A 230,686-nucleotide genomic window follows, 5' to 3' on the forward strand; every position below is an offset into this window, starting at 1 on the left:
ATCATGTTCTGATTCTGGCCGTAACCTTCTCATACATATTCGTTTTGGCATCCAGCGGTTTTGCATTTTCTGAACGATTTCACTTGCCACTTCTACCTTTCCTGCTCACGTTTGCTGCTCATGGTGTTTCACAGATGAATCCCAAAAACAGGAAATATTATATTCCCTATCTGATATTAGTAACCGCCGTTGTGGTGGGCTGGAACTGGTTCAAACTGGCAGGCCGCTCCTAATACTATGCGAATTTTAATCGTTTGTAGCGGAAATGCGCCAGCGTTTGATTTCAGAAAGCATCAGGCTTTCGTTTACGATCAGGTAGAAGCCCTGAAGCGGCTCGATCTGACGCTTACATTCGATTACTTTTTTATTACTGGCAAAGGCGTCACAGGATACCTTTCGTGCCTGAAGCAACTGACCTCACAACTCAAAAATCAGGTTTACGACTGCATCCATGCCCACGTAGCTATGTCGGGTATGTTGGCCAATCTGCAACGCCAGGTACCCGTTATTACAACTTTTCATGGATCAGATATTAACCTGCCTTTCTCCAGAATAATTGCCGCTTTGGTTGATGCGCTGAGCAGCAAAACGATCTATATCAGCCACCAGCTTTCGCAAAAGGCGATGTATACCACTCCATCAAAACGGTCGGTTGTTCCTTGTGGAGTCGATTTTGATGTATTTGTACCAAGAGATAAAGCCCAAAGTCGACAACAATTAGGACTTTCACTAGATAAAAATTACGTTCTTTTTTCGGCTGGCTTTGACGTAGCAGTCAAGAATTACCCACTGGCAAAAGCAGCTCTTGAGCTTCTCAAGAACGAATCCATGGAATTACTCGAACTAAAGAATTATACTCGAGAAGAAGTTGCGCTATTATTCGGTGCAGTCGATGTAGCGTTAATGACGTCGTATTCTGAAGGGTCGCCCCAATTTGTGAAAGAGGCACTTGCCTGCAATTGCCCCGTCGTTTCGACCGATGTAGGCGATGTTCGCAGCATTATTGGAGATATAACTGGCTGCTACGTTACGTCTTACGAGCCTGCCGACGTAGCATCGAAAATTCACTACGTAGTAACGAATAAACAACCTATTTCGGCACGGGAGCACATGCGCCGATTCGATAACCGACTGATTGCCCAACAAATCTGGTCTGTTTATAATCAACTTTAAAATGAGCGCACAAACCGACATCGTTATCATCGATTATGGCATGGGAAATCTGCGCTCGGTCCAGAAAAAATTCGACCGCCTGAACGCGCGTGTACGTATTACGTCCGACAGTCAAGAAGTGGCAAATGCCCAAAAACTGGTTTTGCCGGGTGTCGGTCATTTTGCCAATGGTGTTAGAAATTTGAAAGAGTCGGGTATCTGGGATGTATTGAATCGTAAAGTTTTAGTTGAGCAAACACCCATTCTTGGCATATGTCTTGGTATGCAATTAATGGCGAAATCGAGCGAAGAAGGGAACGTAGCAGGGCTGGGTTGGTTCGATGCTAACGTAGTACGCTTTCAGGTAAATGACAAACTGGTTTACAAAGTCCCGCATATGGGCTGGAATACCGGGCATCGCACTCGAACCTCGCGTCTGTTTACGCAAATTCCCGATGAGGCACAGTTTTATTTTGTCCATTCGTATCATATGGTTTGCCAGAAACCAGAAGATGTACTGACCATGACAACCTACAGCTATCCGTTTGTATCGGCCATTGAGAAAGGAAATATATACGGCACCCAGTTTCACCCGGAAAAAAGCCACGACTGGGGCAAGCAGATGATTGCCAATTTCATAGCCCTATAATTAATTGACGTCTACGTAGCAACCTGTTGTATGTTCCGACCACGCGTTATTCCTGTTCTGTTATTAAAAAACAAAGGCTTGGTCAAGTCCGTACGATTCGATACGTATACTTATATCGGCGATCCGATTAACGCAGTTAAAATTTTCAACGATTTAAAAGCAGATGAGCTGCTACTACTCGACATTCTGGCAACGAAGGAAAACCGCTGCATTGATCTCGATCTGGTACGTACCATCGGCGACGAAGCCAACATGCCATTTGCCGTAGGGGGTGGTATTCAGACACTTCGGCAGATAAAAGAACTCATCAATGCCGGTGCCGAAAAAGTAGTAGTCAACTCATTTGCGGTAAAAGATCCGGCTTTTATAAAGGTAGCATCGGAAGAATTTGGCAGTTCGACCATTGTTGTTTCGATCGATATCAAAAAGAAATTTCTGGGCAAACAGCAGGTATATACCATCGGCGGAAGTCAGGCAACAGGGCTCAATCCTGTCCGCTGGGCGCAGCAAATGGAAGCTAATGGGGCTGGCGAGTTAGTCGTTACGTCTATCGAGCACGATGGTATGATGCAGGGCTATAATCTGGCATTGATTCAGGCTATCTCCGCAGCGGTCAGCATTCCGGTGGTAGCGGCTGGTGGCGCGGGCAATCTGCTCGATCTTAAAGCTGCCGTCAATACCGCTCATGCGTCGGCGGTTGCGGCTGGTTCCCTGTTTGTCTATCACGGTCCTCGCAAAGCGGTTCTGGTTAATTACCCCCAACGTAACGAACTACTAAACTTATTTACGCAGGTATGAGAATATGCACAAAAGGTGTCTGGGACGAAACCATTCCCGGCATTTCTTTCGACGAGCATGGCGTTTCAAATTTCTGCCGACTTCAGGAGACAATGATGGCCGACTATCCAAGGGGAGAAAAAGGCCTGACTGATTGGCAAAAGCTTGTTTCAACCATGAAAGAAGCTGGCCGTCATAAGCAGTACGATTGCCTTATTGGCGTTAGTGGCGGTGTCGATAGTTCTTATCTGTTGCATCTGGCGGTTCAGTATGGTTTGCGCCCGCTGGCGGTCAATTTAGACAATGGTTTCAGCAGTGAAATTGCCGTTCAAAACATCTTCAAAGTCACCTCGAAGCTGAATATCGACCTCGAAACCTACGTAATCAATTACGAAGAAATACAGGATCTGCTACGTGCCTACATGAAAGCCGGAATGCCCTGGATCGACACGCCAACCGATTTAGCCATTAAGGCAACCATGTATAAAGTAGCTCAGGCCGAGGGCATTCACTACATTCTGCGCGGCAACGATTTTCGCTCTGAAGGTAAGCAGCCTAAAGAATGGACATACGCCGACGACCGGCAATTGTTATTCATTCACAGAAAGTTCGGCTCTGGGGTTCAATTAAAAACATACCCACTGCTTACGTTGCCCAAAATGATTTATGCCGGGCTGCTGAAAGGTATTAAAGACATTCGGCCATACTACTACGTCGATTATAAAAAGCAGGAAGCCAAGCAGTTAATGATGGCGCTTTATGATTGGAAAGATTACGGTGGCCACCATCATGAAAACCTGTTCACAAAATTTTCGATGGCCTACTGGCTCCCTCGTAAGTTTGGAATCGACAAACGTAAGATTAATTTATCTGCACAAGTTCTGAGCAATGCTATAACGCGAGAGGAAGCATTGGCGCAATTAAACAGGCCATTTGCTACGCATAGCGAACTGGAGCAAACACGCGCTTACGTACAGAAAAAGCTGGCACTTTCAGATGATACGTATCAACAAATCTGGTCAGCAGCGCCCCGAAATACGTTCGACTATCCTTCTAATTATGAACTGACAATGACATTGTCGAGTAAGTTCAAACCGCTTCTAAAACGGTTATACGGATTTACGCCCATGACAATCACGGCAAATCAGGTATTGGACTCAACGGTAAGAAAATGAAATTCCTGTTTTATTTCGCTCATCCGGCACAATATCTGGCCCTTCGAGAAACGATTGTTCGTCTCTCAAGTAGGGAGAAACATACAATAACGATTTTAATCAAGACGAAAGATGTACTGGAAGAACTAATAAAAACCGATGGCCTGAGCTATACGAATATATTACCAAAAGAAAGGGGCGCTACCCGACTGGCTATGCTATTAAGCCTCTTTAAACGAATGCGGATTATTCTGCCAATTATCTTAAAACAGAAACCTGACTTACTAATTGGCACCGATGCGGCACTGGCTCAGCTTGGTAAGCTCCTGAACATCCACCGAATCACGATACTGGAAGACGATTACGCCGTTATTAAAAACCTCGCCGACTTAACGTTTCCATTTACTCAGACAATCTTATGCCCAGACGTATGCAATGTAGGAAGCTGGCAGTCGAAGAAAGTGGGCTATAAAGGCTATATGAAACTCGGCTATCTGCACCCCAACGTTTTCACAGCCGATAATACTATTCCGATAAAATATGGAATACCAAAAGATTACGTATTGATCCGACTCTCGCGATTAGCTGCTCACCACGATATTGGCGTACGGGGTCTTGACGAAAATTTGCTAGATCAAATTATACAAACAGCCAAAAAAAGAAACTATAGTATTCGAATATCTGCCGAAGGTCAAGTTGCCCCAAAATACAATCCGTATTTATTACAAATTGGTCCCAGCGATATTCATCACGTATTGGCCAACGCCAAATTACTTATTTCCGATAGCCAGAGCATGAGCGTAGAGGCATCCATGCTAGGTATACCATCTATTCGTTACAGTAGCTTAGTAAATAGAATTTCTGTTTTAACTGAGCTAGAGACAAAATACAATCTCACAATTGGCATACAAATTGGGGAAACAGAAATGTTGTTATCAAAAATAAATGAATTATTGTCCAGCACCGACTTATACGAACGATTTCAGAATAAACGTAGAAAGATGTTAGCGGACAAAATTGATGTTACTAGTTTTTGGGTCGATTTTTTTGAGAATTACCCCAAAAGTAAACAGTTATTAAAAGGTAGCAATGTAGCTATATCGTAAAGAGTAAAAATATAGTTTATGTACGAATACAGCATTTTAACTACTTTAACTGCTGAAGACGAAAAAAGCATAGAATCTTTTTTACAAATGAACGAAGGTGTTTATTACTTTCAATCACCAGCGTTTTTCTATATATGTATTGAAAGTAAAGAATTAACTCCGTACTACGTAATAGCTAAATCTAACAGTAAAATTATAGGTACATTATTAATATTTAAACAAGAATTTATCAATATACCTTTAATTTCTCCTTTTTTAGCACGGTCAGTTAGTATAGGTGGGCCTATTTCCAGAAATAAAGATGTAGTAAATGGTCTTCTGGAACGTAGTAGAAAAATAAAAAGTCTTTACACACAGATACGAAATTCTGGCAATACAATTGACTATATAGAAGAGTTTTGTCGTAATAAATTCAAATATGAAGGGCATTTGAATTTTATAGTCGACTTACGTAATAGCGAGGCAGATCTCTGGAAGAATATTCACACAAAACGACGTAATGAAATTCGACGTGCAGAGAAAGAAGGTAGTACGGTTACGATTCAAAATACGCCCGAAGCACTACGTAGTTGCTATGCTATTTTAAAAGAAGTTTACCAGCGTGCCAGACTTCCCCTACCCGATTTCAGTCATTTTAAGGCTCTTCTGGCTCACGCAAATGCAGAATCGGGACTACGGTTGTTCACCGTTATGTGGAATGAAAAAATTATTGGCTGTATGTTTTGTCTAGCCTATGGCAACACGCTATATGACTATTATGCAGGTGCTTACAGCCAGTATTACAACAAATACCCAAATGATTTACTCCCTTGGGAGGTCATGAAATGGGGGCAGAAAAACGGGTTTACCTACTTTGATTTTGGCGGTGCGGGCAAACCTAACGTTCCGTATGGTGTACGAGACTATAAAAAGAAATTCGGGGGCGCGTTGGTGAATTATGGCCGTTACGAACGTATTGAATTTCCAGTGGTTTATTCAATTGCCCAATTGGCCTTTAATTTAATTCGGGGTAAAAAGAAAGCGCCTTCGCTAACGTAGTAGCTAGTTCAATGTAACTAGATAAGTATATGTCAGATGTAGCCTATAACTGGGATTATTTATTTTCGAGCGCTTATAACAATAGAACAGGTCGTTATAAGTCTCGTACACAATTAAATTTCATCATCAAACATCTCAATGAAGCACCGCTACGTATCTTAGATGTAGCCGGTGGTTCAGGCCGGTTTGCAATTCCACTTTTAGAGAAATCTGATGATATTACAGTTGTTGATATAAACCAGAACGCTATAGATATTTTAAAATCGAGAAACGAAAAAATTATTGCTTTTTGCGCTGATTTTTTACAGGCAAAGTTTGAAGGAGATTATTCGTCTATTATCTGCATTGAGGCTTTATGTTATTTTGCAGACGTGAAAGAAGTGTTAGCAAAGATGAATTCTCTACTTCGAAAAAATGGAAAAGTAATTTTCACGTATACAAATATAGAAAGCTGGCGTTATTTTCTTAGACGAATAAAAAGTCTGTCGGGAGACGAAAGCACTTACTATGACGTTAAATTTTCGGAGTTAAAACAGATGCTAAGCGATTGTAATTTTGAAATTGAAGCCGTAGAGGGTATGAACTGGATACCTTTACCGCTCAGCTCAAACAATATTTTAGTAGATTTTTTTGCTTTTACCGAAGATAAATTAAATCTAAAAAATTGGCAATCGCAAAGCCCTTGGTTATTGATTTCGGCAAAAAAAACAGGTGATCTCTGAGTCAACACAAGCACTAGTTATGTAGTGATTTTCGCATGAAAAAAATCTTAATCGATATTAACCATCCGGCCCATGTCCATTTATTCAGGCATTTCATTCGTGAAGCCCAGAATGATGGTCATAAGGTTTGGGTTACGGCAAAAAATATCGATTCTATTACTAATCTGCTACGTCTGTATAAAATTGATTTTATCAACATTGGAAATCGGAAAGATAATATCCTTTTAAAATACATTTATGAGTTTTTTCACTTCGTTAAAGTATTCATTTTAGTACGTAGTAAAAAGATAGATTATGGGGTCGGCGTTTCGCTGGTATTGCCGCTTGTTTCCAGAGTAACGCGGATGAAATCGTTTGCGCTTGATGATGATGATTTATTGGCCGCTCCTATTTCCGGAAGGTTTATTTCGTATGCCAGTGTGATTCTGAATCCTAATGCTTTATCTCATGAGAAACGGGGGCCGCAACAGATTTGTCATCCTAGTTATCATGAGCTGGCTTATTTGCATCCGAATCGATTTACTCCTGATCCGAAAGTAGTACATGAGATAGGTATTAAGCCGGGAGAGCCATTTTTTGTGTTACGTTTTAATGCATTTAAAGCGCATCATGATGCGGGAGTACGAGGCTTTTCACTCGCCCAAAAACTTGAGCTGGTTCAATTACTTAATGCATTTGGTCAGGTATTCGTTACAACAGAACGCGCTATCGAGCCTGAATTAAGGTCGTACCAATTACCTGTTTCGCCGGAAAAAATACACTCCTTACTATATTATGCTACGTTGTTTGTCGGCGACAGTCAGACGATGACTACTGAGGCTGCACTACTAGGAACGCCAGCCATAAAAATGAATTCGTTTGCAGGCAGACTCTCAATTCCTAACGAACTGGAGAAGAAATACCAGTTGTGTTTTTCATTTCAGCCACAGCAGTTTGAGGCTATGATGTCAAAAATTAAGGAATTATTAACCGAAACTGATGTAAAAAGGGAGTGGTCGACAAGAAAAATGACCCTATTAAATGATAAAGTGGACTTAACTTCGTTTTTAACGCAACTGGTTCTGAATTATCCACAAAGTATTCATATTCAGAAACAAATTGTCTCTACAAATGAATTTTAGTTATAATTCCACCCATAAATGAAAAAGGATTTTACCATAGCTACTTATGTAAATCTGTTAAGTGAAATTGAAAAAAAAGAGTACTCCTTTTCAACATTCGAAAAATTTCTGAAGAATAACCCTCCTAAAAGCGTCATTCTACGTCATGATGTTGACTCAAAACCGCTGAATTCATTACAATTTGCCCGAATTCAACAAGAGCGTGGTATTACAGGCGTCTATTATTTCAGAGCCAATCCACCAAGCTGGAATGAGCGAGTGATTCGTGAAATTGCCGAAATGGGGCATGAAATTGGGTATCATTATGAATGCCTGACAACCTGTAAAGGAAATTTTGAACTCGCTATCAAGGATTTTGATCATAACCTGACGGCGCTACGTCGGCTAGTACCCGTATCGACCATTTGCATGCACGGAAGTCCCTTATCGAAATATGATTCCAGAGATCTGTGGAAAACTTATTCGTATCGGGATTTTGGTATAATTGGCGAACCTTACTTTGATATCGACTTTTCTAAAGTTGTTTACCTGACCGACACCGGGCGGCAATGGAATGGCAATAAAGTTAGCGTGCGCGATAAAGTTGAGTCGTCGCTTTCGCCTTCGTTTAAAAATACCGATAGCCTTATTACTACGTTAGCCAAAGGTGGACTTGCCCAGCAAATTATGTTCACGTTTCACCCACAACGCTGGAGTTCTAACCCCGTTTATTGGACACAGGAACTGATTTTGCAAAGTCTCAAGAACGTAGTAAAGCGTTATTTCTACGTCGAATAATTTGTAAGTTATTGATGCTTAAACTACTAACGTTAATTGGGGCTCGTCCGCAGATTATTAAAGCTTCGGCACTAAGCAGAGCCATACGGTTGCATTTTTCGGATAAGATTGACGAAGTAATTGTGCACACCGGCCAACATTACGATGAGAACATGTCGGCCGTATTTTTCAATGAACTTAACATACCCGCACCGAGCTATAATCTTCAGGTAGGTTCAGGAAAGCACGGCGAGCAAACGGCTCGAATGATCGCTGAAGTGGAGTTGATAATTGAACAGGAAAAGCCCGATTACGTAATCTTGTTTGGCGACACAAACTCCACATTGGCAGGCGCGATTGCTGCGTCGAAAATGCACGTACCGATTGCGCATATCGAAGCTGGCCTGCGATCATATAATAAAAAAATGCCGGAAGAGATCAATAGAATCTTAACCGACCACGTATCGACGTATCTATTTCCGCCCACACAAGCCGGTGTAACTAATCTGATAAAAGAAGGTTTTGCAATCACAAATCTTCCGCCCTATACGGTCGATAATCCTGGCATCTTTAATGTAGGCGATATTACTTACGATAACAGCTTATACTTTTCAGATTTGGCTGTTTCGAAAACAAATATTCTGGAAAGACTCCAACTTCAGGCAGAAGCGTATGTTTTGGTTACTATTCACAGAAATGCCAATACGGATGATGCCAACCGCCTAAATGCGATTTTTGATACGTTATTAACCATCGCGACAGATTACGTAAGCAAAATAATTATTCCGCTACATCCACGCACCGCAAAACAAATGGCCTCATTATTGAAGCCTGATATGTACGAGGCTATCAATGCCAATACGAATATTGTTTTGTTACCTCCCGTTTCGTTTTTAGAGATGATAACTCTTGAGCAAAACGCAACTCTGATCATAACCGATTCTGGAGGTGTGCAAAAAGAAGCTTATTACTACAAAAAGCCGTGTATTTTGCTACGTTCTGAAACAGAATGGGTCGAGATTGTGGAAAGTGGAGCCGCCATTTTATGCGATGCAAATCCTGAAGAAATTATCAATGCATTTATAAATTACCGGCAATCATCTGTTATAGAAAGTAAGGCACTTTACGGTCACGGAGAAACAGCAAAAAGTATCCTAAAAATATTATTAGAAAATGTTGCATAAACAAGCAGCTTATAGATAATAATTTTAATTACAAGACAGACAATAAATACCCATAGATGTTTACCTTAATTAATTCGTTTTATATTAATTACATACAATAAGTGATAAGAAAATTTGATTATATAGATTCTTTACGAGGTATTGCTATCCTTTGTGTATTAATAAACCATTATAGGCCAAATGGAATAGATCATTATTCCGTTGCTATAAAAAACTTAATACTAAACACTAGCAATGGTGTTCAATTATTTTACGTAGTAAGTGCCTTTACGCTCTTTCTATCATATAGCCGAAGAGCAGAAAAAGAAATAAACATTAATACTAATTTTTTTATTAGGCGCTATTTTAGAATAGCACCTATGTACTATGTTGCATGCAGTTATTACATAGTACATAGGTGCTATTTTTCTGATTCCTTATCAGCTAATACACTTAGCTCAATTACCGATTGGGGAATCATTTCAAATTTTTTATTAATTCATGGCTTTAGTCCAAACTGGATACACGCAGTGGTGCCAGTAGGTTGGTCTGTGGCTGTGGAAGTTCAATTTTATTTACTAATACCATTCTTTGTAAAACAGATAACAAATCTGAACCGAGCCATTATCTTTCTTTTAGGTAGCGTACTAGTAAATACGTTATTGAAATTACTCATAACTAAAGCTGGCTTAGTAGCATATGGGCTCAATTGGGAGAGTTACGTCTTGTTCTGGCTGCCCAATCAGTTGCCAGCATTTGCCTGTGGCTTAGTTCTTTTCTTTTTGATTACAGAATCAAGAAGAAAATGGAAAATTAGTCCGTTTATTATTTATACACTATTTATCATTGTTTTATTAGATTTAGGTTCTGGCAAGAAATTTCTTTTTTCAGATAGTTTATTTTTTTCCTTATTATTCGTTGTATTTACTTACACCCTTTCTAAAAATCCGACATATATTTTTGTCAATAAATTCACAAAATATATAGGACAACGTAGTTACAGTATGTATCTTTTGCACTTTCCCGTGCTTGGATTATTAATTAAACTAGATATTATTATTATTATACAAAATTATTTCCAATCAATTCCGATATTATCTTATTGTATACCTCTGCTCTCTTTTATTTCTATTACTACGTTCATATCTTCCTACTTTTATAAAATTATTGAAATTCCATTTCAGGAATTTGGTAGCCGATTAATCAGGAAAAGCGAAAATGATCTGGCTATTCCTACGGTCGCATCTTAGTATAAATCATAAATCAACGTAGCAACTTTGATAAACTTCAATGGCTCGCTTACTACGCATATGTCGTTATTTGCTTCTGGTTACAGTTGCCATTTTTTGGAGTTGCGGTTTATCAACTAAGGTGTCGTATTGGCTTTCTGGATTAGGAATTATTACTGATCAATCGCGATTTGGCGACTTATATCAATTTTCGGCTTTACCTCAATTCAAACAGAAATGGCCTGTTTATCCAACCTCGCACCGTTCGAACGATACGGCTTCAACTCATTTATACATCATTGGCGACAGTTTCACTCACCCACTTTTCCTGAGTCAATCCGATTTTCGGGTCAGTCATTACGAGCGATGGGATCAAGGTGCTCCAGCTCAATGTAAGCTCGACTCAACCAAACGTAACGTTCTGCTCATTGAATCCGTTGAACGTAACGTCCGGCAAAATTTCGCAATAAAATCCACACAAACTTTACCTACAATCACCTATAAATCAGAAAATTGGATTACAAAATTATCAAAACGCTTCGATAGAAACTTTCATCGAAGCCGCATCGAAAGCCGTCTTGAATCAGCCCTTTTTAACCACGATTGGGCTTTTTGTTTTAAGGAAATAAAAGCTGCTTTAACGCTGAATTGGTTCAACCGAACCGACATCCAGGTAACTCTATCAACAGATCAGCAACATTTGTTTTACTTCATGGATACCGATAAGCGGTTGCCACTTAATTCGTCTTTTGCTCCTATTTCCGATTCTGAGATTGACTCTTTGATTTTCACTATCAATGCCACTAGCGAGCACTACCGTCGTTTAGGTTTCGACGAAATCTTCTTATCGATCATTCCTAATAAAGCAAGTATACTCGACACAAATCGAACTGATTATAACCATCTTATCGAGCGAATTCAAGAAAGTCCCAAGCTAAAAATACCAATAATAAATACGTACGCAGCATATCGGCAATCGACGATATCACCCTATTTAAAAGGCGACACTCACTGGAATTGCGAAGGGAGAGAAATCTGGCTAAAGTTGATTTGGGAAAAACTTCGTATATGATATTAATTTATTATCACATTATAGTATTCGACAATATTTTCTCTACATCACACAAATTTCGGCAACATAATTGATAGAAATCAACTACCACAAATACAAATTAGTATCACTACGTATAAACACTAGTCAGTGCTATAATTCGCTAAACATATGGTTCTCCTTCAACGTATTAACCGTTTTCGCCATGTTTATAATCTACTGTATCATCAAACAGGATTAGGCTTCCCACCAGGCCACTACTATAGCCCTGTAGTTAACAAAAGCGAGTTAATACATCGAAATGAGTTATTCGCCAACTTTCCACGTTTGTTACCCAATATTAACTTACGTGAGGCAGAGCAAATGGAGTTACTTGAAGAATTCAGCAAATTGTACACTAGTATTCCATTTACAAAAGAACACACGCCAGAACGTCGATATCACTATGATGCACCTGGTAATCAGTACTGTTATTCTGATGCCATTATGTTGCACTGCATCATGCGGACCTTCCAGCCTAAGCAGGTTATCGAAGTAGGTTCAGGATTTTCATCGGCAGTTATGCTTGATACAAACCAACTATTCTTTAATAATAGCATTCAATTTACATTCATTGAGCCATTTCCAGATCGTCTTTATGGGTTACTCCGATTCGAAGATCGTACACGTACAGTAACTCACGAAAAAGGATTACAAGAAATTGAGTTGATAGAGTTTGATAAATTAAGGGAGAACGATGTGCTCTTCATTGACTCTACCCACGTTTCCAAAACAGGAAGCGATGTTAACCAGATAATTTTCAACATTCTGCCTCGTCTTCAAGAAGGAGTACTCATTCACTTTCACGATATATTTTATCCATTTGAATATCCAAAAGATTGGGTGGTGAACAGTAGCGGTTTTGGCTGGAATGAAGCCTATATAGTGCGAGCATTTTTAATGAATAATCCAGATTATGAGATAGTAATGTTTAACACATTCATGGAGCATTTCCATACAGAATGGTTTCAAAAAAATATGCCGCTCTGTTTAGAAAATATGGGTGGAAGTTTATGGTTACGAAAAATAAAATAGATATCTAAATTATTAATAAAGCAATAGATAATTCAGAAATGTTATGGTAGAATTTTTATCTGACCCTTTAAGCCCTTTTCCGGCCTTATGTATAATGGCAATTTCGCTATTAACTATTACAGTTATATCTAGACTTACAGGCTATAAGCTACAAAAGGTCAAGTACGTATCCTTTGATGGATTAAAAGGGTATTTATCAGTTATTGTTTTTATTAGTCATAGCTCAACTTGGTATTATTTTCTAAGAACAGATAAGTGGCTTTCTCCACCGTCAAACTTATTTGCCCAAGTGGGCTTTGCCAGTATCGCTATTTTTTTCATGATTACCAGTTTTTTATTTTGCAATAAGCTTATGATTAGCAAAACAAGCTGGATAAGTTTTTATGTTGGACGTATCGTTCGACTTTTTCCACTTTACTTCATTTCAATGCTTGTTTTATTCTTGATAGTCGCTTATTTGACCGATTTTACAATGAAGCAACATTGGTTCTCAATAGTAAGTCAGGCAAGAAGATGGCTTATGTTTACAGTAAAAAATGATCCAGATATTAATGGTTTAGAAAATACCTGGATAATCATTTGTAAAGTTGCTTGGACGCTACGTTATGAGTGGCTTTTCTATATATTATTACCCATAATTAGTCTTGTTATTTCAAAAGATAAACCCAACTATTATATTCTATTAGTATCTACCTGTACAGTGGCTTATATGATTTATTATTGGGGGTTTGCTTTCCCCTTCTTCAGCCCCTTTATAGGAGGTTTCGTTGCTACGTTATTATCAAAATCAGAGTCATTCTCTAAATTCTCTACTAGTTTAACAGGGTCGATTGTATTAATTTCTTTATTGATTCTTTTGCTAGGCATATTTGCCTTAACACCCAGCTCTCTTTTCAATTTGGTACCTCTGTCAATCACAACAATTATTTTTTCAATTATTGTTTCTGGCAATACCGTGTTTGGCATCTTATCAAACAGTTCGGCCCGAAAATTAGGACAAGTATCGTATGGAATATACTTATTTCATGGAATATTCTTTTTTACGCTTTTCAAATTAATACTTGGTTATGAAAAATCCGCAAGTCTGCCTACTTGGCAGCATTGGTCATTACTATTTATTATTACCCCTTTAATAATCACGTTTTCATATTTTCTACATATTTATATAGAAATGCCAGCTCTCAAATTTGCGCCATTAATCTCTCAAAAACTGAATGAGCGAGTTTGGGGATTAAGGCAAAAAATGCGAGTGTATTGGCGACAGGCTCTTAATTCCTGATGCAGTTACATTATATAAACCTGATCTTATCCAGCATAGACACAACAAAGTAAACTCATAAGTAACATTTTGTTATTTTATATTAATATAATTTTTTATTTGAAAACAAATTTCTGAAAATCAGGCACATACAAAAATAATGGTACACACTAATTTGTCACAGTAGTGAACTTGGCCCAATTTTTGAATTTCTAGTTTGTGTATGCTTGTGATTAATAAATCCCCAAAAGCTTAATGAACTAACCTCTATTTGTGACCACATAGCAGGAGTTTTGAAGTAATTATCAGGTATTTATTTATACTGATTATCAAGCGTATAGACTATTGACCCAACATTAATCAACTGTTGATCATGCCTTGGTTTGTAATCTATACAAAATCCAGATCTGAGAAACTGGCGGCCGAAAAACTTCATCAAAAAGGGATTGAAGTCTATTGCCCGCTCAGAAAAGTTAAACGTAGATGGTCAGACCGCATAAAGATGATTGAAGAACCTTTGTTCAGATCTTATTGCTTTGTGCATCTTGAAGAACATGAACGTAGCGCTGTTTATGGTGTACCTGGTGTTGTCGGGTATCTGCATTGGTTAAACAAACCTGCTGTTGTAAAACAACGGGAGATTGATTTGATCAAAACGATGCTTAACGATTTTGAGCATGATTCACTTGAAATACTTGACTTTCAAAACTCAGATCGCCTTCGGATTACATCAGGAGCTTTTATGAATCAGGAAGGTGAAGTGATTGGCAAACAAGGTAAAAAGGTTGTTGTTCAACTCGAATCCCTGAACATTTCAGTGTCTATTGACATGAGTAAAAATAAGGTTGAAAAGCTAAAAAAACTCAATTCTCCATTCTAGTATTTATAATAGAATTACTATTACAATCATGTATACACATTTACGAATATATTACTGCTTAATATTGAATTTATTAGGCAGTCACTTTATACTAGCTCAATCTCCATCAAAAAAAATTCGTTACGAAGTAGAAGCTGGTACATTCTTATCTACTACAAGCACAAATCCTTTCTGGATACGTTCAAATCAATTCGGTGAAATTCCATTAGAATCACAGGGATTTACTTTAAGAGCACAGATAAAAAAGGAGTACGAACCTTTGCTAGCAAAAAAACATGGAAAAGGAAAGTTTTCGTATGGTTATGGCATAAGGGCGGTTGTAAATACAGGGAAAATAAATCAGGTTCTTCTTTCAGAATTATATGGAAAAGTGCGCTATGGAGCTGTAGAAATTTCAGCCGGGCGACGAAGAGAAATTATTGGTCTGGTCGACACTACGTTAAGTTCAGGTTCGTATATCTGGTCGGGAAATGCATTACCAGTGCCAAAAATAGAAATATCTATCCCTCATTACACGCCATTATTTAAAGGGGGATTAATTTCAGTAAAAGGTAACTATGCACACGGTTGGCTTGGCAGAAGTGATTCGATTGATAATTATTATCTGCACCAGAAAAGTTTTTACATCCGTTTAGGAAAACCTAGCTGGCGATTTAAAATTCATGGCGGCTTTAATCATCAGGTTCAATGGGGCGGTACGTTGCTTTATCCGCGAGTCGATAATGGAGTAAAAATTACGCGTTACGGTTCCGATTTCGAAACCTACCTCTACGTAGTGAACGGAAAATCGCTGTATACGCTCGATACGTTAGTGGTTCAGAATGGAGGTGCGACGGCTGAAGGTGGTAACCGGGTTGGTAATCACTTAGGTTCTATTGACGTTGGCGTTGAATATGACAGTGATACGTATAAATGGTTCTTATACCGCCAAAATATCTACGAAGCAGGTGCTTTGTTCTATTTAAATAATATTGCAGACGGTCTTAATGGTATTGCTATCACTCGAAAAAAAGCACAGAATGGAATCTTAAAAATAGTTTTCGAATATCTGCAAACTTCAAGCCAGGGTGGGCCTATTGCTTCAGGAAGAACTACTATTTCACAGGTGCGTGGTGCAGAAGATTATTTTAATAATGGCCGGTATATTGATGGGTGGGTTTACAAAGGGCAAACTATTGGTACACCTTTTATTATGCCGCTACGTTATACAAGTGGTTTACCGCAGAATTTAGACCCGAACCCAAATCGTCTTGTCAATAATCGAATCGAAGCGTATACCGTTGGGATAATGAGTCGCATTGGTCGGGTTGATTTATTAACTCGCTTTACGTCGAGTCAGAACTTCGGTAATTATTTCTATCCTCCTTTCAGCATTTCTCAACGTTCGGTTCAGCAGCAATTTATTTTTCCCATCAATAAATACGTATTCACGGCCAATATTGCGTATGACAATGCTGGTATTTTACAAGAAAATTATGGGCTTAATTTTTTAATTAAGCGTACCTTTTGATAGTTCATTTCATCGAAAGTTCGAATAAATAAAAGCTTATTTGTAAACATACATTATTACTATTTTCTGACGTACATTAACTATGTTACTCATGAAAAAAATAATACTTTATCTCTTCCTGTTTATGCCACTATCGCTATTGGCTCAGACACCTGAGTCTGTTGGTGTGATACATACAGAAAGTGATTCTCTGAAAACCTCGGACAACTCCGAAGAAGAAAAAATTGCTCCTACTTTATCTGATAAACCGGCGGTTACGTCACAGGCAAGAGCCAGAGATACGATTGCGATAAAGCGAAGGTTGTTAACTACTGGGCTTTATTTTAAAGGCAAACGTTTGTCGATGGCCGGGGCACTTTATACGTTTCAGAAGGCGCCTAAGTCGATGCCCAAATCGCTCAATCTATATCAATGGGGAAGCGGGTTAAAACCTTTTGGCCCACTTATGGTATTGACTGGCGTATATGTTGGTTATATAGCTGTAAAAGGGAAAACCGCTACGGCAAACGTTCGAGGGCTTGGCGGTACGTTATCTAATCCGGTGGTTCCAGACGTACCTGTCAATTATACCGTACGTAATTTACCTCATTTGCTGGCCGGTGTTGGCTTAGTTATTGGTGGGATTTCGTTGATTGAACTTTCGAATGAACTTATAGCAAAAGCCGCAAGAAACTATAATTCTAAGGTTTGGCGACCTCGCAAAGTTGCGTTAATTTACAATACCAAATTTGGTATAACCCCCGACGGTAACGTCGGTTTATTGGCTCGTTTTTAATAATACAACTTTCTTTACCCATGTCTTATCCATCTATTTGGGAACGATTTGTCTCTCCGTTTAAAGGAGCTTCACAGTCAGATGGAAACTGTTTTTGGTCGGTCGATATTCATTCCCACTTATTGCCAGGTCTTGACGATGGGGTTAAAGACACCGATCAGGCATTGACCTGTCTGACGCAACTGGCAGAATGGGGTATTCAGAAAATCATCACCACTCCTCACATTAGTGGCGACTGGTATCCGAATTCTACGAGTACGATTCGACAAATGCGTGCTACGTTAGAAATACTTATTGATAAGCACCAATTACCGCTTAGTGTTGAGGTAGCCGCCGAATATTTAATCGACGATTTCTTTTTCGACCTGCTTCAGGCAGGTGACTTGTTAACGTTTGGTGATAAACGGTATTTGCTTATCGAAGCGGGTTGGGCATGGGGACCAAACAATATCGATGATTTGATATTCCGGATTCAAACCCACGGTTATACCCCTATTCTGGCCCATCCCGAACGCTATAAATATTACCATAACGACAAACAAACTCTGCCTCATTTGCACGAAAATGCCTGTCTGTTTCAGTTAAACTGGATGTCGCTGGTGGGGCGTTACGGTGCCGACATTCAGAAGCAGGCGCGTTATCTGTTGCAGGAAGGACTCGTCGATTTTATTGGCAGCGATCTGCATCACCCCCGCGATTTGAAAGACATGGCCCGGTTGTTCAGTTCCGACGATTTAAAGCTACTTCAGCAACAGACGCTTCTAAACGATACGTTGCTTTAAAACATATTTACTACGTTACTTCACTACGCCAGCTTTGTCTGGCGTTTTTTGTTTCATCTGTTTCTGTACCAATAATTTTCAGCAATATTAACAACATCCAATAATCACATTGCCCGACGTGGTGATTATACGTAACAGGCTCGTTATTTCCTGTTCATAAACGGACGTAATTTGTACGATTTCGGACAAGCTTCACTACGTAAAACATGCATAAACTGCCTAAAAACAGGCTTATATGGTCGTGGCACAGTAGTTGACCATTTATAGGTCTCAATGGTTTGTAGCTGTCAAATTAGGCTATTAATTGCGAAAAGCAACGTTTTTATACGTAAGTCTGTCTTTGGCGGAACAAACCCTGGAGGTATCGAAAATTCCTCCTAAACCCTTAGCCCCATGTTCCGCAACTACCTTAAAATTGCCCTCAGAAATCTTTCTAAAAACAAGGTATACTCGGCTATCAACATTATCGGCCTCGCGGTAGGTATGTCGGTAGCGATGCTAATTGGTTTGTGGATTTACGACGAAGTGTCATTCAACAAATTCCACAAAAATTACGACCAACTGGCGCAACTTTACATTAACCAGACATTCAACGGAGTTACGGGAACCAGTCGGGCTGTATCATTACCGTCGGCCAACGAGGTTAAAACCAAATATGCAGGCGACTTCAAAGCGGTTGCCCTGGCATCGTGGAATTTTGGGCATCTGTTGGTAAACGGCGATAAGAAAATCAACAAAGAAGGCATGTATGCCGACCCCACGCTTCCGCAGATGCTTTCGCTCAACATGCTCAAAGGCGATTATGCAACCGCCCTGAAAGAGCCGGGGTCGATTCTACTATCTGAATCGCTGGCCAATACGTTGTTCGGCAATACCGACCCGCTCAACAAAATCATTAAAATCGACGCCAAGGAAAACGTAAAAGTAACCGGCGTTTTTAAAGATCTACCTTTCAATTCTGAGTTTCATCAGGTTAATTTCTACCTTCCTTGGAGTGCTTATCTGGCCAGTCAGCCCTGGGTTAAAGAGTCTTTACAGCAATGGGGAAACCACTCCTTTCAGTGCTTTGCCCAGATTACAGAAAAGGGCGATTTCAAAGCCGTTTCAGCCAAGATTCGTGACGTAGAGAAAAAACACTCGCTTGGGAGCGAAAAGCCAGAGTATTTCCTGCATCCGATGCGCATGTGGCATCTTCATTCTGACTACAAAGACGGTAGAAACATTGGTGGAGGCATTCAGTTTGTCTGGCTCTTTAGCCTGATCGGCTCTTTTGTGCTGCTTCTAGCCTGTATCAATTTCATGAACCTCAGCACAGCACGTTCCGAAAAACGGGCCAAAGAAGTCGGTATTAGGAAGGCGGTTGGTTCACTACGTCAGCAGCTCATTATGCAGTTCATGAGCGAATCGATGCTGGTGGTAGGTATGTCGTTAATGTTAGCTCTGCTGATTGTTTTGGTTGCTTTACCTGCTTTCAATGACCTGTCTGGCAAAAAGGTCGAGTTCCCGTATGCCAATCCGATTTTCTGGTTGTTAATTCTAGGTTTTTCGCTGATAACTGGGCTTTTGGCAGGTAGTTACCCAGCCCTTTATTTATCCTCGTTCAATCCGTTGAGTGTACTGAAAGGTACGTTTAAAGTTGGTCGATGGGCGGCTATTCCACGTAAAGTGCTGGTAGTGGTTCAGTTTACGGTTTCTATTACGCTGATTATCGGCACTATTATCGTATTTCAGCAGGTTCAGTATGCCAAAAATCGACCCGTTGGTTATGATCGGTCGAGTTTACTTCAGATTTCGATTAGTCCGGGCCTTCATGGAAAATATGATCCGCTACGTGACGATTTGCTGAAATCGGGAGCCGTTTATGAAATGAGTCAATCGTCGAGCCCAACAACGGGAGTCTGGTCGAATCAGGTTGGTTTCGATTGGGAAGGTAAAGACCCGAAAAGTCTGCCCTTGTTTGGTATCGTAGCCTGTACGCACCATTTCGGAAAAACGATTGGCTGGAAAATTCTCGAAGGTCGCGATTTCTCGAAAGATTTTTCTACTGATACGTCGGCGTTCGTACTAAACGAAGCGGCCGTTAAACTAACCGGTCTTCAGAATATTGTGGGCAAAACCATTCGGTATAATGACAAACCGATGCATGTAGTGGGCGTTGTGAAAAACATGGTGATGGAATCGCCCTACGAACCCATTAAGCCGACCATTTTTCTGGTACGTTACGATTGGGCAAACGTTCTCAACATAAAGCTCAAACCGAACGTATTACGAGAAGATGCATTGAAGAAAGTAGAAGCCGTCTTCAAAAAATACGATTCTGAAAGTCCGTTCGATTTCAAGTTTACCGACGATGAATACGACGCCAAGTTCCGTTCCGAAGAGCGGGTTGGTAAGCTGGCGCGCGTATTTGCCGTACTCGCCATTTTCATTTCCTGTCTGGGCTTGTTTGGACTGGCTTCGTTTATGGCAGAGCAACGTATCAAAGAAATTGGTGTTCGGAAAGTATTAGGCGCTTCAGTATTCAGCTTATGGGGTTTGCTCTCTAAAGATTTTGTGCGGTTGGTTCTTATTTCGTTCCTGATTTCCGCACCTATCGCCTGGTATTATCTGGATAGCTGGCTTCAACAGTATGAATACCGTACCACTATTTCCTGGGCAATTTTTGTACTGTCGGGGCTGGGAGCCACTGTCATTACGCTTCTTACAGTAAGTTATCAGGCTATCCGGGCGGCTTTACTTAATCCTGTTAAATCACTACGTTCAGAATAATGGCAAAGGGCAGGGAGCTAGGGGCAAAGGGTTCAAATAGCTTTTACCCCGCCCACCGCTCTATGCCCCAAGCCCTATACAACTATGCTACGCAACTACATTAAAATCGCCTGGAGAAATCTCTGGAAGAACAAAACGTTCTCGTTCATCAACATTCTGGGTCTGGCATTGGGGATGGCCTGTAGCCTGCTGATTATGATTTGGGTACGTGACGAACGTAGCATAGACCGATTTCATGCGAATGACAGCCAGCTTTATCGGGTGATGGAAAACCAGCATTACACGGGTGTTATCAATACGTATCCATCGACTCCCGGTATTCTGGCCGAAAACATAGTTAAAGACATTCCCGAAATCAAACTAGCCAGCCAGGCACTCTGGGAAGAATCATTGTTGTTTACCGTGGGCAATACGTTCGAAAAGGAAAAAGGACGTGCTGTTCAGGGCGATTTTCTGAGCATGTTTTCGTTTCCGCTGAAAGAAGGTGACCCCAAAACAGCACTCAAACGACCCGATGGGCTGGTAATCACTCAGAAGTTAGCCGATAAATACTTCAAAGGGAAGGACCCAATGGGAAAAACCGTCCGGATCGATAACCGCGACGACGTAATGATAACGGGTATACTGGCCGATGTTCCGGAGACATCGTCGCTGAAATTCGATTACCTGATTAGCTACGAACGCTGGTTGAAAACCAACAACTGGGCGAAAGAATGGGGTAACAATGGCCCTCGGTGCTACGTCATGCTAGCTCCCAACGTATCGATCGACAAGGTTAATGCCAAGATTAAAAATTACATCAAGACCAAAAATAAAGACAGTAACGTAGAGCTGTTTTTGCAGGGATACGGCGAGTCGTATCTGTACTCAAACTGGGACGGTGGTAAACAGAATGGTGGTCGGATTGAGTATGTACGTATTTTCTCTATTGTTGCCATCATAATTCTGGTGATTGCCTGCATCAACTTCATGAATCTGGCCACGGCTCGCTCAGTAAAACGGGCCAAGGAAGTGGGCGTTCGGAAAGTTGTGGGCGCTTACCGAAATAGCTTAATTGGGCAATTTCTTGGCGAATCGATGCTTATTACGTTGTTATCGCTTGCCTTCGCCATACTGATTGTACTACTTATTTTGCCTGTTTTTAACGAACTGACGGGTAAAAAACTATTCCTTGATTTCACGAATCCTACCTTTCTGCTTCTGTTATTAGGACTGTCGATTCTTACCGGAATGCTGTCGGGAAGCTATCCGGCTCTGTTTATGTCGTCGCTTAAGCCAGTCGTTATCCTGAAAGGAACATTAAAGTTAAAATCGAGTGCTACGTATTTCCGAAAAGGGCTGGTGGTTCTTCAGTTTGGCTTATCAATCATTCTGATTCTGTGCACATTGGTTGTTTATCGGCAACTCAATTATATCCAGAATAAAAACCTTGGCTACAATCGTGAAAATCTGCTTTATATGCCGTTAGAGGGTAATCTGGAGAAGAATTTTCAGACGTTTAAACAAGAGCTGGAACGGCAACCGGGTATTAAATCGGTAACCTGCGCACAATCTGACCCACTCGAAGTAGGCAGTTCAACGCAGGGAGTATCATGGCCGGGTAAAGACACTACGCAACTGATGCTCTTCAGCCAGAATGCGGTGTCTTTTGATTATATCCAAACAATGGGAATCAAACTGGTTGATGGACGGGATTTCTCAAAAGAGTTTTCAACCGATACGAGCAGTTACCTGATCAACGAAGCTTCGGCCCGGAAGATGGGGTATAAAAATCCTGTTGGTAAGGAAATGACTATGTGGAATAAAAAAGGTAAAATCGTTGGCCTGATGAAAGACTTCCACTACAACTCACTGCACACAGCCATTGAACCGTTGATTCTGCGGCTACAACGGGGAATTGCTGATACCACCAACAACTGGGGTAGTGTGCTGGTACGTACCAATGCAGGTGAAACAAAACAGGCCATAGCCAGCATGGAGACTGCTTTCAAGAAATTCAATCCGACTTTCCCGTTTAAATACTCTTTTACCGATCAGGAGTTTGGCAACCTCTATAAGGCCGAAAACACGGTGAGCAAGCTAGCAACTTACTTTGCTTTTCTGGCAATTTTCATTTCCTGTCTGGGCCTGTTTGGACTGGCTGCTTTTACCGCCGAACAACGTACCAAAGAAATTGGCATCCGGAAAGTACTGGGCGCCAGTGTTACCAATTTGGTAGGTATGCTCTCGAAGGAGTTTATACAGCTTGTGTTAGTAGCAGCGTTAATTGCCTTCCCAATCGGAGGTTACTTCCTCAGCGGATGGCTCGAAAAGTACCCGTATCGAATCGATCTGGAATGGTGGTATTTTGTGGCAGCCCTTTTCATGGCAATGTTTATTGCGTTAATCACGGTTAGTTTTCAAAGCATCAAAGCCGCACTGATTAATCCAGTAAAATCACTGAAAACCGAATAACAAAAAATGGCGGGGCAACTAAAAAGTTGCCCCGCCATTTTTTGTTACCTACGTACTCAATCGTTTAAGGTTCCTCGTAATAATAACCGAAGATAATACCCATCTCGTCGTCGCTGGTTAAGCCAAAATTGACAGTTTTAGAAGTCGTATTCTTATAGGTAATTTCTGACGTAAGCCCCTGCCCTTTTTCGAGCGAAATTGGTGTTCGGAACGTAACAATATCGGGATGCTCCCAGTCTGTCGATGTGTAAACGACTTCACCATCGCGGGCGCCACCTTTAATTTTGATAGCAAACAACGTACCGAGCTTGTGCATGTGCGAGGTCAGGGCCAGCACTTTACGTGGCTTATCGAACGTAAATGTCTTGGTGAACGTAGTGGTTTTCCCAGGCTCAATTTTTAGACTGTTATTCCCCAGATCCAGTGTCCGCACCACACGTTGTACTTTCGATTTGTCGATTGTGTAAAGGTTGATTTGCGCTTCGCCCTTCATTACCGACGTTGTTTTATTCACAAAATGCGAATTCAGATCAAGCGACGCACTAGCAGGAATTAATAAAGCTGCCCCTTCTGGAAACGTATAGTCCACATATTGTGCCTGCGAACCTGCCAGAAAAATATGGTTCGACATCGACAGGGCGGTGAGGAGATTAAGTGAATTATCAGGATTACGCAAATCGCGAATATCGTTCAGATTAGGCAGCAGGCTTTTATTCTGAAAATCGTAAGCAATAAAATGGTGACTTCCCGAACGTAATTTGACTTCGTAACGGCTCACATAAATATCTTCCGAATTACCCACCATTCGCCGGGTAAACAGTTCACGTTCGAAATTCGGTTGAATATCGAATGTTGGAATGGCCAACTGGTAACCTGTTCCTGCTGTAGGAATAGCCAATGGCGTATAGTTCACAACGGGCGTCTGCGTATCGGCTAGCAACGTAGCATCCGCTACGTTCCCGGTTTTGGGAGCACCCGCTTCAATCCATCGACGGATAAATTCAATCTGTCCATTGGGCAGTTCGCTGCTTCCCAACGGCATCAGATTACCGTACTGTTTACCACTGTGATGGCTCGCCGATAAATTCAGCTTGTGATAGAGTAAGCTTTCCAGCGACGCAAAGGGTTTTACCCGTTTCAATCCGTCGGCTTTGGCGTTGGTATTTTTCGGATCGACATTTACCAGATTTTCGTAAGCAACACCTGCTGCCAATACCAGACCGTGCTGCACAAACGAAGCGTCGCTTTGCGAGGCATGGCAACCCGACGTAGCACAGGATGGCGTCAATATTTTTTGCTGAATCAGGTTAAACGTCGACTCCTCACTTGGGTCTGGCGAATCTACATTGGTTTTGCTACAGGCCACCATATTCAGCAATATGGCCGTGGCCCCAACCGAAAGGCCTAAACGAGTATAAGTCAGGAAGTTCATAGGAGATTTAACGCCTAAAAGCGTCTTGAAAGATAACGTTATTCCGTGACTTTTCTGTTAAAATCGTAACACAAAGTGCTGCTTTGGTTGTTCTTTTCGAAAAAAGACTAACCCAACCCAGAACAGATCGACCGTAACAATTACTCTCGGATGCGCTTTAATCACTTCCCAAGCCTGCTCCATTTCGGCCGACCAGTGAATGTCATCAAATACAAAAACGGTGTCGTTATGAATGTTCGTCAGGCAGGTTTCGAAATAATAGACAGTAGGTTCATAGCGATGATTGGCGTCAAAAAAAACGAAATCTATAGGCGCTGAAGCGTTGATATGCGTTCCCAACGTTTCGTCGATATTTCCGACAATGATATTGACATTATCAACGCCTAGTTTCTCAAAATTCTGCTGTGCAATGGTAGCCGTTTCCGGGCATCCTTCGAACGTAGTAACCTTTCCTGAAAATGACTTGGCGGCATCGGCAAGATAAGCGGTGGTAAGTCCGAATGACGTTCCTAGATCAACGATGTTTTTAGCCTCAAACCGCTGAATCAATCGAAACAAGAGCCGGCCAAATCGGTCGGGTTTCTGTGAATGTCGGGCAATATCGCCCACGGTGCGTTGCCGGGCTGAATTTATCCGGGAGCCAGCCCCCAAATCAGTTACCGTAATCTGTTGTCTGCTGCTACGTAGTGTTTTACGCAAACGCCGAATATCCGAAAAAATAGGCTGTGGCGTCTTTTTGGCCCGAATTATTTGCGTGTAAAGCGAAAAAAGAAACGGAGAATGAAGCGAATGTTCGTCGCGGGCGCGACTCAAATACCGAAAATAAGCGGCAATCAAAATGAAAGGTGGTTAATGGAATATCTATAATGAATGGAAATCATTACTCATTGTACCGCACGAGCGGCTCCGACTTTCCATTATGAATTAATTTAATTTATACGGAACAACCATCGTAAACTCGGGAATATTGACCCGGAGTTGTTTACCATCAATGATACGTTCGACAAGGTAGGTACCTACCATTTTCCCAATGCTCGACCGCAGATTACAACCCGAAACATATTCGTGAACTTCGCCCGGTTCAAGCACGGGCTGCAAGCCCACTACGCCCTCGCCTTCTACTTCGCGAACAGTACCGTTTGAGTCATAAATTAACCAGTGACGACGTAGTAATTGAATGGTAGAGTCGCTGGTGTTTTCGATGGTGATGCGATAGGTGAATACGTAGTGCGCCTGAAGCGGACTCGAGTAATCAGACTGATACTCGGTCTTCACGCTAACCCTTACGCCTTCTGTGATGCACGAAACCATAAAATTCCTGACGTTTGCAACCTTAGAACGAAAATTAAGTTGATTAGTTTTGTTACGCAAGAACCGCTCTCAAAAAATTTCAGGAGAACCGTCTTTTGTTTATGTAGAGCCATAATGCGGATTAACCCTTATCAGTTCCCAACTTATGAATGTATCCATCGCCGAATCGTGGAAAAGTCATTTGCAACTCGAATTCGACAAGCCTTATTTTGTTACGTTGGCAGAGTTTCTTCGCCACGAATACAGCACTCAACGCATTTTTCCGCCGGGCCGTCTGATTTTCAACGCTTTCGATAAATGTAGTTTCGACGATACCCGCGTCGTGATTTTAGGCCAAGACCCTTATCATGGCGAAGGTCAGGCCAATGGGCTGGCTTTTTCGGTAGCAGATGGTATCACAAAACCACCATCGCTGGTCAATATTTTTAAGGAAATTCAGGATGATCTCGGCAAACCAGTCCCTAAATCGGGTAACCTCGAGCGCTGGGCAAGTCAGGGGGTTATGTTGCTAAACTCTACGTTAACCGTTCGGGCGGGTCAGGCGGGTTCGCATCAGGGCAAAGGCTGGGAAACGTTTACCGACGCCGTTATTAAACTGATTTCCGACGAAAAGCGCGACGTAGTATTTATGCTTTGGGGTGCATATGCACAGAAAAAAGGGGCCATTATTGACGGGAAGAAACATTTAATTCTGAAGTCGAAACACCCCTCTCCCATGGCCGCACAATGGGGTGGATGGTTCGGCAACAAACACTTTAGCCAGGCCAATACCTATCTGGAAAGCAAAGGTTTAGCGCCTATCGAATGGTAAAATTCTATTCGCCAGATCGGTTCAAGTCTTTCTGTAGACCAGCGCAAATCCAGTTGGCCAACGCCTGCCGATTATCGGCGATCAAAAAACGACGTTGATCTTTGGTGTTCCGGATATTACCCAGTTCAATGAAAACGGTGGGCGGATGGCTGTTTTTTACTACGTATAAACTACTTCTGTCCGACACCGTTCCCAAATAATTACGATTCGGCTGGCTACGTCTATAACCCGATTTGAAACTCTTATGAATGTGTTTCGCCAGTTTTTGGCCTGCCTTGCTATTTTCGTGATGATAAAAGAATACGTCGATATTTTCACCTTCGCTACGGCTGTCGACATGAATAGTTACTAACCGCTGATAAGCTCCTTTGTGTTTTCGATGGAGTTTGTTTACCGCATCGGTACACTGCCGCAAACGTAGCGTCTGATTAAGTGGGATTTTCTGGTTTGGATAAGCCACTTCGTCATGGTCTATTTTCAAGATGCTATCATCACGTATGCCATCGTTTGGGTCACGTACCATCATGTAAACGGTTGCTCCGTGTTCCATTAATGCGCGCGCTAAGCGAACTGTTACGTCGTAAGCATATTCATCTTCAGCCAATAACTGTTTTCCGTAATGGCCAATAGCGCCTGGGTCAGGCCCTCCATGACCAGATGCCAGATAATATACAGCCCCTCTAAGTTTGTGATCTTTAATTAGTACCCGAGCGTGTTTTTTTCCCAGAAACGACGCCGTTATGGCAGCAGATTCCTTCTTATCAGCAACCGCTTTAGAAGTAGTTAAACGTTTGCTTTTGTCAGTTAACGAACGAGAATTGCCCGCAGCTTTCTTACTATTAGCGGAAGTACGGCCTTTTCCCTGATCTAAGGCGATTACCCTATTTAGACTACTCTGAATTAATACTAAAGCCAGGCAAATGAACCACCCAACACAACACTTTCCTTTCGTTTTTTGCACTAGCTTCATAATTCAAACAGGTAACTCGCTTCAAATATCGACTTAAAACGGCAAAATCGGCCACAAATCACCTTGAGCTGTCCCGATAAAACTCGAAAAGCCTCTTTACTTAAGGAGGCTTTTCGAGTTTTATCGGGACAGCTCAAGGTGTATCAATCTAAGTTTTTATCGACATCCAAAGCTATATTTGGCCGTTCATAGCACGGTGGCCGAGCGCCTAAGCTCACACTTACTTTCGGAGCTATTGCACTCTCTTCAGGTCGTTGTTACATTTAGCCGAAATTTCCAATCCTAGTCAGGCAGATTCAGTTTAGGTTGTAATGGCTGGAATTTACCCAGAAAGAGGGCTGTAATTTGGCCTCCCGATCGTGTATGATAGCCACCAGTTGTTCGACATACTGATACATAAACCAATGCATAGCCTGCCTATTTTGGGATAGTTTCTCAAATTCGATCCACAGTTGTTCGTTTATAATAGTATTGGTCGGAGTCGACAAAAGGAGCGTTTGTAAACCCAGATAAATCGCTTCATACTCCTCCAAACTAAACTCATATCCCCATGGACGGGCAATGGTTTGCGGTAATACAGCTAGTCGTCCACACAAGGTTTTCAGATACACTTTTACTAAATCAATGGTATAATCGGAATTAGACATGTTTATTTTTTTCAGTTGGGCTGGAGAAGTCCGCAAACTTAAGTAAACAAATTTATATTTATAGAATATTTAAAACAACACCTAATATGATATTTATTATAAAAAGTATGCGTAGATTTTCACGCCACTTACTTTAATGGATTCGTTTTTCAAAAATCATCTATTCATGTAAGGCAACGCATTCCGAACATACCAACAAAAGCCCTCAAATTTGCTAGTCAATTGTGCAAATTTGAGGGCTTTTGTTAATTCTGCCTGCGGGCTTTAGTCGATAGTTCTGAACAGGCGATTCCAACGAATTTTGTTCCAGATATTAGCCGGATTCGGGTCAATAGACATCCAGACAAACACAGCTTTACCAACAATGTGATCTTCAGGAACGAAACCCCAGAAACGAGAATCCAGCGAGTTGTCCCGATTGTCGCCCATCATAAAGTAATAGTCCTGCTTAAAGGTATATGACGTAATGGCTTTACCATCAATTTTAACAGCATTGGGCGTCAGCTCTACTTTTTCATTACCTTCATATAGTTCAATTACTGGCCCATAAACAGCAAGAGTTTGCGGGGTAATTTGGATCGTAGCTCCTTTTTTCGGGATGGTCAACGGGCCGAAATTGTCATGATTCCATTTAAACGTTGGCGTACCATATACTGAAGGCATCATTTCGCCGGGTTTATCGGCCATAGGTTCAATACCCTTCACCCAATCGAACCCACGGAACGTAGCAATAACGGCCTCCGTAGTATTTATACTATAACCAACCAGCGCCGATGTTTTGGTAGAATCATTATATTCTTCAAGCGGCTTCCAGTTTTCGGTAGGTTGGCCCGGATCGCGGTAATCATTCACGATATCGTGTTTACGGAAGAAATTCGCGTCAAGGACTTCGGTAGTCTTCACAAAATATTTTTGTTCCGAACGGGGCGGTTTCGCAAATGGTTTTCCGTTTACGAATACCTCACGCTGGCGAATTTCCAGTACGTCGCCCGGAATACCGATGCAACGTTTGATATAGTTGGTTTTCAGATCGACGGGGTAATCGATATTGTCGTTCAGGTATTTTGGCGGTACGTTAAACACCACTACGTCGCCATTCTTAACATGCGTAAAACCGGGTAGCCGATACGATGGCAACTGAATAGCTGTGCTATAAGATGGAATGTCGGTCCCCCATATTTTCTGGTGCGTAAGTGGCACCTGTAAAGGCGTGCGTGGTGTACGTGTACCATAGTGCAGCTTACTAACAAACAGAAAATCGCCAACCATCAAACTGTTTTCCATCGAAGGCGTTGGAATGGTAAACGCTTCCATAAACAGCCAACGAATAAGCGTAGCTGCCACAACGGCAAACAAGATAGAGTCGAACCACTCGCGGAGGGGCGATTTCTTAGCGTTGGCCGGCTTAGCTTCGGCTCTGGTTTTTACTTCAGACACAGATTTTTCGGGTTTCAAGTTTCAAGTTTTCCTGTTTCAGTTGCCACGAACTGGCTAAAACAGAAGAATTTGCAACAAAATTAAACATTTCCTAGCAAGTCGTCCATACCAAATATGCCCTGACGGCCAACAAGCCACTCGGCAGCAACCACCGCTCCCAGTGCAAATCCTAATCGATTGTGTGCTACGTGTTGTATCTCGATTCGGTCAACCTCCGATTCGTAGCGCACGGTATGCGTACCCGGTACAGTACCTTCACGAAGCGACTCTATTTCAATTGCGTCTTTATCAACCGCAACAAGCTCAGAACCAGGCTCATTATTTACCCAACGTTGTTTATGTGGCAAATGCTCCAGAGCACCTTCAGCCAACGTAATAGCAGTACCGCTTGGCGCATCTTTCTTTTCGGTATGATGAATTTCGGTCATTGATACGTGATACGACGGATAATCACGCATAAACTTCGCCAGCACTTTATTCAGACGAAAAAACAGATTGACGCCAATGCTGTAGTTCGAGGCATAAAAGAAAGCACCTTTATTTTCCTGACAAAGCTTTTCTATTTCTGTCCGATGGCTTAACCAACCCGTCGTTCCACAAACTACGGGCCAGCTACGTTCAAGGCAATACGTTATATTTTTAACCGCTGATTCAGGGGAGCTGAACTCAATGACAACATCAACATCGTCAGGTTCGAGGTTAGCTAAATCTGTCTGATTGTTGACATCAATCCGACCGGCAATCTGATGTCCCCGTTCGAGTGCAATCTGCTCAATGGTTTTACCCATTTTGCCGTAGCCAAGGAGAAGAATTTTCATAAGAAACTAGTTGGTATGTAATATATAAAGTATGGTACATGATGTAGATTCATTCCAAGTACACTATACATCATACTTCATACATTTTATTTAAAACTAAGCGCAATTCTTACCCCCGGCACCGGCCCTGTTCCGGGTATTGGTAATACGTTGGGTTCGATGCGCATCGAAATATCATCCGATAAATCAAATGTTTTCAGGTGTGCCGCTACGTTCGCTTCTACCGCATTTAGCGCATATAACACCACCGAAAGAATTACGTTCAAATCGCGATAGCGCCGATACGTATCATAGGCATTTTTTGCCGTAGCAACCGAATAGACTTTGTATCCGCTTATTTCAACATATTCGGGTTTCTGCCCAAGTACGGCTGGAATAGTAAACGTAGTTGAAGAAATCAACGTCTCGATTCCTGTGGGGTATTTTTCCAATGATGCGGGTTGAGCTGGCTGGATAACCGGTGCAAACAATAGCTGCTTATAGCCCCGGGCGGCTTCATTAGCCAGTCCGCTATATTGAACAAATAAATATCCCATTACTGCATACCCTGCGTAGATAAATGGAATTTTATAGTACTGGCGATTGTAAGCCTGCCCCAGACCCGGCAACATAAGCGAACGGATCGTAGCCTGCTTAGGTATGATTCGATGCTTCGATACTTTTTTCGCCACACGAACCGTATCTGGTTTATCAAGTGAAGACGAATCGCCGGGGATAACAGCCGTTCGAATACCAGCCGGTTCGGTCGGAACTAGTATACCATTCCGACGTATCATGGCCGGAAGCGTATCAGAGATCGAACGAATCAGCCTAGTCGAATCGATGGACGCTGGCGTAGGAGCAGGAACAAGAATTGGATTTTGCGCCATCAGTGAACCCACCGATGAAACAAGTAGCACTACTAGAGTTCCGAAGAAGCGACCAAGTGAATTCATGCATAAGTAACGCCCGATTCGCCAGGCTCTGCCCCGATTCGTTACCCTTTTAAGGTAATTTAACACGGATAATCTACGAGCTTAGCTCTGCGAGTTCAGCACCTCCAGAATTTTGGTTAGCTCTTCCTGCGAGGTAAATGGAATTTTGATTTCTCCCTTATGTTTTTCGTCGGCCTTTATTGATACGCGCGTACCGAACATGGAAGACAATTTAAACTGAAGGCTACGCATTTCCTGTTTAGGCAACGTAACACGTCGCGTAACTTCCAGATCAGGTGTTTCGTCGGAGAGATTCCGAACAGCTTCTTCTACCTTACGTACCGACCATTCTTCATCAACTACTTTGTTGAAAAGCCGGATCTGGGTATCGGGGTTCTCTATATTGATAATAGCGCGGGCATGGCCCATCGAAATTTTATTATCACGTAACGATGCCTGAATAACAGGCGGCAATTTCAGCAGTCGAATGTAGTTATTTACCGTAGTCCGATTTTTACCAACGCGTTCACCCAGTTCTTCCTGCTTCAGGCTACATTCGGTTATGAGCCGCTGGTAGCTTAGGGCAATTTCTATCGCGTTCAGGTTTTCACGCTGAATATTCTCAATCAGGGCCATTTCCAGCATTTGCTGGTCGTTGGCAGTACGTATGTAAGCCGGAATATGCGTTAGACCAGCAATTTTCGATGCCTGTAAACGACGTTCACCCGCAATTAACTGGTATCGATCTTTACCTAACTGACGTACGGTTATCGGCTGAATAATACCCTGTGTCCGGATGGAATCGGCCAAATCCTGAAGGGCTTCTTCGTCGAAACGGGTACGTGGCTGAAACGGGTTTGTTTCTATTTGCGACAAACCAATTTCGGTCATCGTACTAATTGACTCATAAGGCGAAGGCTTCGTCTGCCGATTAACCGATTCGGTATCTTGCAGCAATGCGCCCAGGCCACGGCCCAATCCAATCATCTTCTTATTTGGTGCTTTGGCGTTTGTGTTCTCCATGATTAAGATGTAGGATGTAGGATGTACGCTATAGAATGCACGACTGTCTGGCAACAATCATACAATATACCTCATACATCATACACGTTTTAAGCTTCCTGCGGCATCATGCCGTTTTTAATCAGAATCTCACGGGCCAGGTTAAGGTAGCTGACAGCGCCTTTGCTATCGGCGTCCTGCGCCAATGCGGGTACGCCAAAGCTGGGCGATTCACTCAGCCGGATATTACGTGGAATAATGGTATTAAATACCATCTGCTGAAAATGGGTTGTTACTTCACTAACGACCTGATTCGATAACCGAACACGTAAGTCATACATGGTTAGCAGAATACCCTCTATTGCCAGATGCGTATTGAGCCGCGACTGAATAATTTTAATGGTATTCAACAGCTTGCCCAACCCTTCAAGCGCAAAATATTCGCACTGAACCGGGATAATAACCGAATCGGCAGCGGTCAGGCTGTTAATGGTTATCAACCCCAGCGATGGCGAACAATCGATGATAACGAAATCGTATTCATCACGTAGCCCATCGAGCGTCTGTTTCATTTTGTCCTCCCGATTCTGGAGGTTAATCATCTCAATTTCAGCCCCTACAAGGTCGATATGAGAGGGTAACAAATCCAGATTCGGGAAATCAGTCTGAATAATTGCATCGTGTGGGCGTACGCCTTCCACCATACACTCATAAATACTATTTTCGATTTCTTTAGGATTGTAACCCAGACCCGAGGTGGAGTTCGCCTGAGGGTCTGCATCAACAATGAGCGTCTGAAATTCGAGTGCGGCCAAACTGGCAGCTAAATTGATCGTTGTCGTAGTTTTACCGACGCCACCTTTTTGGTTGGCGATAGCAATCACTTTACCCATGGGTCTGTACGTTGCAGATTCAAATATGCCAGATAGTTTCCACGAATCCAAGAATGTTCCACGGAATGTTTCACAAAAGTATCAAACAGATTGGTTGCGCAAAGCCAGTAGCCTGAGTCATAAAGATTTGTTTAAATTCGTTTCTTTACTTCCGACTACATAGATATAGCAACTAACGTACCAAAACTGAACTACGTAACGGCAAATAATTTTGCCAGCAAACGGGACAAAGGCAGAAGACAAAATACCAGCATGGCTAACGGGAACGACGCAAAAGCAGCCACCCATGCGGCATTCATAACAATAAGCGATAATACGCCTGCTTTTACAGCAATTCCTATATTACGGCCAACAGGTTCTTTAACAGCCCGCCAGAGAGGAGGAAAAATATAATAGCCAAACAGAGCCAGAAAAGGAAAAGCTGTGCCCAATTGCTGTTGTTGTTGCGCCAGCGCTGCTACACAGCCAATCACAAGGGCGTATAATAAACCCGCCATCCGTAACGTAGTGGAACTTCCACCATGCACTTCACCCCGGCTAATCATGGTAATAGCAGCAATATAGATTACCGGAACAAGACCTACCCATGCCCAGGGCATCACCTGATCAGGAAGAATGCTTACGCCCAGTAACAAATTCAGACCACGACACAGGCCCATATTTAAAGGCCCAAGCCAATTGTGGTGCTTCCCGAATCGGTCGTATACGACAGACGCTACGGCAATCGCAATCGCCAGAAAGCCAGCCGTCTGGTTCACAAAAAATGAGCAAAGAATACCCACCGCTAACAAAGCCAACCCCAAACCTATTGCTGTTGATTTCGAAACTACACCGCTGGGAATTGGGCGCTCTGGGCGTTCTACAGCGTCTAACTCGGCATCAAATACGTCGTTAAAAACAACACCACCGCCGTATAAACCCACCGTTGCCAGAGAAAGCCAGCCTACAGGGGCCGGAGCCGCATGCATATCCAAAAAATAACCTGCAATCGCCATTCCCGCCAGTACGTCGGCAATTGCTGTAACCAGATTTGCCGGACGTGTGAGGGAAAGAAGTGCTTTTATCATAGAGTGTGAAAGAGTGAAAGAACGAAAGAGTGAAAGAGCGATTTCACACAGATTTTTTCGCTCTTTCACTCTTTCTCGCTTTCGCTCTTTTATTTAATAATCGTTGATTCTTTATCTACCCGAGGAGCCTGTCCACCACGTAGTACCGAACTGCCGTTATACCGCTGGCTCTGATCGATTGTTAATGGCTGGGTAAGTTCTTCGATGCTGAGCTGGCCACTTTGCGCGAAGGCCGTAACAGCGTTTGTAAACGTAACGAGCCGGATAGCTTCATCTGAAATACCGTTCTGTTTCATTAATGCAGCCGTTTTTGGTACAGCCAGCGGATCGCTGATGCCCCAGTCGGCGGCCGAATTAATCATGATACGTTCCGGCCCGTATTGCTTCACAATTTCTACCATACGTTCGTTACCCATTTTGGTAAATGGATAGATGGTGAAGCCTGCCCAGAAACCCCGGTCGAGCACTTCACGTACGGTTTCTTCATTGTTGTGATCAACGATAACCATGCCCGGAGCAATACCGTGTTCAATCGCAATATCCATACTTCGGCTGGTACCCTGTTTTTTATCGCGGTGGGGCGTATGAATCTGCACAGGCAGGTTTGCTTCCTTTGCCAGTTCAAGTTGCGCCCGATAGTATTTGTCTTCGGCAGCCGTCTGATCGTCGAAACCAATTTCGCCAACACCTACCACACCTTCTTTATAGATGAAAAGCGGAAGAATTTCCATAACCTGCTCAGCAAGTTCTTCCTGATTGGCTTCTTTAGAATTTAATCCGATGGTGCAATAATGCCGAATGCCAAACTGCGACGCCCGGAATCGCTCCCAGCCGACCAGACTAGCAAAATAATCCCGAAACGAATCGACACCAGTACGTGGTTGGCCCAACCAGAAAGCGGGTTCAATCATAGCCACTACGCCGGCATCGGCCATAGCCTGGTAATCATCGGTAGTACGGGATGTCATGTGGACATGCATATCGAAAAACGACATGCCCCGAATTGAATCCATAAAATCCATACGCTCTGCGAAAAAAATAAACGGAATGCGCTTCCGTCGATAAAGGAACAAAGTTCTTAAAATTTTTGGCCGTTGCAGGTCATTTTTCACATGATTTTAAGCAACTCTGTACAAACTTCGGCGCCTTCTGTTCGTTCTATAAATAGTACTCGACAAATGCACTTATGAAAACGCTTCAACAATGCTGGTCAGGAAAAGCCCCCGTTTGGGCAATACTACTCCTAACTATTGGCAGTGTGCTAACAGCCTGCCGCGACAACGCTATCAACGACTTGAGCCCGGCGGATAGCCCCGTTTATATTACCAACTACGATCGTTCTGTTAATTTCGGTCAGTATAAAACGTTTAGCCTGCCCGATTCGGTCCTTATTGAGTCGAACGAAGGCTACGCTACGGCCCAAAATGCGGTTTCGGATCGGTTGGTGAATAACGTAGCAACTGCGCTAACCTCGCGAGGTTTTCAGCGTGTCAACAAAGGTGAAAAAGCTGATTTGGGCGTTGCCGTTATTCTGGTTAATAATCAGTATACAGGCGTTGCTTCGAACCCGTATGGTTACTATTCGAACTATTGGGGCTACGGTGGATTAGGCGGCTGGGGAATGCCTTATTACCCCAGTTATTATACGTATCAGGTTACAGACCGATACTGGGAAGTTCAGATGGTCGATTTAAAAAATAGCTCGGCCACTACGTCCGGTCAGCAACAGTTGACGGTCATTTATAGTGCTACCATTCGCGGTAGCGAAATCACAGATACACAGTCGGCTGATGCGGCTACTACGTCTATTTTTAGTCAATCGCCTTATTTACAAGCAACTCGTTAATACGTTATGAAACGCCTAATTGCTTTAGTTGCGCTGGTGAGCCTGACAACAGTGGCCAGTGCACAATATAAAAATGAATACGAATCGTCGCTCTATGATCGCTACGTAACGTTCAACATTTCGGCCCGCTACGCTTTAAGTATGCCGATGGGTGGTCAGAAGGGATACATCAACAAGATCTCTCCTACCAACTTCGCCCTCGACGGTGAATGGTTGTTTCCGCAACGGTTTTCGCTTGGCCTAAAAACCGGCTATCAATATACGAAACAACGACTCGACAGGCAGGTATATCAGTATGATGACCAAACTATTTCGGCTGTACAAACGCGCACGTTGACGATGATTCCCGCAATGGCGTCGCTGTCTTATTATTTCGCTGATAATGCAGCCGCTATTCGTCCGTACATACAGATGGCGGGTGGCGGTGCTTTTGTCGATTACACGAACTATTTCGGCCCACTGGCCGATCAGGTTACGGGATTTAAAGGAGCCATTGCCCCAGCCGTTGGACTCAAGTTCTACAGTGGGCGCGAACAAGGACTTGGCGCCGAAATTCAAGCCCAATACCAGAACGTATTTTTCAACTACGATTTTTTGAAGAACAGCGCGCCTTCACTTATGATCTCAGCCGGTATTTCATATCGCTGGTATTAGGGTAATGAATAATGTAAAATGGATAATGTATAAGTTAGGCGACAGTCCCGATTATGCATTATCCATTTTACATTATTCATTATCAATCACATAAGCGACTCAATATTCGGAGGTAAACTACGGCCAGCCGCTCTACGTTCATCCGCATAATCAGCGAGAACACGGGCGAGTTGGTCGTTTTTACGGTCGAGTAACCCCGTAATTTGCGTTACGTCCTTATCGGTAAAAAACGCCTTCATAATCAGTTGATTCCAGGCCGGTTCATCCAGATAATCAGCCGGGTATGGGTTGTGTAGCATGATGGCCGACTGTACATCGGCAATGTTATTCCGAACTCCTTCCGTAGCCTGAAAACGCCACGCTTCCGGAAAAGCCAGCACCGGCAGGGCCGAATAAAGTGCAACTAATTCATTCAATTCAGCCGCTTTAAAAAGCTGACTGATCGTTTTTACATACGTAGTCTCCTCATCGACCGGCAGTTGCAGGAGCCACCATACCCGCGCCAGTCGGTCGAGCGTCCAGCCTTCTATCGTAAACTTCGGTCGGATACGTTCAAGCGCAAACGCCATGTCAGCCGGTACGTTCACCACCTGTTTTCCGACAAATCGGGGCAATGCCGTAAACACACGGTAAAACACTGGCACCTGCGGATTCGACTGAAACGCATCGGCCTGCTGCCGCAGATAATCAACCGCTTTTTGTGAATCAGGTTGCTGTTCGATCAGATAGAACAGCGTTTGGCTCATCTGGGAAATATTCATGATGCAAAAGTACCTAAGAAGCCGTTTACGTTTGTTTACACCAAACCGCTCCTTACAAGAATCATACTCTTTTTTGTAAAAACACATTAGCCTGCCGCCTTACTCACCTTTATAGATAATACGTCCGGCCCCGACAGCCCTACGTCTGTCCTTTGTTTCCTACCATGAAAAAACTGCTATCTGCTACGTTCGTTTCTTTCTTTTTCCTTTATAATGCCGCCATCGGCCAATCGTCAACCGATTATACGTGGTGGAATCCTGTCCAGAATAGTTTCCCGGTTATTGAAGGACAGGGATGGTCGGGTGAAGCCTTACAAAATCCATACGACCGATTACCGGCTAAAGCCGAAAAAAATGTTCGGCAACCTGTCTGGAATTTATCGCACAACGCAGCCGGTTTGCTCATTCGGTTCCGGGCCAGCACCAACCAGATTGTGGTTCGCTATGGCATGACAGCTAAAAAAGAAATGCCACACATGCCGTCAACAGGTGTCAATGGCGTTGATTTATACGGAATTAACAGCGATGGCGATGCGCTCTGGTGTGGCGGAAAATATACATTTGGTGATACAATTCAGTACCGATTTACTGACCTTGAACCGAATGATACGTATCATCAGAAAGGACGCGAATACCGGCTATATCTGCCACTCTACAACTCCGTAAAATGGCTCGAAATTGGGGTGCCTTCTGGTGCTACGTTCACTCCCCTACCCGTGCGTATTGATAAACCAATTGTGATTTATGGCACGTCAATAGCGCAGGGAGCCTGTGCTTCTCGACCCGGCATGGCATGGACATCTATTTTAGGCCGTAAGCTCGACCGACCAATCATCAATCTGGCTTTCTCTGGGAATGGACGTTTGGAGAAAGAAATCATCGATTTGTTGCCCGAAATCAATACCAACCTATACGTACTTGATTGTCTGCCGAACCTGATTGCATCGGCCGGCACAAAACCCGACGAACTAAAAACCAAGATTATTGAATCGGTAAAAGCACTACGTCAACGGAAGTCCGATACGCCGATTTTACTGGTCGAACATGCGGGCTATACGGATGGCGGTTTTAATACAACCCGCCGTCAACTCTACACAGATGCCAACGCTGTGATGGAACAGGCCTTTTCTGAATTAAAAAGCCAGGGAATAAAGCAGTTGTATTTGTTGCCAAAATCGGCTATCAACCTCGACAACGATGCGATGGTCGACGGTACGCACCCGAATGATTTAGGTATGCAACAATATGCAGACGCCTATGAACGTAGCATCCGAAAAATCCTGAACGAACCTGTTGGTGATATTTCGACTACAAAACCCCGCACGCAATACCGCGATGCGCGCGTCTACGACTGGGAAACCCGCCACCGCGACGTCATGGCGCGTGTACAAAATAAACCACCCCGCATTCTATTCATCGGTAATTCGATTACGCATTTCTGGGGTGGCGAATCGACGGGGGCTAAATTGAACGGAAGCGATAGCTGGAATGCCATTATGGAACCGCTCGGTGTGCTTAATCTGGGCTACGGATGGGATCGTATCGAAAACGTATTATGGCGGGTTTATCACGGTGAACTCGATGGTTATCAGGCCAGTCAGATTGCCATAATGATTGGCACTAATAATCTTCAGCTTAATTCAGATAACGAAATCAGTAATGGGCTTTCCTTTCTGGTACGTGCCATACAAACGCGCCAACCTAACGCCGACATTCTGCTGATCGGTATTCTCCCACGACGTAATGAAGAAGTACGTATTGCCGGTCTAAATCAACGTATTGCGCAGGCAGCGGGCGAGTTGAACGTAACGTTTATTCAACCCGGCACGGTTTTTCTAAAACCAGATGGCAAAATTGATGAAGCCATGTTTAGCGACGGACTTCACCCAAACGCCGAAGGCTACCGTCAACTGTTAACGAAGCTTCAGCCTCATCTGAAACCAGTTGAACCTGCTCCGAAACGGAAGAAATAATGGATAATGGATAACAAACTATTCTTCACTATTCGTTTTTCATTATTCACTAATCCTTTTTAGCCTTTGGATGGGCTTGATCGTAGGTCTTTTTGAGTTGTTCCAGACTTGTATGTGTGTAAATCTGCGTAGCGGCCAGACTGCTATGACCCAGTAAATCTTTAATAGCGTTCAGATCGGCACCCCGATTGAGCAGATGCGTAGCGAACGAATGACGTAATACGTGCGGACTCTTCTTCTCTAACGTAGTAATAAGTTCCAGATGTCGCTTTACAATACGCTGAATAAGAACCGGATAAGCGGGCACTCCCTTATCGCTTACAATTAACATTCCTTCATCTACAGAAGTCGGAAATTCTATTTTTTTCTGTTTCTCATACTGCTGAATCAGTTCAAAAAGCGGTTGTGTCAAAGGCACAATCCGGTGTTTGTTTCGTTTACCCAGTACGGTGATGGTTTTATTGTACAGATTAACATCAGCGGTTTTCAGCCCGATTAATTCGCTCAGACGAATACCCGTTCCGTAGAGCAACTCAAGTACCAGTTTATCGCGAACGCCTTCAAACGTATCAGGAAAATCAATGTCGGTCAGCAGGGTTTCCATTGGTTTTTCCTCTACGTAAACCGGCAGTTTCCGACTGGCTTTCAACGCCTGAATTTTCGTCATCGGGTCAATATCAATCACTTTCCGACGTAGCAAAAAACCGTAGTAACTCCGCAACGTAGCAATCTTTCGATTCACCGATGATTTATCCATTTCGCCTTCCACTAGACTCACAATCCACGACCGAATATGCCGAAAATCGGCTCGTTCTGGTGATTCGACAGCGCACTCGGAAGTCAGGAACGTAGTGAACTGCTCCAGATCATTACCATAAGCCGTAAGCGTATGATGGCTCAGCCGTTTCTCAAACCGAATGTATTGCAGGAAATCGGAACCGCCGGGCGGCCCCGCGGGATTTAGCGGATTCATGGATTAAACAGATTTTAGTCTAACAAACTTACCGACTTTCTGATTTTAGGACAACATAGAAAAGTGCGCGAGAGTATTTCTCAACTATGACATATCATTGTACAGTAAACAAAATCCCGGTTAAACAAAAAGCAGCAAACATTGCTGCTTGCTGCTTTGTATTCTGATGAAGAATCTGGTCGTCATTGACTGCGCATTCAAGGCGGCCAAACTCTACTCACAACCGACTATTGCTCGGTGTGATTGCCGTACATTCTTTCTTTGTAAGCGGCTTTGATGACTTCGGTACGACGTTTTACCGACGGTTTTTGGAAAGCCGTCCGCGACCGCAACTGCCGTAACACGCCCGTTTTCTCAAACTTCTTTTTGAAGCGTTTGAGGGCCTTGTCAATCGACTCGTTGTCTTTTACGTTAATAATAAGCATGTTTTAAAATATTGTGTTTTAGCTAAAATCGGACGGCAAAGGTAATAGTTTTGCATCTATGAAACAAGCAATTATCGATTTAGGCACCAATACGTTCCACTTATTTATAGCCGAGAAAAACGGGACCTCTTATTCAACGCTCTTTCGCGAGAGTCGACCTGCCAAAATCGGGCTGGCTGGTATTAATCAGGGAGTTATTACAGAAGAAGCCATTGGCCGCGCCCTGAACATACTGACCTATTTTCGGAGCGTACTCGACCAGCATAACGTAGCACCCGAACACGTAGTGGCCATTGGTACCAGCGCTATCCGGGTGGCTCAGAATCAGGCTGAGTTCATAGAACGCGTTCGGGAGGCAACGGGTATCCAGATTCAGGTTATTTCGGGCAATCAGGAAGCTGATTATATTTATCAGGGCGTCCGAGCCGCTGGTGCTCTCGATGAGAATACCGCATTGATCATCGACATTGGTGGCGGTAGCGTTGAGTTTATTCTGGGCAATCAGAACCGGGTTTTCTGGAAACAGAGTTTCGAAATAGGCGGGCAACGGCTTATGGAAAAATTTATGTCGACCGACCCCATCAGTTCAGGGAGTATTCAACGGCTGCGTAGTTATTTTCAGGAACAACTGCTGCCATTAGCAAATGCTATTCATCAATATGAGCCAACCGTATTGGTCGGTTCATCCGGTTCGTTCGATACGTTGGTTGATTTGTGGTTTATGCACGAACGGGGTCACTTACCAGCCCCGGAGCAAGCCGCATTTACGCTGCCCATTTCCGAGTTTTATCGGGCTCACGAGCAGCTTATTAGTCGTAATCGCGACGAGCGTATGGCGCTTCCCGGCATGATTTCGCTACGTGTCGATATGATCGTAGTGGGTGTTTGCTTAATTGATTATGTGCTGAAAACCTATGGCCTATCAGTGATCAAAACCTCAACATATTCGCTAAAAGAAGGGGTTCTGGCATCGATGTAGGAATAATGTAGAATAAACAATGGATAATGAGAATAGGCAATGTAACAGGTAATTTTTGGGGGCAATAGGCTTTTACAACAAACCTGAAAACTGGTTTTCTTCCTATAGATTCCATCCTTCATTATACATTATTCATTCTCCATTTTTTTCTCTGGTAATGAAAGCCGAAACTAACGCCCGTTCTTCCTACAACAACCTGATTTACACGGCCTGTATTATCCTTGCTGTAACGTTAGCACTGATTTTTCCGGGGCCATTTACCCAATTTGGCGATTTTCCGCTGAAGAAATTGATTGTACCGTTGTTGCAAATCATTATGCTGGGAATGGGAACCACCATGTCGATCAAGGATTTTGAGGGCGTTATTCAGCAACCACGGGCCGTGCTTGTAGGCGTAGTATGCCACTTTCTTATTATGCCATTATTAGGCTATACGCTGGCGAATACGTTCAAATTTCCGCCCGAAATTGCCGCTGGCGTAGTTCTTATCGGTTGCTCACCAAGCGGGCTGGCTTCGAACGTAATGTGTTTCATTGCCAAGGCCAATGTACCACTTTCCATAACCGTCACTACGTTATCGACGCTGCTGGCTCCGTTTCTAATGCCTGCGCTGATGAAACTTCTGGCGGGCCAGTTTATCGAAATTTCGCTGTGGGATATGATGATACATATCACCGAAATTGTGATTTTACCCGTTATTGTTGGGCTTATATTGAATCGTATTTTTCATAAATCGACCGTTGTTATCAACCGGATTATGCCACTTGTTTCGATGGTTGGTATTGTGCTGATTGTAGCTATTATCACCGCTGCCGGTCGCGACAGTATGCTGGCTGTAGGCTGGACCTTAGCACTTTGTGTACTGATTCACAACCTAACAGGGTTCACACTAGGCTATTGGGTAGCCCGATTGTTTGGTATGGATGAACAAAGCTGCCGTACTGTGGCCATTGAAGTGGGTTTACAAAACGGTGGACTGGCATCGGGCATTGCCGTACAGATGGGAAAAGTTGCCACGGTTGGGCTTGCTCCCGCCCTATTCGGCCCAATTATGAACACCACAGGTTCGCTTCTTGCTACGTACTGGAGCCAACGCCCACCAAAAGAAAGCGTTACGTCTGATACGTCGTCACAACCATTGCCTTCCTAAAGGAGTCTTTGTACAGGGCTGATTTACTCAACGATAATTGACTATGAAAAATCTATTCGTCTTTGTACTCATTGCGCTTATCTTATCCTGCAAACCCGAATCGGATACGGTATCTCCCAGAAATGATACTGTATTAGCTGACTACAAAGATTGGTACGTTCTGAAATCTCCCATCGACAAATCCATTGAAGGAGTCTGGGGCGATTGGGATAAAACGCTATTAATTTCTACAAGTTTTGCCATTTTTCGGTCGACCGATCAGGGGAAGCACTGGCAACAGGTTCACCAACAGTCGATTGGTATGTTTGGTGTTGTTCAATACCGGGATACGCTATTCACGATGAATGGTTTGCTCGGCTATAGAGCGCTTATCCACGCTGATAATTACAGCGTCGACGATGGTAAAACATGGCAGCCTTATCAACGAAAAGGCAATCTGGCATTCGATTATATTCCTTCGTTGGGCTATAATGGATTCCCGATTAACCCTGTCAATACATCGACGGGAAAAACGTATAAAATATATCAGGCATTTCTCGATGGACCAACAGCTACAACTGGTATTTTCGAAACGCCGGGCATCATCACGTCGGAAGGTCGCCGAATTGATCTGCCGCAACTCCACCAGTTACAAAGCCTGTATCTCGATAGCCAGCAGCGACTCTACATCGCCGGTACTGATGCCGTGTGTGGGCGGGGCCATTCTGGTGAGAAATTCTCATTCTGCAACAGTAAGCAAGGCCGGGGTATTGTCTATATATCCAAAAAGCCTTTGCCCTAAACCACGCCCTGTATCCACCTGATTCGTTTGCTATTGCCCTAATTGTAGTGAACTTCCGATCGCATAAACAATTTTCCCGCCTTGTGTAAACGTTACGTTCTGCGTATTCCCGACAAAACCGGCTGGAATATTTACTACGTGCCGAATTTCTATTGTATCGCCAGCCATTGGTATCCGGCCACACGACCATAAAGTTGGATCATTCCAGTTACCAGCCCGTAACGAAAACAGGAGTGGGCAGGTATTCATAGGCGTTAGTATGCCCGTTGCAAAAGCCGATTGCTGACCCACTCCGCAAACGGTCTGAACCTGCCAATCGTGTATCTGCCCAGTTGTCAGGCCAGTTAATGAAACAGACGTAGCTCCGGCGGGTACATTAACCGTTGTCCAAGAACCGCCCTGAACGCGCCAGCGGGCTACGTAACTGAGACTCGTTGGCCCACTCCATTGCACAACTGCCGATGTTGGCGTAATAGCCGCTACCCGTAGCTCTGCCGGCGCACCACAAATCGCCGTAAATGACCGAAGTTCGCTATCAGCCGATGCAGATCCATCGGCACACTGGCTTTTCACTACGTAATTATAAGCCGTACCTGAGGTTAACCCGTTAATATCATAACTCGAAGCCCCTGCCACGGTGGTTGCACTCTGCGACAACGGAGAACCACTAACTCCCCAACGAACAACGTACTGAACACCCGGAATTCCTGTCCAGCCAATGCGTGTTGCCGTACTGGCAATCATCACCTCCCGCACATCGATTGGCGATTGGCAGGACGTAGTAAATAATCGAATTGAGGTAAACGGTCCCGGACTTCCGCTACAATTACGTTGTACTTGCCATTGATACGTTGTCTGATTAGCCAGATTCGTAAGTCGATATAACGAGTCTGTTACGTTAGAAATCGTAATCCAGTTCGTGCTACCCAAAGCCCGGTAACGTAGCGTATATTGTTCGCCCGCTTCTCTGGCCGACCAGCGAAGACGCGCACTTGTACCACTCATCTGTTCAGAATACGGCCGGTCAGGAGCAATGCAGTACGTATAAAACAGGCTCACTCCCGTTGTGCCAGCGTTGGCCGGATCGCCTGCACAGGGATTAGTCAATCGCCATTCATAGGGTATACCGGCGGTCAATCCGCTTAGTGCATAGGTCGTGCTGGTAATGCCCGTTACGGTATTCCAGTTAGAAGCTCCCACAGCCCGCCATTGCAGCGTGTATTCAGGAGCATAGCCCATGTTATAATCGGCATTGCCGTCGACATTACCACCCATATTAATGATTCCATTCCAACGTAGCAACGCCCCTGTCGATGACACAGTTGTGGTACGCAACGCAAAAGGCAGTGTGCACTGAGTTATAAATGTTGTTGTGTATGGGCTACCGACAAAAGCAGTTGTTACTCCGCCCCCGCATACCGTCCGAACCTGCCATTCATACCTACTTCCCGGTACTAATCCTGAGAGTGAACATTCGGACGTAGTAACCCCATTTACAGCCGTCCACGATGTTGGCGTGTTGCCAACGTAGCGCCGATACTGCACATCGTATGACATCAGGTTTGTATACCATACCAGCCGAGCCGATGTAGCAGTCAGATCACGAGCAACCAGACCATTCGGTACCAGACAGGACGTACTAAACGTTTGAACATCCGAATAAGGCGAATCGCCATTGGGCAATTGTCCTTTAATCTGCCATTGATACGTCTGGTTTGGCTGTAAATTACGGAGCGGGTAATAAGTTGGTTCGAAATTGGTAATCTCTTCCCAATTGGCAGCGTTCGAGAGTTTCCACCGAACGGCTACCGGCGGCTCTTTCTGCTCGGTATTGGGCGGGTTATAAAACCAGGCAATATTGGTAGCTGTTGGGTTGGTAAAATCGGCCCGATAAGCATACGGCACCGGAAGTCGGGCTTTGAATGTTACCATGTTCGAATATTGCTCCTGCCCATTAGGGCACGTAGCAAACACCTGAATCTGATAATTCTGATCGGTAGTCAGATTTTTCAATGTATACGAACTTCCGGTTAGCCCGGTAATCGTATTCCAGGTACCAGTTTGCGCAACTCGCCACATTAATGTTATTGGCGCACTGCTCAACGAGCGCCATCTGACCCGAATCGTCGTATTTGTCAGTTCGTCCGAATCCGTATATAAATATGGCGTACTATACGAACAATCGCCCAAAAATATCGAGTTCGAATTTGAATATTCTGACGTATCACCAGCCGGACAAACAGAGCGTAATTGATAAGCGTAGGAAGCTCCAGAAGCTAATTCGTTCAATCCCTGAATTACATACTGGCGGTCACGAACGGGAATATTCTGTTCTACAGTAAAGGCTGGTGTTTGACCAAATGGGCCTACTTTCCACCAGCGAACATTCACTTTCATATCTTCCGAAAAACTGGTAGCATCCCAGGTAACTACCCCCGACGTAGCCGACTGAACGCCACTGCCTAATGGAAATGGCGCTATACAAACCGTAGTAAACGAACTAACCGGCGAAAACACAGATACGTCGCTCGGTTGGCAAACTCCCCGCACCTGCCATTCGTAAGCGGTATTACCCGCCAAACCAGTAAGCGGATAATCGGTACGTACCAAATTAGGAATCAGATTCCAGTTGGCCGAACCAGCCACACGCCATTGCAGGTCGTATGTTGCACTTGAGCCTCCCCAACGTAAAATAGCTGAATTGGCGCTCGCATAAGAATTTAGCCCGCCAGGTGTTGAGCAGGCAAAGCTCGAAGGTTCTTCATTAATCGGAGCCGACGTAACATGGAGAGCAACCGCTATAACGAAAAGAAAAGATAGTACGAATCGGTAGAAAGTTGTCATTGATTAAACGAGGAGATGTTAAAAAAAAAACGGGATGCACCCGAAGCAGATAGAATTCTAAATTTCGTTAGGGTTCCCGATGATGCCAAACTAAACAACAAGTATTTTAGAGATAAACAGCGTCTCTGCACGACTATAAGCCGCTTTGCCGCTAAAGTTGCATATACAACTTTTTCGTTTAAACTTTGCTAAATGAACACAGAAACGTATTGCATTGCGGGTCGATTACGGATGCTGGCACGTGTGATCTATACACGCTATAACGATGCCTTTGCTGGTGAGGACGTGACGTTTGCACAGGCCGGATTGCTGATGCACATTTTTGCCCAGCCGGGTATCCGTCAGGCTGCATTATCAAAACGATTACAGATCGAAAAATCAGCGATGAGTCGCGATGTGCAGCTTCTGCAAAAAAAAGGTTGGCTTACCGACAATATACGTAGTGGTCTTTTCCTGACTGAAGAAGGTCGACTACTGGCCAAACGATGTCACAAAATCTGGAAAGTTCTGAATCAGCAGGTATGGACTGAACTTGGTCCAGATGCTACCGATGGATTAACCGCATTCTCCAATAATGTACTAACCCGACTTGCCTCCTGACAAGCCATTTCCCAACCAGATTATGACTACTGAAAGTATTTTGCAGATGTGGCAGATGAGCCAGGGCCCATCGTTAGGGCCAACCCGTAAACTATCTGACGCTACGTATCACAACCGACTCACGCCCGAAACCGCGTCGGCAGGTTTCATTGCCTTACATACAGCCGAAGTGATGCACCGTTTTGCTTCGATGTTATTCGGTCGGCCAGTTACGATTCCACTACAAACAGTTGGTGGTGCTATAGACGAAGGCATTTCTCTTGATCTGGAATCAGTAAAACAGTCGGTTGAAGATGCGTTTGCTATGATTGCCGGCCATATTCCCCAACTGACCGATTCGCAATGGGCCGAGCCGATACCGTCGCCGTTTGGCGAGTGGCCGCGTGTGCAGGTGCTCCTTTTTCTGATGCATCACAACTCTTACCATGCCGGACAGATTGCTCAGGCCGCAAAAAAAGGGAAAGAATTTGTATTGCAAACAAGCCTTTAAAGGCTCAACAACAGTTCATTATGAAACCTTCTTTTCTGCAAACCTCCCGAACCGAATCCGTAAAAATGTGGTGGTTTCGCCAGTTTATGAACTGGTATCCGATGTATTTCGGAACGGGCGGAAAAATCCTTTTCTGGTCGGGCGATTCACGCGAAGTACACATCCGGCTACGGTTAAATCTCTGGACTTACAATTACGTCGGCACAATCTTTGGCGGCAGCTTATTTTCAGCTACCGATCCATTTTACATGGTAATGCTTCTTCGAATTCTGGGCAATCAGTACGTTGTCTGGGACAAATCAGCTTCGATTCGATTTCGCAAACCGGGACGCCAAACGCTTTACGCCCGCTTCGAAATCACCGACGAACAACTCGAAACAATACGTCAGGAAGTGGCCTTGAATGGACAAACCGAAAAAACATTCGTAGTACAATGGCTCGATAAGGATGGCACTGTTTATGCCGAACTCGAACGGTTGTGCTACGTTGCCGACAAAAGTCATTACGAGCAACGGAAGAGAGATAAACAACAATCACGGTTTCATCGCTAAGCATCTATGGTTCAGGAACATCATCTGGCGGTTCAGCGTACGGCCAGATATTTCACGTTAGGAAACTTGACTCCTCAGACAAAAAATATTTGGTTCTGTTTGCACGGTTACGGACAATTGGCCCAATATTTCAGTCGCAAATTTACCAACATTGTCGACGATCAGACGCTAGTGATTGTACCGGAAGGCTTGTCGCGGCTTTATCTCAACGGCGAATTCAAACGTGTAGGTGCATCATGGCTTACTCGTGAAGATAAAGAACAGGAAGTCAGCGATTTATTGGCTTATCTAAATTCGCTTTACAACCATATTTTGCAGGGTAACGATCCCCATTCGTTTCATGTTACCCTGCTAGGCTTTTCGCAGGGAGCGGCTACAGCCTGCCGCTGGCTGAATTATGGACATATCCGCGCCGACCGGCTTATTCTCTGGGCCGGCTTCTTCCCCGACGGCCTGACCGACCTGATACAGCCGTCAAAACTCGATAACGTAGAAACGCACTACGTATATGGCGAGCAGGATGAATATTTCCAGCTTCTGGGCGACATTGATACGTATTTGCTACGTATGCAAACCGACGTTCCGAACCTTCAGTTAACCAAATTCGACGGTGGGCATCGGGTTGAACCGGCCATTTTAGAACAGGTCTTGACGCTAACCAGATGAAGCAGTAGTCGAAGCAGTAGTCACTACGTTATCATTTCCAGTTTGTGTTACCGCATTCAGCACCCTTTCGCCCAAACAGGTTTACGTTGTTGATGCTATATAGACAAATACCTCCATATAGATTATTAATCATTAAAAATCAGTTAATTAAGTATTCATAACTAAACGATTTCAGCCATTTTCTGTCGATATTATAGTGCTTTATCTAAACACCTACAATCGATTATGGTATGGCTCTACTCGATGCGTATACAAAGCCATTAACATCGGAGCAAGTTTTGTATTTGCTTAGACGTTCTACGTTTGGCCCAACGCCAGATCAGGCGAAAACGCTAGCTGGGCAAACGGCAACCCAAATAGTAGCCAAACTGCTCACCGATCAGCCCACCCCTGCCCCTCCGCTTGATCTAACTACTGCAAAAGCGTTTCACGATCAGGCATTTGACCAGACAAATGCGGGTAAGTATAATGTATATCTGAAGCATTGGTGGAGCAACCTGATGCTGAATCAGCCGCTGTCGCTGCTCGAAAAAATGACCTTGTTCTGGTCGAACCACTTCGTTACAAACGATTCGACGGTGAACGATTATCGGTTCATGTATCGCTACAATGCGTTGCTACGTCAGCACGCGCTGGGAAATTTCAAATCATTTACCATTGCCATTACGCAGGACCCGGCCATGCTTCGGTTTTTGAACGGAAACCAGAACGTAGCAGGAACTCCCAACGAAAACTACGCTCGGGAACTTCAGGAACTGTTTACAACCGGACGTAATGGCGGATATTCGGAAGCGGATATTCGGGAAGCCGCCAGAGTACTGACCGGCTGGGCCGATACAAATTACCGGGATGTGGCCACGGCAACCATTGGCAGTACGTTCCGGGCGAATCGGCATGATACAACCGACAAGAAATTTTCGGCAGCGTATCAAAATACGGTTATCAAAGGCCGTTCCGGTGCCGACGCTGGTCTGGCTGAGTTGAACGATCTGGTTAACATGTTGCTGGCAAATGCCGAAACGCCACGCTATATATGCCGGAAACTATATCGCTGGTTTGTCAATTACGACATTCCCGATACCATAGAAACCAATGTTATTCAGCCGTTGGCGGAGTTGTTTCGCAAAAGCAATTTTGAGATCAAGCCTGTACTGTCAACGCTTTTACAAAGTCAGCTTTTTTTCGATGAAACGGTACGAGGGGCAATTATTAAATCACCGACCGATTTGGTGGTTGGCACGTTTCGGTTCTGGGGTCTTCAGGCACCCGACCCTACGCAGAATCTGACGGGTTATTATCAGATTGGTAATTACATCTACAGTCGGGTGAAAGAGCAACAACAGGATTTGCTCAATCCGCCAACGGTATTCGGCTGGACGGCCTATTATCAGAACGATTATTACCAGCAGTGGATCAATTCTACTACGCTCGGTCTGCGCGGTTTTTTTGGCGATGCGCTGACCACCAACGCGTTAAAGCTGAATGGTAAACAAACCGTAGACGTACTGGCCTACGCAAAAACCCTCTCCGACCCGACCGATCCGGCAAAGTTGGTAAACGACGTGACAGCTCAGTTGCTGGGCATCCCCCTCGATCAGGCACAGAGAGATTTCCTGACCGATACGGTTCTGCTCAGTTCAATTCCGCGTTACGAGTGGATTATTGAGTGGAACGATTACATAAAATCGCCAAACGATGCAGCAAAGCGTCAGGCTGTTCAGATGAAACTCACTACGTTCCTGCAATACATATTCCGAATGGCTGAATATCAGGTAAGCTAATCTTATAAAGAGCGAAAGAATGAATGAGTGAAAGAGCGAAAACATGCTCGTCCGCTCACTTCGCTCATTCATTCTTTCGCTCTTTCACTCTTTACCCCTTATGAAACGTCGAAATTTTCTTCAACTGGCCGCTTCATCGCTGGCGTTACCCGTTCTGGTCGACGGATTTGGCGCAAAAGCGATGGCTGGCCCGTCGTTTATCCAGTCGCTGGTCAATCTGGCCGATCAAACAGATCGCGTGTTGGTTATCATTCAGTTACAGGGAGGAAATGATGGGCTAAATACCGTGATTCCACTCGATCAGATGAGTACGTACACCAGCGCGACGTTTCGGAAAAATATTGCCATTCCCGAAGCAAAAGCACTGGCACTGAAAAATTATGCAGGAACGGGTCTACACCCATCTATGACGGGAATGCAGCAGCTCTTCAACGAGGGAAAACTGAGCATTGTACAGGGCGTATCATATCCGACACCCAACTTCTCCCACTTTCGGGCTAGCGATATATGGATGACGGCTGTCGATTCAAATCAAACCTCACTTTCGGGCTGGGCAGGTCGGTATCTTGACAAACGATTTCCCGACTTTCCGGATAAATATCCAACAACGCAAATGCCTGACCCACCGGCTATTCAGATCGGCTACGTAACGGCCACTACGTTGCTTAGCCCGACCGATTCGATGGCTATTGTGTTGCAGGACCCCGATACGTTTGCCCGGCTGGTAGGCGACAAACCCAATGCGCCTTCTACTACGTTGACTGGTTATGTGGGCAAACAAATTGAGTTTATCCGGCAGCAACAGGCCAGTTCGGTAAGCTATGCGGGACAAATAAAAACGGCGGCTGGAAAAGGCAAAAATCTTGCTACGTATCCGGCATCGAATGCGCTGGCGGCACAGCTCAAAATTATTGCCCGACTCATTCACGGAGGTATGCAAACCAAAGTGTATTACCTGACGCTGGGCGGATTCGACACACACGCGACGCAGGTAAGCACAACAGATACAACCGTTGGCGCACACGCGAATCTGCTAAAAACGCTCTCCGACGCCATCCTCGCTTTCCAGACCGATCTGGCTCAGTTGAAACTGGAAGATCGGGTTGTAGGCATGACGTTCTCCGAATTTGGAAGACGGGCTATCTCCAACAGCAGTTATGGTACTGACCACGGTACGTCTGCCCCGATGTTTTTATTTGGATCGGCAATTAAAACGCCAATAGTCGGTAAAAACCCTAATCTGAGCGATCTGGACAATAACAACCTGAAAATGCAAACCGATTTCCGACAGGTGTATGCCGCCATTCTGACCGATTGGTTCGGCACGGATAATACCACAGAAGCAGCCGCGCTGTTTAAGGATTTCTCGGTAGCACCCGTATTCCGCCAAACTGTTACTGCTACTGAGCCTGTTGTGTCGGACGCAGTACTTTACCCGAATCCAGCTTCTACAGAAGTAATTCTCGAATCGTCGATGCTCAGGCAGGGGATTACGTCGATACAGGTAGCCGATATACAGGGGCGCTACGTAGCAGTAAACGCAACCCGGCCAACCGCTACGTCTGTCCGGCTTGACGTAAATCATTTGCCTACAGGAAGTTACGTGCTACGTCTCGAAACCGGGCAAGGTTTATTAACAAAACGGATGGTTGTAGCAAGATAACGCATTACGTTGCTGTAACCAAGAGAAAGTCAGACAATTGCTTTTTTACCGACGAATGGCAACGGCTGTTGTGCGCGGCCGCATGATACGTCGTTCTATTAAATCGAGCCGTTGGCGTTGATCTGCGGTTTCTCGTTCGCTACGTTCGATACGTGCTTTTAACTCCTGATTTTGACTTTTTAGCGTTTCATTCTCCCGAATCAATGCCTGCACGGCTGTTAACGTAATACCGGCCATATCGTGACTGTAAATAAGCGTATCGCACCCAATCTGACCCAGTCCATCGTTACCGAAAGCGGCATAAAAATCCTGCGCCATCGGCCCGTAATGCCGAATACTCGTTTGGCCTTTGTAATTCCAGGAAGTAAGTTTCAGAGCCCCAATTTTACGAAGCAAATCTGCGTGATTGATGGCCTGAAAACGCTCTTTTTTGGTGGAGTCGGAAATGGTAGCCCAGGAACTTTGCCCTCGCCCAATTTGAACACCTGTTATTACCGACCCGTAACCCGGTCCAGGACTAATATTGCCACAGGTCAGCAGAAAATATCCATTCAAAAAACGGGCGATAAACTGGTTACTGGTACCTGCCATCGTATGTCCCTGCTGGAGAGGGTCTGAATCGCCAAGTACTGTTGAGCCACTAACACTAGAAAGAGAGCCAACGTAAGAACCTATAGCAATAGATTTAGCCCCTTCAATGGTATTATTAAATCCTATAGCTATTCCTAGCCTATTTTTGAGGACGTTTGTATTGCCAAAAGCAAAATTGTCTTTCTTATAATTTATTATTGCAGGTTCTGACAAGACGTTATTGCTCCCCAGAGCGAAAGAGTTGTTTTGATGTACAACATTGCCTTCGCCTAAACTGAATGAATAGTCGCCATCAGTGACGTTGTTATAACCCAAAGCAAAAGCACTAGAACTGAAACCATCAACTTGATTGTTGTTCCCTGCGGCAAAACTAGTTGATCCAGCAGCATTATTTTCAAGCCCGAAACTAGCGGCTGCATAACCACTTGCATAGTTTTTGTGTCCAAAGTTAGCCGACGCATGACCACCTATATAGTTTGGGCTAATTACCCCTGCTACAGTGTTACCTCTGACTGCATCAAAATAAAAAGCGTAGCGGGCAGATGAGTTGACAGCTAGTGGTGTTTCATTAAATTTAATGGCACGCCATTGTAAGCGAAAACCCGCCCCAACCGTAGAGTTCCCGTTGGATACTAATTGAATGTCTACACGATTTCCTGGTATATAAATAACCTCAGGAATCGTGTTGCCCGACAGCGTATGGGTAAACGAGTATGGACTAATAACATTGATATAATCGCCGTAGGCTTCTGTATCTAGCTCTAGAAATTTGATTTCAACACCTCCATCACTTCCAATTCCACCTACTATAATGGACTGTGTACAATTTTGGTTTGCCTGATAGTTGCTATCACCGCCAGGGTCTTTGAGTATTCCGTTGGCTGCATAAAAATACGGTGGATTCGTTGCACAATCCATTGTTTGTACATAGCTAGATGCGTTGTTAGTTGGGTTGACGTATTCAAATTTATTTTGCACCAGAAAACCATTCCGGGTATATACCTCAAAATCCCGCGTCGGTTTTACACCTGCGGGCGAGTTGAAGCCAATCTGCGCCTGAACTCCATTTATCAACAGCAGCAGGAACGTAGCGGTTAGGAGTACTAAATGACGTAGCATAGTATTTCTTTATTAGGTGGGTGTATCGATACGTTTATCGATTGGCTATTTTGTTTCGACGTAGTGATTTTTCTACTCAGGTATCAACGTGTATTCGTTTATGGTCTGGCCCGTTTTGGGGTTGGCGGTTTTACTACGTAGCACTACCAGCCCCGACTCTACCCGTTCGACAGCATAAATCAGATCACCAGCGGCTGGCTTTGGTGAGAGATTCGTTAGCGAGAGTGTTTGACTTTTTTCGTCATACGTCCATTTCCCGTCGAAGGTTTCGCCCGAATATTCGATTAATTGTGCTTTAAAAACGCCCATATCGGGGGTTGAAAGCCGAAGTCGAAACTTTGCGTAACCCGGAATCACGTTTGCTGTTTCGGTTTCTTTATAAACCGTCTGGCTACCTTCTTTCACTTCTCTGGCTTTAAATGAGCCTTTCAATATACTCGATGAACTGGGTGCCGGGTCCTGCGGCTTACTACACGAAACAATAACCAGCAGTATAAAAAACAGAGAATATAGACTGATTTTCATGATCTTATCGCTTTAAAAGTCTGAATGTTTTTGAATAATTAGCGGTCTTGATCTGCATCAGATAAAGACCGGCTGGCCAATCGGCTATACGTAACGTAGTGTTGTTGCGTATCGTGGTTCGGCAAACCTCCTGCCCCAGCGCATTCACCACCGCCAGCGTATGCATGGCTGTCGAATTCAAATCAATCTGAACCGTTTCAACAACAGGATTCGGATATACCTGCCAGTTCGCTATTTCTTCGGGCAACGTAGCACTAACCACCGGAGCAACCGTTTCCAATACGTTCGAGTAATCCGAGAAATCGGAGGTACGTAGTGCCCGTATTCGATAGAAATATTTGCTTCCTGACCGAACCGGCGTATCTGTAAACTCTTTTGTATTGGCAGGCAAATCAGCTTTGAGTACCTGCCAGTTGGTAGGCGAGTCGGTAGCGCGGGAGAGTTCATAAGCCGTCTCGTCGGTAGCGTTATCGTCCCACTCAATGGAAATCTGATTAGCTACAGTAGCCGTTTTAAGACGAAGATTGCTAGGTGCAACAGGTTTCAGAATGGGCAGAGCGGACGTAGTAGCTTCGGCCACATTCGACCAGTCGGACGTAGCAGTACCCAATTTTGCCCGTGCCCGGAAATAGTATTTTGTGCTGGCTGTCAGCCCAGATACCAGATAGGCAATTGTATTGGCAGCTACAGTAGCCGGATTTCCCCACGTAGTATTATCTGTACTACGTTCAATTTCGAAACCTTCTTCGTTCGAGGATGCATCGGTCCAGATTAAACTCACCTGCGTAGTGCTGACGGGCGTTGCCACCAGATTCAACGGCGTAGCGGGCTTAACAACCGGAGCCGCTGGTGTAGTGGCCTCTGCTACGTTCGACCAATCGGACGGCGTTGCGCCGAGTCTGGCTCTTACACGGAAATAGTATTTCGTACTGGCTGTCAGCCCCATAGCAGAATACGTAACGGTATTGGCAGGTAAAGTCACCGGATTCCCCCACGTAGCGTTATCCGTGCTACGTTCTATATCAAAGCCCTCTTCGTTCGAGGACGCATCGGTCCAACTTAAATCGATCTGCGCGCTGTTGCTGGCTGTGGCTTTCAGATTAGTTGGTGTAGCAGGCTTGGTAATGGGCGCTGCCTGTGTAGTTGCTTCGGCTACGTTCGACCAATCGGATTGACCTGCACCGTTTTTTGCCCGTACCCGGAAATAGTATTTCGTATTGGCAGTCAACCCCGTTACTGAATACGTTGTGACATTCGCAGCTACAGTAGCGGGGTTTACCCACGTAGCGTTGTCGGTGCTACGTTCAATGTCAAAACCTTCTTCATTTCCCGAAGCGTCGGTCCAACTCAGGTTTATCTGGGTACTACTGGTAGCCACAGCCGCCAGATTGGTTGGTTTATCGGGCTTGGCTGGAGTTGGCGCTTGCGTGGTAGCTTCTGCTACGTTCGAATAATCGGAATTACCTCCATTATTTCGGGCAAATACTCTGAAATAATATTTGGTATTCGGCGACAGATTATTGACGGTAAACGCCTTCGTATCAGACCCTATATCTCCTGCTGTTGTCCAATTACTCTGGTCGGTGCTACGTTCAATGTTAAAGCCTACTTCGTCGGTTGCATTGTCGGTCCAGCTCAGGTTTACCTGCGTACTATTTATGGCCGTAGCTACTAAATTGGTGGGTGCTTTTGGCTTCGAAACCGTAGGGGCGGCTGGCGTTTTGGCAGCTACCAGATTGCTCCACTCCGAATTACCAGCACAGTTTTTGGCTATCATCGACACAAAAAACTGGGTGTTGGCTGCCACGTCGATAATTTTAGAATCCGTGTTTGCGTCGGCCTTGTACGTAGGGTCTCCTCCGCCCAGGTAATTGTTATTACACCGAATCAGAAACTCGCTTTCCCGACTATAGGATTCATTGGCTCCTTCCCAGCTTACCTTGATCTGATTATGCGACAATACTTCCGCTTTTACATTCAATGGCCGTTCGGGTATAGCAATAGAGGTGGTTAGGGTTGTTGCACTCCAGCCCGATTCCGTACCGTTGCCCTTCGCCCGTACCCGTATGTATACCTTATGCCCACATCCCGGCCAGGAACCATCGACGTCATAATTCGTGATATTGGCACCTACACTAGCCGAACCGCCTGTATATTGCTCATCATTGCCCCACTGAATCTCAAAACCGGTTTCGTTATTCGATTTATCGGTCCATTCGGCTTTAATAACCGTAACACGGTCGGAGTTTTTAGTCCAATTCTGCGACAGGTTTTTAGTGATTTCGGGAGCTGTAGGCACAGGCCCGGCTGCCGTAGTGGCATTAGCGGTATTGCTCCAGTCGGAGTTCGTATTACAGTTATTGGCCCGTACCCGCACATAATAAGCCTGCGATCCGGTCAGCCCCGAAATAGCGTAAACGCCCTCATTGGCTGGTCGTGTAACTGATGCAGCTCCGTTAAAATCGGCAGTTTTAGCATACTCAATCGTGAATCCACTTTCAACACTTTCTGCCTGATTAAAGCCATCCCAATTTACCGTAATTGTTGTGCCAGCTACGCTTGTCCGTACATTCTGAGGTGCATCGGGCTTACGGACGGTGGCTGCTATTGTTTTGACCGCATCGGGCGATTGAAGGCTAACAGCAAAACCTCCACCGAGCACAGCTCTTACCTTTACTTCGTAGTTGGCCTTACAGCCCGGCCAGGTCTGTGCATTTCCCTTTCTGATAGTGAACTCAGTCAGGTTTTTATTAAAACCCTGATCCGAAGAGCCTTGCGAAACGCCATTCAACGCCCAGCTAATAACATAACCTGCATGATCGGCAGTTTTTGGCTCCCATTTTACTTTTAGCGCCGACACCTGTTCGCTATTGCCATCCCATATTGGTTCGATGGATGTAATAAGCGGGGCATCTAATTTCTGGGGGGGCGTGGTAATCGTTACCTCTGGTGTCGTGTAGTCGGTAGTTGACCCACTTCCTTTACAAATCAACTGGAAACTATACGTTGTTTTTTCGGTTAGCCCCGTTACGGTATAAGTACGTATTGAAGAGCCAATTGCGTTAGACAGAAAGGCTACTGCTGCTCCTTTTGCCTTCCGGCTTACCGTAAATGAAGAATATGTCTTTCCTGCGGGTACCGACCACGTCAATAAAACTTCTGAATATGAAGTTGGGAGAACAGATAGCTGAACGTTTTGGCCAGAAGCAACTAAACAGCTAAGCCAGAGTAAACAGGCCGTAAATAACGATTTCATAAGGAGATGGGTAAAGTGTGAATAGCGAATTTGATGGCTCAAATTTCCAATACAAACCAACGCCTGTAAATCGCATAAATTCATGATTTTCATACCCGATCAGCTAAAGCAAAACCCCATTGAATACCACATCTGCTGTGGTATTCAATGGGGTTTTGCTACGTAGCGTAGAATAATCCAGCAGTTTAGTTAGACAAGCCGCTGTCGGATGGCTTTCGAAATGGCTTCCTGAGAGGAGTTGACGTGCAGTTTTTCGTAAACTTTTCGGATGTGCGAATTGACCGTATTGACGCTAATGCAACACGTATCGGCAATCATTTTGTAGCTCTGCCCCTCTACCAGACAGCGCAAAATATCTTTTTCCCGTTTCGAAAGGTCATAAAACTCAGGTTCGGGCTGGTGAACGGTCTGAAAAAACGACAGCACTTTTCGGGCAATGGGCGGGCTCATGGGCGAGCCACCCGTATAGACTTCGGCAATGGCTTCCAGAACATCGTCGGGCGATGTACCTTTCAGAATATAGCCCGATGCACCCGCGCAAATAGCGGCAAATACCTTATCATCGTCCTCAAAAACGGTCTGCATCAAGATCTGAATAGCCGGATAGTCGGCTTTTATACTTTTGACGGCCTCAATACCCGATACGTCGGGCATTTTAATATCCATTATCACTACGTCGGGCCGGGCTTTGGCTACCTTTTGTAGTACGTTTATGGCATTCGGGAAAACGCCCGTCAGCAGATAATCTTCGCTTCCTTCGAACAAAAGCGACAGGTTATCCGTGAAGGTTTTGTTATCATCGAAAATGGTTACCCGAATCATACGTATCAATGCTTAAATGGGTGGATAGAACAGCTACAAAGCTCGGCTTCTATCAAACGCCTGTCAATCATGAATTTATGTGATCGGAATCACCATTTTCACGTCTGTTCCCTGCCCTACTATGGACGTTATGTCCAGATTCCCTCCAATTTGAATAGCTCGTTTTTTCAGATTCCGCAAGCCGTTCCCATCATTAGTTGATTGATAATCAAAACCTTTCCCGTTATCCTGAATTTGCACCCATAGATACGTTTTTTCGATTTTGATGTGAATCAACACCTCGGTGGCCTCAGCGTGTTTGGCAATATTCACAATCGACTCCTTAAAAATCAGGAATAGATTTCGCTGAACCTCCAGCCCCATCGGCAGGTCGGTGGCTCCCATAACCCGGAACGTAACGCTTATCCTACGACTACTCAAAACAGCTTCGGCAAACGCTTTCACCTTGTCGAAAAAATCGATAGAGCTGTCGTTCTGAGGATTAATGACCCACACGACGCCCCGCATGGTTTGCATCATCTCGCGCGACTCGTTCATCATACGGTCAAGGATTGGGCGCACGTCGTCGGGCTTTTTATCGAAGCGGGATTTGGCCATTTCGCCCAGAAACGTAATGCTACTCAGGGCAGTTCCTACATCGTCGTGTAAGTCGGCCGCGATTTCGTTACGTATCTGTTGCAGGCGAATCTGGCCCCGATATCGATACATTCGAATGAAATACAGACCCATACCGACCGCCAATAGCCCGAAAGCAGTCAGTATGGGTACAAACCAGGGACGTTGCCAGAAGGCTTCGTCCAGATAAAATTTCAAGCTTGCTACGTTGTTGGGATAATTGAGGTTTTTTACCTGTAATTCGTAATTTCCCCCAAACAGATTGATGTAATTAACGTAGTTCAATCGCCCGTTTTCGTGCCAGCGATTATCAAAACCAACTAGCCGATATACGTAGCGTGCCTGAGCAGAATCGGGCCGATCAATAAATCCCACAACGATGTGTGTTTTTTTATAATCCAGCACAATTGGCCGATGGAGGTGATACGTAGAATCGGTCTGTTCGTTGGTTGCTTTGAAGGATATAAACTGAATCTGTTGTGCGTGGCAATTATGGCTGAACGTGAGCCCGCCTAATAATAAGATAAACGAAAGAGCCAGTTTGTTACTTTTCGAAAACCGGAATCTTATCAAGGCTGGGCAGTTTGGGTTTAACCGAAAGAATGATCCAGTTGATAGCCAGACAACGGAAAACATTATAAACAGGCAGTATACCCTTCCAAAGCAACGTCATAAAACTATCTGACAAATAAGACTTCAGAAAATTACTGATTACATCCAGAAACAGGTTAACAAAGAACTCTATCAACAAGTACAGAATCAGCAGAAAAACAGCCGAATTCATAGGGTCTGGTTTTTGCAGGCAGTGCAGTATATAGATGCTGCAAAAGGTAATCATGAACAAATCATATGGGATGATCACAAAGAGCTGAAATCCCTGAACGCCATTGCGAATCATGTACCAGCCAACAATTACCCAGATTATTGCTGCAGCTCCCCAGATAATTCGGGTATCGATTACCCGTTTCAAAATGATATGAAAAATTCCTCCGTATACCGTAACGCCCAGCAACGCACTAATGTAAAACCCAGCATGACCCATTGCCACTTTCGATCTTACCAAAGCCAGCAGAATCATTACGCAAGCTGTCAGTATATAGATCCGAAAAGGCATTTCCAAGTCTCTCCATTTGTAGAAACTAGCCAGCAAAAACGGAATAACCAGGTAGTTACCTAGCTCTTGTATGATCTGGAGCACGGCTTCGCTCTTACGTGGTTTGTCCTATTTTGGCGGTTGTTTCATCCTGACACGACGAGCCTGAGGTCAGTATCACTGGATTCTCGGTCCATGTATCTAGTGTAGGACTTTCTGTTGGTGCCAAAAATTGAGTAAAGCCCTCTATTTTAGCCGGTGTCGTTTGATCCTGCGTGCTCCAAACATCTTCCAGAGGATAGCCTTCTATTCTGGCTCTGACTGAATCGGCCGCAATGGCTACTATATGAAAACACCGGGCAGATTCTGGATTCAGCGTTTTTGTTCCATAGCCCAGAAATAATTTTACTCCCTTTTTCCTATCGTCAACCTCTTTTCTAATTTGTTGGAGGGTTCCCCAGCCTATGTAATATCCGGTAATCAGGTACCGAAGTGAATAAGTAACAGGCCGTTCTGTATCAAGCTCAAGCGCCTGTAGCACCGATTTGGCCGAAATTTTATAGGTTCTCAGCGCATTATCGTTTTCAAAACGTTCCTCAAAGTTTAAGCGAAGCTGGCGGTAGTTATCTCCATCCCGATCGACACGAACGAACTCAGTCCTCTCAACCGTATTTGACGTTAATGACGCATATTCAATTAATTCATACTCTCCACTTGTATTGATAATCGACATAGTTTGCGCCACATCCGTAAATTTTCTGACGCCCTTCTTAAAGTCTTCATCCTCAACCTTTGCCCGATCCATTAGTAGCACCATTTTCCCGTCAGTATCCACGCCAAACATCATGCGAATAGCATCGAAAAGACCATTCATTGATCGTTCCCCCCTAAGGAGGTCATCCAACGTGTCGGAATCGATATAAAACGAGCCTTGTGATAGATCAAGTTGGCGATCAGGACTAAGGGTTTGAAAGCCATCAATGAGTGAAATGGCGGCCGCTTTAGACAACGGATCAAAACCATGCATGTTAGTCTCTATCTGCTCATCGGATTCTATAATAGGGTGTGCCATGAAGATGTGGTAAAAAGTAAATGGTGAATTTGTGAGTAAAATGAATCAACATATAGGCGCAAAACTATAGACTAGGTCTAACCCATAAAATCGCATAAACTCATGGTTTTCCGGTACGGGAGCTTATAAAGCCATCCCGTACCGGTTATCTGGATAGAAGGTAAAAACGTCAAATTAACAACAAACCTGCTACGGCAGAGACTACCGCAATAAAGGATATAATAAGCCAGACAAGGGCGGTTTTATCTTTTTCTGGCCGCATACCGCACACAGAGGAAAGGTTCATAAACTCACTCAAAAGTGAGTAAAAAGATGCTCGTTGTAAATACCAAGATTTTGGTATTTCACTACGTAGCAGGTGACAAATCGATCCAAGAAAACAGTGGTTCAGGAAACCAGCGGGACGTTAATCGCTACGATTGTACCCCGATGCGGCTCCGATGTAAATGTGCAGGAGCCACCCAGTAACTTGATACGTTCGTTTATATTGACCAGCCCATTGCCTGCCAACCGTTTGGCTAATTCAGGGCTGAAGCCTTCGCCGTTATCACGATATGATACGCGTAGGAAATTATTTTCTACACGCATCTGTAACCATACCGAATCTGCTTTCGAGTGCTTCAGGGCATTCTGAAGAAGTTCCTGCACAACCCGAAACAGATTGATTTCGATAGCCGACGGTAGTTTTTGGGGAACATCAACCGCATCGAACGTAACATGTATACGTTGACCATCGGTAAAAAGCTGCACCATTTCCCGAATCGTGTAAACCAGCCCAAATTCATTCAGACTACGCGGGTGCATATCGTGAATAATACTCCGGATATCCTCAATGGACGATTTCAATACGTCTAACGAGCGGCTTCTGATTTCATCGATCGGCACACTGAGCGAGCCTAGCGACGATAGATACATTTTCAGAACGGCCAGATTGGCACCTACCCCATCGTGGAGTTCTTTGGCAAACCGCTGCCGTTCCAGTTCCTGCGTCCGAATCGACCCGCTCAGAATATCGGCCTGCCGCGTTTTGATTTCGTGAATTCGATATCGATAAATGCCATACATGCCACCAATAAGCAACCCGATTAGCAATACCCGAAACCACCACGTAATCCAGAATGGTGGCCTGATCGATACGTTCACAGTGGTCACCTCGTTGCTCCAAACCCCATCGTCGTTGCTGCCTTTCACCTGAAATACGTAGTCGCCGGGAGGCAGTTTGGTATAGTCGGCATAACGCCGATATTGTGCCTGTACCCAATCCGGATCAATTCCGTCGAGCTTGTATTGGTATTGATTTTTTTCAGTATTCGTAAAATTGAGAGCCGCAAATTCAAAACGCACAAAATTCTGATCGTAACGTAGCGTTAGCTGCTTCTGCTCTGGGGCATACGTACTATCGAGCACGGCAATGCGGGTAATACGAACGGGAGGTATAAACGTATTCCTGTTCAGCCGGTCGGGACGAAAAAAGTTAATGCCGTTGATACCACCAAAAAATAGCGTACCGTCTGGGTGTCGATAACAAACATTGGTATTGAACTCGTCGCTCTGCAAGCCGTCGTTACGGTCAAAATTTTTAACAATTCCCAGCTTTGGTGAAAACCGCGAAAGCCCTTTGTTACTGCTTACCCAGAGATACCCCTGATCATCGTTTAGGATGCCATAAATAACATCATTGGGAAAACGAAACGATGCCGCTGAAGATTGGCTGGAGTAATGGTGCGTAATTTTATAAGTTTCCAGGTCAAGGCTGAACAGGCCGCAATCGGTGCCAATCCAAAGTGTTTTATCAACGGCCAGCATCGACCGAATGTTGGCACACGGAAGTCCATTTGCTTTATCGAACGTAGTAACCGAATGCGTAACCCGATTATACCGAATCAGACCATGCCCCAATGTGCCAAGCCAAAGATTCTGGCAATCGTCGGCATACATAAGCCGGATTGTTCGTTGGGCAATTGTCTTCAGTGTTGGCAAATCATCCCAGTTTTTCCAACGCTTTGTCAGTACGTCGAATCGCGCCAGCCCCGACCCTCCGCCGGTCCAGATTTCGGTTGTCCGGCCGGCAGAATCGCGTACCGGATAAGCTGCATAAGCATAAAGCTGCCGGTATTGATCTGGGGCTTTATACGAAGCATGCGTTCGCCCAACAGGGTTGTACAGAATAAGCCCACGACCATTGGCTAGCCAGAGTTTCTTATCATCGGGCACAATAACCCGGACTTCATTGCTGATAATCTGATTCGTATCCTGAGCCGCCAGCATCGTTCGGCTTAGCAAAGGCACAACCTGTTGGCTCGCCAGCGAAAACTGCGCCAGTCCGCCTGTTCCTGTACCGATATAAACCATATTACCTTCACCCGTTAATCGAAAAATCATATTATCGGGCACTGAAACCGCCGGAGCATCAACGTCGCGCTGAATCAACTGGAACGGAAATCTATTGGGGTCATACTTATCGACTCCATGACTATTCAAACCAATCCAGATGATTCCGCGCTGGTCTTCGAACAAACTCCAGATACCATTTTCGGCCAGACTTCTGGCATTATTTCGGGAATGTTTTAGATAGGTGAATGTTCCCGAAGCCGGATTGAAAAGCGAGATTCCTCCCGTACGCGACCCGATCCATACCCGCCCCAGCCGATCACATAACAAGGCGGTGCTTTCGTTGCTGCTCAGATCTCTGTTGGTATTTCCCTGCCTGAAATGAATGAATTTCGAACGTAGCGATGCCTTAGGCACCATAAATATGCCATCGTCGCGAGTGCCAATCCAGAGGTTATTCTGTTTATCAACCAGCAACGTACTAAGTAGCGAAGGTGTGCCTAGTTGCTTTTTCGTCAGAAACACCCGAAACGTATCACTCACGCTATCATATCGATACGTAGCCTGATAATCAGATACCCATAGATCGCCAGCCGATGATAGGCACAAGCTGGTTAGTGCATTATTATCGGGAAAGTAACTGCGAATTTTTCGCGTAACCGGATTGAGGCAGAACAGCCCTTTTTCGTCGGTCATGATCCAGATATTGCCCTGTCTGTCTTCCAGTAGTTTTTCGATAGAGACACTGTCAACAGCATGTGCAACACCTATAACTGCCGCAAATCGACTAAATCGCTGATTTTCTTTGTTGTAGATATTTAATCCTCCCCCCGTGCCGATCCAGAAGCGTTTTTTTGAATCGACCAGCAACGTCTGTACAATGCTGTTATTCAAACCATTTCTGCCCGAGGGCCTGAATACCTTAAATTCATAACCATCGAACCGATTGAGTCCATCCTGCGTGGCAAACCACATGAAATCGTCGTATTGCGTAATGGCATAGCCCGTTCCCTGCGAAAGCCCATTTTCCTGAGCAAAATGCTCTAGAAAATTAGGAGTTGCCGACTCAGTGACGCCCCCTGTCTGCGCCCACGACAGCCTTACACAAAAAAGACCGATAATAAACGCCAGACGAGCCATTTGTATATCAGGTTAGGTCATTAGTCCGCGTAAATAAAGACAGCTCTACATTAGTATGAACACCCAGCTTACGATAGATATTTTTCCGATGCGTTTCTACCGTTCGTATGCTCAGGAAAAGCTTGCTGGCAATTTGTTTCGAGCTTTCGCCAGCAACAATAAGTTGAATAATTTCGGCTTCCCGTTCGGTGAGGTCGTATCGTTTTCGTTGTTTGTCAAGTGCTTCCTCAAGCTCCTCAAATTCACTAGGGGCATACTGTTTTCCTTCGCAGACGAATTGGATTGCTCGAAATAGTTCTTCCTGCCCGGCAGTTTTTAGGCAATAGCCAATAGCCCCCGCTTCGAACGCGCGACGAATAGATTGTGCATCGTTCAGCATCGATAATATCAGAACTTTTATATCGGGAAAAAGCGGACGAATGGCTTTAAGAACATCCAGACCTGTCATATCGGGCAAGTCAATATCGAGCAGAAGTATGTGAGCCGGATGTTTGCCAAGAAATGGAATTACTTCACGCCCAGTCTCCACAATACCGATCACATCATACGCCACTGTCTGCTCCAGCAAAAACCGGATACCATCTGCAAACATCCGATGATCGTCTACAATCAGCAGTTTATGCATGGCACTCAAAGCGTATTATCGTGGATAGAAAATCAGTCTGTTATTCTGAACGAATATATTTCTAACTGACTGCTAATGAATTGTAAAAATGCGACATTCTGAACATATCTCACTACGTAGCATCTAAAATTTACGTTTTCGACCAGGATAATTGTCAAAATACGTATTAACGGAAACGGAAGCCTCGAAAACGATTTTAGAAGTCAATTATTTTTTCAGTTTTTTAAAGTCATCCAGTGTGCCCGTTATCGTTGCCATAAACTTGCTGTCCTGCACCATTGGATTATCGTTTTTATCGACCAGCTTACAACTGAAATTCACTACGTAGGGCGTATCTTTTTTGTCGAACAGCATTTTGGGCAATACACTAAGCGTTTTTCCCGGTCGGGCCGTCACCGGAAAAATAACGGGTGTAGTTGCTTGAGCCTTGATCAAAATCGGATCTGTCTGCTGCCCGTCGGCAATTTCCTTTCCGTCGATTTTAACCGTGTAACGCGCATCAGTGATGTTGAATGGAATCTTATTTTTATTCGTTACCAGTACTTTTGTTGCTACGTCGGTACGTTTCAAACCGAGTGGGCCAAAGTCAATATCGTCGATTTTTATCTTCGGAATATAGAACGTTGGCAACCGTCGTTCAATCGTTACAGAAAACGTTTTCTCACCCAGTATCGGAATATCGAGCGCGAACGTCGATCTGACTTTATAGGTAGTGCTGTCTATACCTTTCGCTTCGAGCGTTTTCAATACGTTGGTTGCTTTTTCGGCTTTTATTTTCACTGGCAGTTTCAACAACGTACTATCACCAGCTTCTATCGCAATTGGTTTTCGGTACGCATCCTGCACCACAGGCGTATCGGCAATGTATACGGTATAATCCATCTGGTGCGCTTCAAAACCAATCGGCAATGGATTGTCGATCAGCATATACATATTGACCGTCATCGACTCTTCGCTTATGTCCGTAATCGTCATACGGGTTAGTTCCAGCCGAGGTTTAAGCGTGTTATCGTAGGGGCCTTCTTCCTGCGCTGCTTTATTTTTCAGTTGGCTATACCATACGTAGCCACCGATAACAACCAGAAATAGTACACTCAATGCAATAATCCATCCCTTTTTCATAACGTATTGTTCTGCTTAGCGTAAGCATATCAACCAACGTAGCAACGTACTGTTTTTTAGAACTGCCAAACGGTTTATTTACTACGTATTGATTAAACTTTTCCGGCGCCAGGAAGTCTTACAAATACACTGAATTCAGCAATTTGCCATGCGCGCGCTTTTGTTTGGCCTTATCTTTTTGAGTATTGCCTGCCGTCGCCCGTCGACCCAGTTTGCAGCTATGCTTACCCCTGTTCCAACTCCGGCCGATTATAGCCGTTATCTCAAATCGGGTGATGAACTGGTCGCTATTGGCCATGACCCTAGTTGGTCGTTGACAATAAATTCATCGAAGGGAATGCTACGTTTCGCTGCTCCCGGAAAAGATAGCCTTGAGGTAACTGTTCCCGAACGCCAGAACGATCCAGACGGTGTAATTCGCTATAACATACCTGTCGACGCGGGGCACATGAGCGTATTGTTCAGACCCGATAGTTGTGTTGACAAAAAAACGGGGCATCGGCTCGATTATCGGGTTGAAGTAAGTTTGCGAGGCAAAAACTACGTTGGTTGTGGCGTATCGTTACGGCAGCTTGCTACGTTGCAGGACATTTGGGTACTGACCGAATTTCAGGGCAAACCTGTTAGCGCCGGGGGACTACGCAATGAATTACCACGACTCGAAATTTCGCTGACAGAAGGTCGTGTAACAGGTACCACGGGTTGCAATCGGCTCAGTGGCTCCATCATCGCCGATACGCACCAGATTCTGTTTGGGCCATTAATTACGACCAAAATGGCTTGTGCAGGTTCCGTTGGTGATTTTGAGAAAAACTTTCTGAATGCGCTCAGCACACCCGTAACGTATCGAATCGGTCAGGGAAAGCTTGTTCTGCTACGTAGCGGTACGTCGGTGATGACCTTCAAGAAAGTAGATTAGCCTTATTTTAATCTTTGTATAAAGCGAACGATCACCCGATGGCGTTCGCTTTTTTGTTAGTTTTGCTTCTTACTAAAAGTCAATTGTATCGTCGAATAAGTTAAGCTTTCACTACGTCGTCGATACCTCCAACCAATCTGTATAAATCGTTAATCTCTATGAAAAACCTACGGCTCCCCTCGCGTGTCATGCTGCTGACGGGTGCATTGGCAGTTGCTACCGCTGGCATTTCGGAAACAGCCTGGGCGCAAACAATGGCGAAACGCGCTGCGGCTGCAAAACCAGCAACAAGCTCGGTTTCGGCTCCGCTGGCTCTGAATAAGGTGCTGGTTTTTTCAAAAACTAAGGGCTTCCGGCATTCATCGATTCCGGCCGGGAAACGAGCCATAATGAAACTTGGTCAGGAAAACGGATTTGCTGTCGACACAACCGAAGATGCCTCTAAATTTAACGAAGCTAACCTCAAGCAATACGGGGCGGTTATCTGGCTGAGCACAACAGGCAACGTATTGGACGATGCGCAACAGGCTGCTTTTGAGCGATATATTCAGGCAGGTGGTGGCTTTGCGGGTATTCACGCAGCCGCCGATACGGAGTATGACTGGCCCTGGTACAACAAACTGGTGGGCGCGTATTTCCTACACCACCCGAAGCAACAGAACGCAGAAATAGAAATCGTCGATAAAAATCACCCATCAACCAAAATGCTGCCCGACCGCTGGAAGCGTTGGGACGAATGGTATAGCTACAAAAGCATCCAGCCCGAACTAAAAGTATTGGGTAAGCTAGACGAAAAAACTTACGAAGGCGGCAAAAACGGCGATAATCACCCGTTTATCTGGCATCACGACTTCGATGGCGGAAAAGCATTCTATACGGGTGGCGGGCATACCGATGAATCGTATGCTGACCCACTTTTTTTACAGCATCTGCTGGGTGGAATCAAATCGGTGATGGCAACCAGCCTGAAGTTTGGTCAGGCAAAAACGCAGCCGTTTCCCGAAGAAAATCGCTTCGAACAGCACGTACTGATTTCGGGTATGGACGAGCCAACCGAGCTGGCGGTACTCGACAACGGCAAAGTTCTTTATGCACAACGTAAAGGCGAATTGCGCGTCTACGATCCTAAAAAAAAAACAGTAAAAACGGTCGCTAACTTCCCGGTATTCACCAAGTTCGAGTATGGATTGATGGGATTAAACATCGACCCAAATTTTAAACAGAACAAATGGATTTATGCGTTTTATTCACCCCTGACGGGACAGAGTGTGGCCGATACGGCGCAACACCTGTCCCGTTTTGTGTATGACGACGTAAAGGACACCGTTCTGCTGAATACGGAGAAAGTGCTGCTGACGATTCCGGTTAAGCGTGACGGCTGTTGCCACACGGGCGGTTCGATTGCGTGGGATAAAAAAGGGAACCTCTATCTCTCTACCGGCGACGATACTAACCCGTTTAACTCTAACGGTTATGCGCCCATCGATGAACGCGCAGGACGTAGCGGCTGGGACGCTCGTCTGACTTCGAGCAATACCAACGATTTACGGGGAAAAATCATCCGTATCCATCCCGAAGCTGACGGTACGTACACCATTCCCGAAGGAAACCTGTTCCCGAAAGGCAATCCCAAAGCACGTCCAGAAATCTACGTAATGGGAAACCGGAATCCATACCGCATTTCGGTCGATCAGCGTACCGGCTTTTTATACTGGGGTGAAGTTGGTCCTGACGCGGGCGAAAACAGCGAAAAATACGGCCCTCGCGGTCACGATGAGGTAAATCAGGCGCGTCAGGCAGGTTATTTTGGCTGGCCGTTGTTTGTGGCCGATAATCGTCCGTATCGCACACGCACCTTTGCCGACAGCACTACTGGCGCGCTTTTCGACCCAATGAAACCAATTAACGATTCGCCCAACAACACGGGTCTGCGCGAATTGCCACCAGCTCAAAAAGCGTACATTTATTACCCCTACGCCGATTCGCCCGAGTTTGGCGAGATTGTGGGCAAAGGTGGCCGTAACGCCATGGGTGGCCCTGTTTATTACTACGACGACTATGCCGAAAGTAGTGTCAAATTTCCCCGCCATTACGACGGAAAATTCTTCGCTTATGATTGGATTCGCGACTGGATTCATCCGGTTACGATGAAAGAAAACGGCGATTTCGTGAAGATGGAAACCTTCATGCCCAGCACGAAATTTTCGCACGTAATCGATATGCAGTTTGCCAATGATGGTTCATTGTATACAATTGAGTACGGACAGAAATGGTTTGGAGCCAATGATGATGCCCGTTTGTCACGCATTACGTATAACGCCGGAAACCGTAAGCCTGTAGCGATAGCATCGGCCAATAAAACAGTAGGTGCGGCTCCGCTAACGGTAAAATTTGACGGTAAAAAATCCATTGATTATGACGGCGACGCGCTGAAATACGAATGGTTGTTCGGGAAAGCGATGCCTAAGCAAACGACCGCTTCGCCCACTGTTACGTTCACCAAACCCGGCGTTTATCCTACTACGTTAAAAATCACCGACGCAGTCGGGAACGTAGCGACAAAAACGATGGAAATTAAAGTCGGTAACGACGAGCCGAAAGTTGAAGTAAGTGTTGCGGGCAACAAAACCTTCTATTTCCCGAACAAGCCGGTTAAATATGCCGTCAAAGTGGTTGATAAAGAAGACGGTACGTTACAGAAAGGCATTAGCCCCGACGACGTAACAATGACCATCGATTACCTCGAAGGCTTCGACAAAACGATGCTCGCGCAAGGTCATCAGGCTAATACGGGTTTCTCAACCGGCAAACGGCTGATTGACCTGAGCGACTGCAAAGCTTGCCACACCGTCGATCAGAAATCGATTGGGCCAGCTTACATCGACGTAGCGAAAAAGTATAAAGGCACGGGTTCAGAGAGCAAACTGGTTCGTAAAATCATTACGGGCGGTGGCGGTGTCTGGGGCGAACAGGCCATGAGCGCGCACCCACAGTTGAAAGAAAGCGAAGTGACCGACATGGTTAAATATATTCTGGCACTGGCCGACGAAAAAGCGGCTAACCGTAAGCCCATCAGTGGCGATTACGTTCCGGCTCAGCAGAAAAAAGATGGCTCGTATATCCTGACCGCTACGTATACCGATAAGGGTAACGGCATTATCGGACCGCTGACGGGCGCTACGTCGCTGGCGCTACGTTCGCCGTCGATCAAAGCGGTTTCGGCTGATATGAAGCAAGACATCTTCCAGTACGATATTCCGAAAGTTGGCCCTGCTGCTATTGGCACAAAGTCAGGAAGTTACATTGCGTTTAAAGACATTGACCTGACCGGAATCGAGCAGATTTCACCAACGGTTTTTGCCTCGACTACACAAACCGCAGGTGGTAAGCTGGAAGCCCGGCTTAACTCACCAACAGGCCCATTGATTGGCGAAGCCGAAGTGAAACAGGGAACAATGGGTCCAGTGAAACTACCGATTCGGCAACCGATTCAGGGCGTACACAAACTCTACCTCGTTTTTGTGAATCCCAACGCAGGACAGAACGCTTTGTTCGCTGTCGATAAAGTCGAATTTGACACACAGGGCATGTAGTTACTATAGTGTGTTTTTTGGACAAACGCCCCAACCAATTTTGGTCGGGGCGTTTCTGTTTTATACTAATGTCAATTCATTCATAAAAAACGACCGTTTACGCGGAAAGTCGCTTCTCGAAATTTACTTTTCTGGTTATTTGCTACGTTATCAGGCACTTTAGCAACCAAATCTAATTTACCAAAAACACGTAGCGGTTATGAAAAGCATTTCTATTTTTCTATTGACACTAAACTTATGTTTGGCCTATAAAGGCTGGTCGCAAAATCCGGTAAACGGTACGGGCAGTATTACGTCGGGCGGGCGCACACGAACCTTCTCCTATCACTTGCCTGCTACGTCGCCATCGGCTAATCTTCCGCTTGTTATTGCGTTTCATGGCGATGGCGGAAATGGGGCAGGTTTGCAGGCTTATGCCGGTCTGGATAACGTAGCGAATAGTCAGAATTTTATTGTCGTTTACCCGAATGCGGTTACGGTAGGCGGTGGAATTCAGTTTAATAAATACGCCGATACGTCGCCGGGATTTGGTTCGGCTGACGATACCAACGGCCCAAATCCACCCGATCCTAATGCACCCGACGATGTTTTATTTACCTCCGATCTGATCGATTATTTCGCCCAAACGTATAAGATCAATCGGAATCGGGTATATGCTACGGGGCATTCGGGGGGTGGATTTATGTGCTATTTTCTAAGTATGGCACTGCCGAACAAAATCGCGGCCATTGCCCCTGTAGCGGCTAGTTTATGGGGAAATAATACGTATCAGAGCAATTACTTTACCGCTGGAAATTACATACCTATTCCGGTGATGCACGTTCATAGTGCTGGTGATAATACTGTGACGCCACCGATTCAGCCTTATCCAAAAACACCTGCCTACGTCTGGCCTTTATCATCTTACGCGGGACTTGGTTGCAATAACTGGGGGACTTATTCGACTAGTACACTCAACCCAACCGTCGATTCGCTGACTTTTTGCGGTTCGGGAAAGAAAGTGGTGCTGATTATGACCAAAGACGCTACGCATGGCTGGCCATCGACGTTCAACGCAGCGCAAACCATGTGGAATTTCTTTAAGGGTTATCAGTTAGCCATACCGACAGAACCAACGGCAGCTGGTAATCCGATTAAAGTCGATCAGTTCGGCTACGTGCCTTTAGCGAAGAAAATTGCCGTCATCAGTAATCCGCAGACGGGCTATAACGCGAGCCAGCCGTTTACGCCATCTGCTACGTATCAACTTAGAAATGCCACTACCAACGCGGTTGTTTTTCAGGGCGCACCTACCGTCTGGAACGGTGGCGCCACACACGCACAATCGGGCGATAAAGTGTGGTGGTTCGATTTCTCAAGCGTGCAAACGCCCGGTACGTACTACGTTTACGACGTCGGTAAAGACAGGAAATCCTATCCGTTTGTGATTGGTAATACGGTTTATCAGGACGTACTAAAACAGGCCACGCGCGTTTTTTATTACCAACGTAGCGGGCTCGCCAAACAAACGCCCTACGCTGAAAGTCCGTGGACCGATGGCGCAGCCTTTCTCGGAACCCAACAGGATACCGACTGTCGATTGGTAAGCAATACGTCAGCCGCTACGTCGAAAGATTTGCGGGGCGGGTGGTTCGATGCGGGTGATTACAACAAATACGTTCCGTTTACCTATGGCCCGATGGTCGATATGTTATTGGCGTATCAGGAAAATCCGACGGTCTGGACCGATGATTTCAACATTCCCGAATCAGGAAACAGCGTCCCGGATTTGCTGGACGAGTTGAAATGGGAACTCGACTGGCTACTTCGGATGCAACAAACCAACGGATCGTTACTGCATAAAGTGTCGGTAACAGATTTCAGTGCCACGTCGCCCCCGAGTGCCGATAGCAATTTCCGCCGATATGGAGCCGCTAGTACCGATGCTACGGCTACCGGAGCCGCTGTATTTGCGTTGGCGGCTATTCAGTTTAAATCATTGGCTGATCCTACTATGCAGGCTTATGGTACTACGTTACAAACAGCGGCCATAAACGCCTATAACTGGGCCAACACCAACCCGTCGGTCGCCTTCAGTAACGCTGGATTTCAAAGCGCATCTGCTATCGGTACGGATCACGACCGGCTTGCCCGGCGCGTAGCAGCGGCTGCTTTTTTATACGTATTGACCGGGAATACTACGTATCGAACCTTTTTCGACGCGAATTATAACCAAATTCATCTGGTGCAATGGGGATTTGCTTATCCGTTCGAAGCTACGTATCAGGATGCGCTGCTGTATTATACCAAAGCATCGGGCGCTACTACGTCGGTCAAAAACAATATCTTATCGACCTATGCGGGCAGTCTAAAAACGAATAATTCAGATAACCTTCCTTCCTATCTGAATCAGTCGGATGCGTATCGGGCTTTCCTGAAAAATGACAATTATACCTGGGGGAGTAACGAGACCAAAGCGCATCAGGGCAATATGTTTTTCGCGATGAATGCCTACGCGCAGGATACTGTCAACAAAGCGAATTACCGCGATGCCGCGATGGGTTTTGTACATTATCTGCATGGCGTAAACCCCACGGATTATGCTTATCTGACCAACATGGAAGAACACGGTGGCGAGTTTACGGCACCAACCATGTATCACTCCTGGTTCGGCGATGGAACGGCTTTCGACACCAATCCGCCACCGGGCTACGTAATGGGTGGCGCCAATCCGACGTATACGAATGAAGCCGGAATAATCATTTCTCCTCCTCAGAATCAGCCCATTCAGAAATCGTACAAAGCCTGGAATACAAGTTATCCGGAAAATTCGTGGCAAATCAATGAACCGGCCATTTACTCGCAGGGTGCTTACGTTCGTTTGATTTCGCAAGCTATGAAATACATCGACGTAGCACCGTGTGGCACCGACATAATGGCGAGCATAAAATCGGGTAACTGGAACGACCCAACCACTTGGGCTTGCGGACGAATACCAACCAGTTCGGAGAACGTACTGATTCAGCCGACGCACAACGTAACGATTGACGCAGTGACAGTGAATGCTAAAAACGTAGACCTAAGAGGAAAACTCAACTATGTAAACGGAGGCAAATTGCAGTTAGCCAACTAGCTATGCGGACAGAATGTCCGCGTTACGTTCGACCTGTAACGCGGACATTCTGTCCGCACATTAATACGATAAATAGATCACATCTTAATCAGCAAGTTCGATAATCAGTTTGCTTTCGGAGCCGGTTACGGCTTTTTCGAATGCTTCCTGTAGATGATCGATTGGGTAATAACCCGAAATAATGGTTGAAGGCGAAATCTGTTTTCGGCGGATAAGTTCGATGGTTCGGCGGAAATCGGTGGGGTGCTGATAAATAATCGACGGAACGATGGTAATGCCTTCGCGGGCAATTTTGAGAGGAGTAAACTGAGCCGGTTTTTCTGACAAACCAACCAGAACAATTTCAGACCCACGCGGTGCCGCAGCCGCTACCATCGATGCAGCTCCGGCCGATCCTGCACATTCAAAAACAGCCGCCACCTGATACGCTTCCCAACTTGCATTTACTGTTGCAACGTCGCCCTGAACGGCAATGGCTCCTTCTCCCAAAGCTTTTTGCAACTTTACTTCGTTGACCTCACTGACCAGTACCCGATAGCCTAGCCGCAGTGCAATATGTGTCAACAACAAACCGATTGCACCTAATCCAACAACAGCAATGGTATCGCCCGAGCGTGCCGACGATGAGAAAAGGGCGTGCACACTCACTGCCGTTGGTTCAATACAAACTGCATCGGCGGCATCAATTTCGTCAGGAATAGCCCAGCAGAACGTCGATGGCAGACAAACATACTCCGCAAAACAGCCGTTTTCGGTTAAACCAATTACACGCTTATTCGGACAGATGTATTCTTTTCCAGTATAACAGAACCGGCAATTCATACACGGAATATTCGGTTCGATCACAACCCGTTCACCAACGATTCTACTAATAACTCCCTCGCCCACTTTGTCGATAAATCCGTAACCCTCGTGACCAATAACCGTTGGTTTGGCAAGTAGTCGGTGCCCTAGAAACAGGTGCACATCGGAGCCACAAATACCTACTTTTGTCAGTTTAACCCGCACTTCACCCGGTTTCGGTTCCGGAACAGGAATGTTTCGAACGGATAATTGATGTGGGTTTTCTAAAAAAAAGGCTTTCATCTAAACACGAAGGAATAAAGAACTTAGAGTCGATCCGATTTTATCGACCAGATGCAGACCCCCATAATGAGCAGGGGCACAGAAAAGAGAACAAACAGAGACTGTACACTTAGGCCGCCATCAGAAAGATAACCAAACAAAAGCGGCCCCAGAATGGCTCCCAATCGTCCGATACCAACCGTATAACCCACACCCGTTGCCCGAATAGACGCTGAATATAAGCGGGATAGGGTGGGCCAGATGCCATTAAACCCGCCCTGTACAAAAAAACCAATCAGCAACACCAAGCCGAAAATCAGTACAGTTGTCAACGGCACAAATGCATACAGTTGCATGATGACAAACGCAGTCAGCATAAACGTCAGAATACTTTGCCGCAGACCGAATCGGCTGCCAATCGCACCAATTGAAGCGGAACCCAGAGCCGCACCAATATTCAGCATAATACCCACACCCGTTGCCAGTTCGAACGGCAGTCCTGCATCTTTGGCGATGGTCGGTACCCAACTCATTAACGTATAAAGCGTCATAAACCCAAAGAAAGTACCTATCCATACTGTTAACGTACTACGTTGATAGTGTGGACTAAACAAAGCCGATACACCTGGCTGTGTACTTTCTTGCTGCGGAATTGGCAACGTAGTAATTGGCTTAGCATTCATACGCACAAGCAATGTATTTACCGACGTCAACGTAGCAGTTGTTTGACCATCGGTCGAGCGCTTATTAAGCATAAACTCAAGTGAGTCGGTCATAAAGAGTGCCGTGAGTACCCACATGACCAGCGCAATACAACCTGCCACTAGAAAGGCACTGTGCCAGCCGTAGACAGGCATATATTTAGCACTGAAAAAACCCGTCAGAATAGCACCGATGGGCCAACCCGCCTGCACCAGCCCGACGTTAAAGTCGCGGTATTTCCTGTTAGAAAACTCAGCCGCCGTAGCCGCCATTGTTGGCAAAATTCCGCCGATACCAAGGCCCGTCAGGAAACGTAGTGCGAGCATCTGGCCGTATTTTGTGCACACCCCTACCCCCAACATTCCAATAGCAATCATTCCGACTGAAACCAGAAAAATATTCCGTCGACCCACTCGGTCGGCCAGCGGAGCAATCAGAAAACAACCGAGTGTCATTCCTGCCAATCCGGCACTAAAAATGTACCCCATTTCAATTTTCGACAGATCCCACTCGGCCATGATGGCTGTACTGGAAAACGAGACAATCAGTACGTCAATCCCGTCGTTGAAATTCAGGATAAAACACATAAAGACCATCAGCCATTGAAATGACGACATAGGCCGATGCAACAGATCGACAGAAGACGTAGTAGATGGTGAAGTTTCGATTGCGGGAGAAGCCATTCAGTCAAACAATCGGGTTAAAAGAAAGGATTAGGGGTCAAACTATCTCCGGCTTTCGCTTTTTGATCGTAATTCCAATGGAAATCTACGTATCGTTAAACGTATTGACAGAGCTTTTACAAAGCTCTGCAATAACGTAACAGACATTTTTTAGTCAATAACGCCGGTTTCTTCCCAACGCTTTAACCAATCTTTCTTTTCGCCATGTATCTGCGAGAAGAATTCATAGATGAAGGTCATATCACGCTGATAATCACCTGTTACGTAGAATGGATTACTAAAGATGACAACTTTACGGGGCCAATCGAAGCCGGTTAGAATAAGTGGTACATTGGCTTTTAGCGCAATGTAATAAAACCCGGTTTTGAGTTTGGTAACGTTACTACGTGTACCCTCGGGCGCGATGCAGATGTGGAGACGTTCATTCTGGTTAAACATCGTAACAATTGTGTCGACCAGATTGTGCGACTTATCACGATATACGGGTCTCCCGCCCGTAGCCCGAAAAAACCAACCTGAATACCAATTGAATAACGAACTTTTAGCGAGGTATTGAATCCAGATTCTGGTAGTGGCCCGTGACCCTAAACCAATCAGAAAATCCCAGTTGGTTGTATGCGGAGCTACTACCCAAATTGCTTTAGGAATCTGATGAATAGAGTTCACAGATCGCCATCCAGCAATATGAAATAACCAGCGGAGAATGGCGCTGAGCATATACGTTGGTAGTTAACAGGTAGTGTTTAGGAACGAATAACAAAGATACGATTCCCTAAGCACTACCTGTTGCATTAGTACTTCCGGTCGTTGCGCTCCAGCCAACGGCCCGTAACAAACGAAGCTGCCAGCAGAACAACATAGAACAGAATGGTTAACGGAGTCGATAAATCCATGTTAATATTCAGTTGAATTCAGATGCAAAAGTAAACAGAAAAAGTTCACAGTCGTCAGGAATTAGTCAATTGTCGTTAGTTTATAATTGGCTCCAATAAGCTCTGGCTATCACGATTCCGACAGTCAGAGCTTGTTGGGGTCAACTATAAACCAATAACGAATGCTTTCTTACAATACACCTTTTGTGCTTGGGAGATTGTCGAGTTCTTTAATGTCGCGCCGAACCGCCATTTTGATCGATTTGGCAAAGGCTTTAAAAATCGCTTCGATTTTATGATGCTCGTTATCACCTTCGACCTTGATATTCAGATTGCATTGTGCTGTATCTGAAAACGATTTGAAGAAGTGATAAAACATTTCGGTAGGCATATCACCGATTTTCTCCCGCCGGAATTCAGCATCCCAAACCAGCCACGGACGACCCGAAAAATCAATACCAACCTGCGCCAGTGCTTCGTCCATCGGCAATAAAAATCCATACCGACTAATACCCTTCTTATCGCCAAGTGCACGCCGATAGGCTTCGCCAAGTGCCAGTGCCGTATCTTCAATGGTATGATGTTCGTCGATATGCAGATCGCCATTTACCCGAATCGATAGATCAGCACCCGAATGTTTTGCCACCTGATCGAGCATGTGATCGAAGAATCCTAATCCTGTATGAATGTCGGCCCGCCCCTGTCCATCGAGGTTCAGTTCTACACGAATCTGCGTCTCTTTGGTGTTACGTTCAACCGTAGCTGTTCGAGCGGGAAGTCGCAGAAATTCGTAAATCTTGTTCCAGTCGTCGGTTTTAAACGCAATGGCGCTACGTAGATCGTCGGTCAGGCCACCGATATCGGCGGTTTGCACGGTATCGAGGCCATTGGGCGGCAAAAATAGAATGGCTTTAGCTCCCAGATTTATAGCCAACTGAACATCGGTCAGGCGGTCGCCGATAACATAGCTGTTTTTCAGGTCATAATCCCCATTCATGTATTCGGTCAACATCCCAATTCCGGGCTTACGCGTTGACGAATTATCGCGTGGAAAATGTCGGTCGATATGCACACCGGGAAAGTGTATATTTTCGCCAGCGAACGTAGCCATCATCTTATTGTGCGCGGGCCAGAACGTATCTTCCGGAAACGAATCGGTACCCAACCCATCCTGATTGGTCACCATCACGAGTCTAAAATCGGTTTCTTCGGCAATTTTTCGCAGCGCCGACAATACGTTCGGAATATAGTCGAGTTTAGCTAGTGAGTCGACCTGCTGGTCGGGTTGAGGTTCAACGATAAGCGTACCGTCGCGGTCTATAAACAGGATTTTTTGCATAATCGGCAGTTATGAGCCGACAAAGATACTATTCCGCTGTGTTTCCCACGAAAATGTATTATGTTTGCATAACACCTATCCATCGTAATACGTCTCTATACCAACCATATTCTACCTTTCTCTTTAGGTTTGTAGTAATTTTTCATACCGTAGTAACTAAAACTTGTACATTTTTTATCCCTAAAAATAGTTCAGCCTCTAGCACCTAATCCATATCCATAGTAAAGGAAAATCGTAAACACATTAGTATTACACTTTCATACAGTTAAGGTAAAACATGCCAGCAGAATCAAGACTAACCCGCATTGGGGTTTTCTATGACGGTAATTATTTTCTACACGTAAGTAATTATTACAACTACTCCCACGAACGTCGCAGCCGTATTAGCATCTCAGGATTACACGCATTTATCAGACGCCAGGTAGCTGAGGAAGAAGGCGTTAATGAGCGATTGTGCCAGATTGTTGATGCTCACTATTTTCGGGGTCGGCTAAATGCACACGAGGCCAATCAACGCGGAAACCAACTTTTCTACGACCGTCTTTTCGATGATATCCTCATGTCGGAAGGGGTAGTTACGCACTATCTTCCCGTCAAAACGTATCAGGGATTCCGGCAGGAAAAAGGCATAGATGTTTGGCTGGCGCTGGAAGCCTTCGAACTGGCTCAATATAAAAAGTTCGACGTAGTGGTGCTCATCACATCCGATGGCGATTACGTTCCGCTTATTCGCAAGCTCAATACGCTGGGGTCGCGGATCATGGTGCTAAGTTGGGATTTTGAATTTCTGAATGAACAGGGCGAAAAGCAGGTAACACGTACCTCACAGGATTTGCTGGAAGAAGTGTCGTATCCGGTGGGTATGCACGGCGTTATTGACGACCGTAGCCGACGTAACGATCTCATTATTCAGAATTTGTTTGTAAAACCACAGTCGACCCGTCCTACTTTTTCACATACCGCTAACGGAAGCAATTACAGCAGTGGCAACAATTATGTGAACGACGAATACAATTATCCTTCAGATGAGCCGAATTATAATGTTGCCGATATTGAAGGAGCAGAAGGTCGTAAAGTAAGCACAATACGTAGCCTAAAAACGGGATATGGCTTTGTGAATTTCCCACCCAACAACCTGTTTTTTCATTACACAAGCCTCATTGATACGGACTTTAACGAATTGCAGGTTGATGATCCCGTCGAATTTTCGATTGGCCAGAACTCCGAAGGAAAAGATATTGCCGTAGATGTGCGGTTACTGCACGGCCAATGATACGTAGCGTCTGTGTACCCCTCCCCGATTCACTACGCTGGCGCTGGCAAGCTGTAGAATGGGCACTGGCGCAGCAGACGCATGAAACCGGCTTTGTAGCTTTTCTGAATAACAATACTATTTCTTATCCAAATAACCCGTTTCCTAACCGACTTTATGTAGGTGCGAAACGGGTTGTTTCGTTTTCTGGCCCCGATGCGTTTCAGGAATTATATAACGCCCACGCAGAACGGCCATCATTTTTGGTAGGTTTTTTAGGCTACGATTTAAAAAATCAGCTCGAACACCTAACCAGCCGCAACCCGAACCGACTCGAATTTCCTGACATTTATTTTGCTGAACCAGAATGGATTATTGATTTCGAAGATGATGCGGTAATTATTCAGGGCGACGGTGACGTAGCAGAACTTTTGAGCCAAATCAACAAGTACGTATTACCAACTGAATCAGTTGCTCCTGCTCCTTGCTACGTTCAGAAACGTGTGAACCAGGAAACGTATTTAAGCAACGTACGGCGCATTCAGCAGTATATCTATTCGGGCGATGTGTATGAGTTGAACTACTGCATTGAGTTTTTTGCCGAGAATGTCAGTTCATTTGAACCCTTTGCTACGTATCGCGCGCTTAATGAACGTTCGCCGATGCCATTTTCGAGTTTCCTGAAAATTGGCGATCACTACGTTATGGGTGCTTCGCCGGAACGTTTTCTAAAAAAAGACGGCCAAACAATCTTATCGCAACCTATAAAGGGCACCATCCGCCGGGGGCAAACGCCCGACGAAGATGCTACGTTACGTTCGCAGCTTCTTAACTCCGAAAAAGAACGGGCTGAGAATCTGATGATTGTCGATCTGGTACGTAACGATCTGGCACGTAGTGCTCAGACCGGCTCCGTTCACGTCGATGAATTGTTTGGCATTTACGGTTTTAGGCAGGTCTACCAGATGATTTCAACCATTTCTGCTACGTTACGTCCTAACATAACGTGGGCCGAGGCCATACGCAACGCTTTCCCGATGGGCAGCATGACGGGCGCACCAAAGATACGTAGCATGCAATTGATTGATGAACTGGAAGTTAGTCGACGTGGTGTTTATTCGGGTGCTATCGGATTTATAACCCCAACCGGCGATTTCGACTTTAACGTTGTTATTCGAACACTGCTTTACAATGCTCAAAATCAATACCTTTCCTTCTCGGTTGGCAGTGCTATTACGTATGATTCAGACCCAGTTCAGGAATGGGAAGAGTGCTTGCTAAAAGCGAAAGCCATTCGAGAGGTATTGGAACGTAACAATTCTGAATAATAAGCAATTGGTACGTTCCAAACTAAACTACCCCACCCTAAATCCCACCCCCGTAGGGATTTAGGGTGGGGTTAGAATGCAATCAGATCGTCTGCGAAAACAAACGGGTTTGTGGTTGCGCAAAATTGAGCCGCTCATCGAAAGCCATGCAGATATTTCGCAGAAACGGTCGTCCTTCAGGCCGAACTTCCAGCCCTTCACTATCATAGTCGAGTAAACCATCGAGCCAGAACGTTTCCAGACGTGCGCTTAATTGCTCCCACTCTCGCTTCGACCAGCTACCCAGATGCCAGCTTGTTTTTCCCTGACAGATAATGTTTAAAATCTGACGCCGTAAGAACAAATCCTGATCATCGAGCACATGTCCACGTAGTAACGGAAGTTTGCCTGACAAAGCATGTTTTACATACGTATCGACATCTTTTTCATTTTGTGCAAATGCCGTCCAGACATCGCTGATCGATGATGCGCCCAAGCCGATTAACACCTTCGTTTGAGTGGTAGTATAGCCCATAAAATTGCGGTGCAAGGTTCCGGCTAACAAGGTTTTACAAAGCGAATCGTGCGGAAGGGCAAAATGGTCCATTCCTATTTCAACGTACCCTGCCTGTTCCAGCAAATCACGTCCGGTTTCGTAGAGAATCCGCTTCTGTTCGCCCGATGGTAAGTCTTCATCCCGAAATCCGCGTTGCCCGTTTCCTTTCAGCCACGGTACATGTGCATAGGAATAAAAGGCAATCCGGTCCGGACGTAGCGTTAGAGTTTGGTAAATTGTGTCGATGATAGAGTCCGGCGTTTGGAAAGGCAATCCGAACACCAGATCATGACTTATGGATATATACCCAATTTCACGCGCCAGATTGGTTACCTCTTTTACATTCTCAAGAGGTTGTATACGATGAATGGCCCGTTGCACCACCGGATCATAATCCTGCACGCCAAAACTTACCCGTCGAAAACCAAAATCGTATAACGTTTGCAGGTGCTCGCGAGTAGTATTGTTGGGGTGACCTTCCCAACTATAATCTGGCGATTCGCCATGTATTGCCCGACTAAAAATACCTGACAGTAGCCGTTGAAGTTGTTCTGGCGCGAAAAAACTGGGTGTTCCTCCTCCCAGATGCAACTCAGCAATACGAGGTTTTTCAGGAAGCAAATCCACATACGTACTCCACTCGGTCAGAAGCGCATCAATGTATTGTACTTCAACGCCGTGGTTTCGGGTAATCCGTTTATTACAGCCGCAAAACGTACACAGGCTTTCGCAATACGGTAAATGGATGTACAAACTTATACCATCTGTGGCATTACTGACCGAAAAAGCCCGACGCAAGTTATGCACCCAGGCTTTCTCGCTGAACGTAGCATTGTCCCAAAAAGGAACAGTTGGGTAGCTGGTATATCGCGGACCCGGAACGTTATATTTTTGAATGAGCTGCATACTAAAATCAGGCAACGTAGCGCAGCAAAACAGGTCGCTTTGCTACGTTGATCTATTAATTGATAGCGTAAAAGTGAGCAAACAATAACTCCCAAAACATAAGCTACGTCAATCAACTACCTGATGATTATCAGTGCATTTCATTTACATATACACTTCGTCGCGCCCACGCCGTAACTTAATTATATGCAACGAATCAAGTACTTTCAATAACGGATAAGCCGGGTCGAACTCGTGCCAGCGGAAACCACCGAAGTTGGCCCGGCCACCAAATTTGTGGTGGTTATTATGATAGGATTCGCCCATCATCAGGAAATCGAACGGTAACAGATTTTTGGCCGTATCGTTTACTTGAAAATTGATGTAGCCATACCGATGCGCGTACCAGTTAATGATAGCGCCATGAACCGGCCCCATCAGAAAATGGACGGGCAAAAGAAGAAATAACCAGGGCGATGCCGCAAACTGAATGTAAAACAGCGTATAGATCGTGCCCCAAGCCAGTCGCACTGGCCAACGATCACCAAAACGCTCCATCCATTCCCAGTTGGGCACCCCCTTTTTGAACTTTGCCGGAATACTATCCCGGTTGTTCAGGATGTCGTTGTAGTACGTCCTCGTTTTCCACATCATATCGAACAGGTTCTTGGAAAACTCCGGAGAGTGCGGGTCCTGATCCGTATCGGCGTGGGCGTGGTGCAATCGGTGCATAATTCCATAGGCACGTGGGCTTAAAAACGACGAACCTTGTGCAATGAACGTAATAACATAGAAAAATTTTTCCCAGCCTTTGCTCATGGTAAACATTTGATGAGCTGCGTAGCGATGAAGAAAGAGCGTTTGCATGAGCACTGACAGATACCAGTGCGCCAGAAAGAAAGCGAGGATAATCATAGAGGAATTTTTCGCAAAATTGGACAACCCAGTTTTGCGACTTCCTGATGCATGTTAACCCACCACCTGATGTTTGTCAACCAGTGATACACTACTGGAAAACCTTCTGTTGTGAATTGCCAGAAAAATATTGGTTGATCTGTGTGGAATTTTCAGAAATTTCTTCTCTTATAGTATGATCTATGCAACATCTATCAACAAAATTCACTCATTATGAGTGGAGTTAGCCGTTTACGAAATTAACTACTATAAATTTAGTTAAAAATCGTTAACGAGATAAATAGTTTGCATTGCTCGAATACATTTGTGTTCATATTCTATTCCCTTACAATCGCCTTTTATGAAAAACCTTTCCCTGCTGGCCGTACTGTGTCTGCTTACGGCTGCGCTCTATGCTCAAAGTCCGGCCACACCAACTCGTTTCACCATTCAGGGAAAGGCTGTTGATACGTCGGCAGCGCCACTGCCTTCCTCAACGGTAATGCTACTGAATCCAAAAGATTCATCATTAGTTAACTTCGGTCGTGCCAGCGAAACTGGCGCGTTTACGTTTAAAAACATCAAATCTGGCTCCTATCTGCTTAAAATTTCCTTTGTAGGTTATATTCCGTATAACCTGCTTATCAAGACAGCAACCGACGCTACTATAGAGTTGGGAGCGCTGAAACTGAAGCCGATTACCAAAGAATTGTTTGAAGTGGTCGTAAAAACGGCCCGTGCTCCGCTCACCATCAAAGGCGATACGATTGAATATAATGCGGCATCATTTAAAGTGCCACCCGGCTCAACGGTCGAGGATTTACTACGTAAGTTGCCGGGCGTGCAGGTCGATCAGGACGGTAATATCCGGGCACAGGGCGAAGAGGTGAAAAAAGTGACCGTTGACGGCAAAAACTTCTTTGGCAACGACCCTAAGCTTGCTACCAAAAACCTACAGGCTGAAGCCATTACCAAAGTTCAGGTTTTTAATGACAAAAGCGAACAGTCTAAACTCACGGGTGTTGAGGATGGCAAAAAAGAGAAAACGGTTAACCTCGAACTAAAAGAAGAATTCAAAAAAGGGGGATTTGGGAAAGTAACCGCCGGCGTTGGGCCTGCTTCCAACGATTTACCCGCTCGTGCCGAAATCAAAGGCAATTACAACAAATTTGACTCGAAACAACAATTCTCGCTCATTGGGCTAGGCAATAACACCAATCAGCAGGGCATCTCCTGGAATGATTATCAGGACTTTAGAGGTAGCAATTCGTTCAACTGGAACGATAATGCTGACTTTGGTTTTAGCGGAGGTGGTCGCTTTTCTTTTGGCGACGATGAAGAAAATCTGGGTATTCCTGTAACGGGTGGTAGTGGTCGCGGTTTTTCGAACAACGCGGCTGGTGGTGCCAATTACAATTACGACACCAAGAAAACGAAACTGAGCAGCAGCTACTATTACAACCAGACCCGGCTCGAACTCGACGCGCTTCGCAACCGGAAAAACTTTCTGGAATCGGGCTCATTCCGCACGCAGGAAAATAGCAACCAGATCAATTTCAACGGAAATCACCGGGTAAGCATTCGGTTCGAAAAACAGCTCGACTCACTCAACAAAATAGTTTTCCTGAATAATAGCCGACTCAACAATGGTAATGGAAATCTCGGCACCACACAGGATCTTTACCGAATTGCGGGTTTAACCGAGACACTTTCGACACGTAACGCAACGACGAACTTAAGCGACACGAGACAGTTTGGATCGGCTAACTCACTCATATATAGCCACAAATTCAAGAAAAAAGGGCGTTCATTTGCAGCCAGTGCTACGTATCAGATTAACACCAACGATGGCGATCTGGCGCTTCGGGCACGTAACGATTTCTTTCAGGCCACCAACATCAACGATCAGCTACGTATCATTCGTCAGGATCAGAATACCAACAGCCTACGGAACGAATACCGGTCCAGCTTGCAGTATATTGAACCATTTGCCAAAAAATTCTTCTGGGAAACCTTCTATAACTTCAGCCTTCGCTACGATGAGGTTGACCGGAATGTGCTCAATGTGGGCGACGTAACCAATGTTCGGAACGATTCACTGAGCCGTTATTACAAAAACAATTACCTGTTTAATCGACTCGGAAGCAGCATTCGCTATACATTTAAAGGGCTTAATATATCGGCGGGTGTAGCTGGGCAGAATTTTACCTTGAACGGTCAATTTGCTCCCGACCAGACTTCGCCTGTTTTCAATAAGATTAATCGAATATTTACTACATTAATACCAAGTGCTTCGCTGAGCTACAGCATGAAAAACAACCGGCATCTTTCGACCAACTACAGTGTTGATGTGCGGGTTCCTTCATCGCGCGATTTACAGCCAATCGTCAACAATAGTAACCCACTGTTTATCAGCGAAGGTAACCCTGATTTACTGCCACAGCTTGGGCATAATATGAACGCTTATTTTGGCTTTTTCAATCCGGCTAACTTCTCTAACTTTTTCGTGAATGTATACGGTACGTACTACGTCAACCAGATTGTGTACAGCCAGTTTGTCGATTCGCAAACGTTCATTACCCGTACCAAACCTGAAAACCTGTCGGGAGGTAAAAATCTGGGGTCTTATCTAAGTTTTGGATTCCCATTAAAGAAAACCAAAGCTACGCTGAACCTGAATACGCAGTTGAATTTCGGCGAAAATCCAACCAACATCAACGGTATACGGAATGAGACATACAATCAAAACTATACTGTTGGCGCCCGTCTGGAACTGACACCAACAGACTGGCTTACGTTCTATGGAAACGCCAACATTGGCCGGACCAACACGCGATATTCGATCAATTCGGGGCAGAATCAGGCCATTGTGAACAATACGTTCAACGGCGACCTGACGCTTAAATTACCGGGAGGTTTTTATACCAATTCGACACTGAATTACCGGATTTACAAAAACGACCGATTTGGTTTCGACCAGCGTATTCCGATCTGGAACGCATCGATTTACCGAGTTATGGGCAAAGCAAAAAAGGCCGAAATACGTTTGTCGGGCGTCGATATGCTGAATCGCAACCTGAACGTATCGCAGTATGCCGGACAGAACTACGTGCAGGAAGAACGCATACAAACACTAGCTCGCTATTTTATGCTTAGCTTCACGTATAATATGCGTGGTGTTCAGGCCAAAATGCGCCGTGATGGTGGCTTTTAACGCATTTACGTTCCAGAAATCGAACAGTCAAAATCTGAAGCAAAAAACAAATGAAACCTTACCTGCTTGGCTTTTTTCTCTTGTTGAGTGCAGCTACATGGGCGCAGAAAACGGAGGGTGTTGTTACGTACGAACGAAAAACGTACTGGTCTAAAATCATTGCTCGAATGACGTTCCTGAGTCAGGAACAAAAAGATCGGGCGGCTCAAACGTGGAAAAACGACGATGAGTCGAAAGAAAAAATGAAGCTGGCTTTTACCGAAAACGAAAGCCTTTATGCCTATGGTGGTCAAGGCGAAACAGAAGATGGTCGGTACTCGTGGCGAAATGCGGATTTGTTCTTATACCGCAACTTCGAAAAAGATAAAAAAACGGACATCATCGAAATGCTGGGTAAGACCTACGTAGTAGACGATTCGCTGCACACGCCAACCTGGAAAATCGGCAACCAGATCAAAGACGTAGCAGGGTACATTTGCATGAAAGCGGAAACTGAAGATCCGATCAAAAAGCAGAAAATTACAGCCTGGTTTGCTCAGGATATTCCAGTTCCGGCCGGCCCAGAACGCTACAGTGGCCTGCCCGGTGTAATTCTGGAACTGAGCCTGAACGACGGTGACGTAGTGATTGAAGCCACGAAAGTAGAGTTGCGAAAAGTGACTCCCGACGAGCTGAAGCTGCCCAAAGCAAAAGGCAAAAAAATTAACGATGCCACTTACGACAGCATGATTAAGGATCATATTGCCGAAAGCATGAAAGCCTACCGAAACCCTTATTGGGCCGTTCGGTATTAGCCAACGTTCTAGTGATATAAGGAGAAAGGTCGGGTTGATGCCCGACCTTTCTTTTTTAACGTAGTATTTTAATCATTACCGATACGTATCGGCGTTAGGTGTTCCAATTCGTTTTCGTCGAACAAACGTGAACGTATCAGAAAGCGTACTCCCATTGGGATTTCGAGCGAGAAACTGGCACCACGACCGGGCGTTACGTCGATAGTCAGGTGCGTGTGTTTCCAGTACTCAAACTGATCTGACGACATCCAGAAATCACAGCCATCGATCTGCCCCAGCCACACATCCGATGCGCCAATAATAAAATCGCCCTGCGCATAACACATGGGCGATGATCCATCGCAACAACCACCACTCTGATGAAACATCAGCGGGCCATGCTGTGCTCGTAGTTTGTCGATTACGTCTTTTGCGGCAGGTGTTACGTCGACACGGGAAACGGTTTGCGTAGTCATATGGAAAGGGCCAATAGGTAAAAGCAAATAAGGGAGGAAAGCAACTAAGTAGTCACTCCCTCCCCTCACCTTCACTGTCTAATTGTTAAAAGAATCCTAATTTGCTTTTACTGTATGAAATCAGCAGGTTTTTCGTCTGCCGATAATGGTTCAGCATCATATGGTGGTTTTCGCGGCCAAAGCCCGACTTCTTGTAGCCACCAAACGGCGCGTGAGCCGGATAATTATGGTAGCAGTTTACCCAAACGCGACCCGCCTGAATCTGACGCGGAATCTGATACAGCTCATGCGCATCGCGTGTCCAGACTCCTGCCCCAAGTCCATACAACGTATCGTTGGCCATAGCAATGGCTTCATCCTGCGTTTTGAACGTAGCAACCGACACGACTGGCCCAAAAATTTCTTCCTGAAAAATCCGCATCTTGTTGTTGCCTTTGAAGATGGTCGGCTCAATGTAGTAGCCCGAATCAAGGCCATTGCCAACCAAACCGGCTGGTCCACCGCCTGTTAATACTTCAGCACCTTCCTGTTTACCGATGTCGATGTAAGACAGAATTTTCTCGTATTGGTCATTGCTGGCCTGTGCACCCATCATCGTGTCGGGGTCGAGCGGATGGCCCATTTTTATGGCTTTGGTACGTTCGATAACCCGCTCGATAAAGCGATCATACGCTTTTTCATGAATCAGCAGACGCGACGGACACGTACAAATTTCGCCCTGATTCAAGGCAAACATCACCGCTCCTTCCACGCACTTATCGAAAAACTCATCGTCGGCTTCGGCAATCGACTCCATGAACACGTTTGGCGATTTTCCTCCTAATTCCATCGTAACCGGAATCAGGTTTTCTGAAGCATATTGCATAATCAATCGGCCGGTGGTGGTTTCACCCGTAAAGGCAACTTTCGCAATCCGCTTCGATTGAGCCAGTGGTTTACCTGCTTCTGGCCCAAATCCGTTTACGATATTGACAATACCCGGCGGAATCAATCCTTCCAGAATTTCCATCAACACCAGAATCGACGTTGGCGTTTGCTCGGCGGGTTTCATCACCACGCAACAACCAGCAGCCAGTGCCGGAGCCAGTTTCCAGGTGGCCATTAGCAGCGGAAAATTCCACGGAATAATCTGACCAACAACACCAATCGGCTCTTTAATAATCATCGAAACGGTATCGGGGTCGAGTTCGGCAATAGAACCTTCTTCGGCCCGAATCACACCAGCAAAATAGCGGAAGTGATCAACAACAAGTGGCAAGTCGGCGGCCATTGTTTCGCGAACAGCTTTTCCGTTTTCAACGGTTTCGACCCGCGCCAGAAACTCTAGATTTTGTTCAATTCGGTCGGCAATTCGAATCAGCATATTGCTACGTTCGGTAGCGGTTGTGCGCGACCAGCTCGGAAATGCTTTGTGAGCCGCATCGATAGCCAGCTCGATATCGGCGGCTTTCGAACGAGGTACTCGGGCAATCAGACTATCATCAACTGGCGACGTATTGTTAAAGTATTCGCCATCGACCGGTGCTACCCATTTTCCACCAATGTAGTTTTCGTACTGGGTTTTAAACTGCGGACGTGGCAGTATCTTACTAGGCGCTTCTAAGACTTCCATGAGTAGTACAGAAAATTTAAAATTGGATTTGTCACAAAGTTTGATGGAATTAGTCAATGAATGATTGAGCAATCGTATCATTCCCTTGAACGATTCTATCAAAATTGAACGTATCACTCATTGAGCCGGGTAACATTCGACAGACTATTTGTTTTAAACTATACGTAGCATCGCCAATAGCGCGGGTTTACGATTTTTTAACCTTAGCCGGGTACGTAGTACAACCGTTACGTCGTTGTCTTTCTAGGGCAAAATATCATTATACCAATTTTTATTTGCCAATAAATACGTACATTTAGCTACCTAAGCAGTTATTTATCAGGCAATTCCTAGCCATTCATACGCATGAAAAGTGGACAAACTCCTTCTTTCAATGTTTCCCGTCATTTACAAACCCGACGACTGGAGCAGGAAGTAGAAAATCGTACAGCCTATACTATCGACACTGCCGAGCTGAACATTTATGAGACGCAGCACGTCGCCGAAAAAGTAGAGCTTACGTTTGGGAATCCGGTACTGGCCAGCATGATACGTGGCAAGAAAGTGATGCACTTGCCCGATGCGCCTTCATTCGATTTTCTACCCGGCGAATCAGTGATTGTTCCGAGCGATGAAACCATGCGGATTGATTTTCCAGAAGCGCAATCGCAGAATCCGACCCAGTGTCTGGCTCTCGCTTTTGCACCCGATAAGGTGCGTCAGGTAACCGACCTGCTCAACGATCAGGCTCCGCTGGTCGATACGCCCGAAGGCTGGCAATTTGGTCAGCAAAATTTCTTTCTGACAAATGACGGCCCTATTCATCACCTCATATCCCGACTGATTTATATTTTCACGGAAAACAATAAGGCCAAAGACGTTTTTGCCAATCTGGTATTGCAGGAGCTAGTTGTCCGTCTCATGCAAACGCAGGCACGCACGTTGTTGCTCAGCCCGGCTACCTCGCTGGCCAATGTGAATCGACTGGCGCACGTAGCGCAATACATTAATAAATACCTGCACCGGAGTTTGCAAATCAGAGAGCTGGCCGAAGAAGCCTGTATGAGCGAACCTAATTTTTACCGGACGTTCAAGCAAACGTTTGGTCTGACACCCGTCGATTACATTAATCAGCAACGTATTACGCAAGCTTCTAAACTGCTACGTACCACCAACCAGTGTCTGGCCGACATTAGCCTCAAATGTGGTTTCAACAACCTAACCTATTTTATGAAGTTGTTTCGCCGGGAGATGGGTCAGTCACCCGCGCAGTATCGGAAACAGTTGATTGCTTCTTAAGCTTTTGCCTTCTATTCTCTTTATTGGATAAAGATCAGTTCGAGAACTGACTTCGGTCATGTACGTAGCGATGAGCGTAGTGTTGTTTTGTAACATCATTTAAACGCTTACAATCATGGCAACGCTCGCTCAATCAACCGCCACATATACAACTGAAAGCAACTGGCTCACTCGTTATAAAAACTACGTAGAAAAGGCCGAGTTCAATCGGTATGGCTGGGCCGCAACCGCCGTAGCCATTCAGGGTTGCATTTTGTCACCAGCTTTATTGCTGATAATGGCCGAGTTCGGCGGTGGAGATTGGCAGTTTCTGACCAGCATGCTTTGTTTTCTGCTCGTACTGGTTCCTGTTTTGTCTGCTCTGCCAGTCAAATATATTTTCCCAACATTCACGATTAGTCTCATCATTCATATACTCATGATTGCAATAGACTTAGTGTAGGTTAAGACCACATAAATAGGTCTGATAGAAGAATAGCTTGCCCTTGGCAGGCTATTTCTTTTTATATACGTAACCAACGGCTAAGTGCAGCCTATGACGTATATTTGGATGGCAGTTCTACCGGTACGCTGGCCGATGGGCTGTATCAAAATGGCGTGTATTCGGGGGTAACCAAAACACCAGTTTCACGATTTCCAGCGTCGCCACGAAAGTCGGCAATTCCCGGTAATACCCTGTGATTGATTAATCGGTAAAAAGCACCATTGGAGAGTGGTGCTTTTTTGTTGGATATATCTTAACCTTCGATACGTAGCGCACTAACAAACAATTATGTACATTTGATTTTCGCAAATTCAACGCGCCATGGCTATTACATCGCTGGAAGAGTTTTACAAAGAAACAGCGGCCCTGATTCCCGAAGGAATCAATAAGGAAATTGGCCACTTCAACGTGTTCAGTATACAGGAAACGGTAGCGAACCTCAGGAAGAAAAACGCGATGCCGTATAACCGGCGGGCGTACTATAAGATCAGCCTGATCATTGGCCGCAATAAGGCCGAATACGCCGACAAGGTTATCGACATTGAGAAAAGCGCACTGCTGTTTGCTACGCCCCGCATTCCATATCACTACGTTCCGATAGACGAAAACCAGTCGGGAAACTTTTGCATTTTCACGCCCGATTTTCTGATTCAGAATAAAAGTGGCGTAGTGTTGGACGATTTACCGATTTTCAAACCGGGTGGCTTCCCGATTTTTCAGCTTACCGACGAAGAAGTTGAGGAACTCCAGTACATCTTCCGAAAAATGCATAAAGAGCTGTCATCCAGCTACTTATACAAGTATGATTTACTACGTAACTACGTTCTCGAACTGATTCATTACGGCCAGAAATTGCAGCCAGCCACGGCTTTATACCCAACACATACCGCTTCGGCACGAGTTTCTTCGTTGTTTATTGAGCTACTAGAACGCCAGTTCCCGATTGAATCACCTCAACAAAAACTGAATCTTCGCACGGCTAAAGATTTTGCCGATCAGCTTTCCGTACACGTTAATCACCTGAACAAGGTTCTGAAAGAAAATACCGGCAAAACCACCACCGATCTCATCAGCCACCGTATTGTACAGGAAGCTAAAATCCTGCTAAAACAAACCGACTGGAACATCTCTGAAATTGCCTACAGTCTGGGATTTGAAGAGGTGGCTCACTTCTCTAATTTTTTCAAGAAACAGACGATGCTGGCTCCGGTCGCTTTTCGGTCGTAAGCTTAGATTTGATTTTTGCAAACTTCGGATTGATATGTGCAAACGGCTACGCTGCTGTTAGGTCTACCTTTGTTCCGTCAATTTAATCAATGACGGCAGCAGACGTAGCATTACGTAGCTGCAGTAACGAATCAACAATCCGATACAATGACAAGCAATCGTAAAATCGCGTTACTCACTGGCGGAAGCCGTGGTTTAGGCAAAAACATGGCCATTCGTCTGGCCCAAAAAGGCATCGACGTAGTATTAACCTATAACAGCCAACAGGAAGAAGCTCAATCTGTTGTGGCCGAAATCGAGCAGATTGGCCAGAAAGCAGCAGCCATTCAACTCAACACAGGTGACATAAAAAGTTTTGACCTATTTTTCGGTCAATTAAAGACTGTGCTGAATGATACGTTCCACACAGACCGTTTTGATTTTCTGATCAACAATGCCGGAATCGGTATCAACAGCCCATTTTCCGAAACCAGTGAAGAAGACTTTGATCTGCTGATGAATGTCCATTTCAAAGGCGTCTTCTTTCTCACTCAGAAAGCCTTACCGCTTCTAAACGAAGGCGGACGTATCATCAACTTATCGACAGGATTGGCTCGCTTCACCGCCCCCGGTTATTCGGCCTATGCATCTATGAAAGGGGCTATCGAAGTATTGACCCGGTATATGGCCAAAGAACTTGGCACTCGTGGTATTGCCGTCAACACCGTAGCGCCGGGCGCTATTGAAACGGACTTTGGCGGTGGCGTTGTCCGCGATAATCCAAACTATAATAAAGCTGTAGCCGATTTAACGGCTCTAGGTCGTGTGGGCTTACCCGACGACATCGGTGGCGTAGTAGCATTCCTGTGTACGGAAGATGCCCGTTGGGTAAATGCACAACGGCTTGAAGTTTCCGGCGGACAAGGGATTTAAAGCTAGGATAGGGCAAAGGGGGAAGGGCGTGGGGTGAATAAAACCCCACGCCCTTCCCCCTTTGCCCTATCCTAGCTTCACCGAAGTCATCGTCAGCGAACCGGCCACGGCGCGGTCGTTGAAAAAAGAAACCGAATCGTTAGTGCCTTTCAGTCCGAGTATATAGAGCAACGGCAGATAATGTTCGGGGGTTGGAATGGCGAGTGCGGCATCACGACCCAAGAGATTGTAATTGATCAGCGGTTTCGTATCGCCATCACTGATCAGTTGTTTAAAGCGTCCATTCAATTCATGCGCCCAATCGTAGCCAAAATTGGGTTCATTCATTTTATCCCAGGCCACCATCCGCAGATTATGCACCATATTGCCACTTCCCATAATCAAAACCCCTTTCCGACGTAGCGTATACAATTCTTTCGCCAGATCGTAGTGATATTGCGGCCCTTTTGTAAAGTCGATGCTTAATTGCAGGACCGGAATTTTCGCATCCGGGTACATGTGCCGCACAACCGTCCAGGTGCCGTGATCCAATCCCCAATCATGGGCAAGTTCTACATGAGCTGACTTGATTAATGAAGCTGTTTCTTTGGCCAACGTAGGATTACCCGGCGCCGGATACTGCACATCAAACAAGGCTTTTGGAAAGCCCCCAAAATCGTGAATCGTTTCCGGAAAGTCCATCGCAGTAATTTTCGTTCCGCGTGTAAACCAGTGCGCCGACACGACAAGCACAGCCGTTGGCGTCGGAATTTCCTTCGCCATATTCGTCCAGCGACGGCTAAACTCATTGTCCTCAATCCCATTCATGGGAGAGCCATGACCAACAAACAGAATCGGCATCAACGTACCGTTCTCGTTCAGGTCATCCGTATATTTCTTAAAAGCAGATAACGTATTCATGGTAAGTATTCCTACCGAAAACGTTTTTAGAAACTCCTTCCGTTCCATTACCAATTGGTTCCTGAAGCGTTGTCAGCCTTGTACTATTTTCGCTATCCAGATAACTACGTAGTACCGATAATCGTGCCGGCAAATCTGGAAGAAAAGTAGTCTCGTTTCAATCGTGAGCAGCTTAGGTAAATACCAACAAGTATTCGCTTTTACAGATAGGGTTTGCAGGATTTTTTCTCTGAACCTATTTCAGCTCATTTCTTAAACACGTTTGTGGTATGCCATCGAATAGACGTACGTTCATAAAAAGCCTGTCAGCAGCAGCAGCATTGGTTGCTACGCAGGGAATTGCCCGGCCACTAGTACACGCTCCTGCCTATATTCCGAACCTGAAAAAGATTAGTCCGAACGATAAGATACGTATCGCCACCATCGGAATGGGAATTCAGGGAAATTTCGATACGCGGGCTGCACTACGTAATCCTGATGTAGAACTGGTTGCTGTTGCCGATCTATACAACGGTCGACTGGAGCACGCCAAATCAGAATACGGAAAAGATAAAAACCTGTTTACCACCCGCGATCACCGGGAAATCCTTACCCGTTCGGATGTTGATGCCGTACTTGTTGTGACGCCCGACCACTGGCACGACCACATTACCATTGCCGCCCTTAAAGCCGGTAAGCACGTTTACTGCGAAAAGCCAATGGTACAGCATCTCAACGAAGGGAAAGCAGTTATCGATGCCTGGAAAAAGTCGGGAAAAACGATGCAGGTAGGTAGTCAACGTATCAGCAGCGCGGCCTTTCAGGAAGCTAGGCGGCTGGTTCAGGCGGGCGAAATTGGTGCGATCAATTACATCGAATCCAACAGCGACCGGTTCAACGCTATCGGGGCATGGCAATATTCGATTCCACCCGATGCCTCAACCCAAACCCTCGACTGGGATCGTTTCCTCGGCGATGCGCCCAAACGTCCGTTCGACGCAACGCGATTTTTCCGCTGGCGGAATTATAAAGATTATGGCACAGGCGTAGCGGGTGATTTGTTCATTCACCTCATTACGGGTGTTCACTACGTAACGAATACGTTGGGGCCAACCCGTATTTTCTCGTCAGGCAATCTGGCTTACTGGAAAGATGGACGTGATGTGCCCGATGTGATGTCGTGCATCATGGATTATCCGAAAACCGACCAGCACGAAGCCTTCCAGATGGTGCTACGTGTCAACTTTGCCAACGCCGGTAAAATCAGCAACGTAACGCGCATTATTGGCAACGAAGGCCAAATTGAGTTTTCGGAGAATAACCTGATCATGACTAAAAAGAGACTTCCGATTGCACCCGGCTATGGGGGCTACGACAGTTTCTTTACATTTACCGAGCCTGTGCAACAGGAGTTTACGAAACAGTACGACGCTAAATATCCACCCGATACCCGTAAAGCCGAGCCAGTTCTGGAAACAAAATTTGATGCTCCAAAAGAAGACGACGCCCATGCCAAACACTTTGCCGACTTCTTTGATAACGTTCGCAAAGGCAGTCAGGGTACTATCGAAGATCCTGTTTTTGGTTTCCGGGCTGCAGCACCCGTACTAGCTTGTAACGAAAGTTATTTCGACCAGAAAGTTGTGTATTGGGACCCTGTTACGATGACACAGAAAACGCCCGGAGCTACAAAATCTCCTAAAAAGAAGCCAGCAAGCTCGGCAAAAGCAGTAGCTAAAAAATAAATGAATTAGTAAACCTTAGCTTATAAAACACAAAAAGCCCGGCTCAATGCCGGGCAATTCCTTTTTCATGACGTTGAGTATGTTTGTTCCTTAGGAACAGATAAAGATATATGTAGAAGCTACCAATGTAGCGAACACCTGAATCCAAAGGCCTAAGCCTGCTATCTATATATCTGAAATTGTGCCAAAATAGCAAACATAGACACAAATATCTAATAATCAGTCATTTACATACATATAAAGTAAAAATAGAAATGCCAACATACTTCTTTACTGTGGTGTTTTTGCCACTTTTTGTGGGGAGTTAAACACATATTCCACACATTTCTACTACACACGGATATTCATTTTCATATACAATTAGCAACCATTTCCCTAAGTCGATACACTTCAATCAATCAGAGCAATATTTAACCATAAACTAAAGAATGGGCTCAGGTTCGTTGCGTATCTTTATGGTTTTTATACTATCCTATGAAATACAAAAAGCACGTTTTTATCTGTAACAACACAAAGCCTGCACCCAAAAAATCGTGTGGTGAAGCGCATGGTAACGAACTGGTCGATGCTTTTAAAGCAGCTCTCGCTGAACGAGGTTTGCTGAAAGAAATGCGGGCCCAGCGTACAGGCTGCCTCGACGCCTGTGCTTTTGGCCCAACACTCGTTGTTTATCCAGAAGGTACGTATTACGGCAACGTACAACTGTCCGACGTCAACGAAATCGTTGATAGCCACCTTATTAACGACCAACCTGTAGAACGATTAAAATTGCCGTTTTAAAGTTATAGGGTTGTATAGTTATAAGATTATAGAGTTTAAATCTTATAACTATACAACCATACAACTCACTATTTATGAAATACCGTCATCTTTTCTTTGATCTGGATCACACGCTTTGGGATTTCGATAGAAACTCGGCCGAATGTCTGAACGAACTATTCGATACGTTCCATCTGGCCGATCTGGGGATTGCCTCAGCAGATATATTTAGCCAGCATTTTATTAACATAAATAAGAAGTTGTGGGCCGATTACGACAAAAATATCATTGAGCACGCTTATATCAGACAACATCGTTTTCCTCTAGTATTTCAGGCACTTGGTATCGACGAATCGACCTTAAAGGCCGATTTGAACGCTGAGTACCTAAAACTTTTACCGTATAAACCGCACTTGCTGGAGTCGGCCCGTGAGATCCTGGATTATCTGAAAGATCGCTACATAATGCATATCATTACCAATGGTTTTGCTGAAATTCAGGCTATTAAGATGGACAGCTCCGAAATTGCACATTACTTTACCCACGTAATTACCAGCGAAAAAGCTAATGCTAAAAAGCCAGACCCAATGGTGTTTCAATATGCTATGGAAATTAGTGGAACAAACGCATCGGAAAGCATCATGATTGGTGATAATTACGAGGCTGATATTCTCGGGGCAAAAAGCGTGGGATTAGATACCGTTTTTTATAACCCACAAGGTCAGCATTTCGACGATAACGCTACGTACGATATTCGGCATTGGAACGAACTTAAGGCGATTTTATAACTTGATTATGTAAATCATGTACTGAAACGTCAGTAGCCGATTCCGCTCAGAACGAGCAAATGGCTAACTAATCGTTTTAGTTTTTCTCAAGCTTTCAGGTTAATATTAACGGCTAACCAGAACGTAGAAACCTCAACAACAAACAACTTCCTATGCAACTAAAAAATGCAACGGCCATTGTTACCGGAGGAGCTTCCGGGCTGGGCGAAGCAACAACCCGACTTCTGGCAACTAACGGTGCTAACGTAGTGATTCTGGATTTAAACGCTGAGCGCGGCAATGCGCTGGCCGAAGAATTAGGCAGCACGGTACGTTTTCACCACACGAACGTAACAGATGAAATCAACGTACAGGAGGCTATTAACGTAGCTGTTGAAACATTCGGTAGTTTGCATATCAACGTCAACTGTGCAGGAGTTGCTGAAGCTCGCAAAACGGTTGGCAAAGTTGATGGCGTTTATGGTGCCCATTCATTAGCCGTTTTCCAGAAAGTGGTTGCTATTAACCTGATCGGTACGTTTAACGTAATTCGGCTGGCCGCGCTGGCAATGGAACGTAACGAACCTAATGAAGAAGGAGAACGGGGAATAATCATCAACACAGCATCAGTAGCGGCTTACGATGGCCAAATTGGTCAGGCTGCTTATTCAGCTTCAAAAGGTGGCATCGTCGGTATGACCTTACCCATCGCCCGGGATCTTTCCCGCTCAGGTATTCGCGTAATGACTATAGCACCGGGGCTTTTTGAAACTCCTTTACTAGCTGGCTTACCCGAAGAAGCCCGTTTATCGCTGGGCCAACAGGTACCATTTCCTTCCCGTCTTGGCCGCCCATCGGAATATGCGCAATTAGCGAAAAGTATTATAGAAAATCCGATGCTGAATGGTGAAGTTATCCGGCTGGATGGAGCTATCCGTATGGCTCCCAAATGAGCTTTTACTACGTTATTTTTCAAAACGTAATATTCAGACGAGCAAACAAAAAACGTCCGTTCATACCGAATTGAGACGTATTACGAGAATATACAAACTGGTTTACGTTCGAAAAATCGACCGTTTTGGGCGTAGTGGCTTATCCATTCACTACAATGGCACTAAGCATACCATCACCTTCTACGTTAACTATCCTGGAGTTGAAACAGACATTACGGAGGAAAAAATCAAATTTGTTTATGATCTGACTTTTATCCCGATTCATTATCTGGTAAAGTGCTTCAACTACTATGTGAAGTATAAAAAAAGCGATCTACATATAAATGCAGATCGCTATAGTACTCAGCCTAAAATAATGTCTTATTGAGCAGAAACTACTTCTAAATCAAATGCAATAGGCGAATATGGCGGAATGACATACGTACCATTCTGAGCAGCGCCATTAGCTCCATAACCAAGTGTCGAGGGAAATATAACGGTTGCTTTTTCACCAACTTTTAGCTTCGATAAGCCCTCTTCAAAACCAGGTACATATTTATTTACACCTACCGTTTTGGTATCGGTACCTGTTCCTCCGGCAAATCCAGTGGTAGCGCGCAATAGCTTACCGGCAAACTTGATTGTTAATGTCTTACCAGCCGTTGGAGTTTCTCCCGTTGCGTTCGTTACTGTCTTGATAATTCGAACGCCATTGGTAGTTAATTCGGTGACCGTTAGCTTATTGGCAGCAATATAATCATCAATCTGCTGATTTTCCGTCCGCACACGATTCAGTTTTATGTCGACCCGAATAGATGAGTTGGCAGGAATATCACCAGTGGCTGCGCTACCATAAGCCAGAATAGATGGAATCAGCAGAACGGCCTGTTCTCCTTCCTTCATTCGTCTGATACCCTCTTCAAAACCGGGCAGCAACGCATTCGGAAAAAGTGCGAAATAGGCAGGCGTATTAAATTTGGTGGTATCGATCAGTTTTTCGGTCACCACCGCCGTATTGCTCGTGCTCCGTGTCAATACGTACATCCGGTAATTGAAATCTACTTCCTGCCCATCTGTAGGCGTTACCGTTGACGTACTGGGCTTTGAGGTAACGTAGTACATTCCTGAGCTTGTCAATGTACCCGACAATCCTTTACTAACTCTATAGTTTTCAATATCTACCTGATTTGCGGCAAATATCGCAGAGGTATCCAGACCTGGATCAACACTTTGTTGGCAGGAAACCAGTCCACCGAGCAGCAGTGCAATGAGGACGGTTATAGCAATATGGAGTTTATGCATGAAAATAAATTAATGAACTACTAAATACTACGCTAATAGACACTCCTTCGTGGCAAAGCGTTGGAATCAGTCATAAATTTTACGGTAGCAAAACCTGATCAATAACATGAATGACCCCATTGGCCGTTACTAAATCCGAACTTCTGACAACAGCAAAACCTGTATTTTTATTCCCTCTCAGCGCAATCTGATTCGACGTAACGGTAGCGGTTACCTTGTTTCCGCTCAGCATGGTATTATAACTTGTCGACTGGAACTGATTTGAAAACAATACACCAGACAATACATGATATAATAACGTATTGGTTAATGTTTGCAGATTTGCTGAGTTGATCGCTGCTACGTCCCGATAGCCGGCTGCCTGAAAAGCCGCATCGTTTGGTGCCAGTATCGTTACAGCACTGCTTGTTGAGGTATTGTTTATAATACCGGCAACAGTCGTGTTACTTGTACTGATCCGTTTCAAAGCTGCTGTAAGCAAGGTCAGACTTGAATTTCCCTGGATAGTTGCCAGCAGACTACCCGCCGAAGGGTTCAGTACTTTATCAATCACATGCACCGTACCGTTTGCCACCGAAATATCGGCTTGTGTTATTTGCGCCTGATTGATGTAGATGGTACCGTTATTGTTTTTGTTGAGAAACGCTACGCCCTTGTTAGCCGTTTCAACAGAATTAAGGCCCGACGGAATGGCAGATGTTGAAACAGGTGAATACAATACGTGATACAGTACTAATGCCTTCACCTGCTCTTTGGGTAATGCTTTGATAACTGCTTCACTAGCAATACCTGATGCCTGCACAGCAGCGTCATTTGGGGCAAACAAAGTTAGGTTAGTTGCTTTGAGTGCATCGGCAAGGCCTGCGTGAGCAATAGCCGCCCGAATTAGACTGAACTGACTATTTTCCTGAATATAGTCGGTAATCGTTTTTGGTGCCGCTACGGCATCGTCGGCCTTTTTACAGCTTACCCCTACCATCATCAGCAACAGAAATCCAACAAATTGCTTCAGAAACATTGGAAAAGAAGTAGTCATACCCAGTATTTAATAAAAGGTGATGTTTATAACAGTGAAACGTATGAGGTCGGGCCGTGGTATCTGTATACAAAGATACGCATAGTTCATTAGTTAGAACGGTTACGCCAAACAGAAAGGTCGTTGTCGTTAGTTTTCAGACCCTACCAAAAAAGTAGGAGCAAAGAAAGGCAATCAAAAAAGTCGAACTCAGATTAACAACCTATCTTTAACGTAGCGTTAAATAGAATACACAGGTATTCATAGGAATTAGGTAGATTTGTAGTCTTGATTCTTAAATTACGTTAAAACTCCCCTACTGGGATGAAGGAACACATTGACCCGAGCAATCTGCCTCAGCATATAGCCGTTATCATGGATGGAAACGGACGCTGGGCCAAAAAGCAGGGAGCCGCCCGGGTATTTGGCCATCACAACGCGATTAAAGCGGTACGTGAAGTAACAGAAGGCTGTGCAGAATTAGGTGTAAAATTCCTGACGCTCTATGCCTTTTCCACCGAAAACTGGAACCGTCCGAAGTTTGAAGTAGATGCCCTGATGACCTTGCTGGTGCATACCATTCGGGGCGAAATCAAAACATTGATGGACAATAATGTACGGTTAGCCACAATTGGAAACACACAAACCTTACCTGGTGATTGTCAGCGTGAACTAGCAGAAGCTATTCGCGAAACAGCCCAAAACACGGGGCTAACGCTGGTTCTGGCGCTTAGTTATAGTGGTCGTTGGGAAATTCTGGAAGCAACTCGCCAATTGGTTGCGGCTGCGCAGTCAGGACAAATCACTCCCGATCAAATCAACGAAAGCCTTTTTGCGGAGCATCTGACAACCAAAGGTATACCCGACCCCGAGCTGATGATTCGGACTAGCGGTGAGATGCGTATCAGCAACTTTATGCTCTGGCAACTGGCCTATTCCGAGCTGTACATGCCCGAAGTACTGTGGCCCGATTTCCGGAAAAAACATTTACACGAAGCCATTCTCAATTACCAGCAACGGGAACGTCGGTTTGGCAAAACCAGCGAACAATTAGTGAAGTAAGGGAGCAAGCCGTTAAAGTAGGAAATAAATCGTGAAGCAAACAACCTTCCTGTCTTTAATTGGGTCTTGACAATCAATAATATAACACGTACCACAACTTGGAACACCGTATAAAAATCATACTCAGTGCCTTATTATTACTGGGCAGTTGGTTACCCGCTCAGGTTCAGGCGCAAGTACGCGTTGGCGTTGCCCGACCGACCACCGAAACTCAGCTTAGCAGTGACGATCTGCTGAATTACGCCAACCCTAAAGAATACGAAATTACGGGCCTGACCGTAACGGGAACCCGTTACCTTGACCCGAACTCACTGGTTTCGCTGGCAGGTCTGAAAGTAGGCGATAAAATTCGGATTCCCGGAGAAGGCGTTGGTTCAGCAGTACGGAAACTCATGGAATCAGGACTTCTTGATAACGTCGAAATGTTTGCCACTGATGCCAGTGACGGTAAAGTTTCTCTGATGTTCCGCGTTCAGGAACGCCCCCGACTCTATCGGGTTAATTTCATGGGCGTCAAAAAAGGTGAACAAGATCAGTTGAAAGATAAGGTAAAACTGAATCTTGGTAAAATTGTAACGAACACCATCACCAAAAATACTCAGATGGCTGTTCGGAAATTCTTCGTCGATAAGGGCTATCTGAATACTAAAGTTAAGATAACCACGATTCCGGATAGTGCCCGGAATAACGCAACAATGCGTGTGTTGGTCGATAAAGGGCAGAAAGTCAAAATTGCCAAAATTAATTTCGAAGGCATCGACGAGGTTGAAGAGTCGGCCGTTCGGATGAAAATGAAAGGTACGAAAGAAATGCGTTTCGGTCGGTTATTTACACCCTCGAAATTCATTCCTAAAAAGTATGAAGAAGATAAGCAGAAACTGATAGAGTATTATAACAAGCTGGGCTATCGGGATGCTACCATAGAAGAAGATACAGTTATAAATAATGGAGGTAACACGATCAGCATCAACATGAAGCTGAACGAAGGCAGTAAATATTATTACCGCAACGTAACGTTCTCCGGCAATTATCTTTATACAGCCGACCGTCTGCGCGAAGTACTTGGCGTTGCCAAAGGCGATGTGTATAACCCCGAAGATTTAGAGAAGAAGCTGAATGGTAATCCCGGTCAGGATTTAAGTTCGCTTTATATGGACGACGGCTATCTGTATTACAACGCTCAGCCAATTGAAAAGTCGATTGATGGCGATTCTATTGATCTGGAAATTCGTGTTTTCGAAGGAAAACAAGCTACCATTAACCGCGTGATCCTCAATGGCAACTCAAAAACCAGCGACCACGTAGTGATGCGTACAATTCGGACGCTTCCCGGCCAGAAGTTCTCAAAAACGAACCTGATCCGGACACAGCGTGAATTAGCAACGCTTGGTTATTTTGACCCCGAAAAAATCGGTATCAACCCTGTTCCGCAAAACGACGGTACGGTAGATATTGAGTATAGTGTTGAAGAAAAACCATCTGATCAGATTGAGCTATCAGGCGGTTGGGGCGGTTACGTAGGCTTCGTTGGTACGTTAGGTCTTACGTTCAATAACTTCTCGGCACGTAACATTCCGAACTTCGGCGCATGGCGGCCATTACCAGCCGGTGATGGGCAACGCGTACAGTTACGTTTCCAGGCCAACGGTTCTCAGTATCAGGTTTATTCGCTGTCGTTCACCGAACCTTGGCTAGGTGGTCGTAAGCCCAATGCACTATCGGTAAGTGCCAGCCATACGGTTTATCGTACGTTCTATGATCCGCTGAATCCGTATAGTATCTACCAAAGTCTGAAAGGTCGTACACCAACAGGTTCGTATACCAATACAGCCATAACAATTGGTTTAGGTCGTCAGTTGAAAGTACCCGATGATTACTTCTCGCTCAGTCATTCGCTGTCTTATCAGCGTTATGACCTGAACAATCTTGACTTGTTCTACATTGGTTATCGGAACGGTATTTCGAACAACATTACGTTCAACACTACGCTGTCTCGTAACAGTATCGACAATCCACAATTCCCACGTAACGGTTCATCGTTTACGTTAAGCGGATCGTTTACGCCACCTTATTCGGCGTTTAAAACAACGACTGAAGCCACTACGCCTGAGAATAAATATAAGTTTGTAGAATACCACAAATGGATGTTCGATGCGAGCTGGTTCCAGACGGTATTTGGCAAACTGGTGCTTAATACGCGTGCTCACTTAGGCTTCCTCGGCAGCTATAACAGCCGAACTGAAATCGGTCCTTTCGAACGGTTTGTATTGGGTGGATCAGGTTTAGCAGGTCAAGGACAATTTGCACTAGCTCAGGACATTATCGGTCTTCGTGGTTATGACGACCGTAGTGTTTATACGGCAGATTATAACCGAGCTGTAGATGCGCAGGCACGTAGTCAGGGAGGGGTTGTTTACAACAAATTTGTGGCAGAACTACGTTATCCTGTTTCTCTGAATCCATCGGCTACCATTTTCGTACTGGGCTTTCTGGAAGCGGGTAATAACTGGGGAAGTTATAAACAATATAACCCGTTCGATCTGAAGCGGTCTGTTGGTTTTGGTGCCCGTATTTTCATGCCAGCGTTTGGTCTAATTGGTATCGACTATGGGTATGGATTCGACAAAATCCCGGGTGTGAAAGAGCAGGCAGCGGGCCAGTTCCACTTCACAATTGGTCAACAATTCAGATAAGATTTCAGACTGGCAAACGTTTTGTAAGAAGGAAATCTATACATACTCTAGGGTTGATTAGGATTCCTGAAAATCAATTACTTCCCGTAAAATTTAAACGGTCAGTCATGAAAAGAGCCTTGTTTTTTGTACTTTTGTGTTCTGTTTGGCTCGGGTCAAAGGCTCAGGCACAAAAGTTCGGTTATATTGATAGCGAGTACATCTTAGGCAAGATGCCCGAATATCAGAAAGCCCTGACGGAAATTGACAAATTTGCCGACAAGTGGTCGAAAGACATTCAGGATAAATATGTCGAAATTGAGAAACTGCAAAAGGCTTATCAGGCAGAAGAAATTCTGCTAACCGAAGATATGAAACGCGACCGGCAACGCATCATTAGTGATAAAGAGCGGGAAGCCCGGGAGTATAACAACAAAGTATTTGGCTATCAAGGACTTCTTTATGACAAAAAGAAGGAATTGATGAAAGCTCCACTAGAATTAATCAATCGGGCTCTCGAGAAAATATGTGCTCAGAAAAAACTGGATTTCATTTTCGATAAAGCCTCTGATTTTGTGATGCTTTATACCAATCCAAGGCACGATTATTCAGACTATGTGATGGAAGAACTTGGGCTAGATACTAAACCAACAGCAACCAATACCAATCCAACAAACAAATCAACCACAAAACCGAAGTAATACAAACAACTAATTTGAAATGAAGAAAAATCTTGTCATAGCGTTTGCAGCAGCCCTGCTGATGGGTGGTTTAAACGCACAGGCACAAGCGCCCGCTGCAACACCAACTACGACCACAGCAGGCCCTCTGAAGTTAGGCTATACGAACATTGACTACGTATTGGCCCAGACGCCTGAAGCAAAAGATATTCAGAATCAATTGACTATTCAGCGGACGCAATCAGAAAACGAACTGAAGCGGATGCAAAAAGAACTTCAGGATAAATACGAAGCCTACGAAAAAGGTGCCGCTCAGATGTCGGATGTCATTCGTAAAGATCGTGAAACCGAATTGCAAGGATTAAATGGTCGCATTCAGGAGTTCGGTCGTACGGCTGAGCAATCGTTGCAAGCTAAATATCAGCAGTTGGTGAATCCAGTTGTTCAGAAAATTCAGAAAGCTATTGATGCCGTTGCCAAAGAAGCTGGTTATCAGTATGTTTTCAACCTTGACGCTGGCGCGAATACCATCCCCATTTTGTTGGTAGCTCCAGAAGAAAATAACATCACTGAATTGGTGTTGAAGAAATTAGGTATTGATCCGGCTAAAGCTGCTGCTGCCGCTGCTGCAAAACCTGCTACAACAGGTGGTAGTGCTCCAGCCACGACGAAGCCAGCTACTACTACTGCACCTAAGAAATAAGGAAACCTAGTAGCCGTTACGTATTAAAGTCCCTTCTGGATAAGAAGGGACTTTTTTTATGCTCACCAATACAAGGCACCCTTTCTAAACGGGGCCGTTACATAACTAGATACACTATAAAAGCCTAACTATCAGATATTTAAAAAATAGTTTAAACTAATTTAAATCCAAAAGTCACCGTTACCGCGTAAGTCTTCACGTTGATCGACACAAAGTAAAGCATACAATACACATTCAAACAACGTCAAAAACAACGACAATGAAGACGCTCAAATTCACATTTGCATTACTCAGCTTATTAGCTATCGGTCAGGTTTCATTTGCTCAGGAAAAAACCGTGATGGTTGGCGGTGCGCCAATGTATCCATCAAAAAATATTGTTGAGAACGCGGTTAATTCGAAAGATCACACTACGTTGGTAGCAGCTGTTAAAGCGGCTGGTCTTGTTGAAACACTTTCTGGCCCCGGCCCTTTCACGGTGTTTGCTCCGACTAACAAAGCTTTTGAAAAACTGCCTAAAGGTACTGTTGAAACGCTGGTTAAGCCCGAAAACAAACAAACGCTAACCGGTATACTAACGTATCACGTAGTATCTGGTCGGATGAGTGCAGAAGACCTGATGAAAGCTATTAAAGATGGTGGCGGCAAAGCTACGTTGACAACTGTAGCAGGTGGTACGTTAACAGCCATGCAGAAAGGCAAAAAAATCGAATTGACTGATGCCAAGGGAGGTATGTCAACCGTTACGATTCCCGATGTGTTTCAGTCGAACGGCGTTATTCACGTGATTGATACGGTACTAATGCCATAAACTAATCACCACCTCTCCATAAAGTAAAACACCCCGCAGAAGCTTCTGCGGGGTGTTTTACTTTATAAACTATTTTTTCACTTACGCGTCATAACTCAACACAGGCGACAGCCAACGCTCGATCTCTTCAACCGGCATATCTTTTCGCTGGGCATAATCATATACCTGATCTTTGTTGATTTTGCCAACGGCAAAATACTTCGACTCAGGATGTGAGAAGTAAAATCCACTTACTGACGAAGCTGGATACATAGCGTAACTCTCGGTAAGTTCGATGCCGATTTTGTTTGCATCAAGCAGATTAAACAACGTACCTTTTTCAGTATGGTCGGGACAAGCCGGATAACCTGGGGCCGGACGAATACCTTGATATTCTTCCTTAATAAGCTGTTCGTTCGTAAACGTTTCACTCGTTACGTATGGCCAGAATTCAGTACGTACCCGCTCGTGCATCCGTTCGGCAAAAGCTTCGGCCAAACGGTCGGCTATGGCTTTTACCATGATGCTGTTATAATCGTCGTGGTCGCGCTCATATTTTTCCAGCAATGCTTCAATACCGATACCCGCCGTTACTGCAAACCCACCGATATAATCTTCACGACCACTTTCAAGTGGAGCGATGAAATCTGAAAGGCAGAAATTCGGTAATCCCGGTGCTTTCTGATTTTGTTGACGGAGAAAATGCAAGACCGATTTGGTGTCGTAAATTAACTCGCCCACTGCACTAACCGACGACTGCGACTGGGCGCGACTGATTTTGTATTCGATATGCCGATGCGAGCCGTGACGTTCGCAGGGAATGTCCCGAACCTGTTCTTCAAAATCGTGTAGCAATACATCGTCGTCGGCTGAGTTAGCGGGAAAGAAACCAACCACAGCTTTGGCTTTTAATAGCTTACCATCGATGATTTCCTGCAAGAGTTTGTTTGCATCATCGAATAATTGTTGGGCTTCTTTACCTACCGTAGCATCGTTGAAAATGGCGGGGTATTTCCCGTGCAACTGCCAGGTCTGGAAAAAAGGAGTCCAGTCAATATAGCTTGCCAACTCGGCAATATCGTAATCTTCAAAGTATCGGTTTCCGAGGAAAGTTGGTTTCGTTGGCACAAACTCCTGCCAGTTTATTGGTGCACGATTTTCACGAGCCTTATCAATAGTCAAACTCGCTTTTTCCTGCCGACGACGTGCGTGGTCATCACGAAGTTTGCTATACTCAGCTTTGATATTGGTAAAAATAGTGTCTCTCGTTGCCTGTTCCTCGCTAGTTAAACGTCCGGCAACAGGTACACTTCGGCTCGCATCCAATACGTGAACAACCGGCCCTTCATAGTGCGGATCAATCTTCACCGCTGTGTGCATCCGCGACGTAGTAGCTCCACCTATTAACAAAGGTGTTGTAAATCCCTGACGTTGCATCTCCTTCGCTACGCCAACCATTTCGTCGAGTGAGGGAGTAATCAGGCCACTCAGACCGATTATGTCTACGTTATGTTCGCGGGCAGCGTCCAGAATTTTCTGCGTTGGCACCATAACTCCCAGATCAATGATCTCGTAGTTATTACAACCAAGTACAACACCTACAATATTTTTCCCGATATCGTGAACATCACCTTTAACGGTAGCCAGCAGTATTTTCCCGGCAGAAGAAGAACCTGTTCCCGATTTTTCTGCCTCAATAAACGGGGTAAGATAGGCTACGGCTTTTTTCATTACCCGCGCTGATTTTACCACCTGTGGCAAAAACATTTTACCCTCGCCAAACAGGTCGCCTACTACGTTCATGCCATCCATAAGAGGGCCCTCAATAACGTGCAGTGGCCGTTCGACCTGCGTACGGATTTCCTCTACGTCCTGATCGATATAATCGGTGATACCTTTTACAAGCGCATGTTTTAGTCGTTCACGAACAGGTTCATTACGCCAGCTTTCGTCCTGAACAACGGCTTTGCCTTTGGCTTTTACTGTTTCAGCGAAATCAACCAAGCGTTCAGTGCTATCAGGCCGACGATTTAGCAGTACGTCTTCGCAACGCTCCAGTAATTCTTTCGGTATGTTGTCGTACACTTCTAACTGTCCCGCATTCACAATACCCATGTCCATACCGGCACGAATGGCGTGATACAGGAATGCAGAGTGCATCGCTTCACGTACTACGTCGTTCCCACGGAAACTGAACGAAATGTTGGAAACGCCCCCGCTTACTTTCGCTAATGGTAGATTTTCTTTAATCCAGCGCGTAGCATTGATAAAGTCGACAGCGTAATTATTATGCTCTTCAATACCAGTGGCTACAGTCAGAATATTCGGATCGAAAATGATGTCTTGTGGCGCAAAACCTACTTTATCGACCAGAATCCGGTACGCTCGTTCACAAATTTCGATACGTCGCTCGTAGGAATCTGCCTGGCCGGTTTCATCAAATGCCATTACAACAGCGGCAGCACCATATCGTCTAACTAAGTTTGCCCGCTCGATAAATGCTTCTTCGCCCTCTTTCAGTGAGATTGAGTTGACAATAGCCTTACCCTGCACGCATTTCAGTCCTGCTTCAATAACTTCCCACTTCGACGAGTCGACCATGATAGGAACACGGGCAATATCGGGTTCAGAGGCAATCAGATTCAGGAACGTAGTCATTGCTTCGACCGAATCGAGCATCCCTTCGTCCATGTTAACATCGATTACTTGTGCTCCGCCTTCTACCTGCCCTCTGGCAATGCTCAATGCTTCGTCGTAATTTCCTTCCTTAATAAGCCGGGCAAACTTTTTCGAACCCGTTACGTTCGTCCGTTCACCAACGTTCAGAAAATTAGTCTGTTCTGTAACTTTCAGGGGTTCAAGTCCGCTGAGTTTCTGGTATGGCTCGGCCGGAGGTAATTGCCGGGGTGCGTATCTAGCCGCCACTTGAGCAATAGCCTGAATGTGATCAGGAGTCGATCCGCAACAACCGCCAACTATATTTACAAAGCCATCCCGGATAAATCCTTCAATCTGAGCCGCCATCATCTCTGGCGTTTCATCATATTCACCAAATTCATTAGGCAAACCCGCATTTGGATAAGCTGACGTAAAGAATGGCGCTTCTTTGGCAAGTGTCTGAATATAAGGCCGCATTGGTTCGGCTCCCAGGGCGCAGTTAAGCCCTACGCTTAACAGAGGCAGGTGCGAAACAGAGTATAGAAAAGCTTCCGTTGTTTGTCCAGACAGGGTTCTACCACTCGCATCAGTGATTGTGCCCGAAATCATAACGGGCAATGGCGTCAGTTGTGGGTTGAGATTGAAATACTTATCGATAGCGAACATAGCCGCTTTGGCATTGAGCGTATCGAAAATAGTTTCTACCAGCAGTAAATCAGCTCCACCGTCAACTAAACCACTCACTTGCTCATAATACGCATCAACGAGTTCATCGAACGTAACAGCCCGATAAGCCGGGTTATTAACATCTGGCGAAAGCGAAGCTGTACGGTTGGTAGGGCCCATTGCTCCAGCTACAAACCGTGGTTTATCAGGATTTGCGCGGGTAAACTCATTCGTAATTTCTTTGGCAATGCGGGCCGATTCGAAGTTAAGTTCATAAGCAAGTTCCTCCATTCGGTAATCGGCCATGGCAATGGTTGTGCCACTGAAGGTATTTGTCTCAATAATATCCGAACCGGCTTCCAGATACTGGCGGTGAATTTCCTGAATTACTTCCGGTTTCGTGATGGAAAGCAAATCATTGTTTCCTTTCAGGTCATGTGACCAATCACGGAAGCGCTCCCCTCGATAATCGGCTTCAGTCAGATCATACCGTTGAATCATGGAACCCATCGCCCCATCAAGGACGAGGATACGTTCGCTAAGAAGTTCGTGTATAGTTTTCAATGGCAATTACGTCGTACGATTGTTAGTACGTCTAACAATCAATATCCTTAAAAAAGTCCAAATTAGACCGAAGCTTAGCAGCAAAAGACAGATAGCGAGTGTTCAACTTATCTGTCCCGGCGATGTTTGCCGGGAGGAAATTGGCACCAATTTTCAACAAGTTGCTACGTAGCGTTGGGGTAGTTAGCTGGTTATTAGCTTCTTGCTACGTTCTTATTAAACGGTTGCCAAGACATCATTGGGTCCATTCCCTCCGTCTTTCGGGATAAGCTTTTGCAAAAATAAATAAAAAAAGGGCACGTCAACAAGTGATGTGCCCTTCATAAAGTCAAATTGGTAATGTACTACCAGCTTTGTTCCAAGTCTTCTTTGGTATACAGATGATTTCGGTCATTATAGAACGAGGCATCCTGTGTACGTTTGATAGCCAGTGGATTCTTGCTCGACATGCGATACAGTAACGCTATCGGAAACAAAAACACGTAGAACATCACCGATAGAATTATTTTACCGTTGATGTTTCCGAGAATTTCGGCCAGCTTAAACCAGGCTTTAACAATCAAATCGCCAACGGCCGGAATTGCTAAACTCAGCACACCAACGGCTCCGGCAGCATAAAGCCACCAAGGCGATTTGAATATGAAATACAAAACGACCAAGCCCGTTACGATAACCAACTGGGCTTTTACTTTTTCAGTTACATCCATCCTCTAGAATAACGTATAAATGAAAGGCGCAACGGCTGAACCGCCACCAATAACAATCAAAACACCAATAAGTAACAGTAAAATAATCATTGGTGCTAACCACCATTTTTTGCGTTGTTGCAGAAATTTGAAGATATCCTGTAAGAATTCCATGACAATATATGTGTGTGTGTTTATTTATTTGGTACTGGTTGTTCGTGTGGAAGACCCGTATTTGTTTCCATCAGTTGGAAAAGAGCCTCACCAACGCGCTGATTAACTATCGCGCTAGCATGCCCATCGTTCCGGCCAACCACACGGTCGTTTGGTTCGATGTTTCCAACCAGATTTCCTACTTCTAACACAGGGACGTTATTTTGTTTAAAAAAGTCAACTACAGGCTTAACGTACTCTTTTGTCTTCTCTAAATTATGTGAAAATGGAAATAAAACCACATAAAGTTGAGCATTATTCTGTTTTGCGTAAGTTATAAATTGATTAAGGTCGCTCAAATGGTCATTTATAATGGCTGGTGTACCATACGCTTTACGCGCATACACATCGAAAGGCGAGAAATTACCATGTGGAAACTGCCAGTATAAGTAGTTCAACAGATACGACTTAATAAACAACGATTGAAACGCCCGTGGTACATCGGAATAAGGCCGGAAAGCATCAGGAACCAAACCATGATCACGCGCCACCTTTTCGATATCATTCGGAAAATACTGTAAAACCAGTACGTCAGGTTTCACCCCAAACTTGGTTAGTCTCGCAAATTCGTCGCGCGTATCAGAGCCAGATATACCCAGATTGTACGTAACGTATTGCTTTGTTCCCAACTTCTCGGCCACTACGTTGCCGTAACGTTCTTCTGCCCGTTTCAGGCCGTGCCCTGCCGTGAACGAATCCCCAACAATGAGCACTTTTTTCTTACCAACCGTATCTGTTTTCACGTCGTCCCGATAGTCGCCAGTCATTGGCGGCCAATAACGCTCGAACCAGATTTTAGAAGCGAGTGTAATACCGCCTTCCTGACTTTGCGACACAAACATGAAGCCGATTTCAATGAAAACCAGCAACACAATCAGAGGAATCAGTAACGTAGCAACATTACTGACCAGTTTAGGCAATCTGGTATTTTTAATGATGCCATAGTAAAATACACGTAGCGTTTCTACTAATAGCAACAGAAGCATCGCTGCTTTTGCCAGCCGAACATAAATGTTATCGAACAACCCTTTGTGTGGGAAGTCGAACGTAACCCCAAAATGGTCGCCATAGAACAGAATAAAGGCCAGAAAGCCCAGCAGTACTAATCGGACCGCACTAGAAACAAGTTTTGAACCCATTAAAATTGATTCGTTGACTTAACAACGATTAGTCTAACACAAATTCTTCTTTCCAGTTGTCGGTATCCTGCCATTCGGGCTGCTTATGCTTGTCGAAGAGGAAGTTTCCAACAACCAGATAATCCATTTCCGTACGCATGAAGCAACGGTAAGCATCATCGGGCGTCGACACAATCGGTTCACCCCGTACGTTGAAACTGGTATTTACGATTACGCCATAGCCCGTGAGGTCTTTAAAGGCACTAATCAGATCGTAGTAACGAGGATTGGTGTCTTTGTGAACTGTCTGAATACGAGCGGAATAATCGATGTGCGTAATTGACGGCAAATCAGATCGCTGGTAATACAGTTTCTCACGTAATGGAAAACTCGCATAATCGGCAGGTACGGGCGTACGACGACTTTGGGCAACCGGATGCACCAGCAACATATACGGAGAAATACCATTGTAATCGAAGTACTCGGCGCAATCTTCGGCCAATACCGAAGGAGCAAATGGGCGGAACGACTCCCGATATTTGATTTTTAGATTGAGCTTTTTCTGCATTTCTGCATTCCGAGGGTCGCCCAGAATGCTACGTCCACCTAGAGCACGCGGACCAAATTCCATCCGTCCCTGAACCCAACCTACTACGTTACCTTCGGCTAATAAACGGGCTGATTCCTTAGCCAATTCCTCAAAGTTGTCGTAATGTGTGGCTACACCTTTATACTTGAGCGCCATCAACTCAACATCAAGATCGGAGAAGGTTGGCCCCAGATAGGAACCCCGCATAGCATCGCGCTCCTTCGTCACTTCCCGCTCTTTTCCGAAATAAATATGATACGCTGCCAGCGCAGCACCCAGTGCTCCACCCGCATCACCAGCCGCTGGTTGAATGAAAATATCTTTGAACAGGTTAGCTGCCTGAAGTTTTCCGTTCGATACACAGTTCAAGGCCACACCACCCGCCAGTACCAGATTATCGGCATTGGTCAGACGTTTGGCTTCGCGTGCCATGTTCAGCACAACCTCTTCGGTCAGGTATTGAATTGCCAGACCAAGATTGCAATGATGAGCTTGCAATTCATCTTCCGGCTGACGTTTCGGGAAACCAAATAACTCAGCCCATTTGGTTTCGTTTACCATTTTAAGGCCGGTAGCATAATCAAAATATTCCTGATTCAGCCAGACAGAACCATCTGGACGAAGATCAGCCAGTTTTTCTTTGATTAATTCCATATAGCGCTTCACATCGGGCGATGTTGGATCACCATAGGGCGCTAATCCCATCAGTTTATATTCACCTGAGTTAACCCGGAAACCAAGGAAATACGTAAAGGCAGAATAAAGCAACCCAAGTGAGTGCGGAAAACGCAGTTCTTTCAGGATAGAGATATTTTTACCTTCACCGAGGCAAATCGACGCGGTAGCCCATTCGCCAACGCCATCAATCGTCAGAATAGCCGCCCGTTCGAAAGGAGATGGATAAAACGCACTGGCTCCGTGCGAAAGATGGTGTTCGGGAAACAACAATTTCACTTTGCTGGCCTTTTTGTAGCCTATTTTTTCCAGCTCTTCCCGAATGAGCCGCTTCAGAAATAATTTTTCTTTCAGCCAAACGGGAATCGACATCAGGAAAGATCGAAGGCCTTGCGGAGCAAACGCATAATAGGTTTCCAGAAGCCGTTCAAATTTAAGCAGAGGCTTGTCGTAGAAGACAATCGCATCTAACTTATTAAGATCTGCACCGCTATACTGAAGACAGTATTTAATGGCTTGAGCGGGGAAACCAGGGTCGTGTTTTTTACGAGTAAATCGCTCTTCCTGAGCGGCTGCAATAATTTTTCCATCCTCAATCAGCGCAGCCGCTGAGTCGTGATAGAAAGCAGAAATGCCTAATATGGTCATTGAACGAAGGGTACGTATTAAACGGGCACAAAAATAACGGAATTTCTAGCAAACAGACATTTATCGTTCGCTTGACTTACTTAGCGGCTTAATGATAATGTTAGGGTAATGAAGCCTACAGTCTTAAAAAGCCTAACTTTGCTTTATTATAATCGATAATTTTATTTTTAATAGCGTGAAACTGGCAGCTATCGATATCGGATCAAACGCAGCCCGGCTACAAATCTCGACAATCTTACATAACGACAATTCGGTTAGCTTTAAACGAGTCGAATATGTACGATTTCCGCTTCGGCTGGGTCACGATGTGTTTAACTTCGGCGCACTTACTCCTGAAAGTGAGCTACGTACCACTAAACTCATGCAGGCCTACAAACTACTGATGGAACTGCATGAAGTAGAAGATTATATGGCTTGTGCTACGTCGGCCATGCGTGAATCCGAAAATGGGCATGAAGTAGCCAAACGTATTGAAGCATCAACCGGCATCAAAATTCATATTATCGACGGACGAAAAGAAGCCGAATTAATTAATAACGTAGTGGTTCAGGCTTTAGATGACCGTCAATACCTTCATATTGACGTAGGTGGCGGCAGTACCGAATTGAATTTTTACCGAAATCGAGAAAAAATCAATTCAAAATCGTTCAAAATCGGTTCGGTACGTCTGCTCGAAGGAAAGGAAAACAAAGGTGCCTGGCGAAAAATTGAAGACTGGGTCGAAGAAAATATTGACACGTCTCAGGAAATTACTGCCGTAGGCACGGGTGGCAACATCAGTAAATTATTCAATCTGGCGTCTAAAATCTCAGAGCTTGAAACCACCCGCGATGAAATCGAACGAATTCGCAACTACATTTCAGGATTCAGTCAGGAAGATCGTATCAATAAGCTTCGCCTGAACGCCGACCGGGCCGATGTGATCGTACCAGCCGCCGACATTTATATTTCGGTGATGAAATGGGCCGGAGCAGATCGAATCATTGTTCCTGATCTGGGTCTGAAAGATGGGATTATGCAATTAGTTTATAATCATCTTGGTAAGAAAAAGTAGTTTCTTACCAAGATGATTATAAGTAAAAAGCCGTCAGGAATTAATTTTTGACGGCTTTTTATATTTCACTAAGTTACGTAGCTATTCGGCTCGCTGAATAGCTATGGGTATGCATTTAGCAGGTGGGCAATCGCAATTTCGATTCAATACCGTAGCATAGCGATCTACGTAGCAGCCTTGTGCATTATAAATTCGTACGCTATAAACGACTGCAGTACCCGTACGACTTAATCCACTTACAATAATACCATTGGCCGGAATTGCCTGTCCTAGCCCCGTAAACGTACCATTGCTCGATACTTCATACGTATCGGTTGGCGCATAGCCGCTCAGTGATAGTTCACCGTCAGCCTGCGATACTGTTCCAAAGCACGTTGCTTCTTTAACCACTACGTTTGCCACCGAATTTGGCCTGACCGTAACCGTAATCAATGCCCAGGGAGCACAGTTGGTATCAGATGGCATCGGCTTCACGCAGGCATATACGTAGTACACACGATCGGTGGTGCCACTCTGCGCCGGAAAACTGATGTTGTATTGGGTAGCTTTTCCATTTATGGGAACGAATTCTCCCAAATGAACCCCACCGTGACCCTTATACGGATTGGTATACATCGTATCGAAACGCACAAACTCAACACGATCAGGCAGGACAATGCTTGTATTTACTTCCAGACTGTCGACAACCTGCCCGGTGCAAATCGTCAGTGAAGTCATGGCCGTGTTCGTAATTGTTGGGCAAATCGTTTGGGCACGTAGTGGCGACAAATCAGCGAGACAGCATATAGTCAGAAAAACAGCAAAATAGATCGGCTTAAGCCGGGAGAAAAAAAGTTGTTCAGGACGAAAAATATTCCGGCACAGACTTTGCAAGGAATAAGATACCGTAGCAGTATGCTCCATACAATTCATTGACTAGTAAACAGTTAGATTGGGTTTTCATGAATTTATGGGCTGGCGGTATAATCCGGTTATAAAGATAATTAATTCCTCGTATTTCTTAATTGATCGCTACTTCCAGTACATGAATCCGTCTTTACATATGAAATAGGGATTATATGGTGACTTATACGATGCTTTTACAGCAGAAACCACAACTGGCCGATATACCGCAGTTTTGCCAATCGGGTTTCTTCTTCAACGAGCTTTCTCATCTGCAACAGCAACAGGACGGGCAATTTCATTTGCTGACAGCCCTGAACCAGACTACCCATAAGGCCGAAGCCCGTTGTGCGTTTTTTATCCGCGCCGATGAAGCCGTTAGCCCTTGTGCAGCACCGTTTGGCTCGATCGAGTTTGCAGAAACATTGCCTGATACCGTTCTGGACGATTTTCTGGACACGCTCACGGAGTCGGTACGTTCCACAGCGATCAATACGTTGCGGGTTGTCAATTATCCAAACTGTTACGCGCCACGACAGGCCCGTCGTCTGAATCTGAAACTACGGCGGCATGGCTTCCGCATCGTTGAATCGAATCCTAATTTCTTTATACCAGTCAGCCAATCGTCGTTTGAGCAAATCATTGAACCCGAACAACGTAGAAGGCTCAATAAATGCCGAAAAGCTGATTTTAAATGTCAGTATATAGAAAATCCATCTATTCTGGAAATCGTTGATTTTCTAAAAGAAACCCGGCAACAACAAGGTTATCGGCTCACCTTAAGTCCTGAACGTCTGACAGAGTTGTTACAAAATTTCCCGCAGCATTTTCTGGTATTTACAATTACGGATGGCGCTACGTTGGCAGCATTAACCGTTGCTGTTCGCGTACGACACGACATTCTGTATAATTTCATGCCAGCCTCACACCCCAACTACAGCACATTTAGCCCCATGGTGATGCTTACCGATGGTCTATACACGTACTGTCAGCAACAGGAAATTCGCTTACTTGATCTGGGCGTTTCGCTCGATAGTAATCATTGCCCTAAACCCAGTCTGATGCGTTTCAAACGAAATTTGGGTGCTCAGGAATCGCCCAAGATTATTTTCGAAAAACAGTTTTAGCCCCTTATTACGTAGCGAATGGTTGGGTCTGTCCGGATAAACTATTGCAAAAAACCTTTCAGGATTAGCTAATTTTGCACGTATTTCTTCCAATACGTATCGAATGCTCGAAAAGGTTTTTAACAGGATTTCCGGTTTTTTTTCCAATCTGCTGGCGTCATTCCTTTCATTAGCGAAAGTGTTATTACGTTCACGCTGGGGTGTTCAGTTGCCCGCTCCTCAAAAAAAGCGATGCTCGGTACTGGGCAATGGGCCATCCTTGAACGATTCATTGACGAATCACATGGATTTTCTGCTGGAAACCGAATTGATTTGCGTCAACGGATTTGCTACGTCCGAGTATTTTGAGAAACTACGCCCTGCCAATTACATTATTGTCGATCCAAATGCGTTTACGTTTAATACCGCTACGTCAGGTCGTCAGGATCTGCATGATCTCCTAAAAGCTCTTATCGAAAAAGTGGACTGGCCAATGCGTTTTTTTCTGCCCAACGTAGCAAAAGGCTCTTATTTCGTTCAGACGCTCGAAGCGGGCAATTCCAGCATCGAACTGGTTTATATTAACACTACTGTTGTTCAGGGATTTAGCTGGTTCCGAAACTGGCTATATACTACAAATCTGGGCATGATTCAGCCGCAGACGGTTATAGTGGCCGCTCTGTTTCTGATGATCAATCGGAAATTCGATGAAATTTTTCTGTTTGGAGCCGATACGTCCTGGCATGAGCAAATTCGTATTAGCGACACCAATCAACTGGAAATCAAGCAAATTCACTTCTACGACAAATCGAAAGACGTAGCACATCTGCCCGTTTACAGCGACGCGCAACGTACCAAAACGTTCTCGATGGCGAGTCAGTTTCTGTCGTTACACAAGGTTTTCCGGGGCTATGAACTCCTTCGCGACTACGCCAATTACCGGAACGTTCGGGTACTGAATGCCAGCGCCAAAAGCTATATTGATGCGCTCGAACGAGTCGTCATAAAACCATAGCAAACACAATCGGAACGTAGTACGTACTACGTTGAATCAATTCTTCAGCAAGACTCGCACGGTTGCACTTTGCTCACCAGCAACTGCACGTAACAATACCATTTCTGTTTGCTTGTCATTGAGCTTGAACACCTGTCGCTGAATCTGTGGAGTGGGTTCAAGTTGACGAGTTTCAAGAATATGTCCCTGCATATCAGTCAGATGAAGGCTTACGGGTTGTCCGTTGGGTTCATTAATTTCAACAGTCAGCGATTCGCGAACCGGATTTTCGAGCACACGTAGCTGTAAACCAGTTGTGATTTCGTCTACCCCTTCGCGCCCAGAATTAACGGGGCAGTACGTGCAGGGTACGTATTTATAAAGCTCGTATCCAGTCGACGCATTGCCCAACGCGCCAAAAAAGACGCGCGACCCAACTCCGACAAACCGTATCGATGCCACCAAAGAGCCATCACTGGGATTAATATTTTTAAGTAATCGGGTTCCTTCGGTTGTCCCATCCGACCGCCAGGGCTCGCCATTGCCACAGAAAAACAAGTTGCCATTAACTTCGCTTAGAAACCCAATCCAAACTTCTTTCACAACAACAGTATTCGCCGACGTACCATCAGTTTTCCAGAGACAGGTTTGATTACTGGCATTTTTTGCCCCGAAAAAGACGTTCGAACCAAACGTCTTCAGGTTATAAACGGCATCTTCACCATTCGGATTCGTATTTTTCACCCGCACTGTTCCCGACTCTGTACCGTTCGATTTCCAGATTTCCATCGGCGATCCATCGCCCGGGGTTCGTACGCTAAAAAATAACGTGTTATTCAATACCGCTGGGGTGTCACCATAGATTTCGGTTCCATTGCCAAATGATTTGACAAGGCTTGTTCCAGCCGTGGTACCCGTTGATTTATAAAGTAGCGACAGGTATGAATTCGGATTTTCGTAATAGCCGTAACTGTAATAAAGCTGCCCGCCAGCTACACCTAACAAATCTGGATACAATGTTTGAATGCCGTACGGAGTTGTATTTACTGAAATCGAATACACCAGCGATGTGCCATTTGACGTACCGTCCGATTTCCACAATCCCCATTTTACCCCCAAAGGCGTATTGTCCAGAGCGGCAAAGTACAGGTAGTTTCCCATCACCATGAGTTTATTATAGGTGTTAGCCTGTCCACTTTCGGTTCCATTCAGATTTTTCACGAGCACCGTTCCCGCCGACGTACCATCTGTCCGCCAAAGTTCCCTGCCATTCGTCCCGTCATCTGCCGTAAAATAGAGTATATTATTCATCACAACTAACGCCTTTGGATCGGCATCGCCCGAGGGGTTGATGTTTTTCACGAGTACTGTTCCCGCCGACGTACCATCCGATTTCCACAACTCACGCCCATTGGTTGTATTTGTGGCCGAGAAAAACAGCGTACCGTTATAATTGATTAAACTTTGGGGCGATGCGTTACCCGTGAGATTAATATTTTTTACCAGTTGCGTGCCCGATTCCGAACCATCTGACTTCCAGAGTTCATGGCCACTCAGACCATTATCGGCGGTGAAGTACAACGTACCATTCATTTCGATTAAATTGTTTGGCGAGCTAAAATCTGTCCCCGGATTTATATCTTTTACCAAGTCGATATAAAACGATGTTGGCACCTGATTCACCGTCCCTATTTGCGCCCAGACTATATGCTGCGTTACAAATAGGACAATTAGCAGCGAAAGAAGACTATGTTTTTTCATTGAGCAGTGTGTCTGATTGAGAAGATAGAAACTAAAGCTATTGATAATCAGCGCATCTTTATCCAAAGTTTGAGCAAACGGCAAAGTCGCATCCTACAATGCTACGTAGTTCGTTAGTACGTATAGGCAAAGCGAGAAGATGCATAAACAAGCGGTTCGTGTTGACGCAATTGTTTTTGATGCGATGCAGATAAACTAACTTTGCCAATCCCAAACAATTACGAGTTGGGTTTACCAGCATTTCAGTATCATCCGCTACGGCTGACTACCGAATAATTACCAGATTCATGCTTGACCTCAGTAATAAATCCATTCTGATTACGGGCGGCACCGGCTCCTTCGGCAAAAAATTTGTTGAGATGGTGTATCAGCGATATCCAAACCTGAAACGCCTGGTTATCTATTCCCGCGATGAACTGAAGCAGTTCGAAATGGCGCAATATTACCCCCAATCGAAATACAAATCGATTCGGTTTTTTATTGGCGACGTGCGCGATGGTGATCGGCTAAAACGTGCCTGTGAAGGTGTCGATATCATTATTCACGCGGCTGCGCTCAAGCAGGTTCCGGCGGCCGAATACAATCCGATGGAGTGTATCAAAACCAACGTATTTGGGGCCGAAAACGTAATCAATGCTGCTCTCGACAATGGCGTACAGCGCGTAGTGGCCCTCTCGACCGATAAAGCGGCTGCACCAATTAACCTCTACGGCGCCACTAAACTTTGTTCCGACAAATTATTTGTAGCGGCCAACAACATGCGCGGTAGCCGCGATCTACAGTTTTCGGTAGTACGGTATGGAAACGTAATCGGCTCACGCGGCTCAGTGGTTCCATTTTTTCTGGATAAGCGAAAAGACGGCGTATTGCCCATTACCCACCCCGATATGACGCGCTTCAATATTTCGCTCGAAGAAGGGGTTGAGATGGTTCTTTATGCGCTCGAACATGCCTGGGGCGGAGAGATTTTTGTTCCGAAAATTCCATCGTATCGCATCACCGACGTAGCAGAAGCCATTGCACCCAACGCCGAGCAACGTATCGTTGGCGTTCGTCCGGGCGAGAAGCTTCATGAAGAAATGATTACCGAAACCGATTCACTTAATACGGTCGAAACGGAGCGGTACTACGTCATTACGCCCTCAACCCCAACCTGGAATGTTGATGACTATATGAAAGCCTTCAATGGCCGGGCGGTTGAGATGGGCTTTAAATACAATTCCGGCACCAACACCGACTGGCTCACCGTTGAGCAACTCCGCGACCAGATTCGTCAGCACGTAGACGCTGATTTTTAACTATAAGGCGGCTATTCTGATTTAACATCAGAAAGTCACCTTATAAAATAAACTACCTCAACTGTTTAGCTAGAACTAAACTTTTATGAGTACATTTACATTAAAGAAAGTAGAAGCTGTACGTGCAAAGCAAGAGCTGGATGAGTTAGTAGTTGATGGAATTGGGCAATTAGAAGCTTTTGAACGTTTACTTAAGGAAACTGATATGCGTTTTCTATCAGAGTTTAAGACGTTACTTTCCTATATGGAATATGCGGCCAACGGCAACTCATTGCCTGATACTAAGTTCAAAGACGTAACAGCAACTGGTGCACTCGTTAAAGAGTACGAATTCAAGTCTAAACACTTACGCGTTTATGCCATTAAGAAAACAAATGGTAAAATCATTATTCTAGGTGGATTTAAGACTAATCAAAAAGCTGATTTCAAGCGTTTTCGCTCGCTGAAAGAGCAATATCTAAACTCGCTTTAAGAATGGAACGAGATGAATTGATTACTAGTCGTGAATACTGGATTACTAAAATCCAGCTTGATCTTTACAATCAAGTAGAGCAATACATGAAAGATCATGAGCTATCTCGTACCCAATTAGCCAATCAATTGAATGTAACGAAAGGATACATCTCGCAATTATTGAATGGAGATTTTGATCACAAAATCAGCAAGTTAGTAGATTTAGCTTTAGTAATGGGGAAAGCACCTCAAATCAATTATGTAGACTTACAGGATGTAATCAGCCAGGAAAACCAAGGACATAAAAATGATTTATTTCCTTTCGAAAAAATAATTAGGGGCGATCAAATTCAAACCTTAGACTATCAGCGTAACGAAGAGTTAATGCACATTAAGGCACAAAGTACCCAACTGCGTAACGCATAATCATGAAAGAGCATGTTGAGTTAAGAGTAGATTCTATACGTGATATAGAATTTTTCTTATCTAATACTTTAGATGTAGATCCCGAAAAATTGGGTATTAAAATTGAAGGAAAAGACATGGTTGCTTATGGTGATACCAAGACTGTCGCCATTACAACCGAAGTGAGATATGTCCATAATTACGAAAGTACTAACCCGCAGGAAGTCTTAAAATACATCAACGAGATGGTATTTTACATTGACAATTTCAATGAGATTTTTAGACTGGAAAATACAAAGTATGTTTTCAGTAAAAATCTGGCACGCTTTCTTCTCGATATAATTACCCCAACAATTCGAGGTATTCTGTTTGCAAAAACCTCTGGCACTAGTTTAGCCAAATACTACCTTCCTATCATACAGGCAGATAAAATAATTAACTGGGACAGTGAATCTGCATAAACCTATTCCATACGGTCGTCAGCACATTACCGACGAGGACATTGCCGCTGTAAACGACGTGCTACGTTCGCCCTATCTGACACAGGGGCCAACCATTGCGGCATTTGAACAAGCGTTTGCCAGCTACATCGGTGCTACGTATGCAGTGGCTATTGCGAACGGAACGGCCGCTTTGCATTTGTGCTGCATGGCGTTGGGCGTCGGCCCCGGAACGCGCGTCATCACAACACCCATTACGTTCTCGGCTTCGGCCAATTGTGTGCGTTATTGCGGTGGCGAAGTTTTCTTTGCTGATATCGATCCCGAAACGGTATTGCTTGATCCAAAGGCGGTACGGGCTTTATTGGAAAGTCATCCGAAAGGCTATTTCTCGGGTATTATTCCAGTCGATTTTGCAGGCTACCCGATTGATTTAGTGGCTTTTCGGGAGTTAGCCGATGAATTTGGATTGTGGATTATTGAAGATGCCTGTCATGCTCCTGGCGCTTCATTTACCGATGCAACTGGCACCGAAACGTCGGACCGTACGTATCGTAGTGGCGATGGGTCGCTGGCGGAGCTGGCTATTTTTAGTTTTCACCCCGTAAAGCACATCGCGGCTGGCGAAGGCGGTATGATTACCACCAACGACGAAGCGTTGTACAAACATCTGCTACGTCTGCGCACACATGGCATTACCAACAAACCCGACGAGTTTACGACGCCCTACGATGGTGAACCCGAACGCGGAGGCTGGTACATGGAATTGCAGCAACTCGGCTATAACTACCGCCTGACCGATATACAGGCGGCACTGGCGATGAGTCAGTTGAGCCGGGCCGATGCCATGCTGGCTCGTCGACGGGAACTAGCTGCTCAATATGATACGGCTTTTGCCGAAGCTTCGGCCAATGGTCTGCCTGTCCAGATTATTGTTCCGCCAGCAGAAGTCGGTCATGCGTATCACCTTTATGTGATTCAGACGCCGAAGCGTAAAGAATTGTACGACTACTTACGGACAAAAAACATTCTGGCGCAGGTGCATTACATTCCAGTTCATCTAATGCCTTACTATCGGCAATTTGGCTGGAACCCCGGCGATTTCCCGAATGCCGAGACGTACTACGCCCAATGCCTGAGCCTACCGCTGTTTCCGACACTGACGAATGCCGAGCAGGATTACGTTATTGAACAAGTAAAAACGTTTCTGACAGGATTAACAGCCAGTTGACGTTCTGTCGAAAAAACTCTGACTTATGCGTTCATACCAAAGTCATCTTCAGGCTACTCAAAGTGCGGGAGAGACGTTAGCAGCCAACCGGAAACCCGTGCTACGTTCATCGGCTATTTTTCCGGTGATGCACACCAATACGTTTTCCAGTAAGGTGATTTTCATGGGCTACTGGCTCTTGAAACGAAACATCAGGGAAGTCGGCTTGCTCTATACGCTACGTAACGCGGGCGGTACGTTGCTCTCCCGGAAATACGTACTGATCGATTCGGCCAAAGCCTGGTCGGTGCAGATGAGCGAATTCGCCGATTTGCTTAACGAAGCCGATGAGCCGGACGATTTTACCGGCTCGCTTGAACTGGAGGTATTTTCGACACAGGATCTGGTGTTCCCGTATCCGGCGTTTGTGTTGGTTTATTTCAATGACAATGCGAGTAGCGTTGTCCATACCGTCGGGCGGATTTATAACGACATCGAAGACCTTCAGCAAAACAATGAGTATCAGGTCAGTGAGTCGGGTTTCGACATTTACGGTCGCGATGGGCTGAGTCCTTTTCTGAGTTTCACCAACGGGCCACTCCCCGCCGAAAACCCAACCGTCACGTACGAAGTTGTCGATGCGAACCATTGTGCTACGTCAGGTACGTTTACGCTGGCTACACTAAAACCTTACGAAACCGTTTTCCTGCACCTGAACGAGCACATCGACTTAAAAAAGCTTTTAGGCGATGACCCCGGCATGATTCGATTCGGACATAATTTTTCGGGTTTCTTTCCGCGCTTTCTGGTAGGCAACTTCGACCATAAGGCCCAGAGTGTCAGCATTACGCATTCGTATTACGATAGCTCTGGTGTGGCCGACAAACGGGCGTACTGGCCCCGTCAGGATGAGCGTTTTGTGGATTCGTCCACGTCGATTCCGCTATATCTGACCAACGACTTTTTTACGCGGCTGGTTGTTTACCCAATTTTTTCGCCCTCCGATTTTACGTTGTCGTTCCGGTTTTTCGATGCCGACGGTACGTTTCTGGGCGAAGCTCCTGACGCGCACCACTTCCGGGCAACGGATAATCAATACGTTCATATTGATCTGGGCGAACTAGCCGCAAAATCAGGTGTATCGACCGAAGACGCGAAAACGGCTCAATTGATTGCGCACTGGAACGATGCCACGCGTATTCCAACCCGGTTGAAATTCGGACTTAACGTTGGCTTGCATAATCGGCCGTCGGCTTTGCCTTCCAATGTTTGCTTTGCCCCACAAGTAGGTAACCCCAACGTATTGAACAAACCCGGTACGTTTAAATGGGCACCGTTCGTGAACGTGGGCGACTCTGAAATCGCGCTGACAAATTCGGCGCCATTGCATGCCTATGATCGACCCGCCAACGTAGCGTTGTCCTTTTTTCGGGAAGCCGACAACAATGTTCTCGAACGTAGCTGCGTGGTGCCGCCCAATGGTTTATTTACCATTCGAATCAGCGAGGACGACGAACTCCGCCAGTTTTTGGGTTATGCGAGTGGTTGGGTAACTGCCAAGGCCGACAATCCATTTTTGAACGGTTATTATTTCGATTTTCACACAAGCGGTTCCATAGCCGCCGATCACCTATTTTAAGCTTTGTGGTGTCGGGTTCTCAAACCCGACACCACAGTAACAGCCAAACCAATGATTCAACTTCCCGATTTTTCACGTTCGTTTGAGTACGAGAACAATTATTACTGGGCTTCGGATGTGAACCGGATGGCCAAAGTGATGGCGCATTATGAGTTGTATAAACTCACGCTCGACATTCCCGGTGCAATTGTTGAATGCGGTGTTTTTAAGGGCGCGTCGCTCATTCGATTTGCTACGTTCCGGCAGTTGATGAGCAATCCAACCGCTAAAAAAATTATCGGATTTGATGCCTTTGGTCGTTTTCCCGAAACCGAATTTACCGCCGATAAAGCCTGGCGGGAGAAATTCATCAGCGATTCGGGCGAGGAAGGCATCAGCATTGACCAGCTAAAAACAGTGCTGGAACACAAAGGCGTTGCGCAACATGTTGAGCTGATTCAGGGCGATGTTTGCCAGACGATTCCGGCGTATCTGGAAAAACACCCGGAACTACGTATCAGCCTGCTTAATATTGATGTAGACGTATACGAACCTACACTGGCAGCTTTGACGCATCTTTACGACCGGGTTGTTAAAGGCGGAGTTATTATTCTTGACGATTATGCCAACGTATTTCCGGGTGCGAATGCGGCTGTTGAAGAGTTTCTGGCCGATAAAAACGTAACGATAAAACGATTTCCATTTGCCGTAACACCCTGCTACATTGTAAAATAAATTATTTTTTTTTGATGAAAACGACCCAACAGGAAGAATTCTGGAGTGGCGAATTTGGCCAGCAATACACCGACCGTAACACCCGCGACCGCGAAGAATGGGACGATTTTTATCGCCAGAACTGGGGTCTCACCAAAACCGAAATGAACGCTCGTTTTGCTACTGGCTGGACTCCTGAAACACGGATTCTGGAGGTGGGTTGCAATACGGGTATGCAGCTACGTGGTTTGCAGGATGCAGGTTTTACTAACTTATACGGCGTTGAACTTCAACCGTATGCTGTTGAAAAAGCCAAACAAACCACGCAGAACATCAACATTATTCAGGGTTCGGGGTTTGAACTTCCATTCCGCGACGCCTTTTTCGACGTAGTGTGCACAAATGGCGTACTGATTCACATTTCTCCTGATGATTTGCCCAAAATTATGGACGAAATGGTTCGCTGTAGCCGCCGGTATATCTGGGGTTTTGAATACTATAGTCCTGATTTAAAAGCAATTCCGTACCGAGGCAATGAAGGATTTCTCTGGAAAGCCGATTATGCCGCTTTGTTTCTGGAACGGCATCCGTCGCTACGTCTGGTTAAACAGGAATTGTATCCGTATATAAACGCCAATGAAAGCGGCAATGTCGATTATATGTATTTGCTCGAAAAAACGGCTGAATGAGCAACGTAGCAATCATTACGGCGCGGGGCGGTAGCAAACGGATTCCACGGAAAAATATCCGGCCGTTTCTTGGTAAACCCATCATTGCGTATGTGATTGAAACCGCCATTGCATCGGAGCTATTTACCGACGTAATGGTATCGACCGACGATGCCGAAATTGCGGACGTAGCGCGTCACTACGGTGCATCGGTTCCGTTTTTGCGCAATTCCGCTACGTCTGATGACTTTGCCACTACCGCCGACGTACTAAACGAAGTACTGACGCAATATGAGCAGCAAGGGCAGCTTTTTGAAACGGCCTGCTGCCTCTACCCTACTGCTCCATTCGTTACGTCGGACTTACTGCAACAAGCTTATTTATTGCTTACTGATAAGCAGTTCGATACCGTTTATCCGATTCAGCCGTTTAGCTTTCCGATTCAGCGGGCAGTGCGACTACGTGATGAAACCGTTACGTGGTTTCAGCCCGAACACGCGCTCACGCGCTCGCAGGATTTGGAGCCAGCGTATCATGACGCTGGTCAGTTTTATTTTTTCAACGTAGCGGCTTTTCAGAAAAAGCAACGGCTCATCACGGATAATTCGGGCGGTATTATCATCTCGGAAATGGCCGCCCACGACATCGACACAGAGACCGACTGGCAGCTCGCAGAATTGAAATTTAAAATGAACGATAGGCCATGAATCAACTTTGTTTTCGAGCCGATGGTAACGCGCAAATCGGAATGGGTCACGTAATGCGTTGTCTGGCGCTGGCCGACATGCTGAAAAGTGACTTTTCGATGCGTTTTGCCATTATAGAACCCAATCCGGAAGTTATTTCTCTGATTGAAAAATCGGGTTTATCGGTTTGCAAACTCTCCGCGACGGACAGCGAAAATGTTTTTCTGGAGCAGATTCATAGTGATGATATTGTCGTTCTAGATGGCTATTCATTTGCGGAATCGTTTCAGCTTGATGTTCGGAATCGGGCAAAAAAGCTGGTCTATATTGACGATTTACTAGCCAGTCGTCAGGTTGCCGACGTAGTGATTAATCATGCCGGTGGAATTTCGGAACAGGATTACGAAAAGGAATCTTATATGCAACTTTATTTAGGCCCGCATTACGCGCTGCTACGTCCTGAATTTTTTCGTACCGAAGGTTTTGGAACCCCTCCCGATGATGGGTATGTTTTCGTAAGTCTGGGTGGTGCTGACCCGCAAAATGTATCGCTTACTGTGTTGGAAGCGATTGAAAAAGCTAACGCCGATTTGCCCGTACATCTGGTTCTGGGACCTTTTCATCCGAATCGGCCAGCGATTGAAGCGTTTCAACGTCAGTTGCCAAATCTGAGAATTTTGCAAAACCTTTCGGCCAGCCAGATGGTGGACGAATTACAAAACTGTCGATTGGCGATTACGTCCTGTAGCACGATCAGTTACGAAGTTTGTGCTGTAAATCGTCCGCTTATCGGCATCGTTACCGCTAACAATCAGGATCGGCTGGCGCAATTTCTGTCAGAAGAGAAGCTCGCTCTTTCGGTTAATTTCCCGACGTTGCTTACCCGCCTGACACCCGTTCTGGCGCTTGATCAGATGCTCAAACTGGCGATTCAGTCATTTGAATTTTCGCCTGAGATCACCGCCGAAACAGTAACGAACCAACAACGTTTTTTTGACGGTCGCTCTCCCCAACGCTTCCGCGACTTATTTCAAAAATTAAGTGCTTAATTAGTCAGGTCAACCTGCTACGTCCCTGTCATGCTTGCCTACCGAACCGCCCAAACCGCAGATTCCCAGCTTTATTTCGACTGGGCCAATGACCCCGTTACGAGACAGCAATCGTTCAACTCAACACCTATTTCGCTAGAGACGCACACGGCTTGGTTTACCCGGAAACTGGCCGATCCGAATGCGTTGCTCTTAGTGTTCTTCGACGAAGCGAAGCAACCCGTTGGTCAGGTACGTTTCGAACGTAAACCCGTGGCCGATATGCCCGATGAAATCATTATCAGTACGTCGGTTGATGCGAACCATCGCGGTAAAGGACTGGCATCTCAACTTATTGCGCAAGGCTGTGCTATCTGCCAGAAACGCTGGGAAGCCGTCAGCATTCATGCGTATATTAAACCCGACAATCAGGCTTCGATACGTTCCTTCGAACGAGCCGGTTTCAGATTGTCGGGCGAAAGCGGTAATTTTGGGATGGCCGGTCAGGAAATACCAAGCTTACTATATATAAAAACCGTATTGAACTGAACACGAGAATGAACGTGTTCGGCTATCAGACAGGTTTCGTTTATTATGATGCATACCCAACCGATTCAGGTTGCCCAATTTACGATAGGTCCGGCGCATCGGCCTTTTGTTATTGCCGAAATGTCGGGAAATCACAACCAGTCGCTGGAGCGGGCGCTGGAAATTGTAGATGCTGTTGCCGATACCGGTGCTCACGCGCTCAAATTGCAAACCTACACGCCCGATACCATTACGTTCAACGGCGCTACGGAAGAGTTTTACATTCGAGATACCAAGTCGCTTTGGGCCGATAAAAATCTATACAAGCTTTATCAGGAAGCGTATACGCCCTGGGAGTGGCACGAGCCAATTTTTGAGCACGCCAAGAAGCGGGGAATGATTGCCTTCAGCTCCCCTTTCGATACTACAGCGGTCGATTTTCTGGAATCGCTCGACGTGCCGCTTTACAAGATTGCGTCCTTCGAAAACACCGATCACATCCTGCTCAAAAAGGTCGCACAAACGGGCAAACCAGTAATTATGAGTACTGGCGTAGCGTCGGTAGCCGACCTCGACGAATCGGTGAAGGTGCTACGTGCCAACGGCTGCAAAGACCTTATTCTGCTCAAATGTACGAGTACGTATCCGGCCACGCCCGAAACGACAAATCTGCTCACCATTCCACACATGCGGCAGTTGTTCGACGTACCGGTTGGCCTTTCCGATCACACGATGGGCATTGGCGCAGCCGTAGCCGCCGTAGCACTGGGAGCCGTTGTCCTCGAAAAACACGTAACGCTACGTCGGGCCGATGGTGGCGTTGATTCTGCTTTCTCGCTCGAACCCGACGAGTTAAAGAATCTGGTTATCGAAACCGAACGGGCGCATCTGGCTATGGGGCAGGTTAGTTATACGCTCACGCCCAAAGAAGAAAAAAGTCTGCAATTCAAACGGTCGCTCTACGTAGTGCGCGACATGAAAGCGGGTGATCCGTTCACGCCCGAAACGGTACGTAGCATTCGCCCAGCCAACGGCCTCCACACACGTTATTACGACACAATTCTCGGCAAAACTGCCACTCAAGACATTTCCGCAGGCACTGCACTGGATTGGAATCTAATTGCGAATGAGTGAATGAGTGAATGAGTAAATAGAGCTGGCGCAAGAATTTCTGCCGGATGGTATTCACTCATTCACCCATTCACTCATTCGCTCATTGTAACAAATGGGTATAATCAAACGGCAAACGATACAGAGTTCGGTTTACACCTACGCGGGTGTAGCTGTGGGGTTTCTGACGCAGGGAATTTTCTTTCCAAATCTGTTCAGCAAGTCTCAGGTGGGTCTGTTGAGTTTGCTTATTTCACTGGCACAGGTACTGTCGCAACTCTCTAATCTGGGCACAAACGGGGCTGGTGGGCGGTATTTTCCGTATTTCCGCAACGCAGAGCGGCAACATAACGGGTACCTGCTCCTCACCAGCCTCATTACGTTGGCTGGTTTCAGTTTGTGCGTGCTGGTGCTCTGGCTTGCCCGTCCGTGGATTGTCGAACAGAATCAGGCGCAATCACCTTTGTTTGTCGAGTACTACTTCCTGCTGATTCCGTTAACGCTCTTTACAGTTTATTTCACCGTTTTTGACAATTACGCCCGATTGCTCTACGATCCTGTTACGGGTACGTTGCTTCAGCAGTTTGTGCAGCGATTACTGATTTTGCTGGCGGGTGTTACGTATTGGTTAGGCTGGGTCACGTTTCCTCAATTTCTGGGCTTGTGGCTCATCGCGTTTTTCTTGCAAACGATTTTAATGGTGCTCAGCGTCGTTCGCGACAAAGCCTTGTTTTTCAGTCGCCGTTTCGTGTCAATGAGTCCTGAATTGCGACGTGATATAACCCGTTACGCAGCTTTGACGCTAACCACTGCGTTATCATCACAAATCATTTTAACGATAGATAAAGTGATGATTAACAACGCTAAAGAACTCGGTCTTTCGGCAACGGGCGTCTATAGTATTGCGGCCAATTTTGCTACGGTGATTGCAGTTCCGGCAACGGCACTTTATAAAGTTTCGGGTACGCTTATTGCCGAATCATGGAAAAGTAACGACCTCCCGAACATCGAGAAAATTTACAGCAAAAGCTGTCTAAATCAGCTAATTGCCGGTTGTCTGGTGTTTGTAGGCGTAGCGGCTAATTTGCCCAACGTATTCCGGTTTTTGCCAGCCGGATACGAGGCAGGGTACTACGTTATTTTGTGGCTCGGTTTAGGTAAACTGATCGATATGGCTACAGGAATTAATGGCATTATTCTGAACACGTCGCGGCATTATATCTATGACTCGGTGTTTTTTGTTGCCTTAACGTTCTTTACCATCGGTATCAACTATTACCTGATTCCCAAATACGGCATCAACGGAGCAGCCATTGGTGGCGCGCTCGCTACGTTACTATATAATCTCGCTCGTACATTGTTTGTAGGTTTCGCCTTTAAAATGCAGCCTTATACGTGGCGTAACGTAGCGGTTATACTTATCGGGCTGGCGGTTTGGTGGATTTCGGTTCAGTTTGATTATCCTGCTCCCAAAGCCGAAAAATGGCGATTTATTGTTGATATTGGCTGGCGTTCGACGCTTATTACAGTTCTATTTTGTGGATTAATCGTAGGACTGAAGTTATCGGCGGAAGTGAATCAGACGATAACGGGGTTACAGAAACGCTTTTTGAAAAAATAATTGAGCCACACAGATGCGCTAGGACTCACGGAGTAGTTAAATCTCTATGAATCTCCGTGAGTCCTGGCGCATCTCCGTGGCTAACAAAAATTATGTGGTTTTTTAAATTTTTATTCACCGAAACAGCCCGGCTGCTACGTTCAGCACAAGGCCGTCGATTATTGGACTTATCGATACGGTATGGTGGCAGTCCACGAAATCAACCTGTCGACGTAGCATTTGGGCAATATCGGCTTCGGGTACCCGATGCACTGTCGTTCATCTGGCAGTTTCGGGAGATTTTTGTCGATGAATTTTATCGGTTCACGTCATCTAACACAAACCCGGTCATTTTCGATTGTGGGGCGAACATCGGTACAAGTGTTATCTATTTCCGGGAAACGTATCCGCAGGCACGTATCGTAGCGTTTGAAGCTGACGAACAGATAAGCGCCATTTTGCAGCAAAACTTACAACAGAACCAGATTACAGGCGTAGATATTATCACTAAAGCCGTCTGGACGAATGAAGAGGGTATTTGGTTTGGGAGCGATCAGGCCGATTCAGCGTCAATTTATTCGCAAACCGACCGTAAGCTGGTACCATCAGTTCGGTTACGGGATCATCTGCTTCGGGAAGTTCGTATCGATATGCTCAAAATGGATATTGAAGGAGCCGAAACTGCCGTTTTAAGTGACTGTCAGGATGCGCTGGCGCACGTCCAGAATATGTTTGTTGAGTTTCATGCTTATCTCAACCATCCGCAAACCTTAGCTGAGGTAATAACGGTTCTGGAAAAAAGTGGCTTTCGCTACTACATCAATACCAGCCAGCACCGTCAGGCGCCCTTATCGAACCATCGTTACAAAGGCAACGATACTATGGACCTGCAATTGAATATCTTTGCGTATAGAAACTAGTCGACAGTCGTGGTAGGCTCTGACAGGCTCCGGCTGTCGGAGTCGCGATAGCGACTAACTTGGTGACTACTACGTAGCTGACAGCCGGAGCCTGTCAGAGCCTACCACGACTCTTTTTATGATTGATAAAATTCTTTCTCGCCCTGAATTTCAACACGAACCGCCTGTTTTGGTCGATATTGGCGCTTCGGGGCAACTTCATAATCGCTGGAAAACGTTTGCCAAATACGCCGTTTGCATCGCCTTCGATGCCGACGATCGCGACTTTGGTTACGTTGAAAGCGAATCAAGTCATTTCCGGAAACTCTATACGTTCAACCATATCGTTACGGGTATCGAAACGGAAACCGATACGTCGGATTTTTACCTGACAGCATCGCCCCACTGCTCCAGTCTGTTACGTCCCCGACCCGATTTGATCGAAGAATACGCGTTTGCGCCAAAATTTGAGCCGACCAAAGTGGTTCAATTGAAAACGCGTAGCCTTCGCTCAACGCTCGATAGCCTGAATATTAGCCATGTCGACTGGTTCAAAACAGATTCGCAGGGCACCGATCTTCGCCTGTTCCGCAACCTCGGCGACGCTCGAATGAAACGTGTGCTGACAGCCGAATTTGAACCGGGTATTGCGTCGATTTACGACGGTGAAGATAAATTATACACCCTGTTGCAGTTTATGGAAGAAACGGGCAGTCATTGGCTGGCCGAATTGCTCCCAAAAGGCTCACCCCGGATAACCCCCGCTTTGCTGGATAGTTTTACGGGGAATCCGTTGCTCAAGAAATTCGTGCTATTCTCGTTGAAAAACAGTGCGGTATGGGGCGAAATGACGTACCTGAACCGGTTTGCCGACGATGCTACGCTCTCACAACGTAACGTACTGCTGGGTTGGGTGTTTGCCACTACGTTAAAGCAGCATGGCTTTGCCCTCATTCTGACGCAAAAAGCTAAAAGCCGTTTTTCGGACCCGATTTTTGCCGAAATGGAAGCGTATTCGCGTCGGCGCATCTGGGGGCGTGTATTTGGGTTAGGCTTCTGGCCCGAAGTGGTAAAGAAATTTGATAAACTGTTTGGGCGGTGAGAGTTACGCATTTAAGCACGTATCATCTGTTTGGTGGCGCTGCCGTTGCGGCCAATCGACTCCATCGTGCCCTGCAAAAACAAATCTGGACACATCCATCGGTCGAAAGTACGATGTTGGTTGGGGTTGCTAACCGGCTTGAAAAACACCGACCGGCTCCGGGTGTTACGTATCTGGCCAACAATTTCTTAGCCGAAAACACAGCATTCGGACGTTTTGTAGCTGAACGGCTTTATTTTCTTCCCCACGAACGCGATTTCTCGGTACGATTTCAGTTTTCGCCAGCTCAGTTTGGAGCCAATCTGAGCTTTCATCCAGCCGTTCAACAGGCCGACATACTACATCTGCACTGGATTAATTTCGGTTTTTTGTCTATTAAAGGACTTCGTTCATTATTCGAACTTGGCAAACCGATTGTCTGGACGCTACACGACCAATGGGCGTTTACCGGCGGGTGTCATTATGCACGTGGCTGCGATCATTATCTGACCCATTGCCAACGCTGCCCATACCTGAAAAAGCCTGACGAAAAAGATCTTTCCTATCAGGTTTTTGAGAAAAAAATACGTGCTTTCGAGAACGCCAATGTTCATTTTACGCCACCAAGTCAGTGGTTAGCCAGCGAAGGCCAACGTAGCGCTTTGTTACGTAATTTTCCGTTCACGGTGATTCCCTACGCCATCGATCAGTCCGTTTTTCAGCCTATCGAACGTAGCAACGCCAACACCCGATTTGATTTACCGAACACTACTCAGCCACGAATTTTGTTTGGTAGTGCCAACGTAACGGATGCTCGTAAAGGATTCCGATATTTCGCAGAAGCACTGACCCTGCTCAATCAGCAATATCCCGATCTGAAACCGGAAATTCTAGTATTTGGCAAAGGCCGATCTTATCTGTTCGATGAGCTTCCTTACCCGATTCAGCATTTAGGCGTGTTAACCTCAGAAGACGATATTGTTGCCGCCTACAATGCCGCCGATGCAATGGTGGTGCCATCTTTGGAAGATAATCTGCCTAATACCGTTATCGAATCATTAGCCTGCGGCACACCTGTGGTTGGGTTCAGAACGGGGGGAATTCCTGAAATGATTGACCATAAAGAAAACGGCTATCTGGCCGATATTAAATCTGCTCAACAATTGGCCGATGGCCTGGCGTTTATTCTCATGCACGAAAATCCGGATAGCCTACGAAAAAACGCCCGTCAATCGGCCGAAAATCGTTTTGCCGAAGCCGTCGTAGCGAAACAGCATATTGACTTGTACGAACTATTAATGAGCGAAAGAGCGAAAGAGTGAAAGAGCGGTTAGTTTACCCCATTCACTCTTTCGCTCTTTCGCTCTTTCGCTCTTTAAATAGAATGCCTACCATTTCCATCATTACTATTACGTATAATGCCGAGCAGTTTCTGGAACGTACTATTCAGAGTATTGTAGCGCAGGATGCAACTGATTATGAGTACATTATTATTGATGGGGCATCAAAAGACGGTACGTTAGGTATTGCCAAACAATATGAGCATTATGTTACTCGTCTGATTTCGGAACCGGATAAAGGGCTTTACGATGCCATGAACAAGGGCCAGTACGTAGCAACAGGCGAGTATATCTGGTTTATGAATGCGGGCGACGAATTGCATGATGCTAAAACACTTTCCAACCTTCTGAATCGTATTAAAGCAACTCAGGCCGATGTATATTATAGCGACGCTTTGTTTGTTCAGAACGATGGCGGCCGGCGCTCCGGTACGGCAGTGGGACTACGTAGTCAGGTAACACCACATACGTTACCTCATACGCTAACCTGGCGTGATATGGCACTCGGCATGAAAGTTTGCCATCAGGCGTTTGTTGCCAGACGTAGCATTGCGCCCGATTACCCAATCAACAACCTTAGCGCTGACCTCGACTGGGAGATACGTTGTCTGAAAGCAGCAAAAGCTATTGAATTTCTGCCGTTTGTTTTGTGTAAATACCTTGTCGGTGGCTTATCCGTTCAACAACATCGCCGATCACTACAGGACCGATTTAAAGTGCTTGTTAACCATTTTGGTTTAGTGAGAACCCTTTGGAATCACGGACGAATTTTATGGCGAGTCAGTCGTTTCAATCGCGTTTGACCGTTTTCTGGCAAAAATGACGCTAGGCTAGTTGCTACTTACTTTCGGATATTTTGCAAAAGACCCTGCTACCACACGACCTATATTGTGTAATTTTTAAATTTTGTATGAAATAGAAGGGATAATTGCGAAACAAATACCTTTAGATTGTGAAATGCGGATAAATTTGCGGGGTTTATTTCGGTTTCCCACTGGCCTTTTTGTGATATTTCTTTAAAAAATTGTCTTGACCTATGAAACGTATAGCTGTTTTTACCTCAGGTGGTGATGCGCCTGGTATGAACGCCTGCATCCGGGCGGTTGTCCGGGGGGCTGTCTACCACGGCGTCGAAGTATTCGGCATCCGCCGGGGGTACAGCGGAATGATAAATGGTGATATTTTTCAGATGACTTCGCATTCGGTGAGCAACATCGTTCAGCGTGGAGGAACGATTCTGAAATCAGCACGTAGCAAGGAGTTTATGACGCCCGAAGGCCGCGCAAAGGCGTATGAACAACTTAAAAAATTCGAAATCGAAGGACTGGTAGCTATCGGTGGTAACGGTACGTTTACGGGTGCAACTCTTTTCTTTGATGAATACGGCATTCCTACCGTAGGCGCACCCGGCACAATCGACAATGATTTATATGGCACTGACTATACAATTGGGTTTGATACGGCCGTAAATACAGCCCTTGAAGCCATCGATAAAATCCGCGATACGGCCGACTCACACGATCGGATTTTTTTCATCGAAGTAATGGGGCGCGACTCCGGTTATATTGCGATTCAGTCGGGTATTGCCGGTGGTGCCGAAATGGTTATGGTTCCTGAAGTACTGACACCCATTTCAGAAGTTGTTGAAGCCTTGAAGTCAGGCTGGAGCCGTCAGAAATCATCCTCTATTGTTGTTATTGCTGAAGGCGAAGAAGCCGGTAACGCTGCCGTTATTTCGGAAAAAATACGCCAGCAGGTTCAAACCGAAATAGACATGCGTGTTACTACGCTGGGCCACATTCAGCGCGGAGGGGTTCCTACTGCCTACGACCGAATTCTAGCTAGTCGCTTAGGGCTGGGTGCGCTGGAAGGTTTGATGAATGGCGAGAAAAACGTAATGGCTGGAATTGTCAACAACGAACTCGTTTACACCGCATTCCGCGATACCATCCGATTGCCTAAACCCATCAACGAAGATTTACTTCGGATGGTAAAAATTCTGAGTGTGTAATCAATTTTGAATGATTGAGTGATAGAATGATTGAATAGACTCGCATCAGCAATTTTTATTCTATCACTCAATCATTCAAAATTAAACGTACCCCACCACCCAATATGTAACGTAGCCGACCATTTCCCGAACGAGGTAATATGCATCGAAAAATGGTTCTTCATGCGGAAGCAACCACTCGCCAGGCGAAAATGATCGTCGGTTACTTATAAAGCTGGCGGGAAAAGGAGTTGCTTTAACACCTGCTTTCTGAAAGCAACCCACTGCCCGACGCATGTGCCAGGCCGACGTAACAAGAATACATCGTTCGGTCTGAAACCGTTGCTTCAGCATTTTCGCCGAAAACAGAGCATTCTCGCGGGTATTTACAGACTTATTTTCCAGCACAATATCGCCGGGCGATACACCTGCCGTTTCCAGAAACGTAGCGGTCATTTTCCCTTCATCGCTCACAATTTCGGTCTGGAACGGCAGCGACCCATTGCCGCCACTTATCAGTATTTTTTGCACTACGCCCGTTTTATAAAGAAACAACGCCTGTGCAGCCCGGTCGGCCTCACGACCTAATAGAAATCGATTACTGCTACGTCCTTTTTCAGTGGGAATTTCCTTCCTGGTATTGATCATACCGCCCGTCAGCAAAACTGCTACGTGTACGGTTGAATCATTCTGAGTGTCTGGAACCACCGAAATTGGATATTCCCACCAGAGAGCCAGTTCGTTTGTAAGAAACGGATTGCCAAATAGCCAGAAAATAGCCAGTGCAATACCAATTAGTCGACGGCGGTATTGAGTTTTTTTTAGAAAGAAAGCTAGTAGTAAAGCGGTTATAAGCCAGCCTCCCGGCGTCGACAGGTAAGAAAACGTCTTGGAAAAGAAATAAAACATAGACTAGATCAGGTGTGGCAAGCGTTTTGTAGTCGGTTGTAGTATTTAGTATGGTCTGTTTCAAATTTCAATTTGTTAACGACCCTATTTCAGAACCTGAAACCTGAAACAATACGTACCTTTGTCTTTATTATTCTGTAAAGATACATACCCTCCAGTATGAAAAATCTACTCCTTACTGTTCTATTCTGTTACGTAGTAACCCCGCTCCTATGGGCACAATCGGCCACGGAAGGCTTTAAAATTACGGGGCATATTAAAGGCGTTAAAGACACCACTTGCATACTAGCCCACTACTTTGGCTCTACTCAGTATATTCCGAAAGATACGGCCCGTGTAGACGCCAACGGAAATATGACGTTTGAAGGCAAGAAATCGCTGCCCGAAGGATTGTACATGGTTGTTGCGCCGATTAAAAATCCCTACATCCAGTTTCTGATGACCGACGATCAGCAGTTTTCGTTCGACACCGATACGGCTAATGTTGTTCAGGCAATGAAAGTGACAGGCTCGAAGGACAACGAACAGTTTTACGCTTATCAGCAGGAGTTGGGGAAATTTTACGAGGAAGCTCAGGCTATTAATGCGCAGAAAAAACTACGTAACGATGCTACGTCGACGGCCATGTTTAACAAACAACTGGCCGATTTGCAGAAAAAAGCTAACGATTATCGGACCAAGTTTATCAGTGAAAACCCAAACTCGTTTGCGGTAAAGTTATTTAAGGCTAGTTCCGACCCTGAAGTGCCACCGGCTCCGAAAGCGGCAAACGGTCGGCCCGACTCAACATGGACATTCAATTACTATAAAAAGCACTATTGGGACGACTTCGATTTTGCAGACGAGCGATTTGTTAGAACCCAGCTTTTGCAATCGAAAATTGAGCGTTACATCAAAGAACTGACCGTTCAGGTTCCTGACTCGCTTATTAAAGAGGCCGATTTTCTGGTGAATAAAGCCATTGCAGGCAAAAATAAAGAGGTTAAATATTACACCATTTATTACATCACGAGCCAGTATGAACAGCCCAAAGTAATGGGTACCGACGGTCTGTTCGTACACATGTTTGAGAAGTATTATCTGACAGGCGTAATGACCGTTTCGGACTCATCGACGCTAAAAAACATCGGCGAACGGGTTGCTACGTTAAAACCAAATCTGGTGGGCAAAACGCTGGTAACGCCCGTTGTGAGTGATACGCTACGTCGCCCGATCAACCTTCAGGCACTTAAGAGCGATTACACGGTTTATGTTTTTTATTCGCCAACCTGCGGACATTGCCGCGAAAGCGCACCTAAGCTTCAGAAATTTACCGATGCTTATAAAGGCAAAGGCATCGACGTAGTGGCTATTTCGATAGATCAGAGCCCGGAAGAATGGAAAAAATTCATCAAGGAATTTAAATTGAAAAACGCCATCAACGGATACGACTACTCGTATCGCACTGACTTCCGGCACAAATACGATGTCTGGACTACACCCACTACGTATATTCTGGATAAGAATAAAAAAATCATTGCCCGTAAACTACCTGTTGAGCAAATCGAAGACTTTATTTTATTCCACAAACGACAAAACGCAACGGCCAAACCAGCAACCGCTCCGGTCAACGCAAAGGCCAGCGTAAAGAAGTAGAAAACAACAAGAAGCCTCAAAACGATAAGTTTTGAGGCTTCTTCATTATAAGTACACTTAGCCAGTAATCTCAAAGTCTATACCCTGCGCTAAATCCTAAAGAAAACAAAGTGCCAAGTAAGCTAGCACTTGCATCAGGTGTTAGAAAGTTAGTAGCCACTCCAGTTCTGACGCCTAAAACTAATTTATCTGTGATTCTATATTCATAATCAGCTTTAAGGTTTAAGCCAAAATTGAATTCGCCACTGTAGTGTCTCGAAAACGTAATCTTTTCAATTTGCTGTCCATTAACAATTGCTGACAAATCAGTAACTCTTCCATTTCGCTGATGCCAAATTCCCGGCCCTGCTCCAATTCTCAACGTATTTCTATTAGTACTAATTAAATTGTATAAGAAAGTTAAATCTACGCCTATTCGCTGAGAACGATTCCCTTTGTAGTAATAGTTATATGGCGAAAACTGCTCCCTGCGATAATAATTTATATAACCCAGACTTACTTCTGAATCCCATCGGCTCAGTTTGATCTGTCTACTTTTAATTAATGAATATCTTATCGCATTCGACTGCATAACATTACTAGAACTAGCTTCAATGGCGATTCGGACCGACTCTACAGGTTTCTGTAACTGAGCAACTGTATTCTCAGATACTATGCAAAACAAAAGGATAAGGATAGCATTTTTCATCGCTCAATCAATAAAGTGTGTGCCCTACTCTATTACATTAACGCATCAAGTATACAGTAATTAATTTTATAAATACAAATTCTTATCTATAAAAATATAGAAATACCACATAGTAGTAGAGGGATCTGTCTGATTGAAAATCAGACAGATCCCTCTACTACTAGTTTCGACTAAAATATATCGACTTATGAAAAGGCCTTGTTCTCGCTTTTTTATGGAATCAAACTGAAACTTTACGACCTAGTTCTATGGATTATAGACTACTTTTCCTTCCCGAATTACCGCTTTTACATCAAAAAGAGCTGTACTAAAATTTTTCTCTAAATCACCGCCAAAAGCGACCAGATTCGCTTTCATTCCTTTCTTAATACTCCCTACATTAGACGAAATACCCAGAACTTTAGCTGCGTTATACGTACCAAAACGGATTACGTCGGCCACAGGTATGTCTGCTTCCTGATAGCCGAGCAATACGCTGGTCGCTCCTTTTCCCCGTTCAATTCCGTTGATATCATTATAATAGTCAGACCCGGCCACAATCATAACTCCGTGCTGAACGGCCCTTCTCAGGCGATCATGGAAAGCATTTAAACTACTATTCAGATAATCTTCAGCTTCTTTACCACGCATCCCAATACCTTCTACCAGTATCTTCCCCTGTTGTCGTGACACATCCGTTGGAACCAGATAAACGTTACGTTTGGCCATCAGGGTTAACGTACTATCGGATAAGCTGTAACCATGTTCGATTCCATCGACGCCAGCCAGAACAGCATCCCGAGCCGATTCATCAAACGTAGCGTGGGCAGTTACCGGAACTCCCTTTTCATGAGCCGTTTTAACAATTGCTTTGATTTCTTCGGGAGCAAGCACTCCCTTGTCGGTGTTCATGCACACCTTTATTACGTTTACTCCTTGCTTTACATGTTCCAGCACAGCGTTACGTGCATCATCGGCTCCCCGAATCACTCTGTATTCCTGATCGATAACAAAACTATCGGCTGGAAACAATTTTCCGAACTGGCCACCCGGCGGGCTTAGAATGGGGCCAGAAGCATATAGTTCGGGCCCAAGTGCTACGTCGGAAGCCAGTTTTTTCTGCAACTGAATATCCAGAAACTGACCCGAGTTTCCGACATCGCGAACGGTGGTGATACCGGCTTCCAAATTCTGCCGGGCAAAGACAAGTGCCTGTCTCATGCGTTCCTCAGCAGCAACTTTAGACGCATCTTCCAGCCCTGTTTTAGTTTGCTTCTGACTAATCAGTAAATGCGTATGTGCGTCAATTAAACCCGGCGTTATGGTATGCTGGCTGAGGTCTAGAACAACTGCCCCTTTAGGTCGGGATAGTTTTGTACCAACATCCGTAATGATACCATTTTGAATAACGATTTCCTGATTCTTTAGAAATACGTTCTTTTCACTGTCATACAGCTTACCCGCTCGAATGAAAATCGGCTTTTGATTTTGCGATTGGGCGTATAACGTTGAGGCAAGACAGAATAAAACCAGAACTCCAGTAAAAAACTTTGTACTACGTAATTGCATGATATGATCATCTCAGCTTTGTCTACGTAGTAAAGCAGAAACGGTTAATTCCATAATTGGTTGGCTGCCGTCAGAATGATAGGTTTCTGATCGGTAACAACAATCGTGTGCTCATGCTGCACAGCAAAACTATCTTTAGCAATCAGTGTCCAGCCATCGCCCTTAGGATGCGCAAACGTAGCTTTGGTCGATATAAACGTTTCGATTGCCACTACCGAATTCTTCCGAAACCGAGCCTTGTTCGTTTTATCGTAATAACACAGAATTTCGTGCGGTTCTTCATGTAAGCTCCGACCTACGCCATGCCCCGCCAGATTTTTAATGACCCGATAACCAGACCGTTTCGCTTCGGTTTCAATTAGTAGGCCAATATCCGCGATACGTACTCCACCCCTAATCTGACTAATGGCTTTCGCCAGAATACGCTTCGAAGCTTCTACCAAATCACTATGCTTATGTATATCCTTACCAACAATAAAAGAACCGCCATTATCTGCCCAATAGCCATCCAACTCGGCCGATACGTCGATATTGATCAGATCACCTTCCTGAATAATACGTCGCGCCGAAGGAATGCCGTGACAGACTTCGTCATTCAGGCTAATACATGTCCAGCCCGGAAAACCATAGGTAAGTTTAGGTGCTGATTTGGCCCCGTTTTTCTCCAAAAGATGCTTTCCAAACAGGTCTAATTCGAGAGTCGACATACCGGGCTTGGCGTATTCCTGCATACGTTTAAGCGTTGAGCCAACAATCTGGCTGATACGTTGCATTCCCAGCAGTTCTTCCTGTGATTTTAGCGACATAATTTTAGGTCAAAAAAGGTGTGTACAAAAATTGACACGTTTATTAGTTCGAGCTAATCCAATCGATTACTTCATCTTCGTTCGCTTCACCAGATAAGCGGTCAGAATCTGGTCGAAACCCTGTGCAATGTCGGCTTCGATAAAGTCGATTTTGTATTGGCCGCAACGCATTTTCAACTCCTGAAAATACGATTTCACCGCCTGTTGATACGTTTCCCGCACCTGTCCGGGCTGGAGTTTTACTTTTTCACCGGTTTCAAGGTCGATGAATTCGTACGGGCGTTCGTCGAATGCAAATTCTTCTTCGGTTTTTTTATCCGTTACGTGGAAAACTAATACTTCGTGCAAATTGTGCCGCAAATGCTGTAAAGCCGAAAATAGCGCATCTGCTTTCTCAGAATTGTCGAACATATCGCTAAAAATTACAACCAGCGACCGCTTGTTGATTTTCTCTGCAACTTGGTGAATCACATCAGCAGCCGATGTTCGACGTAGCGGTTTTGGCTGCTGCATGAGCAGGTCTAACTGCGTAAATAACTTGTGCACATGCGATGGCGTGGATTTCACTGGCGTCTGCACATCGATGGTATCCGCAAAGGTTGTCAGACTCACCGCATCTTTCTGACGCTGAAGCATATACGCCAGACAAGCAGCCGCCATAACGCTGAATGTCATCTTACCATAGTTGGCTTCCGGATAATACATCGACGACGACGTATCGATCAGCAGATGGCAGCGTAAGTTCGTTTCTTCTTCGTACCGTTTTACAAACAGTTTTTCGGTTTTCCCGTATACTTTCCAGTCGATATGTCGCGTTGTTTCGCCGGTATTATAAAGCCGGTGCTCGGCAAATTCGACGGAAAAACCGTGGAAAGGTGATTTATGAAGACCTGTGATAAAGCCTTCGACCAGTTGACGGGCCAGAAACTCTACGTTGCCAAACGAACGTACCTGACCCAGATTAAGGGATTGCTTCATATAAAGAGCGAAAGAGTGAAAATGTCGCAACAGCAATTCGCCCTTTCGCTTTTTCACTCTTTGTATAGATAACGCAAAAAACGCACCGTTCGACATTTTCGGCAGGAATTGCACAACAAAATGTCAAACGGTGCGCGGGTTAGTTAGAAAGTCAGCCTACAAAACAGGTTGCAGCATGGGCTGATAGTCAATAGGATTGGCGAAAGGTGCAAGCGCTAGAGCCTGACCTTTACCAACAACCCGAAGCGATACGTTAGCGATTCCTTTCGAAACCATGCCAAGTGCTTCGGCGGCTGCATGAGTCAGATCAATAATACGTCCCTTCGAGAAAGGGCCTCGATCATTGATTCGTACAATTACTGACCGTTGGTTGTCGAGGTTTGTTACTTCAACCAACGTATTGAGTGGGAAATGACGGTGAGCCCCTGCCAGAACTTCGGCACTAACGCGCTCGCCATATGCGGTCTTACGACCATTGAACTTCTTGGAATAAAAAGACGCTTTGCCTTTCTGTATGAGGCCAGGAATGGCCTCCGCCGTTTTTATGTTGCTGAAAAACAACATAAGAGACACGATTAAACTCATACAGCTCTTGGTTACGTGAAAAAAAATAGACGGAGAGTACGCTAAAAGAACCTTCTGCATACCGCCCGCCCCCAAAAAGTGCAATTCCTGAAAAACAAATATATGATAACCTTATCTAATAACCAAGCTTTTACGCCAAAATCTGTAGAATAACTTCTACAGAAACACTATAGTTTTGAGGTAAAACTACCCCAAAATATATTTATACACTTTCTTTTTGTTCTTTCACTAATGCCCGTACTTTAGCAGTTGAGAATTGCTAAACCAATTTAACTGTGGACGAAAGAGACCGGGAGAAAATCTATTCAAGACGCGTTCGGGCCGGAAAACGGACTTATTTTTTTGACGTTAAATCAACCCGAACCAACGACTATTACCTGACCATTACCGAAAGCAGACGCCATCCGCAAGGTGACGGATTCGTGTACGAAAAACATAAAATGTTTCTCTACAAAGAGGATTTCGACAAATTCGTAGAAGCATTACAGGAAACAGTTAGTCACGTGAAATCAGAACTTATGCCTGATGTAGACTTCGCTCAGTTCGCTCACCGCGAACGCGATGAACAGGACGATTTTGCCAGCGAACTGAAATGGGAATAAACTACAACTAACGAGTTACTAGTTACTGAATGATCTAGACTTTACTTCATTATTCTTTTCGCGAACTCACCGAATGGCATCTCCATTCCCACTAGCCTTTGGCACTATGCCGAAGGCTTTTTTTGCGGTCCGCCGTTGGGGTTGTATTTTTACAGAAAAACTAAAGAGTGAAAGAGCGAAAGGGTGAAAGAACGGTCCGCCGTAGCGGTGAAAGCCATCCGGCAAATTCGCTCTTTCGTTCTTTCACTCTTTCGCATTTAAACTATGGGTTTACAATGTGGAATCGTGGGTTTACCAAACGTAGGTAAATCGACGCTGTTTAATGCTATTTCGAGCGGCAAGGCTGAAGCAGCCAATTATCCGTTCTGTACGATAGAACCGAATGTGGGCGTAGTAACGGTGCCCGACGAACGGTTGAACTCTCTTGAAGAACTGGTGAAACCGCAGAAGGTCGTACCAACCATTATCGAGTTTGTCGATATTGCTGGGCTGGTGAAAGGTGCCAGTCAAGGCGCAGGGTTGGGCAATAAATTTCTGGCAAACATTCGTGAGGTCGATGCTATTGTCCACGTAATACGTTGCTTCGAAGACGACAACATCGTGCACGTAGAAGGTCAAGTTAATCCGGTATCAGATAAGGAAATTATCGACGCTGAATTGCAGTTGAAAGATCTTGAATCGGTCGATAAAAAAATTCAGCGTATCGCTAAAGCTGCTCAGGTGGGTGATGCCAAAGCAAAGGCTGAACTTGCTACGTTAAAGCTCTATAAAACCGCTCTTGAAGCTGGCAAAAGCGCCCGTACAGTTCAGGTATCGCCCGAAGAACAGGAAGCCGCCATTGGCGATATTGCCTTGTTGACGATCAAACCGGTTATCTACGTAGCAAACGTCGATGAAGGCTCTCTACCCAACGGAAACGCTTATTCCGATACGCTTCGGGAAGCTGTGAAAGACGAAGGTGCCGAAGTGATTATCATCAGCGCCAGCATCGAATCGCAGATTTCCGAGATGGAAGATCCTGAAGAACGGGAGCTATTTCTAAGTGAATACAGCCTGACCGAATCGGGACTTAGCAAACTGATCAAAGCGTCGTACAAACTCCTCGGCCTTATTACGTATTTCACCGCTGGTGTTAAAGAAGTTCGCGCCTGGACAATTCACCGGGGCTGGAAAGCACCACAGGCAGCAGGCGTTATCCACTCCGATTTCGAGAAGAAATTCATTCGGGCGCAGGTGATGAAATTGCCTGACTTTCAGCAATTCAAAACGGAGTCAGCCGTTCGCGATGCGGGTAAACTAGCTGTTGAAGGAAAAGAATACGTAGTACAGGACGGCGACATCATGGAATTCCTGCATGGAGCATAGTAACAAACAAACGTAACGCGGCCGTACTACTTGCGTTTATTCAAGCCGAACCGCCGGTACGCGATCAATTGATCAGCACGCGAAGCGGGTGGGCGGTGATAAACGAATACTTCATAATCATTCTCGGTCGATGAGTAACTACCTTCAATGTAGTTCTCATCGACTTTTGGTTTCGGATCGGTTGTCTGAACTATGTAGTCATAATTGTAAATACCCTGTTTCAGCATAATTGATGCCCGATATGCGTTCAGGATCGGATCATAAGTCATCAGATTACGCTCGTTACGCTCCCATAAATTAAACGCGCCATTCACATAAACTGCTACGTTCGGAACTTCGGGAATACGTAGCGTAAATACCGTTTCAATGTAATCGCCATACGTAGCGCCATCGCCCGTTTCACGATGGTCGATGACAAACATGCCATTAAAATCATCACTTTGCAAGTAAGCCCCTTTGCTACGTGGCTGATCGACCTGTACATACGCAATATTTCGATCAGCAGGTCGGTCGATACGTTCGATGTAGTTAGCGCGGGAGAGAACAGTTCGCGTATCGAAAAACCGAAATTCATTACCGCCCGGCATAGTATTACTTAAATCAATAAGTCGGTAATCCAGCACCTGATCAAAGGCCTGCACATTGGTTGGCCGAAGCCCACGGATTTCGCGATCGTCACGATAATTCTGACGTATCACAACCTTAAAATCATCCTGTGGTGAAATCACCTGATACCCTTTATACGTAATCGTAAAGTCGATTTGCTGGTCGATAAACTGCCGGTCAGGGGCCGATGAAAAATGTGCTCCAGCACCTACATTTACCCGATTCTGATACGTCATAAACCGACGGGTAAAGGCGATGTTATTCCGATTGCGTTCGTCATAAACCACCAATACGTAGTTACCCGGTAATTTCACCCGTGGCAATGTGAACCGATAGTGATAATAGGGAACTTTCGTATTGATCGCAATCTGGTACTCGGTAATCGGATTATCGTTGTATTCGTATGTAAACTCGATATCACTCAAAACAGAGCGCTGCCAATCGGCGTTGCAATGAATGAATCGGGCACGAAACGATCGGTAGTTGGTTGTTAGCTCATCGAATTCAAGCTGAAGCGGCACCTGTTCATCGAGCGAGATTACGGGTGGGTTCAACGTACGGGTTGGGTCGTTTGGATTCGCGTTGAGTTGCGGATACAGTAGCACGGTCTGCACCTTTGGGTCATAAATATGATCGATGTTCGGAAGCTGTTGCGATTGCGCTACCGAAAACGTAACAGAGATCCAGAAAAACAGAAACGCAAATAGACTGGCCGAAACACGCATGAAATCTGAATTTTAACGTACTGAAACGGCTACATAACGTAGCGGAACCAGCACAAGTATACAAGCTATAAGAAAGAAACGTTGCTAATTTTGTCAAAAGCTTTCTCAATCAGACTCATTTATGGTCAATTATAACCCGAAAGAGTGGTTTCGGTTTCTGATAACATTCAACCGGGCTGACACTGTCCGTCAGTTAACGCCTGCCTTACTTGGCATTGGATTTTACTCGTTTATCATTGTTCACGTTATAGAACTGCTTGATTTAAGCGAGAATCCGCACCTGAAGAATTTCTCGTTCATGCACACGCTGCTGAGCTTTGTAATTTCGATGCTGCTCGTGTTTCGTACCAATACAGCTTATGATCGCTGGTGGGAAGGGCGGAAGTTATGGGGTAGTTTGGTGAATAACACCCGGAATATGGCCCTGAAGATAGACCAGTTACTGGGTACAGCAAATACCGAAGATCGGGCATTTTTCCGGGCCATGATTCCCAATTTCGCCTTTGCGCTCAAAAATCATCTGCGCGGAAAACCCGTTGAACCTGAGTTTACCGAATCCACCACGTTTGGTTTGAAAAATCTGCGGATGAACGAACACGTACCACAGCAGATTGCAATGGCTATTTTCGGAAAACTTCACGAACTTCAACGGCGTGACGTTCTTATTCCGGAGCATCTGGTGATTCTGAACCCCGAGATTGATTCGCTGATGGACGTTTGTGGAGCCTGTGAACGAATAAAAAATACACCTATTCCATTTTCGTATAGCTCGTTCATCAAGAAATTTATCACCATGTATTGCCTGACGTTGCCGCTTGGTTATATATCGTCACTGCATTATCTGGTGATACCGCTCGTCATTTTCGTCTTCTACGTACTGGCCAGTCTGGAAGTGATTGCGGAAGAAATTGAGAATCCTTTCGGGAACGACGCCAACGACCTTCCGCTCGACACCATCTGCAAAGGCATTCACAAAACCGTCACCCAATCGTTCGATCACATGCTCACTTTCGAACAGGCCGAACCAACCGGAACTCCCCAAAAAGGCTTCCGTTACGACGGTTAAAAAGGAGTTATAGGGTTGTAGAGTTAACGTGAATAATGGGCGCCGAAGTAACCCCACCCTAAATCCCTCCCCCGTAGGGAGACGGTCGGCCGCTGCCGGACTTCAAAAAGTGACAAGTAAAGTCCCTCCCTACGGGGGAGGGATTTAGGGTGGGGTAATAAAGTTGGCTTTAACGAATTGAGGTCGGGTTTGAGAACCCGACCTCAATTCGTTAAACTAGTTTCACTATAGTATTAATACCCTGGATTTTGCTTGATTTTGCTGGGGTTAATATCGATTTGACTTTGCGGAATCGGGAACAACAGCAGGTTTTCACTGAGTGCCGTTTTGATACCGATAGCCGTTGCTTTTGCCTGCAAAACGGGTAACGCGCGCCCGGTACGTACCAGATCGAACCAGCGATGGCCTTCAAATGCTAGCTCCACGCGACGCTCCTGTTCAATCGCTAAGCGCATGTCAGCCTGCGACGTAATGGCTTTATCGGCCAGACCAACCCGTTTGCGAACCTGATTCAGATAGGGTAACGCTTCGGCAGTTTTTGCAGTTTCGTTCAGCGCTTCGGCATACATCAGCAATACGTCGGCATAACGTAGTACGTACCAGTTATCATCCGCATCACCGCTCACAGTAGGCGGATCGAGGTATTTGCGAATGTAATTATAATCTACCCGTGCACCGCTTGTGTTGGTGTAACTGGTTGCCATCGAGACAGCTCTGCGCGGATCGGTGGTTTCGTAGCTATTAACCAGATCGGTTGTTGGCTGATTATTACCGCCACCCCCAAACTGAATCACTGCATTACCGGAGTTTTCGGGCGCATAGGCATTAGCAAACGGACTACCTTCGCCCAGATTACCCTTTTTGTATTGCACCTCAAACACTGATTCCCGACTGTTTTTGTTAGCCGCTTTAAACAGATCAGCATAGCTCGGCAACAGCGAATACGTATTGGCGTCGACCACTTCTTTCAGTTTTGTAGCCGCTTCAGCGTATTTCTTCTGAGTCAGGTATACTTTTCCTAGTAGACTTCTGGCAGCCCCTTTGGTTGCCCGGCCAATATCCGCTCCTGTATAACTAACCGCCAAAGCCGTCTCCGCTTCGGTCAGGTCTTTTACGATCTGGGTGTATACATCGGCCACTGGTGAGCGACCATAATCATACCCCTGCAATGGGTCAGTAATTTCGGTCAGAACAAGTGGTACGTCGCCGAAAATACGGACCAGATTGAAATACATCAGCGCGCGCAGAAATTTCGCTTCGCCGATAACACGCGCCTTAATGGTCTCATTCATCGATACGCCACCAGCGCGCTCAATAAGCGCGTTGCAGCGATAAATACCCCGATAACCATCATTCCAGCGAGCCAGCGTAAACGGATTTGTTGTCCGGATATAAAACTTGTCGAACTCGTCCTGATCGGTAACCGAACCCGATAGTACTGGGCGTGTATCGTCGGAAGGAATTTCGGACACTACGTAAAACTGACCATACTGACCGTTGGCCTGAAGTGCGCCATACGCTCCATTCAGTGCCGTCAATACGTCAGACTGCGACTTATAGAAGGACGTAGTACCAACCGCTGAGATTGGATTTAAGTCCAGAAATTTTTCTTTACAGGCTGTCAGGCTGATTGCAACTAACCCAACAAGAATATAAATACGTTTCATAAGAATCAAGAGATTAGAAGCCCAGATTTAAACCAATCGTGTAGGTACGTGCCAGCGGATAAGAACCATAGTCAACGCCCCCCGTCAGCGGGCCTTCGTAGCCACTCACTTCTGGATTGTAACCCAGATATTTCGAAACGGTAAGCGGGTTCTGCACACCTGCATAGATACGTACCGACTGTACTTTTATCTTCTGCGTCAGCGTGTTTGGTACGTTATAACCCAACGTAATGTTTCGGATACGGAAATACGAACCATCTTCAACCCACCGCGTCGACACTACGTTGTTGCTACCCGTTGTACGCGAATTGGCGCGGGGTGTTATGCCATCGCCGGGATCTTGTGGCGACCGCCAGCGCGTGAGAATCGTACTCAACTGATTAGCATTACCTTCCAGATTCTCGTAGAAACGACGCGACAGGTTCAGGATTTTACCACCCTGTACACCTTGAATCACTACGTTCAAATCGAAGCCCTTGAACGAAAATGAGTTGGTGATGCCGTACGTAAAATCAGGTTGGTTGTTACCGATAAGCGTACGGTCATCGGCAGTGATTTTTCCGTCGCCATTCACATCGGCATATTTTACGTCGCCGGGGCGGCTGTCAGACCAGTGTGGGTAACTATCCAGATCGGCCTGATCGCGGAAAACGCCCAGTTGCTGATAGCCGTAGAAACTACCCAGTGGCTGACCGATCATCGAAATATTGGTTTCGCCTACGCCCGTTCCGCTCCGGATAGGGTCGCCCGTGGGCCCGAGTGCCAGTACTTTGTTGCGGTTGAACGACAAGTTCAAATCGGTTGTCCAGCTAAAGCCTTTTGTACCAGATGCTTCAAGGTTACGCGTCGAGAGCGAGAATTCCCAGCCTTTGTTTTCGACCTGACCAATGTTACGTACAGCCGTAGTGAAACCCGTTAGCGAAGGCACTTGTACCGAAAGCAGCAAATCGGTCGTGATACGTTTGTAGTAATCGACAGTCAGGAAAATCCGGTTCTGGAATAAGCCCAGATCAACCCCAACATCCGTTTGCTGGCTTTTTTCCCAGCTCAGCCGTTCATTACTAATACCACTCGTTGCCAGACCATTCGCCAGCGCATTGCCCAATACGTAGTTGTCTTTGCTCAGCACGCCAATTGCCGGATAGTTATTTTGCGTACCATCGCTATTCTGGAACGCATTGTTGCCCGACAAACCGTAGCTGGCCCGTACTTTCAATTCCGAAACCGTCGGAACGGTTTTCATAAACGACTCTTCACTAACCCGCCAGCCCACAGAAGCCGATGGGAACGTACCAAATCGGCTGGTCGTACCAAAACGCGACGAACCATCGCGCCGAACTGAGGCATTGAACAGGTAACGATCTTTGTAATTATACGTAACGCGGGCAAAATATGAAGCCAGCGACCATTGCGTCTGAAACGACGTACCACCAATGATTGTACCTGCGCTTGCGGTACGTACCAGATCATTCGGGAAGTTATTGGCATTGACCCGGCTTTCCTGATAGTCGTTATTCTGAGATTCCATACCGATCAAGGCATCGAAATGATGTTCGGTACCGATGTCGTGTGTATAGTTCAGCGTATGGTTCGTTACCCAGTTGATATTCTGCGACGTATAAGCCGACCCGGTCGATACGTTTGGCGGTAGCAACTGGTTAAGTACCATTGCCGAAGTCTGGTACTGATTCTGACGGAGGTAGTTCAAATCGGCGCCAATTGTTCCGCGATAACGTAGCGTTTTCCAGATGGCGAACTCAGCGTACGCATTACCCAGCAAACGAAGTTGACTCACTTTATTATCTGCTTCTGTGATGTTGGCAACAGGGTTGGTAATACCCGGCCAATCGTAGGGAGCTGCGTAAAAAGCCTGTGAATTATACGTAATACCATCCGCCTGAAAAATCGGAATGAACGGCGGCAACGACAGGGCCGAGTTGATAATACCGTTACTTGCCCAGTGGCCATCGGTAGCGGTTCGGTTCTCGTCCATAAACGACGGGCTGAAATTCACGCCAACTTTCAATTTAGATGACAATTGCGCGTCGATGTTGGAACGTACCGTGTAGCGGTTTATACCCGACCGCTTAATGATTCCGTCCTGTTTCAGATAATTTCCCGACACGAAATACTGCACCTTCTCCGAGCCACCCGATGCCGAAAGCTGGTAGTTACTCATGGGCGCTTTCTGGAAAATCATGTCCTGATAATCGTAATACGCCAGACTGTTCGGATCGTCGAAGTTAACCCCGGCAAATTCTCCTCTCGGATACCGATACCGTTGTCCGGCTGCACGAGCACTGTTCGGGTCGTTGATCGAAGCACCCGGAACCCGTTCGAGATAAGCCGCATTGAACGCATCTTTCACAAACTCGGCAAACTGCTGTGAGTTGAGCAGATTCATTTTTTTGCTGACCTGCTGCGTACCCGTATAATAATCGAAGTTGATTCGACTCTGCCCTGACTTACCGCGCTTGGTCGTTACCATGATAACGCCGTTTGCTCCGCGCGATCCGTAAATAGCCGTTGCCGACGCATCTTTCAGGATGTCGATTTTATCAATATCGTTTGGGTTAAGCTGGTTCAGTCCACCAGCATTAGTCAAACCACCCGAATTTAGCGGCTGTCCGTCGATCACAACTAACGGCCCATTACCGGCACTAATCGACCCTAATCCACGCACTTTGATGGATGGCGCATTGCCGGGAGCGCCCGTATTCTGCTGAATCACTACGCCCGGCATCCGCCCAGTTAAGCCTTCCACTACGTTCGTAACGGGCTGATCTTTAATCGTCTGTGTTTTTAACGAAGAAATAGAGCCGGTCAGATCTTTACGGTTTTGCGTTCCGTAACCAACCACAACTACCTCGTTCAGCGTTTTATCGTCGCCAGTGAGTGCTACGTTCACCGACGTCCGATTACCGACTACAACTTCCTGCGTAGCGTAGCCAATGAACGAAAATACCAGCGTCAGATTAGCCGTCTGATCGAGCGCGTTGACCCGGTAATTACCGTCGGAATCGGTGGTTGTGCCACGGGTTGTACCTTTCACCACAACGCTTACGCCCGGCAATCCGCCACCGTTCGCTTCGTCGGTTACCCGCCCGCTAATGGTCTGGTCTACTGCGGTCTGCATTTCGCGCGAAGCTACCTGATGCAGCGTACTGGTTTCTAGAGGTTCAGCACCAACGGGGGTCGATAACGTATTGACGCTCTCCAGCAGCGTTACTTTCGACGACTTATTGACGGCCAGCACTACGTAGACCCCCGTTTTCACTTTAGCGTAGCGAAGTCCCTGCGGCTTCAACACTTTCGTCAGATTCTTTTCCAGCGAAGCACCGGGTTCAATCACCGCCGGACTCACCAGATGATCGCTCACCAATTTGTCTTCAAACAAAATGTCGACCTGATAGCGCGTTTTCAACTGACCCAGCGCATCGCGAAGCTGAATCATCTGCGTTGATGCGAGTTGATAATGGGTTCGGGGCAGGGCTTTGGCCGTAGCCAGAAACTGCGCCAGACTGGGTTGCCCTCCCAACAAAGGCAACATCACCAGCCCAAAACGGAATATACGTATAGCGTACATCATGAGGGGTTTATAGATAATAGTCGTTAATGGTTAATCGGTGAATGAAACGTGATTATTCTCGCGGCTGTAATTAATTTGAAGCAGTTGCGCTACCAGTTGCAGAACTTCATTGGCATCGTGCGCCGGAAACGATCCTGAAATAGTTCGATCAGCCAGTTGATCGTGTTTAATCGAAACCATCAGGCCGTAATTTTCGTGAAGCATATCGGCAATTTCCCGTAGCGACGTTTGCTCGAACGTAAAGCGTTGATGTTTCCAGGAAGCCATCGCTTCAGGATGCGCCGTCCGAACCATTGCTAGTTTCCCTTTCCGGTCGAGGGTAGCCAAATCGCCGGGGTTCATCAAAAATGGCTGTTTTGCTTTGGGTATTGTAAGCTGAACTCTGCCCGAACGTAGTACCACGCGGGTATTACGTTCGCGGCTGAACACTGTAAACTGCGTACCTAAAACCGTTACGTTCAACCCTTTAGGTGTAAGAACGACAAAGCGTTGTTGATCGGGCAGGTGACGTACCGAAAAATCAGCTTCGCCAGTCAGTTCAACAGTACGTGTGGGCTGCTCTTTTCCCATCCAGTATCGGCCAAACCAGCGTGCATAACGTAGCGATGAGTTAGCGTTGAGCGTAACGGCCGAACCGTCGGGAAGTGTTACGTTTCGGGTTTCGCCAAAACCAGTCTGAACTGTCTGATAGAGCAACTGTTCCTGAAAAAGCCAACCTCCCACAGCCAGCACCACCAGAATTGAGGCAACCGCCAGCCAGATACGTCCAAGCCAGCTTTGTCGAACTATGGTTGGCCGCTCTTCGGCATTTACTACGTCTGTTACGTTCCGGCTTGCCTTACTGAACGCCTGTTGCCAGTTTGCATCCATCTGAAGCTGCCCCAATTCCCATTCGTGCAACCATTCATAATAGCGTTCCCGATTGCCCGGCTCAGCCAGCCATTTTTCGACGGATTTCTTTTGTAGTGGACTCACCCGACTCGAAAAATAGTCGAACAGCACCGCTTTGTTGACGATATCTTCCATAACCAACGTTTGCAGGTTTTGACACAAACCCGCGCGTTTACCCTGAGTAGATTAATAAAAAAGCAGTGGAGTCAGCCAGATAAACAGCTTGCGAAGTTGCTGAAGTGCCCGTGCCATATGGGCCTCAACGGTCTTGAGCGATAGGCCCAGTTCATCAGCGATTTCCTGATTTTTCCGATTCTCGAACCGACTCATCAGAAAAACCCGTTGACATTGGGGCGGCAAGTCCTGAATGATTTTTTCGAGCCGCTGAAACGTCTCGTCGTATTCGATCATGGTTTGCGGTGTTTCCGGCTGAAGAACTTCCTGCACGCTATCGAGCGATGCGGGCGTGCGATTTCCTGTCAGTTCGTCGCGCAGGTAGTTATAGGCCCGATGCCGTACGGCTGCGTATAGATACGTCCGGTACGTATGCTGAACAGACACGTAAGCACCTGTTTTCCAGAGCTGATAAAAGACCTCCCCTACCAGATCTTCGGCTACCTCACGGGTATACACGAAACGTAGTGCATGACTGCAAAGTGGCCGGTAATAGAGCCGGAATAATGCTTCGAAGCCTTGTTCGGGCGATTGAATAAACGCCGTTCGGATAAGGTGTTCATTGTCGACAATCGATACGTGAGTATCCGCCGAATGGAGCGGACGTAGCGAATTCGACGGATTATGTAGTGGTAAACCTTCAGCGTCATTCATCGGTGGGGCAGTCAGATACCGGAATGACACAAAGAAACCGGTTTACCCTTAGTCCCTACTAAGGAATTATCAAGAAATTTCTTGCTAAAATTAAATAGTGTCATTTGCAGGCATCTGAAGCTAGAAAATAAATTTTAGTAACTCTGAGATTACATAGTCTTTTACGATACAGGAAATTATTATCATTTTTGTCAATTCTATTGGTATCAAATCGCTTGATTCAACACATTCATTTACACCATTCCGTAACATCTTTCTATGATCCGAACAACTACATTCTTCGTAAAACTAGTTATTTTCCTTTTCTGCCTAAGCGCACACGTAGCATACGCACAAGTTGTCACAACCATAGCCTCTGGCACCAACATCGGTGATGGGCAACCAGCTCTCAACTCAGGTTTAAGTGGCCCTACAGGCATTGCCTTCGACCATTTGGGAAATTCGTTTATCGTTGATACAGATGTTAATAGAGTTCGTAAAATAAATGCAAGCGGTATTATTAGCACGTTTTCAGGAAATGGAGAGTTGGGCTCGACCGGTGACAATGGCCCGGCTATTAGTGCTCAACTTTTCTTACCTCGTGGAATTGCTACTGATGCAACGGGACGTGTGTACATAGCCGACTCGCAGAATCATCGTATTCGACGAATAAATACTGATGGAATTATCACTACTGTAGCTGGTAATGGAACTGCAGGGTTTAGTGGTGACGGAGGACAGGCACTAAATGCTCAACTTAACTATCCCAGTGAGGTAACTGTTGATAACAATGGAAATCTATACATTGTCGATTCAGCAAATAATCGTGTTAGAAAAGTAGATACTAATGGTGTTATCACCACCATAGCTGGAACTAGCACGGTAGGGTTTAGTGGCGATGGAGGACAAGCTAGTGTTGCCCAACTGAATGGACCTAGCGCTGTTACAGTATATAACAATGCTATATATATTGTAGATTCTCGCAATTGCCGTATTCGTAAAATAGATATAAATGGCATCATTACGACTATAGCAGGCAATGGCAATATACAATCTAGTGGCGATGGTGGACTAGCACAAAATGCAACATTATACTTTCCTACAGATATTGCTACTAGTACAACAGGCGTCTTATATATTTCTCAACGTGACGCACGTATTCGGAAAATAGATACAAATAGTATAATTACTACGTTAGTCGGCAACGGTACAAGTGGATTTAGTGGTGATGGCAATTTAGCTATTAACGCCCTGATTGGCAGTGGATCGGGAGTTGATGTAGACGCTTCTGGCAACATCTATATTTCTGATAAGGAAAACTATCGGGTACGTCGTATAACTAACGACGGGATCATCAACACAATAGCAGGCGACTTTACCGGCGATGGAGGGCCAGCTACTAATGCATTTATTCGAAGAAATTACTTATTTTCTTCGCCTAGTAATCTTACCGTCGACAAGTTAGGAAATATATACATATCTGATCGCTTTGGGAACCGCATTCGCAAAGTTAGCCCTGCCGGTATTATTACTACAGTTGTGGGCACAGGTATTAAAGGGTATACAGGAGATGGAGGTCCGGCTTCAGTAGCCCGCATAACTCATCCACGCGGTGTTGGCCTTGACTCATTAGGTAATTTGTACGTTGTAGATCAATATAATACGCGCCTGCGGAAAGTTGACCTCAATGGCAATACCACCACAACAGCGGGCGACGGAACTCCTGGTTTTATTGAAAACAGGCCATTTCCTTCGAGTGCAGACATTTATAATTCGAATGGGATGGCGGTTTCAAAAAACGGAACAGTTTACGTTCCTACCAGTAGTCACATTCTCAAAATTACGCCGGAGGGCATCATTTCAACAGTAACTGGAACAACTGCCGGCCCCGGTTATAGCGGTGATGGCGGTTTGGCAATTAATGCCCAAATAAGTAACCCATCTAGTGTAGCACTTGACAGAGAGGACAATCTCTACATCGCTGATCGTTCCAACAACCGTGTAAGAAAAATAGATAGTAATGGTATAATCACTACAATAGCGGGAAATGGTACATTAGGTTATAGTGGCGAAAATGTCCAGGCAATTAATAGCTCTCTAGTTTCCCCTTACGAAGTTGTCGTAAATCATGCAGGCATCATTTACATTTCTGAATCAGAATACTCTCGAATTCGCCGAGTTGACAATAATGGAATGGTGACTACCATATTAGGAGGCAATATTGGAGAATTAAGAAATCAAAACGGTATTACGATTGATGTAGCCGGAAACCTTTATATAGCGGATACAGGAAACCAACGCATTAGAAAAATTACCTATCCAATTCTGCCCACATTAACTATTAACAGACCAGCAAATTGCGCCCCAACCTCACTCACCATTTCGGCGCAACCTGCTGGAGAAGGATTTACGTATCAGTTTAGTCCCGGTGCTACGCAAATCGGCAACTCAAATCAAGCGGTTGTCACTACGTCCGGTACGTATTCGGTTACGGTTTCTACGTCGATATTTGGTTCACCCGCTGGTTCGGCATCGCTGAGCGTAATGACCGGTTATGCATATACCGTTAAAGACGGAAATTGGAACGATCCAACTGTTTGGTCATGTGGAGCCGTACCCAATGCAACACAAAACGTTCAATTGCTGCATCCCATAAACCTTCCTCAAAATTATCAGGCGCAAGCGCAACGTATCAAATACGAGTCTGGAAGCCGTCTGAACGTAGCATCAGGGGCGAAACTGAACTTAACTCCTGCTCCTTAATAGAACCAGTTCGATACGTAGCATAAAGCCTACGCTACGTATCGAACAATCCAATCTGTCCGGCAGGGCGAAATAGGGAAGTTGTTAACGTAGCGGGTTTTCGACCACTCAAATGTCTCTGGCAGGCGATTCGGTGGAGTTGCGCAATGTTCTGGGCATAAATACCTTCACCCGACATTCGTGTCTTGAATCGTGAGTCATTTAATTGACCGCCGTGGCAATCAGCAATCTGATTCAGAATTCGTTCGGCACGGTCGGGGAAGGTTTGCTGGAGCCAGTCAGTAAAGAGCGGGCCAAGTGCGCCGTTTAAACGAACAATCGTATAGGCCGACCAGCACGCGCCATTATCGGCAGCCTGTTCAATCAGTTTTGGAATTTCGTGGTCGGTCAGGCTTGGAATAATGGGGGCGGTCATGATGCCAACCGGTACGCCCGCCTGATGCAGTGTTCGCATGGTTCTGAATCGCTGCGATGCCGTAACGGTACGTGGTTCCATGAGTAGCCGCAAGCTTTCTTCGAGCGTTGTTATGGAGATAGCCACACTCACCAGATTGAGTTTAGCCATTGGTTCAAGAATGTCCAAATCGCGGAGAATAAGGGCATTTTTGGTGATAATTCCGACCGGGTTTCGATAGCGCAGGCAAAGTGCAAGCATCTGGCGCGTTAGCTGATACGTTCGCTCGGCGGGTTGATAACAGTCGGTGTTTCCCGAAAAATGAATCACGTCAGGCTTGTACGAACGTGATTGAAACTGCTTTTCGAGCAGGGCAGGTGCGTTTTTCTTCACCATAATCTTACTCTCAAAATCGAGTCCCGCCGAAAAACCCCAATACTCATGTGACGGCCGTGCGTAGCAATAAATACAGCCGTGCTCACAACCCTGATATGGATTAATTGACGCTACAAAACCAATATCCGGACTTTTCGGCCGACTGATGATCTGCTTTGGCGTTTCTTCGAAAAACTGGGTCTTTATGGTAGGTTCAGGAAAATCTTCATCAGCAAACGACGGTTCTTCATCAAGTTCGTACCGATGCTGTGCGTATTTGTTTGCCGTATTAAACTGCGCTCCTCGCCCTTTTTTATAATCGCCCATAGCAATACAAATAAAACGTAATTATATTTTACTTATATTATATAGTCAATTATTTTTCAGAACATTTTAATACGTTTATCACACCAATCAACTAACTCATTAATTTACCGACAATTACGAAAAACATCGGGCTTATCAGCAAACCTATTCTTTATGGAGAAGTGCCCCAATTGTTCAACTGAAGTAGACGGTCATTTTAACTACTGCCCATACTGTGGACAGACAACCGGCTTACCGCGCTTCAAAATCCTCCATATTCTTGACGAGTTTTTTCAGGCGTTTGTCAGCGTTGATCGCGGTGTGCTTTTTCTTACTAAAAACCTAGCGACACAACCGGGTGTAACGGCTCGCGAATACGTAGTAGAAAAGAAACGCAAAAAATACTTCAATCCGTTCTCGTTTCTACTACTTGTGCTAGGGCTCAATTTATCCGTCAATCTTCTGGTCAAACCATACACCATTCGGTTTAATCCGGCTAAAAATGCAAGCCAGAACGTAGCACCAAACGTTCCTAAAGATATTCTTCCTTATGTAGAGCGCCGACGCGCGGCAACGCTTTTCATCGAAGAGAACATCAACATCGTTGGGCTTGCGGCAATTCCTGTGTTTGCCTTTGCGTTCTGGCTATGCTTCCGCCGAAGTGGGCTTAATTATGCCGAACATCTGGTGGCGCAGGTATTCTTTTCCAGCTTTTTCTCGCTGGTCAGCATTGTGTTAACGCTGGCACTAGGATTTCTTCTCAAGGGATACCTGCCGTTTCTGAATAGAGGGCTATTACTTTTCCAACTGGTTTATCTGTCGATTGCCTATTATCAGTTTCTGGATTACAGCAAACTTATTGGTTATGTCAAGACGGCAGCCGCTACGATTCTTGCACTCCTAAGCTGGATCGCGGTATCAGGCGGAGCGGTTTTTCTTTACATTCAGCTCGGCTGAAGATTGTATTAATGTAAAAAGCCGGAGCTGATTAAGCGTCCGGCTTTCGTATATCTCTGCGTGTTACGTTGCTATTAAGCTAGCTTCTTTTCCCACTTTTCGGCTTCGAGCATGACGTTTTCCCAGTCGTCCTGAAGCTGATTAATTTCATTTTTAACACGGTGGTATTCATCATTTTTCGCCTGCATCAGTTTGCTGTCTCCATACGTAGCAGGATCAGCTAGTTCGGCTTCAAGACGTTTTTTACGTTCTTCCAGCAAACTAATCTTTGATTCGGATTCTTCAGCCTGTTGTGTCAGTTTTTTCAACGTACGCTGCCACTCTTTCCGCTCATCGTCGGTCGACGTAGTGCGCGGTTCTGGCGACGTAGCAACGGGGGTTTTGGGAGCCGATTGTGGTTTACTTCCAGACGTACCAGTAATCTTCTCCTGCTCTTTCCGCTCTTCCATCCACCATTCGTATTCATCATACGTACCGGGATATTCTTTAATTTGCTCGTCTTCGATATACCAGATTTTATTGGCAATCTGCGATACAAAATACCGGTCGTGCGAAACCACTACGTAGGTTCCTTCATATTGCTCCAGCGCCTGAATCAGGATATTTACCGACTGCATATCGAGGTGGTTGGTCGGCTCATCGAGCAGCAGGAAGTTGGCTTGCGAAAGCAACACCTTGGCCAGCGCCACCCGCGATTTTTCGCCCCCAGATAGCACCTTGATTTTCTTAAATACCTCGTCGTTCGAGAAAAGGAAACAGCCTAACACCCCACGTAACTCGCCTTCGCTTTTGGTTGGATTGGCTTGCTTTAATTCTTCGAGCAAAGTATCCTCTACACTCAGCGATTCGAGTTGGTGCTGTGCATAAAAACTAAACGATACGTTATGACCCAGTTGCCGATTACCCTCATTAAGGGGTTCGGAACCCGAAATGATACGTAGCAAGGTCGATTTCCCGCGTCCGTTGGCACCGATCAAAGCCACTTTATCACCACGTTCTAGTCGAATATCGGCACGTGTCAGAATTCGTTTGGGGCCATAGTGCTTGGTAATATCGTCGAGGTGAAGTATATGGCGGCCGGGTTGAGTCGAGAACTGGAATTTGAAATTCACCCGCGCCGATTCGTCAATCACCGCGTCGACCAGTTCCATACGGGCGAGCTGTTTCACCCGACTCTGCGCCTGTTTGGCTTTGGTCGCTTTGGCTTTGAATCGTTCGATAAACCGTTCGGTTTGTCGGATTTTAGCCTGCTGGTTCTCGTAAGCGCCTTTCTGAATTTCGTTACGTAACGCTTTCTCTTCCAGATAGAACGAATAATTACCTGTGTAGGAGTTCAGTTTAGACCCCGAAACTTCAACCGTTACATCGATAACGTTATCCAGAAATTCGCGGTCGTGCGATACCACAATAACAGCGCCTTCGTAGGTCTGAATATATTTTTCAACCCACTGAATCGATGGTAAGTCAAGGTGGTTGGTCGGCTCATCAAGCATGAGCAGCGACGGCTTCTGTAACAGCAGTTTGGCCAGAATAACCCGCATCCGCCAGCCTCCCGAAAAGGTACGTAGCGGTTTTTGCAGATCATCCGTAGAGAAGCCAAGTCCTTCCAGAATTTCTTCGGCCTTCGACTGAACAGTGTACCCATCGAGCGCATCAAACTCTTCCTGCACTTTGCCGAGTTTATCGACCAGCTCATCACGATAATTGGTTTCCATTTCGTGAAGCAACTCGTCGATCTGTTTTTGCAGTTGGTTTTGCCGCTCAAAAGCCTGCATGGCTACCGACAGAATCGACTCATCGGTCTGATACGACAATAAGTCCTGATTGAGAAAACCGATTGTTACGTCTCCGGCTTTCGATATGCTTCCGCCATCGATCTGGTATTCGCCGTTGATAATACGTAGCAACGTCGATTTACCGGTTCCATTTAGCCCAATAAGGCCAATTTTCTGACTTGGTTTGATATGTAGCGAGGCATTTTCGTAGAGCGCCCGGCTACCGAGGTAGTACGAGAGATTGGTAATCGAAATCATGGATACAAAGGTACGAAGTACGCGTTACGAACTACGATTTACAAGTAGTGAATCTTGCAGAACTATCGAGCGTACTTCTCCCTGTTAACTTCGTATCACTCAGTAGCGTTCGTTTCCTTCGTCTTCTTCCTCTGCCAGTTCAATAATTTCCTCGTCAATTTCATCATCCGACAGATCGGAATCGGCTAAATCGTTCGAAAATTCATCCGACTCTTCATCGTTTGATACGGCATCAGTGGCATGGCGAGCGGTCATCGTGTCGGTATATAACAACGTATCAGACGCTTCTTCGGAGCCGGGATTCATAATGTCGGGCTCATTGTTTACACCCAGCCCGGCATAGACCACCGACTCGTCGTCGCTGTTGTTAGCAGGCAAATCATTATTCTGTGGTGAAAGACCTTTTAACGAACTGCCCTGTGTTTGGTCGGGGCTTTGATTATCGGCGTTTGTGGTATTTTCCATAGTTGAAAAGCTGTTTGGACGTTTGCTGGATCGTTAGAAAACCAATTCTGACGCTACGATGCCACCCCACCCTAAATCCCTCCCCGTAGGGAGACGGTCGGCCGCTGCCGGATTTAAAAAGTGAACTCTGGAAAGTCCCTCCCTACGGGGGAGGGATTTAGGGTGGAGTATTAATGTACTCGCAAACGCTGTAAACTTATATGAGAAATAACCCTTCTTACCGTAAAGTGTTTTCGCTATGTATTACTTCCAGACAACCACCTTCTGAACCAGCGGAGTACGATTATCATAAATCAGCCGTAGCAGATACGTAGCATCGGTTAGATTTCCAAGGTCAAGCGTTGTTTCTACGCCCGCCTGAACGGTTTGGGTTGGTAATACGCTTTGGCCAGAAATCGATATTAATTCAATACGTCCATCGTAAGGTGGGCGAATAGTCAGGAAACGGTCAGTCGGGTTCGGAAATGCCCACGGACCAATCGGCTCTTCGGGGATGGCTGTAACGATTCGCTGCGATGTATTTTTCAGATAACGTAGCCCACCCGACCTACTACCCAACATTAAATCAGGCAATTGGTCTCCATCGAGATCAGCCGTTGCCGCCATAAGTCCCGCACCGGGAACCCCAATCGACTTTAGCGAATCGAGCAAGGTTAGTGGCTGATTGGGTGAGTCTGGAAACTGATAGACATATACTGTACCGTTCTCGGCAGCGGCAATGAGTTCATTTTTCTGGTCGCCATTTACATCGACCACCACCAGCGAGCGAGCCTTTGCATAGATATAATCGTCGGTTGTGATGCCACCAAACGTTTGATTTTGCAGTTGTAATACGGGCGCGGTAGCGGTTCCGGTATTGCGGTAATACAGAATTGTTCCGAAACTATAGCGGCTAATCAGGGCGTCTGGTTTTCCGTCGCGATCAACGTCGGTGATGGTGTATAGATCGCCAGCAGCCGCTAAATCAGGAATTGGCCAGCGTACGGCTTTTGTCAGATCATATTGCACGGCTGCTCCCTTTGCGGCTGTGTTGTAAAACACACGTACCTCAATTGATCCGGCAACGGTGCTGGTCAATACCAGATCCATACTTCCATTATTATCGACATCAGCAAACGAAGGCACCGTATTACTCATTACCAGCGATTTACCCAACCCTAAATAGTCGGTAGTGACGAGCACAAAAGCCGGATTCTGAAGGGTACCCTTATTCTCGAAATGCCAAAGGCTTGCCTTGTAATCTTTCCCGACCCCTACGCCCCCATAGCCCACGAGCATATCCATATCGCCATCGCCGTCTAGATCAACTAAAGCCGGAGCCGCTCGTTCGCCCAAATCCAGCATGTCGTTCTGTAGAAAATCTTTCTGCACAAACTGAAAATCAGGCTTCTGATTGGTGCCTTTGTTTTTATAAAACCAGCCCGATGCCCGAAAATCGAAAACCAGATTATCGTTTGCACCAACGTTGGGTGAAGCCAGCAAATCTTTAACGCCATCGCCGTCAACATCTTCCCAGAACGTAGCGGGAAAGGCCGGAAAGAGAATCGGTTTCTGGATTGGAAAGAGGCTATCGTAACTTGTATAGTCAGCTTTATACGTATTGGGGCCGGTGTTACGTATTCGGGCAATGTTTTCGCAATCGACAAACCCAAACAGCAAATCTTTATGCCCATCGCCATCGGTATCAACTACGGTCAACGTATTACCTGTGTGCATCGGGCGGCCTCCAGCCGAATTCCCAGTAATTGAGGCTGGTTCCGTTACGTTCTGTTCCTGATCGCACTGAATCCCAAACACAAAATCGTTGCAGAATTCTTTATGAAAGTGCCCCCAACATAAACCACCCCCGCGCTTGAAATCCAAGCCTCTTTTGCCAGTACGTTCAACGCTCATATTCTGCTGATATGCTATTACGTTACCCGACGCATCGAAGGTAATGATGTCTATATCACCATCATCATCGAAATCGGTTATGGCTGGAATGTCGGTTGGGGCCACAAAAATTGCCAGTGTATAGCCGCTAAGCCCCTGCGTTTGTAGTGCGTCGGAAGTGAGCGAGAACTTTACCTGCCCATTCTGCGAATCGTTGTGAAAAACCTGAACTCCTGACTTATACGTGAATATGTCTTTACGACCATCGAGATCGTAATCGACCAGCAGCAGCCAGCCCGACAGATCTTTTGGAAAAGCCGATTCGTATTCAGGCGCGTACCGCCAGGATGTTCCGCTACCAGTTGGATTATCTATTGCAACGAATGTGCTAACTTTTCGCGTGGTTCGGTCAAACACAACAAGGTCGTCGCGGGTATCGTCGTTGAGCCGCATGGTTGAGTACTGCGTTGCATTAAGTCCACCCGCCCAGGGGTTTAACAGTGCGTGACCATCGACCGTAACAGTGGGGGTCTGATCATACCGAAACGAAATTTTTCCGGCCGATTGAGCAAAAGCTCCTATAGTGGCCAGACAGAACAGAAGCGTAAACGCCTTTTTCATCTAATTTTGGGCTTCGTGAATTCGTCTGGAAACTCAATCGTTCCTCCGGCGATTCAAAAAGAAGAACGAACAGAGCCTTCATTTATGTCTATGAATTTGCTGTCAACTGCCCAACTCTATCAGAAATATCAGGAATGCACCAGTGTCTCAACCGATACGCGACGGATTACGCCCGATTGTCTCTACGTAGCACTAAATGGAGCGAGTTTTGATGGGAATCAGTTTGCCGCTCAGGCGCTGGCTTCGGGCGCACGCTACGTTCTCATCGACGACGTAACAGTGGCCGAACAAAGTCAGCCTGCCGACTCCGAACGGTATCTGCTCGTAGCCGATTGTCTGACAGCGCTTCAGGATCTAGCCCGTCATCACCGCCAAACGTTTACATTTCCAGTTATCGGCCTGACGGGTTCAAACGGCAAGACCACAACCAAAGAACTGATTGCAGCTGTTCTGTCGAAAAAATACCGTACCTACGCTACGTTCGGCAATCTGAATAATCACATCGGCGTACCCCTTACACTGCTGGCAATACGTAATGACTCGCCCGGCGTGGATTCGCCCGGCGAACCGTATGAAATGGCGGTGGTTGAAATGGGAGCCAATCACCAGAAAGAAATTGAGTTGCTTTGTTCGATTGCCCAGCCTACACACGGCCTGATTACCAACGTAGGAAAAGCGCATTTGGAAGGTTTTGGCGGTATTGAAGGGGTTCGGAAAGGCAAGGGTGAACTGTATGATTACCTGATTCAAACCGGCGGTGCGGCCTTTATCAACTCCCGCGATAAAACCCTGACAGCCATGTATCGGGAGCGATTGAAATCGTATGGCCCTGATGCAGAAACCGGGCGAGTCATTTTTTACCCCGCCGTTGCGTCCAACGAACAGCCGATTCAACTGCTTCAGGAATCGCCCGTTGTTACGTATCGCGATCCGCTGGGCGAAACCATTGCAACCCATTTACCCGGTCAGTACAATTTTGAGAATATGTTGGCGGCACTTACCATCGGCGATTACTTTGGCGTTACGTTAGCCGAAGCCAATCGGGCCGTAGCCGATTATAATCCCACCAATAACCGCTCGCAGGTAGTTACCAAAGGAACAAACACCGTATTGCTGGACGCGTACAACGCCAACCCGAGTTCGATGGCGGCAGCAATCCGACAATTTGCGGCCATGCCTGCCAAACGAAAAGCGGTTATTCTGGGCGATATGTACGAACTCGGCCCCGAAAGCGAAGCCGAGCACGCAGCCTTGGGCCAATTAATTGCCGATGGAAAATTCGATCTGGTAATTCTGGCCGGAAAAGACATGAAATATGCGCTGGCTTCGCTCCCTAAGGCGTATTATTTCCCCGACAAATTTTCGCTCCACAACTGGATCATGGACAACCCCATGACCGATACGCACATACTGGTAAAAGGGTCGCGGGGCATGAGTCTGGAATCAGTGGTGCCGTTTATTTAGCATAGCTTTCCACTACGACCTAAGCTATTTGAGAAAACAAATCTGATTTGTATTTTTTTTAGATAATATTACCTCTTTGTCTGTTTAAAAAATAACATAGGAGCCTTTTCGGTCGATCCTACTCTTTCCCTATCACAAATTTCAGCTTATCATCCATGCCATTTTCTTTACGTACCGTGTTCCAATCAAATCAACGCGCATACCTAAGCTTACTTCTCCTACTATTGACTATTCCGCTTCAAGCTCAAGTCATTACCACTATAGCGGGATCAAATTTCAATGATGATGGAGGTCCTGCAACTAATGCGTTTCTAAGACTTGCAACCGGCGTGTCAGTAGACGAAAATGGAAATATTTTTATTTCTGATCAAACCAACCATCTTGTCCGCAAGGTATCGCCTAATGGTATTATATCTACAATAGCAGGTAATGGCACTGCCGGTTTCAGCGGTGATGGAGGATTAGCAACTAACGCGCAATTAAATAACCCTGGCGAGTTAGTGATGGACAGGTCAGGGAATTTATACATTCCTGACTTTATTAATCACAGGATTCGTAAAATCTCCCCAGATGGTATTATATCTACAATAGCAGGTAATGGCACTGCTGGTTCCAGCGGTGATGGAGGACCTGCTATTGCAGCTCAGATAAATGGTCCAAGTTCTATGCTAGTTGATGTTGACAATAACTTATTTATTGTAGAATACTATGGGAACCGTATTCGAAAGGTATCATCTGATGGTATAATCACCACATTGGCAGGCAATGGTACGGCCGGCTTTAGTGGTGATGGAGGTCTTGCTACCAGCGCACAATTGAATTCACCAATCGCTATTGCTCTTGATGAATCCGGAAACTTCTTTGTTTCCGATAGGTATAATCAGCGTATTCGTAAAATAACCAGCAGTGGTATTATTTCTACAGTCGCAGGTACTGGCTCGGCTGGTTTCAATGGAGATGGGAATCTTGCTATTGATACTCGAATAAACTATCCAAATGATTTAGATTTTGACAGAAATGGCAACCTTTATATAACAGATTCGAACAATCATCGTATCCGAAAAATGAGTTCTGACGGTGTCATCTCTACTGTGGCAGGTACAGGAATTTATGATTATAATGGAGATGGAGGCCTTGCCATCAATGCACAATTGAACGTTCCGACTGCTTTAGCAACAGACCATAATGGTAATCTTTTTATTACTGACACATATAATTTCCGTGTTCGTAAAGTGAGTTCTGATGGTATCATTTCTACAGTGGCAGGTAATGGTATGGCAAGTTTTTATGGTGATGGACAACCTGCGGTTAATGCACTTTTCTATAACCCAAGTGGCATAGCGGTTGATTTGGTTGGTAACTGTTTTATTGTTGATGGATTTAATCATCGGGTTCGAAAAGTGGACACTAACGGCATCATCTCCACAATTGCAGGAAATGGAGTGTATGGTTATAGTGGGGATGGAGGAGCTGCGACTAATGCCCAATTAGGTTTTCCTCATGGTATAGCTGTTGATAGAATAGGCAATATTTTTATTGCAGATCGCCAAAGTCAACGCATCCGTAAAGTCTCTTCAGACGGAATCATCTCGACTATAGCAGGAAATGGTCAGTTTGGTTTCAATGGTGATGGTGGATTAGCAATTAATGCCAGCCTACTTGAGCCTTTTGGTGTAGCCGTCGATAGTATTGGGAATATTTTTATCGCAGACAGGAGTAATGCTCGTATACGTAAAGTATCAACAAATGGCATTATTACTACCGTCGCCGGAAACGGTCAGACAGGGTTCAATGGTGATGGTGGATTAGCAATTAATGCCCAATTAGGTTTCCCTCATGATGTTGCTGTCGACAATAAAGGCAATCTTTTTTTCAATGACCTCGCTAACAAACGGATTCGAAAAGTATCTCCCGCAGGAATCATTTCCACAGTGGCAGGTAACGGCACATCAGGTTTTAGTGGCGATGGAGATTTAGCCATCAATGCTTCATTGAATAGCCCTAGTGGTATAAGTGTCGACGTGCATGGCAACCTTTATATTTCCGATTCTAACAATAACCGTATCCGTAAGGTCTCTCCTGAAGGAATCATCTCTACAGTAGTAGGCAATGGTGCAGGGGGGTTCAGTGGCGATGGAGGACTGTCCACGAATGCATCGTTGTATTATCCCACCGATGTTGTAGCAGATCAATTTGGAAATATATTTATCACTGACACAAAAAACCAACGTATCCGTAAAGTCAGAGGAACTATAGTCAGCAAACAGAGTGGAGATTGGTCAGCAGTCAATACATGGAACTGCAACTGCATACCAACCGCTTACGATACTGTTACAATTTCCGCTGGGCAAAACGTAACAGTTAATGAAGCCGTTCAGATCAAGGGCCTGAAACAGCTTGGCAATTTGATATTCTCAGCCAGCGGCAGGCTTTCATTTTGAGCTAAGCTCTATATCAAATTTTCGCTCCACAACTGGATCATGGACAACCCCATGACCGACACGCATATACTGGTAAAAGGTTCGCGGGGCATGAGTCTGGAATCAGTGGTGCCGTTTATTTAGACCATTAGTATAGAAACGGCGGACAGAATGTCCGCCGTTTTTGCAACATTTATTCCCATCACAATTTCCAAACAAAGGCGATGCTATCGACGTAGTAGCAGCATTATTTCTATTTCGGATAAAGTAGGATTCCCAAGTCGTTCCGTATACTCAGTAGTTATGAACAATGTGTGACTTTTTACCGTAAAAATACTCCGAACCATATAGTAATAACTAACTGACAATTAGAGTTTTTATCAAAAACAAGCTCAGAATATCTACGGATCGTTTAACACGCTACGTTTATCAATCGCTCTATCGCTCTTTATCCTGCTATCCATGAAAAAAACGCTACGTATCTCCTTTGTCGCAAAGCTTATTCTGAGCACGACTTTTCTGTTTTTACTACGTATCGTATCAGTCTCTGCACAACTCATCACAACGGCTGTAGGATCTAATTCAAGGGGCGATGGCAACGTAGCAACAGCCGCCAGTCTGGCTTATCCAATCGGTGTGGTAGCTGATAGTAGCGGCAATATTTTTATTGTCGATTCAGATAACAATCGAATCCGGAAAGTATCAACGACAGGTATTATCACAACAGTTGCAGGCAATGGTACACCCGGTTTTTCAGGTGATGGCGGATTGGCTACCAACGCCATGCTGGATAACCCGAATAGCGTAGCGGTCGATAGTGTTGGCAATCTTTATATCGCTGATTTTAAGAATCATCGCATCCGCAAAGTCAATACGTCGGGAATTATTACGACCATAGCAGGTAACGGTACGTTTGGTTTCGGGGGCGACGGCGGGCTTGCTACGTCGGCTAATCTTTATTATCCAAGGGGCGTAGCGATTGATAGAACTGGGAATCTATACATTGCTGATTTTTATAACTACCGAGTCCGGAAAGTTTCAACAGCAGGAATCATTACTACGGTTGCGGGAAATGGTACGTTTGGTTTTGGGGGCGATGGAGGTCCAGCAACATCGGCCAGCCTGAGCTATCCCTACGGCGTATCAGTCGACGGCAGTGGAAATCTCTATGTTGCTGATCGCGAAAACCAGCGAATTCGCAAAGTCACTACATTGGGCGTTATCTCAACGGTGGCTGGCAGCGGTAATCTGGGTTTTAGTGGCGATGGAGGTCCAGCAACATCGGCCAGTCTGGCCTACCCAACCGACGTAGTTGCTGATAGTTTAGGAAATCTGTACATCGCAGATCCTAATAATCAGCGTATTCGCAAAGTCAGTACATCAGGCGTTATTAGCACCATAGCCGGAACTGGTCTACCCACATTTGGTGGCGACGGCGGCCCGGCGTTAAACGCAAATATGGCTTACCCGAGTGGCGTAGCGGTCGATGCATTGGGCAATGTTTTCGTTGCTGATCAGGGAAACAACCGAATTCGCAAGGTCAATACGTCCGGTATTATCAATACTATTGCGGGCAACGGCACACTTGGTTTTGGCGGAGATAACGGACCCGCTCCTAACGCCAACCTTTATTACCCAACCGACGTAGTGACCGACAAAGCGGGGAATCTGTTCATTGCCGATCAGGGAAACAATCGAATTCGGAAAGTTACTACGTCTGGAATCATCACGACTATAGCCGGAAATGGCTCGTATGGTTTTAGTGGCGATGGCGGTAACGCTACCAGTGCTACGTTGGCAAATCCGTATGGAGTAGCCATAGACGGTAGTGGTAATCTATACATCGCCGACCAAAAAAATCAGCGAATTCGGAAAGTTAGTACATCAGGTATTATTACCACCATAGCCGGTAATGGCAACATTGGTTTCGGGGGTGATGGTGGACTTGCTACGTTGGCAAATCTTGATAATCCGAGTGCTGTTTCTATTGATGGCAACGGAAATTTGTTCATTACTGACCTCGGTAATCAGCGCATTCGCAAGGTTAATACGTCGGGCGTCATCACAACTGTAGCTGGTAATGGTTCTTCTGGCTTCGGGGGCGATGGTGGCAATGCCACGTTAGCAAGTCTCAACAATCCTGATGGTATAGCTGTGGATGAAAGTGGCAATTTATACGTTGCTGACCGATACAATGATCGTATCCGAAAAGTGAGCAGTGCAGGAATTATTAGCACGATAGCCGGTAATGGATTTGGCGGATTTGATGCTGATAGCGGATTGGCCGTTAACGCCCGGCTGAATAACCCAACCGATATAACCCTTGATAGTCTGGGTAATCTTTACATTACCGATTTATTCAACAACCGCCTACGGAAAGTTAATCCGCAGGGAATCATTACAACAACCGCCGGAAATGGTATGTATGGTTTTGGGGGCGATGGAGCCGATGCTGGCAGTGCCAACTTAGCTAGTCCTACAGGCGTATCCGTCGATAATCTTGGGAATTTGTATATCGCAGATTTATTGAACAACCGTATTCGCAAAGTAAGGGGAACTGTTGTGAGTAAACAAACTGGAAACTGGTCGAATATCATGACCTGGAAATGTAACTGTTTGCCAACGGCTTACGATACCGTGGTGATTATGGCTGGTCATAGCGTAACGGTCAGTGAAAACGTTCGGGCACATTTGCTACGTCACTATGGCGCGTTGTTATTTACCGCTGGTGGTAGCCTTTCTTTTTAACTTCTATGGATTAAATTGTAAAGAATTAACTTTTTTGATAATTCAATAAACTCTGAATAATTACAATTTAACATAGAAAAATTAACAAATACTCAATGATATCAAACGTATATATATTAATAAAAAACATTGGACACATAATATTTTCAATAACGACCGTTAGATAATTATAACAACTAAATATTAGAATTCTACAAATAGGATATAACAATAATTATACATTTGTCCATTCCCATAAATAGTATAACTTAATCATATGAGAAATATATACCTAACACACCTTATGAGTTACAATAAATACAGATTCGATTATACGCCGATTACAAGAGCGGGTATACTCTCACTAATGTCTCCTGAAAGTTAGCTAACTGATCTATTTCATTCAGATAACTTTCTCATAGTTAATCTTCTCCTACTTCGTAACTACTACTTCTTAAACGTATCACATCCAGCGTAAGCTGGTTGCTGGTGTAGTATAGTTTTGGGCTATACTAATTTTACTTTTTTATTACAATTATTTCTCAATCAATTAACCCCCTCTCCCAATGCGCGTAAATTTACAACGTTCGTTGAGGTGGAAACTTCCATTGATTCGATGGATTTCATCTCATACCCTCAAAAGCTTTTCTGGGATACCCTCCCAAACAAACTCAGCCCCGGCAGCCTCCCGTCGAGTCCTAGTTATGCTAGCCAGCTTGTTTGGCTTACTTGCATTTAGCCAAACAAGCTGGGCGCAAGTCACGGTTACTGGAGGTGGCGCGGGTTCGTACCCCACTATTCAGGCAGCTGTGAATGCTGCCCTTGCTGGCGACGTCATTACGGTGCCAACCGGTACGTACACAGAACAGGTACTTATCACAAAATCGCTGACTATCAACGGAGCTGGTGTCACTAACACCATTGTTCAGGCTCCTGCCAGTATGGTACCAGGGCAACTGGCTGCGGATCATCGGAATATCATCGAGGTACGTAATGGTGCAACGGTAATAATAACAGGTATAAATGTTAACGGCCCATTAGCGCCTGCCAATGGATGTAATGATTTGTTTCATGGTATCAATGTAAACCAGGGAGCGAGTTTAAATCTGAGCTCATCATCAGTAACGAATATTTACCTGACCCCAAAGGCATCATTCTTTGGTTGCCAAACGGGCCATGCGATTCGGGTTGGGTTTGGTCTACTCAGTTCTCCGGGTAGCCTGACGGCAACCAACGTAACGGTCTCCGGCTATCAGAAAACCGGTATTTATGTTGATGGCACTGGCTCAAACGGCGACATTCAGAATGCCGTTGTTACGGGCGAAGGTTCTACGCCACTTATTGCGCAGAACGGCATTCTGTTTATTCGGGGGGCAACTGGTAATGTTCAGAGCTCGACGATCACAGGTAACAACTACGGTCCCAATACTACTACGTCGACCGGGCTGTTAGCTTTCAACAGCGGAGCCGTAACTGCATCCGGTAATACGTTCACAGGGAACGATGCTGGTCTTTATGGGTATGCAGATGTTGTAACACCGGGGCTGGTGACGGCCAACAACAATACGTTCAGCAACCAGGATTATGCCGGTATGTATTCTGAGCCAACTGGTTTAGTTGTAGGTTCGGGTAATACGTTCGACAAATCCGTTACGAACAATAGTAAACCAGGCAATATATATTCTACGATTCAGACAGCTATAGATGAAGCAACAGCGGGCGATGTACTCACGGCCAGTGCCGGGCTTTTCGATGAGCAGGTACTCGTCAACAAAGGGGTAACCATTGTTGGGCAGGGTGCTAGTACGACTGTTTCTTTATCGGGCACTCCATCGGGTGGCAAACGAACACTCTTTGATATATCGGCCGACGGTGTTACTGTTGAAAAGATCCACTTCATTGTTGATCTGTCGAAACTTAGCAGTGCTATTGTAGCTACAGCAGCCGGCATCGACAATATTACGATCAAAGACAATATTGTTGATGCTACGGGCACTCCTCCCGATCCTGCTGGCGTATTAACTTATGGACTTAGAAACGCCATCAGTATCAACTACGGTACTTATCGGGTAGCTTCTGGCGGAGTTAACAGTATTATCGCTACCGGCAACACGGTTAACGGAGTCGGCCCTGCCAGTTATTTCCGGTCGGGCATCGCGGTTGATGAAGGTGGTGGTACATTCACAGGAAACAGCATCCAGTCGATCAATCAGGATATTCAGGTCCGTTTCGGCAGCAATGGCGATGTCAATGTTTCCAACAACACCATTCGGGGTGGCGGTATCGAACTGGCCGAGCACAATAGCGGAGCGGGTAACTATACCGTTAATAACAACACCTTCGATGGTACGTTTGGCAGTGGCTATACGTCGTTGCTGCGGCTCAAGAACAACAATGCCGCCAAGACAACAACCGTATCGGGCAATACGTTTACGGGGCATACCTGGGGTATCAGTCTGGAAAATTATCAGGCGGTTACTGTTTCTAACAACCAGTTCACCCCGCTTTCAACGCCAACATCAGCTACCACTACGTATCGTCACGTTACGTTCAACACGAAGGAGTTTAGCTCGTCTAGTGGCCTCCCAACTGTACCCGCTCCGGTGGTTTCGCTGAACCTTACAGGCAACACGTTCAATGGACCGTCGACACCTTACAGTGGTACGGCTGTCGTTTTCCTGAATCAGGACAACGACAATCCAACGTTCGGTCCGATCGTGCTGGGCACGGCTGGTGCGGAGAACAACTTCAACGCCGGTCTGCAAAACTTCATTGTATTGGATGGCAGCACGGGAACAGTTGATCCGAACGCTACGCAGGCCGCTCCATTTGCGGTTAATCTGGCAGCAGCCAACAACCGCTTCGATGTTGGTAGTGGTTTACAATTGCCTTCAGCTATGAATTCATCGCAACGAGCAGCGCTGGAGACCAAGCTATTCCATAAACCTGACAACGCGGCACTGGGATTGATTAGCTACTTCAACCCAGTACAGAACCTGACGCAGAACCAGTTCTATCCAACCATCCAGCAGGCTGTTGATGCCGCTAATGCGAACGATGTGATTCAACTGGCCGAGTATACGTTTAATGAGCACGTGAACGTAACGAAGCCTCTGAACATTACGGGCGTAAGTCAGACCGGTACGATTATCGACGGCACAGGTGCAGGACAAGGAAACGGCTTCACGCTGACAGATAACGTAGCAGGAATCACGATCCAGAATCTGACGATTAAGAATCAGATTGGCGCTGGCAACAATGCCCTTGGTAATGGTATCCGTGGTCAGACAAATAATAACCTGACTATTTCGGGTGTGATTTCGGCAAGCAATGGTACACATGGCGTAATTCTTGAAACTTCAGGAACACTGACCAACGTATCGGTGACGAACTCTACGCTGGCTAGCAACGGAATTGGTGCTGGTGGACGTGGTTTCATCATTTTCAATCAGCTCAAGCAGAACATCACCCTAACCAACAACCTAGTAATAAACAACGGGCTATCAGGTATCGATATTAACGAAGGTACGGCAACAGGTTTGACCATTACCGGAAACACTATGTCGGGAAATGCGGATGGCGGTTTATCGGTTCTGGGCGCGATTGCTACGGGCGGTGCCAACCTGATTTCGGGCAATACGATAAACAACAGTGGTCGCTACGGTATGGAGGTTAAATCCTCTATCGGTACTGGAGCCGCATCAGGGCCAGGTAGTCTGGTTATTGAGAATAACACCATTGCAGGTGCCACCAACCTAGCGGGAACTCGCGACGTGGCGGGTATTTCAGTAACACGTCGGGCTGCGGCTGTTAGCGTAAATAATCAGGAGACGCCTAAAGGCACTATTGTTCGCAACAATACGGTATCAGGCTTTGTACAACCTAACGATGGCGAGGGTTTTGGTATCGTTGTGGAAGGTATCAACTATCTGGTCGAAGGCAACACGGTAAGCGACAATGATATTGGTATTCAGGAGCAACAGACCCCTACCGGACAACGTGGTCGCACGAATGGCACTCCTACCGACGGTGATTCGCCTTATGACGTATCGAACTACTTCGACCGGGGTAACTCGCTTTATGCCTGCGGTGTAATTGGCACGAATAACTTGAGTAACAACGCGATTCCAACCCGTCAGGTAGGAACTGTGGGCAACCCACCTATTACGTTAACGGCAAGCAGCCCAATAAGCTGTACGGCACCAAGCGTAACACTAACCGCTACCGCTGGTTTCTCTAGCTATACCTTCAGCGCGGGCACAAGCCAGCCAGATGGACCAACAAGCAATACAGCTTCTGTAAGTACAGTTGGTACGTATAGTGTAACCGCTACAAATGCAGTAGGTTGCGTATCCACTACGGCAGTAACCGTGGTAGGCAGTACGACCGCTACACCAGTTAATCTGACGGCAAGCGGCCCAATTAGCTGTACGGCAGCAAATGTAACACTGACCGCTACCGCTGGTTTCTCTAGCTATACCTTCAGCGCGGGTGCAACTCAGCAAAATGGTTCTACAGGAAACACCGCTACCGTTACTACCGCAGGAACTTACACCGTAAGTGCGGCTAACGAATCCGGTTGTATTTCTACAACGACGATAAGCGTAACGGGTAGCACAACCCCTACGCCAGTTGACCTGACCACAAGCGGTACGTTAAGCTGCTCATCGGCCAGCGTTACGTTGACCGCTACGGCTGGTTTCACTACGTATATCTTCAGCGCGGGGGCAGCTCAACAAGGTGGCTCAACGGGTAATACGGCCACGGTGAACGTAGCAGGTGCGTATTCAGTGACCGCGATCAACGCATCGAGCTGTCAATCGACAACTATGGTAACTGTTACAGGTAGTACGACTGCTACACCGGTTAGTCTGACCACAAGCGGTACGTTAAGCTGCTCCACTACGAGTGTAACGCTAACGGCTACGGCAGGTTTCACTACGTATGCTTTCAGTGCGGGCGCGGCTCAGCAAGGCGGTTCTACGGGTAACACTGCTACCGTTAACGTGGCTGGTACCTACTCGGTAACAGCCACTAACGCTTCGGGTTGCCAGTCGACAACGACGATAACGGTAACAGGCAGCACCACTGCAACACCAGTTGATCTGGTAGCGAGTGGTTCGATAAGCTGTACGGCAGCAACCGTGACGCTGACCGCAACCGCAGGTTTCACCAGCTACACATTTAGTACTGGCGCAACTCAGCAAGGCGGTTCGAGTGGCAACACCGCTACTGTAACAACGGCGGGTATGTATTCGGTAAGTGCGACGAATGCATCGGGTTGTATATCGTCAACGATGATAACCGTAGCAGGCAGCACCACCGCTACACCAGTTACGCTGGCAACCAGTGGCACGTTGAGCTGTTCAACACCAAGCGTTACGTTAACTGCTACGCCCGGTTTCACTACGTATATCTTCAGCGCGGGTGCAGCTCAACAAGGCGGTTCGAGCGGAAATACAGCTACCGTTAATGTAGCCGGTATATATTCGGTAACGGCAATCAACGCATCGAGTTGCCAGTCTACGACAACCGTAACCGTGACAGGCAGTACGACCGCTACACAGGTTAGCCTGACCACAAGCGGTACGTTAAGCTGCTCCACTACGAGTGTAACGCTAACGGCTACGGCAGGTTTCACTACGTATGCCTTTAGCGCGGGCGCAACTCAGCAAGGTGGTGCAAGCGGAAACACGGCAACAGTGAACGTAGCCGGTACATATTCAGTAACAGCGACTAACGCATCGGGTTGTTCGTCAATGACAATGGTTACGGTGACAGGTAGCACAACTGCAACACCAGTTGGTCTGGTGGCCAGCGGTCCGATAAGCTGTTCTGCACCGAGCGTTACGCTGACCGCGACAGCTGGTTTTACTACGTATGCCTTCAGCGCGGGTGCGACTCAGCAAGGTGGTTCAAGTGGTAACACCGCTACTGTTAATCTAGCCGGTACGTACTCAGTAACAGCAACCAATGCATCAGGTTGTCAATCAACCACAATAGTGACCGTGGTTGGCAGCTCTACCGCAACACCAGTAGGTCTGGCGTCTAGCGGTTCTATTAGCTGTTCGACACCAAATGCTACGTTGACTGCAACTCCGGGCTTCACTACGTATATCTTTAGCGCAGGAGCGACCCAACAGGGCGGTTCGAGCGGAAATACGGCAACGGTAAACGTAGCCGGTACGTATTCGGTAACCGCTACGAATGCGTCAGGTTGTCAATCGACTACTAATATCACCGTTGCAGGTAGCACAACCGCATCTTCGGTTAGCTTGACTGCAAGTGGTACGTTAAGCTGTTCAGTTGCTACCGTAACCCTGACGGCAACATCTGGCTTCACTAGCTACGCATTCAGTGCGGGTGCAGCGCAGCAGGGTAGTTCGGCAGGAAGCACGGCAACGGTTAGCATGACTGGCGTTTACTCGGTAACGGCTACGAATGGGGATGGTTGCTCGTCGACAGCTTCGGTTACTGTAGGCTATCAGAACTGCCCGCCAACAGTTGCGAATCCGATTGGTCCACAATCAGCTACGGTGAATCAATTCTATAGCTTTGTGATTCCGGCTAACACGTTCACTGATTCCGAGACGCCTGCCAACCTGACGCTATCCGTAAATGGTTTACCAGCAGGTCTTGGCTTCACGCCACCAGCAACAATCTCAGGTACGCCATCTACTACGTTAGGATCACCCTTCTCGGTGACGGTAACGGCAACAGACCCAGGTGGTTTGGCAGCTAACACCACCTTCACGCTGACGGTAAATCCGGCCAGCACTACAGGTACGGGCGGCAGCTTTGCCATCACGAGTGTGAATCTGTTGAGCTGTAGCCAACTGGATCAGAATCGTCGTTCGATTAGCTTCAATCCGGTTTACAGTGGTCTGACAGGTCAGCCGATCAGTTTCTCGGTAGTGAATGAACTACCAGCTACTACGGTGGCAGGTCCGTATCAACTGAATCTGTATAACGACAATCCGGTGATTACGTTGAAGGCGACTCAGCAAGGCACCCCAGGCGAAGCAACATTCAGCTATAACTGGATGGCGGCTTGTATGGGCATGCCTGCTCAAAATACTCCGCCAACTGTGGTAGCGCCGATCAGTCCTCAGACAGCTACAGTTAACCAGACGTATAGCTTTGTGATTCCAGCTGGTACATTCACCGACGCCGAAACTCCTGCCAGCTTAACACTGGCTGTAACGGGTCTGCCAGCGGGTATTAGCTTCTTCGAGCCTAACTTTATTTCGGGAACACCAACAACGAGCACGGGATCACCCTTCTCGGTAACGGTAACGGCAACGGATAAAGGCGGCTTATCGACCAGTACAACCTTTACGTTGACGGTTAATCCGGCCAGCACAACGGCTACGTTCGGTATTACCAGCGTAAACCTGATTAGCTGTACTACGTTGAGCCCGAATCGCAAAGCGATTAGCTTCAATCCGGTTTATAGCGGTGTAACAGGTCAGCCGATCAGTTTCTCAGTTGTGAACGAACTGGCTCCAACCACAGCGGCAGGTCCATACCAATTGAACCTGTATACCGATAATCCGACGATTATCCTGAAAGCGACCCAGCAGAATACGCCTGGCGAAGTTTCTTATAGCTACAACTGGTTAGCGGCCTGTAACAACACGCCATCGACCAATACACAGCCTACAGTAGCAAACTCAATTGCTCCACAGTCGGCTACGGTTAATCAGGGCTATAGCTTCGAGATTCCTGCCAATACGTTCACCGATGCCGAAACGCCAAACAACCTGGCGCTAACAGTAAATGGTTTACCAGCGGGTCTAATGTTCACGGCTCCTGCTACCATTTCAGGTACACCGTCAACTTCCGCAGGGTCGCCTTACTCGGTAACGGTAACGGCAACAGATCCGGGTGGTCTGGCAGCTAGCACAACCTTTACGTTGACGGTTAATCCGCCAAGCTCTACACCTGGCAGCAATTTCGCTATCACGGGAGCTACGCTGGTGAACTGTTCATCGTTGAGCCCGAACCGCAGAGCCATCAGCTTTAGCCCGGTTTATAGCGGTCTGAATGGTCAGCAGATTACGTTCTCTGTGGTTAATGAACTGGCTCCAACCACGGCGGCAGGTCCATACCAGTTGAATCTGTATACTGATAATCCGGTGATTACGCTGAAAGCAACTCAGCAAGGTTCGGCAGGTGAAGCTACGTACAGCTATAACTGGTTAGAGGCTTGTAATACTGTTCCGTCGACCAATACGCCACCAACCGTGGCGAACCCAATTGGTCCTCAATCGGCTACAGTTAATTTCGCCTATAACTTCACGATTCCGGCGAATACGTTCAACGATGCGGAGACACCTTCTAGCCTCGCGCTGTCGGTAAGTGGTCTGCCAGCAGGACTGAGCTTCACGCCACCGGCTACGATCTCAGGAGCACCATCTACTTCGGCAGGATCGCCCTACACGATCACGGTGACCGCGACAGATCCAGGTGGATTGACAGCTACGACCAGCTTCCAACTGACGGTAAATTCGAACGCGGGTACTCCAGCGTTTATGATCACAGGTGCAAACCTAGTGAACTGTACTACGTTAAGCCCGAACCGCAGAGCGATTAGCTTCAACCCGGTTTATAGCGGTGTAACAGGTCAGCCGATCAGTTTCTCAGTTGTGAACGAACTGGCTCCAACCACGGCGGCAGGTCCATACCAATTGAATCTGTATACTGACAATCCGACGATTGTGTTGAAAGCAACGCAACAAGGTTCGGCGGGTGAAGCTACCTTCAACTACAACTGGTTGGCGGCTTGTTCTACACCAGGTCGGTCGGGCGTAGCAGAAAATCAGTTACGTGTAGTGGTACTTGGCAACCCAGTTGTTGGCGAGAGCGTCGACGTAGAAGTTAAAGGAGCTGAGAATGCTACGTTACGTCTGAATGTCGTTAATGCACAAGGTCAGCCAATTCATGGGCAAACAATTGAGCAACCGAACTCAGTTGAGCGCGTACGGATGAACGTTGGTACAACAAGCGGTATCTACCTGCTTGAAGTACAGATTCCAGGCCAGCGGCAAATCATCAAGCTGATGAAGCCTTAATTAAATTCCACTGGCTATAAATGAAACAGGGCTCCCAATCGGGAGCCCTGTTTTTTTAATCTGAACTATTGGCAGAAAAAACCTACAATGTCAGAAAAATCTAAATGCTCATTGTGGCAAAGTGGGCTTTTACCACCCCTAGCCCCTCCTAAAACAGGAGGGGAATGTGCAGAAGTGACCCTTTTTACATCCCCCTCCTGTTAGGAGGGGCTAGGGGTGGTAAAATCAAATATTTATAATTTCATCACCCATTATTCTCATTACGGATTAGCCTCAAACTTCCGCTGACTAACGGCCTTTTCCGTCGGAAAGTCGGCGGGAATGGGAATATCTACTTTGCCCGTTGCGGCCCATTGAGTACCTCGTTGCAGACACGTAATAAAACCTACACACTCAACTGAATAATCGACGTGGCCTAGTGGCGTATGGAAAATCCGGCCTTTCCCCATTTTGATGGTCATCAGCATTGGCTCATGCCGACCAGTACCGCGATTATCTTTCGACGAATAAGCGGTGGCTAATACGTCCATTTCTTCGGCGGGACCGCGCAAACGATCATACATTTCGTCTTTGGCGTGCATCCAGTTGAGCGGCATACCTTTGGTGATCGGATGCCTGGCGTTACGCACGGTTATCAAAAACTCCTTCTGTGCGCCGTGTGAACCGGCTTTTCCTACGCTATTGTCGCGCACCAGTTTTCCGCTTTCATCATAATATACATAGGGGCCGTCTTTTTCAGTGCGATCACCCCAGCCGCCCAAACCGATCATTCGATTATAGGCAGGCCATTGCTGAAACGAGTTATCAGCCGCATGGATAACCACTAAGCCTCCTCCGTTTTTGATAAACTTTTCAAAATCGGCCTGGGTTGCGTCGGACCAGGGTGCAGCATTCCATCCGAAGTTGTTGATCACTACGTCGTACTTTGAAAAATCGGGATGAAAAGCCGAGTCTGCTTTAGGCTTGGGCAACGATTGAGTGGCCGGAACACCATTGATTTTGTATTTTTCGACCAGATCACCGCCGTTCCAGGTGTAGTACGAACGTTGCACATCTACGGTAAATTTCCCCGTTTCTTCAAGGTACTTTTTCATCATGTAGGTGATCTTGGGCCATTGATCATGGTTATTTTGACCATCCACGATCAGCACCTTTATGGGCGACTTTTTTGCCTGCGCAAACGAATGCGGAGCAGTACCAATTCCCAACAATAAACCCAGCAATAAATAGGTTAATCTCTTCATAAGTATGGTTTTAAGGTAAGTGTGCGTTGTATGTTATGACAACCAAAGCTCGAAATGGCATAGAACTATTCATCAGCACCAACGATTTCTTGACAGCCGTTGGTCAACAAGTCCGTCACGGATTTAGCCGTTCCAGCCGCAGGATATAATCGACCTGATCGTTGAACTGGAGCCCTTTACGTAGCGAACCCGTCGTAGGGTCGTAAATCCAGACGTAGTTGCCACCTTTGTTCGGATTTACGGTAATATATACCAATCCATTTTCGACCAATACGCAGTTGCGAGCCGTTCCTTTGTCGAGCGGCAGATCGAGACGTTGCGTCGTTTGTTTGGCCAAATTCACTACGTAGAAATCGAAATGTGGGACTAAATAATGGTCCTGCATTCCCTTGAAAAGCCCTTTTCGTTCGGTTCGTACTATGGCTTTACCATTGCCAATGTACCAGAATCCGTACCCGTGATTATGAATCGGTGAAGCCGACAGATTAAAGAAATACGTCGGGTCGAGTAAGCCGTCTGATTTTCGGATGCGGAAAATACCCGTAGGTTTAGATGGATTATCGCCCAGCGCAATGCCCGGACACGAGATAAAATAAAAATCGCCGTTTTCGTCGGTGAAGAAATGCGACTGGCGTGTATTGATACCGCCGGGGTAGGTTGAGCGAGTGTCTTTAACTGTACGGGTGGTTTTCAGACCGGGATACGTCAACTGAGTAACATACATCGTATCACTGGTAACGTAGCTGTTGAGCGCCATTTTATGATACGTATACCCCAGATACAGGTTTCTGTTGATGAACGTAGTGAAACCAATTGTCATGGAATTAAAGCCGTTGGCGGGAGCTGGTAAGTCGATAATTCCCTCGTTAGCTTTAAGTGGGGCAAAGGTAATTTTGGCGTAATGAACTTTCTCGTTTTTGGAGTCGTGGCCCATGATCATCAACGTATCACCCAGCCAGCTTTGGTTATCAACGCCCCATGCGCCAGTAAGTTGGATTGAATCAATCGGGGTAAGCTTTTTATTATCAAGAGTATACTGGATAAATCGCTGCGTTTTCCAGTCGAGCCGATAATAGCGATTGTTATGTGCAATCAGTTCGTAAAAGATTCGGGACGGAGTCACTTTGGCCCCCAGCGCAATCGGATCGATATAACCCGATGTTAACGTATCGGTTTGGACGATGTATTCTGCATCGTCCTTCATCATCACATAAAAGCTATATTTTTTCTTAATTTCCAGATCGTTACTGGATTTTTCGGGTGTACACCCTGCCAGAAAAAACATACTATAGAGACAACCTAACGTAACAAAGCAGTCCCAAAACGTTACCTTCATACCTACTTTCTAAATATTGAACTGCATCATGAGGTTCCGCTGCATCAGAGGGGGCAAACCCGTAAGCGAACTTTGCGGAAGTATGAGAACCTCGTCGACATTGGCCGTATTGCCATAATGCAGGGCAATGTAATTCTGTCCTTTTTTCAGAATCATTTTTTCGCTGGCCTTATCCGGTCTGGCACAAATGCCCTGAATGGTTAATTCAATATCACGTTTGGGGTTGATCATCATGGCGCCACAAAATTCAATACGTCCGGTTTCATTATTAATCTGGACATTACTCTTGGGGCCAACGGATAAAGAATATGCGCTTTCGTGGAGTTGTTTATTGGCCGTACCGGAAAGGTTATTGACAACAATAATTTCGTTATTGGCCCGCTGATCGATCAGGTAAAAAAGAGCTGCGCCAAACAGCGAAACCAGTAAAACAGCAGCCGCTTGCTGCCAGAGTGGTTTGAAAGTGACCAGAATACCGGACTTTTTATTTTGTGGAAGAATGCTTGCGATTTCGTTCCACATCTCTTCCTGTAGTTTCGCTTTACTTTCACCATCAGGAAACGATAATGGCGACTCTATACTAGGTTCTTCATCGAAAAGCCAGGCTTCAACCGCCCTTTTTTCAGCGAGCGTGCATTGGCCATTGTGATATTTTTCGATTAGCTCCTTACTGATCTTCATGAATGCGCTTTCAGCAGATTGGCTGCTTTAGGTAAAAGTAGCATAAATAAGGAAGAACCGTAAGTCGTGTCTGGAAACTAGATGAAGTATTCAGAAAGATTTGTTTTGAGTGTCGATAGGGCGCGGGTGATATGGTATTCGACAGCCCGTTCTGAAATGAGTAGTAACGAAGCAATTTCTTTATTCGACAAACCTTGCTCACGACTGAGCTTAAATACATTCCGGCACTGCGATGGTAGCGTATTGACAAGGCTGCTGACTTGTTCTTTCAGGCTGTTATATAGTACGTCGTTTTCGGTACTATTCGATGATATACACCTGTTAGCCACCGCATCTTCGGCGTAAACCTGCCGAATTTTACTGTTTCGAAGGTGTTCAAAGACCTTAAATTTGGCCGAACGTACCAGATAACGTTCAACCGACGTAGTGATTTCAAGTTCATCGCGCCGTTCCCACAATGATTTGAAAATGTCCTGAACCATGCCTTTAGCTACTTCGGCATCGTTCAGATTACTGTAACATACGCTGAATACCTGTTCCCAATGGGCTAAATACACCGCTCGAAACGATTGTTCGTCAATTGTAAAGGGTGCAGTATGCGTCATTGTTTCTGGCATATTCGGCAAAGCGTGCACAAATATAACAGGTATTATTGGTTAATATAGACTAGTTCTAAATAGTAAGATATATAAAAAATTCTCTTTTCGGCATGATTAACAGGTTTTCAGGGTTTAGCTGTCTAAACTTGTCATCATCCTAAATTTCTATTGTCGATTTGAGTACTATTATTTATACAACCTATGTAGAATATACGCTCTTTATGAAATTTGTACACAAACGTAGTGCATTGGTTTTACCAAGAGTGAACGAAACCGCAATAACAATAACCTGTTGATTATGAAGCCCGTTTTTTTTGCAGACCAGTCCGAATTTCGTCAGTGGCTGACCGAGAACTATGCTAAAGCCACCGAACTGGTTGTCGGTTATTATAAAGTAGGGTCGGGTAAACCCAGCATGACCTGGTCGCAATCGGTTGATCAGGCACTGTGTTTTGGTTGGATTGATGGCATACGCCGTTCGGTCGATGAGCAGAGTTATTGCATCCGATTTACGCCCCGAAAGCCTAAAAGTATCTGGAGTGCGGTTAATGTTCAGAAAGTTGCCGACCTCACCGAACAGGGACTTATGCAACCTGCCGGACTGGCGGCCTTTGAGAAACTAGACGAAAACAAATCGAAAATCTATGCCTATGAACAAAAAGCCGAAACAGGGCTATCGGCTGAGTACGAGCAGATGTTTAAAGCAAACGAAAAAGCCTGGGACTTTTTTCAGAAGCAGGCTCCGTGGTACCGTAAACAGGCAAATAACTGGGTAATGTCGGCCAAGCAGGAAGCGACCCGGCTCAGCCGACTAGAAAAACTGATCAAAGCCAGCGAAGCCAGCCAACGACATGGTACCTATTGACGGCTAAAAACCGATTTCGACGTAGCAGGCTGCGCTTTTTTAGCCAGAGAAAGCGCCTGATTCAGAACCGGATCGTTATTCTTGAGTACATCTTCAATTGTTGGCACTACGGTATGATCGGGCAGAATACCCCGGTTATTGGGCAACGTAGCATCGACATTTGCCATCTGAAAATTCATCAGCGGAATTCCTAAATCTATTTTAGAATTGGGCAGGTTCGTAACTGCGAAAAAACCGCTACTGTTACTGACATATCCCCCACCTGTTTCTTCACCGATAAAAACCGCGCGCTTATCGGAACGTAGCCGACTTGCCAACTCGGTTGTCACAGAGAAACTATACCCATTGAGTAATACGTATAATTGGCCACGATACGTATCGGTTTTTGGTTTTACGGTTTTCAGACCACGTTGCCAGGTCCACTGATAAACACCATCCCGTTTCTTCACGGCCAACCCTCTCGCCAGCCGATAAATTTTGGGAGTCCAGGCCGGAAACGATGGTTTATTTTTCTGGCGCATCACAATACGTTCGTAATAAGGCGACGATTTACTGATCAGGTATGAATACAGCAGTACACCCAGCGATTCTTCGCCCCCTTCGTTATTACGTAGGTCGAGAACCAGATTGGTTGTTTTCTTATTCTGAATCTGCCGGAACGCATCTTTCAGAAATTGCTTGAATTTTATTTCGCCATTCTCCGACCAGAACCGTTCGATGGTAAGAATAGCCGTATTGCTTTCTGATTGCGACGTTGAATCGCGAATAAACGTGATCCGATGCGCTTTTTTGGCTGTTGGTTTATGCGTCTCTTTGAACGTAGTAATAGCTTGTTTAGTTACGGCTGGTAACGTAACAGCCACATCACGTCCGTTCTGGCGATACATAACGTTGAACGTGTCCGGCGCTGCGATATACGTAGCGTAATAGCCAGAGAAAAAGTTGTTTAAATCGCCATACTTAGCGGTCTGAGCAAACCCATCGGCAAAGGTCATATCAGGAAGCAACGTAGTAATTATATCTGCCATTGATTGACCATTGATTTGTAGAATTTCGGCACCGTTTGGCACTGAAACTCTACCGTAATTATCTCTAATCCAGGCCCGATTACCCACTACGTATAGCTGCAATGGAAAAAGTTTATCGGTAGCGAATGGGTAATGTTCATCCTGTTGGGCCGGAATCCATTTGGTATGACCATCACGTAGAGCGGCCACTAAAGGCGTCATCGTTACGTAAAATTCCTGCTGCGTCATGGATCGATTAATTCGGGCAGACGTAGCGCTAAAAAGTGAATCGAACGTAGGTTTGGGTGTGTAGCGATACATCGCCGGATGTACTTCTTCAAGCGCCTTTCGGAAGTAAATAAGGTCGTTTTTGAGTTCCTCAGCCGGAATAGTCTGGGCGAAAGTTGATACACGTAGCAAAAGAAAAAACAAGAGACAGGGCGATTTCATAACAGATTGGCGAGATTGAAATTGATGAAGCAAAGATCTTGTGAACGAAGAGTTTACCCAACAGACTAATACGTCAACCGCCTCGCTTTTGTCCCGAATCGTCGGGATTTCGACCCGAAACTAATTTATATCAATTCAAACAGCTTTTACGTCGGCCAGTGCCAGCCATTTCAATGTCCCTCTGTTTAGTAATCGCTAACCAATCTGCTTATTTTCAAAATACATCACGATAAGATTTGTCATTTCTGTCTGCGGTCGAAATGACAAATCTCCCATTGTAAACAACTATCAGATAAATACTTGACTTCTTTTCTCATTCATAATTCACGTTATTTAATAGCTAATCGTGCAGGGTGTTATTTATCCTAACTTAGTTACCAAAATAATGCCCCATTTTCAAGTCTTCGATCAGGCCGGGGTGGGTAGGTTGCCAGCCCAGCGCTTCTTTCGTTTTGATGTTGGATGCCGGACTATCGAACGTAATGAATCGGCCCATCCAATCGAAATGGCTGGAGGCTTCTTCGGGAGTTATCGACACAACGGGTATGTTCAGATGCTGCCCAATTACTTCCGCAATTTCCCGAACGGGTATTCCTTCATCGGCCACCCCGTTATAACGTACCCCGATTCCGCCTTTCTCCAGTGCCAGTCGGTAAAGGCGAGCCGCATCGATTCGATGCACAGCGGGCCAGCGGTTGCTTCCATTGCCCACATAAGCCGATACACCTTTTTGCCTTGCTGTGTTAATAATAAACGGCACAAAACCCTGATCACCTGCATCATGAACCGAAGGCGATAACCGAATAACTGATGCATGAACACCAGCTTCTGCCAACATAAAAGCCGTGGACTCGGAAGCCCGTGGAAAGCCGGGAGCTGCATCATCTTCGGTAGCCGGAATTCCATCGGTTCGCAATCCTAATATCCCACCCGTAACAATTAGCGGACGGGTTGACCCCTTCAATACGGAGCCGATAGCTTCAATAGCCCGTTTATCGGTTTCGGCGGCTGCTACGTAGTTCGAAAAGTCGTGAATAAAAGCGGCATGAATAACCCCGTCGGCATCTGAGGCCCCCTTTTTTAAACTATCGAGATCATCCAGATTTCCTTTCAATACGTCGGCCCCAGCCTCGGCCAGTGCTTTAGCCGAAGCATCTGAACGAGCAAGGCCAACCACCTGATGCCCAGCACGTAGTAATTCCTGCACAATGGCGGAGCCAATGAAACCCGAGGCCCCTGTTACAAATACACGCATAGTTTTACTGATTAGGTTTTACGCTGCCGTTGCCCAATCTGGCATCTATAATTCAGGCCAAAGATTAACTGACACCAACAGATTCGTCCGGCAAAATTGAGGAATGTTGATGTGGCAAAAGAAGACATTTGTCCTCATTTTCACTGACGCGGTATGTCAGCCTGCCTGATCCGGGTCAGAGTTTTGACCGAAACGCCCAGATAAGAAGCCACCATACGTAACGGTATACGTAGCAGAATACCGGGATTGGCACTAATAAAATCCTCATATTTCTCCGAGGGCGTAGCGCTGATCGCCTTGTAAAGACGATTGCGACTGGCATAAAGATTTCGGGAAATCAGCTGCTCCGAAAAATCTTTGAGTGCTGGAATCTGCTCAAATAACGCATCAAAACGGTCCTTGCTCCACATCACAACTTGGCTATCTTCCAACGCATCGATATTATAAACAGATGGTATTCGGCTGGCATAACTTTCGCCATCGGTAGTCCAGGAAAGCTCCGGCGAAAACTGAATGATATGCTCACTCCCATCTTCGCCAATACGATACGTTCGCAAAAAACCGTTGATAATGAAGATTTTGTAATGACATACTTCGCCAGCCTTTAGTAAGGATTGTTTTCGAGGAATAGTCTTTTCAATAGAAACCGCTTTCATCAACCTGATGTCATCATCGGACAAATTGGGAATCTGGGTTCTGATATATTTTTCGAAAACGGTAAACATTTCTGATCAGAAAATTAACGGTACAGGGCTAGCTGGTTCGAGAACAGAATAAATTTAATAGTAGTGCGCTTCTTGCTCATTTACGACAAAGCTATCACTCAACAATCGTTTGTAGTTGGTTTCTCAGGCTAATGGTACGCCCGCTTTTTCGGCCTGACTGATTACGTACTGCCGTGCTTCGTCATATTCTTCAGGCGTCCGCAAGTGTTCCAGCAACAATGGTATGTTCTGGGGTAACGATGTTACGTTCCGAATGTAAGCAACGTAATCCATACCACCCCGACCGGGCATGGTTTCGGCAAAATGAACATCGCGTCCCACTACGTCTTTCGCATGAGATGAGACAATCCAGCGGCCTAATTTTTTGAAGGTTTCGTTGATCAGCTCCGTATTGTTGTAATAGCGCGTTGGCGTATTTATGATGTTAGCAATGTCGATATGCGCGCCAAAGGCAGGCCGGTCAATGGCCTTGATAAATTTAAGGTACGAATCGGGGCCATCGGGAAGACTCCAGCCCATCATTTCGAGCGCAAATTTTGCTCGTTTAGGTTTTACAGCGTCAATCACTTTCCGGCAATTTTCGACGGTCGCGTCAACGTATTCCTGCGTCAGATTTCGCGCATCGGGGCCATCCCAGCGAGTTGGATTGTAGGAGCCGCCGATGTTCACACAGGTTAGTGCGCCAACGGCTTCGGCTAGTGCCAAACGCTCCGTTACGTAGTTCAGATTTTTTCGTCGTTTTTCGGCGTCCTGATCCAGCATATTTACCCACGCACCTACTTCAGCAATCACTACGTTCTGAGCGGCAAACGCTTTTCGGATAGCCGCAATTTTTGACGTATCGTTTAATTCTACAACTGGTACGTAAGCTGCGCTGTAACGCAGTCGGCGGTGTTCACGCGCCAGCTCGTCGGGGTCGTCGCTTTTCAAAAAGATGGGCCCACCCAACCAAAGTGGCTTTTGTGCTACGGCAGTGGCCATTGCAGATGGTAGAAACGTAGCACCTGCCAACGTAGCAGATGCCTGTAGGAAATTCCGACGTGAAACGGTATGCATAACGTAGTGATTATTACTTCTTGCTGTATAAAGCAGAACATCCTGAAATTATGCTCATCCCCCAACGATTTATCAGCCCGGTTATCTACGTTGAGATTAACTCAATCTATCATATATTGTACTATTTGGCTAAAAAACATAAATAAACAGTATAATCTATCAACACTTTCCTTCTATAAGGAAACTCTTACATCATGAAACAAAGTTACCCTATTCTTCTCTTAGCTCGACCCAGCATAAAGTTACCTCCATTGCTGGCAGTAGTAATTACCCTCATCGCAGGAACGGCACATGCCAATGATAAACCATTGTTTACCGCGAGCCGAAATACGCCCGAAATCGTTGTCAATGCCGACGAAACCATCACGGGAGTTGTGACCGACGAAACCGGGGCCACAATTCCGGGCGTAAGCGTTGTGGTGAAGGGAACCCAGCGCGGAGCTACCACAAATTCGCAGGGGCAGTATACGCTTAGTGTTCCGAATAGCTCCGCCGTACTGGTGTTCTCCTTTGTGGGGTATTTAACGCAGGAAGTCGCTGTTGGGAAACAGAGTTCGATAAACGTATCGCTGAAAGCCGATCTGAAAACACTTACCGAAGTGGTGGTGGTGGGCTATGGCGTTCAGAAAAAAGCGAACCTGACCGGCGCTGTCGATATGGTTACCAGCGAGGTGTTTGACAACCGACCGATGACGAACCTGAACCAGGGGCTTCAGGGCGTTCTCCCAAACCTGAACATTAAAATGGGTGACGGAAAACCCAATCAGGCACCTTCGTTCAATATTAGAGGTACTACGTCTATCGGGCAGGGCGGCAGCGCACTGGTGCTGATCGACAACGTAGAGGGCGATCCAAGTTTGCTAAACCCGAATGACATTGCCAGTATTACGTTGCTGAAAGATGCAGCTTCGGCATCGATCTACGGTGCCCGAGGAGTATTTGGCGTTGTGCTTATTACCACAAAAACACCAACGGTTGGTAAAGTAAGCGTGAACTATTCCAGTAACTACTCCTTCAAAAGCCCGATTGCCAAACCTGATTTAGTAACCGACGGTGCTACGTGGGCCACTATGTTCGCCGAATCGTTTGTCAATTTTGGTGGTACGTTCCCACAGAACGCGAATAAAACACTGAAGTTTTCGCAGGCTTATCTGAATGAAGTAAAACGCCGGGCAACAGTCGGCGGATTGCCCGAAGTTGAAATCGATCCAGCCACAGGTGAATACGTCTATTATGGCAATACGGCATATTACGATTTGCTGTACAAACCCGTTACGTTCGCCAATGAGCAAAACCTGAGTATTTCGGGAAGTACCGAAAAAGCAAGCTATTTACTTACGGGTCGCTATTATGGGCAGGATGGGTTATTTCGCTATAATTCGGATAAGTATCGGGTATTTAACCTGATGGGCAAAGGTTCGATTCAGATAGCGCCCTGGCTGAGAATCAACAACATGTCGCAATACTCCGATATGTTTTACCATAATCCGTCGAACGTGGGCGAAGGGGGTGGTATCTGGCGGAATATTGCCGACGAAGGGCACCCGTTATCACCTTTGCTGAATCCCGATGGTACACTTACCGCGTCAGCGGCTTATACCGTTGGTGACTTTTATTACGGTAAAAACGGAATCGACAACAACAAGCGGATTTTCCGGAATACGAGCGGATTTGCGACTAATTTCTTTAACGATAAGTTTAGAATCAAAGGCGATTTCACGATTCAGCAAACCGACAATAATGACAAAGCCAAAGCGGTGCCGGTACCCTACAGCATCAAACCCGGAACCATTGCCTACGTCGGCACAACAACCAATTACATCGGTGATACGTATCGGGAAACGGCTTACATGACCACGAACCTGTATACCGAGTACGAAAACACGTTCAATACCAATCACTACGTGAAAGTACTGGCGGGTTACAACTATGAGCAATCGACCTACAAACGACTGATTGCGCAACGTAACGGATTGATTTTTGAAGATGCCAACGACATCAGTTTAGCCCTCGGCCAGGCCATAACCACTACAGGCGGCTGGGAACGCTGGAAAATCCAGGGCGGTTTCGCCCGACTCAACTACTCGTTTGGTGATCGGTACCTGATTGAAGTGAATGGCCGTTACGATGGCTCGTCGAAGTTTCCGGCTAATCAGCGATTTGCCTTTTTTCCATCTTATTCGCTGGGCTGGCGGGTTTCCAAAGAACCCTTCTGGAAAGTATCTGATCAGATTGTTTCTGACTTGAAATTCAGAGCGTCGTATGGTTCGTTAGGAAACGGAAATATCAATTCATACGCCTATCTGGAGCAGTTCAACATCTCACAATCGTCGATGGTGCTGAACGGGCAGCGGCCGCAGCAGACCCGGAACCCAACCGTAATTCCGGAAGGACTCACCTGGGAAACGGCCACCACCAAAAACATCGGTATCGATTTATCGATGCTTTCGAACCGACTGAATTTTGTGGCCGATGCCTACATCCGTACCACTACAGATATGTTCACAGTTGGTCTAACGCTTCCCGCCGTTTTCGGTGCCACTGCCCCAAAAGGGAATTATGCTAACCTGGAAACCAAAGGATTTGAAGCAGCGCTGACGTATCGGGATAAATTTTCGCTTGGTTCTAAACCGTTCAACTTCGACCTCCGGCTCACCCTCGCCGATTATACGTCTACCATTACCAAGTACAACAATCCGCAGAAATTATTGAGTGATTATTACGAAGGGCAGCGACTGGGTGAAATCTGGGGCTATACAACGGCCGGTTTCTATACGTCGGCCGAAGACGTGAAAAATAGCGCCAGCCAAAGTCTGTTCCGTACAGCTTCCAGCGGTCTCTGGTTTCCGGGCGACATTAAGTTTACCGACACAAACGGCGATGGTGCTATTACACCGGGGACGGGTCGGGTAGAAAACCCCGGCGACCGCTCGATCATTGGCAATTCTACCCCTCGCTATACCTACGGAGCCATGCTGGGCGCCGACTGGAACAACTTCTTTTTCTCGGCTTTCTTTCAAGGAGTTGGCAGCCAGCAATGGTATCCGAGTGGTGAAGCAAGCCTGTTCTGGGGGCAATATAACCGGCCATACGGTGGTATTCCCAAAGCACAGCTAGGCAACATCTGGACGGAGCAAAATACGGACGCTTATTTCCCTCGCTACGTATCACGGCTGGCCAGTAACGCCAACGGCACGCTGATTGCACCGCAAACCCGTTACCTGCAAAGTGTGGCTTACCTGCGGCTGAAAAACATTCAGATTGGCTATAATTTACCCAAGTCAATCGCATCCAAGATTGGTTCGTCTGCCGCACGCGTCTACGTATCAGCCGAGAATGTATGGACGTTGTCTCCATTGCTTAAGCGTACCAAAGATTTCGACGTAGAGAGTGCAGTTGCTTCTGATCAGGTATTCAATCCGAACGGCAATTCGGGAGATGCCTACAATTACCCACTGATGAAAAGCATCACCTGCGGACTGTCCATTACGTTCTAATTACCCAACAATCGACATCATGAAACTGAACTATATTCTTATTCTGCTTACCACGGTCTTATTCATAAGCTGTGACCTTGAAGAAGTGCCGGAAGCAACTACGGCCAAAGGCCCCATATTTAGCAACGAAAGCGGGCTGGTGCTGTATACGAACTCATTTTACACGATGTTCAACGGCAAAAACCTGCACCGGGCCGATGCCATGTCCGACTATCTGGCGCGCAAAGACACGCCCCCGTTTATTACCGAAGGCAACTATAGCGCACAGGTAAGTACCGACTGGACATGGACTGATTTACGGAATATCAACTATTTCATTCAGAACTGTAATGATCCTCGTGTGCCGTTAACCGTCCGAAAAAACTACCTGGGTATTGCCCGGTTTTTCAGAGCCTGGTTTTATTTCGCCAAGGTAAAACGGTTTGGCGACGTACCGTGGATTGGGAAAGCTATCGATGTAACCGAAACTGACCTGCTTTACAAAACCCGCGATTCCCGTACAATGGTAATGGATTCGGTCATCGCCGATCTGGATTACGCCAGCCAGAATATTACGACCGCCAGCGAACCTACCCGTAGTCTGGTGACCAAATACGTAGCATACGCGTTCAAAGCCCGCGTCTGTCTGCACGAAGGTACATTCCGAAAATACCATACCAATTTAGGGATGCAGGGTTCGGTAGAAAACCTGTTGAATCAAGCTGCCGTAGCGGCTAAAAAGGTAATGGATGAAGGCGGATACAAATTGAACGATGGTGCCGGAACCGATAAATCGTATCGGCAGGTATTTACCAACGGTACGCCAGTAGCTACCGAAGTAATGCTCTCGGCCGTCTGCGATCTGGCACTGAACAACCTCAACGACGCCAACTGGTATTGGACAAGTGGTACGTATGGCGATAAGGCCAGCTTTATCCGAACATTTATCAATACGTATCTGAATATCGACGGCACACCTTATACCAACAATCCGGCTTACAAAACCATGTTGTTTAAAGATGAGGTAAAGAATCGGGATAAACGACTTCAGCAAACCATTCGGGTGGGCGATTACAAACGAACAAACAATGGCGTGCTGGTGGCTTCTCCCCCGCTCTTCTCCTACACCTACACCGGCTATATGCCCATCAAATGGACGCTGGACGATATGTATTACGATACGCGGGATTTGAATATCAATTCTGTCAGCATCTTTCGCTACGCCGAAGTTTTGTTGAATTATGCCGAAGCAAAGGCCGAACTCAATACGCTCACCGATGCCGACTGGGCACTAACCATCGGCACGTTACGTAAACGGGCGGGTATTACGGGCGGCCTCACCGCCAAACCCGTAACCGTTGATCCGTATCTGCAATCGAAATATTTTCCCGGCATTACCAGCCCGGTTATTCTGGAAGTACGTCGGGAAAGAGGTATTGAGTTGTGTCTGGAAGGATTTCGCTTCGACGACATCGTTCGCTGGAAACGGGGCGAGTTGATGCAAATGGAATGGAACGGTATGTATGTGCCCGAACTGAATACGCCTATGGATCTTAACGAAGATGGCGTACCGGACGTAGCGTTTTATAAAACTACGTTGCCAGCCAATCGGCCTGCTGGTGTTACGTATGTAGACGTATCGCCAACGGTGAGCGGGAAACCCAATTCGCAGCTTCTGGCGGGTGATTCGTCGGGCGAACTAACCTGGCTGAACAACATTCCCCGGAAGTTCAACGACAAGAATTATTACTACCCTATTCCGACCGGCGACATTATCACCAATCCTAAACTAACTCAAAATCCCGGCTGGTAACCAGATTTTACCACCCCCAACCGAGCGTCGGCCCGGCCCCTCCTGTTTTAGGAGGGGACTATGCAGAGAATTAATTGCTTCCTTATTTCAAAATTGTTTAAACGACTAACAATCGTCTTTGGTAAAGCCCCCTCCTGTTTTAGGAGGGGGTTGGGGGTGGTAAATGCAAAACGTCGTAAAGTGGGGTAATATCTATTTACCCCAGAACTCATCTTCCTGGGCAACGTCTTCCGAGTAAATCGTAGCTTCAACAATCTTCCCATTCTCAACAGTATACACGTCGATATTGTGAACATCCAATACACCGCCACCGGGCATCACGGCTTTCCAATGGACCAGACAGGCCACTTTATTGCCGTTGACAGTCAGTTGTTTTATGTCAGCCAGACGTAGCGTCTGCGACGATGCCTGAATCATGCCGCCAACCATCTGCACAACAGCATCACTCGACTTCTTAAGACCCGAAAAACGATTCGTACCCGGTTGATTCCATTGGATATTTGGATGAATCAATGCCACCGAAGTCTGGTGATCACCTTGTTGTATAGACGTCAGGAAGGTTTTGATAACTTGAGCAGGCTGGTCGGTCAATACGTCAGATGGATTCATGGTTGATAAACTGGTTTTGTTTAAGGTTGATTTAAGACTGGTTTGTGCCTGTGCGGGCTGGTTAGTAAGCAGCACTGCCGATAGGGCAAGAGCCGAAAACAACGTAGTAACTGACTGATTCTTCATGGCATTTCGATTGATTATCAGTGTTTGACTGATGCAAAACTAGGGTTACCAACCGGGCTAAAGCTTACCCCATTCCGCCAATCAGTTACCATTTCACGCCAGCGAATCAATCTGGCGACGTATTCCGTTTACCTTCGCAAAAACTTCTATCATGGACGATTTTCAACTACGATTTGTTGGCACGTTGCTGGCCTATGCTGCCCAACGCAATCTCTCGCCAGAGCATCTCTGTCAGCTTTCGGACATCGATTGGGAAGGCATTAAACAACGTAGCGGCTCTACCATAACAGCCCAGCAGTTTAATACGCTATGGCAAAATGCCAGTCAACTCAGTAACGATGCACTTTTTGGATTGCATTTTGGGGAATCGCTCCAACTGGCAGCTTTAGGAATTGTAGGGCAAATCGTTCAGACCAGCCAGACCGTTGGGAGTGCGCTCACGCAAGCGGCAGACTTTATACCCCTGTTAACCAATCTGTTTGACATGGACGTAGTGCAGCGCAACGATTCATTCACCGTTCGATTCATTCCTTATCCCGACCGGTCGGCTGAGGCTCCTTTTGCCCTTCGCCAAATGCTTGACTTGGCGATGGTGTTCGTGCTGCATGAAGTTAACGGACTGATGCTGACCAAACTGAAACCAGAAGCGGTTTCTCTGCCCTACGCAACGGAATATGAATTGGAATACGCTCGCGTGCTACGTTGCTCACCTGGCCAAACCGACGCTACGTATAGTCTGACGTTTGCCGGCCACTACTGGAACGTACCGATTCTAACGGCTAATTATGATATGCAACAATTTTTAGTACAGCAGGCAACTGCGCTGATCAATACCGTTGGTAAGGAGCCGTCACTGAAAGAACGTATTTGCAATCACCTGATTTCTAATGCTTATTTGGGAATTCCAACCCTCGAAGGAATAGCTGCTAATTTCAACACCAGCGCCCGTAGTTTACAGCGCAAACTTCAGGATGAGGGTGTTACGTATCAGCAACTTGCCGACTCAATCCGAAAATCGCTGGCCATGACGTATCTGGAGTCCGGCAAATATCCGCTCAAAGAAATTTCTTATCTCCTAGGTTATAATGAGTTAAGCGCCTTTAGTCGGGCGTTTAAACGATGGACTGGCGCAACACCAGTAACACACCGAAAAGCCTGAAAAGTGGTTTGTTTATCACCTCACTCAAACCGCCAAAGCCGAACATAAAAAATCGGCCTTGACGGTTTGAGATTTCACTACGCTAATTAGTACCAAGTCTCAATCGGCTACTGATAGCAAATTGAAGTCGCCCGGTTGATGTGTAAATCACTCGCTGCGCCTGACCCACGTAACTCGCCGGTAAGCTTACCGTATGATTCAAGGTCACTACGTCCGTTACCAACGGTACTCGGCCACACGACCACACACTCGCATCACTCCAAGCGCCCCCCTTCACACTGTACATGCTCCCACAACCACTCCCATTCTCCACACTCAACGGCCATAACGTACTCACTCTACCTCCACTCGCATCAGTGGCAATCACCGTCACACTGTAGAACGTACTCGCTGAAGCCGACACCACACCCGTAATCACATTCGGCGAGACCAAACTTAACCCCGCCGGTAAACCCAACACCGATAAACTCAAACTACTCGGCGTCTCCGCATCGGTGAACGTAGTGGTCGGTATCGGATAACTGAATGCCTGACCTACCGTGGCCGACTGGGGAGGTATCGGATTCTCCACTCTCGGATTCCCATTCGAACAGTAAGACAGCCAGTTATAAGAAAAACTAGCTTCACCCGGGGTCCCCTGCTGACTCGCTTTAAACACAATCACAGGGTTGTCAGTAAACACCGTCAGTTGATAAGGCTCGTTGATGGTAATCGACAAAGTCTCATTAACCACCGACAGACTAATGGGCTGACCGTTGGTCTGCTCAAAACTAACCGTGAAGTTTATACGTCGTTCGTAATAGCTCACATGATTACAATCCAGCATGGTGATTCCGGAAATGGCGAAGCTACGCGATTGAACACTCAGGCCAAACGTAGTACTCACCGACAAGCCCCCCGGATCAGTCGCCACCACCGTCACGCTGAAGGGAGAACCCACCGTGGTGGAAGGCACGCCCGTAATCAGATTCGGTGCAACAAAGCTCAACCCCGCTGGCAATCCTACTACCGACAAGGTCAGGCTATTGGGTGTTTCGGCATCGGTGAAGGTGTTGGCGGGAAGGGTGTAGCTAAAGGCATTGCCCAACGTAGTGGATTGAGGAGGAAGCACATTAGCGACCGTCGGGGCACAATTCTGATAGCCAACACTGACACTAGCCGTTCTCGAACACCCATTGGCGCCCGTCAGTGTTACCGAATACGTATTGGCCGACGTAACGCTAATGGCGGACGTAGTGGCCCCCGTACTCCACCGATACGTGCCCACACCTACAGCACTCAAACTCACTGACGTAGTGGCGCAACTTAAGGTAGCACTACTGGAGACAATCGTGAGCGAAGGGGGTGTTTGGTCAACACTAACATTGGCTGATGCTGTGCTTGAACACCCATTGGCTCCCGTCAACGTAACCGAATACGCTCCCGACAACGTAGTACTAATCACCGACGTAGTGCCCCCATTACTCCACCGATACGTACCAGCGCCCACCGCCGACAGGCTAACGACTGGATTCGTACAAGTCAGCGTTCCTATAGATGGGCTAATGGTTAAGGATGGCGGAGTTTGGTCCTGACTTATGCTGACCGTAGCAGTACTCGAACAGCCGTTGGCTCCCGTCAACGTAACCGAGTAAGCCCCCGCCAACGTAGTACTAATCACCTGAGTTGTAGCTCCCGTACTCCACCGATATGTACCAACACCCACCGCACTTAAACTGACTGCTGTTGTGGCACAGGTCAACGTAGCATTCGTTGGGGCAATGCTTACCGACGGGGGCGTATTGTTCAGACTAATAGACGTAGTAGCCGTAGCGCTACAGCCATTCGCCCCTGTCAACGTAATGGAATACGTACCTGCCGACGTAGCTGAGATGACCGCAGAAGTAGCACCTGTGCTCCACCGATACGTTCCCATACCCACCGCTGTTAAACTCACCGCTGTATTGGTGCAAGTCAACGTAGCACTCTGAGGGTTAAGCAGTAAGGAGGGAGATGTTTGATCGGCACTCACGTTGATTGTAGCCGTACCTGAGCAGCCGTTCGCACTCGTTACCGTAACTGAATACGTATTGGCCGACGTAACGCTAATGGCGGACGTAGTAGCCCCCGTACTCCACCGATACGTACCAACACCCACCGCACTCAAGTTCACCACCGGAGTGGTGCAGGTCAACGTAACACCGCTTGGCGTTCCGATTGATGGGGCAATGCTGATTGACGGGGGAGTTTGATCGATACTCACACTAGCAATAGCTGTACTCGAACAACCATTGGCTCCTGTCAACGTAACCGAATACGTATCAGCCATACTCACCGAGATGGCAGACGTAGTAGCTCCGTTACTCCATCGATACGTGCCCATACCCACCGCTGTTAAACTCACCGCTGTGGTGGTGCAAGTCAACGTAGTACTCTGAGGGTTAAGCAGTAAGGAGGGAGACGTTTGATCGGCACTCACGTTGATTGTAGCCGTACCTGAGCAGCCGTTCGCACTCGTTACCGTAACTGAATACGTATTGGCCGACGTAACACTAATGGCGGACGTAGTGCCCTCATTACTCCACCGATACGTACCAACACCCACCGCACTCAAGTTCACCACCGGAGTGGTACAGGTTAACGTAGCGGATGCGGGCTGAATACTAGCCACAGGCGGTGTTTGATCGACAGTGACCGTAGTCGAGGCAACGGCAGAACAACCGGCAGCATTCAATACGGTTACCGAGTAAACACCCCCCAGACTCACCGTAGCCGTATTATTGGCCGGATCATAATGGGTAGCTCCAGCGCTGAACTGATACGTACTGCCTCCGCTTGCCGTCAAAATCGCCATTGGTTGATCGCAGGTAAGCGGACCGTTATTAGAGAGCGAGGCAACAGGTGAGCTATTAACGGTCAAACTAAACGCTGTAGACGTCACACTGTTACAGGCTCCCGTCACCACTACCGAGTAACTTCCCCCAGCTACCGTCTGCACATTGGTCAGCGACAACGTAGCACTCGTTTGCCCATTGACATCCAAGCCATCTTTATACCATTGATAGGTAAATGGACCGGTTCCCGATACGTTTACAGAGGTCGATACTGGGCTGCCGACACAAACGGCCGTACCCGCTGTCGGTTGGGTAATCAGGGTCGGACTGGCGGGCATGGTGAGGGTAGCCGACAGTGGAAGGGTTTGCGCTACACAACTGCCACTCAAAGCCAGACTGTATACACCCGCTCCCCGATTGCCGACCACAAACTGTCCATTAGCATCACTAACAGGAGCCGGACTAACGGTAGTGGCGTTCCCATCGACGGTGTAGCTGAGTGCATAGGTCGTGTTGGCGTGCAGGCCCGAGATGGTCAATGAGCCATTAGAGGGCGTGCAGGTGGTGGGATTGGTGGCACTCACACTCAGGGGTTGATTCCCTGTTCCAACGGTGAAGACCCCCCCGTTGAGGTTCTGGATAATACCGGTGTTGGTGGAGATGCTGCTGTTGCCAATGGCGTTCTCGATGATCGTACCGCTGTTGGAGAAGCTTTCTTTGTTCTCAATGACGGCATTAGCTACTATGTTGAGCAAGGCCCCACAACCCGAGTTGTTAAAGGTGGCCACGTTCCAAATGCCAAGGACACCCACCGGAGTGATGGCTCCAATGGTAATTTGAGCTGAATTGGTGAAGGTGCCACTATAATTATACAAACCAGAAACACTTGCTCGGTCGATGGCAATGCTCCCCCCAGGATTATTGTTGAACGTAGTCCAGTTCCAAAGACCAAAGGAGCCCACCGAAGCGTTGGCGCCAATCGCTAGCTGACCCGAATTGGTGAAGGTGCCACTATAATTATACAAACTGCTATGAGTTGCTCGGTCGATGGTGATGTGCCCCTGCGGATTATTGGTGAAGGTAGATCGGTTCTCAAGGCCATATTGTCCCCCCGAAGCAATGGCGCCAATCGTTAGCTGACCCGAATTGGTGAAGGTGCCACTATAATTATACAAACCGCTACTAAATGCCCGGTCGATGGAGATGATGCCCCCCGGATTATTGGTGAAGGTAGAATAGTTAGACAAACCATAATACCCCACCGAAGCGATGGTACCAATGGCCAACTGCCCGCTGTTGCTGACCGTGCCGTTGTTACAAAAGGCCATCGTAGTGCCGTTGATACTTTTTGAGCCGTTGATACTTAAACTGCCCCCAGCGGTGATGGAGAGCGAAACTCCGCTCTGCACCTCCACCGAGTTGGTCACCACCGTCATGCTCAGAACCGGCTGATTAGTGGGTGAAGAGGGAATCACCACGTCGTCGGTGGTTAGGGGTACCCGTCCAGCCGACCAGTTAGCAGGCGTGTTCCAATCGGTGGAGGTGCAACCCGTCCACAGAACACCCGAAGAGGTGGTCACTACGCCCGTGTTCGTACCGCTGACCGAGAACGTACCCCCGTTGAGGTTCTGGATAATACCGGTGTTGGTAGAGATGCTGCTGTTGCCACTGGCGTTCTTGATGATCGTACCGCTGTTGGAGAAGCTGCTGAAGTTGGTAATATTAGCTACTACGTTGAGCAAGGCCCCACATCCCGAGTTATTGAAGGTAGCTAGATTCCGAACGCCCTCACTGCCTACCGAAGCGATGGCGCCAATCGTTAGCTGAGCCGAATTGGTGAACGTGCCAGTTTGATTCAACAAGCCCGTAAGATTTACCCGGTCAATGGCGATGCTGCCTCCGAAATTATTAGTAAAGGTAGCTCGATTAGAAATACCATAGTCCCCTACTGAAGCGTTGGCACCAATCATTAGCTGACCCAAATTGGTGAAGTTATTATAATTAAATAAACCACTACTACTTGTATGGTCGATGGCGATGCTGCCCCCTGAGTTATTAATAAAGGGACCATAGTTATTCAAACCAATGCTGCCCCCTGAAACAATGGCACCGATCGTAATTTGAGCCGAATTGGTGAAGGTGCCATCTTGGTTCAACAATCCCACAAAATTCGCCCGATCGATGGAAATGCTGCTCCCCGGATTGTTGTTGAACGTAGCCCGGTTCACAAGCCCAAATTGTCCCACCGAAGCCGTGTTGCCCAGCACCAACTGCCCGTTGTTATTGACCGAGCCGTTGTTATAAAAGCCTGTTATAGTGCCGCCTATGCTTTTCGAGCCGTTGATGGTCAAACTGCCCTCAGCCGTGATACTCAGCGAGGACCCACTCTGCACCTCTACCGACTTAGCCACCGCCGTCGTGCTCAGAACCGGCTGATTAGTGGGTGAAGATGGAATCACCACGTCGTCGGTGGTCAGCGGTACGCGGGCCGGACACCAGTTGTTCGCTACGTTCCAGTTGGTACTGGTTTGCCCCGTCCAGGTGAGGGTAGAGGTCATCTCATTGACTACCGTCGAACTGGCCGAAGCCGTACAGCCGCTGGCATTGGCAACGATGACCGAATAGGTGCCCGGCTGGTTGACCACGGCCTGATTCGACGTACCGATCTGGATGGCTCCAGCACTAAACGTATAGGTGCTTCCATTGGTAGCCAAGGCCGTCAACGTAACGCTGGTATTGGCGCAGGTGAGCACACCACTGGTCAGGCTGGCGTTGGTCGGGACAGCATTCACCGATACCGTGACCAGACTGGTGCTCGTAGGTGAGCCGCCCGATGACGCTGCGGTAAGGGTAAAGGTTTGGAGGCCACTCACAGCCGTACCCACACTGGCCGATACGGCACTGGTTGAGGTCGCCGAGAGGATGATACCGGCGGGAGCTGCCCAGGTGTAGGAGTAGGGGGCGGTTCCACCAGACGCGGTGACCGACAGGGTGGTTGTAGTTCCTGCACAAACGGGGTTGGGGGTGGCTGAAGTAACCAGGTTCGGTGGAAATACCGTGCAGTTCAGCCGAACCGATGCGTTGTCGGTGTTAAAATTGGCGGTTGTCAGGTCAGTTTTGCCATCGCTATTGAAGTCCCCCACTGCCACTGAATTGGGGCCACCCCCCACCGGAAAGTCGGTTTTGGACCCAAAGGTACCCGTGCCCGTACCCAGCAGCACTGATACGTTGTTGACAGAAAAATTGGCAGTGACCAGATCGGTTTTGCCATCGCCATTAAAATCTCCCACTGCCACCGAATTTGGTGTATTCCCTACCGGAAAGTCGGTTTTGGCCCCAAAGCTGCCTGTGCCCGTACCCAACAGCACCGAGACGGAGCTACCCCAATAATTGGCGGTTACCAGATCGGTTTTGCCATCGCCATTGAAGTCCCCCACCGCCACCGAACCGGAGGCATTCCCTGCGGGAAAGTCGGTTTTGGATTCAAAGGTGCCGTTGCCTGTGCCCAGTAGCACCGATATGTTCGATCCGTTGTTTTGGAAATCGGCGACGGCCAGATCGGTTTTGCCATCGCCATTGAAGTCCCCTACTGCCACCGAATTGGGGGCCGCCCCCACCGTAACGTCAGCTTTGGGTTCAAAGGTGCCATTGCCCGTACCCAGTAGCACCGATATGTTGTTGCTGTTATAATTGCCGGTGACCAAATCGGTTTTTCCATCCCCATTGAAGTCCCCCACTGCCACCGACATAGGTCTAGTGCCTACCGTAAAGTCGGCCTTATTGCCAAAAGAGCCTGTGCCTGTACCCAACCGCACCGATATGTTGCTGCCATCAGAATTAGTGGTGACCACATCGGTTTTGCCATCGCCATTAAAGTCCCCTACCGCCACCGCCCAGGGCTCCCCCGTCATCGAAAAGTCGGTTTTGGCGGCAAAGGTGGTCGCGCCTGTCCTCAGCAACACTGATACACTGCCATTAACAGCATTATTGGCAGTAACCACATCGGGGCGACCATCGCCATTGAAGTCCGCCACCGCTACTGAAGAGGGATAATTCCCCACCCGAGTATTGGTGACTGTTTGAAAACACAGTGCCTGTGCCTGTACTTGACGGCTCAATCCGGTAAGTAAAACGATCACCACCCCCAACCTCAGTAAACAGTATCTATCCCGGTCAGATTGTCGGAAAAACGGATTCGCTTGAGAACGAGCTGATCGAAGTGCAGTCGGTAAAAAAGAGGTATAAAAAGGCTTCATATGTCGTGGGAATGGAGGAAAAGTCACCGGCAAGAGGCCGAATCAGGAGAGATTGGTAAGTAAAAAGAAGGCATAAACGAAAGGTATAGGCGACAGCGAGTTGGCCGTCAATAGCTGTATTGTCGGGAAATCTGATGTTGATAGTCGTCAGCAGTCCGATCAACACCATCAGCCACAGCCGGTGTCCGGTCAGTAATGGTGTAAATAAAAGCATACCGGGTAGGGAGATTTTGAACCGATTAGCCGCCGGGAGAATGGTAAAAAACGGTCAATTGTTGGCCACAAACTTACCCCATCAGGCGTTGGCGGACTTAGTGTATTGTGTCAAAAACTTAGTCTATTGTGTCAGTACTTAGTCTATTATCCCAAATTTGGGAGTTTGACTTGCTCATCGTCTGATTGAGGTGGAGGTCAGGCAACGTAGTGAAAATAAACTAGAAAGGGTGCTCTATTTCTCGTCAGAAAGTGACCCTCAAAACGTCCATTCATGGAGATAGGAAACGAACAAACTACTTGCTATTTGGAAAGACATGTTTAGCGAATTTACTTATCACCGTTGAGCCTGCTTAATACCTGTTTCACCTGACTGATACGACGACGGGACACCGTAACGACCTGTTCCCTTACCCCGCCCTGCAAAATGACCACAAACTGATTGCGACCGGGAATGTGCCAATCCACAATCAAAGCCGGATCAACCGCCAGCCCTTTGTTGAGCCGCACCAGATACGGGTACCGTTGGCATACTTTACCCAACGTAAGGGCCGACAGATAATGACCGCCGTCGTGAAAATAGAGGTGCGTGTAGTTGCCTTCGGCCACCAGACAGCTCACCTGAGGGACACCTGTGGCCGGATGGGTTGGTAAGCGGGGTGTGGGTTTCATTGGCAAAAGAGAGAACGTTTCCCGCTTCCTGAAATAGTGTTCATGGCAACTGTGGAGGTGATCATTGAGCCATGCCCGCTCGTTGGTACGTTCAATGATCACCTGACAGAAGTGGATTATTAATTACCCCCCAGCCTTAACCGACTGCTGGTCCCAAAAAGCAATCGCCCGGTGGCTGAGTACATCACCCGTAAGGCTTGTCCCTGATAAGTAGGTGGTAAACTCACCCCATGATGCAGCGTTATAGCATCGGTAATCAATGGGATACGACCACACGACCACACACTGGCCTCATTCCAATTGCCCGCTTTCAGCGTAAACATACTCCCGCAACTTCCTGGGTTCACGACAATCAGGGTCAGAATTGTGGCCACAGACCCACCTGCTGGATCAGTAGCAATCACGGTCACACTATAGAAAGTACTGACAGATGCCGAAGCGGTCCCGGTAATCGTAACTGGTGCGACAAAACTCAATCCGGCCGGTAGTCCCACCATCGACAAACTCAGATTGTTTGGCGTTTCGGCATCGGTGAACGTAGTGGCGAGGATGGTGTAGCTAAACGCCTGTCCCGCTGTCACCGACAGCGGTGGAATCACATTGGCTACTGTTGGCACACAGTTCTGATACGTAACGGAAGCTGAAGCCATTGCACTACAGCCATTGGAACCGGTCAAGGTAACCGAATACGTACCCACCGATGTAGCACTGATAGTAGACGTAGTGGCGCCCGTACTCCACCGATACGTGCCAACACCCACCGCACTTAAATTTACCGACGTAGTGGTGCAACTCAACGTAGTACCGGTCGGATTGATACTGATCGAAGGGGGCGTTCGATCGGCAGCCACACCAATAGACGCCATACTCGAGCAACCATTCGCCCCCGTCAGCGTAACGGAATACGTACCAGCCACACTCACCGAGACGGCCGACGTAGTAGCGCCCGTACTCCATCGATACGTTCCCGTTCCTACTGCGGTTAAACTCACCACCGGCGTGGCGCAGGTCAACGTAGCACCAGCCGGCGTTCCGGTACTTGGGTTAATACTGAATACAGGCGGGTTGGTATCCTGACTAATGGTGATGGTTGCCGAAGAACTACAGCCATTGGCGCCTGTCAACGTAACGGAATAGGTTCCTGCCAACGTAGCACTGATCGAGGACGTAGTAGCACCTGTGCTCCACTGATACGTGCTACCACCCACCGCGCTTAAACTCACCATCGGGTTGGCACAGCTCAACGTAGCAGAGGAGAGAAGAATAACGACCGATGGTGGGGTTTGATCCACCGTAACCGTCGTCGATGCAATCGCCGAACAACCTGCCGAACTCACTACCGTTACCGAGTAAACTCCCGCCTGACTCACCGTAGCCGTATGGCTGCCCGGCCCAGAATGAGTAGTCCCTGTGCTGAACTGATACGTACTACCCCCACTGGCGGTCAACACCACCGTTGGGGTATCGCAGGTGAGTGGACCACTCGCCGAGAGCGAGGCAACAGGTGCGCTATTGACCGTCAAACTAAACGCCGTAGAGGTCACACTGTTACAGGCGCCCGTCACCACCACCGAGTAACTACCCTCATCGCTGGTTTGTACATTGTTCAGCGACAACGTAGCGGCTGTCTGACTGCTAACGGGTGTGCTAAAAGAGTCTTTGTACCACTGATACGTAAAAGGACCTGTTCCCGACACGCTGATGCTGGCCGTTACGTTAGCCCCTACACAAACAGCGGAGTTGGCCACGGGTTGGGCCGTAAAAACTAGTTGAAGATTGGGTGCACCCTGATACTCAACAGCACCTATGTCGATAGTACCGTTGTTGTAGTAGCGATTTTGCCCACTCAGATCGGTAGCGGGGCCACTGGCCGACGTATAGGCATCATTACTACCCGAGTTAATAGCCAGAGCGCAGGCATTGATCGCTACAGTGGCGGTGCTGGCAAAGGGCGAAGAGAGCGTCGTCAGGTTCCCCGGCCCGCTCACATTCATCCCGATTACCGTTACCGACGAGGGTTCGAACAAACTGTATGTAGCCGTAAATTCACTGGGAGTGCCGTCATTAACCTCCCTGGTGAACGTATTGCTGCCTCCGTTGCCAAAGGCTACACAATTGGTCAAAGTGGCTCCGCCGTTGAAGGTATGAATAGCTCCTCCCAATGAAGCGGTATTGTTCTGAAAGGTACAGTTGATTACCCGAAGCACCGACCTAAAGTTCTGAATGGCCCCACCAGTGCCAGTAGACTGATTATTCAGGAAAGCACAGTTGATCAGCGTAACTGTACCATCCTGATTGTCGATGGCACCACCCTCCTGCGAAGCACTGTTAGCCTGAAAGACGCAGTTGGTCACTGTCGGATTGCTATTCTCTTTGTTGTACAACGCCCCGCCCCGACCGGCGAAATTGTTCTGAAAGCTTAAGTTGGTCAGCGTTGGACTGCTGCCAACGTTGTTTATCCCTCCACCGTAATCATTAGACCCACCATTGCCGCCGGTTATGACAAAGCCATTAAGGATGGCGGTGGCATTTAGACCATTGTTATTAATAATCTGAAAACTATTGCCCGTTTGGGTGCCATCATTATCGATGTCGCCCGAAAGGGTGGTGCTGGAAGGCTGCCCACTTACCGGATTAATCGTCGGACGCTGGCTCAGGCTGGTTTCTGTGCCCACAAAGCCTCCATAAATGGCCACTCCGTTCTTCATCGAGATGCTGCCCCCCCTATAATAGGGATCGCCCGTGGGCTTGTAAGTACCAGCCGACACCCAAACCTGTCTGGCATTGGTAATATTGATCTGACCCTGTAAATCGCCCGATGCCTCGGCCCAGGAGTTTCCATTACCGCTGGCTCCCGATTTAACGTAGCGAATGGGCGAATAGGTCGTCAGGCTATAAACGCTACTCAGGGCTATGCAACCCGTGGCATCGGTAACCCGAACCGTCATAGAATAACTACCGACCTGGGTGGGTGTGCCAGAAAGTACCCCCGTGCTGGACAGAGTCAAACCAGCGGGCAAACTTCCCCGGATCAGACTAAAGCTGTGGGGAGCCGTGCCGCCCGATGCCGTAAATGGCTGACTGAACAGACTATCAATCGGAGCGATATTTACTGTAGGAATGCTCAGGCTAATCGTAGGCGTGGTCTGATATTCGATAGCACCCATATCGATAGTGCCGTTATTGTAAGTACGAAGCTGCCCATTTAAGTCGGTAGAAGGTCCGCTGGCCGAGGTGTAGGCCGCATTGTTGCCTGCGTTAATGGCGAGGGAACAACCATGAAGGGCTACGGTGGCCGTACTGGTAAAGGGCGACGTGGTAGTAGTCAGGTTATTGCCTGCGTTGGTGTAGCCTGTTACCCCAGGTTCGAACAAACTGTAGCTAACTGTAATTCCAGTGTTACCCGTATAAAAGAATGTTTTGCTGCCCCCGTTGCCGAAGGCCACACTGTTGGTCAGGATGGACATACCACTACCGGTAAAAATGCCGGCCCCCAGCGAAGCGGTATTGTTCTGCAAGGAACTGTTGATCGCCCGAAGCGTACCCCCATAGTTATTAATCGCACCACCGTAGTTAGTAGCCTGATTGTTCAGAAAAGCACAGTTGATCAGAGTACTATTCGTACTGTTTTCGCTGTTAATAGCTCCCCCCTCCTGCGTAGCGGTGTTTCTCTGGAACGTACAGTTGGTCAGCAACAGGTTGATACTAGTAAAGATGAACACCGCCCCACCTCGCGTAGCAGTGTTTCTCTGGAACGTACAGTTGGTCACCGATGGGCTGCTGTTATTGTTATACATCGCTCCACCGCCATCGTAGGCTGAATTATCCAGGAAAGAGCAGTTTGTCAGCATCGGGCTGCTGCCCAAATTGTGCATCCCCGCACCCTGAAGCGCGTAATTGTTCAGGAACGTACAGTTGGTCACTGTAGGAGTGCCGCTGTAGTAGTTATACATCGCCCCACCAAAACTAGTTTGATTATTGGCGCCGGCAATGACGAATCCATTGAGGAGAGCCGTACCATTAAGATATAAGTCGTTGTAGATCAGAGTGTACGTATTACCAGTCAGCGTTCCATCATTGTCGATGTCGCCTGAGAGGGTGGTGCTGGAGGGCTGACCACTCACCGGATTGACCACCGGACGCTGATTCAGACTGGTTTCGGTGCCCGCGAAGCCGCCATAAATAGCCACCCCATTCTTCATCGAGAAACGGGCACTCCGATTGGTGGTGGATGTAGTGGGCTTGTAAGTACCAGCGGCCACCCAGACCTGATCGCCCGATGCGCTGGCATTGATGGCTCCTTGTAAATCAGACGTACTGTTGGTCCAACTCGTGGCCGTACTCGCAGCCTGCGTCCCACTGAGTTTCACATAGCGGATGGTTTGCCCCTGACTCAGCAGGGGGAAAATTAGAAGTAAAACGTAAAAAAGAGGGAGAATTGATTTCATCGTGGTTTTGTATGCGGTAAGAGTTAGTGGGATTGGTTCAGTACGTAGTGACCGGTTTCGTTAATACGTGTATTGTCGGGTAATCTGGGCCTGTTCGATGGTGTAAATCACACATACCGGACCCTTACCCCGCAACCACCCTTCGGCCACCACCTGATGCTGGCTTGCTACGTATAGCTGGGTGATTTCCAGAAACGGAACAGACGTACCCGGGGGATGATACATGCTAAGCACCTGCTGGCGCGGACGCATCACTTCGTCGTATTGAGTCGTGGCATCTTTACACCGTACCTCATCGGCAAATAGCCGACTCAGCCCCTGTCGATCCTGTTGATTGAGGCATCGCTGTAGTTGTTTCACCAACTGGGTATTGGCCAACTGAAGCGCTTCAAGAGCCGCCTGATCGGTTTGCCGACAAGTCGTCAGCAGGCCGATCAGCACCAGCAGCCACAGCCGGTGCGAAGGCAGAAATGGTGGAGATAAAAGCATACCGGGTAGGGAGATTCGGAACCAACTGACCATGGGGAGAAGGCTACTAAAACGGTCAATTGTTAATCACAAACTTACCCCATCAGGCGTTGGCGGACTTAGTGTATTGTGTCAAAAACTTAGTCTATTGTGTCAGCACTTAGTCTATTGTCCCAAATTTGGTTTTGGCCAGCTCATCGTCTGATTGAGGTGGGGTCGGGAAGGTTATACTGGCGCAGGATAGCGCGAAAAATCGGATCGCGGTGATAGGGCCGAAAGACAGGAAATGCCAGCAGGTCGCGATAGATAAATCCAGCATCGGCGGCTTGTCGGAGGTAACGCAGGCAATTGGCATGATCACCCAGACCGGCGTAGACAACCGCTTTATTATAACAGACCTGTGGTGTCTCGGGCAACGTAGTGAGATACGAGCGGGCACGGGCAGGTTGTCCCAAACGGGCTTCGCAATAATACAGAGAGGGTAATTGGGTCGTAAAACTGGGGTTCAGACGTAGTGCCTCCTGATAGGCGCGTGCTGCGTTAGCATAGTCGTTTTTAGCCAGCCCGTTAATGGCCTGTACCAATGCATACAGAAACGAATCTCCGAAAAGCAGCTTGCTATCAGCCAGACTTTGGTCGGCCAGATCGAAACGCCCTGCATAGACACAGTTTAGTGCATGGCCGGTCGAAATAACCGGATACAGTGGATCAAGCGTACGTGCTTTAGTACTATAGGTCAACGCTTCGTTGAACCGGCCTACCGAACGTAGCAGCAGGCTATACCAGTAATTAGCCTGCGCATCGTTGGTATTGTACCGTAGTGCCTGCCGGAAGGCCGTTTCAGCCTGCTTCCACTGAAAAACGATTGCATACAAACTACCCAACGTAGCATAGGCGGTGCTGTTGGTACTGTCGAATTGAATAGCCGTCAAGGCGTTTTGCTTTCCCAGATTCCAGTTTGCCTGCCCCGTTGCGTAGCCCATGTCGATCAGTAACTGGTAGCATACCGCTTTGTAGGCATAGGCATCGGCAAAACGAGCATCGAGTTGAATCGCATCATCAAATTGGTCAATCGCAGCCCGAAGTTTATCCTCCGAGCGTGTAAGCATGAGCTGACGCCCCTGCAAAAACGCATTATAAGCAAGCGTATTGGTGGTGGGTACAGGGCGTACAACAGCGTGCGTATGCAGCCCTACAGCCGGATTGAGTTGTTGTAAGACTTCCCGCCCCATCTGGTCGGTCAGCCGAAAAATATCTGTGTATGGCCCCCGGTATGTTTTCGTCCAGAGTCGGATATCGTCGTTGGTTCGAATCAGTTCGAGTTTAATCTGAAGCTGATTTCCATTTTTCAACACACTACCTTTCAGCAGGTTAGCTACTTCCAATTCATCGCCAATCTGCCAAACCGTCTTTTTGGTATTCTGATACTGGTCTGACGAGGTGCGGGCAATGACTTTGAGTGAATCCATCAACGACAATACCGTGTGCAAATCATCAGTGATACCTTCCACCAGCGGTTCCGCTTCGGCCAACCCCATGTTTTTGAAAGGAAGAACGGCAATGGATCGGCTTGCTTTCAATGACGTTTGCTCACCATGCGCCTGGCTACTAACCTGTAGCCAGATAAACAGTGCCAAACCAGCCACAACCGCTATGACCATCCCCGGCACTACGTAACGATTCCGACGTTTTTGATACGTTACCGGCCGAGAATCTGCTGGCTGGGTTGTGGACTCTGGTTCTGTTAGTGCTACGTCATCGGCAACTACCCGTTCAGCATCAGGTGTCAGAGAGTCAGCATCAGGCTTCTGTTTTCTGAATTCGCTAGGGCTAACGGCAAATGTTTCGGTGAAATACTTGCTAAAATTTTGCGGATTCGAAATACCAACCTGCTCAGCAATTTCTGCCATGCGTAAATCGGTCGTTTTAATCAGATATTTGGCTTTTTCCAGCCGATACTGGCGAATAAACAAACTGACCGGAAGCCCTGTATGGTCTTTAACCAACCGATGTAGTTTGGACCGACTGACGCCCATTTCCCGACAAATAGCATCCGTTGACAAAGACGAATCTGATAAATCTCTGTCAATCAGCTCCTGCAATTTATCAATGAATGCCTCGTCAGAATTTACCATACGCTACGTACAAGTTACCCCAATAGATCAAACACCTATTTCTTGTTTTCTATGGGTTACAACCTGTAAAAATACAAATAAGAATGATTGTCAGTAGTCATGTTCTACCAAGCATCTACGAAACAAATGCTATGCCGTAGCATTACGTAGCATCTACTTTTTCCGGCCCCCCAGCCATAGAAGCGCGTTGATTAGAAGTTTATTCTGGGGCTCACTCGAAAATGAAGACGATAATTCTTTATTGGTTTTACCTTCATAGTCAATATCGTTGTGCCCCATATTCACGTAAAGCATCCGGTATTTTTTGTTTGTCCAGACCACTGGATAATCGCCACTGTGCCAGATTTCATGCGGTTTAGGGCCTGTTCCGAGCGGAAAACTGGACGAGTCGATTGATGCCAGAACGGTTATATCCGGATTTTTTCGCAAATCGTTCACCCACCGATACCACTCGTTTGGCGCCGTTTTAAACGTAACGGGAACATGCTTCATAACCGGGTGTTTCCGATCCTCGATGCGTAAGATGGCCGATGTGGGCCGCCACGTATTGCTTTTATACGAACCAGATCCCAAAAATTCGTTGTGATACCAATCCCAGTTTTGCGGGTATTTTGAGGGCGTTAAGGCGAAAGCGGCAAAATGGCAACCCAACCAGCCGCCCCCAGTTTCCATATATTTCTGGAACGCTTCGCGTTGTGCTGGCTCTTCAGGGCGCGTATCCAGAAAAATAACAACCTGATAGTTAGCCAGAAAATCCGCATTCAGATTATTCCAGTTGCTGGTCGAATCGTATAAGAAATTATACCGCGCGGCCATTTTCGGAAACCACCGATTAGCCTCCTGAACGTAGCTGATATGTGCTCGGTCGTTCTGCGCCGTGTAAAACGCAATGACCCGAAATTTTGGCGGCTTTGCCTGCGCATACAGGCTATAAACCAGACTCAACACAAAAAAAATGAGGAGTTGCAGAACTTGCTTACGGGCCCTATTCATAGACAGATGATACGTAGTGACTACCCATACCAGAAGCAAAAGCGGTAATAAGTATCGGCATACTACGTTCACTACGTATGCCCAAACGTTTTTTTACTCTATACCTATTTTCAGCACGCGCCCCACTTCCTTATGATACAGTCGGCCAATCGGTAATTCCTGCCCGGCAATGTCGATAGAATTGGGCGTGAAAGCCGCGATTTTATCAACGGCGACGATATACGAACGGTGAATACGGAGGAAACCCGTTTCGGGTAACATTTCTTCGAGCGAGCTGATACTTTGCTTCACAACCAGCGGGCGCCCCTGCGACGTAACGATTTTGACGTAATCTTTCAAACTTTCGACGTACAGAATATCGTGAAGAAATACCTTCACCATTTTCCGATCGACCCGAAAGTAAAGAAACGCCTGTTCGGACGTAGCACCGGGTTTATCAGTCGTTCCGTGGAGCGATTCAGGTTGGCTCTGAAAAACAGGAAGTTGCTCAACACGCATCACTTTAGAAACTGCCCGCAAAAACCGCTCGAACGAAATTGGTTTCAGCAGATAATCCACTACGTCGAGTTCGAAACCGTCGAGCGCGAATTCACGGTAGGCCGTTGTGAAGATGACTTTCGGCGGGTTACGCAGGCTGCGAACAAAATCGGTACCGAGCAGTTTCGGCATTTTAATGTCAAGAAACATCAGGTCAACAGAAGTAGCCTGCAATACACTGAACGCCTGAATAGCATTGTGGCATTTCCCAACAATTTCCAGATGATCGATATTACTGATGTGCGACTCAATAACCTCCAGCGCGGGCGGTTCATCATCAACAAGGAGGCAACGTAGCGCCATATACGTAACGGTTAAGCAGCTTCGATAAGCTCAGTTTTGGGTGAACTAGTCAGCGTAATTTCCGGAATCAATTCCATCGTCAAGCTTACCATATACGTTTCAGCTTCTACCGTAATTCGCAAGTCATGGCGGTTTGGATACAGTAATTGCAGACGTTTCTTCACATTCTGCAAGCCGATACCGCCAACCGACGTATCGCTGGGTTCAAGCTCTTCGCGGCTATTGATCACCTTGAATTTCAACGTATTATCCTGCAACAGCAGTTCGACGTGCATCCAGGCCTGCTCAAGCTGTTCACTTACACCGTGCTTGAAAGCGTTTTCGAGAAATGGAATCAGCAATAGCGGTGCAATCTGCTTATCACCATAATCGCCCGACATATTCACCGAAATATCGAGCCGTTCGGCATAACGCATCTGCTCCAGTGAAATGTAATTCCGCATAAACGCAATTTCTTTCTGAAGCGAAACTTCGGCAGCATTGCAGTCGTAGAGCATATAACTGAGTAGTTCCGATAGTTTCAGCACAACCGTTGGCGAGTGGTCTGATTTACGTAATGTGAGCCCATAGAGATTATTCAGCGTATTGAATAAAAAATGCGGATGCACCTGCGATTTCAGCAACTGCAGTTCGGCCTGTAATTTCTCCCGATCAATCTGTAAATACGCTTCCTGTTTCAGATACCAGGCTTTCACCAGTTTGATAGCCCCCGCAAATCCCCCAATCGTTAAAGCTCCCCGAAGACCGGCCATCATGGCAAAAAAGAAGCTATTTCCCGACGGGCGAAGTCCTAACCGAATATGCAGCGGATCGACCACAAACGTAGTAAGTGTGGCTGAAAACAAAGACGTCAGAACAATCAGCAACACCACCGCCGGAACCGCCCAACCGTATCGGCCTTTCAGCAAGAATGTTGGCACAAGCCAGTAAGCAATACTATACGCGAAAAACATATGGGCGGGCATAAACAGCGTTGAATCGAGAGCTGACCAACCAAACCCACGCACGAGTGCCTGTGGCCAGTCTAACCCTTGTCGCATCAGGTAATTTGCCGGTAGAAAACCGTACATAAACGCAAAAAACAGCATCCAGGTCAGCCAGAACAAACCATGTCTGGCCAGCCGATAACGCGGCTGATTAGAGAAGACAAATTCTTTGTTCAGACGTTGCATACGTTTGGTCATTACCTACCCGAAAATAGCTAAACAGAGCGTGTTTGCCTATTAAGCGGCCACATTATCGACAAACAACAAAATACCATCGCTAAACAGCCGCTTTTACCCCAAAATAGCCGTTTGTCGACCATTTGTTGTCGTATACCGGTTAACCCTTATCGCTGGACGATTATTCTGGCGGCCTATTTTATAAGCACCTACTTTTGAATCGGTTCTGGAACTCAGACCTCTTTATAAAACAACAACTACGATGAACACTACCTCAAAATTCCGGCTGGCCCTATTGGCCTTATTCATGACTGCCACTACGTTTACCACGCATGCTCAAAAACCAACCAACAAACTGGCTCCACGCGAAGGATTCTGGGTTGTTGAAACATCTCCGAAAAGCAAACAAAGTACCGTGCGTTTTTACGATGATCGCCAGAAACTGATTTACGAAGAAACGATGGACTATCGACTAAACATTGCTCGTACACGTATCAAACAACAATTAAATGCGGCTCTGGAACAGGCAATTTTTGTCTGGAACAACACACAGAAAATGCCAACCGACCGTCAATGGGTTGCTGTTCAGCTTGCTAGAAAGTAAATAGAACGATACGTATTAAACCAGCAAAGTCCGGACGTAGCATCCGGACTTTGCTGGTTTAATACGTATCGTTCTACGGCTAAATGGTACATTTACTGGGCTGATGCCGTGAACTTACCTGCAGGTATCATATTGATTTTCAAGCCAAAATCTTTCCCTTTCGATACGTCTTTCAGGCTTATCTTAACGCCTTGCTGACCCGTCCAGACAGTTCCGGCTTTTTCTGTTTTGGCCGTACCATAGCGAGCCGTGAAATAGCCGTTCAGCTCTTTCTGATAATCAGTTACCGACTGTCGGCTGTTTAGAAACAGATCGACATCGATACCCGAAATCTTCTGATCCATCTGAAAATAGAGCATATCGGCTGTTTCCAGATTTTTAAGTTCAATGGTGTAGCCTACGTGTTGCGCATCGCTCTCGAACGACTCTCCTTTTTCGACCAATTTTACTTTCGAGAAATCATCGCCCAGATTAACACCCCGCCAGTCGCTATTGGCGGTTAAACCCAGCTCGGCCAACCGCCCCGTAATCGGTATGTTCGACGTAGTGGACGGGTTTGCGTCAGTTGAAATAGCCGTCGAATCAACGGTTCTGCCATCGGTTTTCTGGCTATTGCCGCAAGATTGCAACGTAGTAAACGAAACGCCAATGATGCAGAGAATATAGATTTGTTTCATAAAATTCAGGTGTTGCTGGCAAAGGTAAATACAGATAACCGAAACTACGTATCAGCTAACACGCTTACCATGCAGCAACATATCGACAGCATCGTTCAGAGAACCCGCTCGCGTAACCTGCCCGGCATTAACAAAGAAGATTTCGTCGGCGCTTTCGATGGTATTCAGTCGGTGTGCAATCAGAATTCGGGTGGTGGATGCGGGCAGTTTTTGTAGAATTTCGCTCAGCAACTGCTCTGTTATCGTATCAATATTAGCCGTGGCTTCGTCTAGAATAAGTAGCTCTGGGTTACGTAACACCGCCCGCATAAAGGCGATGAGTTGTTTTTGCCCCAAACTGACCGTATCGCCCGTTGTCTGTACGTTTGTATCCAGCCCATCGTCGAATCGTTCCAGCAATCCTTCCAGCCCAGCTTGCTCAATAACTTCCGTCAGTTGCTCATTGGTATACTGGTGATAACGCTCGTTACCATACAGAATATTCTCGCGAACGGTGCCGGTAAAAAGAAACGGTTCCTGCAAAATGAAGCCGATTTTCTGCGTTCGTTCGGTGGCACTATACGAGCGAATATCTTTTCCATCGAGCAAAACGGTTCCGCTAGTAGGGTCATACAAACGGGCAATCAACGAAGCGGTAGTGGTTTTTCCGCCCCCGGTTGGGCCAACCAGCGCGTAGGTTTTACCCCGTTCTAGTGTAAAGCTGATGTTGTGCAACACTTCATGCCCGTTTGGATAACTGAACGATACGTTCTGAAATGCCAGCAGCGACGACGACGGTACACTCAACGGATTTTCGACAGTTGTCAGATTCGTTTGCATGATCAGCATGTGCGAAATCCGATCCCAACCGGCCAGCGCAACCTGAAAGCTGGCCCATAACGTAGCGAGCTGACGTAGCGGATTATAAAATTGCGTTACGTACGATAAAAAACTGATTAGTAAGCCAATCGTAAATCGATCTATCGAGATCAGGTAAATGCCGAACGTAAGCACAATAAGTTGACCGATACTAGCCGCCAGACTGAAAACGGGCAGATAAACGTTACCGGCCAAACCGGCACCAATAGCGGTTTTGTAATTCTGTTCGTTGGCTTCGTTGAATCGTTTCCGAAAATAATCGCGTCGGTTAAAGGCAATGATAACTTTGAAATTGGTGAGGCTTTCCTGAATTTCGGCGCTCATATTGCCCACGCTTTTCAGATTCTCGGCGTTTTTACGCTTCACCCAGGCAGACGTCAGTGTGATAAAAAGCCAAATCAAAATACCCGGCGACAAGGCCGCTGCTCCCAATGGCAGGTCGATAAAGAGCAGAAACAAGCCCGATCCAATCATGGTGACAATACTCCCCACGAAATTCATGAGCGATTGCGAAAAAAACTGATTCAGCTTATCGGTATCGTTATTAATCCGCGAAATCAGATCACCCGCTTTGTTCTGATTGAAAAACGCGACGGGCAATTCCTGCACTTTATTGAATACGGCGTTACGTAATTTAAAGAGTGTTCGCTGGCCAACGCCCCCCATCAGTCGCGATTGCAGATAGCCCACACCAATCGTACAGACGTACATGGCTAATAAAATACTTCCGTATACGAGCAGGCCGTGAAACTGTTTCGCCTGTATGTAGTTGTCTACCGCGCGACCAATAAGCACCGGGCCGAGCAAATTGAGGGTCGAATTGGTAAAAATGGCACCAAACGCCAGCATCAACGTCCGATGTTCGTCGCTGATCAGGGCCAGCAGTTTACGCAGGGCTTTATACGTAGCGTTTTTCTCTTCTTTCTGCCCAACAAACTGATTAAGATCGTAATTCATACTGGTTAGTGCTCCGCTGCGATTGATAGATCTGAACGTATTCGGGGCTGATAGCCAGCAACTCATGATGGGTGCCTTTGTCGATAATTTCGCCTTCCATGAGCAGAATAATCTGCTCGTACTGTTCGACAGAGGCAATTTTCTGCGTAACCGAAATCACGGTCATACCCGGATAATTCGCTCGAACGTTTGCCAGAATTTTCGTTTCGGTATTCGCATCGACCCGCGCCGTAAAATCGTCGAGCAGCAATACTTTTGGGTTCAACGCCAGCGCCCGCGCCAGCATAATCCGTTGCTTCTGCCCACCCGATAGGCTACTCCCCCGCTCCGACACAATGGTATTGAGTTTATCTGGCAATGCGTTTATAAAATCACCCAGCTCGGCGGTTTCGATAGCTCGGTTTAACGATTCTTCGGTTACGTTTTCGTTGAACGCAATATTTTCGCGTACACTCAGATTGAAAATTATACTGTCCTGAAATACAAATCCAACCTGCTGATGGAATATGTCTTCGTCGTACTCACCAATCGATTTCCCATCGTATGTCACACGCCCTGACGTGGGTTGCATTAATCCAGTCAGCACAAACAATAGCTGACTTTTACCGGCGGCCGTTGGCCCCACAATGGCCGTTTGCGTACCCGCTTTTACCGAGAACGTAACGTCTTTCAACACAGGCTTTTCGCCGTAAGAAAGTGATACGTTCTCAAGTGCTACGTTGCCGTTGAGCGTTGTGTTTAACGTACCACTTTTCGCCGTTTCAGGTGCCTGCAATACCTGATTGACACGCGTGTAGGAAGCCGATGCCTGTGCTATTACATTGCTCATAAAACCGATCACGATGATCGGAAAAATCAGCATCGACAGATAACTGTTAAAAGCGGTAAAATCCCCCAGCGACATCTGGTCGGTAATAACAAAATGGCCGCCCAGCACCAGAATCGTCAGCGCAGCCAGATTGGCCGTGAACGTAATAATCGGGATAAGTCCGGCAAACAATCGAAGAATAGAAATACCCAAATCTCTGGCTTCGGCATTGGCAGCCAGAAACTTATCGTATTCAAGCTGTTGCGAGTTGATGACCCGAATCAGCGCCGACCCAAGAATGCTTTCATTGATGACTTTATTGAGCCAATCGATCACTTCCCGGCTTTTGGTAAACAGCACGCGAACCTTTTTCAGCACCCAGAAAAACGTACCGCCAATAATCGGAATAATGGCCAGTACGGGCAGTGCCAGTTTCCAGTTTATGTTGATGAGCAAAATACTGGCTCCGATAATGATACACAGCGATGAAACAATGGATACGACAGCCTGTGATACAAACGTTTTGACCGAATCGATATCTGATGTGAGGTTGGTAAGCAGCCGGGCGGGGTTGGTCTGCTGGATGTACGTAAAGCTTTGACGCGAAATTTTATCGGCCAGTTGCGTCCGTAAATCTTTGGCCACCCGCTCCGATGCGTACGTCTGAACGATGCTTTGCAGGTACGAAAACACGAAGATGACCAACGTAGCACCTATAAACTGAATAACGGTAGTTTTGAGCACAAACTGTCCGGTACTGTAGCTGTCGATACCCCGTGAAATAATAATGGGTAAGATCAGGTTGATTCCATTACTGAGTAAAGCGAATAAAATCAACCAGAGAATCATGCCTGTGTAGGGCTTCAACAGGCCAAGCAACGGCGAAGAAGGCCTTTTGGCCGCCGGTTTCTGCGGAGCAGCTTTGTCCATAAGAGCGAGGGATGAGGACAAAGGTAACAAAATGAGCGACGTAACAGATTAAATCGCGGTTAGCAAATGAACGTAACGCGGACAGAATGTCCGCGTTACGTGTGCTGTTGTCTTTGACAGCATCTTGCTGTCGGGGCGCACTAGCGACCAAGAAACGATCAATAACGAAATTAGTTGGCCTCAATAGAGGCCCGACAGCAGGATGCTGTCGAAGACAACCGTATTTACTACGTTATTTTTTATCCGGCTTGCTTTCTACAGGTTTTGCTACGTCGACAATTTTGATGGGCTGCCCGGTTTTACGTTCCTCAATCTGTTCGAGCAATTTCAGTCCCATCAACCCATTGAGTGATCCTTCTGAACCACCACCAGTTCCGTTGATAACAATGTCGGGAATGACCCGAATCTGACCTTTACCAATTTCTTCGGTGATTTTGAAACGGGTAAAGTTTTCGTCACCCATCGCACGCACCTGCAACTCATACGCTTCAGCCGTCGAACGACCGATGGCAAGAATTTTCTCGGCTTCGGCATTACCCGTTTTGGCGATACGTTCAGCTTCCGCATCAGCAGTCAATTTGGTAGCTTCCGCATCAGCAGCCGCCTGACGACGACGGGCTTCGGCATTGGCTTCGGCGCGTATTTTTGTGGCTTCCGATTCGGCGGCAACCTGCAATTTCAAACTACGGGCTTCGCCTTCCGATTTTTTAACAGCCGCATCAGCGGTACGTTGGGCGATTTCAACGCTTTGCTGAGCTTTTACTACTTCGCGCTGAATATCGGCCAGTGCGGTTTCTCGCTCCATGCCCTGCCGTTTTTCCTGTGCCATCCGCTGCGTTTCGTAGGTTTTCTCTTCCTCCTGCGCAATTTTCCGGTCAGTAAGGGTTTTCATCAGGCTGTCGGGCGGTACAATATCCCCAATCAACGTATCAACGGCATTTACGTTGTAGATTTCCAATACGGTACGTATGTGTTCGCGGGCCGCTTCCTGACGCTCTTTCCGCGTACTCAGGAAGGCGATTACGTCGGAATCCTGCGCTGAGTTACGGAAATAGTTACCGATGGTCGGTTCGAGCACCTGCGACACCAGATTGTCCATGCTACCAAATCGGGCAATCACTTTCGGTGCTTCGGCCGATGGAATGTGAATAATCTGCGCTACGTCGAGATTGAACGGGAAACCATCTTTCGAACGTACCGTAATGGTCGATAAATTGCGGTCGAGGTCGTGTGATTCCGAACGAGCATTGGCCCAGTTGAGTACTAGGTTGGTTGTGGGCACACCTTCCACTTTCATCGTATACGTATTGATTGGGTACTTACCCGGTCCCAGCGGTTCCATCCAGACACCCCGAAATCCCCGCCGAACGATATTACCGTGTTTGAACGTATCGCCAGTAATATCTTCTCCATCTTCGCCGATGTACGAAATCACGACACCGACATGCCCAATCGGCACCGTTGTCATCGGGATCTCTTCAATCTGAACCGCCCACGGATTAATGTAATACGAACCAGCCAGCACAATCTGCGGCTGAAGCCCCCGATTACCGCCATTTTGCAGAAATGAGTCTATATTCTGAAAGTTGTTATGCCCCTCAACCTGTTTACCCGCAATTTGACCAGATTGTAATGGCGCGCCATCGAGCGTGGTAATAATGCCGACCATATTTTCTTTGATAACGGTCATATCGGCAATGGTTACCGTAAAGGCGAACGTATTGATCCGATACGTACCGGGTGTCAACACCGCCGTCTGACGACCTTTCTGGCCAGCACTGCTCAGGAAACGTTCGGTATCCTGAAAATTGTCGCAATCGACCCGACGAGCCAGAATATTACCCGTTGGCAGTTCGGTACCGTCGTTCGATAATACCAGACCGATTTTTCCTTCGGGCACTACTGTAAACGGCTGCATGGTGATACCATATTGCCAGGGCCACATCCACCAGTATAGGCCCGGTGCCAGTGTTTGCGCCTGAAAACCAGCTTCGCCTTTGGTGGCAATAATCCGGCCATCGGGCAAGCCCCGGTCGGTGCCTACGAGTACGTATTTTTTTGTAACAAGTCCAATCCGGTCTTCGGGCACAATCACCATCCCGAACAGGAAACGTAGCACCCATTTATAGAGTACAATAGCCAAGAAAACCAGAAAAACCCAGCCCCAGGCTGAGACAAGCGATAAAAGTTCCATGAATGAAACAAGGTTAAATGGTTAAGAAAACGAAATGTACGCGGAAGAGAACTAGAGTTGGTTAACTCACTTACTAAGCGGAAAATGAAGCAGATACGTCTACATTGGCGTAGCTAAAGATTGTCTGATTGACGTATCAAAAGTAGCGAACACCTGACGCTACGTACTGAAATTAGGATGATTGGTTACGTAACACCAGAATTGTGCACGTGCATTGATGAATGGAATTAACGTTTTTGTTTTTAACCGCGAAGAGCCCTAAAGTATACGCAAAGGTTGTGAAGTTCTACTCCGTGTTTCTTTGCGGTTAGCTTAATGCTCTTTTGCGGTTAAAACTCGGCTGTTTGAGGCTATAGCTCCTGAACGAGGTTGAAGAAGAAACCAGTTTTGCCCTGTCCGTTGATGGTGCCGCTGAAACGCATTACGAGATTGTAGAACGTAACAACATCCAGACTCAAGCCCGTACCAACCAATAGTTTATTGGCGAGTAAACTCTGGTATTGTTCTGCTACGTTACTGCTCACGTAACCCGCATCGCCAAAAGCCGATACGTAAGCGGCAATGGGCAACGTATTGAACTGCCGGATGTGAAGCCAGTTAAGTTGTTTGCGGACGTTGAAAAGCTGATACCGCAAACTGTTCCGAAAGAAGGCGGTACGTTGTCCATCGACCACAAAAAGTTCGTAGCCACGTACCATATCGTTGCCACTACCTAAACCACGAAGGTTAAAATACGGCTGTCGTCCCGGCCATGAAACACGACCACGCAGGCTCGTTGCACCGTAAAAACGTCCGCCCAGCGGCAAATACCGGGTGACAGAAGCCGACATCTCCAGAAAACGAAAATTATCGCTGGGCAATAAGCCTGACACGCTAATTCCTGCATTGAATAACGTACCCTGCAACGGATATGCTACGTTATCCCGACGGTCGTAACGGTAGCCGTAGCCCATCGACAAATATTGCTGTTCGGTACGGCCGTCCAGAAAATAATCCGGATTCAGGCGGGCAACGGTATCGGCAATGGTATTTCGATTATAGCGAGTTTCGAAGACGTGGTAATGATATAAACCCCGGCGGTGGGTTAGAATGACACCAGCATACAGCCGCTCACGCAGCCGTTCTTCCGACTTCGTGAAAACCAGTTTATCGGCCAGTGTCCGATACGGCATTTCGTTGTTTGTTATATACCCAACATCGACACGTAGTCCGATTTTCTGGGATTTATCGATATACGGTTTTAAATACGAAACGACGGTACGTTGTAGAAAACCGCGTACAATTTCAACCTGAAGCCGGTCATTGGTACCCGTTACGTTACGATAGCTAAGCCGTCCGCCGTAGATGACCCGTCGTAAGTCGCGCCCCCGGTCATACCACCACTCGTTCAAATTCCGGTCGGCAATGTCGAATACAGGATACGCAATGAAATACCAGCGTTCCTTCATCGTCACGGTAAGGTCGAGCTGGGCAAGTTGAGTAGTATCGGCGGGCTGGGTCAACTGCGTTCCCATATCGACCGTTACAAACAGGTTGGTATTGTTGATGTTACGTTGATCCCAGGCCGTACGAGCGGGTAAATCGGCCAGACGAATAGAGTCACCAACATGAATGGTCATTTCGCGCAGAATGATCCGATCGCGGGTTTTGAAGTTCCCTTTGAGGGCAATGGACCGGACAATAACTTTCTGTGCCGAGTCGACCAAAATAGAGGCAAAGACGGTTTGTGAGCAGCAAATAAATACCGTCAACAGCGTACTAACGGTCAGGCACTTTTTGGGAAACATGCTCAAAAATACGTCGTTTCAAAAAAATAAGCCAACAATATCTCTATATCCTACAAATCGGTAGTATAATTGTTAGCAAGAGTATAAAACCTATGATGACCTTTTAAAGATACAACAATCAATGCAAACAGATAGTATACCAAAATCCGGGAAAGGGGTAAAACCAAGCCTCAGCTTCTGGCAAATCTGGAACATGAGCTTCGGTTTTTTGGGTATTCAGTACGGCTTTGGGCTTCAACAAGCGAACATGAGTCCTATTTATCGGTATCTGGGTGCCGATGAAGCCTCCATTCCCGGTCTCTGGCTCGCTGGCCCCTTAACAGGCTTATTACTACAGCCCATTATTGGTGCTGTTTCTGACCGAAGTTGGTCGCCACGCTGGGGGCGACGCAAGCCCTTTATTTTGGTGGGTGCCTTGTTAGGCAGTATTGCAATGGTATTCATGCCGAACTCTTCCTACGTCTGGATGGCTGCGGGTTTGATGTGGATGCTGGATGCCGGATTGAACTCAGCGATGGAGCCATTTCGAGCTTTTGTGGGCGATATGCTTAACGAAAAACAGCGCCCAACGGGTTTTGCCGTACAATCGTTTATGGTGGGTTTTGGGCAGACGCTGGCGAATCTGATGCCTTATTTGCTACCACTGCTTGGCATATCGATGGTTATGTCGGACGATCAATTGGCGAATGGAATCCCTAATTCGGTACGTTATCCGTTTTACATCGGGGCAGGCGCTATTTTAATCTCTGTATTCTGGACGATACGTACCACTAAAGAATACCCGCCCGTCAACGACAGTTACAAAGATGCGCACATTTTTACCGAAGAAGAGAAAAAGTCGATTTCGTTCTGGCATCTGGCCTTATCGGTAGGAGCCGCTATTCTGGCTTTCTTTTTTGCCGCTCGTATTGGTGGTTCAGTAACTGGCTTAGTCTGGGGGTTAGGTGTATTGGCAGGTAGTTATCTGTTGCTGATGCTTCCGATTTTTAAAGAAATATTAGCATCACTGTCGGCAATGCCAACGGTGATGAAACAACTCTGGTGGGTCAAATTTTTTACGTGGTACGGGCTTCCGCTCATGTGGCAATATCTGTCGCTGGCAGCCGCCCGACATGCTTTCAATGCGCCGGATACGATCTCAAATAAAGCTGGTTTTGAAGAAGGCACCAAGTGGGGCGGACTTTGTTTTGCCATGTTCAGCATTTCCTGTGCTGTCATCTCCATCTTTATTCCACGCATCGCGAAAGCCATCGGCAGCGCACGCGCTACGCACGCAGTATTTCTTACCATAGGCGCAATGGGCTTCTTTATGACGCTCACCTCCAACGATAAAATGATTTACCTCATCGGTATGACAATTATCGGCCTTGCCTGGGGTTCTATTATGTCGATGCCGTATCTGATGCTGGCCAGCGCTGTTCCCAAAGAGCGTATGGGGGTTTATATGGGTATTTTCAACGGGTTTATCTGTGTTCCTCAATTTATCGGAATGCTCACCGTACCACTTTACTACAAACCTCTGCTTGGCGATGACCCTCGCAATGCGCTGGTGCTGGCTGGTATTTGCCTATTGCTGGCGGCTGGTTCCTGTTTTCTGGTGAAAGAACGTAAGACAGGTAATGACGTTCCGTTAGAAATAGCACCGGGCGGACATTAATTTTCCTATTCTAAAACAACTCTTTTTGCCATTCCGGTTGTATTCTTTGCTTCGTTGGCATAGTTTATACCCGGAATAGCTTTTTGTATATGAATTCACCATCTCCCCGGCCTTACGCGCTACTTTCTGTTGGCGAATTATTAGCCGATTTTATTGGACACCACGTAGCAAGCAGTTTGGTTGACACACAGGATTTTCGCCGTTATCAGGGCGGCAGCCCGGCCAATATGGCTACTAACATGGCTCGACTGGGCAACCAGTGTGCGCTGGTTGCCTGCGTTGGGCACGACAGCATTGGCCGTTATTTAATTCGGGAGATTGCCGAATCAGGTGTTGATACGCAGTACGTTACCGCCGATTTACTGGAGCCAACTACCATTGTGGTTGTGTCGCGAACAGCAGGTACGCCCGATTTTGTAGCCTACCGTCACGCCGATTCCCTTATCAGTACCGAACAACTACCCGATTCCTTACTGGCAAAAGCACAATTATTCCATACTACCTGTTTTGCACTCAGTCGCCAACCGGCTCAGGATGTGATTGTTGAAGCTGCCCAACGAGCAAAGGCAATGGGTTGTCAGGTGACGATTGATGCGAATTACGCACCTAGTATCTGGCCCGATCGGGAACAGGCATGGCGTGTGCTGCGTGGCTACGTAGCGGCTGGTGCGATGGTCAAACTAAGTTCTGACGACGTAGAGCGGCTATACGGCGAACCACAAACTACAGAACGCGTTCTGAGCGATTTTCATCAGATGGGCGCCACCATCATCTGTTTAACGCTCGGTTCCGATGGTAGTCTGGTGTCGTATGACAAGGGGGCGAAACAGTCGCGTATTCCCGGAAAAAAAATCGACGTAGTCGACGTAACGGGCGCTGGCGATGCATATTGGGCTGGTTTCCTAACGGCCCATCTCGACGGCTATGCTCCCGGCAACTGTGCCCGCGCCGGATCGGCAATGGCCAAACTCAAACTCACTCGGCAAGGCCCGCTACCAAATACTGTTGATCGAAAAGAGCTTTACGCTGATTTTGAATAAAATAAATGTCTCGATAAAACAGAAACTTCCCGAAAATCTAGATTTTCGGGAAGTTTCTGTTTTATCGAGACATTTATTTTTCCTCTTTCAACTCCGTCAGTTTATCTAAATCTATATCGTCGAAGGCCGCTTTGATTTTATCCATACTAACTCCTTTGCCTTTTGCCGAAACAATAAATCGTTTGTTGACCAATACGTCAATTTCACCTTCTTTTCTATTGTTGTCGTATTTTTCAAAAGCTTTATTATCACCGATTTTGGTCGTTTTTTCATAACCGTTTGCGGTTTCTTTGTCTACTTCAATCATCGACCAGGCAGCTATTCCGATTGTCATGGCTGAGCCACCACCGTCGATAATCGACAGTTCGATTGTTTCACTGCCATCTTCGTTTCCGTATTTACCCTCCGCCGTCGAGATGGTAAATCCAACAGCTCCATCTTTCTCGCCCGTGGCTTCTTTTCGGGGAAGTCCGTCGGCATCTCCAGGCAGAAGTTCTTTCAATTTGCGAAAATCGAGCACTTCTACCGATGAACCACCGGCGGCTTTACTGGCAATGTCTTTCAATGCGCTTACTGCGCCCAATGCCGATACCGATTCGTTGTCTTTTTTCGCTTCTTCTTCTTTCTCTTCCTGAGTCTTTCCACAACTCATCATGAGCATGGCCGGAATCAGTAACGTCCAGAGTACACTTCGATTTGCTTGCATAATCATTATGAGGGTAAGTGTTTTTTGCCGATTGAGAAAGGAGAACAAACTAACTTTTCCTATCGATACGATACGTAGTATTTTGAGTAAACGTTACGCTAACCGTCTGATTTTAACCGCGTTTTAAGCCGACATAACATTCCTACGCATTATATAGAAAGCCCGCTTTTAACGTTACATGTTACCAACTAATTTACTCAATACGTAGTAGTTCGGATCAATTGTTAACGTAGTAGCTCCTTTTGCAGATACGGTTTTCCATTGCGCCGTCGGTTGAATCTGCTGATACGGCCCGGTTTCGTTAAAACAAATCTTAACCGGCATATCGAAACCAGTAACGCAGTTTGCCCAGCGATATTGAAAACCTCCCGCAACCGGACGATACTCCAGCACTGGAATCCGTACATCGCGCAAATACTGGTCGAAAACGGGTTTCAGATTCAGGCGGGTTTCACGAATCATGTACTGTTCGATCTGCTGCGTCGTCACGGTCTGATGATAAAAGGTTTTGTTCATCCCACGTAGAACCTCACGCCAACGCTCATCGTTATTGACCAGTTGGCGAATGGTATGCAGCATATTTCCGCCTTTGTAATACATATCGCCCGAACCTGAGTGGTTCACATTATAAATACCAATAATAGGCTTGTCATTACGTATCAGCGCCCGACAACCGATAACGTACTGTGCTCCAGCCGTTTTTCCCCAGTAATATTCCGTAAACAGATTCTCTGAGTAGTTTGTAAAACTCTCGTGAATCCACATATCAGCAATATCCTTGTAGGTAATGTTGTTGGCAAACCACTCGTGACCCGATTCGTGGACAATAATAAAATCCCATCGAAGTCCCCAGCCCGTACTCGACAGATCGCGACCTAGGTAGCCATTCCGGTAGTGGTTTCCATACGTAACAGAACTCTGATGCTCCATGCCGAGGTAAGGCGTTTCGACCAGTTTGTACCCATCTTCGTAAAATGGATACGGGCCAAACCAGTGCTCAAATGCTTTTAGCATCATTGGCACCTGCTTAAACTGCCGCCGGGCAGAATCCAGATTTTCGGGAAGCACGTAGTAGTTCAGTGCCAGCGCCCCTTTTTCGCCGGGATAGGTTTCTTCCCAATGTTCGTATCGGGCAATGTTCAGGTTTACACCGTAGTTATTGATCGGATTTGCTACGTACCAGTTGAAGGTGCGGGTATGATCGGGATTTTGTTTGACACTACGTAGCTTACCGTTCGATACGTCGGTCAAATCTTCGGGAACCGTCACGCTGATGGCCATCGAGTCGGGCTCGTCGTACATGTGATCTTTGCAAGGCCACCACGCGCTGGCTCCCAATCCCTGACAAGCCGTGGCAATGAACCAGTTTCCGGCCTTATCGCGCGACCAAACCATACCGCCATCCCAGGGCGGGCGTTTGGCGACACGGGGTTTTCCGGCATATTGTACCGTAATTGAATCCGTTTGGCCGGGCTGCTGGAGTTTGTCGAGTTTTACAAAATAGGCGTTCCCATCCTGCCGAAACGTTAACGGCTGCCCGTTCTGCTCCACCCGAATTACCCGAAGCGGTCGCTGTAAATCGACCTGCATAGTTTGCCCCGGTTTCACCACCCGATAGCGTATCATGGTCGATCCGCTCAACGTACTGTCGGTGGGCTGTACCCGAACGCGCAGGTGATAAAACGTCAGATCCCACCACGCTCGCTCCGGTGTAATTGAGCCCCGCAACGTATCGTCGTGCGTGAATTCATACTGTTGCGCCGACGCCAGCAATGGCATTAGGAATGCGCAGAATAGCAGTAATCGAGTCATAGG

At 46.3% G+C, this 230,686-nt stretch carries 175 protein-coding genes and 1 riboswitch (1 of these 176 cut by a window edge); of the genes, 92 read left to right on the forward strand and 83 right to left on the reverse strand.

The annotated features are described in order from the left end of the window. From ACYVD4_RS14130 to ACYVD4_RS14230, 21 genes are all read left to right on the forward strand, one after another. Positions 1 to 233: the final stretch of a hypothetical protein gene (locus tag ACYVD4_RS14130; protein WP_460946664.1), read on the forward strand. 817 nt of this gene lie to the left of the window's left edge; only the last 233 of its 1,050 coding nucleotides appear in the window; its start codon lies beyond the left edge, outside the window; it ends in the stop codon at positions 231 to 233. Positions 234 to 237: 4 nt separating this feature from the next. Next, positions 238 to 1,173, forward strand: coding sequence for a glycosyltransferase family 4 protein (locus ACYVD4_RS14135; protein ID WP_460946666.1), 936 nt, complete (start codon positions 238 to 240; stop codon positions 1,171 to 1,173). A gap of 1 nt (position 1,174) precedes the next feature. After that, positions 1,175 to 1,801: an imidazole glycerol phosphate synthase subunit HisH gene (gene hisH, locus ACYVD4_RS14140; RefSeq protein ID WP_460946668.1), complete on the forward strand. Its 627-nt coding sequence runs from the start codon at positions 1,175 to 1,177 to the stop codon at positions 1,799 to 1,801. A 30-nt stretch (positions 1,802 to 1,831) separates the two neighbouring features. Further along, positions 1,832 to 2,599: an AglZ/HisF2 family acetamidino modification protein gene (locus tag ACYVD4_RS14145; protein ID WP_460946670.1), complete on the forward strand. Its 768-nt coding sequence runs from the start codon at positions 1,832 to 1,834 to the stop codon at positions 2,597 to 2,599. Further along, positions 2,596 to 3,753, forward strand: a complete 1,158-nt coding sequence (locus tag ACYVD4_RS14150; protein ID WP_460946672.1) for an N-acetyl sugar amidotransferase — start codon at positions 2,596 to 2,598, stop codon at positions 3,751 to 3,753. Before ACYVD4_RS14145 ends, ACYVD4_RS14150 begins: the two co-directional genes overlap by 4 nt. After that, the gene (locus ACYVD4_RS14155) at positions 3,750 to 4,838 is read left to right on the forward strand and encodes a DUF354 domain-containing protein (RefSeq protein WP_460946674.1); all 1,089 of its coding nucleotides are present in this window, start codon (positions 3,750 to 3,752) and stop codon (positions 4,836 to 4,838) included. Before ACYVD4_RS14150 ends, ACYVD4_RS14155 begins: the two co-directional genes overlap by 4 nt. 18 nt (positions 4,839 to 4,856) lie before the next feature. Further along, positions 4,857 to 5,876, forward strand: coding sequence for a lipid II:glycine glycyltransferase FemX (locus ACYVD4_RS14160; RefSeq protein WP_460946676.1), 1,020 nt, complete (start codon positions 4,857 to 4,859; stop codon positions 5,874 to 5,876). Between the two features lie 29 nt (positions 5,877 to 5,905). Next, complete coding sequence (locus tag ACYVD4_RS14165; protein WP_460946678.1) at positions 5,906 to 6,598, forward strand: class I SAM-dependent methyltransferase; 693 nt, start codon at positions 5,906 to 5,908, stop codon at positions 6,596 to 6,598. Positions 6,599 to 6,633: 35 nt separating this feature from the next. After that, positions 6,634 to 7,719 carry a DUF354 domain-containing protein gene (locus ACYVD4_RS14170; protein WP_460946680.1) on the forward strand — a complete coding sequence of 362 codons (1,086 nt, stop codon included), beginning with the start codon at positions 6,634 to 6,636 and terminating at the stop codon, positions 7,717 to 7,719. Between the two features lie 18 nt (positions 7,720 to 7,737). Beyond that, positions 7,738 to 8,496 carry a hypothetical protein gene (locus tag ACYVD4_RS14175; RefSeq protein ID WP_460946682.1) on the forward strand — a complete coding sequence of 253 codons (759 nt, stop codon included), beginning with the start codon at positions 7,738 to 7,740 and terminating at the stop codon, positions 8,494 to 8,496. Positions 8,497 to 8,510: 14 nt separating this feature from the next. Beyond that, positions 8,511 to 9,659: a non-hydrolyzing UDP-N-acetylglucosamine 2-epimerase gene (wecB, locus tag ACYVD4_RS14180; RefSeq protein WP_460946684.1), complete on the forward strand. Its 1,149-nt coding sequence runs from the start codon at positions 8,511 to 8,513 to the stop codon at positions 9,657 to 9,659. 101 nt (positions 9,660 to 9,760) lie between these two features. Beyond that, complete coding sequence (locus ACYVD4_RS14185) at positions 9,761 to 10,888, forward strand: acyltransferase family protein (RefSeq protein ID WP_460946686.1); 1,128 nt, start codon at positions 9,761 to 9,763, stop codon at positions 10,886 to 10,888. Positions 10,889 to 11,009: 121 nt separating this feature from the next. Next, the gene (locus ACYVD4_RS14190) at positions 11,010 to 11,939 is read left to right on the forward strand and encodes a hypothetical protein (protein ID WP_460946688.1); all 930 of its coding nucleotides are present in this window, start codon (positions 11,010 to 11,012) and stop codon (positions 11,937 to 11,939) included. Between the two features lie 150 nt (positions 11,940 to 12,089). Continuing rightward, the gene (locus tag ACYVD4_RS14195) at positions 12,090 to 12,992 is read left to right on the forward strand and encodes a class I SAM-dependent methyltransferase (RefSeq protein WP_460946690.1); all 903 of its coding nucleotides are present in this window, start codon (positions 12,090 to 12,092) and stop codon (positions 12,990 to 12,992) included. A 43-nt stretch (positions 12,993 to 13,035) separates the two neighbouring features. After that, positions 13,036 to 14,271 (forward strand): acyltransferase family protein, encoded by a 1,236-nt coding sequence (locus ACYVD4_RS14200; protein ID WP_460946692.1) that lies wholly within the window; start codon positions 13,036 to 13,038, stop codon positions 14,269 to 14,271. 352 nt (positions 14,272 to 14,623) lie between these two features. Then, on the forward strand, positions 14,624 to 15,130 hold the full coding sequence (locus tag ACYVD4_RS14205) for a UpxY family transcription antiterminator (protein WP_460946694.1): 507 nt from the start codon (positions 14,624 to 14,626) through the stop codon (positions 15,128 to 15,130). Between the two features lie 259 nt (positions 15,131 to 15,389). Next, positions 15,390 to 16,640: a capsule assembly Wzi family protein gene (locus ACYVD4_RS14210; RefSeq protein ID WP_460946696.1), complete on the forward strand. Its 1,251-nt coding sequence runs from the start codon at positions 15,390 to 15,392 to the stop codon at positions 16,638 to 16,640. A gap of 91 nt (positions 16,641 to 16,731) precedes the next feature. Beyond that, a complete protein-coding gene (locus ACYVD4_RS14215) occupies positions 16,732 to 17,415 on the forward strand; it encodes a hypothetical protein (RefSeq protein ID WP_460946698.1) in 684 nt (227 codons plus the stop codon). A gap of 20 nt (positions 17,416 to 17,435) precedes the next feature. After that, positions 17,436 to 18,197: a tyrosine-protein phosphatase gene (locus tag ACYVD4_RS14220; RefSeq protein ID WP_460946700.1), complete on the forward strand. Its 762-nt coding sequence runs from the start codon at positions 17,436 to 17,438 to the stop codon at positions 18,195 to 18,197. Positions 18,198 to 18,590: 393 nt separating this feature from the next. Continuing rightward, positions 18,591 to 20,966 (forward strand): ABC transporter permease, encoded by a 2,376-nt coding sequence (locus ACYVD4_RS14225; RefSeq protein WP_460946702.1) that lies wholly within the window; start codon positions 18,591 to 18,593, stop codon positions 20,964 to 20,966. Between the two features lie 84 nt (positions 20,967 to 21,050). Then, the gene (locus ACYVD4_RS14230) at positions 21,051 to 23,420 is read left to right on the forward strand and encodes an ABC transporter permease (protein WP_460946704.1); all 2,370 of its coding nucleotides are present in this window, start codon (positions 21,051 to 21,053) and stop codon (positions 23,418 to 23,420) included. 64 nt (positions 23,421 to 23,484) lie between these two features. Here ACYVD4_RS14230 and ACYVD4_RS14235 read toward each other — a convergent pair whose 3' ends face one another. The 3 genes from ACYVD4_RS14235 to apaG all read right to left on the reverse strand — a co-directional run bounded on the left by ACYVD4_RS14235 (position 23,485) and on the right by apaG (position 26,163). Further along, positions 23,485 to 24,852 (reverse strand): monooxygenase, encoded by a 1,368-nt coding sequence (locus ACYVD4_RS14235; protein ID WP_460946706.1) that lies wholly within the window; start codon positions 24,850 to 24,852, stop codon positions 23,485 to 23,487. Positions 24,853 to 24,909: 57 nt separating this feature from the next. Further along, entirely contained in the window at positions 24,910 to 25,689 is a 780-nt protein-coding gene (locus ACYVD4_RS14240; protein ID WP_460946708.1) for an O-methyltransferase, read from the reverse strand. An 87-nt stretch (positions 25,690 to 25,776) separates the two neighbouring features. Then, the gene (gene apaG, locus ACYVD4_RS14245; RefSeq protein ID WP_460946710.1) at positions 25,777 to 26,163 is read right to left on the reverse strand and encodes a Co2+/Mg2+ efflux protein ApaG; all 387 of its coding nucleotides are present in this window, start codon (positions 26,161 to 26,163) and stop codon (positions 25,777 to 25,779) included. A gap of 145 nt (positions 26,164 to 26,308) precedes the next feature. On the opposite strand from apaG, the gene ung reads away from it, so the two are divergent. Then, positions 26,309 to 26,974 (forward strand): uracil-DNA glycosylase, encoded by a 666-nt coding sequence (gene ung, locus ACYVD4_RS14250; RefSeq protein WP_460946712.1) that lies wholly within the window; start codon positions 26,309 to 26,311, stop codon positions 26,972 to 26,974. Between the two features lie 4 nt (positions 26,975 to 26,978). Here ung and ACYVD4_RS14255 read toward each other — a convergent pair whose 3' ends face one another. The 9 genes from ACYVD4_RS14255 to ACYVD4_RS14295 form a co-directional block, all read right to left on the reverse strand. Beyond that, positions 26,979 to 27,944, reverse strand: coding sequence for an N-acetylmuramoyl-L-alanine amidase family protein (locus ACYVD4_RS14255; protein WP_460946714.1), 966 nt, complete (start codon positions 27,942 to 27,944; stop codon positions 26,979 to 26,981). Positions 27,945 to 28,240: 296 nt separating this feature from the next. Beyond that, positions 28,241 to 28,591: a hypothetical protein gene (locus ACYVD4_RS14260; protein WP_460946716.1), complete on the reverse strand. Its 351-nt coding sequence runs from the start codon at positions 28,589 to 28,591 to the stop codon at positions 28,241 to 28,243. A gap of 264 nt (positions 28,592 to 28,855) precedes the next feature. Further along, the gene (gene lepB / locus ACYVD4_RS14265; RefSeq protein ID WP_460946717.1) at positions 28,856 to 30,028 is read right to left on the reverse strand and encodes a signal peptidase I; all 1,173 of its coding nucleotides are present in this window, start codon (positions 30,026 to 30,028) and stop codon (positions 28,856 to 28,858) included. A gap of 80 nt (positions 30,029 to 30,108) precedes the next feature. Beyond that, a complete protein-coding gene (gene dapB / locus ACYVD4_RS14270) occupies positions 30,109 to 30,846 on the reverse strand; it encodes a 4-hydroxy-tetrahydrodipicolinate reductase (RefSeq protein WP_460946720.1) in 738 nt (245 codons plus the stop codon). Positions 30,847 to 30,932: 86 nt separating this feature from the next. Beyond that, positions 30,933 to 31,781, reverse strand: coding sequence for a DUF5683 domain-containing protein (locus ACYVD4_RS14275; RefSeq protein WP_460946722.1), 849 nt, complete (start codon positions 31,779 to 31,781; stop codon positions 30,933 to 30,935). 81 nt (positions 31,782 to 31,862) lie between these two features. Then, positions 31,863 to 32,783, reverse strand: coding sequence for a ParB/RepB/Spo0J family partition protein (locus tag ACYVD4_RS14280; RefSeq protein ID WP_460946724.1), 921 nt, complete (start codon positions 32,781 to 32,783; stop codon positions 31,863 to 31,865). An 89-nt stretch (positions 32,784 to 32,872) separates the two neighbouring features. Further along, positions 32,873 to 33,655 (reverse strand): ParA family protein, encoded by a 783-nt coding sequence (locus tag ACYVD4_RS14285; RefSeq protein ID WP_460946726.1) that lies wholly within the window; start codon positions 33,653 to 33,655, stop codon positions 32,873 to 32,875. A 191-nt stretch (positions 33,656 to 33,846) separates the two neighbouring features. Next, positions 33,847 to 34,722: a UbiA-like protein EboC gene (gene eboC, locus ACYVD4_RS14290; protein WP_460946728.1), complete on the reverse strand. Its 876-nt coding sequence runs from the start codon at positions 34,720 to 34,722 to the stop codon at positions 33,847 to 33,849. Between the two features lie 89 nt (positions 34,723 to 34,811). Beyond that, positions 34,812 to 35,744 carry a TatD family hydrolase gene (locus ACYVD4_RS14295; protein WP_460947547.1) on the reverse strand — a complete coding sequence of 311 codons (933 nt, stop codon included), beginning with the start codon at positions 35,742 to 35,744 and terminating at the stop codon, positions 34,812 to 34,814. Between the two features lie 164 nt (positions 35,745 to 35,908). Between ACYVD4_RS14295 and ACYVD4_RS14300 the strand changes: the two genes are divergently transcribed. Both ACYVD4_RS14300 and ACYVD4_RS14305 read left to right on the forward strand, forming a co-directional pair. Continuing rightward, positions 35,909 to 36,568, forward strand: coding sequence for a DUF4136 domain-containing protein (locus ACYVD4_RS14300; protein ID WP_460946730.1), 660 nt, complete (start codon positions 35,909 to 35,911; stop codon positions 36,566 to 36,568). A 6-nt stretch (positions 36,569 to 36,574) separates the two neighbouring features. Further along, entirely contained in the window at positions 36,575 to 37,222 is a 648-nt protein-coding gene (locus ACYVD4_RS14305; protein ID WP_460946732.1) for a porin family protein, read from the forward strand. Between the two features lie 86 nt (positions 37,223 to 37,308). Here the strand turns inward: ACYVD4_RS14305 and ACYVD4_RS14310 are convergent, their stop codons facing one another. Then, positions 37,309 to 37,983 carry an EboA domain-containing protein gene (locus ACYVD4_RS14310; protein WP_460946734.1) on the reverse strand — a complete coding sequence of 225 codons (675 nt, stop codon included), beginning with the start codon at positions 37,981 to 37,983 and terminating at the stop codon, positions 37,309 to 37,311. 164 nt (positions 37,984 to 38,147) lie between these two features. Here ACYVD4_RS14310 and ACYVD4_RS14315 point away from each other — a divergent pair, with 164 nt between their 5' ends. Continuing rightward, entirely contained in the window at positions 38,148 to 39,956 is a 1,809-nt protein-coding gene (locus tag ACYVD4_RS14315) for an SGNH/GDSL hydrolase family protein (protein WP_460946736.1), read from the forward strand. 49 nt (positions 39,957 to 40,005) lie between these two features. Here ACYVD4_RS14315 and ACYVD4_RS14320 read toward each other — a convergent pair whose 3' ends face one another. Together ACYVD4_RS14320 and rpsU are read right to left on the reverse strand one after the other, a co-directional pair. Next, on the reverse strand, positions 40,006 to 40,929 hold the full coding sequence (locus ACYVD4_RS14320; RefSeq protein ID WP_460946738.1) for a tyrosine-type recombinase/integrase: 924 nt from the start codon (positions 40,927 to 40,929) through the stop codon (positions 40,006 to 40,008). A 227-nt stretch (positions 40,930 to 41,156) separates the two neighbouring features. Continuing rightward, complete coding sequence (rpsU, locus tag ACYVD4_RS14325; RefSeq protein ID WP_018622005.1) at positions 41,157 to 41,354, reverse strand: 30S ribosomal protein S21; 198 nt, start codon at positions 41,352 to 41,354, stop codon at positions 41,157 to 41,159. Positions 41,355 to 41,412: 58 nt separating this feature from the next. Between rpsU and ACYVD4_RS14330 the strand changes: the two genes are divergently transcribed. The 3 genes from ACYVD4_RS14330 to ACYVD4_RS14340 all read left to right on the forward strand — a co-directional run bounded on the left by ACYVD4_RS14330 (position 41,413) and on the right by ACYVD4_RS14340 (position 44,264). Continuing rightward, on the forward strand, positions 41,413 to 42,333 hold the full coding sequence (locus ACYVD4_RS14330) for a Ppx/GppA phosphatase family protein (protein WP_460946740.1): 921 nt from the start codon (positions 41,413 to 41,415) through the stop codon (positions 42,331 to 42,333). Positions 42,334 to 42,490: 157 nt separating this feature from the next. After that, the gene (locus tag ACYVD4_RS14335; RefSeq protein ID WP_460946742.1) at positions 42,491 to 43,483 is read left to right on the forward strand and encodes a bile acid:sodium symporter family protein; all 993 of its coding nucleotides are present in this window, start codon (positions 42,491 to 42,493) and stop codon (positions 43,481 to 43,483) included. A 43-nt stretch (positions 43,484 to 43,526) separates the two neighbouring features. After that, a complete protein-coding gene (locus tag ACYVD4_RS14340; protein WP_460946744.1) occupies positions 43,527 to 44,264 on the forward strand; it encodes a beta propeller repeat protein in 738 nt (245 codons plus the stop codon). 30 nt (positions 44,265 to 44,294) lie between these two features. Here the strand turns inward: ACYVD4_RS14340 and ACYVD4_RS14345 are convergent, their stop codons facing one another. Further along, complete coding sequence (locus ACYVD4_RS14345; protein WP_460946746.1) at positions 44,295 to 47,108, reverse strand: fibronectin type III domain-containing protein; 2,814 nt, start codon at positions 47,106 to 47,108, stop codon at positions 44,295 to 44,297. Positions 47,109 to 47,300: 192 nt separating this feature from the next. On the opposite strand from ACYVD4_RS14345, the gene ACYVD4_RS14350 reads away from it, so the two are divergent. The 6 genes from ACYVD4_RS14350 to ACYVD4_RS14375 all read left to right on the forward strand — a co-directional run bounded on the left by ACYVD4_RS14350 (position 47,301) and on the right by ACYVD4_RS14375 (position 52,859). Beyond that, positions 47,301 to 47,708, forward strand: coding sequence for a MarR family winged helix-turn-helix transcriptional regulator (locus tag ACYVD4_RS14350; RefSeq protein WP_460946748.1), 408 nt, complete (start codon positions 47,301 to 47,303; stop codon positions 47,706 to 47,708). Positions 47,709 to 47,730: 22 nt separating this feature from the next. Beyond that, entirely contained in the window at positions 47,731 to 48,198 is a 468-nt protein-coding gene (locus ACYVD4_RS14355) for a DinB family protein (protein ID WP_460946750.1), read from the forward strand. A gap of 20 nt (positions 48,199 to 48,218) precedes the next feature. Further along, positions 48,219 to 48,749: a DUF4442 domain-containing protein gene (locus ACYVD4_RS14360; RefSeq protein WP_460946752.1), complete on the forward strand. Its 531-nt coding sequence runs from the start codon at positions 48,219 to 48,221 to the stop codon at positions 48,747 to 48,749. Between the two features lie 6 nt (positions 48,750 to 48,755). Then, positions 48,756 to 49,415: an alpha/beta hydrolase gene (locus ACYVD4_RS14365; RefSeq protein ID WP_460946754.1), complete on the forward strand. Its 660-nt coding sequence runs from the start codon at positions 48,756 to 48,758 to the stop codon at positions 49,413 to 49,415. A gap of 230 nt (positions 49,416 to 49,645) precedes the next feature. Then, complete coding sequence (locus ACYVD4_RS14370; RefSeq protein ID WP_460946756.1) at positions 49,646 to 51,196, forward strand: DUF1800 domain-containing protein; 1,551 nt, start codon at positions 49,646 to 49,648, stop codon at positions 51,194 to 51,196. Between the two features lie 100 nt (positions 51,197 to 51,296). Further along, positions 51,297 to 52,859, forward strand: coding sequence for a DUF1501 domain-containing protein (locus tag ACYVD4_RS14375; RefSeq protein WP_460946758.1), 1,563 nt, complete (start codon positions 51,297 to 51,299; stop codon positions 52,857 to 52,859). A gap of 45 nt (positions 52,860 to 52,904) precedes the next feature. On the opposite strand, the gene ACYVD4_RS14380 is transcribed toward ACYVD4_RS14375, so the two are convergent. The 10 genes from ACYVD4_RS14380 to ACYVD4_RS14425 all read right to left on the reverse strand — a co-directional run bounded on the left by ACYVD4_RS14380 (position 52,905) and on the right by ACYVD4_RS14425 (position 67,170). Beyond that, positions 52,905 to 54,569, reverse strand: coding sequence for a tail fiber domain-containing protein (locus ACYVD4_RS14380; protein ID WP_460946760.1), 1,665 nt, complete (start codon positions 54,567 to 54,569; stop codon positions 52,905 to 52,907). Between the two features lie 72 nt (positions 54,570 to 54,641). After that, entirely contained in the window at positions 54,642 to 55,094 is a 453-nt protein-coding gene (locus ACYVD4_RS14385) for a hypothetical protein (protein ID WP_460946762.1), read from the reverse strand. 4 nt (positions 55,095 to 55,098) lie between these two features. After that, positions 55,099 to 58,350 carry a fibronectin type III domain-containing protein gene (locus ACYVD4_RS14390; protein ID WP_460946764.1) on the reverse strand — a complete coding sequence of 1,084 codons (3,252 nt, stop codon included), beginning with the start codon at positions 58,348 to 58,350 and terminating at the stop codon, positions 55,099 to 55,101. Between the two features lie 189 nt (positions 58,351 to 58,539). Next, positions 58,540 to 59,172, reverse strand: a complete 633-nt coding sequence (locus ACYVD4_RS14395) for a response regulator (protein WP_460946766.1) — start codon at positions 59,170 to 59,172, stop codon at positions 58,540 to 58,542. 75 nt (positions 59,173 to 59,247) lie between these two features. Further along, positions 59,248 to 60,360 (reverse strand): ATP-binding protein, encoded by a 1,113-nt coding sequence (locus ACYVD4_RS14400; RefSeq protein ID WP_460946768.1) that lies wholly within the window; start codon positions 60,358 to 60,360, stop codon positions 59,248 to 59,250. Continuing rightward, positions 60,332 to 60,985: a hypothetical protein gene (locus ACYVD4_RS14405; protein ID WP_460946770.1), complete on the reverse strand. Its 654-nt coding sequence runs from the start codon at positions 60,983 to 60,985 to the stop codon at positions 60,332 to 60,334. Before ACYVD4_RS14405 ends, ACYVD4_RS14400 begins: the two co-directional genes overlap by 29 nt. A gap of 10 nt (positions 60,986 to 60,995) precedes the next feature. After that, complete coding sequence (locus ACYVD4_RS14410) at positions 60,996 to 61,952, reverse strand: hypothetical protein (RefSeq protein ID WP_460946772.1); 957 nt, start codon at positions 61,950 to 61,952, stop codon at positions 60,996 to 60,998. Positions 61,953 to 62,339: 387 nt separating this feature from the next. Next, positions 62,340 to 65,423 (reverse strand): sensor histidine kinase, encoded by a 3,084-nt coding sequence (locus ACYVD4_RS14415; protein WP_460946774.1) that lies wholly within the window; start codon positions 65,421 to 65,423, stop codon positions 62,340 to 62,342. Positions 65,424 to 65,430: 7 nt separating this feature from the next. Further along, positions 65,431 to 66,048, reverse strand: a complete 618-nt coding sequence (locus tag ACYVD4_RS14420) for a response regulator (RefSeq protein ID WP_460946776.1) — start codon at positions 66,046 to 66,048, stop codon at positions 65,431 to 65,433. Between the two features lie 207 nt (positions 66,049 to 66,255). Continuing rightward, positions 66,256 to 67,170 (reverse strand): LEA/WHy family protein, encoded by a 915-nt coding sequence (locus tag ACYVD4_RS14425; RefSeq protein ID WP_460946779.1) that lies wholly within the window; start codon positions 67,168 to 67,170, stop codon positions 66,256 to 66,258. Positions 67,171 to 67,318: 148 nt separating this feature from the next. On the opposite strand from ACYVD4_RS14425, the gene ACYVD4_RS14430 reads away from it, so the two are divergent. The 3 genes from ACYVD4_RS14430 to ACYVD4_RS14440 all read left to right on the forward strand — a co-directional run bounded on the left by ACYVD4_RS14430 (position 67,319) and on the right by ACYVD4_RS14440 (position 74,794). Continuing rightward, positions 67,319 to 68,089, forward strand: coding sequence for an META domain-containing protein (locus ACYVD4_RS14430; RefSeq protein WP_460946781.1), 771 nt, complete (start codon positions 67,319 to 67,321; stop codon positions 68,087 to 68,089). A gap of 158 nt (positions 68,090 to 68,247) precedes the next feature. After that, on the forward strand, positions 68,248 to 71,682 hold the full coding sequence (locus ACYVD4_RS14435) for a ThuA domain-containing protein (protein WP_460946783.1): 3,435 nt from the start codon (positions 68,248 to 68,250) through the stop codon (positions 71,680 to 71,682). A 199-nt stretch (positions 71,683 to 71,881) separates the two neighbouring features. Continuing rightward, on the forward strand, positions 71,882 to 74,794 hold the full coding sequence (locus ACYVD4_RS14440) for a glycoside hydrolase family 9 protein (protein ID WP_460946785.1): 2,913 nt from the start codon (positions 71,882 to 71,884) through the stop codon (positions 74,792 to 74,794). A gap of 84 nt (positions 74,795 to 74,878) precedes the next feature. Here the strand turns inward: ACYVD4_RS14440 and ACYVD4_RS14445 are convergent, their stop codons facing one another. The 4 genes from ACYVD4_RS14445 to hisB all read right to left on the reverse strand — a co-directional run bounded on the left by ACYVD4_RS14445 (position 74,879) and on the right by hisB (position 79,455). Then, a complete protein-coding gene (locus ACYVD4_RS14445) occupies positions 74,879 to 75,880 on the reverse strand; it encodes a zinc-dependent alcohol dehydrogenase (RefSeq protein WP_460946787.1) in 1,002 nt (333 codons plus the stop codon). 23 nt (positions 75,881 to 75,903) lie between these two features. Next, the gene (locus ACYVD4_RS14450) at positions 75,904 to 77,244 is read right to left on the reverse strand and encodes an MFS transporter (protein ID WP_460946789.1); all 1,341 of its coding nucleotides are present in this window, start codon (positions 77,242 to 77,244) and stop codon (positions 75,904 to 75,906) included. Positions 77,245 to 77,394: 150 nt separating this feature from the next. Further along, on the reverse strand, positions 77,395 to 77,961 hold the full coding sequence (locus ACYVD4_RS14455) for a 1-acyl-sn-glycerol-3-phosphate acyltransferase (RefSeq protein ID WP_460946791.1): 567 nt from the start codon (positions 77,959 to 77,961) through the stop codon (positions 77,395 to 77,397). A gap of 345 nt (positions 77,962 to 78,306) precedes the next feature. After that, on the reverse strand, positions 78,307 to 79,455 hold the full coding sequence (gene hisB / locus ACYVD4_RS14460) for a bifunctional histidinol-phosphatase/imidazoleglycerol-phosphate dehydratase HisB (protein WP_460946793.1): 1,149 nt from the start codon (positions 79,453 to 79,455) through the stop codon (positions 78,307 to 78,309). Between the two features lie 277 nt (positions 79,456 to 79,732). Here hisB and ACYVD4_RS14465 point away from each other — a divergent pair, with 277 nt between their 5' ends. Both ACYVD4_RS14465 and pabB read left to right on the forward strand, forming a co-directional pair. Further along, positions 79,733 to 80,728 carry an NYN domain-containing protein gene (locus ACYVD4_RS14465; RefSeq protein ID WP_460946795.1) on the forward strand — a complete coding sequence of 332 codons (996 nt, stop codon included), beginning with the start codon at positions 79,733 to 79,735 and terminating at the stop codon, positions 80,726 to 80,728. Then, entirely contained in the window at positions 80,725 to 82,035 is a 1,311-nt protein-coding gene (gene pabB, locus ACYVD4_RS14470) for an aminodeoxychorismate synthase component I (protein WP_460946797.1), read from the forward strand. The genes ACYVD4_RS14465 and pabB overlap by 4 nt, the downstream gene beginning before the upstream one ends. 82 nt (positions 82,036 to 82,117) lie before the next feature. Here the strand turns inward: pabB and hemN are convergent, their stop codons facing one another. Then, a complete protein-coding gene (hemN, locus tag ACYVD4_RS14475; protein WP_460946799.1) occupies positions 82,118 to 83,476 on the reverse strand; it encodes an oxygen-independent coproporphyrinogen III oxidase in 1,359 nt (452 codons plus the stop codon). Positions 83,477 to 83,620: 144 nt separating this feature from the next. Then, complete coding sequence (locus ACYVD4_RS14480) at positions 83,621 to 84,370, reverse strand: acyl-CoA desaturase (RefSeq protein ID WP_460946801.1); 750 nt, start codon at positions 84,368 to 84,370, stop codon at positions 83,621 to 83,623. A 340-nt stretch (positions 84,371 to 84,710) separates the two neighbouring features. Here ACYVD4_RS14480 and ACYVD4_RS14485 point away from each other — a divergent pair, with 340 nt between their 5' ends. Next, positions 84,711 to 87,563 (forward strand): outer membrane beta-barrel protein, encoded by a 2,853-nt coding sequence (locus ACYVD4_RS14485; RefSeq protein ID WP_460946803.1) that lies wholly within the window; start codon positions 84,711 to 84,713, stop codon positions 87,561 to 87,563. Positions 87,564 to 87,613: 50 nt separating this feature from the next. Beyond that, positions 87,614 to 88,357 carry a GLPGLI family protein gene (locus ACYVD4_RS14490; RefSeq protein ID WP_460946805.1) on the forward strand — a complete coding sequence of 248 codons (744 nt, stop codon included), beginning with the start codon at positions 87,614 to 87,616 and terminating at the stop codon, positions 88,355 to 88,357. A gap of 68 nt (positions 88,358 to 88,425) precedes the next feature. Here the strand turns inward: ACYVD4_RS14490 and ACYVD4_RS14495 are convergent, their stop codons facing one another. Next, positions 88,426 to 88,812 carry a DUF779 domain-containing protein gene (locus tag ACYVD4_RS14495; protein ID WP_460946807.1) on the reverse strand — a complete coding sequence of 129 codons (387 nt, stop codon included), beginning with the start codon at positions 88,810 to 88,812 and terminating at the stop codon, positions 88,426 to 88,428. 85 nt (positions 88,813 to 88,897) lie between these two features. Further along, positions 88,898 to 90,424, reverse strand: coding sequence for an aldehyde dehydrogenase family protein (locus ACYVD4_RS14500; protein WP_460946809.1), 1,527 nt, complete (start codon positions 90,422 to 90,424; stop codon positions 88,898 to 88,900). A gap of 345 nt (positions 90,425 to 90,769) precedes the next feature. Between ACYVD4_RS14500 and ACYVD4_RS14505 the strand changes: the two genes are divergently transcribed. The 4 genes from ACYVD4_RS14505 (at position 90,770) to ACYVD4_RS14520 (ending at position 94,325) form a co-directional block, all read left to right on the forward strand. Then, the gene (locus tag ACYVD4_RS14505) at positions 90,770 to 91,702 is read left to right on the forward strand and encodes an AraC family transcriptional regulator (protein ID WP_460946811.1); all 933 of its coding nucleotides are present in this window, start codon (positions 90,770 to 90,772) and stop codon (positions 91,700 to 91,702) included. Between the two features lie 115 nt (positions 91,703 to 91,817). Then, complete coding sequence (locus ACYVD4_RS14510; protein WP_460946813.1) at positions 91,818 to 92,144, forward strand: hypothetical protein; 327 nt, start codon at positions 91,818 to 91,820, stop codon at positions 92,142 to 92,144. Positions 92,145 to 92,507: 363 nt separating this feature from the next. After that, complete coding sequence (locus tag ACYVD4_RS14515; RefSeq protein WP_460946815.1) at positions 92,508 to 93,413, forward strand: helix-turn-helix domain-containing protein; 906 nt, start codon at positions 92,508 to 92,510, stop codon at positions 93,411 to 93,413. Between the two features lie 147 nt (positions 93,414 to 93,560). Then, positions 93,561 to 94,325: an SDR family NAD(P)-dependent oxidoreductase gene (locus ACYVD4_RS14520; RefSeq protein ID WP_460946817.1), complete on the forward strand. Its 765-nt coding sequence runs from the start codon at positions 93,561 to 93,563 to the stop codon at positions 94,323 to 94,325. A gap of 66 nt (positions 94,326 to 94,391) precedes the next feature. On the opposite strand, the gene ygiD is transcribed toward ACYVD4_RS14520, so the two are convergent. After that, the gene (ygiD, locus tag ACYVD4_RS14525) at positions 94,392 to 95,225 is read right to left on the reverse strand and encodes a 4,5-DOPA-extradiol-dioxygenase (RefSeq protein WP_460946819.1); all 834 of its coding nucleotides are present in this window, start codon (positions 95,223 to 95,225) and stop codon (positions 94,392 to 94,394) included. Between the two features lie 269 nt (positions 95,226 to 95,494). Between ygiD and ACYVD4_RS14530 the strand changes: the two genes are divergently transcribed. The 4 genes from ACYVD4_RS14530 to ACYVD4_RS14545 all read left to right on the forward strand — a co-directional run bounded on the left by ACYVD4_RS14530 (position 95,495) and on the right by ACYVD4_RS14545 (position 99,428). Then, positions 95,495 to 96,949, forward strand: coding sequence for a Gfo/Idh/MocA family protein (locus tag ACYVD4_RS14530; protein ID WP_460946821.1), 1,455 nt, complete (start codon positions 95,495 to 95,497; stop codon positions 96,947 to 96,949). A 474-nt stretch (positions 96,950 to 97,423) separates the two neighbouring features. After that, entirely contained in the window at positions 97,424 to 97,729 is a 306-nt protein-coding gene (locus ACYVD4_RS14535; RefSeq protein WP_460946823.1) for a (2Fe-2S) ferredoxin domain-containing protein, read from the forward strand. A 74-nt stretch (positions 97,730 to 97,803) separates the two neighbouring features. Then, on the forward strand, positions 97,804 to 98,496 hold the full coding sequence (locus tag ACYVD4_RS14540) for a YjjG family noncanonical pyrimidine nucleotidase (protein WP_460946825.1): 693 nt from the start codon (positions 97,804 to 97,806) through the stop codon (positions 98,494 to 98,496). Positions 98,497 to 98,648: 152 nt separating this feature from the next. After that, positions 98,649 to 99,428 carry a 3-hydroxyacyl-CoA dehydrogenase gene (locus ACYVD4_RS14545; RefSeq protein WP_460946827.1) on the forward strand — a complete coding sequence of 260 codons (780 nt, stop codon included), beginning with the start codon at positions 98,649 to 98,651 and terminating at the stop codon, positions 99,426 to 99,428. A gap of 360 nt (positions 99,429 to 99,788) precedes the next feature. On the opposite strand, the gene ACYVD4_RS14550 is transcribed toward ACYVD4_RS14545, so the two are convergent. After that, positions 99,789 to 100,709 carry an FKBP-type peptidyl-prolyl cis-trans isomerase gene (locus ACYVD4_RS14550; protein ID WP_460946829.1) on the reverse strand — a complete coding sequence of 307 codons (921 nt, stop codon included), beginning with the start codon at positions 100,707 to 100,709 and terminating at the stop codon, positions 99,789 to 99,791. Positions 100,710 to 100,788: 79 nt separating this feature from the next. Continuing rightward, positions 100,789 to 101,745, reverse strand: a complete 957-nt coding sequence (locus ACYVD4_RS14555; protein ID WP_460946831.1) for a fasciclin domain-containing protein — start codon at positions 101,743 to 101,745, stop codon at positions 100,789 to 100,791. A 303-nt stretch (positions 101,746 to 102,048) separates the two neighbouring features. On the opposite strand from ACYVD4_RS14555, the gene ACYVD4_RS14560 reads away from it, so the two are divergent. The 5 genes from ACYVD4_RS14560 (at position 102,049) to ACYVD4_RS14580 (ending at position 107,652) form a co-directional block, all read left to right on the forward strand. Next, positions 102,049 to 102,786 (forward strand): isoprenyl transferase, encoded by a 738-nt coding sequence (locus ACYVD4_RS14560; protein ID WP_460946833.1) that lies wholly within the window; start codon positions 102,049 to 102,051, stop codon positions 102,784 to 102,786. Positions 102,787 to 102,884: 98 nt separating this feature from the next. Then, positions 102,885 to 105,479 carry an outer membrane protein assembly factor BamA gene (bamA, locus tag ACYVD4_RS14565; protein WP_460946835.1) on the forward strand — a complete coding sequence of 865 codons (2,595 nt, stop codon included), beginning with the start codon at positions 102,885 to 102,887 and terminating at the stop codon, positions 105,477 to 105,479. 107 nt (positions 105,480 to 105,586) lie between these two features. Further along, positions 105,587 to 106,159, forward strand: a complete 573-nt coding sequence (locus tag ACYVD4_RS14570) for an OmpH/Skp family outer membrane protein (RefSeq protein WP_460946837.1) — start codon at positions 105,587 to 105,589, stop codon at positions 106,157 to 106,159. A gap of 19 nt (positions 106,160 to 106,178) precedes the next feature. Then, positions 106,179 to 106,841, forward strand: coding sequence for an OmpH/Skp family outer membrane protein (locus ACYVD4_RS14575; protein WP_460946839.1), 663 nt, complete (start codon positions 106,179 to 106,181; stop codon positions 106,839 to 106,841). Between the two features lie 259 nt (positions 106,842 to 107,100). Then, the gene (locus tag ACYVD4_RS14580; protein WP_460946841.1) at positions 107,101 to 107,652 is read left to right on the forward strand and encodes a fasciclin domain-containing protein; all 552 of its coding nucleotides are present in this window, start codon (positions 107,101 to 107,103) and stop codon (positions 107,650 to 107,652) included. 81 nt (positions 107,653 to 107,733) lie between these two features. Here ACYVD4_RS14580 and metH read toward each other — a convergent pair whose 3' ends face one another. The 5 genes from metH to ACYVD4_RS14605 form a co-directional block, all read right to left on the reverse strand. After that, positions 107,734 to 111,519, reverse strand: coding sequence for a methionine synthase (metH, locus tag ACYVD4_RS14585; protein ID WP_460946843.1), 3,786 nt, complete (start codon positions 111,517 to 111,519; stop codon positions 107,734 to 107,736). Positions 111,520 to 111,623: 104 nt separating this feature from the next. Further along, a riboswitch (SAM riboswitch) is annotated at positions 111,624 to 111,791 on the reverse strand. 72 nt (positions 111,792 to 111,863) lie between these two features. Then, positions 111,864 to 112,226, reverse strand: a complete 363-nt coding sequence (locus ACYVD4_RS14590) for an SxtJ family membrane protein (protein WP_460946845.1) — start codon at positions 112,224 to 112,226, stop codon at positions 111,864 to 111,866. Positions 112,227 to 112,229: 3 nt separating this feature from the next. Next, positions 112,230 to 112,379, reverse strand: coding sequence for a DUF5989 family protein (locus ACYVD4_RS14595; protein WP_190886645.1), 150 nt, complete (start codon positions 112,377 to 112,379; stop codon positions 112,230 to 112,232). Between the two features lie 20 nt (positions 112,380 to 112,399). Further along, positions 112,400 to 113,557: an SGNH/GDSL hydrolase family protein gene (locus ACYVD4_RS14600; protein WP_460946847.1), complete on the reverse strand. Its 1,158-nt coding sequence runs from the start codon at positions 113,555 to 113,557 to the stop codon at positions 112,400 to 112,402. Positions 113,558 to 113,585: 28 nt separating this feature from the next. Beyond that, positions 113,586 to 115,448 carry a carbamoyltransferase family protein gene (locus ACYVD4_RS14605; protein ID WP_460946849.1) on the reverse strand — a complete coding sequence of 621 codons (1,863 nt, stop codon included), beginning with the start codon at positions 115,446 to 115,448 and terminating at the stop codon, positions 113,586 to 113,588. A gap of 175 nt (positions 115,449 to 115,623) precedes the next feature. On the opposite strand from ACYVD4_RS14605, the gene ACYVD4_RS14610 reads away from it, so the two are divergent. Further along, entirely contained in the window at positions 115,624 to 116,502 is an 879-nt protein-coding gene (locus tag ACYVD4_RS14610) for a Ppx/GppA phosphatase family protein (RefSeq protein ID WP_460946851.1), read from the forward strand. An 81-nt stretch (positions 116,503 to 116,583) separates the two neighbouring features. On the opposite strand, the gene ACYVD4_RS14615 is transcribed toward ACYVD4_RS14610, so the two are convergent. Continuing rightward, positions 116,584 to 117,405: a hypothetical protein gene (locus ACYVD4_RS14615; protein ID WP_460946853.1), complete on the reverse strand. Its 822-nt coding sequence runs from the start codon at positions 117,403 to 117,405 to the stop codon at positions 116,584 to 116,586. A 170-nt stretch (positions 117,406 to 117,575) separates the two neighbouring features. Here ACYVD4_RS14615 and ACYVD4_RS14620 point away from each other — a divergent pair, with 170 nt between their 5' ends. Further along, positions 117,576 to 118,511 carry a GNAT family N-acetyltransferase gene (locus ACYVD4_RS14620; protein ID WP_460946855.1) on the forward strand — a complete coding sequence of 312 codons (936 nt, stop codon included), beginning with the start codon at positions 117,576 to 117,578 and terminating at the stop codon, positions 118,509 to 118,511. 103 nt (positions 118,512 to 118,614) lie between these two features. Continuing rightward, positions 118,615 to 119,505: a hypothetical protein gene (locus ACYVD4_RS14625; protein WP_460946857.1), complete on the forward strand. Its 891-nt coding sequence runs from the start codon at positions 118,615 to 118,617 to the stop codon at positions 119,503 to 119,505. Between the two features lie 36 nt (positions 119,506 to 119,541). Here the strand turns inward: ACYVD4_RS14625 and ACYVD4_RS14630 are convergent, their stop codons facing one another. After that, on the reverse strand, positions 119,542 to 121,245 hold the full coding sequence (locus ACYVD4_RS14630) for an ELWxxDGT repeat protein (protein ID WP_460946859.1): 1,704 nt from the start codon (positions 121,243 to 121,245) through the stop codon (positions 119,542 to 119,544). Between the two features lie 287 nt (positions 121,246 to 121,532). Between ACYVD4_RS14630 and pseB the strand changes: the two genes are divergently transcribed. The 18 genes from pseB to pfkA all read left to right on the forward strand — a co-directional run bounded on the left by pseB (position 121,533) and on the right by pfkA (position 138,334). After that, on the forward strand, positions 121,533 to 122,543 hold the full coding sequence (gene pseB, locus ACYVD4_RS14635; protein ID WP_460946861.1) for a UDP-N-acetylglucosamine 4,6-dehydratase (inverting): 1,011 nt from the start codon (positions 121,533 to 121,535) through the stop codon (positions 122,541 to 122,543). 85 nt (positions 122,544 to 122,628) lie between these two features. Next, positions 122,629 to 123,015 carry a hypothetical protein gene (locus ACYVD4_RS14640; RefSeq protein ID WP_460946863.1) on the forward strand — a complete coding sequence of 129 codons (387 nt, stop codon included), beginning with the start codon at positions 122,629 to 122,631 and terminating at the stop codon, positions 123,013 to 123,015. A 2-nt stretch (positions 123,016 to 123,017) separates the two neighbouring features. Then, positions 123,018 to 123,422 (forward strand): helix-turn-helix domain-containing protein, encoded by a 405-nt coding sequence (locus ACYVD4_RS14645; RefSeq protein ID WP_460946865.1) that lies wholly within the window; start codon positions 123,018 to 123,020, stop codon positions 123,420 to 123,422. 2 nt (positions 123,423 to 123,424) lie between these two features. Beyond that, on the forward strand, positions 123,425 to 123,862 hold the full coding sequence (locus ACYVD4_RS14650; protein ID WP_460946867.1) for a hypothetical protein: 438 nt from the start codon (positions 123,425 to 123,427) through the stop codon (positions 123,860 to 123,862). Further along, on the forward strand, positions 123,855 to 125,072 hold the full coding sequence (pseC, locus tag ACYVD4_RS14655; RefSeq protein WP_460947549.1) for a UDP-4-amino-4,6-dideoxy-N-acetyl-beta-L-altrosamine transaminase: 1,218 nt from the start codon (positions 123,855 to 123,857) through the stop codon (positions 125,070 to 125,072). Before ACYVD4_RS14650 ends, pseC begins: the two co-directional genes overlap by 8 nt. Before the next feature lie 25 nt (positions 125,073 to 125,097). After that, entirely contained in the window at positions 125,098 to 126,690 is a 1,593-nt protein-coding gene (locus ACYVD4_RS14660; RefSeq protein WP_460946869.1) for a hypothetical protein, read from the forward strand. Between the two features lie 51 nt (positions 126,691 to 126,741). Further along, complete coding sequence (locus tag ACYVD4_RS14665) at positions 126,742 to 127,404, forward strand: TylF/MycF/NovP-related O-methyltransferase (protein WP_460946871.1); 663 nt, start codon at positions 126,742 to 126,744, stop codon at positions 127,402 to 127,404. A 14-nt stretch (positions 127,405 to 127,418) separates the two neighbouring features. After that, the gene (locus tag ACYVD4_RS14670) at positions 127,419 to 128,072 is read left to right on the forward strand and encodes a pseudaminic acid biosynthesis-associated methylase (RefSeq protein ID WP_460946873.1); all 654 of its coding nucleotides are present in this window, start codon (positions 127,419 to 127,421) and stop codon (positions 128,070 to 128,072) included. Continuing rightward, complete coding sequence (gene pseF / locus ACYVD4_RS14675; RefSeq protein ID WP_460946875.1) at positions 128,069 to 128,758, forward strand: pseudaminic acid cytidylyltransferase; 690 nt, start codon at positions 128,069 to 128,071, stop codon at positions 128,756 to 128,758. Before ACYVD4_RS14670 ends, pseF begins: the two co-directional genes overlap by 4 nt. Further along, positions 128,755 to 129,786, forward strand: a complete 1,032-nt coding sequence (gene pseG / locus ACYVD4_RS14680; protein ID WP_460946878.1) for a UDP-2,4-diacetamido-2,4,6-trideoxy-beta-L-altropyranose hydrolase — start codon at positions 128,755 to 128,757, stop codon at positions 129,784 to 129,786. Before pseF ends, pseG begins: the two co-directional genes overlap by 4 nt. 30 nt (positions 129,787 to 129,816) lie before the next feature. Next, positions 129,817 to 130,314 (forward strand): GNAT family N-acetyltransferase, encoded by a 498-nt coding sequence (locus tag ACYVD4_RS14685; protein WP_460946880.1) that lies wholly within the window; start codon positions 129,817 to 129,819, stop codon positions 130,312 to 130,314. A 45-nt stretch (positions 130,315 to 130,359) separates the two neighbouring features. Next, complete coding sequence (gene pseI / locus ACYVD4_RS14690; RefSeq protein ID WP_460946882.1) at positions 130,360 to 131,427, forward strand: pseudaminic acid synthase; 1,068 nt, start codon at positions 130,360 to 130,362, stop codon at positions 131,425 to 131,427. 91 nt (positions 131,428 to 131,518) lie between these two features. Continuing rightward, positions 131,519 to 133,024: a lipopolysaccharide biosynthesis protein gene (locus tag ACYVD4_RS14695; protein ID WP_460946884.1), complete on the forward strand. Its 1,506-nt coding sequence runs from the start codon at positions 131,519 to 131,521 to the stop codon at positions 133,022 to 133,024. Between the two features lie 92 nt (positions 133,025 to 133,116). Then, on the forward strand, positions 133,117 to 133,923 hold the full coding sequence (locus ACYVD4_RS14700; protein ID WP_460946886.1) for an FkbM family methyltransferase: 807 nt from the start codon (positions 133,117 to 133,119) through the stop codon (positions 133,921 to 133,923). A gap of 118 nt (positions 133,924 to 134,041) precedes the next feature. Continuing rightward, the gene (locus ACYVD4_RS14705) at positions 134,042 to 135,004 is read left to right on the forward strand and encodes a hypothetical protein (protein ID WP_460946888.1); all 963 of its coding nucleotides are present in this window, start codon (positions 134,042 to 134,044) and stop codon (positions 135,002 to 135,004) included. Beyond that, positions 135,001 to 136,305, forward strand: a complete 1,305-nt coding sequence (locus ACYVD4_RS14710) for a glycosyltransferase family 4 protein (protein ID WP_460946890.1) — start codon at positions 135,001 to 135,003, stop codon at positions 136,303 to 136,305. The genes ACYVD4_RS14705 and ACYVD4_RS14710 overlap by 4 nt, the downstream gene beginning before the upstream one ends. 62 nt (positions 136,306 to 136,367) lie before the next feature. Then, positions 136,368 to 137,126, forward strand: a complete 759-nt coding sequence (locus tag ACYVD4_RS14715) for a glycosyltransferase family 2 protein (RefSeq protein WP_460946892.1) — start codon at positions 136,368 to 136,370, stop codon at positions 137,124 to 137,126. A 233-nt stretch (positions 137,127 to 137,359) separates the two neighbouring features. Beyond that, complete coding sequence (gene pfkA / locus ACYVD4_RS14720; RefSeq protein ID WP_460946894.1) at positions 137,360 to 138,334, forward strand: 6-phosphofructokinase; 975 nt, start codon at positions 137,360 to 137,362, stop codon at positions 138,332 to 138,334. Between the two features lie 81 nt (positions 138,335 to 138,415). Here pfkA and ACYVD4_RS14725 read toward each other — a convergent pair whose 3' ends face one another. Beyond that, complete coding sequence (locus ACYVD4_RS14725; protein WP_460946896.1) at positions 138,416 to 139,222, reverse strand: YdcF family protein; 807 nt, start codon at positions 139,220 to 139,222, stop codon at positions 138,416 to 138,418. 159 nt (positions 139,223 to 139,381) lie between these two features. Here ACYVD4_RS14725 and ACYVD4_RS14730 point away from each other — a divergent pair, with 159 nt between their 5' ends. Next, positions 139,382 to 140,857, forward strand: coding sequence for a thioredoxin-like domain-containing protein (locus ACYVD4_RS14730; protein ID WP_460946898.1), 1,476 nt, complete (start codon positions 139,382 to 139,384; stop codon positions 140,855 to 140,857). Between the two features lie 70 nt (positions 140,858 to 140,927). Here ACYVD4_RS14730 and ACYVD4_RS14735 read toward each other — a convergent pair whose 3' ends face one another. The 5 genes from ACYVD4_RS14735 to ACYVD4_RS14755 form a co-directional block, all read right to left on the reverse strand. Continuing rightward, positions 140,928 to 141,545, reverse strand: coding sequence for a hypothetical protein (locus tag ACYVD4_RS14735; RefSeq protein WP_460946900.1), 618 nt, complete (start codon positions 141,543 to 141,545; stop codon positions 140,928 to 140,930). A gap of 246 nt (positions 141,546 to 141,791) precedes the next feature. Beyond that, positions 141,792 to 143,093, reverse strand: a complete 1,302-nt coding sequence (locus tag ACYVD4_RS14740) for an amidohydrolase family protein (protein WP_460946902.1) — start codon at positions 143,091 to 143,093, stop codon at positions 141,792 to 141,794. A gap of 44 nt (positions 143,094 to 143,137) precedes the next feature. Further along, a complete protein-coding gene (gene map / locus ACYVD4_RS14745) occupies positions 143,138 to 143,899 on the reverse strand; it encodes a type I methionyl aminopeptidase (RefSeq protein ID WP_460946904.1) in 762 nt (253 codons plus the stop codon). Between the two features lie 66 nt (positions 143,900 to 143,965). After that, positions 143,966 to 144,877: a DUF58 domain-containing protein gene (locus ACYVD4_RS14750; protein WP_460946906.1), complete on the reverse strand. Its 912-nt coding sequence runs from the start codon at positions 144,875 to 144,877 to the stop codon at positions 143,966 to 143,968. A gap of 156 nt (positions 144,878 to 145,033) precedes the next feature. After that, positions 145,034 to 145,462: a septal ring lytic transglycosylase RlpA family protein gene (locus tag ACYVD4_RS14755; RefSeq protein ID WP_460946908.1), complete on the reverse strand. Its 429-nt coding sequence runs from the start codon at positions 145,460 to 145,462 to the stop codon at positions 145,034 to 145,036. Positions 145,463 to 145,737: 275 nt separating this feature from the next. Between ACYVD4_RS14755 and ACYVD4_RS14760 the strand changes: the two genes are divergently transcribed. Then, positions 145,738 to 146,064 (forward strand): DUF3276 family protein, encoded by a 327-nt coding sequence (locus ACYVD4_RS14760; protein WP_460946910.1) that lies wholly within the window; start codon positions 145,738 to 145,740, stop codon positions 146,062 to 146,064. A gap of 264 nt (positions 146,065 to 146,328) precedes the next feature. Further along, positions 146,329 to 147,429, forward strand: a complete 1,101-nt coding sequence (ychF, locus tag ACYVD4_RS14765) for a redox-regulated ATPase YchF (protein ID WP_460946912.1) — start codon at positions 146,329 to 146,331, stop codon at positions 147,427 to 147,429. A gap of 26 nt (positions 147,430 to 147,455) precedes the next feature. On the opposite strand, the gene ACYVD4_RS14770 is transcribed toward ychF, so the two are convergent. After that, a complete protein-coding gene (locus ACYVD4_RS14770; protein WP_460946914.1) occupies positions 147,456 to 148,760 on the reverse strand; it encodes a type IX secretion system plug protein in 1,305 nt (434 codons plus the stop codon). 121 nt (positions 148,761 to 148,881) lie between these two features. On the opposite strand from ACYVD4_RS14770, the gene ACYVD4_RS14775 reads away from it, so the two are divergent. Further along, complete coding sequence (locus tag ACYVD4_RS14775) at positions 148,882 to 149,826, forward strand: bestrophin family protein (protein WP_460946916.1); 945 nt, start codon at positions 148,882 to 148,884, stop codon at positions 149,824 to 149,826. A gap of 233 nt (positions 149,827 to 150,059) precedes the next feature. On the opposite strand, the gene ACYVD4_RS14780 is transcribed toward ACYVD4_RS14775, so the two are convergent. From ACYVD4_RS14780 to ACYVD4_RS14795, 4 genes are read right to left on the reverse strand one after another with little or no spacing between them, the layout of a single operon-like run. After that, positions 150,060 to 151,493: a RagB/SusD family nutrient uptake outer membrane protein gene (locus tag ACYVD4_RS14780; RefSeq protein ID WP_460946918.1), complete on the reverse strand. Its 1,434-nt coding sequence runs from the start codon at positions 151,491 to 151,493 to the stop codon at positions 150,060 to 150,062. A gap of 13 nt (positions 151,494 to 151,506) precedes the next feature. After that, positions 151,507 to 155,082 carry a SusC/RagA family TonB-linked outer membrane protein gene (locus tag ACYVD4_RS14785; protein ID WP_460946920.1) on the reverse strand — a complete coding sequence of 1,192 codons (3,576 nt, stop codon included), beginning with the start codon at positions 155,080 to 155,082 and terminating at the stop codon, positions 151,507 to 151,509. A gap of 30 nt (positions 155,083 to 155,112) precedes the next feature. Continuing rightward, positions 155,113 to 156,108, reverse strand: coding sequence for a FecR family protein (locus ACYVD4_RS14790; RefSeq protein WP_460946922.1), 996 nt, complete (start codon positions 156,106 to 156,108; stop codon positions 155,113 to 155,115). 51 nt (positions 156,109 to 156,159) lie between these two features. After that, positions 156,160 to 156,801 (reverse strand): RNA polymerase sigma-70 factor, encoded by a 642-nt coding sequence (locus ACYVD4_RS14795; RefSeq protein ID WP_460946924.1) that lies wholly within the window; start codon positions 156,799 to 156,801, stop codon positions 156,160 to 156,162. Between the two features lie 258 nt (positions 156,802 to 157,059). Here ACYVD4_RS14795 and ACYVD4_RS14800 point away from each other — a divergent pair, with 258 nt between their 5' ends. After that, entirely contained in the window at positions 157,060 to 159,543 is a 2,484-nt protein-coding gene (locus tag ACYVD4_RS14800) for an NHL domain-containing protein (protein WP_460946926.1), read from the forward strand. Positions 159,544 to 159,577: 34 nt separating this feature from the next. On the opposite strand, the gene ACYVD4_RS14805 is transcribed toward ACYVD4_RS14800, so the two are convergent. Then, positions 159,578 to 160,639 carry a PA0069 family radical SAM protein gene (locus ACYVD4_RS14805; RefSeq protein ID WP_460946928.1) on the reverse strand — a complete coding sequence of 354 codons (1,062 nt, stop codon included), beginning with the start codon at positions 160,637 to 160,639 and terminating at the stop codon, positions 159,578 to 159,580. 153 nt (positions 160,640 to 160,792) lie between these two features. Between ACYVD4_RS14805 and ACYVD4_RS14810 the strand changes: the two genes are divergently transcribed. Beyond that, positions 160,793 to 161,575, forward strand: coding sequence for a DUF3667 domain-containing protein (locus ACYVD4_RS14810; protein ID WP_460946930.1), 783 nt, complete (start codon positions 160,793 to 160,795; stop codon positions 161,573 to 161,575). A 74-nt stretch (positions 161,576 to 161,649) separates the two neighbouring features. Here ACYVD4_RS14810 and ACYVD4_RS14815 read toward each other — a convergent pair whose 3' ends face one another. The 3 genes from ACYVD4_RS14815 to ACYVD4_RS14825 all read right to left on the reverse strand — a co-directional run bounded on the left by ACYVD4_RS14815 (position 161,650) and on the right by ACYVD4_RS14825 (position 166,566). Then, entirely contained in the window at positions 161,650 to 163,608 is a 1,959-nt protein-coding gene (locus ACYVD4_RS14815) for an ABC-F family ATP-binding cassette domain-containing protein (protein ID WP_460946932.1), read from the reverse strand. A 99-nt stretch (positions 163,609 to 163,707) separates the two neighbouring features. After that, positions 163,708 to 164,073: a hypothetical protein gene (locus ACYVD4_RS14820; protein WP_460946934.1), complete on the reverse strand. Its 366-nt coding sequence runs from the start codon at positions 164,071 to 164,073 to the stop codon at positions 163,708 to 163,710. A 243-nt stretch (positions 164,074 to 164,316) separates the two neighbouring features. After that, the gene (locus ACYVD4_RS14825) at positions 164,317 to 166,566 is read right to left on the reverse strand and encodes an FG-GAP-like repeat-containing protein (RefSeq protein ID WP_460946936.1); all 2,250 of its coding nucleotides are present in this window, start codon (positions 166,564 to 166,566) and stop codon (positions 164,317 to 164,319) included. Positions 166,567 to 166,650: 84 nt separating this feature from the next. Between ACYVD4_RS14825 and ACYVD4_RS14830 the strand changes: the two genes are divergently transcribed. The 4 genes from ACYVD4_RS14830 (at position 166,651) to ACYVD4_RS14845 (ending at position 182,251) form a co-directional block, all read left to right on the forward strand. Next, the gene (locus ACYVD4_RS14830) at positions 166,651 to 168,030 is read left to right on the forward strand and encodes a UDP-N-acetylmuramoyl-tripeptide--D-alanyl-D-alanine ligase (protein WP_460947551.1); all 1,380 of its coding nucleotides are present in this window, start codon (positions 166,651 to 166,653) and stop codon (positions 168,028 to 168,030) included. Between the two features lie 155 nt (positions 168,031 to 168,185). Beyond that, complete coding sequence (locus ACYVD4_RS14835) at positions 168,186 to 170,471, forward strand: NHL repeat-containing protein (protein WP_460946938.1); 2,286 nt, start codon at positions 168,186 to 168,188, stop codon at positions 170,469 to 170,471. A gap of 441 nt (positions 170,472 to 170,912) precedes the next feature. Beyond that, positions 170,913 to 173,198, forward strand: coding sequence for an NHL domain-containing protein (locus tag ACYVD4_RS14840; protein WP_460946940.1), 2,286 nt, complete (start codon positions 170,913 to 170,915; stop codon positions 173,196 to 173,198). A 683-nt stretch (positions 173,199 to 173,881) separates the two neighbouring features. Beyond that, positions 173,882 to 182,251, forward strand: a complete 8,370-nt coding sequence (locus ACYVD4_RS14845; RefSeq protein WP_460946942.1) for a putative Ig domain-containing protein — start codon at positions 173,882 to 173,884, stop codon at positions 182,249 to 182,251. A 260-nt stretch (positions 182,252 to 182,511) separates the two neighbouring features. Here the strand turns inward: ACYVD4_RS14845 and ACYVD4_RS14850 are convergent, their stop codons facing one another. From ACYVD4_RS14850 to ACYVD4_RS14865, 4 genes are all read right to left on the reverse strand, one after another. Next, positions 182,512 to 183,495, reverse strand: a complete 984-nt coding sequence (locus tag ACYVD4_RS14850) for a ThuA domain-containing protein (protein WP_460946944.1) — start codon at positions 183,493 to 183,495, stop codon at positions 182,512 to 182,514. Between the two features lie 115 nt (positions 183,496 to 183,610). Beyond that, positions 183,611 to 184,831 (reverse strand): DUF4374 domain-containing protein, encoded by a 1,221-nt coding sequence (locus ACYVD4_RS14855; protein WP_460946946.1) that lies wholly within the window; start codon positions 184,829 to 184,831, stop codon positions 183,611 to 183,613. A gap of 9 nt (positions 184,832 to 184,840) precedes the next feature. Then, entirely contained in the window at positions 184,841 to 185,512 is a 672-nt protein-coding gene (locus ACYVD4_RS14860) for a hypothetical protein (RefSeq protein WP_460946948.1), read from the reverse strand. Positions 185,513 to 185,589: 77 nt separating this feature from the next. Then, positions 185,590 to 186,117 (reverse strand): RNA polymerase sigma-70 factor, encoded by a 528-nt coding sequence (locus ACYVD4_RS14865; protein WP_460946950.1) that lies wholly within the window; start codon positions 186,115 to 186,117, stop codon positions 185,590 to 185,592. Between the two features lie 292 nt (positions 186,118 to 186,409). On the opposite strand from ACYVD4_RS14865, the gene ACYVD4_RS14870 reads away from it, so the two are divergent. After that, positions 186,410 to 186,976, forward strand: a complete 567-nt coding sequence (locus tag ACYVD4_RS14870; RefSeq protein WP_460946952.1) for a YdeI/OmpD-associated family protein — start codon at positions 186,410 to 186,412, stop codon at positions 186,974 to 186,976. Here the strand turns inward: ACYVD4_RS14870 and ACYVD4_RS14875 are convergent. The 4 genes from ACYVD4_RS14875 to ACYVD4_RS14890 all read right to left on the reverse strand — a co-directional run bounded on the left by ACYVD4_RS14875 (position 186,970) and on the right by ACYVD4_RS14890 (position 191,469). Beyond that, positions 186,970 to 188,433: a S41 family peptidase gene (locus ACYVD4_RS14875; protein ID WP_460946954.1), complete on the reverse strand. Its 1,464-nt coding sequence runs from the start codon at positions 188,431 to 188,433 to the stop codon at positions 186,970 to 186,972. The two genes, ACYVD4_RS14870 and ACYVD4_RS14875, sit on opposite strands and share 7 nt — an antisense overlap. A gap of 370 nt (positions 188,434 to 188,803) precedes the next feature. Next, complete coding sequence (locus tag ACYVD4_RS14880) at positions 188,804 to 189,688, reverse strand: SDR family oxidoreductase (protein WP_460946956.1); 885 nt, start codon at positions 189,686 to 189,688, stop codon at positions 188,804 to 188,806. A 140-nt stretch (positions 189,689 to 189,828) separates the two neighbouring features. Then, positions 189,829 to 190,413, reverse strand: a complete 585-nt coding sequence (locus tag ACYVD4_RS14885; protein WP_460946958.1) for a Crp/Fnr family transcriptional regulator — start codon at positions 190,411 to 190,413, stop codon at positions 189,829 to 189,831. Between the two features lie 123 nt (positions 190,414 to 190,536). Continuing rightward, positions 190,537 to 191,469: a sugar phosphate isomerase/epimerase family protein gene (locus ACYVD4_RS14890; RefSeq protein WP_460946960.1), complete on the reverse strand. Its 933-nt coding sequence runs from the start codon at positions 191,467 to 191,469 to the stop codon at positions 190,537 to 190,539. Between the two features lie 194 nt (positions 191,470 to 191,663). Here ACYVD4_RS14890 and ACYVD4_RS14895 point away from each other — a divergent pair, with 194 nt between their 5' ends. Beyond that, entirely contained in the window at positions 191,664 to 194,966 is a 3,303-nt protein-coding gene (locus ACYVD4_RS14895; RefSeq protein ID WP_460946962.1) for a SusC/RagA family TonB-linked outer membrane protein, read from the forward strand. A 19-nt stretch (positions 194,967 to 194,985) separates the two neighbouring features. Further along, on the forward strand, positions 194,986 to 196,758 hold the full coding sequence (locus ACYVD4_RS14900; protein ID WP_460946964.1) for a RagB/SusD family nutrient uptake outer membrane protein: 1,773 nt from the start codon (positions 194,986 to 194,988) through the stop codon (positions 196,756 to 196,758). A gap of 192 nt (positions 196,759 to 196,950) precedes the next feature. On the opposite strand, the gene ACYVD4_RS14905 is transcribed toward ACYVD4_RS14900, so the two are convergent. Further along, positions 196,951 to 197,493 (reverse strand): nuclear transport factor 2 family protein, encoded by a 543-nt coding sequence (locus tag ACYVD4_RS14905; protein ID WP_460946966.1) that lies wholly within the window; start codon positions 197,491 to 197,493, stop codon positions 196,951 to 196,953. A 151-nt stretch (positions 197,494 to 197,644) separates the two neighbouring features. Between ACYVD4_RS14905 and ACYVD4_RS14910 the strand changes: the two genes are divergently transcribed. Beyond that, the gene (locus ACYVD4_RS14910; RefSeq protein WP_460946968.1) at positions 197,645 to 198,652 is read left to right on the forward strand and encodes an AraC family transcriptional regulator; all 1,008 of its coding nucleotides are present in this window, start codon (positions 197,645 to 197,647) and stop codon (positions 198,650 to 198,652) included. A gap of 82 nt (positions 198,653 to 198,734) precedes the next feature. Here ACYVD4_RS14910 and ACYVD4_RS14915 read toward each other — a convergent pair whose 3' ends face one another. The 8 genes from ACYVD4_RS14915 to ACYVD4_RS14950 all read right to left on the reverse strand — a co-directional run bounded on the left by ACYVD4_RS14915 (position 198,735) and on the right by ACYVD4_RS14950 (position 216,662). Then, positions 198,735 to 205,583 carry an FG-GAP-like repeat-containing protein gene (locus ACYVD4_RS14915; RefSeq protein WP_460946971.1) on the reverse strand — a complete coding sequence of 2,283 codons (6,849 nt, stop codon included), beginning with the start codon at positions 205,581 to 205,583 and terminating at the stop codon, positions 198,735 to 198,737. A 681-nt stretch (positions 205,584 to 206,264) separates the two neighbouring features. Next, a complete protein-coding gene (locus ACYVD4_RS14920; RefSeq protein WP_460946973.1) occupies positions 206,265 to 206,708 on the reverse strand; it encodes a LytTR family DNA-binding domain-containing protein in 444 nt (147 codons plus the stop codon). A 17-nt stretch (positions 206,709 to 206,725) separates the two neighbouring features. Next, positions 206,726 to 211,054 carry a beta strand repeat-containing protein gene (locus ACYVD4_RS14925; protein ID WP_460946975.1) on the reverse strand — a complete coding sequence of 1,443 codons (4,329 nt, stop codon included), beginning with the start codon at positions 211,052 to 211,054 and terminating at the stop codon, positions 206,726 to 206,728. Positions 211,055 to 211,114: 60 nt separating this feature from the next. Next, positions 211,115 to 211,543, reverse strand: coding sequence for a nuclear transport factor 2 family protein (locus tag ACYVD4_RS14930; RefSeq protein ID WP_460946977.1), 429 nt, complete (start codon positions 211,541 to 211,543; stop codon positions 211,115 to 211,117). A 173-nt stretch (positions 211,544 to 211,716) separates the two neighbouring features. Beyond that, positions 211,717 to 213,657 (reverse strand): helix-turn-helix domain-containing protein, encoded by a 1,941-nt coding sequence (locus tag ACYVD4_RS14935; protein ID WP_460946979.1) that lies wholly within the window; start codon positions 213,655 to 213,657, stop codon positions 211,717 to 211,719. A 153-nt stretch (positions 213,658 to 213,810) separates the two neighbouring features. Then, entirely contained in the window at positions 213,811 to 214,650 is an 840-nt protein-coding gene (locus tag ACYVD4_RS14940; protein WP_460946981.1) for a ThuA domain-containing protein, read from the reverse strand. 93 nt (positions 214,651 to 214,743) lie between these two features. After that, positions 214,744 to 215,490 (reverse strand): LytR/AlgR family response regulator transcription factor, encoded by a 747-nt coding sequence (locus ACYVD4_RS14945; RefSeq protein WP_460946983.1) that lies wholly within the window; start codon positions 215,488 to 215,490, stop codon positions 214,744 to 214,746. A gap of 11 nt (positions 215,491 to 215,501) precedes the next feature. Beyond that, entirely contained in the window at positions 215,502 to 216,662 is a 1,161-nt protein-coding gene (locus ACYVD4_RS14950) for a sensor histidine kinase (protein ID WP_460946985.1), read from the reverse strand. 253 nt (positions 216,663 to 216,915) lie between these two features. On the opposite strand from ACYVD4_RS14950, the gene ACYVD4_RS14955 reads away from it, so the two are divergent. Beyond that, positions 216,916 to 217,257 (forward strand): hypothetical protein, encoded by a 342-nt coding sequence (locus tag ACYVD4_RS14955; RefSeq protein WP_460946987.1) that lies wholly within the window; start codon positions 216,916 to 216,918, stop codon positions 217,255 to 217,257. Between the two features lie 92 nt (positions 217,258 to 217,349). On the opposite strand, the gene ACYVD4_RS14960 is transcribed toward ACYVD4_RS14955, so the two are convergent. From ACYVD4_RS14960 to ACYVD4_RS14980, 5 genes are all read right to left on the reverse strand, one after another. Then, positions 217,350 to 217,934: a hypothetical protein gene (locus ACYVD4_RS14960; RefSeq protein WP_460946988.1), complete on the reverse strand. Its 585-nt coding sequence runs from the start codon at positions 217,932 to 217,934 to the stop codon at positions 217,350 to 217,352. Positions 217,935 to 217,985: 51 nt separating this feature from the next. After that, positions 217,986 to 219,749 carry an ABC transporter ATP-binding protein gene (locus ACYVD4_RS14965; protein ID WP_460946990.1) on the reverse strand — a complete coding sequence of 588 codons (1,764 nt, stop codon included), beginning with the start codon at positions 219,747 to 219,749 and terminating at the stop codon, positions 217,986 to 217,988. Next, positions 219,733 to 221,487: an ABC transporter ATP-binding protein gene (locus ACYVD4_RS14970; RefSeq protein ID WP_460946992.1), complete on the reverse strand. Its 1,755-nt coding sequence runs from the start codon at positions 221,485 to 221,487 to the stop codon at positions 219,733 to 219,735. The genes ACYVD4_RS14965 and ACYVD4_RS14970 overlap by 17 nt, the downstream gene beginning before the upstream one ends. 232 nt (positions 221,488 to 221,719) lie before the next feature. Continuing rightward, positions 221,720 to 223,681, reverse strand: coding sequence for an SPFH domain-containing protein (locus ACYVD4_RS14975; protein WP_460946994.1), 1,962 nt, complete (start codon positions 223,679 to 223,681; stop codon positions 221,720 to 221,722). Positions 223,682 to 224,031: 350 nt separating this feature from the next. Further along, positions 224,032 to 225,468 carry a BamA/TamA family outer membrane protein gene (locus ACYVD4_RS14980; protein ID WP_460946996.1) on the reverse strand — a complete coding sequence of 479 codons (1,437 nt, stop codon included), beginning with the start codon at positions 225,466 to 225,468 and terminating at the stop codon, positions 224,032 to 224,034. A 121-nt stretch (positions 225,469 to 225,589) separates the two neighbouring features. On the opposite strand from ACYVD4_RS14980, the gene ACYVD4_RS14985 reads away from it, so the two are divergent. Both ACYVD4_RS14985 and ACYVD4_RS14990 read left to right on the forward strand, forming a co-directional pair. Further along, positions 225,590 to 227,125, forward strand: a complete 1,536-nt coding sequence (locus tag ACYVD4_RS14985; protein ID WP_460946998.1) for an MFS transporter — start codon at positions 225,590 to 225,592, stop codon at positions 227,123 to 227,125. Positions 227,126 to 227,214: 89 nt separating this feature from the next. Continuing rightward, on the forward strand, positions 227,215 to 228,165 hold the full coding sequence (locus ACYVD4_RS14990; RefSeq protein ID WP_460947000.1) for a carbohydrate kinase family protein: 951 nt from the start codon (positions 227,215 to 227,217) through the stop codon (positions 228,163 to 228,165). Positions 228,166 to 228,238: 73 nt separating this feature from the next. Here ACYVD4_RS14990 and ACYVD4_RS14995 read toward each other — a convergent pair whose 3' ends face one another. Beyond that, on the reverse strand, positions 228,239 to 228,871 hold the full coding sequence (locus tag ACYVD4_RS14995) for a transposase (protein ID WP_460947002.1): 633 nt from the start codon (positions 228,869 to 228,871) through the stop codon (positions 228,239 to 228,241). 174 nt (positions 228,872 to 229,045) lie between these two features. Then, positions 229,046 to 230,683: a M1 family metallopeptidase gene (locus tag ACYVD4_RS15000; protein WP_460947004.1), complete on the reverse strand. Its 1,638-nt coding sequence runs from the start codon at positions 230,681 to 230,683 to the stop codon at positions 229,046 to 229,048. Positions 230,684 to 230,686 lie beyond the last annotated feature (3 nt).

This window comes from Spirosoma daeguense, assembly GCF_054776875.1.

What these genes read in the sequence shown, in the direction of transcription:
- ACYVD4_RS14755 (WP_460946908.1), bottom strand. Translation starts at nt 145,462, where the DNA reads ATGAGTTTAATCGTGTCTCTTATGTTGTTTTTCAGCAACATAAAAACG.
- ACYVD4_RS14145 (WP_460946670.1), top strand. Translation starts at nt 1,832, where the DNA reads ATGTTCCGACCACGCGTTATTCCTGTTCTGTTATTAAAAAACAAAGGC.
- rpsU (WP_018622005.1), bottom strand. Translation starts at nt 41,354, where the DNA reads ATGCTTATTATTAACGTAAAAGACAACGAGTCGATTGACAAGGCCCTC.
- ACYVD4_RS14235 (WP_460946706.1), bottom strand. Translation starts at nt 24,852, where the DNA reads ATGAACTTCCTGACTTATACTCGTTTAGGCCTTTCGGTTGGGGCCACG.
- ACYVD4_RS14995 (WP_460947002.1), bottom strand. Translation starts at nt 228,871, where the DNA reads ATGCAAGCAAATCGAAGTGTACTCTGGACGTTACTGATTCCGGCCATG.
- ACYVD4_RS14650 (WP_460946867.1), top strand. Translation starts at nt 123,425, where the DNA reads ATGAAAGAGCATGTTGAGTTAAGAGTAGATTCTATACGTGATATAGAA.
- ACYVD4_RS14785 (WP_460946920.1), bottom strand. Translation starts at nt 155,082, where the DNA reads ATGATGTACGCTATACGTATATTCCGTTTTGGGCTGGTGATGTTGCCT.
- ACYVD4_RS14830 (WP_460947551.1), top strand. Translation starts at nt 166,651, where the DNA reads ATGTCTATGAATTTGCTGTCAACTGCCCAACTCTATCAGAAATATCAG.
- ACYVD4_RS14875 (WP_460946954.1), bottom strand. Translation starts at nt 188,433, where the DNA reads ATGAAATCGCCCTGTCTCTTGTTTTTTCTTTTGCTACGTGTATCAACT.
- ACYVD4_RS14200 (WP_460946692.1), top strand. Translation starts at nt 13,036, where the DNA reads ATGGTAGAATTTTTATCTGACCCTTTAAGCCCTTTTCCGGCCTTATGT.
- ACYVD4_RS14930 (WP_460946977.1), bottom strand. Translation starts at nt 211,543, where the DNA reads ATGCTTTTATCTCCACCATTTCTGCCTTCGCACCGGCTGTGGCTGCTG.
- ACYVD4_RS14770 (WP_460946914.1), bottom strand. Translation starts at nt 148,760, where the DNA reads ATGCGTGTTTCGGCCAGTCTATTTGCGTTTCTGTTTTTCTGGATCTCT.
- ACYVD4_RS14500 (WP_460946809.1), bottom strand. Translation starts at nt 90,424, where the DNA reads ATGGAAGTCTTAGAAGCGCCTAGTAAGATACTGCCACGTCCGCAGTTT.
- ACYVD4_RS14450 (WP_460946789.1), bottom strand. Translation starts at nt 77,244, where the DNA reads ATGGCTTCTCCCGCAATCGAAACTTCACCATCTACTACGTCTTCTGTC.
- dapB (WP_460946720.1), bottom strand. Translation starts at nt 30,846, where the DNA reads ATGAAAATTCTTCTCCTTGGCTACGGCAAAATGGGTAAAACCATTGAG.
- ACYVD4_RS14820 (WP_460946934.1), bottom strand. Translation starts at nt 164,073, where the DNA reads ATGGAAAATACCACAAACGCCGATAATCAAAGCCCCGACCAAACACAG.
- ACYVD4_RS14800 (WP_460946926.1), top strand. Translation starts at nt 157,060, where the DNA reads ATGATCCGAACAACTACATTCTTCGTAAAACTAGTTATTTTCCTTTTC.
- ACYVD4_RS14620 (WP_460946855.1), top strand. Translation starts at nt 117,576, where the DNA reads ATGCTTTTACAGCAGAAACCACAACTGGCCGATATACCGCAGTTTTGC.
- ACYVD4_RS14935 (WP_460946979.1), bottom strand. Translation starts at nt 213,657, where the DNA reads ATGGTAAATTCTGACGAGGCATTCATTGATAAATTGCAGGAGCTGATT.
- ACYVD4_RS14155 (WP_460946674.1), top strand. Translation starts at nt 3,750, where the DNA reads ATGAAATTCCTGTTTTATTTCGCTCATCCGGCACAATATCTGGCCCTT.
- ACYVD4_RS14780 (WP_460946918.1), bottom strand. Translation starts at nt 151,493, where the DNA reads ATGAAACGTATTTATATTCTTGTTGGGTTAGTTGCAATCAGCCTGACA.
- ACYVD4_RS14280 (WP_460946724.1), bottom strand. Translation starts at nt 32,783, where the DNA reads ATGGAGAACACAAACGCCAAAGCACCAAATAAGAAGATGATTGGATTG.
- ACYVD4_RS14835 (WP_460946938.1), top strand. Translation starts at nt 168,186, where the DNA reads ATGCCATTTTCTTTACGTACCGTGTTCCAATCAAATCAACGCGCATAC.
- ACYVD4_RS14550 (WP_460946829.1), bottom strand. Translation starts at nt 100,709, where the DNA reads ATGCATAAACTCCATATTGCTATAACCGTCCTCATTGCACTGCTGCTC.
- ACYVD4_RS14975 (WP_460946994.1), bottom strand. Translation starts at nt 223,681, where the DNA reads ATGGAACTTTTATCGCTTGTCTCAGCCTGGGGCTGGGTTTTTCTGGTT.
- pseF (WP_460946875.1), top strand. Translation starts at nt 128,069, where the DNA reads ATGAGCAACGTAGCAATCATTACGGCGCGGGGCGGTAGCAAACGGATT.
- ACYVD4_RS14895 (WP_460946962.1), top strand. Translation starts at nt 191,664, where the DNA reads ATGAAACAAAGTTACCCTATTCTTCTCTTAGCTCGACCCAGCATAAAG.
- ACYVD4_RS14965 (WP_460946990.1), bottom strand. Translation starts at nt 219,749, where the DNA reads ATGAATTACGATCTTAATCAGTTTGTTGGGCAGAAAGAAGAGAAAAAC.
- ACYVD4_RS14955 (WP_460946987.1), top strand. Translation starts at nt 216,916, where the DNA reads ATGAACACTACCTCAAAATTCCGGCTGGCCCTATTGGCCTTATTCATG.
- ACYVD4_RS14275 (WP_460946722.1), bottom strand. Translation starts at nt 31,781, where the DNA reads ATGAATTCACTTGGTCGCTTCTTCGGAACTCTAGTAGTGCTACTTGTT.
- ACYVD4_RS14865 (WP_460946950.1), bottom strand. Translation starts at nt 186,117, where the DNA reads ATGACGCATACTGCACCCTTTACAATTGACGAACAATCGTTTCGAGCG.
- ACYVD4_RS14590 (WP_460946845.1), bottom strand. Translation starts at nt 112,226, where the DNA reads ATGGATGTAACTGAAAAAGTAAAAGCCCAGTTGGTTATCGTAACGGGC.
- ACYVD4_RS14670 (WP_460946873.1), top strand. Translation starts at nt 127,419, where the DNA reads ATGAAAACGACCCAACAGGAAGAATTCTGGAGTGGCGAATTTGGCCAG.
- ACYVD4_RS14515 (WP_460946815.1), top strand. Translation starts at nt 92,508, where the DNA reads ATGGCTATTACATCGCTGGAAGAGTTTTACAAAGAAACAGCGGCCCTG.
- ACYVD4_RS14440 (WP_460946785.1), top strand. Translation starts at nt 71,882, where the DNA reads ATGAAAAGCATTTCTATTTTTCTATTGACACTAAACTTATGTTTGGCC.
- ACYVD4_RS14560 (WP_460946833.1), top strand. Translation starts at nt 102,049, where the DNA reads ATGAAGGAACACATTGACCCGAGCAATCTGCCTCAGCATATAGCCGTT.
- ACYVD4_RS14435 (WP_460946783.1), top strand. Translation starts at nt 68,248, where the DNA reads ATGAAAAACCTACGGCTCCCCTCGCGTGTCATGCTGCTGACGGGTGCA.
- ACYVD4_RS14725 (WP_460946896.1), bottom strand. Translation starts at nt 139,222, where the DNA reads ATGTTTTATTTCTTTTCCAAGACGTTTTCTTACCTGTCGACGCCGGGA.
- ACYVD4_RS14735 (WP_460946900.1), bottom strand. Translation starts at nt 141,545, where the DNA reads ATGAAAAATGCTATCCTTATCCTTTTGTTTTGCATAGTATCTGAGAAT.
- ACYVD4_RS14260 (WP_460946716.1), bottom strand. Translation starts at nt 28,591, where the DNA reads ATGTCTAATTCCGATTATACCATTGATTTAGTAAAAGTGTATCTGAAA.
- ACYVD4_RS14715 (WP_460946892.1), top strand. Translation starts at nt 136,368, where the DNA reads ATGCCTACCATTTCCATCATTACTATTACGTATAATGCCGAGCAGTTT.
- ygiD (WP_460946819.1), bottom strand. Translation starts at nt 95,225, where the DNA reads ATGAATACGTTATCTGCTTTTAAGAAATATACGGATGACCTGAACGAG.
- ACYVD4_RS14790 (WP_460946922.1), bottom strand. Translation starts at nt 156,108, where the DNA reads ATGGAAGATATCGTCAACAAAGCGGTGCTGTTCGACTATTTTTCGAGT.
- ACYVD4_RS14510 (WP_460946813.1), top strand. Translation starts at nt 91,818, where the DNA reads ATGGCAACGCTCGCTCAATCAACCGCCACATATACAACTGAAAGCAAC.
- ACYVD4_RS14970 (WP_460946992.1), bottom strand. Translation starts at nt 221,487, where the DNA reads ATGGACAAAGCTGCTCCGCAGAAACCGGCGGCCAAAAGGCCTTCTTCG.
- ACYVD4_RS14570 (WP_460946837.1), top strand. Translation starts at nt 105,587, where the DNA reads ATGAAAAGAGCCTTGTTTTTTGTACTTTTGTGTTCTGTTTGGCTCGGG.
- ACYVD4_RS14960 (WP_460946988.1), bottom strand. Translation starts at nt 217,934, where the DNA reads ATGAAACAAATCTATATTCTCTGCATCATTGGCGTTTCGTTTACTACG.
- ACYVD4_RS14700 (WP_460946886.1), top strand. Translation starts at nt 133,117, where the DNA reads ATGTGGTTTTTTAAATTTTTATTCACCGAAACAGCCCGGCTGCTACGT.
- ACYVD4_RS14880 (WP_460946956.1), bottom strand. Translation starts at nt 189,688, where the DNA reads ATGCGTGTATTTGTAACAGGGGCCTCGGGTTTCATTGGCTCCGCCATT.
- ACYVD4_RS14615 (WP_460946853.1), bottom strand. Translation starts at nt 117,405, where the DNA reads ATGGAGCATACTGCTACGGTATCTTATTCCTTGCAAAGTCTGTGCCGG.
- ACYVD4_RS14805 (WP_460946928.1), bottom strand. Translation starts at nt 160,639, where the DNA reads ATGGGCGATTATAAAAAAGGGCGAGGAGCGCAGTTTAATACGGCAAAC.
- ACYVD4_RS14815 (WP_460946932.1), bottom strand. Translation starts at nt 163,608, where the DNA reads ATGATTTCGATTACCAATCTCTCGTACTACCTCGGTAGCCGGGCGCTC.
- ACYVD4_RS14455 (WP_460946791.1), bottom strand. Translation starts at nt 77,961, where the DNA reads ATGCTCAGCGCCATTCTCCGCTGGTTATTTCATATTGCTGGATGGCGA.
- ACYVD4_RS14890 (WP_460946960.1), bottom strand. Translation starts at nt 191,469, where the DNA reads ATGCATACCGTTTCACGTCGGAATTTCCTACAGGCATCTGCTACGTTG.
- ACYVD4_RS14165 (WP_460946678.1), top strand. Translation starts at nt 5,906, where the DNA reads ATGTCAGATGTAGCCTATAACTGGGATTATTTATTTTCGAGCGCTTAT.
- ACYVD4_RS14730 (WP_460946898.1), top strand. Translation starts at nt 139,382, where the DNA reads ATGAAAAATCTACTCCTTACTGTTCTATTCTGTTACGTAGTAACCCCG.
- ACYVD4_RS14410 (WP_460946772.1), bottom strand. Translation starts at nt 61,952, where the DNA reads ATGGCACACCCTATTATAGAATCCGATGAGCAGATAGAGACTAACATG.
- ACYVD4_RS14170 (WP_460946680.1), top strand. Translation starts at nt 6,634, where the DNA reads ATGAAAAAAATCTTAATCGATATTAACCATCCGGCCCATGTCCATTTA.
- ACYVD4_RS14230 (WP_460946704.1), top strand. Translation starts at nt 21,051, where the DNA reads ATGCTACGCAACTACATTAAAATCGCCTGGAGAAATCTCTGGAAGAAC.
- ACYVD4_RS14395 (WP_460946766.1), bottom strand. Translation starts at nt 59,172, where the DNA reads ATGATTCGGGTAACCATTTTCGATGATAACAAAACCTTCACGGATAAC.
- ACYVD4_RS14255 (WP_460946714.1), bottom strand. Translation starts at nt 27,944, where the DNA reads ATGAAGCTAGTGCAAAAAACGAAAGGAAAGTGTTGTGTTGGGTGGTTC.
- wecB (WP_460946684.1), top strand. Translation starts at nt 8,511, where the DNA reads ATGCTTAAACTACTAACGTTAATTGGGGCTCGTCCGCAGATTATTAAA.
- ACYVD4_RS14645 (WP_460946865.1), top strand. Translation starts at nt 123,018, where the DNA reads ATGGAACGAGATGAATTGATTACTAGTCGTGAATACTGGATTACTAAA.
- ACYVD4_RS14530 (WP_460946821.1), top strand. Translation starts at nt 95,495, where the DNA reads ATGCCATCGAATAGACGTACGTTCATAAAAAGCCTGTCAGCAGCAGCA.
- ACYVD4_RS14310 (WP_460946734.1), bottom strand. Translation starts at nt 37,983, where the DNA reads ATGAATATTTCCCAGATGAGCCAAACGCTGTTCTATCTGATCGAACAG.
- ACYVD4_RS14605 (WP_460946849.1), bottom strand. Translation starts at nt 115,448, where the DNA reads ATGACCATATTAGGCATTTCTGCTTTCTATCACGACTCAGCGGCTGCG.
- ACYVD4_RS14985 (WP_460946998.1), top strand. Translation starts at nt 225,590, where the DNA reads ATGCAAACAGATAGTATACCAAAATCCGGGAAAGGGGTAAAACCAAGC.
- ACYVD4_RS14520 (WP_460946817.1), top strand. Translation starts at nt 93,561, where the DNA reads ATGACAAGCAATCGTAAAATCGCGTTACTCACTGGCGGAAGCCGTGGT.
- ACYVD4_RS14495 (WP_460946807.1), bottom strand. Translation starts at nt 88,812, where the DNA reads ATGACTACGCAAACCGTTTCCCGTGTCGACGTAACACCTGCCGCAAAA.
- ACYVD4_RS14220 (WP_460946700.1), top strand. Translation starts at nt 17,436, where the DNA reads ATGTCTTATCCATCTATTTGGGAACGATTTGTCTCTCCGTTTAAAGGA.
- ACYVD4_RS14750 (WP_460946906.1), bottom strand. Translation starts at nt 144,877, where the DNA reads ATGAAGCAATCCCTTAATCTGGGTCAGGTACGTTCGTTTGGCAACGTA.
- ACYVD4_RS14600 (WP_460946847.1), bottom strand. Translation starts at nt 113,557, where the DNA reads ATGGGTTCAAAACTTGTTTCTAGTGCGGTCCGATTAGTACTGCTGGGC.
- ACYVD4_RS14330 (WP_460946740.1), top strand. Translation starts at nt 41,413, where the DNA reads ATGAAACAAGCAATTATCGATTTAGGCACCAATACGTTCCACTTATTT.
- ACYVD4_RS14825 (WP_460946936.1), bottom strand. Translation starts at nt 166,566, where the DNA reads ATGAAAAAGGCGTTTACGCTTCTGTTCTGTCTGGCCACTATAGGAGCT.
- ACYVD4_RS14420 (WP_460946776.1), bottom strand. Translation starts at nt 66,048, where the DNA reads ATGCATAAACTGCTGATTGTAGACGATCATCGGATGTTTGCAGATGGT.
- ACYVD4_RS14625 (WP_460946857.1), top strand. Translation starts at nt 118,615, where the DNA reads ATGCTCGAAAAGGTTTTTAACAGGATTTCCGGTTTTTTTTCCAATCTG.
- ACYVD4_RS14905 (WP_460946966.1), bottom strand. Translation starts at nt 197,493, where the DNA reads ATGAAGAATCAGTCAGTTACTACGTTGTTTTCGGCTCTTGCCCTATCG.
- ACYVD4_RS14150 (WP_460946672.1), top strand. Translation starts at nt 2,596, where the DNA reads ATGAGAATATGCACAAAAGGTGTCTGGGACGAAACCATTCCCGGCATT.
- ACYVD4_RS14740 (WP_460946902.1), bottom strand. Translation starts at nt 143,093, where the DNA reads ATGCAATTACGTAGTACAAAGTTTTTTACTGGAGTTCTGGTTTTATTC.
- pseI (WP_460946882.1), top strand. Translation starts at nt 130,360, where the DNA reads ATGATGCATACCCAACCGATTCAGGTTGCCCAATTTACGATAGGTCCG.
- ACYVD4_RS14285 (WP_460946726.1), bottom strand. Translation starts at nt 33,655, where the DNA reads ATGGGTAAAGTGATTGCTATCGCCAACCAAAAAGGTGGCGTCGGTAAA.
- ACYVD4_RS14685 (WP_460946880.1), top strand. Translation starts at nt 129,817, where the DNA reads ATGCTTGCCTACCGAACCGCCCAAACCGCAGATTCCCAGCTTTATTTC.
- hisB (WP_460946793.1), bottom strand. Translation starts at nt 79,455, where the DNA reads ATGCAAAAAATCCTGTTTATAGACCGCGACGGTACGCTTATCGTTGAA.
- ACYVD4_RS14940 (WP_460946981.1), bottom strand. Translation starts at nt 214,650, where the DNA reads ATGAATAGGGCCCGTAAGCAAGTTCTGCAACTCCTCATTTTTTTTGTG.
- ACYVD4_RS14945 (WP_460946983.1), bottom strand. Translation starts at nt 215,490, where the DNA reads ATGGCGCTACGTTGCCTCCTTGTTGATGATGAACCGCCCGCGCTGGAG.
- ACYVD4_RS14315 (WP_460946736.1), top strand. Translation starts at nt 38,148, where the DNA reads ATGAAAAAACTGCTATCTGCTACGTTCGTTTCTTTCTTTTTCCTTTAT.
- ACYVD4_RS14810 (WP_460946930.1), top strand. Translation starts at nt 160,793, where the DNA reads ATGGAGAAGTGCCCCAATTGTTCAACTGAAGTAGACGGTCATTTTAAC.
- ACYVD4_RS14705 (WP_460946888.1), top strand. Translation starts at nt 134,042, where the DNA reads ATGATTGATAAAATTCTTTCTCGCCCTGAATTTCAACACGAACCGCCT.
- pfkA (WP_460946894.1), top strand. Translation starts at nt 137,360, where the DNA reads ATGAAACGTATAGCTGTTTTTACCTCAGGTGGTGATGCGCCTGGTATG.
- ACYVD4_RS14295 (WP_460947547.1), bottom strand. Translation starts at nt 35,744, where the DNA reads ATGGATTTTATGGATTCAATTCGGGGCATGTCGTTTTTCGATATGCAT.
- ACYVD4_RS14695 (WP_460946884.1), top strand. Translation starts at nt 131,519, where the DNA reads ATGGGTATAATCAAACGGCAAACGATACAGAGTTCGGTTTACACCTAC.
- ACYVD4_RS14885 (WP_460946958.1), bottom strand. Translation starts at nt 190,413, where the DNA reads ATGTTTACCGTTTTCGAAAAATATATCAGAACCCAGATTCCCAATTTG.
- ACYVD4_RS14390 (WP_460946764.1), bottom strand. Translation starts at nt 58,350, where the DNA reads ATGAAATCGTTATTTACGGCCTGTTTACTCTGGCTTAGCTGTTTAGTT.
- ACYVD4_RS14195 (WP_460946690.1), top strand. Translation starts at nt 12,090, where the DNA reads ATGGTTCTCCTTCAACGTATTAACCGTTTTCGCCATGTTTATAATCTA.
- ACYVD4_RS14840 (WP_460946940.1), top strand. Translation starts at nt 170,913, where the DNA reads ATGAAAAAAACGCTACGTATCTCCTTTGTCGCAAAGCTTATTCTGAGC.
- ACYVD4_RS14160 (WP_460946676.1), top strand. Translation starts at nt 4,857, where the DNA reads ATGTACGAATACAGCATTTTAACTACTTTAACTGCTGAAGACGAAAAA.
- ACYVD4_RS14925 (WP_460946975.1), bottom strand. Translation starts at nt 211,054, where the DNA reads ATGAAATCAATTCTCCCTCTTTTTTACGTTTTACTTCTAATTTTCCCC.
- ACYVD4_RS14490 (WP_460946805.1), top strand. Translation starts at nt 87,614, where the DNA reads ATGAAACCTTACCTGCTTGGCTTTTTTCTCTTGTTGAGTGCAGCTACA.
- ACYVD4_RS14545 (WP_460946827.1), top strand. Translation starts at nt 98,649, where the DNA reads ATGCAACTAAAAAATGCAACGGCCATTGTTACCGGAGGAGCTTCCGGG.
- ACYVD4_RS14850 (WP_460946944.1), bottom strand. Translation starts at nt 183,495, where the DNA reads ATGAAGAGATTAACCTATTTATTGCTGGGTTTATTGTTGGGAATTGGT.
- ACYVD4_RS14385 (WP_460946762.1), bottom strand. Translation starts at nt 55,094, where the DNA reads ATGAAAATCAGTCTATATTCTCTGTTTTTTATACTGCTGGTTATTGTT.
- ACYVD4_RS14350 (WP_460946748.1), top strand. Translation starts at nt 47,301, where the DNA reads ATGAACACAGAAACGTATTGCATTGCGGGTCGATTACGGATGCTGGCA.
- ACYVD4_RS14380 (WP_460946760.1), bottom strand. Translation starts at nt 54,569, where the DNA reads ATGCTACGTCATTTAGTACTCCTAACCGCTACGTTCCTGCTGCTGTTG.
- ACYVD4_RS14990 (WP_460947000.1), top strand. Translation starts at nt 227,215, where the DNA reads ATGAATTCACCATCTCCCCGGCCTTACGCGCTACTTTCTGTTGGCGAA.
- ACYVD4_RS14775 (WP_460946916.1), top strand. Translation starts at nt 148,882, where the DNA reads ATGGTCAATTATAACCCGAAAGAGTGGTTTCGGTTTCTGATAACATTC.
- ACYVD4_RS14575 (WP_460946839.1), top strand. Translation starts at nt 106,179, where the DNA reads ATGAAGAAAAATCTTGTCATAGCGTTTGCAGCAGCCCTGCTGATGGGT.
- ACYVD4_RS14415 (WP_460946774.1), bottom strand. Translation starts at nt 65,423, where the DNA reads ATGGCTCGTCTGGCGTTTATTATCGGTCTTTTTTGTGTAAGGCTGTCG.
- ACYVD4_RS14175 (WP_460946682.1), top strand. Translation starts at nt 7,738, where the DNA reads ATGAAAAAGGATTTTACCATAGCTACTTATGTAAATCTGTTAAGTGAA.
- ACYVD4_RS14430 (WP_460946781.1), top strand. Translation starts at nt 67,319, where the DNA reads ATGCGCGCGCTTTTGTTTGGCCTTATCTTTTTGAGTATTGCCTGCCGT.
- ACYVD4_RS14360 (WP_460946752.1), top strand. Translation starts at nt 48,219, where the DNA reads ATGAAACCTTCTTTTCTGCAAACCTCCCGAACCGAATCCGTAAAAATG.
- ACYVD4_RS14580 (WP_460946841.1), top strand. Translation starts at nt 107,101, where the DNA reads ATGAAGACGCTCAAATTCACATTTGCATTACTCAGCTTATTAGCTATC.
- ACYVD4_RS14505 (WP_460946811.1), top strand. Translation starts at nt 90,770, where the DNA reads ATGAAAAGTGGACAAACTCCTTCTTTCAATGTTTCCCGTCATTTACAA.
- ACYVD4_RS14980 (WP_460946996.1), bottom strand. Translation starts at nt 225,468, where the DNA reads ATGTTTCCCAAAAAGTGCCTGACCGTTAGTACGCTGTTGACGGTATTT.
- ACYVD4_RS14660 (WP_460946869.1), top strand. Translation starts at nt 125,098, where the DNA reads ATGCGTTCATACCAAAGTCATCTTCAGGCTACTCAAAGTGCGGGAGAG.
- ACYVD4_RS14375 (WP_460946758.1), top strand. Translation starts at nt 51,297, where the DNA reads ATGAAACGTCGAAATTTTCTTCAACTGGCCGCTTCATCGCTGGCGTTA.
- ACYVD4_RS14305 (WP_460946732.1), top strand. Translation starts at nt 36,575, where the DNA reads ATGAAACGCCTAATTGCTTTAGTTGCGCTGGTGAGCCTGACAACAGTG.
- ychF (WP_460946912.1), top strand. Translation starts at nt 146,329, where the DNA reads ATGGGTTTACAATGTGGAATCGTGGGTTTACCAAACGTAGGTAAATCG.
- hisH (WP_460946668.1), top strand. Translation starts at nt 1,175, where the DNA reads ATGAGCGCACAAACCGACATCGTTATCATCGATTATGGCATGGGAAAT.
- ACYVD4_RS14355 (WP_460946750.1), top strand. Translation starts at nt 47,731, where the DNA reads ATGACTACTGAAAGTATTTTGCAGATGTGGCAGATGAGCCAGGGCCCA.
- ACYVD4_RS14795 (WP_460946924.1), bottom strand. Translation starts at nt 156,801, where the DNA reads ATGAATGACGCTGAAGGTTTACCACTACATAATCCGTCGAATTCGCTA.
- ACYVD4_RS14485 (WP_460946803.1), top strand. Translation starts at nt 84,711, where the DNA reads ATGAAAAACCTTTCCCTGCTGGCCGTACTGTGTCTGCTTACGGCTGCG.
- ACYVD4_RS14425 (WP_460946779.1), bottom strand. Translation starts at nt 67,170, where the DNA reads ATGAAAAAGGGATGGATTATTGCATTGAGTGTACTATTTCTGGTTGTT.
- pseB (WP_460946861.1), top strand. Translation starts at nt 121,533, where the DNA reads ATGCTTGACCTCAGTAATAAATCCATTCTGATTACGGGCGGCACCGGC.
- ACYVD4_RS14345 (WP_460946746.1), bottom strand. Translation starts at nt 47,108, where the DNA reads ATGACAACTTTCTACCGATTCGTACTATCTTTTCTTTTCGTTATAGCG.
- ACYVD4_RS14845 (WP_460946942.1), top strand. Translation starts at nt 173,882, where the DNA reads ATGCTAGCCAGCTTGTTTGGCTTACTTGCATTTAGCCAAACAAGCTGG.
- ACYVD4_RS14640 (WP_460946863.1), top strand. Translation starts at nt 122,629, where the DNA reads ATGAGTACATTTACATTAAAGAAAGTAGAAGCTGTACGTGCAAAGCAA.
- ACYVD4_RS14870 (WP_460946952.1), top strand. Translation starts at nt 186,410, where the DNA reads ATGAAGCCCGTTTTTTTTGCAGACCAGTCCGAATTTCGTCAGTGGCTG.
- ACYVD4_RS14595 (WP_190886645.1), bottom strand. Translation starts at nt 112,379, where the DNA reads ATGGAATTCTTACAGGATATCTTCAAATTTCTGCAACAACGCAAAAAA.
- ACYVD4_RS14205 (WP_460946694.1), top strand. Translation starts at nt 14,624, where the DNA reads ATGCCTTGGTTTGTAATCTATACAAAATCCAGATCTGAGAAACTGGCG.
- ACYVD4_RS14630 (WP_460946859.1), bottom strand. Translation starts at nt 121,245, where the DNA reads ATGAAAAAACATAGTCTTCTTTCGCTGCTAATTGTCCTATTTGTAACG.
- ACYVD4_RS14555 (WP_460946831.1), bottom strand. Translation starts at nt 101,745, where the DNA reads ATGACTACTTCTTTTCCAATGTTTCTGAAGCAATTTGTTGGATTTCTG.
- ACYVD4_RS14370 (WP_460946756.1), top strand. Translation starts at nt 49,646, where the DNA reads ATGGCTCTACTCGATGCGTATACAAAGCCATTAACATCGGAGCAAGTT.
- ACYVD4_RS14855 (WP_460946946.1), bottom strand. Translation starts at nt 184,831, where the DNA reads ATGAAGGTAACGTTTTGGGACTGCTTTGTTACGTTAGGTTGTCTCTAT.
- ACYVD4_RS14225 (WP_460946702.1), top strand. Translation starts at nt 18,591, where the DNA reads ATGTTCCGCAACTACCTTAAAATTGCCCTCAGAAATCTTTCTAAAAAC.
- eboC (WP_460946728.1), bottom strand. Translation starts at nt 34,722, where the DNA reads ATGATAAAAGCACTTCTTTCCCTCACACGTCCGGCAAATCTGGTTACA.
- map (WP_460946904.1), bottom strand. Translation starts at nt 143,899, where the DNA reads ATGTCGCTAAAATCACAGGAAGAACTGCTGGGAATGCAACGTATCAGC.
- ACYVD4_RS15000 (WP_460947004.1), bottom strand. Translation starts at nt 230,683, where the DNA reads ATGACTCGATTACTGCTATTCTGCGCATTCCTAATGCCATTGCTGGCG.
- ACYVD4_RS14135 (WP_460946666.1), top strand. Translation starts at nt 238, where the DNA reads ATGCGAATTTTAATCGTTTGTAGCGGAAATGCGCCAGCGTTTGATTTC.
- apaG (WP_460946710.1), bottom strand. Translation starts at nt 26,163, where the DNA reads ATGGTTTCGTGCATCACAGAAGGCGTAAGGGTTAGCGTGAAGACCGAG.
- ACYVD4_RS14665 (WP_460946871.1), top strand. Translation starts at nt 126,742, where the DNA reads ATGATTCAACTTCCCGATTTTTCACGTTCGTTTGAGTACGAGAACAAT.
- ACYVD4_RS14910 (WP_460946968.1), top strand. Translation starts at nt 197,645, where the DNA reads ATGGACGATTTTCAACTACGATTTGTTGGCACGTTGCTGGCCTATGCT.
- pabB (WP_460946797.1), top strand. Translation starts at nt 80,725, where the DNA reads ATGATACGTAGCGTCTGTGTACCCCTCCCCGATTCACTACGCTGGCGC.
- ACYVD4_RS14535 (WP_460946823.1), top strand. Translation starts at nt 97,424, where the DNA reads ATGAAATACAAAAAGCACGTTTTTATCTGTAACAACACAAAGCCTGCA.
- ung (WP_460946712.1), top strand. Translation starts at nt 26,309, where the DNA reads ATGAATGTATCCATCGCCGAATCGTGGAAAAGTCATTTGCAACTCGAA.
- ACYVD4_RS14465 (WP_460946795.1), top strand. Translation starts at nt 79,733, where the DNA reads ATGCCAGCAGAATCAAGACTAACCCGCATTGGGGTTTTCTATGACGGT.
- ACYVD4_RS14900 (WP_460946964.1), top strand. Translation starts at nt 194,986, where the DNA reads ATGAAACTGAACTATATTCTTATTCTGCTTACCACGGTCTTATTCATA.
- ACYVD4_RS14320 (WP_460946738.1), bottom strand. Translation starts at nt 40,929, where the DNA reads ATGAATCCGCTAAATCCCGCGGGGCCGCCCGGCGGTTCCGATTTCCTG.
- hemN (WP_460946799.1), bottom strand. Translation starts at nt 83,476, where the DNA reads ATGCAGCTCATTCAAAAATATAACGTTCCGGGTCCGCGATATACCAGC.
- ACYVD4_RS14215 (WP_460946698.1), top strand. Translation starts at nt 16,732, where the DNA reads ATGAAAAAAATAATACTTTATCTCTTCCTGTTTATGCCACTATCGCTA.
- ACYVD4_RS14950 (WP_460946985.1), bottom strand. Translation starts at nt 216,662, where the DNA reads ATGCAACGTCTGAACAAAGAATTTGTCTTCTCTAATCAGCCGCGTTAT.
- ACYVD4_RS14365 (WP_460946754.1), top strand. Translation starts at nt 48,756, where the DNA reads ATGGTTCAGGAACATCATCTGGCGGTTCAGCGTACGGCCAGATATTTC.
- ACYVD4_RS14340 (WP_460946744.1), top strand. Translation starts at nt 43,527, where the DNA reads ATGAAAAATCTATTCGTCTTTGTACTCATTGCGCTTATCTTATCCTGC.
- ACYVD4_RS14445 (WP_460946787.1), bottom strand. Translation starts at nt 75,880, where the DNA reads ATGAAAGCCTTTTTTTTAGAAAACCCACATCAATTATCCGTTCGAAAC.
- ACYVD4_RS14860 (WP_460946948.1), bottom strand. Translation starts at nt 185,512, where the DNA reads ATGAAGATCAGTAAGGAGCTAATCGAAAAATATCACAATGGCCAATGC.
- ACYVD4_RS14335 (WP_460946742.1), top strand. Translation starts at nt 42,491, where the DNA reads ATGAAAGCCGAAACTAACGCCCGTTCTTCCTACAACAACCTGATTTAC.
- ACYVD4_RS14300 (WP_460946730.1), top strand. Translation starts at nt 35,909, where the DNA reads ATGAAAACGCTTCAACAATGCTGGTCAGGAAAAGCCCCCGTTTGGGCA.
- pseG (WP_460946878.1), top strand. Translation starts at nt 128,755, where the DNA reads ATGAATCAACTTTGTTTTCGAGCCGATGGTAACGCGCAAATCGGAATG.
- ACYVD4_RS14540 (WP_460946825.1), top strand. Translation starts at nt 97,804, where the DNA reads ATGAAATACCGTCATCTTTTCTTTGATCTGGATCACACGCTTTGGGAT.
- ACYVD4_RS14480 (WP_460946801.1), bottom strand. Translation starts at nt 84,370, where the DNA reads ATGATTATCCTCGCTTTCTTTCTGGCGCACTGGTATCTGTCAGTGCTC.